The sequence below is a fragment of the Streptomyces sp. B3I8 genome, from assembly GCF_030816915.1.
In the GTDB taxonomy this organism is placed as follows: Bacteria; Actinomycetota; Actinomycetes; order Streptomycetales; family Streptomycetaceae; genus Streptomyces.
In genome coordinates this window covers 4,066,249-4,294,823 of the sequence record NZ_JAUSYN010000002.1, presented here as the reverse complement: position 1 = coordinate 4,294,823, position 228,575 = coordinate 4,066,249, and the positions used below count along the sequence as shown (strand labels likewise).

The following is a 228,575-nucleotide window of genomic DNA, read 5'->3' as shown; positions in this document are numbered from 1 at the left end:
CCACGGCGAACACGGTGAGCGGGGCACGGCCGCGCAACGCCACCGGGAGCTGTGACCACGCGATCCAGGGCAGGGCGCGGGCATCGAGTTCCGGCCACCCCTGCGCGGCGGACTCCCGGCCGAGCAGCAGGGCGACGGCGGCCATGGCGAGCGCGGTCAGCGAGTCGACGACGTACGGGGCGTGGAGCACGCGGCGGGCCCCGCGCGCACGGGCGGCGCCCGGAGGGGCGGGACGGGGACGGGTCGGCCGCGGGCGCATCGTCGCAGCGTATCGCCGGTGCACCGGGCGGGGGTCAACCTCGCGCGGTACCGCGGTAGTTGGAGGAACCGCGCGGCTACCGCGGTCGGTGGGCGAGGAGTTCCACCCGTTGCGGGACGCGGGGGCGGGCCGGTGGAGCCTACGTTCTTGTCCCGCGGCACCGCTCGACCGGCGGGGCCGCGCACGGCGGGCCGAACGCGGTACCCGACGGGGGGACCCGGCCCGCACGCGGAAGGAGCCGGCAATGACCTCGCGCAAGCGCACCGCCCTCGCGGCGGCCTCACTCGTCCTCGGCGGCGGAGTGGCCCTGCTGCCCGTCGCGGCCGCCTCGGCGGCCCCGGCGTCGGCGACGGCGTACAGCTGCCACTACAGCAAGGGGAGCGACGGCAACGAGTACGCCGGCCACTACTCGGGCAAGTCGGTGGTGCCGTCGTCGAGCACCGTCACCAGCGCGGGCATCGAGGCGCAGTGCCTCCTGAAGCGGATGCACAACGTACTGCCCGACGTGGTCTCCAGCCCCGGCACCGTCGACGGTGTCTTCGGCACCACGTCCAAGGCGTCGATGCGGAGCTTCCAGCGGCTCGCCAACCGGGACTGGGGCGCGGGCCTCGGTGTGGACGGCCTGCCCGGCCCGCAGTCCTGGCCGTGGCTGCGGGGCCTCACGGTCTGACCGGCCCGCGCGCACGGCCCCGCGCGCCAGGTGGCCCGTACTCCCGGGGAGGTACGGGCCACCGTCAGGTTCGCGGGGAGGTCCCCGGTGCGGTCAGGTCCGGATCGTGAAGTGCAGCGTGTCGTCCAGGAACGGGATGACCAGCCAGGGACCCGGCTGCGCCATCAGCGCCAGCAGGACGATCGCGACGCCGAGCGTGCCGTACGTGAGCAGGTCAGTGAAGCGGGACCGGACGGCGAGCATGCCGACCTCGGGCAGCGCCCATCGCATCGCGGCGCCACCCAGCAGGGCGACGCCTATGAGGATCGTGCCCACGCGGAACAGGTCGAGCGAGGTGAGCAGCAGTCCGAGTCCGACGGTCAGCAGCACGACGAGGATCGGCCACTGCCGGGCGGGCGCGGGCGCGTCCCCGGGCGCGGCCCGGCCGCCGCCCTCGGGGGGCGCGGTGTCCCGGGTGAACAACGGGAACCGCCGCACACCACGCCGGGCCCGCTCGAAACGGCCGCCGCCGACGGCGATGGGGTCACGCACGGTGAGCTCGCCGCCTTCGTCGTCGTCATCGTCGTCGCGGTGGTCACGGTCGTCGTCGCTGTGGTCACGGTCGTCGTCGCTGTGGTCACGGTCGTGAACGCCGATACCGCCGTCCACCGTGCCGGCAGCCGGGGCCGGCTTCGGCTGCGACTTCGGCTTCGGCTGCGACTTCGGCTCCGGGTCGGCCTCCGGCTCGGGTTCTGATGCCGGCTCCGGCTCCGGCTCCGTCGCGCTCGACCCCGTACGGCCGTGTCCGTTCACGGTGCCGGTACCAGTGCCGGTGCCGGGCACGCTGTCCTGCGCCCGACCGTCCCCGACGGTGGCCCCGGCGCCCGGGGCCGGACCGTCCGAGGACGTCGACTCACCCGCGCCGTTGTCCCGGGCGGCCACGCCGCCCTCCCCCCGCTCAGCCGACACTGCGCTCCGCCGCCTCGACCACGTTGACGAGAAGCTGGGCACGGGTCATCGGGCCGACGCCGCCCGGGTTGGGGGAGATCCAGCCGGCGACCTCGTTGACGTCGGGGTGGACGTCGCCGACGATCTTGCCCTCGGCGTTGCGCGAGACGCCGACGTCGAGGACGGCCGCGCCGGGCTTGACGTCCTCCGCGCGCACCAGGTGCGGCGCCCCCGCCGCGGCCACGATGATGTCCGCCCGCTTCAGGTGGGCGGACAGGTCGCGCGTGCCGGTGTGGCACTGCGTGACCGTCGCGTTCTCGCTGCGCCGGGTCAGCAGCAGCGGCATCGGCCGCCCGATGGTCACGCCGCGGCCGACGACCACGACCTCCGCGCCCTTGATCTCCACGCCGTGCGCACGCAGCAGCGTGAGGATGCCGTTGGGGGTGCAGGGCAGCGGCGCGGGCTCGTTGAGCACCAGCCGGCCGAGGTTCATCGGGTGCAGGCCGTCCGCGTCCTTGGCGGGGTCCATCAGCTCCAGGATGCGGTTCTCGTCGATGCCCTTGGGCAGCGGGAGCTGCACGATGTACCCCGTGCAGGCCGGGTCCTCGTTCAGTTCGCGGACGACGGCCTCGATCTCCTCCTGCGTGGCCGTCGCGGGCAGCTCGCGCTGGAGGGAGGCGATGCCGACCTGCGCGCAGTCGCGGTGCTTGCCGGCGACGTACTTGTGGCTCCCGGGGTCGTCGCCGACCAGGACGGTGCCGAGGCCGGGCGTGACGCCCTTCTCCTTCAGGGCCGCCACGCGGGCGGTCAGATCGGACTTGATCGCGGCTGCGGTGGCCTTGCCATCGAGAATCTGGGCGGTCATGGTCCCATCCTCCCGGATGACCGCCCGGCGGTTCCAATCCGGGTCGCGATGCGAGACCGGGGAACGACGGCGCACCCCGGTTCCCTCCCCCGCCCCGGGCCGCTTCGGGGTACGGCATTACCTCCCTGATCAACGCATGATCGGAAGGTTGCGCTTGCACAACGCATATGGCATGCCTCTGGACAAACGAGCGCGCCCGCAAGAACGATGAACAGGCAGTGCCGCGGGCAGTACCGGGGGGACGAACCGCTCTTCTTCGCGAATTCCCATGGATTCTCACGAATTCAGAACCTTCCTCCGCTCCGCGCCGCGTGTCCCCGCACTCGAACGGCAGATGGAGGGAAGAAGAGCGCCATGAGTCACGGCGACCCGAACAACCCCTACGGCGCACCGCAACAAGGGCAGCAGCCCGGTTACGGGGCCCCTCAGCAGCCCGGTTACGGCGCTCCTCAGCAGCAGGGCTACGGCTACCCCCAGGGCCAGCAGCCCGGCTACGGCTATCCGCAGGCTCCCCCGGTCCAGCAGCAGTACGGCATGGGCCCGGCCATGACGTCGATGCCGGGCACGGTGAGCGCGGCGCGCGCCCTGTTGTGGGTCATCGTCGGCCTCCAGGTCATCGGCGTGGCCCTGTTCGCCATCGCGGCGGTCAGCGTCAACGCGGCGAAGGACGACAACGGGCTGAAGGACAACTCCGACTTCCAGCGTCTGGCCGACCAGTCGACCGGCGTGATGTGGGCGTTCGTCGTCTTCGGCGTCGCGTGGATGGTCTTCGCCATCGTGCTCGCGACCAAGTTCAACACCGGTGGCAACGGGGTCCGCATCACCGCCCTGGTCTTCGCCGTCGTCACCGCGATAGCGGGCATCTACCCGTTCGTGATCGTGGGCCTGGTGCACACCGTGCTGGGCATCCTGATCGCCGTCTTCGTCGGCAACTCGACGGGATCGGCCTGGTTCAACCGCCCCCGGTACTGACGCGGGCGCCCGACGGCACGACGACGGCCCCGGGCCGGTGGCGCGATGCCACCGGCCCGGGGCCGCTGTCCTACGGCGGTGCGAGCGGTGTCAGTGGTGCAGCGGTGCAGCGTGTCAGTGGAAGAAGTGCCGCGTCCCCGTGAAGTACATCGTCACGCCGGCCTTCTTCGCCGCCTCCACGACCAGCTCGTCGCGGACCGAACCGCCGGGCTGGACCACGGCCTTCACACCGGCCGCGGTGAGGATCTCCAGGCCGTCCGGGAAGGGGAAGAACGCGTCGGAGGCGGCGTACGCCCCCTGCGCGCGCTCGGCGCCCGCCCGCTCCACCGCGAGCTTCGCGGAGTCGACCCGGTTGACCTGGCCCATGCCGACGCCGACCGAGGCGCCGTCCTTGGCGAGCAGGATCGCGTTCGACTTCACGGCACGGCACGCCTTCCAGGCGAAGGCCAGTTCGGCCAGCTCCGCCTCGGAGAGCGCCTCACCGGTGGCCAGCGTCCAGGTGGCGGGGTCGTCGCCCTCGGCCTGGAGGCGGTCGGTGACCTGGAGCAGCGCGCCGCCGTCGATCGGCTTGACCTCGACCGGCGCGGCGGGCGCCTCGGGGGCGCGCAGCACGCGGATGTTCTTCTTCTTGGTGAGCGCCTCGAGGGCGCCCTCCTCGTAGTCCGGCGCGACGACGACCTCGGTGAAGATCTCCGCGACCTGCTCGGCCATCTCCTTGCTGACCGGACGGTTGACGGCGATCACGCCGCCGAACGCGGACAGCGGGTCGCAGGCGTGCGCCTTGCGGTGCGCCTCGGCGACGTCCGCGCCGACCGCGATGCCGCACGGGTTGGCGTGCTTGATGATCGCGACGCAGGGTTCGTCGTGGTCGTACGCGGCACGGCGGGCGGCGTCCGTGTCCGTGTAGTTGTTGTACGACATCTCCTTGCCGTGGAGCTGTTCGGCCTGCGCGAGGCCGCCGCCCCCGGGCGTGGTGTAGAGCGCGGCGGGCTGGTGCGGGTTCTCGCCGTAGCGCAGGGTGTGCGCGCGGTCCCAGGTGGCGCCGAGGAAGTCCGGGAAGCGCGACTCGTCGACCGGGGCGTACTCGGAGGCGAACCAGGAGGCGACGGCCACGTCGTACGCGGCGGTGTGCTGGAAGGCCTCGGCGGCCAGCCGCTTGCGGGCGGCGAGGTCGAAGCCGCCGTCCTTGACCGCCGAGAGCACGTCGGCGTACCGGGCGGGGCTGGTGACCACGGCCACCGACGGGTGGTTCTTGGCGGCGGCGCGCACCATGGACGGCCCGCCGATGTCGATCTGCTCGACGCACTCGTCCGGCCCCGCGCCCGAGGCGACGGTCTCCCGGAACGGGTACAGGTTGACGACGACGATGTCGAACGGCGCCACGCCCAGCTCGTCGAGCTGCTGCCGGTGGCTGTCCAGGCGCAGGTCGGCGAGGATGCCGGCGTGCACCTTGGGGTGGAGGGTCTTGACCCGGCCGTCGAGGCACTCCGGGAACCCGGTGAGTTCCTCGACCTTGGTGACGGGCACACCGGCGGCGGCGATCCGCCCGGCGGTGGAGCCGGTGGAGACGAGTTCGACGCCGGCCTCGTGCAGCCCGCGGGCGAGCTCCTCGAGTCCGGTCTTGTCGTAGACGCTGACGAGCGCGCGACGGATGGCCCGCTTGTTGCTTCCGGCGGTGGCGGTCACTGGATAACTACCTTTCGTCCCTCGATGCGATAGCCGTTGCGGGCGAGCCGCCCCACGACATCGACGAGCAGCCTTCGCTCGACTTCCTTGATGCGCTCGTGCAGAGCGGCACCGTCGTCCTCGTGGTCCTCGTCCCGGACCTCGACCACGCCCTGCGCGATGATCGGCCCGGTGTCGACACCGTCGTCGACGAAGTGGACGGTGCAGCCGGTGACCCGGACGCCGTACGCGAGCGCGTCCCGCACACCGTGGGCTCCCGGGAAGCTGGGGAGGAGGGCGGGGTGCGTGTTGACGAACCGCCCGCCGAACCGTGCGAGGAACCGCTTCCCCACGATCTTCATGAACCCGGCCGAGACGACCAGGTCGGGCTCGTACGCGGCGACGGCCTCGGCGAGTGCCGCGTCCCACTCCTCACGGGTGGCGTGGTCGCGGACCCGGCAGACGAAGGTGGGCACCCCGGCGCGCTCGGCGCGGGCCAGTCCCTCGATGCCGGCGCGGTCGGCCCCGACGGCGACGATCTCCGCGCCGTAGGCGGCGGCTCCCGCCTCGGCGATGGTGTCGAGCATCGCCTGCAGATTGGTGCCGGACCCGGAGACCAGGACGACCAGACGTCCCGGCCCGGAACGGCGTCCGGGCACGGGAGCCACGGGCTTGGCGGCCACGGCGGGCCCTTTCGTCGGGAGAACGTTCCGGAGAACATTCGGGATGAGCATGCGGTGTGCGGGCGACGCGTACGACGTTCGTCTTTGTACGTTCGTACGAATGCTTCGGGCCCCCGCACACGGGGAAGCCTACGAAGCGGCCGACCGCCCGCAACGATACCGGCACACCGGACAACCCCCACGGGACGGGGGCGGAGCCGGGCGGTAGCGTGCGGGGAGCACCCGCCCGCGGCGGGCGGCCCGCGCGCGGGGAACGACCCGTCCGCGCGGGACGTTCACCGGTCGGGTACGCGAACACCCGGGCAGGGACGCCACGGGTGCCGGGGTACGGGTCCTCGCGACCGGTACGCACGCCCGGAGTGCGCCTCCGCACATCCGTACGACACCTGTACGACGCCCGTACGCGCAACGCGCTGACGAGCCGCACGGACCACACGGACCGCACCGCCCGCCGCCCGCCGGAACCACCAAGGGGAAGACGCACACCTGATGCCGGACAGCCGTTTCCGACACCCGCACCTCCTGCCGCGCGAGCGGCACCAGCCCCCGCACCCGCCGCACGGGGGCACGTCCGCGCCCGGCGGAGAGGGTCCGGGTGGGGCGAGTGGGTCCAGTTCCGTCTCCGGGTCCGGCTCGGAGTCAGGGACCGGGACCGGGTCGGATCGTGCGGGTGGGGCGCCCTCGGGGGACGACAACCCGTTCGCGCCGCCGCCCGAGGGCGCACCGGACCGCCCGTGGCAGCCCCGGCGCCCGGAAGGCGGTCAGGGTGGTCAGGGCGAGAGCCACGGTCGGGGTGAGGGCCGGGGGCACGACGGTCAGGGCGGCCAGGGCGGCTCCGCGTGGGGCAGCCAGTGGAGCGACCGGCAGCCGGGACCGTCGACGGACGGCAGTTTCGGCACGCGCCCGCACCGGCCCGGCGGCCCGGAGGGCCCCGGCGACGGCGGTCCCGGGGACCAGGGCGGTCCCGGGGGCCAGGGCGGTCCCGGGGGCCAGGGCGGACCCGGGGGCCAGGGGAACGGCGGGCTGCGCTGGGACCCGGCCGACCCCGCTCAGCGCAAGGCGCGCTACGCGCTCCTGTCCGGCATGTGGGCCGTCTTCTTCGCCCTGTTCGGCTGGCCGTCGGTGGCACTGCTGCTGGGCGCGCTCGGGCTGTACTGGGGCGTGAGCGCGCTGCGCGCCAAGCCCCCGCGTCCACAGAACGGCACGTCCGCTCCGGTTCCCGCCCAGGCCCCCGCCCCGCAGCCGCCGGGCCGCCCCCGGACGACGGCGGCGGTCAGCGGCCTGGTCACGGCTTCCCTGGCCCTGCTGCTGGTGGCCATGACCTTCACCGCGCACCTGGTCTACAACGACTACTACACCTGCGCGAAGGACGCCCTCACCAACTCCGCGAAGCAGGACTGCGAGTCCAAGCTCCCCCACCAGCTCCGCGACCTGATGGGCACGCAGTAGACACGCCGCAGATACGCCGCGGACCGGCCGGTAAGGGATTCCTCGGTCTCGCCGGGTGGGTCTCGCCGGGTGGGTCTCGCCGGGTGAGCCCCGCGCCTCACCCTGGCGGCGCGTCCCGGGGTTCCACCGGCTGAGCGGGTACCACCGGTTCCGCGTCCACCGGCAGGAAGTCGTAGGCGTCCTCCGGCTCCACCCTCCCCTTCGGGGCGGGGGCGCCGGAGGGGGCGGCGGCAGCGTCGGCACCGGTGCCGGCATCCGCGCCCCGGAACACCCGGACGCCCCACCACAGCACGCCCACCGGTACCCCCACACCGACGATCCACCCCGCGGCGGCGCCACCGACCTGCCACCACACCGGCCCGAACCGCGCCAGCCCCCGCACCCCCATCGCACCGCCGGCCACCCACGCCAGCCCCCCGGCCGCCGCACCGCACCCGGCCCCCGCCGCCGCCACGACCTCCGCCACCCGCAGCCACGACCACCGCGCCCGCTCCCCCGCCGCGGCCCCGGCCGCACTGCACCCCACGACCGCCCCCGCGACCACGGGCACCAGCGCCACGGCCCACCCGAGCCACGCCCCGCCCTCCGTCGGCACCGCCGCCAGCAGCGGGAACCGCGGCAGCGACCCCGGCGCCGCGACCCCCGTGTCCCCCCAGGGCCCGGCCACCCGCCCGGCCCCCAGGACGAACCCCGGCCCGATCCCGTAGGCCGCGCCCCATACCGCCGCGTTCGGCAGCAGGACCACTGCGAGCAGGACCACCGTGAGCCGTCCCCACCATCCGGGCGTGAGCTGCAGCAGGGAGTCCCGCACGGCCTCGCCGTGCCAGGCCAGCGAGGCGAGCACGAGCAGCGCGCCGCCCGCCACCAGCACCGTGACCCCGCGCAGCGCGGCCCGTGCCGCCACTCGCGCCCACAGTGGCAGCGCGTCCCCCGGTGACCCGTACGCCGCCCACACGCCCCATCCCGCGGCGAGCCCGGTGAGCAGCGGCAGGCAGCAGGCGGTCCAGGCCCAGGACGGCCGCGGCTCACCACCGGACGCGTACACCGCCGCGACGGTGCCGACCGCGAGGTAGCCGGTCATGACGCCGCACCAGGCCATGCGCGGCGTGAGGGGCGGTGCGTCCCGGTGTCCCTCCCGGAGCACGTCGACCGCGTCCCGCCCCGCCCGGTGGAGCAGCCACACCGGCAGCACGGGCAGCAGCAGCGGGGTGACGCCGACGGGGGCGGGCACCCCGGTGAGCGTGTCGCCGCGCAGCAGTTCGACGCCGTGGCCCATGAGCCAGAGGGAGGCGGCCAGGTGCAGGGCACCGTCCGGCCCGCCGTCCGGGTACGGGGAGGTGACCCACAGCGCCAGTACCAGTACGGCGAACGCGCCGAGCCCGAGCCCGGCCGCGATCGCACCGCCCAGCAGGCCGGCGCCCAGCCCGGGCGCACGGTCCCGCACCCTGCTGCGCAGCCGCCCGCGGAGCCGGAGCAGCAACCGGGTGAGCAGCCACGCGAGCAACCGGGTGAGCGACCGCGTGGTCAGCGAGGGCGACCGCGTGACCTGCGGGGGTGGCGATGAGGCCGGGGGCGGCGACGAGGCCGGGGGCGGCGGCGAGGCCGGAGATGTCGGCGAGGCGCGACGTTCGATCCATGGGAGCACGACGGCCATGCTCCCAACGGCACCCACTTTTCCGTCGTAACGGGCGAGACTCGGCAGTGTCGCCCAAAATACGTTTATGTTCTTTTTCGTACGAAAGGGTGGCGTTCAGTGACAGCGAGTCAATTCGTGCCCGCTCGGCCCAAGCCGACTCCGCTCACACCCGGCCGACACCCGCACGCTCAGCTCACGCCCGCTCAGCTCACGCCCGCTCAGGCTTTCGACGCGTTGTACGGCTTCTGCGCCCCCGTTCTCGTACGGCAGGCCTATCTGCTCACCGGGCGGCGGGCGTTGGCCCGGGAGTCGGTGGAGCGGGCCTTCGAACTGGCCTGGCGGCGCTGGCCCGAGGTGGCGCGCGACCGTGACCCCGGCGGATGGGTGCGGGCGGCCACCCATGAGTACGCGCTCTCGCCCTGGCACCGGTTCCGGAGGCGTCACCGGCAACCGGAGCCGCCGCCCGGGGACCCGTCCGGACGCGCGCTCCTCGACGTGCTGCTCCGGCTGCCGCCGCCGTACCGGCGCACGCTGCTGCTGCACGACGGGGTCGGGCTGACGGTACGGCAGATCGCCGGGGAGACGGAGGCGACCACCTCGGCCGCGGCGAACCGGCTGCGCCACGCCCGCGAGGCGATGAGCGCGCGGCTGCCGGGCGCGACGGCCCCCTCGGACCTGCACCGGCGCCTGACCGAGTTGGCGGCGACGGAGATCCCGGCCGCCGCGCCCCCGCCCACGGTGCGCACGACGGGCGAGCGACGCGACCGCCAGTGGGTACGGACGGCGGCGGTCCTGGTCACCACCCTGACCGGCACGACGGCGATCACTCTGCAGTACGCCCCCGACCACTACGAACGCCCGGTCCCCCGGGGCGCGGCGATCCACGGCCTCCCCGCGCACGTGGCCCAGGGCCCGCTGTCGGAGAGGTCCCGCGCGCTGCACGAGGCCCTGCGGTCCCACCTCCCCCAGGGTCCCCACCGCCTCGTCCCGTCGGCCCGCTGAACAGCACGGCTGAACGGCACAGAAGAGCCCGCCCTCCCACAGGGGAGAGCGGGCTCACCGTTGCGAGGGGCGGCGGCCCGGTGGCCGCACCTCCCCCGAACCGGGAACAGGAACGCCTCAGCCGGCGAGGATCTCCCGCGCCAGCTTCGCGGTCTCGGTCGGCGTCTTGCCGACCTTGACCCCGGCGGCCTCGAGGGCCTCCTTCTTCGCCTGGGCGGTGCCGGACGAACCGGAGACGATGGCGCCGGCGTGGCCCATGGTCTTGCCTTCGGGCGCGGTGAAGCCCGCGACGTAGCCGACGACCGGCTTGGTCACGTTCTTCGAGATGTACTCCGCCGCACGCTCCTCGGCGTCGCCCCCGATCTCGCCGATCATCACGATCAGGTCGGTCTCGGGGTCGGCCTCGAACGCGGCGAGCGCGTCGATGTGCGTGGTGCCGATGATCGGGTCGCCACCGATGCCGACGGCCGTCGAGAAGCCGATGTCCCGCAGCTCGTACATCATCTGGTACGTCAGCGTGCCGGACTTCGACACCAGACCGATGCGGCCCGGCTTGGTGATGTCGCCCGGGATGATGCCCACGTTCGACTGGCCCGGCGTGATGATGCCGGGGCAGTTCGGGCCGATGATCCGGGTCTTGTTGCCCTTCTTGCCGGCGTACGCCCAGAACGACGCCGAGTCGTGCACGGCGATGCCCTCGGTGATCACGACGGCCAGCGGGATCTCGGCGTCGATGGCCTCGACGACGGCGTCCTTGGTGAACTTCTCCGGCACGAAGATGACGGAGACGTCGGCGCCGGTCTTCTCGATGGCCTCCTTGACGGTGCCGAAGACGGGTACCTCGGTGCCGTCGAAGTCCACGGTCTGTCCCGCCTTGCGCGGGTTCACGCCGCCCACGACCTCGGTGCCGTCGGCGAGCATGAGCTTGGTGTGCTTCATGCCCGTGGCGCCGGTCATGCCCTGGACGATGACCTTGCTGTCCTTGTTGAGCCAGATAGCCATGGTGTGTTGATGTCCTCGTCCTGAGTGATTACTTGGCGGCGGCGTGAGCCAGCTCGGCGGCCTTGTCGGCCGCGCCGTCCATGGTGTCGACGCGCTGGACCAGCGGGTGGCCCGCGTCGGTGAGGATCTTCCGGCCGAGCTCGGCGTTGTTGCCGTCGAGCCGGACGACGAGCGGCTTGCTGACGTTCTCGCCGCGGTCCTCCAGGAGCTTCAGCGCCTGGACGATGCCGTTGGCGACCTCGTCACAGGCGGTGATGCCACCGAAGACGTTGACGAACACGGAGCGCACGTCCGGGTCGCCGAGGATGATCTCCAGGCCGTTCGCCATGACCTGGGCGGAGGCACCGCCACCGATGTCCAGGAAGTTGGCGGGCTTGACGTTGCCGTGCTTCTCACCGGCGTACGCGACGACGTCCAGGGTGCTCATGACGAGACCCGCGCCGTTGCCGATGATGCCGACCTCGCCGTCGAGCTTGACGTAGTTGAGGTTCTTCTCCTTGGCGGCGGCCTCCAGCGGGTTGGCCGCGGCCTTGTCGTGGAACTCCTCGAAGTCCGGGTGACGGAACTCGGCGTTGTCGTCCAGGGAGACCTTGCCGTCGAGGGCGATGACCTCGCCGGAGGCGACCTTGGCCAGCGGGTTGACCTCGACCAGGAGGGCGTCCTCCTTGATGAAGGTGTCCCACAGCTTGACCAGGACGTTCGCGACCTGGTCGGCGACCTCGGCCGGGAACTTCGCGGCCTCGACGATCTCGCGCGCCTTCTCCGGCGTCACGCCGTCGATCGCGTCGATCGGGGTCTTGGCGACGGCCTCCGGACGGTTGGCGGCCACCTCCTCGATCTCCATGCCGCCCTCGACCGAGGCGATGGAGAGGAACGTGCGGTTCGCACGGTCGAGGAGGAAGGAGACGTAGTACTCCTCGACGATCTCCGGGGCGGTCTCGGCGATCATCACCTTGTGGACCGTGTGGCCCTTGATGTCCATCCCGAGGATGTCCGTCGCACGGGCGACGGCCTCGTCCGCGGACGCGGCCAGCTTCACGCCACCGGCCTTGCCACGACCACCGACCTTCACCTGCGCCTTGACGACGGACTTGCCGCCCAGACGCTCAGTGATCTCGCGCGCCGCCTCAGGCGTGTCGATGACTTCACCGGCCAGCACCGGTACATCGTGCTTGGCGAAGAGGTCCCTCGCCTGGTACTCGAACAGGTCCACGCGCTTCCGTCCCTATCAGTGATCTCGCGGTTCGTTGGATGCGTGGGCGTGCCGCGAGGGCAACGTGACGTCCGCTGTGTCACAAGGGGAGCGCACACGGTGACCGAGCGCGCGGCATGTCCGTCTCGCAGGTTATCGCCGCCGGGGGTGGGGCTCTAAATCGCGGATCACACCTGAGCGGTGATACCTGTCACATGATGCCTGCCCAGCTGGCACGGCGTGCCGCGCGAGAGCGGCCTCACCGGGCCGGGGCCGGCCCGGTGAGGCCCTGCTCAGCACCTCACGGGATGCGCTGACCCCGCGGGGCGCGGCGGACGGACCCTTCCCCGACGGGTCCCCGCCCCGTCCGCAGGGACCCGACCGGACGGTTCCGACGGCTTTCGGCCGTCCAGGGCGGATTCCTGTGGGGTACTGGGGCGGCGCGACTTCTTCGGTGTCCGCGTCTTCGGTGTCCGCATCTTCGGTGTCCGCATCTTCGGTGTCCGGCTGGTTCTTTCGGTGTCCGGCAGGATGGCGGGCAAGCGGATGGCACGGGCTCCGCTCCCCGTGTCCACGGGGGTGGTGGCCGTGAGGGGGGGGCGAAGGGGACTCTCAGCCCGCGTCCGCGTCCGGGACCGGCAGTGGGCGTCTCTCGATCGCGGCCGCCATCACCTCGGGGAACAGTTCGGGCGTGCACGCGAACGCCGGTGCCCCCAGCGCCGCGAGGGCCGCCGCGTGCTCGCGGTCATAGGCGGGCGCCCCCTCGTCGGACAGCGCGAGCAGCGCCACGAACCGCACGCCCGAGGCCCTCATCGCAGCCACCCGCTTCAGCATCTCGTCGCGTATCCCGCCCTCGTAGAGGTCACTGATGAGGACCACGACGGTGTCGGCGGGGCGGGTGATCCGTGACTGGCAGTACGCCAGTGCCCTGTTGATGTCCGTGCCACCGCCGAGCCGGGTGCCGAAGAGGACGTCGACCGGGTCGTCGAGCCGGTCGGTCAGATCGGCCACCGCCGTGTCGAAGACGACGAGCCGCGTGGCTATCGACCGCATGGACGCCAGTACCGCCCCGAACACGGAGGCGTACACGACCGACGAGGCCATCGACCCCGACTGGTCGATGCACAGGACGACCTCCTTCCGCACCGACGCCGACGCGCGCCCGTGCCCGACGAGCCGCTCCGGGACGATCGTGCCGTGCTCGGGCAGGTAGTGCTTGAGGTTGGCCGCGATCGTCCGGTTCCAGTCGATGTCGTGGTGACGGGGCCGGGCGACCCGGGCGCTGCGGTCGAGGGCGCCGGTGAGCGCGGCCCGGGTACGGGTGGCGAGCCGCTCCTCCAACTCCTCCACGACCTTGCGCACCACCGCTCGTGCGGTCTCCCTCGTCGTCTCGGGCATCGCCTTGTTGAGGGAGAGCAGGGTGCCGACCAGGTGGACGTCGGCCTCCACCGCCTCGAGCATCTCCGGCTCCAGCAGCAGCGTGGCCAGGCCGAGCCGGTCGATGGCGTCCCGCTGCATGACGCGCACCACGGAGGCCGGGAAGTACGTCCGTATGTCCCCGAGCCACCGGGCGACCGAGGGCGCGGACGCTCCCAGCCCCGCCGAACGGTCCCGGCCCGACGCCGGTTTCTCCCGCGTCCCGTAGAGCGAGTTCAGCGCGCCGTCCATCGCGGCGTCCCGCCCGGCGAGGCCGTGCCCGGTGCCGTCCGCGTCGCCCCCGCCGAGCACGAGCCGCCATCGCCGCAGCCGCTCCTCCGCCGCGCCCCGCGAAGGAGGCCTTTCCCGGTCCTGTGTCATGTCACCGCCTTCCCTTCCTCGTGTGTGCCGGCGGCCGCATCTGTGCCGGCGTCTTCGCCCGCGTCGGTGTCGGCGCCCGCGTCGGGGCCCTCTCGTCCGTCGTGCCCCCGGGGTCTGCGGGCGTCCCCCTCCGCCGCCGTGCCGAGGAGGAGGCTCAGCACGGGCAGTACGGCGTCCGCGCGCCCGGTGTCGAGGCCGTCCCCGAACCCCGGGAGACCCGCGCCCGCGTGCTCTGCGCTCCCCCGCGCCCCGGGGCCGCGCCGCACCAGTTCGCCGAGCGTGCGGCGCGCCCCCGTCTCGTACGCCGCGAACGTGCGCCGCAGCAGGGGCAGTACGTCGTCGAACGCGCTGTCCGGGACCGCCGTCAGCCAGTCGTCCACCAGGCCCCGCAGCCGTTCGTCGTGCACCAGGAGCATTCCGCCACCGGAGCCGCCGCCGAGGAATCCCTCGATCCACGCGGCGGCGTCCGCCGGCGGGGTGCCCGGTGACAGGACGAGTCCCATCAGCCGGGCGGCCTCCCCCTCGGTCAGCTCCCCGTCGTCGAGCAGCAGCCGCACGGCGCGGCCGCGCACGATCCCCGCGCATGTGTCGCGTGCCGACAGCACACGCAGCACCTCGTGCCAGCGCCCGCGCAGATCGCCGCGGCCGGGCGGCGGCCCGGTTCCCTCCGCCAGCAGTGTCACCGCCCCGTGCACGGCGTCGACATGGCGCCGCATCTCCGCCGCGGCCTCGGCGCCGAGCGCGGCGCAGGCGGGCGGGAGGCCGACGAACACCCGTTCGGCGAGGCCGCCGGCGACCTCGGCCAGGGCTCCGGTGTCCGTGCCGCGCACATCGCCGTAGCGCAGGGAGCGGACGAGGGCGGGCAGGGCCTGGGCGAGGTGGCCGACGTCGGTGTCCAGTGCGGCCCGGTCGACGAGCACCCGCATCACCACCGGCAGCGCGTCCGGGAGTCCGGCCCGCAGACACCGCTCGGCGAGCGCGGTGACCTCGGCGAGCCCCCGGGCGGACAGCGCCTCCGCCTCGGCCTTCGCGGTCGCGGCCGTGAGCACCGTGGTGCCCCACACCCCCGCCTCGGCGACCCGCACCGCCAGTTCGGGCTCCCAGCGCAGCCGCCAGGTCTCCCGGAAGGTGCCGGTGCTCCCGCGTCCCCCGACCGGCTCGCCCCAGCCGATGCCCAGCAGTCGCAGCCGGTGCAGCAGCCGACTGCGCCCGGCGTCGGTCTCCTTGCGCAGGTCCAGCCCGGCCTCGCGCGCCGACGGCTCGGGTTTCAGCCGCAGCCGCCGTTGGTGCCGGGCGAGGTCGCGCTGCAACGGCACCGCGGGCGCCGACTCGGGCACCCGCCCCAGCACTTCCCCGACCACGAGCCGGTCCCGCACCAGCGCCAGCGGCACCTCCGAGCCCTCGCACAGCACCGCCCGTACGGCGTCGAGCGTCTCGGTCAGCCCGGGCAGCGGGCGGCCGCGCAGCACCGCGAGCGTCTCCGCGAGCCGTACCGCCTCGATGACGTCCGCGGACGACACGATCCGGTCCTCGGCCCGCAGGAGCCCGGCCACCTCGGTCAGCCACCGCTCGACGGGGCGGTCCGGGGCGGTGAACAGATGCCCGTACCAGCCGGGCGACTCGATGCCCGCGCCGTAGCCTCCCGCCCGGGAGAGCCGGCGGTGGGTCCACGGCACCCACGTCACGTCGGCCTTCACCCGGGGCAGCCCCCTCACCAGGGCCCGGTCGGCGGCGAGGGGGGTGCGCTCCCGCAGCGCGGGCACGTGCCAGGCCCCGCAGACCACGGCCACGGAGGACTCCCCGAACTCCTTGACCGCCGCCCGCAGCTGGATGCGCATGTAGGCCTCGCGCACCAGGTCCCGCGGGTGCCCGCCGTCGCCGTAGGTCTCCCGGAGCGCGGTCATCGCCTCGTCGAGCGCCGCGAACGGCGCGAGTGCGTCCTCCGTCCGGCCCTGGTGTTCGACCGCGTCCTCCCACCAGCGCTCCGGGTCGTCGTACCCGGCCGCGTCGGCGAGCACGGCGAGCGGATCCACCCGCACACGCACGGCATCGGTTTCTTCGGCGGCGTCGGTTCCTTCGGCCGCATCGGCTCCTCCGGCGGCGTCGACTTCGCCGTCCGTGTCGGCTTCGTCGTCCGCCTGCCCCTCCTGGGCCAGGGTGTGCGCGGCCGGCAGGTCGATGAAGCGGGCGGGCACGCCGTGCTCCAGCGCCCAGCGCAGGGCCACCCACTCCGGGGAGAACTCGGCCAGCGGCCAGAACGCCGAGCGCCCCGGTTCGTCCACCGCGTGGGCGAGCAGCGCGACCGGCGGCCGCATCGCCCGGTCCGCGGCGAGCGGGATCAGCGGATCCGCCTCGGGCGGCCCCTCGATCAGCACGGTCCTGGGCCGCGCCGCCGTGAGCGCGGCCCGCACCGCCCGCGCCGAACCCGGCCCGTGGTGGCGGACGCCGAGCAGCAGCGGCCCCTTCGCGGTCATGGGCTCACCTCCCGGCAGGCCCGGTAGAAGTCCGCCCACCCCTCCCGTTCCCGCACGACCGCCTCCAGGTACTCCCGCCAGGCGACACGGTCGGCCGTCGGATCCCGGACGACGGCGCTCAGGACTCCGGCGGCGACATCGTCCGGCCGCAGCACGCCGTCACCGAAGTGGGCGGCCAGGGCCAGCCCGCCGGTGACCACGGAGATCGCCTCGGCCGTGGACAGAGTGCCGCTCGGCGACTTCAGCTTCGTCCGGCCGTCCGCGGTGACGCCGTCGCGCAGTTCACGGAAGACGGTGACGACGCGTCGGATCTCGTCGATGCCGTCGGGCGCCGGGGGCAGGTCAAGGGCGCGGCCGATCTGGTCGACCCGGCGGGTGACGATCTCCACCTCGGCCTCGGCGGTGGCCGGCAGGGGCAGCACCACCGTGTTGAAGCGGCGGCGCAGGGCGCTGGAGAGTTCGTTGACCCCGCGGTCGCGGTCGTTCGCCGTGGCGATGAGGTTGAAGCCGCGGACGGCCTGCACCTCCTGCCCCAACTCCGGTATCGGCAGGACCTTCTCGGACAGAACAGTGATCAGCGTGTCCTGGACGTCCGCCGGGACGCGGGTCAGTTCCTCGACGCGCGCGGTCATTCCCCCGGCCATCGCGCGCATCACCGGGCTCGGCACCAGCGCGTCCCGGCTGGGGCCGCGGGCCAGGAGCTGCGCGTAGTTCCAGCCGTAGCGGATGGCCTCCTCGGGGGTGCCGGCGGTGCCCTGCACCAGCAGCGTCGAGTCGCCGCTGACGGCCGCGGCCAGGTGCTCCGACATCCATGTCTTGGCGGTGCCGGGCACGCCGAGCAGGAGCAGCGCGCGGTCGGTGGCGAGGGTGGAGACGGCGACCTCGACGATACGGCGCGGGCCCACGTACTTCGGTGTGATCACCATGCCGTCCGACAGGGTGCCGCCGAGCAGATACGTGACCACGGCCCACGGCGACAGCCTCCAGCGGGGTGGACGCGGGCGGTCGTCCCGCGCGGCCAGGGCGGCGAGTTCGCCCGCGAACGCGTCCTCGGCGTGCGGCCGCAGGACCTGGGTGGCTCTGGTGGCGTGCACGTTGTCGTCGTCGGTTCCGCTGTGTGCGGCGGTCGTCTCTTTCTCGGGCGCAGGCATGGGCGGGTCCCCCTCCAGCTCGGCCGGTCCGGATCTGGTTCCACCCTGCACCACACCACTGACAATCATCCTGACCTGCACGAACGCGCCCGCTGCGACGGATTGTCAGTGGCGGGATCTACCGTCGGTGGCATGAGTGATTCGGGGGTGCGCGTGCGCCGGACCACGGACCAGGTGCCGACACCGGCACCGGCGTCCGACGTCGCGTCATGCGCGGCGGGTGCGGCGGGTGCGGCGGAATCTGCGGGCACGGCAGACCCGGCGGGCGCGGCGGGCGGCGGGCTCGGGGCGGCCGGCGGCGACTCCGCGCCCGCCGTGGCGTCGGCCGCCCGCGGCGCCGCCCTGCGCCGCGCGGAGTCGCGGGCGGCCAGGGTCACGGCGGGGGTCACGGAGCTGGAGCGGCGGCTGGCCGATCTGCTGCGCGGGGGTCTGGCCGCCGCGCAGGAGGAGGGGTACGGGCTGTGGGAGGAGACGGCGGCCCGCATGGTGGACGCCCAGGCGCCCGGTCTGGCCGCGCGGGTACGGGAGTTGGGGGCCGTGCCGGGTTCGGGTCCCGGGTGGCCCGCCCGGCTGCTGGAGGAGTGCGCGCTGCTCCACCTGCTCGACCGGGGCTGGCTGCGCCACGGCGAACTGCCCGACGGCCTCGCGGCGACGGTCCGCTCGCGCATCGGCCTGCCCTCCTCGCCCGGAGGTCCGCCGGTGCGGGACCGCTGGCTGGTGCTGGCCCAGTACGACACGTACGACACCAGGCTCACCACACGCCGGATCTGGCTGTACGGCACGGAGTCCGGCCGTACGGCGCTGGTCCTGTCCTACGGGGCGGCCGGCCGCGCCCCGGAGCTGTCCTTGCCGGTGGGACGGACGCTGGACGCGGAGACGGTGGCGTACCCGGGGGCGGGGCAGTCACGGGTGGCCCTGGGCGAGCGGTTCTCCACCCCCGTCCCGCTGCCGGTACGCCCTCCCGGCAGCGGTCCGGCCGAGGCGGCCGCCCGCTACGGCGAGGCACTCGCGGACGACCCGTGGCAGGACGCGTACCCGGTGACGCTGCGCCGCGTGGTGCCGGTCCCGGCCGCCGAGGGCTCCTGGCAACTGGCGGACGCGGACGGCGACCTGGCGCTGCCCGTGACCCCGGCGGGCGGGTCCCGCTCCGGTCTGTGGCGGCTGGTCGCCCTCTCGGGCGGCTCTCCGGTCACGGTCTTCGGCGAGTGCGGCCACCGCGGTTTCACCCCGCTGACCGCCTGGCCGGAGGGGCCCGGTGAGGCGGTGCCGCTGTGCTGACACGGGACGACGGGCACCGGTGTCCGGCTGCCCCCCCTGTCGTCCATCTCGCCCGCCCCTCCCGTCCGCTCGCCCCGTCCACCGGAAGGACCGTGCATGAGCAGCACCCTCTCCGCCACCGCTTCCGGCCCGCTCCCCTGGCAGGAACTGGTGACGGCGGCACTGCTGGGGACCGACCGCCGTACGCCCCCGGGGCTGCCGCCCGGCCGCGAGGCCCCGGCGGCGCTGCTGGACGCGGCGGCCGTGGCGGCCGTACGGCGCCGGGCCGGGCTGTGCGCCGCGCCCGCCGCCGTACGGCCGGAGCCCGCGGCACCCGACCCGAGGCCCCCGCTGCCGCCCGCGGCGGCGCGCCGGCTGGTGGTGTTGCTGGCGGACCGGCCCGGGACGGGCGTCGGCCGCCGGGGAGCGGCTCCGGATCTGATGGAGCTGCTCCCGCAGTGGCTGGCGCTGGCGAACGAGCGGGGCTTCGCGGCCCCGCCCGAGGCGCTGCCCGCGCTGCTGGACGCGGCACGGGGGCGTACCGACCTGCGTCCGGCCGCGCTCGCCTTCGCGGGTCCGCGCGCGCTGTGGCTGGCCCGGCTCAACCCCGACTGGCGGTTCGCGCTGCGGGCCGCGCAGGGCGGCGGGGAGCTGCCGTCGGCCGAGGACTCCGACCGGGTGCGCGGCCTGTGGCGCCAGGGGCTGTTCGCTGAGCGCGTCGCACTGCTCTGCGCGCTCAGGGCCCGCACCCCCGCCGCCGGCCGTGCGCTGCTGTCGTCGACGTGGCCGACGGAGCGGGCCGAGGACCGGCTGATGTTCCTCGACTCGCTGCGGACGGGGCTCGGCCCTGAGGACGAGCCGTTCCTGGAGCGAGCCCTCGCCGACCGCAGCCGCAACGTACGGGCCGTGGCGGCGGAGTTGCTGTCGGCGCTGCCGGACTCGGCACTGGCTGTCCGGATGGGCAGACGCGCGGCCACGTGCGTGGCGGTCGACGTGACCGCCCCCGTACCGACGCTGGTGGTGGAGGCGCCGCACGAGTGCGACGCGGGGATGGAACGCGACGGAGTGGCGGCCCAGCCCCCGGCCGGACGGGGGGAACGCTCCTGGTGGCTGGGCCAGTTGCTGGACACCGCTCCGCTTCGCACGTGGCCGGGGCGGCTCGGGGGCCGGACGCCACAGGAGATCGTGGCCCTGCCCGTGGCCGACGGATGGCAGGGCGAACTGCACGCGGCCTGGTGCCGGGCGGCCGTCCGGCAGCGGGACGCCGACTGGGCGCGGGCCCTGCTGGGGGCACCGTCCGCGCCGGAGGCCGGGGGTCCGGGCGCGGTGTCCCTCGCGGAGCGGGCGAAACTCCTCGGCACGCTCGGTACGGAGGAACGGGCGGCTTGGGTGGCCGGGTTCATCGGGACGCACGGGCTGTCGGAGGCGTTCCAGCTGCTCGGTGTGTGCACGGTGCCGTGGGCGGGGGAGCTGGGCCGCGCGGTGGTCGACGCGCTCAACATCGCGCGGGACGCCGGGAGTTACCCATGGAGCTTCAGCGGCGTGATGGGCCTCGCGGAGCGGTGCCTGGCTCCCGCGGAGGCGGACCGGCTGGAGGGCCTGACGGCGATACCCGACGAGACGGAGGGAGCGGCGCCCGGCGCGGGGGGCTACTGGGCGGAGGCCTTCCAACGCCTCACGGCGACACTGCGACTGCGGGCCGCGATGGCGGCGGAGCTGACGCCCTAGGCCGGCCGGCGCCCACCGCCGCGTACGGGGGTGCGGGAGGGAGGGAAGGGGCGGTGGAGTCGGGCCGTTCGGGCCGTACGGCGGGGATGGGAGGAGCATCGCCCCGGGCCCTCGCCCCCGCCGTCACGCGGACCACGTCCGGTCACGCGCCCGCCGGCTGCCGCACGTTTCCCCGCACCCAGTCCACGACCGACGCGGTCGTCGCCCCCGGTGTGAAGATCTCCGCGACGCCTTTCTCCTTCAGCGGACCGATGTCCGCCTCCGGGATGATCCCGCCGCCGAAGACCTTGATGTCCTCCGCGTCCCGCTCCTTCAGCAGCTCGATCACCGCCGCGAAGAGCGTGTTGTGCGCACCGGAGAGGATCGACAGCCCGATCGCGTCGGCGTCCTCCTGGATCGCCGTGGCGACGATCTGCTCCGGTGTCTGATGGAGCCCGGTGTAGATGACCTCCATCCCCGCGTCCCGAAGCGCCCGCGCGATCACCTTGGCCCCGCGATCGTGACCGTCGAGCCCCGGCTTGGCCACCACCACACGGATCGGTCCCGCTGCCACACCCACCACTCCCTTCATGACTACAAGCGACTACAAGCGATTGCCAGCGACGACTGCACGACGTCGAAGCGAAGTGAACGAACGTTATCCCCAGCATCCCGCAACCGGCCGTTTCGTGCCGCACACAGAGGGGGAAATCACACGGTGGGACACGTTCCGCCCCTCGCCTGCGCGGACCGCGCGCTCCCCTACCGGCGCACCGACAGGAGGCCGGCTTGGACGACACCGGAACAGCACCCGATCGGCCCCCGCGCCCGCTCCACCCCCGCGCACCCTTCCCCCACCTCGTCCCCCTTCTCCGGGCGACCGCCCTGGAGGCCGCGATCCTCGCGGGACACCTCCTGCTGTATCCGTCGGGCCTCCTCCCCGAGCGCCGCCCCGGCGCCCTCCACGCCGACGCCGCCCGCCGCACCGCCCCCGACACCACTCTCCCCTCCCTCCCCCGCTCGTCCAGTCCCCCGGTCGTCCTCCTCCACGGCTTCGTCGACAACCGTTCGGCCTTCGTCCTGCTGCGTCGCTCCCTGGCCCGCAGCGGCCACCGCCGGATCGAGTCGCTCAACTACTCGCCGCTGACCTGCGACATCCGCGTCGCCGCAGAACTCCTGGGCCGGCACGTGGAGGATCTGCTCGCCCGCACGGGCCAGGGGCACGTCGATGTCGTCGGACACAGCCTGGGCGGCCTGATCGCCCGTTACTACGTGCAGCGGCTCGGCGGTGACCTGCGGGTGCGCACCCTGGTGACGCTCGGCACCCCGCACTCCGGCACGCGCGTCGCGCCGCTCGCCGACGCGCACCCGATCGTGCGGCAGATGCGTCCACACTCCGCGGTGCTGGAGGAGTTGCGACGGCCCGCGCCCGGCTGCCGCACGCGCTTCGTGAGTTTCTGGAGCGACCTGGACCGTCTGATGGTCCCGGTGGAGACGGCCTGCATCGACCACCCGGACCTGACGGCACAGAACGTGCGGGTGACCGGCATCGGCCACCTCGCCCTGCCGGTTCACCCCGCGGTCGCCGCGCGGGTATGGCAGGCACTGGACGCCGGCCTCACCGAGCCCGGCGACGGGACGGCCCGGCCGAGCGGTCGTGCACAGGACCGCACGGAAGTGGGCGGCCTCACCGTGGCCTGAGGGGGGCCGTGGCCTGAGGGGGACCTTGGTCTGAGGGGGCCGCAGGCGGCGGTAAGCCTCATGGGGACCCTTCACCCCTGACGCGGCCGCCGCGCCGCACGGCCACACCGCTCGAACGCGACTCGAACATAGGGCCAAGCCGTGTCCAACGCCCCCCGAAACACGGCCGAATGCCCGTTTCCCTCAGGGGTGAAACCTGCAGAAGATTGTCGCGCCCGCATACCGCCGGGTACAGTCGCCGCACTGCTCTGCCAGCCCCTGTTGTCGAGGCGAAAGAGAAGTTGGTGAACGACCGTCACCCGTCGGGGACCGCAACCTCCCCGGCCCCGGCTTCCGAACCGGCCTCGGCGTCCTACGCGACGTACGGCGGACAGGAAGCCCAGTACGGCGAGTTCACCCCCTACGGTGATCCCTCCGCGACCATGGCCGGGGCGCCCGGCGGACAGCAGTCCGTCTCCTTCGGCAGCGATCCCCTCTTCGGCGACTTCCCCGGCGCCGACACCGGCACCGGCGCGTACGACGCCGCCCAGTGGACCGGCACCGACCAGACGTACGGCGCCGGTTACCAGCAGACGCCGTCCTACGACCCGTACGCGGCCGGGCACCAGCCCGTGTACGGCTCCGGCGCGCACGACGCGACCGCCTGGACCGACGGCTACCAGCAGCTGGGCGGCATCCCCGCGCAGGGCGGGGCACCCGAGGCGACCGGGCAGTGGGACGCGCAGGCCTGGCAGCAGGTGGAGCAGCAGTCCGACGGCGCGGGCGCCACCCAGCAGTGGGCGTGGGGCACCCAGACCTTCGACAGCGGTGTGTACGACGCAACGCAGTGGAACGCGGGCGGCGGAGCCGACTCCCGGGAACAGCACGAGGGTTTCGCACCGGAGAACGCCCCGGCCCCCCCAGGCCCCGCAGTCCTTCGACCAGCAGGCGACCGCCACCTTCGAGGCGGCGGAGCCCTTCGACCACCCGGCCACGGCGGTCATCGAACAGGCCGTACCGTTCGACCAGCAGGCCACCGCGACGTTCGAATCCTTCGACTCCTTCGAGAGCGGGGAATCAGGGGCGGACGACGGCGACGATGCCCCCGACCTCCTCGACGACCAGGAAGAGGCCGGCCCCGCCCCGCTCTCGCGGACCGCGGCCCGTGCCGCCACCCGCTCCCGCCGCCGTGCCCCGGCAAAACGTTCCGCGCTGCTCACCGTCGCCGTGCCCTCGGTGTGCGTCCTCGGGGTCGCCTCCATCGCCGCCGCCACCGTCGACTTCGGCGATGGCGACGGCAAGGAGACGACGGCCGCCGGATCCTCCGAGGCCACCGCGGTCAAGCCGGTCGCCGCCAACAACAAGCTGGACACCCAGCTCCAGAGCCTGTCCGCCGGCGCGGACGACTTCGCCGACCGGGCCAGCCGCACCCAGGAACGCATCGACCTGAGGGCACAGCAGGCGGCCCAGCAGAAGAAAGCGGCGGCGGCAGCGGCCCGCAAGGAGCGGCTGCGCCCCAAGTTCGTCCTCCCGGTCACCCAGAAGGGCCTCAGCGCCTACTTCGGCCAGGCCGGCGTCAACTGGATGTCCGTCCACACCGGCATCGACTTCCCCGTCTCGTTCGGCACCACGGTGATGTCCGCGACGGACGGCACCGTGCGCACGCAGTGGAACAGCGCGTACGGCAACATGATGATCGTGACGGCGAAGGACGGCACGGAGACGTGGTACTGCCACCTCTCCAGCTACCGCGTCGCCAACGGTGCGACCGTGAAGGCCGGCCAGCCGGTCGCCTACTCCGGCAATTCGGGCAACTCCACCGGCCCGCACCTGCACTTCGAGGTCCGGCCCGGCGGCGGGGCGGCCGTCGACCCGCTCCCCTGGCTCCGCAGCCACGGCCTGGACCCGACGTAACCGGACCGGGCCGGCCGTCCCCCGACGACCGCCCGTCACCGCCTGCCGTTCCCGCTGCCCGCGCGGCGCCGCGCACTCCCTCCGCGGCGCTTCCCCCCTGACGCCGCCTCCCCGCGCGCTCCCCCTACAGCTTCTCCACCGGCGCGTACCGCAGCAGCAGCCGCTTCGGCTTGGGGTCGCCGAAGTCGATCGTCGCCTCCGCCTTCGCGCCCGCCCCGGAGACCGAGACCACCGTGCCGAGGCCGAACTGGTCGTGGGTGACACGGTCGCCGACGGACAGATCGACCGCGGGCTTGTCCCCCGCGCCGCCCCGGCCCGTCGCGAACCCGGCGGCGCCCGCCGCCGAGGAACGTGACCGGGACGGGAACGAGGAGGACAGCGACGACGACAGCGAGGCCGCGACGCCCGAGCCGCGCCCCGGCTTTCCGCCCGCGGCCGGCGCACCGGCCGACCCCGTCCGCTTCCACTGCACGTGCTGGTCGGGGATCTCCTCCAGGAAACGGGAGGGCGGGTTGTACGACGGCTGCCCCCATGCGCTGCGCAGTGCCGCGCGGGTCAGGTAGAGCCTCTCCCGGGCGCGCGTGATGCCCACGTACGCCAGTCGCCGCTCCTCCTCCAGCTCCTTGGTCTGACCGAGCGCGCGCATGTGCGGGAAGACGCCGTCCTCCATGCCGGTGAGGAAGACGACCGGGAACTCCAGGCCCTTGGCGGTGTGCAGGGTCATCAGGGTGATGACGCCCGAGCCGTCCTCCTCCTCGTCCGGGATCTGGTCGGAGTCGGCGACCAGGGCGACCTGTTCGAGGAAGTCGGCGAGGGTGGCGCCGGGAGCAGCGGGAGCAGCCGCGGCCGCGGGAACCGCTGCGGCCCCGGCATCCCCGGCCGCCGCGTCCGCGCCCTCGGCTCCCCCGTCCCCGGGCCCGGCCGCCGTGGCGGCGTCCGGTGCCGCCTGCCCGCCCCCGGTCCCCGTCCCGGCCGTGTCCTCGGCCCCGGCCCCGGCGCCCCGCTCCTGCTCGAACTCCAGGGCGACGGCGGCGAGTTCCTGGAGGTTCTCGATCCGGGTCTCGTCCTGCGGGTCCGTCGACGCCTGCAACTCGGCCAGGTAGCCGGTGCGTTCGAGGATGGCCTCCAGGACCGTCGCCGGGCCCGCGCCGGACTCGACGACCGTGCGCAGTTCCTCCATCAGTACGTTGAACCGCTTGACGGCGTTGGTGGAGCGGGCCGCCATGCCGTACGCCTCGTCGACGCGCCGCAGCGCCTGCGCGAAACTGATCCGCTCGCGCTGCGCGAGGGCGTCGATCATCGCCTCGGCGCGCTCGCCGATTCCCCGCTTGGGCACGTTGAGGATCCGGCGCAGCGGAACGGAGTCCTCGGGGTTGGCGAGGACCCGCAGGTAGGCCAGAACGTCCCGGACCTCCTTGCGCTCGTAGAAGCGAACACCGCCGACGACCTTGTAGGGCAGACCGACGCGGATGAACACCTCTTCGAAGACACGGGACTGGGCGTTGGTGCGGTAGAAGACGGCGACGTCGCCCGCCTTGGCCTCGCCCGCGTCCGTGAGACGGTCTATCTCGTCGGCGACGAACTGGGCCTCGTCGTGCTCGGTGTCGGCGACGTAGCCGGTGATCTGCGCGCCCGAGCCCGCGTTGGTCCACAGGTTCTTCGGGCGGCGGGACTCGTTGCGCTCGATGACCGCGTTGGCGGCGGACAGGATCGTCTGCGTGGAACGGTAGTTCTGCTCCAGCAGGATCGTCGTCGCGTCCGGGTAGTCCTCCTCGAACTGGAGGATGTTGCGGATCGTCGCGCCGCGGAAGGCGTAGATCGACTGGTCGGCGTCACCGACGACGCACAGCTCGGCGGGCGGCACCTGGGCCTCCGGCGGCACGTCGACCGGGTGCTCGGAGGTGCCGACCAGTTCGCGCACGAGGGCGTACTGGGCGTGGTTGGTGTCCTGGTACTCGTCGACCAGGACGTGCCGGAAGCGGCGGCGGTAGTGCTCGGCGACGTCCGGGAAGGCACGCAGCAGGTTGACCGTCGTCATGATCAGGTCGTCGAAGTCCAGCGCGTTGGCCTCGCGCAGCCGCGACTGGTAGAGCGCGTAGGCCTGGGCGACCGTCTTCTCGAAGCCGTCGGCGGCCTGCGCCGCGAAGTCCTCCTCGTCGATCAGCTCGTTCTTCAGGTTGCTGATCTTGGCGCTGAAGGACTTCGGCGGGAAGCGCTTGGGGTCGAGGTCCAGGTCACGACAGACGAGGGCCATCAGACGCTTGGAGTCGGCGGCGTCGTAGATCGAGAAGGACGAGGTGAAGCCGAGCCGCTTGCTCTCCCGGCGCAGGATGCGGACGCAGGCGCTGTGGAACGTCATCACCCACATCGCGTGCGCGCGCGGGCCGACGAGCTGCTCGACGCGCTCCTTCATCTCGCCCGCGGCCTTGTTGGTGAAGGTGATGGCGAGGATCTGGCCGGGGTGGACGCCGCGCTCGGCCAGCAGGTGCGCGATGCGGTGGGTGAGCACGCGGGTCTTGCCGGAGCCGGCGCCGGCGACGATGAGCAGGGGGGAGCCGGCGTGCACGACGGCCGCGCGCTGGTTCTCGTTCAGCCCGTCCAGGAGGGCCGCCGCGTCCAGGACGGGGCGGAGGGCGCCGTTGCGGTAGTACCCGCCTCCGGCTCCGGCCTCGCCGGAGCCCCCCGCTCCGGCCTGCCACCTGTCCGGGGGCACGTCGAACTTCCCGCCGAACAGATCGTCCGGAATCGGCTCCGGTACGTGCTCGTCCTCGGGCGGTGGCGGGGGTTCCTCACCGTGGGCCCGCGGGGCCTGGAGGTCCGCCAGGAAGCTGTCGTCAAAGAGGCTGCTCATCGCATCCCGAGTCTAGGGCGCCCCACCGACAACCGGCCTCCCCCTCGGAAACTCCGTAGGGAACCCCGGGGCGCCGGGGCGGCCCGCGTGACGAAGCTCTCAGCCGGGCGACGGTGCCCACCACGGCGGCCGGGCTTCAGACCGTCCGGTCGGTCGCCCGGACGCCGTCTCGGCGCGATCACCGCTGGTGGCCGGGCGGCGGCGACGGAACGGGCCGGTGGACGGGCAACTGACGGAACGATTACGCAGGTTGGCCGGAACCGTCGACGGCAACCGGATCCTCACGCGAAGGTCACAAAAATGTATCGGACATAACGCACTCCGACCTTCACACGAGACACACACGTTGGCTACGGTGCCGACAGGCCGCTCGACGCAACCGGCGAACGTCGCCGGGCCGCGCGGCCTCCGCCGAGTCCGGCCCGCCCCCGCGGGCAGCCGGAGCCGGGGACCCAACCGAGACCTGGGGTGAATCGGCCCAACCGCCCCGCGCGTACGGGCCGTAGGGCAGTCCTTCCGGAATCATCCGCCCGAATCCGACAGCTAACCCGGTAGGCGGAGCACGGAAGGAGTCGCCTCCCTTGGCGTCGGACCAGAAACCGCTCCCTGCCGGTGCGCGCGCCGCGTTTCCCGCGGTCCCCGCAGGACCGGGTACGCCCGCGCGAGCGTCGCGGGCCCTGGAACCCATGGCCCCGAATCCCATGGCCGTGGACCCCATGGCCCTGTTCTCCCCGGCAGGGGATGTCGCGCCCGAGGCCGAGCCGCCGGGACCGAGCCACGCGGAGGTCCAGCAGCGGATCGACAGCCTGTACCAACGGGTCGAGACGGCCACGGAGACCTACAACGCGACGCGCGTCCTGGCCGCCAAGGAGCGGCAGCGGTCGGGGCCCGCCGCGGAGGCCGCCAAGCGCACGCAGTGGCTCGACACGGCGCGCGCGAAACTCGGCCCGTCCGTCGCGGCGGTGCTGCCGGCCGACCGGCGACCGGACCGTCCGGCACCCGGTCGGTCCGCGCAGCGCCCGGGGGACCGGCGACCGCAGGGCCTGCGCCAGTCGTCGATCGACAGGACCGTCGCCGAACTGGTGGCCGCGACGGAGAAGCGGCGGCGGAGGCCGGGCGCCCCGGCGCTGGGTGCCGCCCGCGAGACCCCGGCCCTCGGGCCGGGCACTTCGGGACGGGAGCTGCCGGCACTGCCGGCGCCCAGGAAGCCCGCCTCGCCGAGCGCGGCGCCGCAGCGGTCGCCGCGGACGTCCAAGGAGGCGACGCAGCGGAAGCTCGCCGCAGCGCGCGTACTGCTGTCGCAACGGACCGGCGCCCCGCGTGCGGCACTGGAGAGCGCGCCCCAGGCGCAGCCCCAGTCGCAGTCGCAGTCGTGGACGTTCTCCTCCCCCACGGCCGAGCTCGCCCCGGGACCGGGACAGGGAATGCCGTCCGGGGCGTACGCGGGCACGAGCGGCACGGATGCCTTCCCGGCCGTGGGCGGCACGGGCTCCTTCCCGGCCGTCGACAGCACCGGCTCCTTTCCGACCGTGGGCGCCACCGGGTCGTTCCCGGCGGTCGGCACTACGGGCGCGTATCCGGGCGTGGAGAACACGGGTTCGTTCCCGGCCATGGGCGCCGGCGCGGCCGCCTACCCGGGCTTCGACGGCTCCGGCGCGTACCCGGGCACGGACACCGGGGCTTTCCCGGCGGTGAGCGGCATGGGTTCCATGAGTTCCACGGGTTCCATGGGTTCCATGGGTTCCATGGCGGGGGCGGGCGCCTCCCAGCCGTTCCCTCCCGCGGACGGCACCGGTTCCTTCCCGGCCCTCGGCACTGCCTACTCCTACCCCGGGATGGACGGCACGGGTGCCTACCCGGCGGCGGTGGACAACACAGGCGGCTTCCCCGCGGTTGACGGCGGCTTCCCGGCCGTGGACGGCACGGGGGCCTTCCCGGCCATCGGCAACACCGGTCCGTACCCCACGGGCGACGGCGCCGGAGCGTTCCCGGGCGCGGGCGGCACGGGCGCGTACCCGGCCGTAGCGGGCCTCGGCACGGGCAACGCCCACCCGACGGCCCCCGACCCCTATCCGGCCACGAACGGCACCGGAGCCTTCCCGGCGGCGGAGGGCGCCCCCGCGTATCCCGCCGCGAACGGCACCGGAGCCTTCCCCGGCGTGAGCAGCACCGGCAGCTTCCCGGCCACGGACGGCATCGGCTCATTCTCCGCCCCGGGCACCACCGGCGGCCTCCCCGGCATCGGCGGTGTCGGCTCATACGCGGCCACCGGCGGCGGTCCCGGGCCGCTTCCCGCCACCGGCCTCACCGTGACCTTCCCGGCCGCCGCGGGCGCCGGCACGTACGCGCCCGCGGGCAGTGGCGACTCGCTCCCGACCATCGAAAGCACGGGCAGCATCCCGGCCGTAGGCACCACGGCCGGCATCCCGGCCACAGGCACCACGGGCGGCCTCCCTCCCGCGAGCCACTCGGGACTCTCCTCCCCCGGCGCCACCACGCCCGCCCCCGCCGCGGCGGGCACCCTCGCCGCGGACAAGGCCGCGACCGCCGCCGCGTTCGCCCGGGCGCAGACCGGGCGGCCGTACGTCATGGGCGCGACCGGCCCCGGTTCGTACGACGCCGCCGGCCTCGTCCAGGCCGCCTGGAAGGCCGCCGGATTCCTGCTGCCGCGGTCGCCCGCCGAGCAGGCCCGGTGCGGCACGACCGTGCCACTCGCCGCGGCCCACCCCGGTGACCTGGTCTTCTTCTACGACGACCTCGGCCACGTGGGCATCTACACGGGCAACGGCATGATGATCCACGCCCCGCGTCCGGGCGCGTACGTACGGGAGGAGTCCGTGTACTTCGACGGTGAGGCGGCGGTCCGCGGCGTCATACGGCTCGCCTAGCGGCTCGTCGAGGAGTCGGAACGGCCGGCGTACCGCGCCAGTCCGTCGGCCATCCGCTGCATGTAGCCGGTCAGATACCGCCGCAGGAAGCGGCCGGTGAGGGGGACCTTCGGCGTGAAGGTCCCCGACCAGGTGAGGTCGGTGCCGCCCCGTGGGGCCTCGGTGAGTTCGATGACGCCGCGGTAGGAACGGAAGGGGCCGCCCAGGTTCTCGTAGACGAACCTCCGGTCGGCGACGAGTTCGACGATCGGCTCCCTGGAGGTCGCCCGGCCGGTCCGGAACACCCTGATGTCCCCCACCTTCTGCGGGTCGTCGGGATCCCCGCCGCCCTCGATCGCGACCGTTTCGATCGGCGACCACGACGGCCACGTCCCTCCCCGGACGAGCAGCGAGAAGACGGCACCGGGGGTCGCGTGCGAGTGGGACGTCACCCTGTAGCTATGAGGCATGTCGCCAGGCTAGGAAGACGTGACGGTAGGCGACATGCGCGCGATTGCCTTCCCGGTCACGCGTTCTTGCGGTACACGGAGGGCCGGACTCCGGTGTGGGCGAGGAAGGCCGCGGACAGGGCGCCGGGGCCGGAGAACCCGCAGCGCTCCGCGATCTGACCGACGGTGAGGGTGGTACCGGCGAGCAGGTGCCGCGCCCGTTCGATCCGCAGCCGGGTGAGGTACCGGTGGGGCGTCTCGCCGGTGGCGTCGCGGAAGACGCGGATGAAGTGGTAGACGCTCAGGTGGACCTCGGCGGCGAGGTCCGCGAGGGTGAGCGGATCGGCCAGGCGCTCCCGCATGACGGCGATGCCCGCGCGGACGGCCGCGCGTTCGGGCCCGGGGGGAGTCCCGCCCCGGCCCCGGGTCAGCAGGTGCGTCGTGAGGAAGGAGGCGGCGGACTCCGCGTACAGGTCGCTCGCGCCCGCAGCGGCCGGCAGTGCGCGCACGACATGTTCGACGGCCGAGTCGCCCTCGCCGAGATGTGCGGCCAGCGCCTCGAAGTCCGGTTCCCCGACGCCCAGTTGCGCCGCCGTCCGGTCGACGGTCGCGCGCGGGATGTGCACCTGTGTCGTCCGCAGCGTCGACGCCGTGCGGTAGCCGCGCGTGGTCGGCCGGCCGGGGACCATGAGTTCCAGGCGGCCGGGGATCCAGCGCCGCCGTACCGTCCTGCCGCCGCCCGTGCCGGTCCGCATGACGGCGTCCCCGTGGGTGCAGAGCACGAGGTGCAGGTCGGACGTTCCGGGCAGTTCGAGCCGCTCTGCCTCCCGGGCGTGCGTGAAGCACTGCACCAGCAGGGACCGCCAGGAGGACGCCTCCCAACTGCAGTACGTGCGGCGCACCAGCCGTTCCGCGTCGACCTCCGCGTACGGCGCCAGGTCCAAGTCGGGCGAATCGAACACGCCGGAAGCCTAACGTGCGCGGGCGACGCTTACGGGCTCGGCGCGGGCGTCGCGGGTGACGCTGGCCCGGGCTCGGCTCGTGCGCGGGGCGCTCGCCGCGCCTCCCGCACGCGGGCCCTCTGCCGACGCGTGGTGGTCATTCGCACGGGTGGCGCGCGTGCCCCGGGCCCCAACGGGACGGACCTTCCCAGCATCGGACGCATGGCAGGCAGCTCCCCGCCCCCAGGGCCCGCGACGGTCGTTCCCGCGCTTCTCACCTGATGGGCGCGGCGCCCACCCGCCGCGGGGGCCGCCGTGATGACGACGGGCATCCTCTCGGTCGGGCTGGACCTGGCCGGCTACGACGTGCTGTCCCGCATCGCCCTGGACGTCGCCGTCGTGACCTGGCTGGGGCCGGCCGCCGACTTCGTCGTACGGCTGTCGCGGCATCCGCGGCGGTGGCTGACGGACCCGGGGAACCCGGCCGCCCTGAGCGCCGGGGCGGCGACGACCGTGCTGGGGTCGCGGTTCTCCGCCCTGGGGCGGCAGCCCCTGGCGGAGGCGCTGCTCGCCCTCGCCGTGGTGCTGTGGCCGGTGCTGCTGTTCCTGGTCGTACGGAGATGGCGGCGCCGCATGCCCGGCGCGGTGTTCCTGGGCCGTGTGGCGACGCAGGGGCCCGCCGTGCTCGGCGCGACCCCGGCCCGCGTGGTGCGCACACCCTGGCCGGCCCATGTGGCGCTGGTGTTCTTCTGGCTGGGGCTCGCCCTGTACGCCGCGGGGTGGTACTTCTTCGACTGGCGACAGGTCGCCCGGGGCTGTGGCGACCAGTGGGCGGCGGGCGGTGCGCTCGCGATCTCCGCGCTGGCCGGGGCCGAACTGCTCAAGGCCGGCAAGGGGCTCTCGTACCTGTGGAGCGACGACGACCAGACCGTACTGCGCTCCATGACGATCACCCTGCTGGTGCCGGCCCTCGTCTGGTACGTGGTGCTGTGGGCCGCGGAGTTGAAGTGGCCGCGCCCGCGTGACGACGTGCGGCGCCGGTCCACCACGTTCCCCCTGGGCATGACGGCGGTGGCGCCGCTGTCCGCCGCGCCGGCCCTGGGGGCGGGGTGGCTGCGGATGCCCGGGGTACATACTGCTGTGGATCGCGGTGCCGGGGTGCCTGGCCGTCACGCGGGCGCCGCCGTGGGCACTCTGCGGACGGTCAGGTCCACAGGACCGCGATGAAGATGTTCACCGTGGTCAACAGGCCGACCAGCCCGAACAGCCGCTTGTCGACCGCTTCCTCGTCCCGCTTGACGTAGACCAGGCCCAGGATCACGATCAGCAGCGCGAGCTTGGTGCCGATCTTGACGGTGTCGACCGAGTGGTCGTCCGCCTGGTTGAGCCCCACCAGGACCGCACCCGTGACCAGCATCGTCAGTGCGCCGTGCAGCATGCCCGGCACGAACCGGGCGGTGCCGCGGCCCATCGCCTTCACCTGGGTGAGGAACCCGCCCAGCAGCGCGGCGATACCGATGATGTGCAGCCCGACGAAGAGGTGGATGAGTACGTCCATGGGCCCGGAGCCTAATCGGGCCGTGCTCCACCCCGGCCGGCCGGGGTGGTCCACCGCTTCATCGCCCCATGGCTCCCCGGCCCCGAGGGCATGCGGCGAGCGACCCACCGGCCCGATGGGTGCCGCGTCGGCCTGCGTCCCTGGCCGGGGGGCCACCGCCGGGGCCGCAGCCACCGGGGGCACCGCCGCCGGCGGCCGGGGTCACACCAGTCGGCGGGCCGTCGCCCAGCGGGTCAGCTCGTGCCGGTTGGAGAGCTGCAGCTTGCGGAGCACCGCCGAGACATGGGACTCGACCGTCTTCACCGAGATGTACAGCTGCTTGGCGATCTCCTTGTAGGCGTAGCCGCGGGCGATGAGGCGCAGGACCTCGCGTTCACGCTGGGTGAGGCGGTCGAGGTCCTCGTCGACCGGCGGGGCGTCCGTGGAGGCGAAGGCGTCGAGGACGAACCCCGCCAGGCGCGGGGAGAAGACCGCGTCGCCCTCCTGGACCCGGAAGACGGAAGCGACGAGGTCGGAACCGGTGATCGTCTTGGTGACGTAGCCGCGGGCGCCGCCGCGGATCACCCCGATCACGTCCTCCGCCGCGTCCGAGACGGACAGGGCCAGGAATCGCACGGGCTGCGCGGCGTCCGCCATCAGGGGTGCGCAGCGGCGCAGCACCTCGACCCCGCCGCCGCCCGGCAGGTGGACGTCGAGGAGGACGACCTCCGGCCGGGTGGCGGTGATGACGCTGACCGCCTGGTCGACGTCCGCTGCCTCGCCGACGACCTCCACCCCGGTGGTCTCCGTCTGCCCGATCTCGGCCTGCACGCCCGTGCGGAACATGCGGTGGTCGTCGACGAGGACGACGCGCACCCGGCGTCCGACCGCGCCCCCGCTCGCGCCCTCCGGTTCCGGCCGGGCCGCTCCGGTCGCGCCGTTCGCGTCGCTCATGACGTCTTCTCCGCCCTCTCCATCTCCAGCTCGACCTCCGTGCCGCCGTCGGGCACCGCGCGCAGCCGCGCCGTGCCGCCGTTGCGTTCCATGCGGCCGATGATCGATTGTCTGACTCCCATGCGGTCGGCGGGTATCGCGTCGAGATCGAAGCCGGGGCCTCGGTCACGGACGGACACGAAGACCGTCCTGCCCTCGACTTCGGCGTACACCTGGACCGGACCGCCGTCGCCACCGTACTTGGCGGCGTTCACCATGGCTTCCCTCGCGGCCTGCATCTGCGGGCCGACGCGTTCGTCGAGCGGGCAGTCGCCGACCACGACGACCTCTATGGGGACGCCGTGCTTGTCCTCGACCTCGGCCGCGTGCCGCCGGACCGCCTCGGCGAGGGTGTCGGGTCCCTCGTCCTTGTCCTTGCCGGTGCCCTCGGGTCTGTAGAGCCAGGCGCGCAGGTCGCGCTCCTGGGCGCGGGCGAGGCGGCGGACCTCACCCACGTTCTCCGCGTTGCGCTGGATCAGGGTCAGGGTGTGCAGCACCGAGTCGTGGACGTGGGCGGCGACCTCCGCGCGTTCCTGGGCACGGATGCGCATCAGACGCTCCTCGGAAAGGTCCTGTGTCATACGAATGAGGTACGGACCGGCGAGGAGCGTGATGCCGACCAGGACCGCGAGGGCCGCCTGGAGGACGGAGCCGAGGTGTGCGGCGGAGCCCTGCAGGACGAAGATGGCGGAGACCCCTGCGGTGACCAGCAGGACGCCGGCGGCGGAGCGGAGCAGGGTGAGGGTGCGCCGACGGCGGCCGACCTCTGCCCAGCGTGCCCGCCGCGCGTTGTCCGCCTGACGCCAGACCAGAGCGACGCCCGCGCCGACCAGGACGGCCGGCCACAGGTAGGCCTTGGCCCCGTCACCGAGGTTGACGTTGCCGACGAAGACCATCGCCACGACGACCATGAGGAGCAGCGCGACGATCTGGCCCTTGTCCGGTTTACGGGCCACGAGTCTGCGCCGGCCGTCGGGCGAGGTCTCGGTGCCGACCAGGGAAAGGGGCCGACGGTCGTTCACCCCGCCGACGCCGAGCGGCACGAAGAACCAGAAGGCGGCGTAGAGCAGGGCGCCCAGGCCGTCCGCCATGAACAGGCCCGCGAACACCAGCCGGACCCACACGACGGGCAGGCCGAGGTGTCCGGCGAGCCCTCGCGCCACCCCGCCCAGCCAGCGTCCGTCACTGCTGCGGTAGAGCTTGCGCGGGGGCCGCGGAGGAGCGAGTGGCGCTGCGGCGGCTTCCGGCATGCCATCGATGGTCACACGGCAGGCGGCCCCGGGCATCAGGGTCGGCCCCCGAGACTCCCCTGATCTTCGCCCCGACGGGATACGCCCCGGGCCTCCGGCTCGGGTCGCGCGGCAGCGGCCGGCGCAAGGACCGGAACAGCGACCGGCGCGGGGTGATCTTGCGGCCGGGGTCGGCGGCGCACCGGTGACGCTCGACATGCGCGGCCACCGGTTCCCAGGGCCGGATATCAGGGTTCTGCCAGGGTCATCCCTGCTGCCACGGGGGCGCCGCTGCGGGGACGATGGACACATGACAGATCAGCAGCACGCGCCGGCGGGGCCGGGGCGGCCCGACCCCGGGCCCGGAGGGGAACCGCGCGCGCACGAGGAGCCCGCGGCCACCGGGGACGCCGCGGGCGTCGAGCTGCCGCAGCGGTTCCGCCGCGACCGCCGGTACAAGATGCTGGGCGGGGTGTGCGCCGGTCTGGGGCGGCAGTGCGACATGGACCCGGTGATCTTCCGAGTGGGTCTCGCGGTGCTGTCCGCGGTCGGCGGCCTCGGCCTCATCTTCTACGGCTTCGTCTGGCTCCTCGTCCCGTTCGAGGACGAGGAGGAGAACGAAGTGCGCAAGCTGATGACGGGGCGGGTCGACGGCCCGGCGCTCGCCGCCGTGCTGTTCGCACTGGTCGGCTGCGGGGTCTTCCTGTCCCTGCTGAACAACGGCACGGTGCTGGCCTTCGCCACCGTTCTCTCCCTGCTCCTGGCCGGCGCCGGGTACTGGTCCCGGCGGCGCGGCGCCCCGGCCCCCGACCCCCTGGCGGTCCAGGCCGCCGCCGACGCACCGCCGGAGGCCACGGCACCGCCGGTGGCCACGGCCTACCCCTCCTGGTGGCGGGACCCGATCGTCAAGGACGGGACGCACGAGGGGGGCACCGGGTATCTGTGGGGGCCGTCGGACGTTCCCGACCGGGACGTGCGGGCCGCGGTGAACATCGCCAAGGGCTATCCGTTCCGCCCGGGTACACCGCCGGCGCCGAGGCCCCGGCCGCGCGGACCGCGCCGCACGGGCGGCCGGGTGTTCCTGCTCGCCCTGCTGGCCGGAGGCCTGGGCACGGGGCTGACCTGGGACGACCACCCCCTGGGCACCAGTCTGCAGATCGGTCTCTCCTACGCCCTCGTGGTGTTCGGCCTGGGCATAGCCCTCAGCGCCTTCACGGGGCGGACGGGCGCGGGCTCGGTCATCCTGGCGGTGATCACCGCGGCACTCCTCGCCGTGTCGGCCGCGCTCCCCAAGGACATCGGCACCCATTGGGCACGGACGACCTGGTCCCCCGCCTCGGCCGCCACGGTTCGCAAGAGCTATGACCTGGGCACGGGTGAGGGCACGCTCGACCTGAGCCGAATACGCCCGGCCGAGGGCCGCACGGTCAGTGCCGACGCGGAAGTGGGCATCGGCCGGCTCCGGATCGTGCTGCCGCCGGGGGTCGTGGCCAGGTTGGACATCGACGCGGGCATCGGCGACATCCAGTTGCCGGGTGACACCTCCAAGGACGTGGACGTGGCACCGCGCAAACACACGCGGGTCCGGCTGGAGCCGGCGGCCGGTGAAGAGAAGAAGAACGCGGGCTCGTTCGACCTGCGGCTGCGGGTCGGCGCCGGACAAGTGGAGGTCATCCGTGCCGCGTCATGAGTTCTGGCCCGGCCGGCTGATAGCGGGGCTGGCCCTGACGACCGCCGGAATCACCTACGCGGGTGACGCGGGCGGCTGGTGGACCACTCCGTGGTTCGTGATCATCCCGATCGTCGCAGGGGGTCTGTGCCTGGCGGGCGCGGCGGGGGTGACGGGCCGGGCGGTGCGCCGCCGACGACGGGGCCGCACGCGGGCCTCGGACTCCTCGGCCTCCTCGGCCTCCTCGGAACCCTCGGTCTGACGGTCCGAGGGAGCGACGGGATAGCGGGGCGAGGCGGCAGGACGGCAGGACGGCAGCCGATCAGGTTCCGTTGCCAGGCTCGCGGAGCCGTTGCCGGGTACAGAGCCCGCTGCCGGGCGCACAGGGCACCGGTTGCCGTAGCGGCCGTGAGGCCCGTCCGGCCGGCGGGGCGAACCGGCGGTCGTGGCGACGGCGGAGCCGCGTGGGATCAGCGGTAGTTCGGGGTCCGTTGCCTGCGGCGGGCGTGGAGCACGGCGTCCAGGGAGAGAACGGAGGCGCCGGCGAGGACGAGGGGGACCCAGCAGAACATGTAGGGCAGGTCGTTGCCGTAGTAGTACGGGTCGGAGGCCCAGCTCATGGTCAGCCACAGGCTGAGCGATATCAGCGCACCGCCCAGGGCGGCGAGGCGGGTCAGCAGGCCGAGCAGTACGCCGATGCCGACGGCGAGCTCACCGAGGGCGATGGCGTAGCCGAAACCGACAGGGCTTTTGAGGGCCAGGTCGACGAGGGCCGGGATGGCCGAGGAGTCGCGGACCGATCGCAAGGTGTCGCCCAGCGAGCCGGTCCCCGAGTCGGACATGAAGGCGCTGTCGGTCAGCTTGTCGATGCCGGCGTAGACGAAGGTGATGCCGAGGAAGATCCGCAGCGGGACGAGGGCGTACCGCGTGGCGGTGTCCCGCCAGCCTCGCTGCTCACCCACGTGAAGGGTGTGCGTGTCGGAACGGATGCCATGAGTCACTGCCGGTCGCCGCCTCTCGCCCGTTGGACTGTTGAGATCTCAACCAACCATACGTACGGGAGGCGGGGGCGGCTCAACGATCGGGGGCGTTTTCACGGTCCGACCACGTACTGACATGTTGTAGACAGGTTCGGGGGTGGAGCTTGGGCGGATTGAGGGCTGTTGCCCACTCAGGTGTCGCCCACTCAGGTATCGCCCACCCGGGTGGGTCGGTCGAGCGCGCTGGTGCGTGGATCGGGCGGTGGGTCAGTCGAGGACCTCGATGGTCACGCGGTTGGTCTCGACCCCGGCGGCCGTGACCACCTGGACCTCGACGTGGCCCGGTTCGACGTCGGCCGGGACGGGGACGGTCAGCAGGGTGTCGGTGGGGTTGTCGAAGCCGCCGGTCACCGGGACGAGGGGGACGTGGACGTGGACCGCGCCGATGCGGACCACCATGCGGGACAGCCGGTCCGCCGACTGGGCGCCCGCGGGGACGAAGCCGGCGCCGCGGATCTCGATGTCGTCGCCGGTGCGGATCGGGGCGTCCAGGTCGCCGGCCTCCCGGGAGCGGACCACGGAGAGGACCACCGGGCGGCCGCCCTCGGCGTACTTGGCGGCGAGGTACGTCGCCGCGGAGACCAGAACGAGTACGGCGAGGCCCCAGGGGAGGTCGGGAAGCTGGTCGGGGCGGCGGGCCAGGCGCACCGCGGCGAAGGCCAGGGCCACGGCGCTGATCATCACGTACTGGATGTCGGCGAAGCTGCCCCGGCCGGAGTCGTCGGTGAGCAGGTCGGCGGCGCGCGGGCGGTGGGCGCGCACCTTCTGCAGGCGCTGGCCCAGGACGCGCAGGCCGACCACCCGTCGGACGAGCACGGCGATCGCGCACACCACGGCGACGACGGTGACCACGCCCACCCCGCGGGCGAGGTCGAGCCCGGCGATCAGCCGGTCGCGCCGGCCGTGCGCGGAGGCGGCGGCGAGCTGGCCCACCAGGACGAGCACCGCGTACACCGTGAACAGCACCCAGCCCGCGGCCACCGCTCGGGAGGTGGACAGGCGGTTGTCCTCGCCGATGACGGGCGCCAGGACGCCGCCGCGGGTCCGGTGCCAGTACCCGGCGCCGGTGAGGACCGCGCCGATCAGCACGGCGGCCAGCAGTCCGGCGGTGCGTGCCGTGGACCATCCGGCGCCGACGGCGGTGAGCGCCTGGACCAGCAGCAGGAGTGCGATGCCACCCCAGACGACGCAGGCCGTGCGGTGCCAGAGCCGGGCCAGCCAGGCCTCACCCTCGGCGCGGCCGCGTTCGGCGACGGCGTCGGCGGACTGGGTCAGCTCGTCCGAGACCCACTGCCGGGACGCGGACGCGGAGTGCGCGACCGCCGCGGGCAGCCCCTGCCCGGAGGCGTATCCGTCCCGTTTCGCGAGGAACGCCGCCACCGCGCGCCGGTGCCCCTCGCGGGCGCCGTGCGGGCAGTCCCCGCAGGTACAACCGCCCCGATGGGACGTGGGCTCCGCGCCCTGTCTCGCCTCCTGCACCGCCACGTCCGATGTCCGCCTTCCCCGTGTCCCGTGCCTTGGTACGGCCGGTTCCGCGATGCGTCCGACCCGTCTGCCGCTCCCCTGCGACGAGGACGCATTGTGCCGTACGGAAGGGGGTGCGCGTCGGCCAGGTCCGGCCAGTGAGGGTGAACGCGCCAGACGCGTGTTGACGGACGGCGCGAAGCGGTGGTGTACGGGCGCGGAAGGGGCAGCCGAGGGCCGGGCCGGAAGCCGGCCCGGAAGCCGATCCGGAAGCTGGTCCGAGGGCCGCTCGGGAAGCCGGGAAGGAAGCCGGGCCGGAAGCCGATCCGGGGGGGGCCGGCCCCGCGACTCAGCTCAACAGGTCCGGTTCGTCGCGGCTGATGTGCTGCCACAGCGGCTGGTAGTTGATCCAGGCGACGAGGTCGCCGCCGAGCTGCTCCCGGGTCGCGGCCGCCTGCTTGTGGTCGATCAGCACCGGGCGGCCGGCGGCGCGGGCGGCGAGCTGAACCTGGCAGGAGCGCTCCATCGACAGGAACCACCAGGCGGCCGCGTCCACCGAGTTCCCGACGGTGAGCAGTCCGTGGTTGCGCAGTACCAGCGCCTTGCGGCTGCCGAGCGCGGCGGCGACCCGGCGACCCTCCTCCGCGTCGACGGCGACACCGGTATAGGCCTCGTACACCGCGTGGTCCTCGTAGAAAGCGCAGCTCTCCTGAGTGATCGGGTCGAGGAGTTCACCGAGGGCTGCCTGGGCGCGGCCGTGCACGGAGTGGCAGTGGGCGACGGCGACGACGTCGGGGCGGGCGGCGTGCACCTGCGCGTGCACGGTGAACGCGGCCTGGTTGACGTGGTAGTCGCCCTCGACGACCTGGCCCTCCGCGTTGGCCATGACCAGGTCGCTCACGGTGACGTGCCGGAACGGCATGCCGAACGGGTTGACCCAGAAGCAGTCGCTGAACTCGGGGTCGCGTGCGGTGATGTGTCCGGAGACCCCGTCCTCCAAGCCCTGGCGCCCGAAGATCCGCAGGGCTCCGGCCAGCCGTTCCTTGCGGTGGTGGCGTTCGGCGTCGATCGACGCGTGCTTGGGCGGCAGCGCGAACCGGAGCTTGTCGGTGGGCAGGGGTGGCGGCGGGGTGGATTCGTGCATGTGTGCTCCCGCACTGGGTTCGTTCACGGGGCGGAAGTTACCGCCGGTCAGTCCCGGGAGGACAGGGGTTTCCGGGAAGAGTTGGCGGTCGGTGACATGGTGCGGACCGGTGTCACGCGATACCCGACAGAAGGTGTCGCCTTTAGGGGTCATCCTCGGTCGTATGGACACCACGCACCACACACGGTCGAGTGCGACGTGGGCGGAATTCGCCGACGCCGAACCGGCACTGGCCCAAACCGTTCAGGAACGCTTCGAGGGCTTCACCCACCACACCCTGGCGACCCTCCGCAAGGACGGTGCGCCGCGCACCAGCGGGTTGGAGGTGCAGTTCGTGCATGGCGAGCTGTGGTTCGGCATGATGCCGGACTCGCTCAAGGCGCTCGACCTGCGCCGGGATCCGCGCTTCGCGCTCCAGGCCAACCAGGGACCGGGCACCGGGATGGGCGGCGGGGACGTACGCCTCGGCGGGCGGGCGGTGGAGGTGACGGACGCGGAACGGCGGGCGGCGTATGTGAAGGAGGTGGAACCGCCGGAGCCGTTCCACCTCTTCCGCACCGAGTTGACCGAGGTCGTGCGGACCTCGGTCGAGGACGCCGAGTACCTCGTCGTCCAGGTCTGGAAGCCCGGAGAGCCGGTGCGGACCCTCCGGCGGACCTGAGCACCCTCCTCAGGCGGAGGGGCTCACCGCGGCGGAGCTCACTCCCACTCGATGGTGCCCGGGGGCTTGCTCGTCACGTCGAGGACGACCCGGTTGACGTCGCGCACCTCGTTGGTGATCCGGGTGGAGATCTTGGCGAGGACGTCGTACGGCAGCCGGGACCAGTCGGCGGTCATGGCGTCCTCGGAGGAGACCGGGCGCAGCACGATCGGGTGACCGTAGGTGCGGCCGTCGCCCTGGACGCCGACGCTGCGGACGTCGGCGAGCAGCACCACCGGGCACTGCCAGATGTCGCGGTCGAGGCCGGCCGCGGTCAGCTCCTCGCGGGCGATCGCGTCGGCCTCGCGCAGCAGGTCGAGCCGCTCCTTGGTGACCTCGCCGACGATCCGGATGCCGAGCCCCGGGCCGGGGAACGGCTGGCGCTGGACGATCTCCTCCGGCAGGCCGAGCTCCTGGCCGACCATCCGGACCTCGTCCTTGAACAGCTTGCGCAGCGGTTCGATGAGCTGGAACTCGAGGTCCTCGGGGAGGCCGCCCACGTTGTGGTGGGACTTGATGTTGGCGGCGCCGGTGCCGCCGCCGGACTCTACGACGTCGGGGTAAAGGGTGCCCTGGACGAGGAACTCCACCGCCGGGCCCTCGTCCGCGATGATCTCCGCCTGGGCCTGCTCGAACACCCGGATGAACTCGCGGCCGATGATCTTCCGCTTCTGCTCGGGGTCGCTGACGCCCTCGAGCGCGGCCAGGAAGCGCTCGCTGGCGTCCACGACCTTGAGCTGGACGCCCGTCGCGGCCACGAAGTCCTTCTCGACCTGCTCGGTCTCGCCCTTGCGCATCAGACCGTGGTCGACGTACACGCAGGTGAGCTGGGAGCCGATGGCCTTCTGCACGAGGGCCGCGGCGACCGCGGAGTCGACGCCGCCGGACAGGCCGCAGATCGCGCGCCTGTCACCGACCTGCTCGCGGATGGCGGCGACCTGCTCCTCGATCACGTTGCCGGTGGTCCAGGTGGGGCTCAGACCGGCGCCGCGGTAGAGGAAGTGTTCGAGGACCTGCTGGCCGTACGTGGAGTGCATGACCTCGGGGTGGTACTGGACGCCGTAGAGCTTCTTCTCGTCGTTCTCGAAGGCGGCGACCGGGACGACGTCCGTGGAGGCGGTGACGCTGAAGCCGTCGGGGGCGGCGGAGCAGGCGTCGCCGTGCGACATCCACACGGACTGCTCGGCCGGGGTGCCCTCGAACAACGTGGAGGACGGCTTGCTGACCGACATGTCCGTACGGCCGTACTCGCGGGCGCCGGAGTTGTCGACGGTGCCGCCGAGAGTCTGCGCCATGAGCTGGAAGCCGTAGCACATGCCGAAGACGGGGACACCGGACTCGAACAGCGCACGGTCGAGGGTGGGCGCGCCCTCGGTGTACACGGAGGAGGGGCCGCCGGAGAGGATGATCGCCGCCGGGTTCTTGGCGAGCATGTCCTCGACCGGAGTGGTGCTCGGCACGATCTCGCTGTACACCCGCGCCTCGCGGACGCGACGGGCGATGAGCTGGGCGTACTGCGCACCGAAGTCGACGACCAGGACGGTGTCGGGGGTGGCGGGGGACGCTTGTGACACGGGTTGCCTTCCGGCGGATGAGCAAGGGGTGTGTGAGGTCGAGTCTACCGGGGGACGGCGGAGCACCACGGCCGACGGTTCGGCCGACGGTGGCCGACGGTTCCGCCCCGGGAACGGATCTCGTCACCCCGGGCCCGGGGCCGTCCGGCCGAGCGACGCCTCGGCCCGTGACCGTCTCATCATGCGAACCCCGGGCTGGACGTCCCTCTCCCGCACGGCATACTGGCCCCATGCTCACCACGCACCCGGCCTTCCTCTTTACCTATGGCAACCGGCCCACCGGCTGCCACGGTCGTGCTGCTTGAGCAACTGACAAGCGACCTCCCAGGCGCCCCGGGCCACACAGGCCCGGGGCGCTCGGCGTGTACGGGACCTGTCGCCCGGGGCCGTCGAGAGCCACATCCGACCCCGACAAGGAGCCCCCGATGACCGCGACCCACCCCGAGACCGCGACCGCGACCCCCGAGAAGACCGGTGCCCGCACCCCCGAGGCCGCCGACCTCATCACCGGCGCCCGCGACCGTATCGACGCCCTCGACGACCGCATCCTCGGTCTCGTCCAGGAACGCATGGCCGTCTCCGCCGTCATCCAGGACGCCCGCATCGCCTCGGGCGGCCGCCGGGTGAACCTCTCCCGCGAGATGGAGATCCTCGGCCGCTACAGCGACGCCCTCGGCAAGCCCGGCACCTCCCTCGCCATGACGCTGCTCGAGCTGTGCCGCGGCCGCGCCTGACGTCCCCTCCGCACGGTGCGTGACCCACGCCACAGCCCGTCGTTGGTAGGGGTGTCCGTGCCAGCCAGGGGCGGGCCCGAAGAAACCACGCGTGGCTGCGCTGGGGCGATGAGGCGTACGGGATTCACGCCGAACGTCGTGGGACCTCGCCCCAGGGTTGTGACCGGACGGCAGGGGACAGCAGCCCGGTCACCCAAGAGACGGTCGGCCCCGGGGACGCCCGGGGCCGGCCGGCGGTGAACAGGCCCTGCCGACGGCGCTCCCTCTTCCCGCCGTCCCCTCCCTCTTCCCGCCGTCACCTGAGGTCGGGATCCCCGCACTGTGAGCCACCTCACATAAAGATGCTGTGAAGGCGGGGACAACCTTCACCGGCCGCGGACGGTCACATTCGTGGAATCAAGGGCCACGTCCGCGCCCCCACTCGCGGAGGCCTCCGCCGTTCGTACCGCCACGGGGGTGGTACGCCCGATTTCTCGAGGTCTCATGAAGCTTCGCCGTGCTCTGGCCACCGCCGCCGCGACGGCTGCCATAGCCCCGCTGTCCCTGATGGCGGCGGGCATCGCCGTCGCCGACGGCGCTCCGGCCGCCGGCACCGGGTCGGAGACGACCCAGCCCGCGTCGGACACCGCGCCGTCCGACGGCACCACGACCGGCACGACCCCCACCTCGGGCACCGACTCCGACGGCTCCGACGACACGACCACCACCGGCGACGACACCGCGTCCTCGGCCGACACCGGCTCCACGGCCGACGGTACCGATGACGCCGACGGGACCGACACGACCGGCAAGCAGCCGAGCGGCACGGTCTCGCCCTCCGCCACCGTCCCGGGCGGCGACCCGACGGTGAAGGACCCGACCGACGAGCCGAGCGACTGCCCGGTCGACGACAACGGTGACGACATCGACTCCGCGCTGACCCTCGGCGTCTCCGGGCTGCCCGGAAAGATCGTCGCGGGCAGCGGCTGGCACCCGTTCACGCTGACCGCCGCCAACCACAGCGACCAGTCGCTCGGCACCGTGCAGTGGTTCGTGCTCGTCGACAACGACTCGCTGAGCACGGACGAGAAGAACCGGCTGAGCAACTACACACGCGTCCAGTACCTGGACCCGAAGACCAAGAAGTGGACGTCGTTGGCGGACGTCGTCGGCAACGGGATCTCCTTCGGCGAGACCGACCTCGGTGCCAAGAAGACCGTCGACATCAAGCTTCGCCTCGACATCACCGCCGAGGCCCCGGCCGGCGCCGGCTTCACCGTGGGCCTGGGCGGCTACCTGGACGAGAAGTTGAACTGCGTCCACAGCAGCTACGGCTACTACGAGTTCACGGTGCTGAAGCCGGGCAGCAGCAACGAGGACCCGGGCCAGGCCACGCCGGTCGACAAGGGTGACAAGAACGGCAAGGGCGACAAGCCGGCCGGCGGCAAGACGCCGCAGGGCGGCGCCGCGGAGATCCCGGTCACCGGCAGCCTCGCCGAGACCGGCTCCAGCTCGATGCTGCCGACCATCGGACTCGTCGGCGGTGTGGCCGTCGTCGCCGGTGCCGGCGCGGTGTTCGCGGTACGTCGCCGCAGGAGCGGCAGCACGGCGGTCTGACCCACGCCCGGCCCCGCCGAAAGCCGACGGGGCGATGGGACCGATGGGACCGATGGGCCGGACTTGCCCATGGGGCCGACGGCGCGCGGGCGCCGCCGAGGACAGAGACGAAGGACCTGAGCCAGGAGGGGGGCACAGGTCCTTCTCTCTGTCCTATGTGGTCCGCCTCTCTGCCCTATCTGGTGCGCGGCGGCACCGTCGGCATCCCCAGGAACGGCAGCCTCAGCGCGCCGAACGCCTCCGCCGGGACCGCCGGGTGCCGCGGCCGGACCGGGTCGAGGCGCGCGTACCGCGCCCCCGGAGCCGGACGAGGGTCGGCCTCACCCTTGTTGGGCCAGTACGCCATCGCACGCTCGGCCTGCGCCGTGATCGTGAGCGACGGGTTGACGCCGAGGTTCGCGGAGACGGCCGAACCGTCCACCACCGAGATGCCGGGATGGCCGTGGAGCCGGTGGTACGGGTCGATCACGCCGGTGTCGGCCGAGTCGCCGATGGGGCAGCCGCCGAGGAAGTGTGCGGTGAGCGGGGTCCCCATGAGCTCGCCGACGTTGCTGCCGGGAAAGCCGTTGATCTCCTCGGCGAGGGCGGTCGCCGCCTCGGAGGCCGCCTTGATCTGCTTGGGGTTGGGGGCACCGTGCCCCTGACGTGCCGTCAGCAGCCCCTTGCCCGCGCCCTTCGGCTTCAGGTACGTCGTCAGGGAGTTGTCCAGGGACTGCATGACCAGCCCGATGATGGTCCGCTCCGACCAGCGCCGGTTGGACAGCGAGCGCGCCGCCAGCAGGGGGTGGCGGGCCGCGTTCGCCAGCCAGGCCAGCGCGCGGGACCCGCCCTCCGCGTACGGCACCTGGAGGATGGACAGGCCGCCCATGGAGTTGGAGCCCTTCCCGTAGCGCACCGGTTCGATGTGGGTGCTGGCGTCCGGGTGGACGGACGACGTGATGGCGACCCCGCGCGTGAAGTCGGCCCGGGGCGCGCCGTGCGCCTTGCGGTAGCGGCGGTCGTCGGTCTGGGCGCCGACCAGCGCCTCGGAGTTGGTGCGGGTCAGCTCGCCCAGCCGCCGCGAGAGGTACGGCAGTTGACCGCCGGCCTTCATGCGGTGCAGCAGGGTCTGGGTGCCGTACGTGCCGGCGGCGAGGACGACCCGGCGGGCGGTAAAGAGGCGTCCGGCGCCCTTGCGGCGGTCGTCGGTGGGGAGGGTGGCGACGGCGTAGCCGCCGCGCGAGTCGTCCGTCACCGAGACGACCGTGGTCATGGCGTGCACGACCGCGCCCGCCTTCTCGGCGAGGTGGAGGTAGTTCTCGTTGAGGGTGTTCTTGGCGCCGTGCCGGCAGCCGGTCATGCACTCGCCGCACTCGGTGCAGGCCCGCCGGGTGGGCCCGGCCCCGCCGAAGTAGGGGTCGGGCACCTCCGTGCCGGGGGCGGCCACGGCCTCACCGGTGGCGTCCTCGCCGTCGCCGAAGAACACGCCGACCGGCGCCAGATGGAAGGTGTCGCCGACGCCCATCCGCTCGGCCGCCGCCTTGAGATGCGTGTCGGACGGGGTCATCGTCGGGTTCAGCCGCACGCCGAGCATGCGCCGGGCCTGGTCGTAGTACGGCCGGAGCTCCTCCTCCCAGTCCGTGATGTCCCGCCACTGGGGGTCGTCGAAGAAGGCCTTGGGCGGTACGTAGAGGGTGTTGGCGTAGTTGAGCGAGCCGCCGCCGACGCCCGCGCCGGCCAGCACCATGACGTTGCCGAGCAGATGGATGCGCTGGATGCCGTACATGCCGAGTCGCGGCGCCCAGATGTAGTTCTTCAGGTCCCAGGAGTTCTTCGGCAGGGTCTCCCGGGTGAAGCGGCGGCCGGCCTCCAGGACGCCGACGCGGTAGCCCTTCTCGGACAGCCGCAGGGCGGTCACGGAACCGCCGAAACCGGAGCCGACGACGAGGACGTCGTAGTCGTACGCGTGGACGTCCGCGTGCCCGCGCACGTCCGCGTTCTCGACCGGTTCCTCCCGTTCTTCCGGTGTCTTCCGGGCAGAGGTCTCCTGTGACACTGTGCTCTCCTCGTCGAGAACGGCGACGGAACGGGGATGGAACGGGGACGGGGGCCGAAGGAGCCGGGGAGGGCGGGAACCGGTGTGCGGTCCCGCCTCAGCGCATGCGCAGCGCCTTCATCAGCCGCAGGCTCCGGCTCATGAACGCCGCGTACTTCTCGTCGTCCATGCCCAGCGAAGGAGCCATCGGCAGCAGGCGCTGCTGGGCGACGGTCTGGACCTCGGTGTACTTGAGGATGCCCTCGGAGCCGTGGCGGCGGCCGAGCCCGGAGTCCTTCATGCCGCCCATCGGTGACTGGACACTGCCGTAGGCGGAGGCGTAGCCCTCGTTGATGTTGACGGTGCCGGTGCGCAGCCGGGCGGCGACCGCGCGGCCGCGCCGGGCGTCCTTCGTCCAGACCGACGCGTTGAGCCCGTACGACGTGGCGTTGGCGCGCTCCACCGCCTCGTCGTCGGTCGCGAAGCGGTAGACGGACACGACAGGGCCGAAGGTCTCCTCGCCGCAGACGGACATGGGGGTCTCGACGCCGTCGAGGATCGTCGGCTCGTAGAAGTACGGGCCGATGTCCGGGCGCGGCACGCCACCGGCGAGGACCCGGGCGCCCTTGGCGACGGCGTCCTCCACGTGCCGGGTGACGGTTTCGAGCTGGCGTTCGCCGACGAGCGAGCCCATGTCGGCGCCGTACGCGAGGGAGGTGCCGAGCCGCATGGCCTTCGTGCGGGCGGTGAACCGTTCCAGGAAGGCGTCGGCGACGGCCTCGTGGACGTACAGCCGTTCGATGGAGATGCAGAGCTGTCCGGCGGAGGAGAAGCAGGCGCGGACGGCGCCCGCGGCGGCCTTCTCCACGTCGGCGTCCTCCAGCACCAGCATGGCGTTCTTGCCGCCGAGTTCGAGCGAGACGCCGACCAGCCGGGCGGCGGCGCCCTGGGCGACCTCGCGGCCGGTGCGGGTGGAGCCGGTGAAGGAGACGTAGTCGGCGTACCGGACGACCTCGGGTCCGACGACCGGGCCCTCGCCGAGCACGACCTGGAAGACCCCGGCGGGCAGTCCCGCCTCGATCAGCAGGTCACGGGCCCACAGCGCGGTCAGGCAGGTCTCGGTGTCGGGCTTCATGACGACGGCGTTGCCGGCCGTGAAGGCGGGGAGCGCGTCGCCGACGGACAGTTCCAGCGGGTAGTTCCAGGGGGCGATCTGGCCGACGACGCCGCGCGGGTGGCGCAGTTCGGTGACCTTCGTCAGGGTCGGTACGGCGCCGGTGTGGCGCTTGGGCCGCAGGTACGCGCGCGCCCGGCGGCCGTAGTGGCGGGCGGCGACGGCGACGGCCTGCACCTCCTCGTGGGCGTGCAGCCGGGCCTTGCCGGTCTCGAGCTGGACGAGGTCGAGGACTTCGCCCTGGCGTTCGAGGAGCAGGTCGTGGAAGCGGAGCAGCACGGCGGCACGCTCCCGTACCGGCACCTGGGCCCAGACGGTCTGCGCGGCGCGGGCCTCCTCGAACGCCCTACGTACGTCCTCGGGGGTCGACTCGGGCAGGTCGGCGAGCTTGTCGCCGGTGAACGGGGTGTGGCTCGCGGTGCGGCCGGAGCCGACGACGCCCTTGGTCAGCCGGGCGACCAGCTCCGGCGTCACCACGTCGGCGGCCGTGCGCACGCCGTCGGGCGCGGGAGAGACGGGGTTGGTGCCGGCCGCCGCGTCCGGGTCGGACGGGGTGGACCGGGTGGCCGTGCGGGTTGCCGTGCGGGGGGTCGGCGAGGTCGCCTGGGCGTCGGTCATGAGCCGCAGGGTATGCCCGGTCGCGGCGTTTTGGTACCCGTCGGTAACGATGATTCGCCGTGCTTTCGGCGCCTTCACCGAGTACACACATCGCGCCAGTGATCGCTGGCAGCGAATGCGCTGATCAGGGCCTTACCTGCGCGGTGAAGTCCCCTTGCCGCCCGCCCGGGACAGGGCGAGTGCCGCCAGCGCCTCCGGGGCGCCGGCCTGCCCCCGGACGCCGGGGAAGGCGTTGATGTCCACGATGAGCGGGGTCCCGTCGCCGGTGTCGAGGATGTCGACGCCGTAGACGTCCAGCGCGAAGAGCTCGCCGACGCGGCGGACGAGACCGGCCCACCCCGGCGGCAGCCCGCCCTCGGGGAGCGGCCGGCTGGGGCCCTGCCCCTCGGGCGACAGTTCGGACCGGCGCAGCGCGGCGAAGACGTGGTCGCCGACGACCCACAGCTTGTGGTCGTCACCGCTGCTCGGCGCGAAGTCCTGCACCACGACCGGCTCCCGGGGCGCGGACGCCGCGAGTTCCCGCAGCCGTGCGGCGCTGTCGACCAGGGCCACCAGGTCGTGTCTGCGGCTGTGGCGGCTCTTGACCACCACGGGCCCGGCCGGGGGCGGGCCGGCGGCCAGGTCGGCGAGGGTCGGGAAGGTGCGGGTGGGCGCGAACGGCAGCCCGGCCCGCAGCGCGAGGTCCGCCATGGCCGTACGGTCCTGGCAGAGCGCGGTCGCCGCGGCCGTGTTGACGACGGGGGCGCCGTGCCGCTCCAGTGCGGCGGCGAGTTCCAGCGCGCGCGGCGTGCGGGCCTTGAGCAGGTGGACGTCGGCGAGCGGCCCGGTGGGCGCGGTGGCCGTCTCGGGGTCCAGGTGCACCACCTGGTGCCCCGGGGTGAGCAGCGCGGTGGTCGCGGCGAGCAGCGGATGCCCGGGAGTGGACGTGATCAGGCCGATGCGCACGGGGTCCCCGGGCGCTCAGATGTGTTCGCGCGCGGCGGCGGGGACCTGCGCGGAGCGGGGGCGGGGCATCGGCGGCGGCTCGACGGGCGGGTCGGGCCACTCGGACGGGTGTGCGAAGGATCGTTCCGCTGCATCGGCGGCCCGACTTCCGGTACGGGCCAGTTCGAGCACCGCGCGGGCCACCCGCGCGGTCGCGTCCGGGACCCGGCGGAAGCTGGGGAAGTCGTTGATGTCGACGATCACGGGACCGTCGGGGCCGAGCAGGACGTCGACGCCGTACAGGTCCAGTCCGTAGACCGCCCCCGCCCGGGCGACCACCGCGGCGACCTCCGCGGGCAGCGGCACCCCGCGTTCGCGTACCGCGTGGTCCGGGTGGAGCGGCGAGCGGCGCTCGGTGGCGTACAGCTCGCCGCCGACGGCGTACACCTTGAGGTCCATGCCCGAGTTGGGGACGTAGGGCTGGGCGATGAGCATGCTCTCGCCCGCCAGCACGGGGACCAGTTCGGCCAGCCGGGCGGGCGACGGGACCAGATGCACCGCACGCCCCGAGCTGCCGTCGGCGGGCTTGACGACGAGCGGGTACTCCGACTCCGGTATCTCCGCCAGCAGTTCGGGCCGGGCCGCCGCGTAGGTCGGCGGGAGCGGCAGCCCGTGGCTGCGCCCGAGGGCCGCGGCGAGCGCCTTGTCCCGCACGCCCCGTATCGACCGGGCGTCGTTGACGGTCGTCATGCCGAGCGAGGCGGCGGCCTCCAGCAGGGTGAGCCCGGGGCCGCCGGAGACGGTCTTGAGGACCCAGGCGTCATGGGTGCCGGCCCACAGGTCCCCGGACACCCGCAGCAGGGAACTGCCGGGCAGCACCACGTCCACCTGGTGCCCCCAGGAGGTCAGTTGCCGGATCACCTCGACCGGCATCCCGTCGCGGCGGTATTGCTCCTCCACCAGGAAGCAGAGCCTCATCGACCTTCCCCAAACCCCCCGGACGTCCGCCGTTCCAGCACGGCATCCTGTGACGTCATGTGACGCCACAGGATGCCACGAACCGCCCGCGGCGATTCCACCGGCGCCGGACAGGCTTCCCGTCCGCGCCGGGGCGGCCACACGGCCGCGACGATCCGTCTCCTCAACTCGCTCGATCTGCAAAGGTGCTGGACTCGGCAGCGGGAGCGAAGGGAGGTCCTCCCCCGATCACGCAGCGTGTCGTTTCCTCCACGACAGCGCCGCCCCGGCCGCGTCCCCGGCGCTTCGTCCCCTCACCAGGTGGCCACTCCCGTCACGGTGACGGGCGGCCCGATCTCGCACCACAGCAGCTTCCCACCACACCCGAAAAAGGCCGTCGCCGAGCGGATAACCGCCCCACGCCTCGGCGTAGTGACGGACGAGGAGCAGCCCGCGCCCACCGTGCGCCTCCGGCGGAACGTGGCGCGGAAGCCCCGGGCGCCGGTCGAACGGGGGCGGGATGTACGGGTTGGAGTCCCAGACACTGACCCGGACCCGGCGGCCGTTCTCCGGCCCGCGCAGCCGGAGGAAGGCGGGACCGTCGGAGTGCCGGTAGGCGTTGGTGACCAGCTCGGACGTCAACAGCTCGGCGTTATCGATGAGTTGGCCCATGCCGTGCCCGGCGAGCACGGCCCGCAGAGTGACACGCGCGATGCGCACGGCGCGGGCGTCGCGGGGCAGGTGGAGCGCGTATGCCCAACTCGGGGACACTTCGCTCCTCGGCGGCGCTACGGTGACCATGAACGACTCCTGCGGTAGGTGAACTTGGCCCACTTATCGGCCCGTCCGGGCGGTGGCAGCGCCGCGCACGCATGTAGGGCGCGGTGCGCTTCCGGCTTACCGGGGGCGGGTGAGCGTCTTGGGTTTCACCGTAGAGCGGGCAGTAGAATGGTTGCTACCAAATCGACGCATCCATGCGACGTTCCATCCAGGTGGGTGACTCTGCGCAAGGTTGATCGAGGAACGGAAAACCATGCCGCCACGGCAGACACCTACGGCACGACAGATCCGTCTCGGCGTCGAGCTACGCAAGCTGCGAGAACGAGCGGGCCTGACCGCACGCGAGGCCGGCGAGATGATCGGCGCCAATCAGGCACGCATCAGCAACATCGAGACAGGCCGCTTCGGCCTCAGTGAGCAGCGCATTCGCACTCTCGCCCACAATTACGACTGCACCGACGAGTCCCTTGTCGATGCTCTCGTGGCCATGGCGACCCATCGGGAACGCGGCTGGTGGGAGGAGTACCGGGACGTGCTCCCGCCGCGCTTCCTGGACCTCGCGGAGATGGAACATCACGCCACCGCCCTACGCGTGGCGCAGGTCATCAACATTCCCGGGCTGCTCCAGACGCCGGAGCACGCCCGCACCCTCTTCCGGCAGGTGGTCCCGGCACTACGGCCGCACGAGGTCGAGTACCGCATCTCCCACCGCATCAAGCGCCAGGCAGTTCTGTACCGCGAGCAGCCTCACCAGTACACGGCGATCATCCATGAGGCGGCCCTGCGCATGCGCTTCGGTGGCAGTGAGGTGGCTCGCGCCCAGTTGGACCATCTCATCGAGATGAGTGAGCGACCGTACGTCTCCCTCCGGGTGATCCCCTTCGGCGGCACGACATTCCCGACCGTCGGACACGGGCTGGATTATGCCTACGGCCCGGTTCCCGAACTCGACACGGCACAACTCGACGCGGCCCACGGCAGCGAACTCATCCATTCCGTCGCACAGTTGTCCAAGTACCGTCTCATCCTGGACCGTATGGAGCAGGCCACGCTGGAACCCGACGCTTCCCGTGACCTCATCCGGCGCATCACCCAAGACACCTGAAAGTGAACCCGTGACCGAACTCGACTGGCAGAAGTCCACGTACAGCGAGGAGGCATCCTCCTGCGTCTACCTCGCCGCCTCCCCCACCGGCACCGTTCTCCTCCGCGAGAGCGACGAACCGGACGCCGTCCTCACCACCGGCGCGACACAGCTCGCCGCCCTGATATCCACTCTCCGCTCCCCGCGCCCCGCATAATCCAGCGGCATAGTCACCCGTACGGCTGAACCGAACCGGAAGATCGCTCCCCACCGCACGCGATCTTCTACGTTCCGTCACATGGTCAGCTCACCGCACGAGGCGATGCACCGGATCTTCAGGGAGGACCCGGAGCTGTTCGCCCGGGCCCTCCCCCGGGCCGGCATCCCCTTCCCCGAACCCACCGCGATCCAGCCCCTGGACACCGATCTCACCGAGATCAAGCCGCTGGACCGCCGCGTGGACACCCTCTTCCGCTTCGACACCGCGGACAGCGGAAGCTATCCCTGGCCGACGTCCGCGGCGAGACCGCGCAGGACTGGGCGGAGTACACCGAGATCGGCCTGGGAGACACCCCGGCCCGCGCACTCTGGAGGAACTTGATGGCCACCTGGACCAGCCGCTTCCCCGGCAGCGGCACCCTCATCGAGGAAACCCGCATCGACACCCGTATCAAGGACCGTGTCGAAGCCATCCTCCGCATCCTCGACGTACGCGGCATCGACATCCCCGACACCGACCGCGAACGCATCGCCGCCTGCGCCGACCTGGACACCCTGGACACCTGGTTCGACCGCGCGGTCACGGCCGGCACCAGCGAGGAACTGTTCGTCGACGGTCGGTGACCTGCTCCGGCCCCACCGGCGAAGGCGCGCTCGCCCCGGCCGTGCCCACGGCCTGATCCGCTCCCAGGGGCACGGCCGACGCCGTCGTACCAGTACTCGTCGTCCGGGTACTGCCGCGAGGAGACGACCAGGACCTCGGCTCCTCTTCGTCGTCGGCCGCCCCGGCCACGCCGGTCAGTGACGCGAGCCCCAGTGCGGCAACCGCGCACCCGGATCAGGGCTTGTCGATGCCCAGGTTGGCCAGGGTCGTGCGGGCGACCTCGCGGCCCCTGGCCGTGAAGTCGCCCTTGCCCGGGTAGCTGATCGAGACCTCGTACATGTCTCCCGCCGAGGTCCTGTAGTAGAAGAGCCGTTCCTCGCGGGGTACGGGGTCGGTGCTGTCCGTGGTGGTGTAGGTGAGCGTGTTCCCGGCCGCCGGACTGCCGTGGAAGGTCGCCTTGCCGTCGGGGGCCGTATGCGGGTTGGCGGGCATGTCGCGGGTGTAGTCGCCGCTCGCCCTGAAGTCGTCGTTCTCCGCGTACATCTCCGCCGCGGCGGAGGACTTGATCTCGTGGCCGGTGTCCTGGGACTTGCGGGCCACATGCAACAAGAGGGTGATCGCACCGCTCGGGTCGCTGTACGCCACCCAGTTCTTGTCGGACTCGTCGGCGTCCGGCCTGCTCGCGCGGTACGCCGCCGGGGCCGGCAGCGTCGCGCCGAGGTCGGTGAGGTGATGCTTGCTCCAGCCGTCCGGGAGGGAGCCGGCGAACGGGTCCGCGACGACCAGGTACGTGGCCACCGCCGCCGCGACGAGGGTCGCGCCCAGCGCGCCGAGACCGATCCGCCGCGCCCTGCGGCCGATGCGGACACCTCCGCCGTCGGCGACGGACGGCACGGTCACCACCTGGGTGGGCGCCTGGAGTGGCGGCGGGGCCACCGCCTGTTCCAGCAGGGCGCGGACCCGGGGCTCGTCCGGGCGGTGCGCCGGATCCTTCTGCAGCAGGGCATTGATCAGCTCCGCCAGCGGCCCCCGCGCCGCGGCCGGCGGGGCGGGCGTGGCGTTGAGGACCGCCTGGAGCGTCGCAGGCGTGTTGCTGCGGCGGAACGGGGAGACGCCCTCCGTCGCCGCGTACAGCAGGACGCCCAGCGACCACAGGTCGGCGGCGGGGCCCGGGCGCCGGCCCAGCACCCGCTCCGGCGCGATGTACTCGGGCGAGCCGACGAACCCGCCGGTGTCCGTCAGCCTCGTCTCGCCCTCGGTCTGGGCGATGCCGAAGTCGGTGAGCACCACCCGGTCGTGGCGGCCGAGCAGCACATTGTCCGGCTTCACGTCGCGGTGCAGCACGCCCGCCGCGTGCGCGGCCCGCAGCGCGCCCAGCACCTCCAGGGCGATGCGGGCCGCCTCGCGCGTGTCGAGGGTGCCCTCCTGGAGGGCGTCGCCCAGGCTGCGGCCGTGGACCAGCTCCATCACGATCCAGGGCCTGCCGTCCTCCACCGCCACGTCGTGCACGGTCACCACCGCCGGGTGGTCGAGGCGGGCGGCGGCGCGGGCCTCGCGGCGCATGCGTTCGAAGGCGGTGGCGCGGTCCTGTTCGGTGAGGTGGTCGGGGACACGCGGCTCCTTCACCGCGACCTCCCGGTCCACCGTCTCGTCCTCGGCCCGCCACACCGTGCCCATGCCGCCGTGGCCGAGCCGGGAGAGGAGGCGGTAACGGCCGGCGACGAGACGCCCCGCGCCGGGGTCGGCCTGCGGTTGCGGGGCGGGAACGGCGGGGGTCGCGGATGCGGGCGGCTGCGAGGCGCCGGGACCACCGGGCTGCGCCGGCACCGGCGCGGGGTGCCCGGCCGCCGTCGCCCGGTGCGAATCAGGGTGGGGGTGCAGCGGGGGGTGGGGGTGGGCCCGCGGCTGCCCGGCCGAGCTGGGCTGCGGGGTCCGTTCCGGCTGCGGGGTCCGTTCCGGCTGCGGAGCCCTCTCCGGCTGCGGGGCCGCGTAGGGGTTGCCCGGGTGCGGCATCTGCGCCCGCGGCGGCTGCAGCGCGTAGCTCGTCGGTTCGTCCGGCCCCTGCGGGGCTCCCCCGTTGTCGTTCATGTCCCATGCTTAGCGCGCGAGCGGGGGCGGGCACCACACCCGGTCGGAACCGGTCACCCACCTGTGACCTCGCCCGCCGTGAAGGTGTCCACCGCGACGTCGAAGTACTCCTTGGCCTCCCGCGCCCTCCCGACCGGCGCCGACACCCACACGTCGTACATCCGGCCGCCCTCGTCCCAGCACTGGTCGTAGGTGTGCCGGGGGCCCTCGGCCCCTGTGTCGAAGCCGTTCCAGGTGAACTCCCACAGTGCCGCCGGGTGCCCGTCGTGCACGGTGCGCGTGACACGGCCGCCGCGGTAGCCGGGGTTGGTGGACGGGCCCTCGGCGTGCGCCCCGCGCATCACCGCGAGCGGGCCGCCCGGGTCGGGGTCGGCGACCTTGATGCCGATGCGGAAACGCATCCCCGACGACATGTAGAACACACGCTCGCCCTGTGGCCGGCGCGTGAAGCCGTCCGGTACGGCGAGCGAGAAGCCGTCCGGGTCGCGCACGGTCCGGTAGCCGGAAGGGGCACGGTGCCCGGCGGCCGGGGAGGCGGTCGGGCCGTTGGCCGGGGCGGACGCCGAGGTGGCGGTGCCCCTGGGCGCCTGCGTGGGGGTCGCCCCGGACGCCGTCGCGGACGTCGGCCGCGTCGCGGTCACCGAGGCCGCCGGCCCCGGAGGGCCGGGTTCCCCGCCCCCGTCGCCGTCCCCGTGCACCAGCAGTGCCGCCGCCGTGACGCCCGCGCCCGCCAAGGCGGCGACCAGCGCCGCCGCCAGCATCAGGCTCCGGGTCGAGTACCGCGAGTACCGGCCGGGCCGTCCCGGGGCGGCAAAAGGCGGGCCCGACGGCACCGACGGCGTGCCGTCGGGCGCGTGCGGCACGTTCCGTTGTGTCGGGGTGTACGTGGGCGTGCGCGTCAGATACGAGCCGAGCGGTGAGCGCCCCCTCGCCCCACGCGCCGGGTGCCCCGTCCCGCGCGGCGCCCGCCCCGTCTCGTACACCTCCCGCAGCAGCCGCTCCGCCTCGGCCGCGTCCATGCGCCGCTCGGGGTCGCGGTCGAGCAGTCCCCGTACGACGGGCAGCAGCGGGCCCACCCCCGCCGGTGGCCGGATCTCGTCGAGCACGACGGCGTGCAGCACCTCGCCCAGGGAGTCCCGGCGGAACGGCGACTCGCCGCTCAGCGCCGCGCACAGCAGCGCGCCGAGCGACCACAGATCGGACTCCGGCCCCGTCCGGGCCCCGGACATCCGTTCGGGCGCGGTGTACTCGGGCGACCCGACGAAGGAGCCCGTCTCGGTCAGCGTCGTCGCTCCCGCGACCTGCGCGATGCCGAAGTCCGTGAGGACGACCCGGTCGGTTCCGCTCTCCAGCAGCACATTGGCGGGTTTCAGATCGCGGTGCAGCACCCCGGCCTCGTGCGCCCGGCGCAGCGCGCCGAGCAGGTCGACGCCGATGCGCGCGGCCTCGCGCACCTCGAGCGGGCCGTCCGCCGCGATGCGCTCGGCCAGCGATCCGCCGTCGATCAGTTCCATGACGATGTACGGGCGTTCGTCGTCCTCCACGACGTCATGGACGACGATGATGTGCGGATGGTGCAACTGCGCGACCGCGCGCGCCTCCCGCAGCGTACGGTCGCGCCGGGCGCGGGCCTCCTCCGCGGAGAGCGAGCCGTCGAAGGGGAGTTCCTTGACCGCCACGTCGCGGCCGAGCAGTTGGTCGGTGGCGCGCCAGACGACGCCCATTCCGCCGCGCCCGAGCCTGTCCCGAAGCCGGTAACGGCCCGCGATCACACGGACGTTCTCCCCCTCGGACCCCATGCGCCCCATCATGCCGCACCCCACCGCCGCCGCCCCGGGCGACGGGACGGGGCTGGCCGACAAGTGACCTACCCGGGCAGGGGCGTGCGGCAGCACGAACGGTGGACTTCAGGGGCGCACGACGGCCCCTGCCGGCCGCCCCTCCGCTCGGCGGCCGGCCGCCCTCCTGTCAGCCCTTCGCCGGTGGACGCCACCCGCGCAGCACCGTGTCGAACTGCTTCCGCGCGGTGTCCCAGTCGGCTGCGGGCGAGGAGAAGTAGATCGCGTACTCGACTCCGTCCCGGCTGATGTACGACTGTTCGATGGCCCGTCGCTCACCGGGGAACGGTCCGTCCTTGGGGACCGCGGTCCAGGTGAAGTCCCACAACGCGCCCTGGCAGTCGCGGTAGATGTTGGAGTTGAGACTGACCCGCCGATAGTCGGCCAGCCGCTTCAACTGCTGTTCCAGGTCCGCGAGATGGCCGTAAGCGGTGTCGAAGTCCGGGGAGTCGTCGACGGCGATGCGCAGGAAGTGCCTGCCCCCGTCGGGCGTGTAGTCGATCTGACTGCCCGTCACCTTGCGCTTCCAGCCCTGCGGGACGACGACGCTGAACCCGAGCGGGTCGTCGACGCGCTGCCAGCCCTCGGGGACCGCCCCGGACGCCTCGTCGGCGCCGGACGGGGACGAGGAGACGGTGGCCGCATCGGTCGGGGAGGTGTCGTTCCTGCGGCCGTCCGGGCCGCCGTTCCCCAACTGGTTCCAGGCCAGCGCGCCACCGCCACCGACGAGGACGGCGAACGCCAGGACGAGCGCGACCGTAGGGCCGCGACGGCGCGGTCGGCCCGCGGCGCCCGCGGACGCCGGATGCGGCTGGTGGGTCGTGGCGCCGAAGGGGGGCGTGGCCGGGTGGCCGGGGGCGCTCGGCCACCCGCCGGGCGCGCCGGATATGTGCGTGCCGACAGTGGCGCGTCCGGGCACCGGCGTGGCCGCGTACCCGTCCACGGCCGGGTGGCCCGCGGCCGGACCGCCGGAGGCGTCGGTGACGGCCGTGGCCGCCGTGGTGGCGTGGACGACGGTGGGCGCGTGCGTGGCCGCCGCCCCCTCCGGACCGCCGCCCGACCCCGTCCCCGCGGCCCGCTGCCGGTCGGTCTCCCCGGCCGTCCGCTGCCGGTCCGTCCCGGCGCCGCCGTCCGGCCGGTCACCGTCCGCGGCGCTCCCACCGGCCGTCCCTGCGGCCGGTCCCCCCGCCAGATCGACGTGCCGTGTCGGGACGTACGCCTGCGCCGTGCGCGGGCGGCGGCCCTCCGCCGCCTCGGCGAGCATCTGTTCGGCCTCGGCCGCACTCGGCCTCGCCGCCGGGTCCTTGCGCAGGAACGCCTCGATCACCGGACCGAGCGCGGGTCCCGCGTACCGCGGCTGGGAGGGCTCCTCGTCCACGACCGCCTGCATGGTGGTCAGCGGCGAGGTGCGCCGGAACGGCGAGCGGCCCTCCACCGCCGTGTACAGCGTGGCGCCGAGCGCCCACAGGTCGGAGGCGGGACCGGGGTCCTGGCCACGCACGCGCTCGGGGGCCAGGTAGTCGACCGAGCCGACGATCTCCCCGGTGCGGGTGATGGTCGTGTCGCCCTCCACCTGGGCGATGCCGAAGTCGGTCAGCAGCACCCGCCCGTCGGTGGCGAGCAGGACGTTGCCGGGCTTGACGTCACGGTGCACGACGCCCGCGGCGTGCGCGGCGCCCAGGGCGCGCAGCACCCACAACCCGATCCGCGCGGCCTCCGCCGGCTCCAGCCGCTCCCGGTCCCGGACGGCATCGGCGAGCGAGCCGCCCTCGACCAGTTCCATGACGATCCACGGCCGGTTGTCGTGCTCCAGCACGTCGTGCACCGTGACGACGGCCGAGTGGTTGATCCGCGCGGCCGCCCGCGCCTCGGTCTGGGTTCGCGCCAGCAGTACCGCACGGTCACTGTCGGTGACGTAGAGCGCGGCCGTCAGTTCCTTGATGGCGACCGACCGGTGGAGCACCTCGTCCCGGGCACGCCATACGCGGCCCATGCCCCCGCTGCCGATCGGGTCGACGAGCCGGTAGCGGCCCGCGAGAAGCAGGCCCTGCATCTGATTCACGTTTCCCCGCAATGGTCTTGACACAACCAGCGTAAGGATCCGCCCCCATGCTGGGAACCAGGGGGGTGGTACGGAAACGACACTGTGACGCTTGGGATTTGGGGATCTGGTGTGACGTCAGAGGCGCGAGTGACGACATAACACCCGATCACCCGCCATGCGCCCGGGAGCCTCGTCGCCTCCGGGCCGTTTCCGTCACTTCCGGTTCGGGCCCGTCCGCTCCGGGCTCCGGGCCACGCGCTCGTCAGCCGGTGGGCCGGTACGTCTGTCCGGCCTGTTCGTAGAGGCGGGTGACCTCGTCGCGCTCGGCCTCCGGGCCGCGTACCTGGACCACGTGATAGCGGTTGCCGATCAGCAGCACGAGATTGCGCACGTACAGCTCCTTGCCGCCGTCCGTCCAGGTGAACTGGCCCTCCGCCATGGTCCGTCCGCCCACGTCGACCCGGCGCATGCCGGTGGACGTCGCCCAGGTCGAGTCCCGGAACGGCTGCGTCTCCGGCTCCTTCTCCCGCTGGTACGTCAGCAGGTCGGTGCCGTACTTGCTCGTGCTGTCCCGGCCCGGTACGACGATCAGCTCGAACTCGCCGTGGGAGTACACGACCTGGCCGCTGCCGTTCCTGCCCGACCGGTCCCAGCCGTTGGCGACGGCGACCTGGAAGCCCTCGCTGTCCTTGCGCAGGGTGAAGCCCTGGGCCACGCCGGAGCCGCCGTCGCTCCGGGCCTGCGAGTCGTCGTCGGCGGACCCCGGGGTGCTCTTCCCCGCGTCGGGGGACGCGGAGCCGCCGCCCTTCTCCTTCGCCCTCTGTGAGGGTGCGGGAGCGGAGCCGGCCCCGTCGGTGGCTCCCGTACGAGCGGCGCCCGCGCCGTCGTCGCGCGCCTCGCCCTTCGGCAGGAACACCATGGCGTACGCCACCGCCGCGGCCATCGCCAGCAGTATCAGCACGAGCAGGGTCCGCCCGAGCCGGCGGGGGCGGCCTGCCCGGGCGCCCCGGTGGCGGGCCCGGGTGGCGACGGGCAGCCCGGCCCTGCGGCGCCGGACGAGTTCGCCGCGTCGCCGCACGATGGGCAGCCGCCGGGTGTCGACCGGGGGCGCGGACACGACGTGCGCGCCGGCCTCCGGCTCGGGCGCCGAGCGTACGAGCGAGCGCAGCCAGCCGCGCAGCTCCTCGAAATCGGGGCGCTCGGTGGGGTCCTGACGCAGCAGTGACTCCACGACCGGCCGCAGCGGCCCGCACTCCTCGGCGAAGGCGGGCGGTTCCGCGCACACGAGCTGCACCAGTTCGGCGGTGTTCTCCTCGGGGTACGGGGCGTGGCCCTGGACCGAGCGGAACAGCAGCGCGCCGAGCGCCCACAGGTCGGTGGCGGGGCCGATGGGTGCGGCGAGCTGCCAGTTCTCGTGCACGGGGCCGGCCTGCTCGGGCGCCCAGCGCTCGGTGACGGGCCCGACCAGCGCCATCCGCGCCTGCCGGGCGCGCTCCGCCTCCAGCGCGCTGCCGGGCCCCCGCTGGGGAACTCGCCCGGGCACACTCCGCCCCCAGGGCGCGGCGGACGCCTCCTGAACAGCGGGGACGCCGTACTGGTCCGCTCCCCGGGTGCCGCCGTGGGCGCGTGGCGCGTGGGTGGCCGCACCGGGGGCCGCCGGGCCCTCCACGCCGGTTCCGTAGGGCGACCGTCCGTCCGGGGTGCCGTACCCGCCTGTGCCTCCCCGGGCCGCCGGAACACCAGGAACACCGGGCACACCGGGCACGCCGGGCACGCCGGGCATGTGAGCGTCGGGAAGGCCGGGAACGCGCGGAACGGCCGGGCCGGACGGCTCACCCGTGCGGACGGGGCCGCCACCCGGGATCGCCCGGCCTCCGGGCATTCCCGGACCGCCCGGGATCGCCGGACCGCCATGGGTTCCCGGACCGCCATGAGTTCCCGGACCGCCATGGGTTCCCGGACCGCCATGAGTTCCCGGACCGCCATGAGTTCCCGGACCGCCATGAGTTCCCGGACCGCTGCGGACCTGCGGCCCTCCCGCGCCGTACGCGCCGGGCCCGCCCAGGACGCCGTACGGGTCGGCGATCCGGCCGGGTACCGATCCGGGCGCCTGTTCCACCCCGTACGCGGGATCCTGCCCCGGCGCCCCCGCCGTTCCCGCGCCCTCCGGACCGCCATGAGCGCCTGGCGTACCGTCCCCGGGCGTCGGACGGCCGGGCGGAAGACTGTTCGCCGGGCGCGGCGCGGGGAGCGCCGCCCGGCTGTTGCGCTCCTCCTCCTGCACGCGCGCGGCGGCCCGCGCACCCGCCCGGTAGGCGGCGATCGCACCCGCCCGTGCCGCCCGCACGTCGTCCCCGGTCTCCAGCGCCCGGGGGCCGGGGGCCGGTGCGCCCCCGGAGCCGCCCTGCGGTGTCACCGCGCCGTTGGACCGGGCTTCGAGCGCCGCGCGGCGCGCCTCCTCGGCGTCCGCCGCGCTCATGCCGCCGGCCATCGCCCCGAGGGCACCCCCGGCCGGTGCGCTGACCATCCCTCCGGCGGCCCCCACGGTGCCGCGCGCCCCGGGGCGTGCGGCGGGGTCGCCGGGGCCACCGGGCCCGCCGTGACCGGCGCGGCGGGCTCCCGAGACGGCCCGCCAGGCGTTCGGCGCGCCCGGCACCTGCGCGGGGGCCGACGGTGTCCCCGGCCCGACGGCGGGCCCCCGGAAGGTGTCCGGCACGGCACCGGGCGCGCCGGCGTCCCCCTCCGCCGCGCCGTCGGGGCCGGGCTCGGCGTCCGGCGGCGGCACGGGGTTGTAGCCGCTCAGTGCCTCCTCCGCGGCGCCGACCGCGAGGCCGGTGAGCATCACCCGGCCGTCGTCGCAGACCAGCACCGTCCGCGCGGTGATGTTGCGGTGCACCCAGCCGTGCGCGTGCAGTACCCGCAGGGCCATCAGGACGTCGGAGGCGATCTCGGCCGCGCGGTAGGGCGTCAGGGGCTGCTCGGTGAGGAGCGCGGCCAGCGGCCGCGCGGGCACCAGCTCGCTGACGACCCACAGCGAACCGCCCTCGGCGAACACGTCGAAGACCTGGTCGAGACGGGGGTGGTCGGGGATCCGCGCGGCGGCCTGCGCCGCCTCGATCGCGCGCCGCACCGCCGGATCGGCGGGCCTGCGCGTGGCCCCCCGACCGCCGTGACCGCGCGTCCCGGCGTCACGTGCCACGAAGCCGTCCGGCAGGCCGTCCGCGTCGAGCACCTCCGCCTCGACGACCTCCGGCAGCGGCACCTGCCGGATGAGGACTTCCTGCCCGCTGTAGGTGTCGAAGGCGCGCCCGTCCGCGAACTCGTCCTCGGCGGCCGGCAGCGGCAGGCGGTAACGGTCGGCGAGGACCCGTCCCGCGTACTCGTCCACGATGCCTCCCCCGGCCGTCCGGCTGGTCAATTCCGTTCGCCTTGCGCCCCGTTGTGGATGCGTACGGTTCGCAACGACTCACGATACGTGCCGTAGGCAACCCGCATGGAGGGATATGACATCTCGCCGCCGCAGAACCGTACGGAACGTAACGCCGACCCGGTCGTCCTGTCACCCCTCGTGACGACAGATGACGACTCGGGCGGCGACATGACGTCATGTCACGACTTGGGCTCGAACGTGTTGTTCAGGGTCTTCCAGGTGTCCTTGCGCAGGTCGCTCTTCCACTCGGCCGACTTCGCCGAGTACATCAGCGCGTAGCCCTGATGGTCGTTGACGACGAAGCCCCGGTCGATCACCCGGTACATCGTCCCGTCGTCGGAGTAGGTGAACTCCCAGTCGGCCGCGTTCCAGCCGCGGTAGCCCACCTGCTCTATTCGGATGCGGTGGTACTGCGCGCGGGTCATGTAGCGCTCCTGGTTCTTCCAGTCCGCCACCGGGTCGTTCTTCGGGGTGGAGGTCCAGGCGATCAGCAGCCGCTGCCCGTCGGGGCCGGTGAAACGTGCCCCGGCCGAGTCGGTCTTCGTGTATTTCCACCCCTTGGGCAGCCCGATGGAAAAGCCCTGCGCGCTCTTGTACGTGGTCGCCCTGGCGCCGTCGCCGGAGGATCCGGACGACCCCGAGGAACCGTTCGACGACGAGTCCGAGGAACCGGAGGAGGACCCGTCCCCCTCGTCACTGTCATCCGTGTCCCCGGAGCCGTTCCCGGATCCGTCCGTCCGCGCCCCTCCGCCGTTCTTCTTGCTGTCGTCGCTGCCGGAGCCGCTGCCCTTGCCGCCGCTGCCGCTGTTGCTGCCGCTCTTGCCGGAGCCGCCGCTGCTCGCCGTCCGGGACGGGTCCGCCTTGCTGTCGGTGCCCTTGTCGCCCTTGCCGTCGTCACCCAGCGTCAGCGCGAACACCGTGCCGAGCACGGCGAGCACCACGACCACGGCGGCGACCACCAGCGCCCGCTTCGGCACCACATCGGTGAGCGGCGCCCGGGGCGGCGACGCGGGCCGCCGCGGCCGGTCCGGCTCCGGCACCACGGGCCAACCCGAACCGGTTTTCGCCGTACCGGAGTTCGACGCGACAACCGCGGTCTTCTCCGACGCCGCTCCCGCAGAGGCAGCGGAAGAAGACGAGGCCGAGGACGGAACCGAGGAAGAGGCCGAGGCCGAGGAGGGCGAAGAGCCGGAAGAAGAGGCCGAGGAAGGGGAGGACGACGGAGAGGAGGACGAGGCAGCGGCCGGTGTCCCGGAGGTGCCCGCGGCATCCGACGTCACCGCCGCCCCCGCGGCGGCCGATGCTCCGGCGGCTGCCCTGCCGGCCCCCGTGGTGCCCGGTTCCTTCTCCGTGACGGGCGTGGCCGCGCTCTTGGCGGGCGCCTCCGCACCGCCCCGCTTGGAGCGGGCGGTCACCGAAGCGGTCGCGGCACCCGCGGCCTTGCGCACGGAACGCAGCGCCCCGCGCAGCTTGTCGCCCGCCTCCTCGCCCCGCCTGCCGGTGGTGCCCGCACCTTCCTCGGGCACCGGCGGCAGCGCGACCACCCGGGTGGCGTCCACCGGTTCCGGACCGGAGTCCTTGGGATCGGCGGCGTTGATCACCTCGTTGAGCATCGCCCGGGCACCCGCGTCGTCCAGCCGCTGCTCGGGGTCCTTGGCGAGCAGCCCGAAGATGACGCCGCGCAGCGGGCCCGCGTTCTTGGGTTCCTCGACAGGTTCCGTCATGACCGCGGTCAGGGTGGCGATCGCCGAGCCCTTGTCGTACGGCGGTACGCCCTCCACCGACGCGTAGATCAGCCCGCCGAGCGACCACAGGTCGGCCGCCGGCCCCGGCTTGTGCCCGCGCGCCCGCTCCGGGGAGATGTAGGAGGGGGCACCGACGAGCATGCCGGTCGAGGTGATGGACGGGTCGCCCTCGACCTGGGCGATACCGAAGTCGGTCAGCACCACTCGGCCGTCGTCGCTGATCAGCACGTTGGACGGCTTCACGTCACGGTGCAGGATGCCCTCGCTGTGCGCGGCCCTCAGCACGTCCAGGACGGCGAGCCCCACCTCGGCGGCGCGCCTGGGCTCGAGCACGCCGTCCTCGCGGATGGCCTCGGCCAGGGACTTGCCCTCGATCAACTCCATGACGATCCAGGGCCGGTCGTCCTCCTGCACGACGTCGAAGACCGTCACCGCACCCGTGTTGCGGATCCGCGCGATCGCCTTCGCCTCGCGCAGCGTGCGCGTGATCAGCCGGCGTTTCTCCTCCTCGTCGATGCTCGACGGGAACCGCAGCTCCTTGACGGCGACCGTGCGGCCGAGGGTTTCGTCCTCGGCCCGCCACACCGTGCCCATGCCGCCGCGGCCGAGGACCCCTCCCAGCCGGTACCGCCCGGCGAGGAGACGTCCGCTCTTGTCCTGACGGGATGACCCCGCCCGCTCCGCCTCCGACATGCGTCCCCTCATGCAACCCGCCCTGACAGAGCCTTCATTGTCCCTCACCCACGGACCGTCCCACGCCCAGGGTGCCCGTACGACGGCCCGGCCCGGGCGCGCGGCGCCCACGGCCGGACCTCCGCCCGGAGCGGGCGCGCTCCCACCACCTGGCGCACACGGACGACCTGCCTCCCTCCATGATGTGCGGTGACGAAACGAGGACGCCGATGCCGCTTCGCCGGGTCCGCCACTCCCTGGTGGCCGTGGCCATGAGCCTCCCCCTGCTCGCGCTCGCCCCCCACGACCCCGCGGCACCGACCGTCCCCGGGGTTCGGGGAAGGCCGGCGACGGACACCGTCCTGTCGATTCTGGTCTCTCGTACGGGAGTTCCCGCCGGCGCGCTCCTCACTCAGGGCCCGACGGGTTCTCACTTCGCCCACGCGGAAGACGACTCGACGCCCACCGCGGCCGAGGAGGACACCGACGGCGATGCCGACGCCAGGGACGGCGGTGCCAGGGCCGAGGGCGGACACGGAGGCAGGGCGGGAAACGGAGGCGGGGGCGGTCTCCGTCTCTCCGACCACTTCCGGGCCGGCAACGTCACCAAGACCTTCCTGGCCACCGTCGTCCTCCAACTCGCCGCCGAGCACCGTCTGTCGCTGTCGGACTCCGTCGAGGACCATCTGCCCGGGCTGGTGCACGGACACGGCAACGACGGCAACGCCCTCACCCTGCGTTCCCTGCTCACGCAGACCAGCGGCCTGGCCGACTTCACCGCGGACACCAGGGGCCGGGTACCCCTGCCCCCGCGCGAGGCCGTGCGTCTCGCTCTCACCCACTCCCCCGCGGCGCCGGGCCGCTACTCGTACTCCAACACCAACTACGTACTGCTCGGCATGGTCGTGCGGCAGGTGACCGGGCACTCGTACGCGGCCGAGGCCGAGCGCCGCATCCTCACCCCCCTGCGTCTGACGGGCACCTCCTTCCCGGGCTCCCGCACCACTCTTCCCTCCCCGCACGGCCGGGCCTACGCCGCCGACGGGTCCGACGTCACCGCGCTCGACCCGCGCGTGGCCGGCGCGGCGGGTGAGCTGGTGACCACACTCGCCGACCTCGGCCGCTTCTACGCGGCCCTGCTCGGCGGTGAACTGCTGCCCCCGCACTGGCTGCACGAGATGCTCGACACCCGTGCCGCACAAGGCGTGTACGGCGCGGGCATTTATCCGGTGACCCTTCCGTGCGGGACGACCGTGTGGGGACACTCCGGCCGGATACCGGGCAGCTACGTGCGCACCGCGGCCACCGTCGACGGTCGCCGTGTACTCACCTACCGTGTGAACACGGACGCGTTCGCCGACTCCGGCCTCGAGCGGGACCTGCTGTCGGCCGGGTTCTGCGCCCGCACCCCGTAGAACGACCGGGTTCCGAACGGAGATCCCACCTCGGGCCACCCGTTCGAGTGAAACAGCGCAGCGGGGAAACGGCGAAGCGGCCAGGCCGGGAGACGGAGAAGCGGGGAACCAGCGAGACCGCCGGCTACAGCGGCACGATGTCCGGCGCACCCAGCCGTGCCGCGTCGGCCGTCAGGTCGTCCGGCTGGCGCTGCGACTCGCGCTCGGCCTCGACGCGCTTCTCGTAGTGCTGGACCTCGCGCTCGATCCGGTCCTCGTCCCAGCCCAGTACCGGCGCCATCAGACGCGCGGCCTCCCGGGCGCTGCGCGTCCCGCGGTCGAAGGTCTCGATGGAGATGCGGGTGCGCCGGGTCAGGACGTCGTCCAGGTGCCGGGCGCCCTCGTGCGAGGCGGCGTAGACGACCTCGGCGCGCAGGTAGTCGTCGGCGCCCGGGAGCGGCGCGCCGAGCGAGGGGTCCTCCACGATCAGGTCGAGGACCTCCTGGGTGAGTGAGCCGTAACGGTTCAGCAGGTGTTCGAGCCGCACCACGTGCAGGCCGGTCCGCGCGGCGGTGCGCGCCCGCGTGTTCCACAGCGCCCGGTAGCCCTCGGCACCGAGCAGCGGAACGTCCTCGGTGACGCAGTCCGCGACCCGCTGGTCCAGGCCGTGCACCGCCTCGTCCACCGCGTCCTTGGCCATGACCCGGTACGTCGTGTACTTGCCGCCCGCGACGACCACGAGACCCGGCACCGGGTGGGCGACCGTGTGCTCGCGGGAGAGTTTGCTGGTGGCGTCCGACTCCCCGGCGAGCAGTGGGCGCAGCCCCGCGTACACGCCCTGGACGTCGTCCCGGGTGAGGGGCACCGCGAGCACGGAGTTGACGTGTTCGAGCAGGTAGTCGATGTCGGCGCTGGAGGCCGCCGGGTGGGCCTTGTCCAGGTCCCAGTCGGTGTCGGTGGTGCCGACGATCCAGTGCCGCCCCCAGGGGATCACGAACAGGACGGACTTCTCGGTGCGCAGGATGAGCCCGGTGGTGGAGTGGATGCGGTCCTTGGGCACGACCAGATGGATACCCTTGGAGGCCCGCACGTGGAACTGGCCGCGCTCGCCGACCATCGCCTGGGTGTCGTCGGTCCACACCCCGGTCGCGTTGACGACCTGCTTGGCGCGCACCTCGTACTCCCCGCCGCCCTCGACGTCCTGCACGCGGGCGCCGACGACACGCTCGCCCTCGCGCAGGAACCCGGTGACGCGCGCGCGGTTGGCGACCCGGGCGCCGTAGGAGGCGGCGGTGCGCACCAGGGTGGCGACGTAACGGGCGTCGTCCATCTGCGCGTCGTAATACTGCAACGCGCCGACCAGGGCGTCCTTCTTCAGGCAGGGAGCCACGCGCAGGGCATGGCGGCGGGTCAGGTGACGGTGTCCGGGCAGGCCGCGGCCATGGCTCCGGGCCATCGACATGGCGTCGTAGAGTGCGACGCCCGAGCCCGCGTACAGCCGCTCCCAGCCCTTGTGCTGAAGGGGGTAGAGGAACGGGACCGGTTTGACCAGGTGGGGGGCGAGGCGTTCGAGCAGCAGTCCACGCTCCTTCAGCGCCTCGCGCACCAGTGCGAAGTCGAGCATCTCCAGATAGCGCAGTCCGCCGTGGATGAGCTTGCTGGACCGGCTGGAGGTGCCGGACGCCCAGTCACGGGCCTCGACCAGTCCCGTGGACAGGCCGCGGGTTGCAGCGTCCAGGGCCGTGCCCGCGCCGACCACGCCCGCTCCCACGACCAGCACGTCCAGCTCGCGCTCGGCCATTCCCGCCAGTGCCTCGGCGCGCTGCGCCGGACCCAGTGCCGCTGTCCTCACCGCTGCCTCCCGCTGTTCGTCGCGTCGGCCTCACCCGTCCGGCGAGTCCCGGCTCACAACCCCCGTGCCCGCAATTCTGACCGTCTTGCCGGACATCGGCCACCAGCCGCCCTCAGCCTGTGGACAACCGCGCGCGCCGGGCCACCCGCGCACACCGGAAGCCGCCCGCGCGGCGCCCGAGCACGCCCGCGCCCACCGGAACACTCATGAAGACGCGCCGAACCAATCCAGCAATTCGGTCATATTTACTCCTAGTCTGACATTGCGCTCGCTCATTCTGTCCACTGGGCTTGCGCGCCTGCCCCGCTCCGGTTATTGGGAAGGACGGCCCACCCCATGCCCGCAGATCTCGCCGTCATCGGACTCGGTCACCTGGGCATGCCCCTGGCCCAGGCCGCTGTGACAGCCGGTATTCCCACCGTCGGATACCGCACGGGGCCGGACGCCGGCTCCCTCACCGCCGCGGAACTGCGCCGGATGCGCGCGAGCGGCTTCCGCGTCACCTCGGGCCCCGCCGAGCTCGGCCGCGTCCGCACCGCCGTCATCTGCCCTCCCACTCCGCGCGGCGACGACGGCGCGCTCGACCTCGGACAGGTGGAGGCCGCCGCCCGCGCCCTCGCGGCCCGGCTGCGCCCGCACACCACGGTGATCCTGGAGTCGGCCGTGTACCCGGGGACCACGGAGGAATTCCTGCGCCCGCTGCTGGAGGAGGGGTCCGGACTGCGGGCCGGCCGCGACTTCCACCTCGCGTACTCGCCGAGCCGCGTCGACCCCGGCAACCGCGGCTTCACCCCCGCCAACACCCCCAAGGTGATCGGCGGGCTCACCCCCGCCTGCACCGAGTCGGCCGCCGCGTTCTACGGCCGCCTCACCGACAAGGTGGTACGCGCGCGCGGCCCGCGCGAGGCGGAGACCGTGCAACTTCTGGAGACCAACTACCGGCACGTCAACATCGCGCTCGTCAACGAGATGGCCGTGCTCTGCCACGAACTCGGCGTCGACCTGTGGGACGTCGTGCGCTGCGCGGAGACCAAGCCGTTCGGCTTCCAGGCGTTCCGCCCCGGCCCCGGCGTCGGCGGCCACGCCGTCCCGCTCGACGACCTGACCGGCCCCCACGGAGCCGTCGCCGCCGGCCGCACGCTGCGCATGGTGGAGCTCGCCCAGCAGGTCAACGACGACATGCCGCAGTACGTCGTCCAGCGCGCCGCCGCGCTCCTCAACGAACACGGCAAGTCCGCGCGGGCCGCACGCGTGCTGCTGCTGGGCGTCACCTACAAGCCGGACGTCGCCGACCTGGAGGGCGCACCGGCGCACGAGATCGCCGTACGGCTGACGGAGCTCGGCGCCTCCGTGAGCTACCACGACCCGCTGGTGCACTCCTGGAACGTGCTCGGCCGCCCCGTGCCGCGCGCGGACTCGCTCTACGAGGCGGTCGCCGACGCCGACCTGACGATCCTGCTCCAGCAGCACCGCACGTACGACCTCCAGGGCCTGTCGGTCAAGGCCCAGCTTCTCCTCGACACGCGCGGGGCGGCACCCACAGGGGCGGCACATCGGTTGTGAAGGGGGCGCGCGGGTGAACGGCGAGCTTCCGGAGCTGGTGGCACACGGGCGATACCGCCGCTACCGTGGGATCGCCGGAGCCCGCCCCAGTGGGCACTGAGGCAGGCTCCAAGATGGTTCACGGAGTGTCCACCCCTAATCGTCGTAGGGGTGGCCGCTCACCATCCAAAAATCCGCAAGATCCACCTCCTCCGGCACTGCACCGTCCGAGGACGGATCCGGTCCCAGCGGGTGGGCCTGCGGTGACGTCCCATGGGCGCCCCCTTCCACGACGCTGCCCAGAGACCCGGTGGACAGCACGTGCGAACTCGGGCCGGGCCCCGACGGCCGGGGTCCGGAACGATGTCCTTGGAAGAGGGCGACCCAGACAACTGGGGCGCCGGAAACGGACGCTACCGTCCCGGCGGCGCCGTACCGCCCGTTTTCACCGCGAACCACCGCACGCCCCCTTCTGCGAAAACGTGCTCCCAGCACCGCAGTTGGGCATGCGAAAGGGGCCCGGCCGCCCCTCTCGGACGGCCGGGCCCCTTTCCGCGCTCAGGCGCGGCGCGGTGTCACCGCTTGTGCTGCGAGTCCGCCACCGTCACCTCGACGCGCTGGAACTCCTTGAGCTCGCTGTAGCCGGTCGTGGCCATGGCACGGCGCAGGGCGCCGAAGATGTTCATGGAGCCGTCCGGGATGCGCGAGGGGCCGGTGAGGACCTCCTCTATGGTGCCGACCGTGCCGAGGTCGACCTTCTGGCCGCGCGGCAGCTCCTCGTTGACCGCCTCCATGCCCCAGTGGTGGCCGCGGCCCGGCGCGTCCGTCGCGCGGGCGAGCGGGGAACCCATCATCACGGAGTCGGCGCCGCACGCGATCGCCTTGGGCAGGTCACCGGACCAGCCGACACCGCCGTCAGCGATCACGTGGACGTACCGGCCGCCGGACTCGTCCATGTAGTCGCGGCGGGCCGCCGCCACGTCCGCGACGGCCGTGGCCATCGGGACCTGGATGCCGAGCACATTGCGCGTGGTGTGCGCGGCGCCGCCGCCGAAACCGACCAGGACGCCCGCCGCACCCGTCCGCATCAGGTGCAGGGCCGCGGTGTAGGTGGCGCAGCCACCGACGATCACCGGGACGTCGAGCTCGTAGATGAACTGCTTCAGGTTGAGCGGCTCGTGGGAACCGGACACGTGTTCGGCTGAGACCGTCGTCCCGCGGATGACGAAGATGTCCACGCCCGCGTCGACGACCGCCTTGGAGAACTGGGCCGTGCGCTGCGGGGACAGTGCCGCCGCCGTGACGACGCCGGAGTCGCGCACCTCCTTGATGCGCTGCCCGATCAGCTCTTCCTTGATGGGCGCCCGGTAGATCTCCTGCAGCCGGCGGCTGGCGCTCTCCGCGGGCAGCTCGACGATCTCGTCGAGGAGGGGCTGCGGGTCCTCGTACCGCGTCCACAGACCCTCGAGGTTCAGCACGCCGAGGCCGCCGAGCTCACCGATCCGGATCGCGGTGGCCGGGGAGACGACCGAGTCCATGGGGGCGGCCAGGAACGGCAGCTCGAACCGGTAGGCGTCGATCTGCCAGGCTATCGAGACCTCCTTCGGGTCCCGCGTACGGCGGCTGGGGACGACGGCGATGTCGTCGAAGGCGTACGCCCGGCGGCCGCGCTTGCCGCGCCCGATCTCGATCTCAGTCACGTCTGTGGCCTTTCCCTGATGCGTTGCAGCGCCTTCCAGTATCCCCGACGGGTGCACCGGCGTCCCCGCGCAGGTACGCGCAAGGGCGGCCCCGGAGCTTCCGGGACCGCCCTTCGGCCGTCTCACACACGCGCGGAGCCCGCGCGCGGGCTCACTGCCGGCTGTAGTTGGGCGCCTCGACCGTCATCTGGATGTCGTGCGGGTGGGACTCCTTCAGACCCGCCGAGGTGATCCGGACGAACTTGCCGTTGCTCTGGAGCTCGGGGACCGTGCGGCCGCCGACGTAGAACATCGACTGGCGCAGGCCGCCGACGAGCTGGTGGACGACCGAGGAGAGAGGGCCCCGGTAGGGCACCTGGCCCTCGATGCCCTCGGGGACGAGCTGCTCGTCGGAGGCGACGCCCTCCTGGAAGTAGCGGTCCTTGGAGAACGACTTGCGGTCGCCGCGGGTCTGCATGGCACCGAGCGACCCCATGCCGCGGTACGACTTGAACTGCTTGCCGTTGATGAACATCAGCTCGCCCGGCGACTCCTCGCAGCCCGCGAGCAACGAGCCCAGCATCACCGTGTCGGCGCCCGCGACCAGGGCCTTGGCGATGTCGCCGGAGTACTGCAGTCCGCCGTCGCCGATGACCGGGACCCCGGCCTCCTTGGCGGCGAGCGACGCCTCGTAGATGGCCGTCACCTGGGGGACGCCGATGCCGGCGACGACCCGCGTCGTGCAGATGGAGCCGGGGCCGACGCCGACCTTGATGCCGTCCACTCCGGAGTCGATGAGCGCCTGGGCGGCGTCACGGGTGGCGATGTTGCCGCCGATGACATCCACGTGGGAGTTCGACTTGATCTTGGCGACCATGTCGCCCACGAGCCGGGAGTGGCCGTGCGCGGTGTCGACGACGATGAAGTCGACGCCCGCCTCGATCAACGCCTGGGCGCGCTCGAAGGCGTCACCGGCGACGCCGACCGCGGCTCCGACCAGCAGGCGCCCCCGGGCGTCCTTGGCGGCGTGGGGGTACTTCTCGGCCTTGACGAAGTCCTTGACGGTGATGAGGCCCTTGAGAACACCGTGGTCGTCGACGAGCGGCAGCTTCTCGATCTTGTGGCGGCGCAGCAGCTCCATGGCGTCCACACCGGAGATGCCGACCTTGCCGGTGACCAGCGGCATCGGCGTCATGACCTCGCTCACCCGGCGGGAGCGGTCGTTCTCGAAGGCCATGTCGCGGTTGGTGACGATGCCGAGCAGCTTGCCCGCGCCGTCGGTGACCGGCACACCGCTGATGCGGAACTTGGCGCACAGCGCGTCGGCCTCGGCGAGGGTGGCGTCCGGGTGGATGGTGATCGGATCGGCCACCATGCCGGACTCGGACCGCTTGACCAGGTCGACCTGGTTGGCCTGGTCCTCGATGGACAGGTTGCGGTGCAGCACGCCGACGCCGCCCTGGCGGGCCATCGCGATCGCCATGCGGGACTCGGTCACCTTGTCCATGGCGGCGGACAGCAGCGGGATGTTGACCCGCACGTTCTTGGAGACGTACGAGGCGGTGTCGATCTCGTCGGGAGCCATGTCCGACGGGCCCGGCAGCAGCAGCACGTCGTCGTAGGTCAGCCCGAGTGTCGCGAATTTCTCGGGCACTCCGTCGACGTTGGCAGTCATGACACCTTCCCCATATGGCCTTGCTCGGTGCGGATGTCCATGCTAACGGGAAGCACGGTCGCCTCATTCCACGGAAGGGGCGACCGGCCCGCTTCGTACGTTCATGCTGTCGCACGTTCACGCCGTCGTACGTTCATATCTCCGTACGCGGCCGGTGACCTGCGCGTTCACCGAAGCGGCGGGTCCGTGGTGTGGGGGGCATCACGGCGGAAGCCGCGGGCCGGTGACGGCCACTGCTCCGCGCGGGCAGGTGACGGCTACTGCTCCGCCAGCGCCCGCAGCCGGCTCAGCGCGCGGTGCTGGGCGACCCGGACCGCGCCCGGGGACATGCCGAGCATCTGTCCGGTCTCCTCGGCGGTCAGGCCCACCGCGATGCGCAGCAGGAGCAGCTCCCGCTGATTCTCGGGGAGGTTGGCGAGAAGTTTCTTGGCCCAGGCGGCATCGCTGCTGAGCAGGGCGCGTTCCTCCGGACCGAGCGAGTCGTCCGCGCGTTCCGGCATCTCGTCGGACGGGACGGCGGTGGAGCCGGGGTGACGCATGGCCGCCCGCTGCAGGTCCGCGACCTTGTGCGCGGCGATGGCGAAGACGAACGCCTCGAACGGGCGCCCGGTGTCCTTGTAGCGCGGCAGCGCGAGCAGGACGGCGACGCAGACCTCCTGGGCGAGGTCCTCGACGAAATGGCGGGCGTCCCCGGGCAGACGCGAGAGCCGGGTGCGGCAGTAGCGCAGGGCCAGCGGATGGACGCGGGCGAGCAGGTCGTGCGTGGCCTGCTCGTCGCCGTCGACGGCGCGGTGGACGAGTGCACCGATCACCGTCGTCTCGTCGTCGCGCATCGGTCCATGGTGCCTTGGCGCCGCGGGCTCCGTGACACCGTGCCCGTACTTGTGCACCGAAGCGTTATGAGCAGGTGCGCCGGAAGCCATGTCCTGCGCCCTCCCCTCCCGCTCGACAGACTCGTCCCCGAGGAACTCCACACCTCAAGGATGCGGCATCCGCGGCGAAACCGGCGGCGGGTGCCCGGCGCACCCCCGTGCCACCCCCGCCCACCTGCCGGTAGGCGGGGTTTCCCGTGCCCCCGCGGTCGTCCACCTAGCGGACCAGGCCCCAGCGGAAGCCCAGGGCCACCGCGTGGGCGCGGTCCGAGGCGCCGAGTTTCTTGAACAGCCGCCGGGCATGGGTCTTGACCGTGTCCTCGGAGAGGAACAGCTCGCGGCCGATCTCGGCGTTGGAACGGCCGTGGCTCATGCCCTCCAGGACCTGGATCTCGCGCGCAGTGAGCGTGGGCGCGGCGCCCATCTCGGCGGAGCGCAGCCGGCGGGGGGCGAGCCGCCAGGTGGGGTCGGCCAGGGCCTGGGTGACGGTGGCCCGCAGTTCGGCGCGGGAGGCGTCCTTGTGCAGATAGCCGCGGGCGCCGGCGGCGACGGCGAGGGCCACGCCGTCCAGGTCCTCGGCGACGGTGAGCATGATGATGCGCGCACCGGGGTCCGCCGACAGCAGCCGACGCACGGTCTCGACGCCGCCCAGGCCGGGCATGCGTACGTCCATCAGAATCAAATCCGAACGGTCCGCTCCCCAGCGGCGGAGGACTTCCTCGCCGTTGGCCGCGGTCGTCACGCGCTCGACGCCGGGCACGGTCGCGACCGCGCGGCGGAGCGCCTCTCGGGCAAGCGGGGAGTCGTCGCAGACGAGGACGGATGTCATGGCCGCCCTCCGCAGCTGATGCGCGTCACCTTGAGCCTCCAGGCTGGTACGAATCGTCACCGGTGCGGTCGACGCTCGTGGGCAGTGGATGCACCTGCCCGAGCGCGTGTTCCTTCAACCGCCATCCGCACTCTCAACGATGGTCACTCGAAAGAGTTACGGTGCAGCGAGCCGCCTTCGGCACTGTACGTGAGGGCGCGGACACGGTGCAGACATGCGGGGCGGACCCGCGAACTTTCCTCACAGGGCGTGCCCCATTCGGCCGTTTTTCTTCCCGTTTGCTGGTGTCTGGGGCTAGATTCTCAATGAGTCATATTTTCATCTCCTTAGATCGTGGTACGTCGTTATCGCAGACATCCATGTGGTGCTGACGGTGCGGACGGTCATGAGCACGCATCCGCTCAGAACGGCAACGAGGGGACACGCAATGGCAGATTTCTCCCGCCTTCCCGGTCCGAACGCGGATCTGTGGGACTGGCAGCTCCTCGCGGCCTGCCGCGGGGTCGACAGCTCGCTCTTCTTCCACCCCGAGGGAGAACGGGGTGCGGCACGGAGCGCCCGCGAGAACTCGGCCAAGGAGGTGTGCATGAGGTGCCCCGTGCGCGCCGAGTGCGCGGCTCACGCGCTGGCGGTACGCGAGCCGTACGGCGTATGGGGTGGACTGACGGAGGACGAGCGCGAGGAGCTCATGGGGCGGGCGCGCAACCGACTGGTGCCGGCGACGACACCGGCCTCGGCACGCGGCGAAGGCCACGTCTCACACCACGGCTCACATCACGGCTCGCACAACGGCGCCGCTCACTCGGGCGCTTCTCACTCAGGCGCTCCGCACTCCGGCGCCGCTCACTCCGGTGTTTCGCACTCGGGCCTTTCGAACAACTGAAGGAACGTTTCTTCCGATACGTCGGCGTTTCGGTTCACCGCGTTTCGAATCGCCGCGTGCCGATTCCCCGCGGTGTGATGCGATGCGTTGCCGAATCAAAGGTTGCCGACCACTTACGTTTCCGACGCTTTACCGCCCGGGCACGCGTGCGCGCGCCCCTCACCGGCATGTTTCACGCACGAGCCCCCTCAGATCGCCGCGGTGGAATCCCGCCGGGGACCGGCCGCGCGGGACAGCTCCCGCAACGTGGCCGTGACCGCCGGGACCTGGGCCAGGTCCGGCAGAGTGAGGGCGACGACCTCACGCCGCACCTCGGGTTCCAGGGTCACCGTGCGCGCACCCCTCGGACGTACGGACTCCACCGCGAGCTGCGGCAGGACGGCCACGCCGAGGCCCGCGCCGACCAGGCCGACCACGGCCGGGTAGTCGTCGGTCGCGAAGTCGATCCGGGGCGTGAAGCCCGCCGCGCGGCACACCTCGACGAGCTGTCCGCGGCAGCGGGGGCAGCCGGCGATCCACGGCTCGGCGGCGAGGTCACCGATGGCGACGGAGCCGGCCCCGGCCAGCCGGTGGCGTTCGGGCACCAGTGCGACGAGCCGGTCGGTGAGCAGGGGGCGCACGACCAGGTCGTCCCACTCCTCCGCCCCGGTCGCGCCCGCGTAGCGGAACGCCAGGGCCACGTCGCAGTCGCCCGCACGCAGCAGTTCGACCGACCGCGGCGGCTCGGCCTCCTCCAAGGACACCCGGGTCCCTGGATGCGCGGCACGCAGGGCGGCCAGCGCGGTGGGCACCAGCGTGGAGCTGCCGCTGGGGAAGGAGACCAGCCGTACCCGCCCTGCGCGCAGTCCGGCGATGGCCGCGATCTCCTCCTCCGCGGCCGTGAGCCCGGCGAGGATGCCCGAGGCATGCCGGACGAGGGCCTCACCGGCCTGGGTCAGCCGTATCTCCCGGCCGCCGCGGACGAGGAGGGGCGTGCCGACGGACGCCTCCAGCGCCTTCATCTGCTGGCTGACGGCAGGCTGGGTGCAGCCGAGCCGGCGCCCCGCGGCCGAGAAGGAGCCGGTGGTGGCCACAGCGCGCAGTACGCGGAGATGACGGGCTTCTATCACGCCCCGAGTATAAGTCTTTCTTGGGCCGGAAGCAGAATAATGCGGTGACGCTTTGAGAGTGCCACGATTACCCTGCGGCCATGAAGGTTCTCAGCGTGAACGTCGGACGCCCTCTCGCCGTGCCGTACACCTCGCAGCCGGAGGGGCTCACAGGCATCGACAAGAGGCCGGTGGAGGGCCCGGTGCGGGTGACGGCACCCGGGCCGAAGGGCGTCGGGGGAAGCGGGCTCGCCGGTGACGCGGTGTGCGACCGGCGGCACCACGGCGGGAACGACCAGGCTGTGTACGCGTACGCGCGGGAAGACCTGGACGAGTGGGAGCGTGAGCTGGGACGCCGCCTGCGCAACGGGGAGTTCGGCGAGAACCTGACGACGCAGGGGCTGGACCTCTCGCACGCGGAGATAGGCGAGCGGTGGCGGGTCGGGGGTGAGGACGGACCGTTGTTGGAGGTGTCGAGCGGACGCATTCCCTGCCGGACGTTCCAGGGGTATCTCGGCGAGCGGGGATGGGTGAAGCGCTTCTCGCGGACGGGGCTCACGGGGGCGTATCTGCGCGTCGTCGAGGAGGGGACGGTACGGGCCGGTGCCGCGGTGGAGATCGTACGGCGGCCGGGGCACGGGGTGACGACGACGATGGAGTTCCGGGCGACGACGACGGAACGGGAGCTGCTGCCGCGGCTCGCGGCGGCCGGGGAGGCGCTGCACACCGAGGTGCGCGAGGAACTGGAGCGTCTGCGCGGGGCCGCGTCGGCGTGAACGCAGGAGCGTCGGAGCCGGTGCGGGCGCTGGGGGCGCGGTGCGAAGGCGACGCGGTCGCGAAGGTGGCGCCGTGCGCCCGCTGAGCGGCCGGGATCTTCGCCGCACGCCCTAGCCTTGGCGCATGACTACCGCTCTGATCACGGGATCGACCTCCGGCATCGGTTCCGCCTTCGCGCGGCGGCTCGGGGCCGACGGCCACAGCCTCGTTCTCGTCGCCCGGGACACCGCGCGCCTGCGCGAGCAGGCGACCGAACTGCACGACCGCCACGGCGTCGAGGTCGAGGTGCTCACCGCGGACCTCGCCACGGACGCCGGCATCGACGCCGTCGCCGCCCGCCTGGGCGACCGTACGCACCCGGTCGACCTGCTGGTCAACAACGCCGGCTTCGGCAACAAGGGCCGCTACCTCGACGTGTCGATGGCCGACGAGCTCCGCATGCTCAAGGTGCACTGCGAGGCCGTGCTGCGGCTGACCTCTGCCGCGTCCGACGCCATGCGGGAGCGCGGGCGGGGCGGGGTCGTCAACATCGCGTCCGTGGCCGCGTTCGTCCCGCGCGGTACGTACGGGGCGTCCAAGGCGTGGGTCGTGCAGTTCACCCAGGGTGCGGCGAAGGACCTCGCCGGCAGCGGCGTACGGCTGATGGCGCTGTGCCCCGGCTTCACCCGTACCGAGTTCCACCAGCGGGCCGGGATGGGCACGGGCAACATCCCCGGCTGGATGTGGCTCGACGCGGACAAGGTGGTCGAGACGGGACTGGCGGACCTGGCCCGAGGCAAGTCGCTGTCCATCCCCGACCCCCGCTACAAGACGCTCATGGGCCTGGCCAAGCTGACCCCGCGCCCGCTGCTCGGCACGTTCACCGCCCGGACGGGGCGCAAGTACGGGCCGCAGTAGCCGGGGCCGCCCCGGGACGACCGGAGGTCCCGTCAGTCCCGTCAGTCCCGTCAGTCCCTGGCGGTGGGCTCCAGCGGTGAGTTCGCGGAGGCGGTCCTCGACATGGCCGGGGACCCCACGCCCCCGTTCGGCCGGGCCACGAGGTCGACCGTGCGCACGGCCAGGCCGCGCAGGGGCCGACGGGCCTCCGTGCAGGGGTGGTCGGGCCTTCGTGCAGGGGCCGACGGGCCTTCGTGCAGGGGTGGTCGGGTATGCCGAGGAAGTCGTCCCGCACCACGATCCGGCCCTCGCCGGTCAGCGGTTCTGTGCGGTGGGACGGTGTCACTCGGCCGGCCACCCCTGTGTACCGCAGCGCAGCCGGTCGACGGCCCAGCGGCTGACGTCCGGGGCGGCCTACGGCGTCGGCCTCGTCGTCAGCGGGTGTGTCACCCGAACGTGTGATCTGCCGCTGGGCGACCCCCCTGTTGTGCGTTCGTGCGGCGTAGCGTCCTCGTGACCACGGCGGACGTGAAGTCGTGGACGACGTGCAAGGGGAGAGGGCGGCATCGCGTGAACGCGGACACCGGTGGCCGGGACGGGGCGTTCGTCGGCGGCTCCGACACGGGGCGGACGGTCGGTGCGGCGGCGGAGGCCGGCACGCCGCGGGAGCGGGTGCCGGGGCGGGTGTGGACGGTGCGGCTGGACCCGTTCGGCGGTCCGTCCTCGGGCGCGGTCCGGCTCAGTTGCTCCTGCCCGGGCTGCGGCGATCAGCGGCTGCCCGGCGCGCCCGAGGGGCGCAGGGCCGCGGTCGCGCACGTCAACGCGCATCTCGCCGGTATCCGTACGGGGGGCGGGCCGCGTGCAGAGGCCTGGTGCGGATGCCGGGCCGCCGACTGCGCCTGGCACTCGCCCGAGATCCTCACCGGGCGGCGCGCGGGGACCCGGCCGGCGTCGGGCGGGGGGCGCTGCGGGGGGTCCGTGGTTCTGACGGTGTTCGCGGACCGTGCGGGGCGGCTGTGGCGGATCGCGGAGGTGTGCGCGCGCTGCGCGGCGGCCACCCAGGGATGCCGGGTGCTGGACACGGCCGCGTCGCCCCCGGCACGTTCGGCCCCGCCTGCGGCGGGTGCGGACGCACGGGGGCCGGGGCGAGGGCCGGAGTCGGTGGTGGCTGTCTTCTCCGACCGCGGAGCGTCGTCCGCGGGGTCGGGGGGTCCGGGGGGCGGCGTGCCGCCGGTTCCGGCTCCGGCTTCCGTCGCCGTCGGGGGTCTCGGAGCCGCCGGGGATCCTGTCACCGGCGGGGCTTCCGACGCCGGTGGGGCTGCCGGCCCGAGGACGCGGACCGTGCCGAAGCCCGGTACGGGGGGCCGGGCGGCCCCGGTGCCCGGTGCCCGTACCGGCGCGCCACGCGGGGCGGCCCGGCGGTCGAGGCAGTGGGGGAAGATCGCGCAGCGGCTCGTGCCGTACGACCTTCAGCCCGACGTGCTGCGGCTGGAACTCGTCGAACTCGGCGACGCGTTCCGTGCGTACCAGCGCAGTCCCGAGCCCGATCTCGCCCTCCTCGCCGGGCTCCACGACCGCAAGGCCCGCGCGTTCGCCCTGTGGGCCGACGTCACCGGCGACCACACGTTGCGCGAGGAGGCCGAACGGGCGGAGAAGGCCGCGCAGGCCGCCCGCGAGATGAACGAGAACCGCATGGGCGTGCCCGCGGGCGAGGGCGGGCCGGCGGTCGAGCGGCTGCTGAGCCGCTCCCAGGCCGTGCACGCCCGTACGGTGCTGGCGCACGTCCGGGACCATGCCCCGCATCCTGAACCCGAGGTGCGGCTGGCGGTGTTCATGCTCACCCTGCGGGCCGCGCGCGCCGGCCTGGGGAACGTCACCGGGCAGGACTTCACCGGCTGGCTGCAGGGCGACGCCGAGCAGGTGCTCCAGCGGCTCGTCGACTCGGACTGGCTGCGGCTGCCCGACACGGTCACCGTCGCCGACGCGCTGGTCGCCCGGTCCGAGGATCCCGCCCAGATCACCGTCCCGACGCTGCTGCCGACCGCGCCCCGCCCGTTCTCCTTCGGCAAGGTCAGCCGCGCGCGGTTGTCCGGCTGGGCCCAGAAGGTGGTGGGCGACCGGAAGCTGCGCAAGAAGAAGGCGGACGCCGCGACCCGGCTACTGGCGCTGTACACCGCCGGCCACGTCCGCCCCGACGGCCGCCTCGGGGCCGTCGACGACGACGGCCTCGATCTGGCCGAGGCCGTCACGTTCTGCGGGGTTTCCCTGGAGGAGACGGGCCCGCACGTCGAACGGCTGCTCGCGGCGGACTGGCTCACCGAGGGCGAGGCCGACCCGGACGCGGGCCGGCTGCGGGGACGGCTCTCCACCCGGGTGCTGTCGCTGGGGGCGCTGCTCTGAGGGCTGTTCCGGGAGAGGGGATCTGTTCCGGCCCGTTTCAGAGGCCTACGGGGCGTCGTCGCCCAACGGTCGCTCCCCCGGCTCGTCCTCCGCTGCGCAGGCCGCGCGTATCTCCGCCAACAGCTCCGGGTAGCGCTCGCCGTACGTCTCGGTCGCCGCGTACACCGCGTCCAGAGCGGCACGCAACGGATCGGGGTCGGCGGCGGCCGGTACGGCGGGGAGGGCGAAGTGCGGTTGCGAGATGCGGCCACGGGGGCGGTCGGAGGACGGGGACTCCACCACCACCGAGGCGGGCAGCACGGCCCACATGGCTCTCGGTGGACCCGGAGTCAGCGTTCCCGACGACGGCAATACCGTCCGTGATGTGGGCGCGGGGCCGTCCGGCGTCCGGGAGGGTTCCAGGCTCCCCAGGTACTTGCCGAGTCCCTGCCGTCGCGTCGGCGCACCGTCCGGGAGAGCGACGCCCGGTTCCTCCGAGGCGTCCGGTTCCTCCGCGCGGGCCGGCCTCCGCACGAGTGGGGCCGGCGGTGCCGGCGGTTCGTACGGTGAGCGCTCGGGCGGTACGGCCCCCAGTACCGACCGGTCGGGGACGCGCGGGTCGGAGCGAAGGGTCTCGCTCAGCAGGGTGTGATCGTCGAACGGCGAGGGCAGTGGGGTCCCTTCGGCCGCCGCGGTGAGGGCGTCGCTGACCCACGGAACGGCCGTCAGGCCCGCCTCTTCGCAGGCCCGGCGGGCGGCGAGGAGTGCCACCGCGCGCTGAGTCCCGGCGGTGGCGGCACCCAGTGCGTGCACCAGGTCGGGGTCGAAACGCAGCAGGCCGAGCACGTTCCCGCCCACCGCGCGCAGTCTCTCGCTCGGCAGCCGGCCGCCCCACTCCCACGCCTCCCTGTGCAACCGCCACTCCTCGTAGGCCCGTTCCTTCGCCTCGCGGGCCCGACGTTCGGTTTCGGCGCGTTCCTCGGGGGTGGGGGGCGGGGGAAGTTCCCGGGCGAACTCGTGCCAGTACTCGGCGACGGCCGAGGTCTGTCGCACCACGCGGTCGGGGGCGGGCGGCGCGGGCCAGAACTGCAGGAGGTAGCTGTCCACCTGCGGTTCCTCGCCCACCCTCGTGTCCAGGTCACGTCCGGCGTCCATCCCCCGGGCGCAGTAACGCACCCGGTGGTCCGTCTCGGGCAGGTCCAGGGGCCAGGAGCCCTCACCCGCCCACTGCACGAGAAGAGTGCGCTCGGAAGCCGGGCGGAAGGAGACTTCCACGACGTCCTCCCAAGCAGGGTCCAACGCCGGGGCCTCGTCGTGGATCTCGACGGTGAAGCCGACGTGGCCGGTGTGCAGGCCTGTGAGCAGAAAGAGAGTGCCGGGGACGGCGGCACCGCAGAGACCCCCCGTCTGACCCGCGAACACCTCGTGGAAGCCCGGGGACAACTCCCCGGGATCACTCTCGACGTAGAGCTGGCTGTAGTGGACGTGAACCTCACCGGTCACGGGTGTGCGCATGCTGGCCCCTCCCCTGTCGTCGCCTGCCCTCGCAGCATGGCGCACGCCACTGACAATCGGGCCTCCCGCACCCCGGGGTCGACTCGCCGCCGCATCCCGAAGGCGCCTCGCCGCCACACCCCCAAAGACGACACAGTCCCCGCCACCCCATGAACAGGGTGCGGGGACTGTGGCCCGCTCGCTCAGCGGCCGGTGCTCGGAGAGCCGAGGCTCGTCGAGCCGGTGCTCAGCGAACCGGACTTCAGTGCGAGTGCCCGTGGCTGTGGCCCGCGGCGGCCGGCTCTTCCTCTTCCTTCTTCTCGACGACGAGGGTCTCGGTCGTCAGGAGGAGGGAGGCGATGGACGCGGCGTTCTCCAGGGCGGAGCGGGTGACCTTGACCGGGTCGATGACGCCGGCCTTGACCAGGTCGCCGTACTCGCCGGTGGCGGCGTTGAAGCCCTGACCCTTGTCGAGCTCGGCCACCTTGGAGGTGATGACGTAGCCCTCGAGGCCGGCGTTCTCGGCGATCCAGCGCAGCGGCTCGACGGCGGCGCGGCGGACGACGGCGACACCGGTGGCCTCGTCACCGGTCTTGCCGAGGTTGCCCTCCAGGACCTTCACGGCGTGGACGAGCGCGGAGCCACCACCGGAGACGATGCCCTCCTCGACCGCGGCGCGGGTCGCGGAGATGGCGTCCTCCAGACGGTGCTTCTTCTCCTTCAGCTCCACCTCGGTGGCGGCGCCGACCTTGATCACGCACACGCCGCCGGCCAGCTTCGCGAGGCGCTCCTGGAGCTTCTCGCGGTCCCAGTCGGAGTCCGTGGTCTCGATCTCGGCCTTGATCTGGGCGACGCGGCCCTGGACGTCGGCGCTGTTGCCGCCGCCGTCCACGAGCGTGGTGTCGTCCTTGGTGATCGTTACCCGGCGGGCGGTGCCGAGCACGTCCAGGCCGACCTGGTCGAGCTTGAGGCCGACCTCCTCGGCGATGACGGTGGCACCGGTGAGGGTGGCCATGTCGCCGAGCATCGCCTTGCGGCGGTCGCCGAAGCCGGGGGCCTTCACCGCGACGGCGTTGAACGTGCCGCGGATCTTGTTGACGACCAGCGTCGACAGGGCCTCGCCCTCGACGTCCTCCGCGATGATCAGCAGCGGCTTCGAGGAGTTGGTCTGGATGATCTTCTCGAGCAGCGGCAGCATGTCCGCGATGGAGGAGATCTTGCCCTGGTGGATGAGGATGTACGGGTCGTCGAGGACGGCCTCCATGCGCTCCTGGTCCGTCACGAAGTACGGCGACAGGTAGCCCTTGTCGAAGGCCATGCCCTCGGTGAAGTCCAGCTCCAGACCGAAGGTGTTGGACTCCTCGACGGTGATGACACCGTCCTTGCCGACCTTGTCCATCGCCTCGGCGATGAGCTCGCCGACCTGGCTGTCCTGGGCGGACAGCCCGGCGACGGCGGCGATGTCGGACTTCTCCTCGATCGGCCGCGCGGTGGCGAGCAGCTCCTCGGAGACGGCCTTGACCGCGGCGTCGATGCCCTTCTTCAGGGCGGCCGGGGAGGCACCGGCGGCGACGTTGCGCAGGCCCTCGCGGACCAGCGCCTGGGCCAGCACGGTGGCGGTGGTCGTACCGTCACCCGCGATGTCGTTGGTCTTGGTCGCCACCTCCTTCACCAGCTGGGCACCGAGGTTCTCGTACGGGTCCTCGACCTCGACCTCGCGGGCGATGGTGACACCGTCGTTGGTGATGGTGGGGGCGCCGAACTTCTTGTCGATGACGACGTTGCGGCCCTTGGGGCCGATCGTCACCTTCACCGTGTCGGCAAGCTTGTTGACGCCGCGCTCGAGGGCGCGACGGGCGTCCTCGTCGAACTTCAGGATCTTCGCCATGGGAGCGTGAGCCCTCTTTCGAATTCTGGGTGAAAAAGGCACTGCGCCCCGGACGCCCGGCTACCGGTAGGTCGCGGGGGGCCAGGGGCGCAGCTCACAGCAGGAATGCTGAGGTGAATTGCTTACTTCTCGATGATCGCGAGCACGTCGCGGGCCGAGAGGACGAGGTACTCCTCGTTGTTGTACTTCACCTCGGTGCCGCCGTACTTGCTGTAGAGCACGACGTCGCCGACCTTGACGTCGAGCGGAAGGCGGTTGCCGTCCTCGAAGCGGCCCGGGCCCACGGCCAGGACGACGCCCTCCTGGGGCTTCTCCTTGGCAGTGTCCGGGATGACCAGGCCAGAAGCCGTGGTCTGCTCGGCGTCCAGCGGCTGGACCACAATGCGGTCCTCGAGCGGCTTGATGGCAACCTTGGAGCTGGTGGTCGTCACGATCCGACCTCCCCCTTCGGAGATCTCACGGGGTTAACTGTCTGAGGTGGCGACCAGGTGGATCCGTCGTCGCGGGTGCCGGACCTGCCCGTCGCGTCGTTGGCACTCTCCGGTGGGGAGTGCCAGAGCCGAGACTATGACCGCGATTAGCACTCGGTCAAGCGGAGTGCCAGTTCGCCGTGTGGCTGTGTCGGAATCCGGAGGCCGGCCGTACCGGTTTCCGGGGGCCCGCCGTGCCGCGTTCCGGACGCCGGCCGTGCCGGATTCCGGGCGCCGCCAGGTACCTGCGGCGGCCGCCGGCCGGGCGCGCGGCCGTCTCACCGCAGGTAGTCCTCCAGGCGGGCCACCGCGTACCCCTCCGCCGTGACCTTGTTCAGGAAGCGGCGCATGTCGTCGACCATCGTGCCGTCCCACTCGTCCTTGCCGCGGAAGTGGGTGAGGACGATGTCCCCGGGGTGCAGGCTGCGGTCGTCCTCGCGGTACTCCCAGTGGTCGACGTAGACCTCCTCGTCCCAGATCGGCGCGTACTCGACGCCGCAGGACTTCGCCGCGACCAGGGTGTCCCGGTTGTAGTTGCCGTAGGGCGGGCGCATCATCCGCGGGCGTCTGCCGAACTGCTCGCGCATGATGTCCTGCATGGCACAGATCTCGTGCCGCTGCTCCTTGTACGACAGCCCCGGCAGGTAGGGGTGGTGCAGGGTGTGGTTGTCGACGCCCGCGCCCAGCTCCCGCATCGTGCGGAAGTAGCCGTAGTCGTCCTTGACCAGGTAGTTGGTGAGGAACGCCGTGTACGGCACCCTCAGCTCGCTCATCATCCTCAGGAACTCGGGGTCCTTCTCGGCTCCGTCGTCGATGGTGAGGAAGACGACCTTGTCCCTGGTGGGGACGGTGGTGAAGACCGGCGGCAGGTCGTCGCCGTCCTCCACCTCGAAGCCCTCGCGCGTGGTGATGACCGGCTTCTTCGCGGGGGGCGGGGGTGCCGGGAGGGGCGTGCCCTTCAGGCCCCAGCGCTTCGCCGCCGCGACCCGTGCGGTGTGCGCGGCGCGCAGCTTGGTGGCGTACGAGTCCAGGGCGCGTGCCGGGGGCGCCTGGAGCTTCCGCTTGCCGCCGCCATGCGCGCCCTGGGCGTTCTGTGCGCCGTGCGCGCCGGTCGACGCGGCAGGTGGTGCGGAGCATCCGGAGGCGAGCGCGGCCACCGCGAGCAGCGCGAGGCTTCCGCGCGCCACCGCCGGCGCGACCCCGCGCGCCCGCCGCACATGCGTCGCACCCTTTGCCCGGGATTCATCGTTTTGTCGTACGAGTCGCATGGCGCCGGATCCTCGCAGCCACCCGCTCCCGCGCCCGCCCGACACCGCGACCGGTCGCGCACCGTCCACCGACCGGCCGCGCGCCATCCACCGACCGGCCCACAGCGGCCCCCCAGCGGCCCGCACCGGCCCTCAGCGGCCCGCACCGGTTCTCGTCGGCCCGCGGCGCCCCGCCCCCTCTCGCCCTGACCCACAATGATCAGGTGAACGACGCCTCCTTCGCCGCCCTGCTCACCGCCGAGGGCCACGCCCTCCTCGACGAGGTGCGCGGCACCGACCCGGCGCGGGAACTCGCCGTCGCCACCCGGCTGCGCCGCACGCACCCCGCCGAGCTGGTGTCGGCCGCCCTCGCCCAGGCCCGGCTGCGGCAGCGGGCGGCGGCGAAGTTCCCGGCCGCCGACGCCGAACGGATGTTCTTCACCGCGAACGGGGTCGAGCAGTCGACGCGCACCACGGTGGCGGAGTACCGCGCCCGGCGGCTGCGCGCGCTCGGCGTCACCTCGGTCGCCGACCTGTGCTGCGGCATCGGCGGCGACGCCCTCGCGCTCGCCCGTGCCGGCATCCGGGTCCTGGCGGTGGACCGGGACCCGCTCACCGCGACGGTGGCCCGGGCGAACGCCGAGGCGCTCGGTCTCGACGGGCTGATCGAGGTGCGCGAGGCGGACGTCACCGAGGTCGACACGTCCGGGTACGACGCGGTCTTCGTGGATCCCGCGCGGCGCGGCGGACGCGGCCGGGTGTTCGACCCGGAGGCCTACTCGCCCCCGCTCTCCTGGGCCCTCACCGCCGCCCGCAGCGCCCCGCACGCCGCGCTCAAGGTCGCGCCCGGCATCCCCCACGAGGCGGTGCCGGACGAGGCCGAGGCGGAGTGGATCTCCGACGGCGGGGACGTCAAGGAGGCGGTGCTGTGGTTCGGCACCGAGCCCGGCCTCGTACGGTCCACGCTGCTGCCGGACGGGCACACCCTGCGCGGCCGCGGCCTCCCCGACCCGCCGGTCCGCCCCCTGGGCCGCTACCTGTACGAGCCCGACGGCGCCGTCGTCCGGGCGCATCTGGTGGCCGAGGTGGCCGAGGAGGTCGGCGGCGGGCTCATCGACGCGACGATCGCGTACGTCACCGCCGACGCGCCCCTGCCCACCCCGTACGCGACCCGCTACGAGATCACCGACCAGCTGCCCTTCAACGTCAAGCGGTTGAAGGCCCTGCTGCGCGAACGCGAGGTCGGCGTCCTGACCGTCAAGAAGCGGGGCTCGGCCGTCGAGCCGGAGGAACTGCGGCGCAAGGTGCTGCCGAAGCCGTACGGCCGCGCGGCGGTCACGGTCTTCCTGACGCGGCGGCAGGGAGCGCCGGTGATGCTGCTGGGGCACCCGGCGCCATAGGGACGCAAGGCGCCCCCGTCACACCTGTTCGAACCGCCAACGGTGCACCGGCCGGGTCACCAACTCCCCGCCCGGCTCCGGGAGTTCGGGCAGGCCGGGGTCGTCGTAGGGGGCGTCCCACCAGGTGATGACGAGGACCCTGTCCTGCGGGGCGCGGAAGGTCTCGCGGCGCAGCGGGGCGGGGGTCAGCTCCTGCTCCCCCGTCCAGGCGAGCAGCTCCTCGCCCCGCCCGGCCACCGCCCGGGCCTCCCACATCAGCGCGACGGTCACGCGTGCCGGCCCTCCCTCACGGTCATGAGCCCCTCCGTCATGAGCGCCTCCGTCACGAGTCCCTCCGTCACGAGTCCCACGTCACGAACCTCAACCTCACGAGTACAGGTTCTCCTTGCTCACCTCGTGCACGTGGTCGTGTCCCTGGTGGTGGCCGTGAGCCTCACCGTGCGCGGGGCCGGGCACGTGCGACTGTGTCACCGGCAGCGACGAGTCCGCCGACAGGTCCCACGCGGACGCGGCACGGTTGCGGGCCACCATCTCCGCGCCCAGCGCGGCGACCATCGCCCCGTTGTCCGTGCACAGCTTGGGCCGGGGCACGCGCAGCCGGATGCCGGCCGCCTCGCACCGCTCCTGCGCCAGCGCACGCAGCCGGGAGTTGGCGGCGACACCGCCGCCGATCATCAGGTGGTCGACGCCCTCGTCCTTGCAGACCCGTACGGCCTTGCGGGTGAGCACGTCCACCACCGCCTCCTGGAAGGAGGCCGCCACGTCCCGCACCGGCACCTCCTCGCCCGCCGCCCGCTTCGCCTCGATCCAACGGGCCACGGCCGTCTTGAGGCCGGAGAAGGAGAAGTCGTACGGGGCGTCGCGGGGGCCGGTCAGTCCGCGCGGGAACGCGATGGCCGCCGGGTCGCCCTCGCGCGCGTACCGGTCGATGACGGGGCCGCCGGGGAAGCCGAGGTTCAGCACCCGGGCGACCTTGTCGAACGCCTCGCCCGCCGCGTCGTCGATGGTGGCGCCCATCGGCCGTACGTCGGAGGTGATGTCCGAGGAGAGCAGGAGCGAGGAGTGGCCGCCGGAGACCAGCAGCGCCACCGTCGGCTCGGGCAGCGGGCCGTGCTCCAACTGGTCCACACAGATGTGCGAGGCGAGGTGGTTGACGCCGTACAGCGGCTTGCCCAGCGCGTAGGCGTACGCCTTCGCCGCCGAGACGCCGACCAGCAGCGCCCCGGCGAGTCCGGGACCGGCGGTGACGGCGATGCCGTCGAGGTCGCGGGCGGTGACCCCGGCCTCCTTCAGGGCCCGCTGGATGGTCGGGACCATGGCCTCCAGATGGGCGCGGGAGGCGACCTCGGGAACCACGCCGCCGAAGCGGGCGTGCTCGTCGACGCTGGAGGCGACGGCGTCCGCGAGCAGCGTGGTGCCGCGCACGATGCCGACACCGGTCTCGTCGCAGGAGGTCTCGATGCCGAGGACGAGGGGCTCGTCGCGTCGGGCGGCAGCTGAGTCAGCCATGGGGGTCGGTTCCTTGTACTGGTCCTGATACGGGTCCGGGGCCGGGTTCGCGTCCGGGTTCGGATTCGGGTTCGGGCAGTGGCTCCGGTGGTTGGCCGACGGGGACGGCGGCCGCCGGATCCGGCAGGCGCATGACGACGGCGTCCACGTTGCCGGGCTGGTAGTAGCCGCGTCGGAAGCCGATGGCCTCGAAGCCGAAGCGCTCGTACAGCTTCTGTGCGCGCGCGTTGTCGACACGGCATTCGAGCAGGACCTCGCCGCACTCGAACGCGGTGGCGGCCCGCAGCAGTCCGGTCAGCAGCCGGCCGCCGAGTCCGGTGCCCCACTGGTCGCGGGCGACCGCGATGGTCTGTACGTCGCCCTGGTCGCCCAGTGCGGCGAGGCCCGCGTAGCCGACGATGCGGTCCCCGGTGACGGCGACGTAGTAGCGGCGGGTCGCCTCCGGGCCGCGCGAGTGGGCCAGTTCGGACCAGAACATGCCGCGCGACCAGGCGTCCTCGGGGAACAGCTCGCGTTCCAGCTCCAGCACGGGGTCGATGTCCCACCAGCGCATCTCGCGCAGCGTGGGGTGCGCGGTGCCCTCGAAGGTGCCGGGGGCGCCGGGGGTCTCGGGGGTGCCGGGGGTCTCGGGTGGGGTCACTTGGGGGTGACCACCTTGTAGTTCTTGGGCACCTGCGCGTCGGGGCGGCGCAGGTAGAGCGGGCGGGGCGGCAGCAGCCCGGCGCCGGCGGCGAGCCGTTCCGACGCGAGGGAGGCCAGCGCGGCGGCCGACACGTGCGCGGGGCCCCGGACGTCCGGGAAGGTGTCCGGGTAGAGGGCGGCTCCCGCGCCGACGGCGGGGAGTCCGGCGACCGCGTCCGCGAGGTCGGCGGGGCGGTCGACGGCCGGCTCGGTGGTCCGGGTGCGCGGGTCGTCGTAGCGCGCCCAGTAGACCTCCTTGCGCCGGGCGTCGGTGGCGACGACGAAGGGGCCGCTCACGCCCGCGTCGGCGGCCTCGAAGGCGAGGGCGTCCAGCGTGCACAGGCCGTACACCGGGACGCCGAGCGCGAGCCCGAAGGTGTCGGCGGTCATCAGACCGACGCGCAGCCCGGTGTAGGGGCCGGGGCCGACCCCCACGACGATGCCGGTGACGGCGTCCAGCCGGGTGCCCGCCTCGGCGAGGACCCGGTCGACGGCGGGCAGCAGCAGCTCCCCGTGGCGGCGGGCGTCGACCTGGCCGGCGGAGGCGACGACGGACGTGCCGTCGTGCAGCGCGACGGTCACGGCGGGGGTGGCGGTATCCAGAGCGAGCAAGAGCACGCGAACAGCCTACGGCGCCGGAGCCCGGCGTACCGGCGAGCCGGTGCGGCGCACGGCTGCTGCTACCGTCACAGCGAGCAGGTACGACCGGGGAAAGTCGTACCAGTCGTACTTCCGGAGAGGTGGGCACAGGTGGCCAGGAGCAGCTCGGGATTCGTGGCCGGGCTCACCGTGGCGGCCGTCGTCGCGGTCGGATTCCTCGCCTATCAGGCGTCGGCGAACGCGCCGGACACGCTGGGCGAGCCGGGGACGAAGGTGAAGCCGTCGCCGACGGCCGGGGCGCAGAAGTCCCCCGGCGCGAAGAAGAAGCGGACGGCGGCGGTGCCGGAGGGCTCCGGGACGGGCGAGCGGGTCGTGTACTCGCTGGGGAACGACCGGGTGTGGCTGGTCGGCGCGGGCGAGAAGGTGCGGCGGACGTTCGAGGTGATGCCGGGGACGGTGGATCCGGCGCCGGGGAAGTACACGGTGACGTCGCGGACGGCCGCGGTGCCGGGGTCGGACGGCGTGCCGATCGAGCACGTGGTGCTGTTCACGACGGCCGGCGGTGTGCCGGTGGGGTTCAGTGCGGCGGTGGACGGGTCCACGCCGGTGCCGGACGCGGCGAAGAAGCTGGGCGGCATCAGGGAGGCGCGGGCCGACGGCAGCGCCATGTGGGAGTTCGCGGGGGTGGGGCGGCCCGTGGTGGTGGTGCGGTAGCCGTGCCGCGGTGGGTGGTGGGGGGCGCCGGGGTTCGCCCGGGGTGGTTTTCTCGCCCCCGCCGCCCTTGCTCTTCCCGTCCTCAAGGGGCTCCGCCCCTTTGACCCCGGTACGGGGCTTCGCCCCGTTTCCGCACGCTTTCCCCGCGCCCCTTGAGCCCCGCGCCCCTCAGAGGTTCGCCAGCGGTCCGAGGTCCGCCTCGGCCCACCGCTCACCCAAGCCCGCGACCGACACCCGCCGTACCTCGTCGACCGTGTTCCCGACCGCCCGGTGGATGGTCACGTGCAGTCGCTCGTCCGTGAGTTCCTCGACCTTGCCCTCGCCCCACTCGACGACCACCACCGACTCCGGTAGCGAAACGTCCAGGTCGAGGTCCTCCATCTCGTCCAGGCCGCCCCCCAGCCGGTAGGCGTCGACGTGGACCAGCGGCGGCCCGGCCACCAGCGAGGGGTGGACGCGCGCGATGACGAACGTCGGCGAGGTGACCGCCCCGCGCACCCCGAGTCCCTCGCCCAGCCCCCGGGTCAGCGTGGTCTTTCCGGCCCCCAGTTCGCCGCTGAGCATGACGAGGTCACCGGCGCGCACCAGTTTCGCGAGCCGGCGGCCGAGTTCCCGCATCTGTTCGGGGGAGGTGACGGTGAGCTCCGCGGTGACGCCGGCGGAGTCCGGCGTGGGCTCACCCGCGTGGTGCGCTGGTGCTGGTGCTGGTGCTTCCATAAGGCCCCACGGTAGCTCCTGCCGGGACGGCCCCCGCGCGCACGAGGAGGTCGGCGAGACGGTCGGTGACGAGCTCCGGATGCTCCAGCATGACCAGGTGTCCGGCGTCCGGTACGAGCACCAGTTCGGCGTCGGGGAGCAGCCGGGCGATGGCCTCGCTGTGCTCGCTCGGCGTGACCAGGTCGTCGACGCCGGCCAGTACGAGCACCGGCATGTCCGTGAGGTGCGCGAGCGCCTCGGTCTTGTCGTGCTCGGTGAACGCGGGGTAGAACTCGGCGACGACGTCGATCGGCGTGTTCTCGATCATGCGTTCGGCGAAGCGGGCGACCGAGGGATCGATGTCCCGGGTGGCGAACGAGTACCGCTTGATGATCCCGGCGAAGAGGTCGGCCGTCGCCCGCCGCCCGCGTTCGACCAGTTCGGCGCGTTGTCCCAGCGCCTTCAGCACCCCGGGGAGTATCCGCCGCACCGCGTTGACGCCTGCGACCGGCAGCCCGAAGTTGACCTCGCCGAGCCGCCCGGACGACGTGCCGACCAGCGCGACCCCGGCGACCCGCTCCCGGAACAGCTCCGGGTACTGCTCGGCCAACGCCATCACGGTCATGCCGCCCATGGAGTGCCCGACGAGCACCAGCGGACCCTCGGGCGCCGCCGCGTCGATCACCGCCTTCAGGTCCCGGCCGAGCTGCTCGATGGTGAGCGGCACCCGTCCGTCGCGCTGGCCGACCCCGCGTCCGGAGCGGCCGTGGCTGCGCTGGTCCCAGTGGACGGTGCGGACGACGCCGCGCAGCGCGGCCCGCTGGAAGTGCCAGGAGTCCTGGTTGAGGCAGTAGCCGTGGCTGAAGACGACGGTGACCGGGGCGGGCGTACGGCGCCCGAACAGCCGTCGGCGGCGCGGGGCCGGGACGCTCTGCGGTGCCGGCTCGTCCACCTCGTAGTACAGCTCGGTGCCGTCGTCGGCGTGCGCCGTGCCGGGGGCGCCGCGCAGGGTGCCGTACGGGCCGGTGGAGTCGAGGGCGAGGCGGGCCTTGCGGCGCATGCCGCGGCCGACGGTGAGCCGCTCGACGGCGACACCGGCGGCGGCGCCCGCGGCGATCACGCCGACCGCCGCACCGGCGAGACCGGCCATGCGCCAGCTGCCGGTGCCTGTCCCGGTGGCGGTGGCGGTGCCGACGGCGGCGGCGACCCCGGTGGCCGCCTCCGCCGCGGCCGCCACGGCGTCCGCGCTGCTCTCGCTCACGTCCCGTTCCTCCTCGTCCGGGGCCGTCCGTCACCCCACGCACGGCCCCGCGTACGGCCCCGGCCCCGCGCACGATCCCACGTGTGACGCCATGTGTGGCCCCCTGCGTGACGCCGCGCGCGGCCCCGCTCGTCGCCTCGTTCGTTCACCCGGTCGGAGTCACGCTTCCCGTTCGGCATTCACATTCACATGGACGCGGGGCACGCGGGTTCCGATCCGGGTCACGATTTCGTACGCGATGGTCCCGGCCGCCTGCGCCCAGTCCTCGGCGGTGGGCTCGCCCCGGTCGCCCGGTCCGAACAGCACCGCCTCGGCGCCGACCGGGGGTTCGTCGCCGTCGAGGTCCACCACGAACTGGTCCATGGCCACGCGTCCGGCGACCGTGCGCCACTTGCCGCCGACGAGGACAGGACCCGTCCCGGAGGCGTGGCGCGGGATCCCGTCCGCGTAGCCGACGGGGACCAGGCCGAGGGTGGTGGCGCCCGGGGTGACGTAGTGGTGGCCGTAGCTGACACCGTGGCCGTCGGGGACGTGCTTGACCAGGGCGAGGGAGGCGGACAGCGTCATCACCGGGCGCAGCCCGAAGTCGGCGGGGGCGCCCAGCTCGGGGCTGGGCGAGATGCCGTACATCGCGATGCCGGTGCGGACCAGGTCGAAGTGGCTGTCGGGGAGGGTCAGCGCGGCCGGCGAGTTGGCGATGTGCCGCACCTCGGGACGTACGCCGCGGTCCTCGGCGTACGCGACCATCTCACGGAAACGGGCGAGCTGGGGGGCGAGGGAGGGGTGACCCGGCTCGTCGGCGCACGCCAGGTGCGACCACAGTCCGGTGATCCGGACCAGGCCGGCCGCCTCCGCGCGCAGCGCCTCGTCGATCAGTTCCGGCCAGTCGGCGGGCGCGCAGCCGTTGCGGCCGAGGCCGGTGTCGGCCTTGAGCTGGACGCGGGCGGGGGCGCCGGCGGCGCGGGCGGCGGCGGCGGCCTCGCGCAGGGCCCACAGGGCGCTGACGCCCAGGTCGAGATCGGCGTCGACGGCTTCCCGCCAGGGTCCCCCAGGGGTCCACAGCCAGCACATGATGCGGCCCGGAATGCCCGCGGCGCGCAGGGCGAGCGCCTCCTCGGGGGTGGCGGTGCCGAGCCAGCGGGCGCCGGCGGCGAGGGCGGCGCGGGCGCAGGGGAGGGCGCCGTGGCCGTAGGCGTCGGCCTTCACGACCGCCATCAGCTGGGTGCCGGGGGTGCGGGTCCGCAGGGCGCGGATGTTGGCGCGGAACGCCGCGAGGTCGATCTCCGCGCGGGCCCGGAGGGGGGCGGCTTCACTGGTCATCATCGTGGGGTCAGTGTCTCAAAGGGGGTGGGTGGGGGGATTCCGGCGGGGCGGGGGGCTGGTGGGGTGGGGCCTTCTCGCGCGGTTCCCCGCGCCCCGTTCGGGGCGCGGCCCCGCCCCGAACGGGGCGCAGCCGTGGCACCCCGGCGGCGCCGGGTCGCGAAGCCGCCGTGACGGTGCCCGCGGCGGTGCGGTTCATTCCCGTACCGAGCGCCACGCGCGGGGGATCGCCCCGGCCACGTCGTGGGCGCCGACCGGGGCGCCCTCCGCGGCCAGCCGCCCGGCGAGGCCGTGGAGGTACGCGGCAGCGCTGCCGGCGTCCCGCGCGGACAGGCCCGCCGCCAGCAGGCTGCCCGCGAGGCCGGACAGGACGTCGCCGCTGCCCGCCGTGGCGAGCCACGGCGTCCCCGTCGCGTTGACCCGCACCGGCAGCACGCCCCCCTCCCCCGGATCTCCCGCGACCAGCGTCGTCGACCCCTTGAGCAGCACCGTCGCCCCGTACCGCGCCGCCAGTTCGCGCACCGCCGTCAGCCGGGCGCCCTCGACCTCCTCGCGGGAGACACCCAGCAGGGCGGCGGCCTCGCCGGCGTGCGGGGTCAGCAGGGTCGGCGCGGTGCGGGCGCGGACCGCGTCCCGGTCGGCCAGCCGCAGCCCGTCCGCGTCGAGCAGCACGGGCACGTCCGCCGCCAGGACCTCCGCCACCGGCCCCGCGTCGTCCCCCGCGCCGGGTCCGACGACCCACGCCTGCACGCGCCCCGCCTTCGTCGGGCCCCGGTCGGAGACGAGCGTCTCCGGGAACCGGGCGACGACCGCGTCCCCGGCCGCCCCCACGTACCGCACCGCCCCCGCCCCGCCGCGCAGTGCCCCGGCCACCGCCAGCACGGCCGCCCCGGGGTAGCGCGCGGACCCGGCGGCGATGCCGACGACCCCCCGCCGGTACTTGTCGCTCTCGGCCTCCGGCGCCGGCAGCAGCTCCGCCACGTCCGCGTGCTGGAGCGCCTCCAGCTCGGGCACGTCCGGCAGTTCCGGGCCGAGCCCGATGTCGACGAGGCGCACGGAACCGGCGTACTCCCGCGCGGGGTCGATCAGCAGCGCCGGTTTGTGCGTGCCGAAGGTGACCGTGAGGTCGGCGCGGACCGCCGGTCCCCGCACTTCGCCGGTGTCGGCCTCGACGCCGCTCGGCAGGTCGACGGCGACCACGGGCGCGTCCCCCTCCGCCACGATCCGCGCCGGCCGGGCCGCCTCCGGCCGCAGGCCGCCCCGGCCTCCGATCCCGACGATGCCGTCGACGACGAGATCGGCCCGGCGCAGCGGCGGCTCGGCGCCGTCCGGGCCCGTCGTCGTGCCGCCGGCCCGGCGCAGGGCCGCGAGGCCGCCCGGGTGGGTGCGGTCCGGGGCGAGCAGGACGGCGGTGACCCCGGCGCCCCTGGCGGCGAGCCGGGCACCGGCGTACAGGGCGTCGCCGCCGTTGTCGCCGCTGCCGACGAGGAGGACGACGCGGGCGCCGTACACCTTGCCGAGGAGTCGCGCGCAGGCGGCGGCCAGTCCGGCGGCGGCGCGCTGCATGAGGGTTCCGTCGGGAAGCCGCTCCATGAGCGCACGCTCGGCGCTCCTGACCGTTTCGACGCTGTACGCGGTACGCATGTGACCGAGTCTGCCCCGTATCGGCCCGCCGTACGTCACCGCCGTACGGCGACCCTCATCCCTCGGCGATCACGACCGCCGAGGCGATGCCGGCGTCGTGGCTCAGCGAGACGTGCCACCGCCGCACGCCGAGTTCCGCGGCCCGGGCCGCGACCGAGCCCTTCACCCGCAGCCGGGGGCGGCCGGTGTCCTCGACGAACACCTCGGCGTCCGTCCACAGCAGCCCGGCGGGGGCACCGAGCGCCTTGGCGAGGGCCTCCTTCGCGGCGAACCGGGCGGCCAGCGAGGCGGGGCCGCGGCGCTCACCGCCGGGCAGCAGCAGTTCGTCCTCCACGAAGAGCCGCCGCAGCAGGCCCGGCGTGCGCTCCACCGACGCCGCGAACCGCTCGATCTCGGCGACGTCGATCCCGACCCCGATGATTGCCATGCCGGAACCATAGGCCGCGCCGCGCGCCTTGGGGCACGCCCCTTCAGAAGCGCGGGGAACCGCGCGGCGCACCCCCACCCGCCCGCGCCCGAGAACGCACCCCGGGGTCCAGGGGGCGGAGCCCTTTGAAGGAGGGGAAGGGCAGCGGCGACGGGGGCGAGGGAAAACCCACCGGAAGCCGCCTACTCCACCGTCACCGACTTCGCCAGATTCCGCGGCTGGTCCACCTCGTTGCCGCGCGCGGTCGCCAACTCGCAGGCGAACACCTGCAACGGCACCGTCGCCACCAGCGGCTGCAACAGCGTCGGCGTCACCGGCACGCGGATCAGGTGGTCGGCGTACGGCACGACCGCCTCGTCGCCCTCCTCCGCGATCACGATCGTGCGTGCCCCCCGCGCCCGGATCTCCTGGATGTTCGACACGATCTTCTCGTGGAGGACGGACCGCCCGCGCGGCGACGGCACGACCACCACCACCGGCAGGTCCTCCTCGATCAGCGCGATCGGCCCGTGCTTCAGCTCGCCCGCCGCGAACCCCTCGGCGTGCATGTACGCGAGCTCCTTGAGCTTCAGCGCGCCCTCCAGCGCCACCGGATACCCCACGTGCCGCCCCAGGAACAGCACCGTGTCCTTGCCGGCGAGGGAACGTGCGAGCGCCCGTACCGGCTCCATGGTCTCCAGCACCCGGTCGACCGCCGCCGAGATCCCGGACAGGTCGCGGATGACGGCCCGGATCTCGTCACCCCACTTGGTGCCCCGCACCTGCCCCAGGTACAGCGCCACCAGGTAGCAGGCGACGAGCTGGGTGAGGAACGCCTTCGTCGAGGCGACCGCGACCTCGGGGCCGGCGTGCGTGTACAGCACGGCGTCGGACTCGCGCGGGATCGTCGAGCCGTTGGTGTTGCAGATGGCCAGCACCCGGGAGCCCTGCTCACGGGCGTGGCGCAGCGCCATCAGCGTGTCCATGGTCTCGCCGGACTGCGAGATCGCGATGACCAGCGACTGCCCGCCGAGGATCGGGTCCCGGTAGCGGAACTCGCTGGCCAGCTCGACCTCGCAGGGCAGCCGGGTCCAGTGCTCGATGGCGTACTTGGCGATCATCCCGGCGTGGAAGGCCGTCCCGCACGCCACGATCACGACCTTGTCGATCTCGCGCAGCTCGGAGTCGTCGATGCGCACCTCGTCCAGGGTCAGCGACCCGCCGGCGTCGATCCGGCCGAGCAGGGTGTCGGCGACCGCCTTCGGCTGCTCGGCGATCTCCTTGAGCATGAAGTAGTCGTAGCCGCCCTTCTCCGCCGCCGAGGCGTCCCAGTCGACGTGGTAGGCGCGTACGTCGGCGGGGCCGCCGTCGAAGCCGGTGACCGTCACTCCGTCCCGGCGCAGCTCGACGACCTGGTCCTGGCCCAGTTCGACGGCGGACCGGGTGTGCGCGATGAACGCGGCGACGTCCGAGGCGAGGAACGCCTCGCCCTCGCCGACGCCCACGACGAGCGGGGAGTTGCGGCGGGCGCCCACGACCACGTCCGGCTGGTCGGCGTGCGTGGCGACCAGCGTGAACGCGCCCTCCAGCCGTCGGCACACCAGCCGCATCGCCTCGGCGAGGTCGGCGCAGGAGGAGAACTCCTCGGCGAGCAGGTGGGCGACGACCTCGGTGTCCGTCTCGGAGGACAGCTCGTGCCCGCGCTCCTCCAGTTCGGCGCGCAGGGCGGCGAAGTTCTCGATGATGCCGTTGTGCACGACGGCGACCCGGCCGGCGTTGTCCAGATGCGGATGCGCGTTGACGTCGGTGGGGCCGCCGTGGGTGGCCCAGCGGGTGTGCCCGATACCGGTGGTGCCGGTCGGCAGCGGGCGGTCCTGGAGTTCCTTCTCCAGGTTGATCAGCTTCCCGGCCTTCTTCGCCGCGGCCAGACCGCCGTCGGCGAGGACGGCGACACCGGCGGAGTCGTACCCCCGGTACTCCAGCCGCTTGAGACCGGCCACGACCACATCGAGCGCCGACTGCGCCCCCACGTATCCCACGATTCCGCACATGCAGGGCAGCCTATGCGGCGAAGGGGCACCTGATCTCGTCGATCTTGCCCGAATTCGGAAACGAAACGGCCCGGAAGGGACGTTCGCGCGAGCCCCGGCTGCCTGCACGGCGGAAGACTCCAGGATGCTTCACACGATCCCCGGATCCGTGTTCCTCCTGTGTGCGCGGCATGGACCGCTTCGGGGCAGAAGGGATACAGTCGCCCATTCGGGAGTCCGCCGCCTCCCGAAGGACGGGGGACGGCCGTGCGTCTTCGACTTCACCGGTTCGCGCGCCGGCGACCGGCGCATGCCTCGGATCTCGCCGGCCGGGTCTGCAGCGAGCTGGCGGACGACCTCCCCGACGAGGACGTCGGGGAGGACCTCGACGACTGCCTCGCGATGTACCGGCTCGGCAGCAAGCCGCGCTGCGAGGAGGTGGAGTACCTGGGCATGGTCCAGGACGCCATCGATCGCTTGGCCGAGGGCGAGTGACGCATCCCACCCGGGCCTTCCGTACGTCTTCCCGTAACAATGGACCGTGATCTCTCCGGTCTCCCCGATGCCCCGGAGCGCCCACCGGTCCAGGCCGGAGGCGACTCCCTACGTCGACCTCACCCGCGCGGAGTGGAGCGCGCTGCGCGACAAGACGCCGCTGCCGCTCACCGCCGACGAGGTCGAGAAGCTGCGCGGCCTCGGCGACGTCATCGACCTCGACGAGGTGCGGGACATCTATCTCCCGCTGTCCCGGCTGCTCAACCTCTACGTCGGCGCCACCGACACGCTGCGCGGCGCGCTCAACACCTTCCTCGGCGAGCAGGGTTCCCAGTCCGGCACCCCGTTCGTCATAGGCGTCGCCGGCTCCGTCGCGGTCGGCAAGTCGACCGTCGCCCGGCTGCTGCGCGCGCTGCTCTCCCGCTGGCCCGAGCACCCGCGGGTCGAACTGGTCACCACCGATGGATTTCTGCTGCCGATGCGGGAGCTGAAGAAACGCGGCCTGGTCTCCCGCAAGGGCTTTCCCGAGTCCTACGACCGCCGCGCGCTCACCCGCTTCGTCGCCGACATCAAGGCCGGCAAGGAAGAGGTCACCGCGCCCGTCTACTCGCATCTCTTCTACGACATCGTGCCCGACCGGACGCTCACCGTCCGCCGCCCCGACATCCTGATCGTCGAGGGACTGAACGTCCTGCAGCCCGCCCTGCCCGGCAAGGACGGCCGCACCCGGGTCGGCCTCGCCGACTACTTCGACTTCAGCGTGTACGTCGATGCCCGCACCGAGGACATCGAGGGCTGGTACCTGAACCGCTTCCGCAAGCTGCGCGAGACCGCGTTCCAGAACCCCTCCTCGTACTTCCGCAAGTACACCCAGGTGTCCGAGGAGGAAGCACTCGACTACGCGCGCACGACCTGGCGGACCATCAACCGGCCCAACCTGCTGGAGAACGTGGCCCCGACCCGTGGTCGCGCGACCCTCGTCGTCCGCAAGGACGCGGATCACAAGGTGCAGCGACTGATCCTGCGCAAACTCTGACCTCGGCCAATACACCCGAATGGCCCTGCCCTCCGCTCGTGACCACCACGGCGCGCGTTCGTTTAAGCACTACGAGTAATCACCCCGTGCACGCGAGCGAAGGGCCCCACATCCCCATGCACAAGCTTCAGCAGATCGCCGTCGTCACGGCCGCCGCGGTCGGCAGCCTGGTCACCCTCGGCGCCGGCGTCAGCGCCGCCGACACCCCCGCCCCGGGTGCTCCGATGGCCGCCCAGCCGCAGATGGCCGCGCAGCCGCAGGCGCCCGCTCCGCAGCAGTACGGCCCGAGCCAAATGGTGGCCCAGCCGCAGCCGGCCCCGCAGATGGCCGCCCCGGCCCCGCAGGCCGCGCCGCAGCCGGCTCCGCAGATGGTCGCGCCGCAGGCGGCCCCGCAGGCCGCGCCCCGCAGCGCGCCCGAGGAGCAGAACAACGTCTACCGCCCGTACCAGGAGTGCAGCCCGCAGACGGTGATCGAGGCCAACATTCCGATCGCCCTGCTCGCCGCCGCCGACACCAAGGGCGACACCTGCTACCAGATCAATACCGCCTTCAACGAGAGCAAGTAGGAGCGCGCGACGCCGGACTCGCTCCCCCCTCGGGCTCTTCGGAAGTCGACCTTCCGGAGAGCCCGCCCTTTTCGCCGACCAGTCGATCGAGTGGTTCGCAGCCGGCCGACGACCACCTCCACGAGCCCGCCCCTGCGCCACGGAGGGCCCCGACGGCCCTCTCGCGCTTCAGCCGGATGGCCCTGCGCCCAGCGCGCCTCGCGCGACATCGATTACCCTCCGCTAACATCAGTCACTGTGAGCAGTCGGTCGATGACTGTCCGCTCACAGGCCTTTCCCCAAACTCACATCGGAGAGACAATGCGCAAGATCCAGAAGGTGGCCATCGTGGCCGCCATGCTGAGCAGCGTCGGCTTCATCGGCGCTGGCACCGCGTCCGCCAACGACGGCCCGGACATCGGCGTCTCGCAGGCCAACCAGTGCCGCTCGCACGACCTCAACATCGACATCCTGGGCGAGGTCGGCGTCCTGAACGGCCTGGCGGGCAACCTCCTGGGCGGCGAGGGCAACCCGGGTGCGCAGTCCACCCAGCAGGGTTCGAGCGTGAGCTGCGCCAACAGCGCCTTCTGAGCGCCGGCGGTTCGGTAGAACACTGAGAACGGGCCCGGGTGCCGATGCCACGAGCATCGCGTCCGGGCCCGTTCGCGTGCCCGCCACACCGTGCCGCACACAGGCGCCGCCCCGGCCCCCGGCGCCGGCCCCAGGGACACTCCGGCCGCCGCCCCGGGGGCACTCCGGGGCCACCTCGGCCACCGCCCCGGAGTCGCTTCGACCGCCACCCCCGGGGACACCCCGAGGTCACTTCGGTCGCCACCCCAGGGGCGCCCCGCCACCACTCCGGCACAGGACGTCCGAACGGGTTGTCCACAGCGGAGCCGTCCGGGCACCGTGAGCCCATGAACCCCGCCCCACAAGGGACTTCGGCCCGCTTCGACGATTGCGCCGGATGGGCTCCCCCACACCGCGCGCCTCATGCGACGGTGGTCGATCTCCGCTAACCTCCGTAACTGTGAGCAGTCAGACAGTCACCGACTGCGACACAAGTGAGTCCACACAAACCAAAACGGAGAGATAAATGCGCAAGATCCACAAGGCGGCTGTCGTCGTCGCCATGCTCAGCAGCGTCGGCTTCATGGGTGCGGGCACCGCTTCCGCCCACGAGGGCCCGGACGTCGACGTCACGCAGGCCAACGCCTGCCGCTCGCACGACCTGAACGTCGACGTCCTCGGCGAGGTCGGCCTGCTCAACGGCGTGCTGGGCAACGCCCTGGGCGGCGAGGGCAACCCCGGCGCTCAGGCCACCCACCAGGGCTCCTCCGTGAGCTGCTCCAACGACGCCTTCTGAACGTCGGCAGTCCCGCAGTAACCCCCTGAGGACGGGCTCCGGTATCCGCGCCACACGGCCGGCGCCGGGGCCCGTTCCTCGTCCCCCCTCCCCCGGCCTGGACGCACGACCGTTCACGGCGGACGCGTCCGGGCATCAATCATGAAGGACCGCACCACATGACCAGTCGCAACAAGATCGCAGTCGTCTCGTGGGTCGTCGGCGGCATCGCCATGACCTGTGCCGGCGTCGCCCACGCGCAGGCGTCCGCGGGTGAGTGCACGAGCGACGCCCGGGGCAACGTCACCTGCGTGAACAAGGGCGAGAATTCCTACACCAGCGAGGACGGCACCGTCCACGTCCATCAGGCGTGGAACTGCGCGACGGTCTCGAAGAACCGCCTGGAGCAGCCCCAGACGGGCGTGGGTCTGCAGGGGACGCAGTCCACGGAGGTCGGCAACTCGGTGAAGTGCTCCAACAGCGCTCCCTAGGGTCGCCTGTCGGGCGTCGCGGGCGTCGCGTACGCCTCGCGTCCGCCGGAAGCCGACAGCGGATGGCCGGACCCGGGTTCACCCGGATCCGGCCATCCGCCTTCCGGCGCCCCGCGCGGGCGCCGCGGTCTCACACCGGTACCGACGCCTCCGCGTCCGGCGCCCGCACGTCGCGCCGCCCCGCCCCGGTGCCCAGTTGCTCCAGCTCGTTGCAGTACGCGAGGCCGGTCAGCGGCTGCCCGGTGCAGAAGCGGGCGATCAGCTCGGAGAACTCCGCCATCCGTTCCACCGGGACCAGATGGTCGGCCTCCTTGAGGGTCGTGAACGTCGACGCGGGCAGCAGGGCGGCCACCTCGCGGCCCATGGCCGGGGTGCACAGCGTGTCGTACTCGCCGGTGAAGACCAGCGACGGCACGGTGGGCAGCGGCTCGTCCCGGTACCAGTCGTGGCTCAGCAACCGGTCGTTGTGCTCCACGGACATCCGCAGTTCCTCCGGCGACTGCCGCATGAACTGCGCGTAGAGCAAGCGGGAGACGATCTCGTGCTTGCGGACAGGCCCGAAGCCGGGCGGGGACATGAACCGCCGGACCAACTCGGTGGCGATCTCCGCGTGCGCGCCGCGCTCGAGCATCCGGGTCCAGCGCGGTACGGCTTCGGCGTAGTCGTCGGGGATCGCCTTGGTCATTCCCACCAGGCCGAGGGCGACCAGGTGTTCGGGGTAGTGCTGGGCGAAGCGCAGGGCGATGGCCCCGCCGAAGCAGACGCCGAGGAGGTTGACCTCCGGCATGGCCAGCTCCGTCAGCAGGTGGCGGACGTTCGCCGCAAGGAAGTCCAGGCCGTGACGTGCGGGCAGGAAGTCGGCCGTCCCGTAGCCCGGCAGGTCCACCGTGACCATCGTGAACAGAGGGGCGAGCCACTTCTCGTGCCGCACCCACGCGTAGCGGTTCTGCGAGGATCCCCCCAGCACCAGCAAAGGCGCCGTTAGGGACCGGTCCTGCCGGACGACACGGCACCGGTACCGGTAGCCCTCGAACACCAGCTCGCGCTCCTCCACCCGGACCGGTGCCGGCGGCATTCGGCCGGATCCCGAAGCGGGCGTGTCCTGGGCGACGTTGACGTCAGAGCGCATGTTGACCCCTGAGGGAAGGGACGATACCGGATTGTCCACGATCCCCCATTGGTCCACGATCACCCCTGATCGCCCGATGATGGGCGTGTCGGCGAGATGCTCGCCGAACTCCCCTTGCGCGCACCGGGCGACGGACGGACCCGCGCGATCACCGCCGCGAACACCTGCCGACGACCGCCGGGTTGACACGACGGCCGGACCCGGCGCCGTGCACCGGATCCGGCCGCGGGGCCGAACCGCCTATCCGAGCGCGGACTTCACGACATCGGCCAACCGCCCGGCGACCGACCGCGCCTGGTCGATGTCGGCGGCCTCGACCATGACCCGTACCAGCGGCTCGGTGCCCGAGGGGCGCAGCAGTACCCGTCCGGTCGAGCCGAGTTCGCGCTCCGCGTCGGTGACGGCGGCCGTCAGCTCGGCGGACGTCCTCACCCGGGTCCGGTCCACGTCGGGAACGTTGATCAGCACCTGCGGCAGCCGCTCCATGACGGAGGCGAGGTCCTTGAGCGTACGGCCGGTCCCGGCGACCCGGGCGGCGAGCAGCAGCCCGGTCAGCGTGCCGTCGCCGGTCGTCGCGTGGTCGAGGACGATGACGTGGCCGGACTGCTCGCCGCCCAGCGCGTAGTCCTTGTCCTTCATCTCCTCCAGCACGTACCGGTCGCCGACCCCGGTCTGCACGAGCGTGAGCCCCTCGCGCTCCATGGCCAGCTTGAAGCCGAGGTTGGACATGACGGTGGCGACGACCGTGTCCCCGCGCAGCGTGCCCTGCTCGCGCATGGCGAGCGCCAGCACGGCGAGGATCTGGTCGCCGTCGACCTCGTTGCCCTCGTGGTCCACGGCCAGGCAGCGGTCGGCGTCGCCGTCGTGCGCGATGCCGAGGTGGGCGCCGTGCTCGACGACGGCGGCGCGGAGCTTGTCCAGGTGGGTCGAGCCGCAGCCGTCGTTGATGTTGAGGCCGTCGGGCTCGGCGCCGATGGTGACGACGGTGGCCCCGGCCCGCGTGAACGCCTCCGGGGAGACGCGGGAGGCGGCGCCGTGGGCCTCGTCGAGGACGACGGTCAGCCCGTCGAGGCGGTTGGGGAGGACGGCGGTGAGGTGACCGACGTAACGGTCGAAGCCCTCGTCGTAGTCGGTGACCCGGCCGACGCCCGCGCCGGTGGGCCGCTGCCAGGGGGCGCCGGTGCGGTGCTCGGCGTAGACGGACTCGATGCGGTCCTCCAGCTCGTCGGCGAGCTTGTGGCCGCCGCGGGCGAAGAACTTGATGCCGTTGTCGGGCATGGCGTTGTGGCTGGCGGAGAGCATCACGCCGAGGTCGGCGCCGAGCGCGCCGGTGAGGTACGCCACGGCCGGCGTCGGCAGCACCCCCACGCGCAGGACGTCCACGCCCGCGCTGGCCAGGCCCGCGACGACGGCGGCCTCCAGGAACTCCCCCGACGCGCGCGGATCGCGCCCGACGACCGCCTTCGGCCGGTGGCCCTCGAACGTGCCCACCTCGGCCAGTACGTGTGCCGCCGCGACGGAGAGGCCGAGCGCGAGCTCCGCCGTCAGGTCCGCGTTGGCGACACCGCGCACGCCGTCCGTGCCGAAGAGTCGTCCCACAGTGGTGCCTCCGAATGTGCTCAGAAAATGCGGCTCGTGCGGGTGTGATCGATGTGACGCCGGGCACGGCCAGGGGCCCGCACAGCCCCCGGACATTCCTCGGAACACCTCGGGCGTTCCCCGGACATCACGTCCGACCACCGGGCCCGCCCTCAGGTTGTACCGCGCGAACCCGCGCCGGAGGGTTCATACCGGAAAGTACCGGAAGTTACGGGAAGGCCATACCCCAAGCCGCCTGAACCTGTGGTAAGACCGCCCCCCGACAAACGCACCGCCCCGGCGGCACGGGATGTGCCTCCGGGGCGGATACGGCGGTACGGCGTCCGGACGCCGGTGGAGGCGGTCCGGGGTGCGACTAGCGCTTGCTGTACTGCGGGGCCTTGCGGGCCTTCTTCAGACCGGCCTTCTTGCGCTCGACCGCACGGTCGTCGCGGCGCAGGAAGCCGGCCTTCTTCAGCGGGGCGCGGTTGTTGTCCACGTCCGCCTCGTTCAGCGCGCGGGCGACACCGAGACGGAGCGCACCGGCCTGGCCGGAGACACCGCCGCCGGAGATGCGGGCGACGACGTCGTAGCGGCCCTCGAGCTCGAGCACCTTGAAGGGCTCGTTGACTTCCTGCTGGTGCACCTTGTTCGGGAAGTAGTCCTCGAGGGTGCGACCGTTGATCTTCCACTTGCCGGTGCCCGGGACGATCCGGACGCGGGCGATGGCGTTCTTGCGACGGCCCAGGCCGGCGGCCGGCTGGGGCTCGCCGAAGCGGGACGACAGCGACTCGGAGGTGTACTCGCCCTCGACGGGCACCTCGGACTCGCTGGTGTAGCTCTCGATGTCAAGCTCTTCGAGCGGCTGCTCGGCAGTGGTCTCGGCCACGATTCTCCTCAGATTCTCTTCTGGTCTTAGGGGGTGGCCGGACTTACTGCGCGACCTGGGTGATCTCGAACGGCTGCGGCTGCTGCGCGCCGTGCGGGTGCTGGTCACCCTTGTAGACCTTCAGCTTCGAGAGCATCTGACGGCCCAGAGTGTTCTTGGGGAGCATGCCCTTGACGGCCTTCTCGATGGCCTTCTCGGGGTTCTTGTCCAGCAGGTCGTCGTAGCGCACGGAGCGCAGACCACCCGGGTACCCGGAGTGGCGGTACGCCATCTTCTGGGTCCGCTTGTTGCCGGACAGGTGCACCTTGTCGGCGTTGATGATGATGACGAAGTCACCGGTGTCGACGTGAGGCGCGTAGATCGGCTTGTGCTTGCCGCGCAGGATGGAGGCAGCTGTGGAGGCCAGACGGCCCAGGACGACGTCCTGAGCGTCGATGACGTGCCACTGGCGCGTCACATCGCCGGGCTTGGGGCTGTACGTACGCACGGTTCGTAGCCTTCGCTTCTTCAGTGAATGGTCCTGACAAGGTCACCGAAGACGATCACGACAGCCCTGACCGCATGGCGGCGACGCAAACCGCGTACATGGGGTCGCTGGTCATCGGTCCCGGAGACCGGTGTAAGGGCCCCTCACGTGAGAATGAGCAAGCCAATACACACAACGAACTAGAAGAATAACGGCGCCACCCCGGACGGGTCAAAACGGCCACCCGACCTGGGCACGAATGACCGCTCCGGGGCAGCTCCGGGGCCACGTCGTGATCGCGCCGGGATCGCCTCGGGGGCGGACGAGGCGCCGACGCGGGACCGGGCCGGGACCGGGCCGGGGGCGGCGCCGGGGGCGGGGCCACCCGGGGGATGGACCGCGCCGCGCCCGGCCCGTCTAAGATGCGGCGCATGAGTTATGGGCAGGGGGAGCCCCCGTGGGATCCCTGGAAACCGGGCTCCCAGCAACCGCAATGGGGCAATCAGAGCACCAGTGACGCACCGGACTGGGCCGCACTCGCCGACGCCTCGGCGTCGCGCAACAAACGGCGCCGGCTGTTGCTGATCGTCGGCGGCGCCGTCGCCACGGTCGCCGTCGGCACCGCCGTGGCGATGGCCGTCATGTCCGCGAACAGCGGGTCCGACGACAAGTCCGCCGGCAGTCTGCCCGGCAGCGCGAACGCCTCCGGCGGCTCCGCCTCCGCCGCGGAGCCCTCGTTCGACCCCACCTCCGCCCCGCCGCCGCTGGACCCGCTGGAGTTCATATCCAGCGCCGCGAAGGACAAGGCGGCGCTCAGCCCGGACACCCTGTTCCCGGGCTCACAGGTCACTCTCGACTCACGCGTTTACACGAAGCACGCCCGCTCCTCCACCACCAACTGCGCCTCCGCCGTCCGCGGCACGCTCCCCAAGGCGCTGACGTCCAACGGCTGCACCCGCGTCATGCGCGTGACCTACACCGCCAAGGGCGGCGTCGCCGTCACCGTGGGCGTCGCCGTCTTCGACACCGCGGACGACGCGACCAAGGCCCGCAAGGCCACGGACGACAAGAGCATCCTCACCTCGCTGCCCGGCTCCGGCGTCGGCGACTTCTGCCGCACCGCGGTCTGCCGCACCACGCGCAACTCCGTGGGCCGCTACGCCTACTTCACGCTGGGCGGGTTCACCGGCGCCAAGGACGTGACGGCCAAGGACACCAAGGTCTTCACCGCCGGCGACGACCTCGCCGAGTACACCTTCCGCCAGATCCACCGGCGCGGCGAGACCCAGGCCTCCGCGGCCGCCGTCAAGTAGCTCCCACGGGAGCACTCCTGCGGGAAGCGGCTCCACGGGGCGGGGGGCCACGCTCCCGCCCCCGCCAGGCCGCTCAGCAGCACCCGGCGCCGGGCGCCGTCCCCGGCAGGGTGCGCCGGTTGCGCGCCTCCTTGTTCCGCGCGGCGAGCAACTCGTCGGCGGGGTAGCCCACTTCCTCCAGGGTCAGCCCGTGCGGCCGCACGACGTGCACCGCCGAGTCCCGTACCCCCGCCGCGAGCACCTTCGCCGGCCAGTCCGGGCCTCGGTGCCCGTCCCCCACGAACAGCAGCGCGCCGATCAGCGAGCGCACCATGTTGTGGCAGAAGGCGTCGGCGCGGACGGTCGCGGTGACGATGCCGTCCCCGCCGCGCGCCAGGCTCAGTTCCTGGAGGGTCCGGATGGTCGTGGCCCCCTCCCGCCTCTTGCAGTACGCGGCGAAGTCGTGCTCACCCAGCAGCCCCCGCGCCGCCTCGTTCATGACGTCCACGTCGAGCGGCCAGTCGTGCCACAGGACGTGGTGGCGCAGCAGCGGGTCGACGCCGCCGGGGTTGTCGGTGACGCGGTAGGCGTACCGGCGCCAGACCGCCGAGAACCGTGCGTCGAAGCCTGCGGGCGCCTCCTTGAGCGCCCACACGCGCACGTCCCTGGACAGCCGCCCCGCGAGCCGCTTGAGCAGCTTCTCGTGGTGCTCGGCCCACACCTCGCGCGGCAGATCGACGTGGGCCACCTGCCCGCGCGCGTGCACACCGGCGTCGGTCCGCCCGGCCACCGTCAGCTCGTAGGTCGTCCCCCCGGACCGGGTGACCGTCCGCAGGGCGTCCTCGATCTCCCCCTGCACGGTCCGCCGCCCCCCGGCCTGCTTGGCCCACCCGGAGAACGCGGTTCCGTCGTAGGAGAGATCGAGCCGCACACGCACGAACCCGGGTTCCACTTCGTCACTCACGTACAGATCCTCTCAGCACGACAAAAGCGGGCCCGCTCCTCGAAGGGAGCGGGCCCGCTTGGAAGGGGCGCGAGGAGCCGCGCGATCGACCACGACTGGGCCGCAGCCGCGATCGCACAGTTCCCGGCGGACGCTTACGCGTCCTTGGCCTCCTCGGCCGGGGCCTCGGCGGCCTCGTCCTTCGAGAGGTCCGTCTTGGCCTCGGTGGAGACCTCGGTCTCCTTGGCCGCACGCTTGGTCGCGGCCTCGGCCTCGCCGGTCGCCTCCTGCGCCACAGTCAGCGCCTCGACGAGCTCGATGACGGCCATGGGCGCGTTGTCGCCACGGCGGTTGCCGATCTTGGTGATGCGGGTGTAGCCACCGGGACGGTTCTCGTAGCGCGGGCCGATCTCGGTGAAGAGCGTGTGGACGATGCTCTTGTCCGTGATCACCTGGAGCACCTGACGGCGGTTGTGAAGGTCGCCCTTCTTCGCCTTGGTGACCAGACGCTCGGCGTACGGACGCAGCTTGCGCGCCTTCGCCTCGGTGGTGGTGATGCGGCCGTGCTCGAACAGCGCCTTCGCGAGGTTCGCGAGGAGCAGCTTCTCGTGCGCGGCACTGCCGCCCAGACGGGCACCCTTGGTGGGCTTCGGCATGGTGTTTCTCCTAGGTGTCTGCCCCGGCCGTATCAGGTACCGGAGTCAGTATCCGAGCAGGCGGTCGCCTGTCGGAGATCCGGGGCGCCCTGTCGGACGCCCCGGAGGGCCGAACCGTCGAACCCGAGCCCTCAGTACTGCTCGGTCTCGACGAACCCGGCGTCCGCGTCGTCGTCGGCGCCGAAGGCGTCGGCGGCGGCGGTGGGGTCGAATCCGGGCGGGCTGTCCTTCAGGGCCAGGCCCATGCCGGCCAGCTTCGCCTTGACCTCGTCGATCGACTTCGCACCGAAGTTGCGGATGTCGAGCAGGTCCGCCTCGGACCGCGCCACGAGCTCACCCACGGAGTGGATGCCCTCGCGCTTGAGGCAGTTGTACGAGCGGACGGTGAGCTCGAGCTCCTCGATCGGGAGCGCGAGGTCGGCCGCCAGCGCCGCGTCCGTCGGGGACGGACCCATGTCGATGCCCTCGGCGTCGATGTTCAGCTCGCGGGCGAGACCGAACAGCTCGACCAGGGTCTTGCCCGCCGACGCCATGGCGTCGCGCGGCCGCATCGCCTGCTTGGTCTCGACGTCGACGATCAGCTTGTCGAAGTCGGTGCGCTGCTCGACACGCGTGGCCTCGACCTTGTACGTGACCTTCAGGACCGGCGAGTAGATCGAGTCGACCGGGATCCGGCCGATCTCCTGGCCGACCTGCTTGTTCTGCACGGCGGAGACGTAACCGCGGCCGCGCTCGACCGTCAGCTCCATCTCCAGCTTGCCCTTGCCGTTGAGCGTGGCGAGGACGAGGTCGGGGTTGTGCACCTCGACACCGGCCGGGGGCGCGATGTCGGCGGCGGTGACCAGACCCGGGCCCTGCTTGCGCAGGTACATCACGACCGGCTCGTCGTGCTCCGAGGAGACGACCAGCTGCTTGATGTTGAGGATCAGGTCGGTGACGTCCTCCTTGACGCCCGGCACGGTGGTGAACTCGTGCAGGACGCCGTCGATCCGGATGCTGGTGACGGCGGCACCGGGGATCGACGACAGGAGGGTGCGGCGGAGGGAGTTGCCGAGGGTGTAACCGAAGCCCGGCTCCAGCGGCTCGATCACGAACCGGGAGCGGAACTCGTCGACGACCTCTTCGGTCAACGAGGGACGCTGAGCGATCAGCATGTGTGGATCAGATCCTTCTTTCGTGGACGCCCGCTATTTGACGTCCGACGGAAACCGCACTCGGTGAGAAGTACGGGTACTGCAAGGGTACGGGCGGCACGGCCCTTGCGAGCCGTACCGCCCAGAACCCCGAGCCGAACCGGGCGGCCGTGCGTCGGACGCGACGACGCTTCGGCGGCCGGCAGCCGTGCCGCGACATCGTGGGGGACGACCCCCACACCCCCAGCCGGATACCGGTCGGCCGAGGCCCTGCGTCAGACGCGGCGACGCTTCGGCGGCCGGCAGCCGTTGTGCGGGGGGGGTCGGGGTGACGTCCTGGATGGAGCCGACCTCGAGGCCCGTGGCCTGCAGGGAGCGGATCGCGGTCTCACGACCGGAACCCGGGCCCTTGACGAACACGTCGACCTTGCGCATGCCGTGCTCCTGCGCGCGACGGGCGGCCGACTCGGCGGCCATCTGCGCGGCGAACGGCGTGGACTTCCGGGAGCCCTTGAAGCCGACGTGGCCGGCGGAGGCCCAGGAGATCACGTTGCCGGTCGGGTCGGTGATCGACACGATCGTGTTGTTGAACGTGCTCTTGATGTGCGCGTGGCCGTGAGCGACGTTCTTCTTTTCCTTGCGGCGCACCTTCTTGGCAGCGCCCTGACGTCCCTTGGGGGGCATGTCTTCTCCTACGGGAGGTGGTCGGTCCTACAGCGAAGACCGCTGGACGGCGAAGTCGCTGAGGACTACTTCTTGCCCGGCTTCTTCTTGCCGGCGATGGCGCGACGCGGGCCCTTGCGGGTACGGGCGTTGGTGCTGGTGCGCTGACCGCGGACGGGCAGACCGCGGCGGTGCCGCAGACCCTGGTACGTGCCGATCTCGACCTTGCGGCGGATGTCGGCCTGGATCTCGCGACGGAGGTCACCCTCGGTCTTGATGTTGCTGTCGACGTACTCGCGGATCGCGACGAGCTGCTCCTCGGAGAGGTCGCGAACGCGGGTGTTCGGGTCGACGCCGGTTGCGGCCAGCGTCTGCTGCGAAAGGGTCCGGCCGATGCCGAACACGTAGGTGAGGGCGATCTCCACGCGCTTTTCGCGCGGAATGTCAACACCGGAAACGCGTGCCATTCAATGGCTCCAGTTGATCTTCGGAGGTCTTCCGCAGGACCGGCTCCCAGCCGCCGTACGAGGTACGAACTGGGTCCCCGGCCTCCGAACCGGGGGTGTCGGACCTGTGTGCCAGATCCGGGCCCTGCGTATGAACAAAAACTGCTCGCGTCGCGCGAAATTCTGCGAATCGCAGAGGGTGCGGTCCTGTGTCAGCCCTGGCGCTGCTTGTGGCGCGGGTTCTCGCAGATGACCATGACCCGGCCGTGACGGCGGATCACCCTGCACTTGTCGCAGATCTTCTTGACGCTCGGCTTGACCTTCATGGGTGTGAGGTTCTCCGGGTCAGTTGCCGGCGGACCCGCGCGGAAGACACGCGGGACGTGGGCAAGATCTACTTGTACCGGTAGACGATCCGGCCACGCGTCAGGTCGTACGGAGACAGCTCCACCACGACCCGGTCGTCAGGGAGGATGCGGATGTAGTGCATGCGCATCTTGCCGCTGATGTGTGCCAGGACCTGGTGGCCGTTCTGGAGCTCGACCTTGAACATGGCGTTCGGAAGAGACTCGACGACAGTGCCCTCGATCTCGATGGCACCTTGCTTCTTGGCCACGCTTCGCCCTTCGAATCGACTACCTTGATCGACTTCGATACGTCCGCATGCGGACATGCGGGTGCACGAGAGCCGACGAGTCAGTCTACGTCAGCGCACCCTGAAAGGCGAAACGAGGAATCCTGCCCTGCCGCCGAGATCATCATGCCAACGGATCCCGATGTCGCCGCGAAGCCACACACGCCCGCCATCAGCCCAACGGATCCGGCGCCGCCGTGATGCCCAGCTCCGCCAGCTTCGCCCGGCCTCCGTCGGGTGCCGTGAGTACGAGCGGGCCCTGTTCGGTCAGGGCGACGGAGTGCTCCCAGTGGGAGGACCAGGTGCCGTCCGTCGTGATGACCGTCCAGTCGTCCTGGAGGACCTCGGTCTTCGGGGTGCCGAGGGAGACCATGGGCTCGATGGCCAGGCAGGTGCCGGGGACCAGCTTGGGGCCCTTGCCGCGCCGGCGGTCGACGTAGTTCAGCAGGTGCGGATCCATGTGCATCTCGGTGCCGATGCCGTGGCCGCCGTAGTCCTCGATGATCCCGTAACGGCCGCCGCCGGGCTTCGGCTGGCGGCGGATGTACGTCTCGACGGCACGGGAGATGTCCACGAGCCGGTTGCCGGCCTTCATCGCGGCGATGCCGGCCCACATCGACTCCTCCGTCACCCGGGAGAGCTCGATCAGCTCGGGGGCGTGGCCGGAGCCGACGAACGCGGTGTACGCGGCGTCGCCGTGCCAGCCGTCGACGATGGCGCCGCAGTCGATGGAGATGATGTCGCCGTCCTTGAGCACGACCTCGTCGGACGGGATGCCGTGCACCACGACGTCGTTCACGGAGGTGCAGATGGTGGCCGGGAAGCCGCCGTAGCCGAGGAAGTTCGGCTTGGCGTTGTGCTCGGCCAGCACCTTGCGGGCGACCTGGTCCAGATCGCTGGTCGTCGCACCGGGCACGGCCGCCTCACGCGTGGCCGCGTGAATGGCCGCGACGACCAGCCCCGCCTCGCGCATCTTCGCGATCTGCTCGGGGCTTTTGATCTGCACCATGACGGCAAGCGCCTTTCTGACCCGGAAAAGGTACGGACCCTGTCAACAATACGGCGCCGGGCGTCCCGCCCGGGGCGCCCCCTGTAGGAGCGCGGGGAACTGCGCGACCGGCCACCACGAACCCGCACCCGCCCCCGAGGCGCCAAGGGGCTCGAAGTGGCACAGCGCCTTCAGGGACGGGAAGGGCAGGGGCGGCGGGGCGAGAGAACCCGCCGCACCGCCACCCGCACCGCCGCACGCGACGACCGCGGCCCCCGCCAGGGGAACCGCGGCCGGAAAAGCGAAAAGCGAGAACCGGGCGCCGCCCTACTGCGGCGCCCCCTCGCGCTGCAACGCGCGCATCGCCCGCCCCGTCACGTCATCGACCTTCCCCAGCGCCGAGATCGTCACGACGAGCCCCTGCGCCTTGTAGTAGTCGATGATCGGCTCGGTCTGCGTGTGGTAGACCTCCAGCCGCGTCCGCACCGTCTCCTCGGAGTCGTCGTCGCGCTGGTACAGCTCGCCCCCGCACGTGTCGCACACACCGTCCGTCTTCGGCGGGTTGTACGTCACATGGAAGACGTGGCTGGAGTCCTTGCGGCAGATGCGCCGCCCTGCGATCCGCTTGACGACCTCGTCCTCCGGGACCTCCAGGTCCAGCACCGCGTCCAGCCGCATGCCCTCTTCCTTGAGCATGTCGTCCAGCGCCTCGGCCTGCGAGACGTTGCGGGGGAAGCCGTCGAGCAGGAACCCACCGGCCGCGTCGGACTGCTCCATGCGGTCCTTGGCCATGCCGATGGTGACCTCGTCCGGCACCAGGTTCCCCGCGTCCATGTAGGACTTCGCGAGTTTGCCCAGTTCGGTCTGCCGGCTGATGTTGGCGCGGAACAGGTCGCCCGTGGAGATGTGCGGGATCGACAGGTTCTTGGCCAGGAACGCGGCCTGCGTTCCCTTCCCGGCCCCGGGTGGCCCGACGAGGACAATTCGCATCAGCGGAGGAACCCTTCGTAATTGCGCTGCTGGAGCTGACTCTCGATCTGCTTCACGGTCTCGAGACCGACACCCACGATGATCAGGATGCTCGTCCCACCGAACGGGAAGTTCTGGTTCGCCCCGAAGCCCACCAACGCCATTGTCGGTACAAGAGCGATCAGACCCAGATACAGCGAACCCGGCCAGGTGATCCGGTTGAGTACGTAACTCAGGTACTCGGCGGTCGGCCGGCCAGCCCGGATGCCCGGGATGAAGCCACCATACTTCTTCATGTTGTCGGCGACTTCTTCGGGGTTGAAGGAGATCGCCACGTAGAAGAAGGCGAAGAAGACGATCAGCAGGAAGTACAAGGTGATGTAGACCGGGTGATCGCCCTTCACCATGTTCGTCTGGATCCAGGTCTTCCAGCCCGAGTTGCTCTTCGAGAACTGCGCGATCAGAGCCGGGATGTAGAGCAGCGACGACGCGAAGATGACGGGGATCACACCCGCCTGGTTGACCTTCAGCGGGATGTACGTCGAGGTGCCGCCGTAGGAACGGCGGCCGATCATCCGCTTCGCGTACTGGACGGGAACCCGGCGCTGGGCCTGCTCGACGAAGACCACGAGGCCGACCATGACGAGGCCGACCAGGATGACCGTGCCGAACTCGATCCAGCCGCCGGCCAGCGAGCCCTGGGTCTTGATGGCCCACAGCGCGGACGGGAAGGTGGCGGCGATCGAGATGAACATCAGGATCGACATGCCGTTGCCGATGCCGCGGTCGGTGATCAGCTCACCGAGCCACATCACCATGCACGTACCGGCGGTCATGGTGATGACCATGGTGATGGTCATGAAGATCGACTGGTCGGGCACGATCGACGTGGCGACCGGGCAGCCGCTGAACAGTGCGCCGCTGCGGGCGGTGGCCACCAGGCCGGTGCCCTGGAGGATGGCGAGGGCGACCGTCAGGTACCGCGTGTACTGCGTGATCTTCGCGGTACCGGCCTGCCCCTCCTTCTTCAGGGCTTCCAGGCGCGGGATCACCACGGTCAGCAGCTGCAGAATGATGCTCGCCGTGATGTACGGCATGATGCCCAGCGCGAAGATCGTGATCTGCAGCAGCGCGCCACCACTGAACATGTTCACCAGACCGAACAGGCCCTGGTTGCCCTTGGCGACGTCGATACAGGTCTGCACGCTCTTGTAGTCGACGCCGGGGATCGGGACGTGGGTACCGACGCGGTACACCACGATGATCGCGAGCGTGAAGAGCAGCTTCTTGCGCAGGTCGGGCGTCCTGAACGCCCGGGCGAAGCCGGTGAGCACGGTGCCTCCTGCGACCCCCGCGCACGTGCGTCAGAGGTGACGATTGGTGAGGTTCGACGAATACATAACGGCTGCCGGCCTCTCCTGGTGCCCGAGTGGGGCATCCGGCGAAACTTGACAGCGCAGGCCACCTTACCGGCGACACTGCCCCCCTAGGAACGACCAACCGGGGATACCCCAAATGTGGGGTATCCCCGGTCGGATTCGTTCATGTCATCGGCGCGCCCGACAGGGTCAGACGAGCTCGGTGACCGTGCCGCCGGCGGCGGCGATCTTCTCCTTGGCGGAGCCGGAGACGGCGTCGACCGTCACCTGCAGCGCCACGGAGACCTCGCCCTGGCCGAGGACCTTGACGAGGCTGTTCTTGCGAACGGCACCCTTGGCCACCAGGCCCTCGACGGTGACCTCGCCACCCTCGGGGTACAGCTCGGCCAGCTTGTCGAGGTTCACGACCTGGTACTCGGTCTTGAACGGGTTCTTGAAGCCCTTGAGCTTCGGAAGACGCATGTGGAGGGGCATCTGCCCGCCCTCGAAGCGCTCCGGAACCTGGTAACGGGCCTTGGTGCCCTTGGTACCACGACCGGCCGTCTTGCCCTTCGACGCCTCACCACGACCCACACGGGTCTTGGCGGTCTTGGCGCCCGGGGCCGGACGGAGGTTGTGGATCTTGAGCGGGTTGTTCTCCGCCATGATCAGTCGACCTCCTCGACCGACACGAGGTGGCGGACGGTGTGCACCATGCCGCGGAACTCGGGACGGTCCTCCTTGACGACCTGCGTGTTGATGCCCTTGAGACCAAGGGAACGCAGGGTGTCGCGATGGTTCTGCTTGCTGCCGATGTAGGACTTGACCTGCGTGATCTTGAGCTGCGCCATGATTACGCACCTGCCCCGGCACGCGCACGCAGCAGGGCGGCGGGAGCGACGTCCTCGAGCGGCAGACCGCGGCGGGCCGCGACCTCCTCGGGACGCTGCAGGCCCTTGAGGGCCGCCACGGTCGCGTGCACGATGTTGATCTGGTTGTCGGAGCCGAGCGACTTCGACAGGATGTCGTGGATACCGGCGCACTCGAGCACGGCGCGCACCGGGCCACCGGCGATGACGCCGGTACCGGGGGACGCGGGCTTGAGCAGCACGACGCCGGCAGCCTTCTCACCCTGGATGGGGTGAGGGATGGTGCCCTGGATGCGGGGGACCTTGAAGAAGTGCTTCTTGGCCTCCTCAACACCCTTGGCGATGGCGGCCGGCACCTCCTTGGCCTTGCCGTATCCGACGCCCACGGTGCCGTCACCGTCGCCCACCACGACCAGCGCGGTGAAGCTGAAGCGACGACCACCCTTCACGACCTTGGCGACACGGTTGATCGCGACGACGCGCTCGACGTACGCGGTCTTCTCGGCGGCGGATGCTCCGCCGTCACGGCCCTTCCGGTCCCGCCGCTCGCCGCCACCGGCACCGCCACCGCGGCGCTGGGGTCCAGCCATTGGAATTACCTCTCTCTGTTTCCGCTAGCGATACGGAACCGGATCAGAACTTCAGACCGGCTTCGCGGGCGGCGTCCGCCAGGGCGGCGATGCGCCCGGCGTACTGGTTGCCACCACGGTCGAACACGACGGCTTCGACACCGGCGGCCTTGGCGCGCTCCGCGACCAGGGCGCCGACCTGCTTGGCCAGCGCGGACTTGTCGCCCTCGCCGCCGCGGATCGACGTGTCCAGGGTGGACGCCGACGCCAGGGTGTGCCCCTTGAGGTCGTCGATCACCTGCGCCACGATGTGACGGTTGGAGCGGGTCACGACCAGGCGGGGGCGCTCGGCCGTACCGGAGACCTTCTTGCGGATCCGGATGTGCCGCCGCTTGATGGCGGTGCGCTTGTAGGCATCGCCCTTGGCGATCTTCTGCCCGTATGCCATGGCTTACTTACCCGCCTTTCCGACCTTGCGGCGGATGACTTCACCCTCGTACTTGACACCCTTGGCCTTGTACGGGTCGGGCTTGCGCAGCTTGCGGATGTTCGCCGCGACCTCGCCCACCTTCTGCTTGTCGATGCCCTCGACCGAGAAGCGGGTGGGGGCCTCCACCTTGAAGGTGATGCCCTCGGGTGCCTCGACGGTGATCGGGTGGCTGTAGCCGAGCGCGAACTCGAGGTTCGAACCCTTGGCCGTCACGCGGTAACCGACACCGCTGATCTCGAGCTTCTTCACGTAACCCTGGGTCACGCCGGTGATCATGTTCGCCACCAGCGTGCGGGACAGGCCGTGCAGGGCCTTGTTCTGACGCTCGTCGTTCGGGCGGGTGACGCTGAGCACGCCGTCCTCGCCCTTAGCGATCTCGATCGGCGCCGCAATGGTGTGCGACAGGGTGCCCTTGGGCCCCTTCACCTGCACCTGACGGCCGTCGATGGTGACGTCCACGCCGGCGGGAACCGCGATGGGGAGCTTGCCGATGCGCGACATAGCTGTTTCCTCCGTTCCCTTCCGCTACCAGACGTAGGCGAGGACTTCCCCACCCACGCCCTTCTTGCCGGCCTGCTTGTCGGTGAGGAGCCCATGCGACGTGGAGATGATCGCCACGCCCAGGCCGCCCAGCACCTTCGGCAGGTTGGTGGACTTCGCGTACACCCGGAGACCGGGCTTGGAGATCCGCTTGATGCCCGCGATGGAGCGCTCACGGTTGGGGCCGAACTTCAGCTCCAGGACGAGGTTCTTGCCGACCTCGGCGTCCTCGACCTTCCAGCCCGTGATGAAGCCCTCCTGCTGGAGGATCTCCGCGATGTGAGACTTGATCTTCGATGCCGGCATCCCCACGGAGTCGTGGTACGCCGAGTTCGCGTTACGCAGACGCGTGAGCATGTCTGCGATCGGATCAGTCATGGTCATGAATTGGCCTTCGGCCTCTCTCGCCGGGGTTTCCTGGTGCGCCATCCCTCTCCCCGATCCGAGACGGGACGGGTGCGGCGCGGTGGACCTACGGCGTAGTAAGCATTCATTGGCGGGTGGACCCGCGTACGTACAAGGGCACGGCAGGCGCCCAACCCCGCAAGCCTACGGCATGCGGGGCGGGCCTCCTGCCGACCCCAGTTGCTTACCGAGAGCCCTGGTGCACCCCAAGTGGGGTTTTACCAGGAGCTCTTGGTCACGCCCGGCAGCTCGCCGCGGTGAGCCATCTCACGGAGGCACACACGGCACAGGCCGAACTTGCGGTAGACGGAGTGCGGACGCCCACAGCGCTGGCAGCGGGTGTAGGCGCGCACGCCGAACTTGGGCTTGCGGGCAGCCTTCGCGATCAGAGCCTTCTTCGCCATCTCGCTCACGCCTCCTTGAAGGGGAAGCCGAGGTGACGGAGGAGCGCGCGGCCCTCGGCGTCGTTGGTCGCCGTGGTCACCACGGTGATGTCCATACCCCGGGTGCGGTCGATCTTGTCCTGGTCGATCTCGTGGAACATGACCTGCTCCGTGAGACCGAAGGTGTAGTTGCCCCGGCCGTCGAACTGCTTGGGGGACAGACCGCGGAAGTCGCGGATGCGCGGCAGCGCGAGCGACAGGGTGCGGTCCAGGAACTCCCACATGCGGTCGCCACGGAGCGTGACGTGGGCGCCGATCGGCTGACCCTCGCGCAGCTTGAACTGCGCGATGGACTTGCGGGCCTTGGTGACGGCCGGCTTCTGACCGGTGATGGTGGTCAGGTCACGGACGGCACCGTCCATGAGCTTGGAGTCACGGGCGGCGTCGCCGACACCCATGTTGACCACGATCTTGACGAGACCGGGGATCTGCATGACGTTCTCGTACTTGAACTCGTCACGCAGCTTGCCCGCGATCTCCTCGCGGTACTTCGTCTTGAGACGCGGAGTCGTGGTGGTAGCCATCAGATGTCCTCACCCGTCCGCTTGGCAACGCGGATCTTGTTGCCGTCCTCGTCGAAGCGGTAACCGACGCGCGTGACGACCTTGTTGCCGTCCTTCTCCACGACCAGCTGGACGTTGGAGACGTGGACGGGGGCCTCGGTGGTCACGATGCCGCCGGCCTGCGAGCCGCTGGCGGTCGGGCCGGCCTTGGTGTGCTTCTTGACCCGGTTGACACCCTCGACCAGGACGCGGTCCTCGCGGGGGAAGGCCGCGATGACCTTGCCCTGCTTGCCCTTGTCCTTACCGGTGATGACCTGGACCAGGTCGCCCTTCTTGATCTTCATGCTCACAGCACCTCCGGCGCGAGGGAGATGATCTTCATGAACTTCTTCTCGCGCAGCTCACGGCCGACGGGGCCGAAGATACGGGTGCCGCGAGGGTCGCCGTCGTTCTTCAGAATGACGGCGGCGTTCTCGTCGAAGCGGATGTACGAGCCGTCCGGACGGCGGCGCTCCTTGACGGTGCGAACGATGACCGCCTTGACGACGTCACCCTTCTTCACGTTGCCACCGGGGATCGCGTCCTTGACGGTGGCGACGATGACGTCACCGATGCCCGCGTAGCGGCGACCGGAGCCACCGAGCACACGGATGGTGAGAATTTCCTTCGCACCCGTGTTGTCGGCGACGCGCAGTCGCGACTCCTGCTGGATCACGTCTATCTCCTGATTGTCTGCCGGTTCCCGCGGGGCGCCGTGTGTGGCGGCCCTGCGAGCCTGGCGGAACCGTCCTGCGGGCTGCTCCCGCAGGAATTACTTGTGCCTCTCAGGCGGGCGACCCGCGCCGGGGGTTCGTGCTCCCGGGCCCTCAGGGGGTCCGGGCGCGGAACCCCCGGCGGGGGGGGCAGCGGGGGAGGTGTCCCCCGCTTGATTACTTCGCCTTCTCGAGGATCTCGACGACGCGCCAGCGCTTCGTCGCGGACAGCGGCCGGGTCTCCATGAGGAGGACACGGTCGCCGACACCCGCGGCGTTCTGCTCGTCGTGCGCCTTGAGCTTGTTGGTACGGCGGATGACCTTGCCGTACAGCGCGTGCTTGACGCGGTCCTCGACAGCGACGACGACGGTCTTGTCCATCTTGTCGCTGACGACGAGACCCTCGCGGGTCTTGCGGAAGCCGCGGGCCTCTGCAGTCTGCTCAGTCACGTTGCTCTCACTCATCAGGCGCTCTCCACCGTCTCGATGCCCAGCTCGCGCTCACGCATCAGGGTGTAGATCCGCGCGATGTCCTTCCGGACGGCCTTCAGCCGACCGTGGTTCTCGAGCTGACCGGTCGCCGCCTGGAAGCGGAGGTTGAACAGCTCTTCCTTGGCTTCGCGGAGCTTCGCCAGAAGCTCCTCGTCACCCAGTTCGCGCAGCTCGGACGCCTTGGTACCGGCCGACATCACGCTTCACCTGCCTCGCGCTTGACGATCCGGCACTTCATCGGCAGCTTGTGGGCCGCACGAGTCAGCGCCTCACGGGCGATCTTCTCGTTGGGGTAGGACAGCTCGAACATGACCCGACCCGGGTGCACGTTCGCGATCCACCACTCCGGCGAACCCTTACCGGAACCCATGCGGGTCTCGGCCGGCTTCTTCGTGAGCGGGCGGTCCGGGTAGATGTTGATCCAGACCTTGCCGCCACGCTTGATGTGGCGGGTCATCGCGATACGGGCCGCCTCGATCTGGCGGTTGGTCACGTACGCCGGCGTGAGGGCCTGAATGCCGTACTCGCCGAACGAAACCGTAGTACCGCCCTTGGCCTGACCACGGCGCTTCGGGTGGTGCTGCTTGCGGTGCTTGACCCTACGGGGGATCAGCATGTCGGTCAGGCCTCCGTTCCGGTGCTCTCAGCCGGAGCGGCAGCGGCGGCGGGAGCGTCGGCCTTGGGGGCCTCGGCAGCCGGCGCGGACTGCTGCTGCGGCTTGCGGCCGCGACCGCCACGCTCGCCACCGCGGCCACCGCGGGCCGGACGGTCGGCACCGCCGCGGGCCGGGCGGTTGCCGGCGCGGGCGGCCGCGTTCTCGGCGCGGACCTCGGCGATGTTCTTGACGTCGCCCTTGTAGATCCAGACCTTCACACCGATGCGGCCGAAGGTCGTCTTGGCCTCGAAGAAGCCGTAGTCCACGTTCGCGCGGAGCGTGTGCAGGGGCACACGGCCCTCGCGGTAGAACTCCGAGCGGGACATCTCGGCGCCGCCGAGGCGGCCACCGCACTGGATCTTGATGCCCTTGGCACCGGCCTTCATCGTGCCCTGCATGCTCTTGCGCATGGCGCGACGGAAGGAGACGCGGGAGGACAGCTGCTCGGCGACGGCCTGGGCCACCAGCTGAGCGTCCGTCTCCGGGCTCTTGACCTCGAGGATGTTCAGCTGGACCTGCTTGCCGGTCAGCTTCTCCAGGTCACCGCGGATGCGGTCGGCCTCGGCGCCGCGGCGGCCGATGACGATGCCCGGACGGGCCGTGTGGATGTCCACACGGACGCGGTCACGGGTGCGCTCGATCTCGACCTTGGAGATGCCGGCGCGCTCCATGCCGGACGTCATCATCCGACGGATGGCGACGTCTTCCTTGACGTAGTCCTTGTACAGCTTATCGGCGTACCAACGCGACTTGAAGTCGGTGGTGATGCCGAGCCGGAACCCGTGCGGGTTTACCTTCTGGCCCATTACCGGGTTCCTTCCTTGCTGCTGACGACCACGGTGATGTGGCTGGTCCGCTTGCGGATCCGGTAGGCACGGCCCTGGGCGCGCGGCCGGAACCGCTTCAGGGTCGGACCCTCGTCGACGTAGGCCTCGGAGATGACGAGGCTGTCGGCGTCGGTGTGGTCGTAGTTGTGCGCGGCGTTGGCGATGGCGCTGTCCAGCACCTTGCCGACCGGCACGCTCGCGGCCTGCGGGGCGAAACGCAGGACCGCCTGAGCCTCCGTGGCGTCCATGCCACGGATGAGGTCCACCACGCGGCGGGCCTTCATGGGCGTGACGCGGATGTACCGCGCCTGGGCCCTGGCTTCCATGGTTGTCCCTTCAGTGTTTGTCATGGTCATTCCACCCCGCTGTTAGCGGCGCTTCGACTTCCGGTCGTCCTTGACGTGACCCCGGAAGGTGCGCGTCGGCGAGAACTCGCCGAGCTTGTGGCCGACCATCGACTCGGTGACAAACACCGGGATGTGGGTCTTGCCGTTGTGCACCGCGATCGTGTGGCCGAGCATGGCCGGGACGATCATCGAGCGACGGGACCAGGTCTTGATGACGTTCTTGGAACCCGCTTCGTTCTGGACGTCCACCTTCTTGATGAGGTGGTCGTCGACGAAGGGCCCCTTCTTGAGACTGCGCGGCATCTGAACCCGCTCCTAGCGCTTCTTGTTCGTCTTGCGGCGGCGGACGATGTACTTGTTCGACGCCTTCTTGGGCGAACGAGTACGACCTTCCTTCTTGCCCCACGGGGACACCGGGTGGCGACCACCGGAGGTGCGGCCCTCGCCACCACCGTGCGGGTGGTCGACGGGGTTCATGACCACACCACGCACGGTCGGGCGGACGCCCAGCCAGCGCTTGCGTCCGGCCTTGCCCCAGTTGATGTTCGACTGCTCGGCGTTGCCGACCTCGCCGACCGTGGCGCGGCAGCGCTGGTCGACCAGGCGGATCTCACCGGACGGCATGCGGAGGTGGGCCATCGAGCCCTCCTTCGCGAGCAGCTGCACCGAAGCACCGGCGGAGCGGGCGAACTTGGCGCCGCCGCCCGGCCGCAGCTCGATGGCGTGCAGCGTGGTACCGACCGGGATGTTGCGCAGCGCGAGGTTGTTGCCCGGCTTGATGTCGGCGCCGGGACCGTTCTCGACGCGGTCGCCCTGCGACAGGCCACGCGGGGCGAGGATGTAGCGCTTCTCACCGTCGGCGTAGTGCAGCAGCGCGATGCGCGCGGTGCGGTTGGGGTCGTACTCGATGTGCGCGACCTTCGCCGGCACGCCGTCCTTGTCGTGACGACGGAAGTCGATCACGCGGTAGGCGCGCTTGTGTCCGCCACCCTGGTGGCGAACGGTCACACGACCGGAATTGTTACGGCCGCCCTTGCTGTGCAGGGGACGGACCAGCGACTTCTCCGGCGTGGACCGCGTGACCTCGACGAAGTCGGCGACGCTGGCGCCACGACGGCCAGGAGTCGTCGGCTTGTACTTGCGGATACCCATTGTCTCTCAGTCCTCGGAAAGTTCCGATTATCTGGACGTTCCGAACCTCCGTCAGGAGGTCGGACCGCCGAAGATGTCGATACGGTCGCCCTCGGCAAGGGTCACGATCGCGCGCTTGGTGCCGGCACGCTGACCGAAGCCGGTGCGGGTGCGCTTGCGCTTGCCCTGCCGGTTGATCGTGTTGACCCCGGTGACCTTGACCTCGAAGACCGCCTCGACGGCCTGCTTGATCTGGGTCTTGTTGCTGCCCGGCGCGACGATGAACGTGTACTTGTTGTCGTCGAGCAGGGCGTAGCTCTTCTCGGAGACGACCGGCTTCAGCAGCACGTCACGGGGGTCCGTGAACGACTTGCTGACCGGGGTCTCGACCGTGTTCTTGCCCTCGGCGGCGTGGCGGCGCGCCTTGGCGACGCGCGCGGCCTTGGCGGCCTTGGCCGCCTTGGAGGCGATGGACGGGTGACGCGTAGCCATCAGGCCTCGCTCCCTTCGGTGTCGTTGGCCTTGTTCGGGCCGGCGACGAAGGACTCGAAGGCGGCCTGGGTGAAGACCACGTCGTCCGAGACGAGAACGTCGTACGTGTTCAGCTGGCCCGGCTCCAGGATGTGGACCTGGGGCAGGTTGCGGGCGGACAGCCACGCGGCCTCGTCGGCGCGGTCGATGACCAGGAGCAGGTTCTTGCGCTCCGAGATCTTGCCGAACAGCGTCCGAGCGGCCTTGGTGGAGGCGGTCTCGCCCTCGATCACGCCGGTGACGACGTGGATCCGGTTGTGGCGGGCCCGGTCGGTGAGGGCGTGGCGCAGGGCCGCGGCCTTCATCTTCTTCGGGGTCCGCTGCGAGTAGTCACGCGGCTGCGGGCCGTGGACGACGCCACCGCCGGCGAACTGCGGCGCACGGGTCGAACCCTGACGGGCGCGGCCGGTGCCCTTCTGGCGGTACGGCTTCTTGCCGCCACCGCGGACCTCGCCGCGACGCTTGGTCTTGTGCGTGCCCTGGCGGGCAGCGGCGTTCTGCGCGACGACGACCTGGTGGATCAGCGGGATGCTGATCTTCTCCACGCCGAAGATCTCCGCGGGGAGCTCGACGCTACCGGTCTTCTCGCCGGCAGGCGAAAGGATGTCAACAGTGCTCATCGGTTCCTCAGGCCCCCTTGGCCGCGGTGCGGACCAGGACGAGGCCGCCGTTCGGACCGGGAACCGCGCCCTTGATGAGCAGCAGACCCTTCTCCGCGTCAACGGCGTGGACGGTCAGGTTCTGGGTGGTGACCCGCTCGTTGCCCATGCGGCCCGCCATGCGGAGGCCCTTGAACACGCGGCCCGGGGTGGCGCAGCCACCGATGGAGCCCGGCGAGCGGTGCTTGCGCTGGGTGCCGTGACCGGCGCCGAGGCCCTTGAAGTTGTGACGCTTCATGACACCGGCGAAGCCCTTGCCCTTGCTCTTGCCGGTGACGTCGACCTTCACGCCGGACTCGAAGACCTCGGCGGTGACTTCCTGGCCGAGCGTGTACTCGGCGGCGTCGGCCGTGCGGATCTCGACGAGGTGACGGCGGGGGGTGACGTCCGCCTTGGCGAAGTGGCCCTTGAGGGGCTTGTTCACCTTGCGGGGGTCGATGTCGCCGAACGCGATCTGGACGGACTCGTAGCCGTCGGCGTCGTTCGTGCGGACCTGGGTGACGACGTTGGGACCGGCCTTGACGACGGTGACCGGGACGACACGGTTGTTCTCGTCCCACACCTGCGTCATGCCGAGCTTCTCGCCCAGGATGCCCTTGATCTGCTTGGTCATCTTCAGATCACCGGCCTTCAGAGCTTGATCTCGATGTCGACACCGGCCGGGAGGTCGAGTCGCATCAGAGAGTCAACGGTCTTGGGGGTCGGGTCGAGGATGTCGATCAGGCGCTTGTGCGTGCGCATCTCGAAGTGCTCGCGCGAGTCCTTGTACTTGTGCGGCGACTTGATGACGCAGTACACGTTCTTCTCAGTGGGCAGCGGCACCGGGCCCGCGACCGACGCACCAGTGCGCGTCACCGTCTCGACGATCTTCTTCGCCGAGGAGTCGATGACCTCGTGGTCGTAGGCCTTGAGCCGGATGCGGATCTTCTGTCCCGCCATGGCTACTCAGTAGTCCTGTCTCTCGTAACGCTCTGGAACCCGGGGGCTTGTGCTCCCCCTCTCGCTCTCCGACCCACGCGGTCGGGCGTGTCGCGCTTCCGCTGACACAGATGTCCCTTGTTCGAACATCCCTGCTCTGGGAAGTGCGGGCCCTTCCGGAACCGCGGACCGAGGGCGAGAGGCCCACCGGGCGCCTGGCCGGTACCCCGCTGACACTTCCCGGAAGATTCCCGTACGTCCGCCCCAGAGCTGCCCGAGGGCAGTTGGGACGACGAGTACTGTGGGACTCGCTTCCGGTCCTCCCGGCGGGAGGCGCGCAGCATCGGCACTCGACCGAGCAACCCCGCTAGTCTGCCATACGGGGCGCTTCGCGCGCCAATTGAGCGCAGGAGAATACCCCGGGAGTGACGCGGATCAAACCAACGGGGGGTTGCACGGCGTGCGGAGGCACGGTTCGGTGCCCGCGCCGGGGCCGAGCGGTGACACGGTTCACGTGTCAGTGGTGACGCGTTTCACGGGCCGGGCGGCGGGCAGTTCGGGCGGTTCCCCCGGCCGTGGGCCGCGTACAGGGTGCGCAGCGCGCCGGTCAGCACGGCGGCCGTCTCCGCGTCCAGTGGGGCCAGGAACTCCCGTTCGACGTCCAGCCGCGCCTCGTCCGCGGCGCGACGGCACCGCGCCCCCTCCTCCGTCAGCATGACGACGTTGCGCCGCCGGTCGCGCTCGCTGCGGCGCCGTTCGACGAACCCCTTGTCCTCCAGCGCGTCGATGATCGCCACCATCGTCGTGCGGTCCACCCCGAGCCGTCCCGCGAGCTCCATCTGCGACCACTCCTGGCCGTCCCCCTCGATCGACGAGAGCACGCCGAGCTCGCGCGGGTTCATCCCGTAGGGCTCCAGCGCCGCCGTCATCCGTTCGCTGAGCCGGAAATAGGCGTGCTTGAACAGATAACCCAGCCTCGCGGAGAGGTCACCGGAGAGGTCACCGGGGAGATACGCGCCCGTCATGGAGGTAGCGTATCCTGGCACCTGACGATCAGCGTCACTGACGATCCGCGCAAGTGACGGTCCGGGCCGGGAGCCCGAGCGACGACCCTCACGAATCCAAGGAAGCGACACCCCGCGAATGAGCGACTCCTCGCCCGCCGAGGCCGTACGCACGGCCCCGGCACCCCCCTCCGGCACCGCCGTCGAGGCACCGGACCCCCGTCGCTGGTGGGGTCTGGTGATCATCGCGCTGGCCCAGCTGATGGTCGTCCTCGACGCGACCATCGTGAACATCGCGCTGCCGTCCGCGCAGAAGGCGCTGGGCATGACCGACGGCAACCGCCAGTGGGTCATCACCGCCTACACCCTCGCCTTCGGCGGTCTGCTGCTGCTCGGCGGCCGCGTCGCCGACCGTGTCGGCCGCAAGCGCACCTTCATCTTCGGCCTGATCGGCTTCGCCGTCGCCTCCGGCATCGGCGGCGCGGCCGGCAGCCCCGGCATGCTCTTCGCCGCGCGCGCCCTGCAGGGCGTGTTCGGCGCCGTCCTCGCGCCCTCCGCGCTGTCCCTGATGACCACGACGTTCACCGACCCGCGCGAGCGCGGCAAGGCGTTCGGCATCTACGGCGCCATCGCCGGCGCGGGCGCCGCGCTCGGCCTGCTGCTGGGCGGCGTGCTCACCTCGTACGCGAACTGGCGCTGGTGCCTGTACGTCAACATCCCGATCGCGATCGTCGCGGTGATCGGCGCGGTCGTCCTGCTGCACGACCGCCCCGGCCACAGCGAGGCCAAGCTGGACGTGCCCGGCGTCATCCTCGGCTGCGGCGGCCTGGTCGCCGTCGTCTACGGCTTCTCCGAGGCCCAGCCGCGCGGCTGGAGCGACGCCCTGGTGCTGACCCTGCTCTTCGGCGGCCTGGCGCTGCTCGTGGCGTTCGTTTTCTGGCAGACGAAGGCGAAGTCCCCGCTGCTGCCGCTGCGCATCCTCAGCGACCGCAACCGTGCCGGGTCCTTCCTGACGATGGCGCTCGCCACGATCGGCATGTTCGGTCTGTTCCTGTTCATGACCTACTACCTCCAGGGCATCCTCGGGTACTCCCCGGTCAGGAGCGGTCTGGCGTTCCTGCCGATGTCCGCGGCGATCATCACCGGCTCCACCCAGATCTCCGCCCGGCTGCTGCCGCGCGTGCCGGCCCGTGCGCTGATGGTGCCCGGCATGCTGCTCGCGGCCTCGGGGCTCCTGGTGCTGACCCAGCTCGGCGTCGACTCCTCGTACGCCACGCACATCCTCCCGGCCGAACTGCTGCTCGGGCTCGGCATGGGCCTGACCTTCATGCCGGTCTTCTCCACCGCGACCCACGGCGTCCGTCCGCAGGACGCGGGCGTGACCTCCGCGATGGTCAACACCTCGCAGCAGGTGGGCGGTTCGCTCGGCACCGCGCTGCTGAACACGATCGCCACGTCGGCGACGTCGACGTACATCGGCGGCCACCTCACCGATCCCTCGCGCAAGGCGCAGGTGGTGCGCGAGGGCATCGTGCACGGCTACACCCACGCCATCTGGTGGGGCGTGGCGGCCATGCTGATCGCCGCCGTGGCCTCGGGCGTCCTGGTCACCGCCCGCCCCCAGGGCCGCGGCGCCCCGGCCGGCGCGGGCGCGCACTGACGGCACGTCACCGAGCGGTATCGACGGCCGCCGTACGCAGGGCAACTGCCCTGCGTACGGCGGCCGTCGGTCGTTCGTGCCCCCTCCCGCGGTGATCGACATCACGCCCCCGGGTGAACGGAAGGCGTCCCCCCGGGGAACCCTCGCCGCCTCGCTCCCCTCTCTTCATTCGGAGGCCGCACGGACCGGCGCGCAGGGCGCGACGGGATCCGTACGGCCCGAGGATCACGGAGCACCGCAGCGCACCCGACCGCTGCAAGGCGGCGATCGGAGTGTGGAGCATGCGGTTCAGGCATGCCCGGGCTGCGTGGGCAGACAGGGCGAAACGACGCACGGAGGACAGTGCGGGCACCGGTACCGGCACCCCCGGTATCGACACCGCCGGCCTCGGCACCCCGGGAACGGGCAGGTCGGGGGCGGCCCGGCGGGCCGTGCTCGTCGGTGGTGCGGTGGGGCTGGGCGGGGCCGTCGTCGGGTACGGCCTCTCCCGGGTCGGCGGCACCTCCGCCAAGGCACCCACCGCCGGGTCCGCCCCCGTCACGGGGCGCCCCGCCGTGCAGGGCCGGCGTGCCCTGGTGATGCAGGTCCTCGCGCATCCGGACGACGACCTGTACTTCATGAACCCGGACACCCAGTACGCGATGGCCGCCGGCGCCCCGCTGGTCTGCGTGTACGTCACCGCGGGCGAGGCCGACGGCGTCAACAAGGTTCCCGGGCGCCCACACCCGCCCGCCGACAAGGCCGCCTACTCCTCCGCCCGCCACCAGGGCCTTCGGCAGAGCTACGCCACCCAGCTCGGGCTCCCCGTCTTCACTCGATGGGAGGAATCCTCCCTCACCCTGCCGGGCGGGCACCAGGCCGAGCTGAACACCCTCGAACACCAGGGCCGCCGCGTCGAACTCGTCCATCTCGACCTCGCCATGCACACGCCCTTCCGGCGCATGGGCGTGCCCGCGCTGTGGCGGCAGACCGGGCTGCGGCTGACCACCGTCGTCGCCGACGGCTCACCGGTGCGGCGGGTGCGCTCGTACGACCACGACGACCTCCTCGACGTCCTCGTCGGGCTGTTCGCGCACTACCGCCCCACCCTGGTGCACACCCTGGACCCCGACCCGGACATCCAGCTCAGCGACCGGATCACCCGCATCCGCGACAGCGAGCAGCCCGGCTACTCCGACCACGCCGACCACACCGCCGTCGCCTCCTTCACCTGGGCCGCGCTGGCCCGCTGGGCGCGGACGGCCGGGCCCGACGGTCCGCCGGAGTTCACCACCGTCGCCTACCGCGGCTACTACAACCACCACTGGCCGGACAACCTTCCGCCCGCGGTCCTGGACGCCAAGGCCGCGCACCTGGTGCCGTACGGCGGCTCCCCCGAGTGGAAGTGCGGCAACCCCGCCGGCTGCGGCGACTACAACGTCGGCGGCGACCGGCCGCTGCGCAACCGCAAGCGCTGGGTGCGCTCCACGCACTACCGTCACCCCGGCCCCCGGCTCGCGCTGACCGAGGCGGCGGGCGGGCGGCTGACCGCGTACGGGGTGCTCGGCATGCGGGCGGTGCGCTGGCAGGAGGGGGCGGACGGGACGTTCGGCGAGCCGTCCGACCTCGGCGGCGGCCCGCTCGCGCCGGCGCTCGGTTCGGCGGTGCTGGACGACGGCCGGCTGCTGCTCCTGGCGCTGCGGTTCGCGTCCGTCGTAGGGCTCGGCGGGTCCGACACCCGGGAGATCGTGCTGCTGGAGCAGCGCGCGCCGGGCGGCGCCTTCAGGGCGTGGACCGGGCTCGGCAACCCCGAGGGCGCCGACGCGAACCGGGGCCGGCGCATCGGCGTCCCCGTCGCGGTCACCGCGCCCGACGGCCGCGTCCACCTCTTCGTGCGCAACGCCGACCAGGGCATCAGCACCCGGGTCAGGGAGACCGGCGGGGCCTGGTCGCCGTGGCGGAACCTCGGCGGCGGGCCGGTGCAGGACGGGCTGACCGCGGTGGTCGGGGCGGACGGCCAGGTGCACGTGTACGCGCCCGGCCGCGACGCCGTGCACCACTGGACCCCGCAGGGCCCCTCCCCCGTCCCCGGCGTCCAGAGCGGACCGGCGGTCCCGGCCGGCGCGATAGCCGTGGCGGACGGACACCTGTACTACCGTCCGCCCGCCTCCCCCACGCTCCTCGCCCCCACGGGCGCAGCGGTGTCCTTCCCGGGCTACGGCCCCGTCACCGCGGCAGGCACCCACCTGCTGGGCCGCGGGCTCGACGGCCGGCTCCGCCTCGTCCACCGCACCACCGGCAAGCACGCCACGTCCACGACGGACTCCCTGGACGGCTTCGTACTGCACAGCTCCCGCCGCCGCGGCCCGGTGGCGGCGGGCCTGACCCCGGAGGGCCGCCCCTGGCTCTGGCAGCCCAACCCGACACCGGACCCGTCGTCGTCCGACGGCCCGGGGTCCCCGGCGCGCAAGGTATGAGGCGGCGGCCGAGACCCGGACTCCGGCCGACCGCCCCGGACCCTGGATGACTCCCTGGGCGAGCATCGCGTCGGCCACGCGTTCGCGCCCCGCACCCGGCGCCGACCAGGGGTGGGGCACGCTGCCGTTGAGGGGTCAGCCTTCCGAGGCGTACGCCACGAAGTGGGCCCAGGTGCCGGGCCCGAGCTCCAGCCGGGGACCCTCCACGTTCTTCGAGTCGCGGACATGCACGGTGCCGGGGGTGACGGCAAGCTCCACGCAGGAGTTGCCGTCGTTGCCGCTGCTGTAGCTGCTCTTGAACCACGCCAGCTCGGAGGCGTCCCCGGCAGTGGGCTTGCGGATCATGTTTCTCCCAGCAGTTGCTCGATGAAGGTCAGCGACTCCCGTGGCGAGAGCGCCTGAGCCCGGATGGTGCCATACCGCAGCTCAAGGATGCGCAGGTGTTTGGGTTCCGAGGTCGGCCGGCCGTTGAACGCGCCATCGGAGCGGCCCACCGCTGATCCGTCCGCGAACTTCAGAAGCTCGATCTTGCCGTCCATGCCGGAGTGCGTCTCGCAGTTCAACGGCATCACTTGAAGTACGACGTTGTGCAACTGCCCCACCTCCGACAGGCGTTCGAGCTGCTGGCGCCACACCATTGTGCCCCCGATAGGCCGCCGTAGGGCCGCCTCTTCCAGGACCCAACTGAGGGCAGGCGCGGGTGAACGGTCGAAGACCGAAGCACGAGCCACTCGCGCGGCCACCATCCGCTCCACCTCGTCCGGGGAGTACGGAGGCTGCATGGCCTTGAACAAGGCCCTTGCATGGTCGGCGACCTGCAGAAGGCCGTTGATGCCGTTGCTCTCGTAGATGCCGATCTCTACCGCCTGGGCCTCCAACTTGGCCAGTTCCCGAACTCGCTTCGGATACCGGACCTTCCTCACGTCCGCCCACGTCGCCGCGATGAGCCCACCCGCGTCCAGGACCTCGTCGGCCCTGACGAGGTAGTCCTGCCGGGGGATCCGTTTCCCGCCCTCCACCTTGTAGACCAGGTCCTCCCCGTACCCGATCGCCGCCCCGAACTCGGCGGCGCGGAGCCCCGCCGCCTCCCTCCGCAGCTTCAACTGCCGCCCCACCGTGGTGATCACGGCTACGCCCCACTCGTCGTCGGGGTCCACCTCCCACCCCGGCTCGTCCGCCCCGTCCGTCTCCGGCCTCGTCCGTACCGCCTCGCCGTCCACCGACATGCCGCGCTCCTCCGTAGTCCCGCGTCGTACCGCGACGCCCTACCCGTAGCAACGGTGCCGACGGTCCGGACAGCACCGGACAACCCGCCGACAGTCACGGTACGCAGCCGCCCAGTCACTCTTCACGGTAAGCGCGCTCAGCCACGCTGAGTGATGTGAATCAGGAAATCGCCGTAACCGAGGCCACGGCCCAACCGGCCGACCAGTTCCCCCACTTCACCGTGCTGCTGTCCGCCACGCGGCGCGGAGCCCGGCTGGCCCGCCTGCTCACGGAGGCGCAACTGCGCCACTGGGGGCTGCCCACGGAGACCGCGAGCCAGCTCGTGGCCGAACTGGCGGCCAACGCCGCGACCCACGGACGCGTCCCGGGGCGGGACTTCCGGCTGATGCTCCACGTGATCGGCGGCACGCTCCGCATCGAGGTCACCGACACGCGCGGTGACCGGCTCCCCGAGCTCCAACACCCGCAGGAAACCGCCGAGTCGGGGCGCGGGCTGCTCCTCGTCGACGCGCTCGCGGACCGGTGGGGAGTCACCGAGGACCGGTTCCCGCGCAAGACCGTGTGGGCCGAACTGTGCTGCTCATGGCCGGAACCCGCGCCCACGGGACCCGGTACCGCAGGCGGTCTTCCCGTAAAGGACCTGGGGGAGAAAGAACCCGACCAAGCCCCACCCTTCCCGCCCGTCGGTCAGCACATGGGAGCCGCTCACTCGGCCGGGTGAACATCGCCGGTTCGGCTGGATTTCGGCACCCCCGACGGCCCTACTCTCAGCGCACAGAGCGGCGCATATGCGTCGGCCCCCGGCCGGGACACGCAATCCCGATCGAGGGCCTGACCATCGAGGAAGACAACCCAGAAAGGCTTCCCCATGGGTGCCCAGAACCCTAGCGCTCCCACGCGCCCCCAGTCAGCCGATACCGCCGACAAACCCCCCTCCCGGGCGCATTCGCACCCCGGCCGGCGCCCCGGCCCGCGCGCCTTCGGCGTCACCCACGAGAACACCCGGCACACCTCCCGCTTCACGGTGATCGGCAACCACCTCGCCCAGCACCCGGAGCTGTCGCTGATCGCCATCGCGTTGGCCGTGCACATCCAGTCGCTGCCGAGCAACGCCCTCGTGGACATCAAGACCCTCGCCACGCGCTTCCCCGAGGGCCGCACCCGCATCGCGGCGGGTCTGCGCGAGCTGGAGGCGCACGGCTACCTGCGCCGCGAGCGCGAACGCACCCCGTCCGGCCGCATGATCACCCGCACGGTCTCCTGCAACCAGCCGGGGGCATCCCGCCACCACGCCCCCACCCGGACACCACCGCCGGAGCCACCCCCGCCGCCTCCGCAACCGAAGCCGCAACCGGCCGTGCAACCGGAAGCGGCAGCGGAAGCGGAAGCAGCAGGCGTCCCCGGCGCCGCGACCGACACCGAAACCCACCGGCCGCGCGGGAAGCGCAAGCCGCACCCCCTCCCGCCCGTGCCCCGGCCGCCCTGCCACTCCCCGACCATGCTGGAGAGGGCCACGGCGTTCCTCTGCGGCCTGCGCCGCCACGACCCCCGCCTGATGCTCTCCGCCTGCGACACGGCCCACCTGGCGCCAGGCGTCGTCGCGTGGATGCAGTACGACGTGCCGCTGTCCGCCGTACGCGCCGCCCTGACCTCCGACCTGCCGCCCGAGGACGATCTGCGCCGCCCGGCCGCCCTGCTGGCCCACCGCCTCACCGCCCTGCTACCGCCTCCGCCCCCGGTCCGGGCCCCGGCCGACCTCTCGCCGCAGCGGCACCCCCTGCACAACTGCGACGGCTGCGACCGCGCCTTCCGCGCCCCCGAATCGGGCCTGTGCGGCGACTGCCGTGCGGCAACCACTCACCCCTGACAACCGGAAAGCAACCACATGCTCAGCCCACCCCACGAAGCGATGCACCGCATCTTCCAGCACGACCCCGGACTCTTCAGCCGTGTGGCGCCACTGCTCGGCATTGCCGTACCCACGATCGTCGAGACCACTGTGCTGCCCTCGGCCATCGACACGAACAGCCCCGCCGGGTGTCGGCGGAACACGCAACTGCATCTGGAAACAGCGGGGCGAGGGTCATTCCTGCTGCTGATCGAGGCGCAGGACCGCAGGGCCTCCCGCAGGCCGGCGCACTGGGCACACCACGTCCCGTACCTGTGGACCCAGCACCAGCTGCCCACGGCCTTGCTGATCATGTGCTCCGACCAGGAGACGGCTCAGTGGGCCGGGCAGCCGGTGTCCAGTGGGCCGGTTCAACCACCCGCACTGACCCTGCGCCCCTTCGTGGCGAGCCCAAACAACCTGCCGCTGATCACCGATCTCGAGGAGGCCCGCGCCGACCCGGCGCTCGCCGCGCTCTCGGCCGTCATGCATCCGGCCGCTCCGCTCATCGGTTCCGCGCTGGAGGCGTTGTCCGCTTCCCTGCGGGATGTCCCGGACCTTCTTGCCTACCCGCTCACCGGTCTCACCGAGCTGGGTCTCCGCCTCCATCCGGCCAGGCACGCATGGAGTGATCTGATGCGGCCAATCATCAGGAGAAAAAGTCACGAGAGAGCCCGTATCGAACGCATCACGCGGACCCGCCGGGAAGATCTTCTGCTCATCCTGGCGGAACGGGGACTCATCCTCCCCGAAGATGCGCGCAGGCGAATCACATGGTGCCTCGACCCGGAGAGCCTTCGGCACTGGCTCCTCCGCTCCGTCACCGCGTCCTCCGTCGAAGAGATCTTCGACGACTGACCGGCTGCGCGCGGCGCGCCGCGGTGGCGGGCCGAATCATGAAAAGCCGTGACGGTCCGGACGACATCGCGGCAGGATGACCCGCACGGCAGGTCGTGACCTTCCTCGGACACTCACCGAACCGACAGGACCCACAGCTCGTGTTGCCTTCCTTCGCCGCGAATGGATTCCTTCCACTGGGCCGTTACTCGGTCTCCTTCGACGAAGCGGAATCTCTCCTCGTCGGCGCGCCGGAGTTCCGTGATTCCGCGACCCGCGCCCAACTGTGGGACGGATTGCACGACTACCTCGACAAGTTTCTCGCGCTCGAGGACGAGTACACGGACGCCCTCGGCGGACTCGTCCTCGTCCACAGGCTGTGGCTGGGAGGCAGCTACGTCAGCGCGAAACCCGACCCGCAGAACATCGACGCGACCCTGCTGATCGATACCAGAGCCGAGCGCGTGGTACGCGGCAAGCCTGGCTCCAAGTGGCTGACCACCGCGTTCAAGAGCCGGAACAGCATGAGGGAAAGGTATGGCGTCTCACCGATGAGAGTCGGGTACCGCCCTGTCGGCAATGTCTTCCGGCCTGAGGTCATGGCGCCCGAGGAACGGACATACTTCATGGAGAGAGGCGTGTGGGACGACTGGTGGCAGCGCTGCCGACTGCCTGATCACGCGGACCGTTCCCCGTCCGAGCGGAGTGCCGTCCCGGCACGCGGATACCTGGAGGTGCGACTGTGACCACCGGCGGCAGCTGGCGTGAGCGCAGGCGTGCGCTCCTGAGGGACGACCCCGGCGCCGTGGCGAGCGCGCGTCGCCTGCTGGAGGAGATGGGGACCGAGGAACGCGACGAAGAGGCGATCGAGGCGGATCACCGGGCAAGCCGCCTCGCCGTGGCACGCGAGTACGAACCGAACGCCCGCCTCGACGAAGAGCTCAGGCTCCGGCTCACCGGGCCCGACGCCGAGGGCGGCGCGCTGCGCTTCCAGTGGGGTGACGCCCTTCTCGATCCTGTAGAGAAGGCCGTCTCGCTGGCTTCGGGAACGCCGGTCCAGTTGGAACTCACCGGTGTATCGGCGGGCAGCACCGTGATCCACGCCCGCCCTGTGGCCGTGCCGCACTCACAGGACCAGTCGGCCCTGGATGCTCCGGCCGCCTCCGCGGCCAACAGCGGCATGCACACGCTCACAAAGCTGCTCGACGCGATCGAGTCCGAACAGGACGTGCGCGAATGGGCGCGGCTCTTCGACGCCGTGGACTCGATGGCCCGCGCACTGGACAAGTACGCGCTGGAACTGGGTGTGACCTGGTACGACGCGGAGGGCGGCATGTGCAGCGCCCGGCTGACGGAGCGCGGCCGCCACTACGTCGGACGCCTGCGCGACACCAGGCCGCGTGACCAGGAGCTCGCCATCTCCGGCAGGATCACGGAACTGCGCGAGAGTGGGTGGGTGAAGGTGAAGACCGGCACCGCGAAGAACGCCCCCGCCTACGACGTCCACTTCGAGGACCCCGCGGAGCTGCTCCGCATGCGCCCCGGTCTCGGAGACAACGTCCACTTCCGGGTCAGGTTCCGTCAACGCCTGGACTCCGTCGGTATCGCGCGGGCCACCGAGTACACATATCTGGGCCCCGCAGCGGAACAGCCCGCGCTTCCGCTGGACTCCTGAACCGAGTGACATGCACTACCTGGGGTAAGGCCCGGGCGCGGCGCTCAGCTCCTCACTCCTGCTCGACCACGAACGCGATGACCGCGCGCATTCGTACCCCGGTCCCGCGTGGTTGCAGATCACCGCGCACCGCTGCCTCCAGGCGACGGCGCCAAGCATCGGCGGCCCTGTCCACGTCCTCCGGGCGAGCTCGACCCGCACCCGGCGCGGGCGAGCGAAATCCTCGTGGCCGACCCGGCCGAAGTGGCCTCGCTGGTAGACCACTTCCCATGGCTCATCGCTCCGGACACGGGTCTCATACGACTCGCTTGAAGCCCCCGAGCCGAGTCAACGGCAGGACGGGACGCGCCGACGAGGCCGTGCGGCTCCCGTCGCGTGATGTCCCCGTTGTCCCGCGGTGCCCCTCACGTCCGCGTGACCGTCCCGCACTGGTCGCGTCCGGCGTCGTCCGGCAGCGCCTCGCTGCGGTCGTACGGGTCCGTTTCCGGGCCGGTGGCGGGGGCGCCCGTCGGGGTGTCGCCGGGGGAGACGGGGTGGATGTAGCCGTCGTACACGCCGCACTCGAAGTTGTAGAACTGGGCGTCGTTCTCGGCCAGCGACAGTTTGCCCCTGGTGGCGATCCACTTGGCCGGGTCGGCGAGCGTCATGGTCAGGTCGCGGCGCACGATGGTGCGCGCCACCCGGCTGTCGCCGCCGTCCGCGTCCGCGTGCACGAGCGGGTAGACGAAGCTGTAGTCCGCGTGGACCTGTATCTGGCCCGCCTTCCCGGCCTCGAACGTCAGGTGGCCGCGCACCTTGACCGTGTCACCGGCGAGCAGTACCTGCTTCGGGTCGAAGCGGGTGACGTAGTTCAGCGGGTCGTGCTCGCGTGCCGGGGTGCGCAGCGCGCTGTGGATCTGGGACAGCAGCTTCGGCTGTTCGGGGTCCAGGACCGCCAGCGCCTTGCCCGGGTCGCCGCCGCGCAGGACCTTCGGATCGAGGTTCGCCGCGACCAGGAACTCCTTCGTGCGGCGCAGCGCCAGCGCCACGTCGTCCTTGCTCATCCCGCCGACCGCCTTCGCGGCCGGCAGCACGATGGCGTCCGGGCCCTCGGCCCAGCCGCGGGCCGGTGAGCCGAGGAACGGGTGGGCGCGGGTGGGCGTCCCGGCCTGGTCCACGGCGTCGGGCGCGCCGGTCGGCAGGGCCGTCTCGGCCGGGAGCGCGGAGGGGGCCGAGTCGGCCGCCGAGTCGTGGCCGGGAAAGCGGTCGGTGAGGAGGGACGGGCGGATCGCTACCATCGCCAGCGCCACCGCGGCCAGCACACCGACCGCCGACCACAGTCCGCGCCGGCGCCCGCGGCCACCGTTCATCTCCTGCCAGGCGGGGCCCGTGCGCCAGCCGGGCGGGGTCGCGGGGGCGGCGGTCCGGGCCGCCTTCCGGCCTCCGCGACGCCACCTCCGGCCGCTGCGGCGCCACCTCCGGCCGCCCTTCCCCGCCCGCTCGGCCGCCTCGTCCTGCTCCCGCAGCCGCCGGGCCACCATCCGGGCCCGCGCCGACGGCTCCTTCGGCGGGGCCACGCCGCCGCCCTCCACCACGTCGCGCTGGAACGCCTCCCACTCCTCGTCGGATATGGATGACGCGGCGGGCAGGGCGGACGACTCCTCGTCGGGCTGCTCGGGGGGCGGGACGGTACTCACGGGCTCACTCTCGGGGTGCTGTGCGGATCGGGCCGCGGGATCGGGCCGTGCGCGGGGGTCTGATCATTCCTAGGTGGCATACGTGCTGTTCACAAGGGGTGCACGGGACCGTCACGAGAGCTGTGATCCAACCGGTACGGGTTCGAGGCCCATCCGTCCGCCGGAGTCCGCGACCGCCGTCGGGAGCACGCCGGCCGGCGGCCGCGGACCTGACCTCCGCGACCGCCGGCGTTCCGGGGCGGCGCCTCCCGGCACCGGTACGGCTCGGGCAGTACGACTCAGCCGCACACCTCGGCCAGGGAGGCTGCCGCGTCCCAGCGCAGCCGCCTGCTCTCCAGGGGCCCCAGGTACGTCGGTGTCAGCCCGCCGGTGTCGATCACCAGCCGTTGCAGCACGACCGTCGGGTCGACCATCCAGAACGTCAGGCGGTGTACACCGGCTGACCCGATCGTGTGCCGGGTGGCGGTGCGGTTGACGTTGTCCGAGGTGTGGCGGGCCCACTGCCTGTTCATGATTCCGTCGTCCGCGCCGGTGGCGCCGATGACGTCCACGGTCTGCGGGGCGTCGTCGTCGAAGGAGACCGCGTACCGCAGCCCGGCGTGGGCGAGTGCCGGATTGCGGGGCGACAGGTACGCCCACACGGTGACCTCGCCCGGGGTCAGGACGCTCACCTCGTACTCCAGGCGGGGCGAGGTCCCACCGGGGGTCTGCGCGGCGGCCGTGACCGGCACCGGTGTCATGCCCGCGCCGGTGCGGCCGATGCCGTCGACGCGCTGCCACTCCACTCCGCGGGCGCCGACCGCGCGGCTGTGGTGCTCGGCGTCGATCGCGATGTAGCCGCCCGCCTCGACGAAGCCGCGCAGCGCGCGGGCGGTGCGCCGGTCGGGCCGGTGGGCCACAGCGGTGACGGTGACGGTCCGGCTGCCGGGGCCGTGCACCACGAGGTCGGCCTCGCTCCTGCCCTCCGGTGCCTTCGCCCAGTCGACCTCGACGGTCACGCGCACCTGCTGGTCCACCGTGCCGTGCGGGCGGTCGACGCGCAGCCAGCGGGCGGAGGTGGTGACGCGGTAGTCGAAGGGGCGGCGGCCCCGGTTGAAGACCTCGACGTACTGCTCGGGCCGGGTCTGGTAGGGACTGAACTCGGGCAGCACGGCCCGCTGTTCGGCGTGCGGCCACCAGTGGGCGGAGCCGTCGACCGCCACGCCCAGCTCCGCCCGGTTCGGCAGCTCGATGCGCCGGACGGCGGGGAAGAGCACGTCGGGGATGGCGACGTTGTTCAGCTCGGGCTGCTGCCACGGCGCGTTGGGCCCGTACCGGTCGACGTCGCCGTAGTCGATGTGCGGCTGGGTCTGGAACCCCTTCCATTTGCCGCCCGCCACCAGGTTGTTGAAGCGGTCCTGGAGGGCGAAGTCGTCCTTGAGGCGGGCCTCGGCGCTGGTCGCGCGGGCGTTGGTGGCGGCCCGGCCCTGCGCGGCGTAGAGGAGGTTGGTGAACTCGGCCTCGCGCAGCGCGTAGAGGTTGGCGGTGGCCCCGACCTCGTAGCCGACGAGTTCGAACCAGGCGTCCTGAGCGCCCTCGGGCAGCCGCCGGGCGGCCTTCTCGGCGCGCTCGGCGAGCCGGCGCCACTGCGCGGTGGCACGTTCCAGTTCGCGGTGATCGGTGAGCGAGAAGGGGGTCGCCTGATCGTCGTAGACGATCGCGGACTCGTCCTCGGTGGGGTTCTTGTCCGGGTCGAGGGTGATCCTCCGGTTGAGCAGTTCGGGCTTGCGGACGGACTGGAGCCGCGCGTACTCGGCGAGGATCGAGGCGATCGCGGTGGACCGGGCCTCACCGAAGTTCTGCCGGGCGTAGCGGCGCTCCCACTCGGGGAGGGCGTCGAGGTCCCAGCGGCCTGGGTTCCAGGCGTAGTCGAGGAAGAACTGGGTGGGCAGCTCGTTGCCCTTGAGATCACCCGTATTGGTGACCCACAGTCCGTGGTTGCCGTAGGCGACGGCCTGGCGGAGCTGGTCCCACATGTTCGGCAGGGAGGTGGTGTCGACCCACTTGTAGTTGCGGCCCGCGCCCACGTAGTCGAAGTGGTAGTACAGCCCGTAACCGCCGGAGCGGGCGGGCTCCGCGGGATCGGGGTGCTTGCGGATGTTGCCCCAGTTGTCGTCGGTGAGGACGACGGTGACGTCGTCGGGGACGCGCAGGCCGCGGTCCCAGTAGCGCTGGACCTCCTTGTAGAGCGTCCAGACCTGGGGAACGGTGGTGACGTCCTTGCCGGTGACGTCGGCGAGGATCTTCCGCTGGGTGGCGATGATCTCCCGCATCAGCTCGATGCCGTCGCCGTCGGGGAGGCTGGTGTCGCCGTTGCCGCGCATGCCGAGGGTGACCACGCCCTCGAAGTCCTGTTCGACCATCCGGCGGATGCCGTCGGCCCAGTACTTCTTCAGCGCGTCGGCGTTGTTGCGGAAGGACCACTCGCCGGTTCCGCCGTACGGGTCGTGGCCGGGGGTGACGATCGTGCCGTCCTTGTCGCGGACGGCGGCCACGGCGTGCCGGTTCCACTCCTCGATGCCGCGCATCATGGGCGCCTCGTGCGAGGTGCCCATGACGATGCCGTACCGGGTGGCGCGGGCGTGGTTCTCCGGGTCGTCCTCGGCGAAGGCGCGGCCCCACACCGCCGGCCACAGGTAGTTCGCCTTCAGCCTGAGCAGCAGTTCGAAGACCTTGGCGTAGAAGTCGGCGTTGAAACCGCCCTCGTGCCCCTGCGCCTTGCCGGGGCCGAAGTGGGCTGGGGCCCAGGTGCCGAGCGCGGGGTTCTCGTCGTTGAGGAAGACGCCGCGGTACTTCACGGCGGGGGTGCCCTGAGTGTGCCGGCCGGGCCGGACGTAGAGGGCCTCGCGGTGGACGGGCCGGACATCGTCCCACCAGTACCAGGGGGAGACGCCGATGCCGAGGCTGACGTCGTAGGCGCCGAAGACGGTGCCGCGCTGGTCGCTGCCCACGATCACGAAGGCGCGGTCCACGCCGGGGAACGGGTGCTCGACGACCGTCTGGAGCGAGGTCTCCCACCTGCCCTCGACGCCTCCGACGTCCAGCTTCCCGCTCGCCACCAGGCCGTCGACGAGGGCGCTGCGGCCGAGGGTGCCGAGCACGACCACCTCACGGGCGGCGGGCAGCTTGTCCCTGCCGGTGTGCGCGAGGGCGGGGCGGACGCCGGTGACGCGCTCGATGTCGTCCCTCAGATCACCGGCGACGCGCAGCACACCGGCGTGGTCGCCGCCGTCGACGGCGATCGGCACCGCGCGCCCGGCACGCACGAGCGCGAGTGCGCCGGGCCGGGGCGTGAAGGAGACGTAGGCGCCGGGATCCGTCGCCCGCGGCCGACTCCCGGCCGCGGGCGCGGCCGACTGGGCGTGCGCCGCCCCCGCCAGCCCCGGCACGCCCCCGAGCAGCCCGAGCCCCAGCGCACTCCCCGCCCCTGCCCCGATCACGGCCCTCCGACTCGGCCGCCGACCGCCGCCGTCCCTGTCCATGCGCTCCTCCGTCCACCACGGCCCGCGACCGACTGGTCATGACCGCGCCACATCATGGTTCGGAGAATTCCCCGAAACAATAGGCCGTCGGCTACGGCAGACTTTCGGTCTCCGGGGTGCCGGGAGTCCAGGAGGTCTCCGGGGTCCCGGGAGTCCAGGAGAGGGTCACGTCTCATCGAGGTGCAGGGGACAGCAGTCCCCCACCCCCGGGGGTCCAGGGGGCAGAGCCCCCTCGGGGCCGACGGCGCCCCTCATGTCCCGACGGGGTGCAAGCGCGCAGCCCCGCGGGGACACGGGCGGGCGGAGCCCGGGGTCGGGGGCACAGGGGGCTTAGCCCCCGCCGGGGTCGAAGGGGGCGGAGCCCCTGGGGGACGGGAAGGGTAGGGGCGGCGGGGGCGAAACCCCCCGGGCCGTCGGCCCCCGCACGCGCACAAGCAACCGACCCCCGCCGGCGCACGACCCCCTCGCGCAAGCGAACCCCCTCCGGCCGACCCACCCAGCCGGCCGCCCCCGCCCCCAACGCGAAGGGCCCGTACGACCGAAGTCGTACGGGCCCTCTCACACACGTGCTCGCAGCGGAGCTACCAGGCCGAAGCCGTCAAGTGTTACTTGACGATCTTGGTGACCTGGCCGGCGCCGACGGTCCGGCCACCCTCACGGATGGCGAACTTGAGGCCCTCCTCCATGGCGACGGGCTGGATGAGCTCCACCTTCATCTCGGTGTTGTCACCCGGCATGACCATCTCGGTGCCCTCGGGGAGGGTCACCACGCCGGTCACGTCCGTCGTACGGAAGTAGAACTGCGGGCGGTAGTTGTTGAAGAACGGCGTGTGGCGGCCGCCCTCGTCCTTGGACAGGATGTACGCCTGCGCCTCGAACTCGGTGTGCGGGGTGACCGAGCCCGGCTTGATGATGACCTGGCCGCGCTCGACGTCCTCGCGCTTGATGCCGCGGAGCAGCAGACCGACGTTCTCACCGGCCTGACCCTCGTCCAGCAGCTTCCGGAACATCTCGATGCCGGTGACCGTGGTGGTGGTCTTCTCCTGCTTGATGCCGACGATGTCCACGGTCTCGTTGACCTTGAGGACACCGCGCTCGATACGACCGGTGACGACCGTGCCACGACCGGTGATCGTGAAGACGTCCTCGATCGGCATCAGGAACGGCTTGTCGACGTCACGCTCGGGCTGCGGGATCGCCTCGTCGACGGCGGCCATCAGGTTCAGGACCGACTGGCCCCACTCCTTGTCGCCCTCGAGCGCCTTGAGCGCCGAGACGCGCACGACCGGAAGGTCGTCGCCCGGGAACTCGTACTCGGAGAGGAGCTCACGGACCTCGAGCTCGACGAGCTCCATGATCTCCTCGTCGTCCACCATGTCGGCCTTGTTCAGGGCGACGACGATGTACGGGACGCCGACCTGGCGGGCCAGGAGCACGTGCTCCTTGGTCTGCGGCATCGGGCCGTCGGTGGCGGCGACCACCAGGATGGCGCCGTCCATCTGCGCCGCACCGGTGATCATGTTCTTGATGTAGTCCGCGTGACCGGGGCAGTCGACGTGGGCGTAGTGACGCGACTCGGTCTGGTACTCGACGTGCGCGATGGAGATGGTGATACCGCGCTGGCGCTCCTCAGGAGCCTTGTCGATCTGGTCGAAGGCCGAGGCCTCGTTCAGGTCCGGGTACGCGTCGTGCAGCACCTTGGTAATGGCGGCCGTGAGGGTCGTCTTACCGTGGTCGATGTGACCGATGGTGCCGATGTTGACGTGCGGCTTAGTCCGCTCGAACTTCGCCTTCGCCACTGGGGTCCTCCTGTGGAGTGGTTCTGTACGCCTTACTCATCGGCGCCAGGATGATCTTTGCTGGGGTGCCGCCCGCCGGGATTCTCCCTCACCGGTCGAATCCCGGCGGTCGGTGTCAAGCCTAAAGCGTGTGAACGGGGTGCGTTACTCGCCCTTGGCCTTCGCGATGATCTCCTCGGCGACGTTCCGGGGAACCTCGGCGTAGGAGTCGAACTGCATCGAGTAGCTCGCGCGACCCGATGTCTTGCTGCGGAGGTCGCCGACGTAGCCGAACATCTCCGACAGCGGGACCAGGCCCTTGACGACGCGGGCGCCGGCACGCTCCTCCATGGCCTGGATCTGGCCACGGCGGGAGTTGATGTCGCCGATCACATCGCCCATGTAGTCCTCGGGCGTGGTGACCTCGACGGCCATCATCGGCTCGAGCAGCACGGGGCTGGCCTTGCGCGCGGCCTCCTTGAACGCCTGCGAACCGGCGATCTTGAAGGCGAGCTCGGAGGAGTCGACCTCGTGGTAGCCACCGTCGATGAGCGTGACGCGGACGCCCGTCATCTCGTAGCCGGCCAGGATGCCGAACTGCATGGCCTCCTGCGCACCGGCGTCGACCGAAGGGATGTACTCCTTCGGGATACGGCCACCGGTGACCTTGTTCACGAACTCGTAGCTCGCGTCGCCGCCCTCGATGGGCTCGATCGCGATCTGCACCTTGGCGAACTGACCGGTACCACCGGTCTGCTTCTTGTGGGTGTAGTCCACGCGCTCGACGGCCTTACGGATCGTCTCACGGTAGGCGACCTGCGGCTTGCCGACGTTGGCCTCGACCTTGAACTCGCGCCGCATCCGGTCGACCAGCACCTCGAGGTGAAGCTCGCCCATGCCGCCGATGACGGTCTGGCCGGTCTCCTCGTTGGTGTGCACCTGGAAGGAGGGGTCCTCCTCCGCGAGACGCTGGATGGCGACACCCAGCTTCTCCTGGTCGCCCTTGGACTTGGGCTCGATCGCGACCTCGATGACCGGCGCCGGGAAGTCCATGGACTCCAGGATGACCGGGTTCTTCTCGTCCGCGAGCGTCTCACCGGTGGTGGTCTGCTTCAGGCCCATGACGGCGACGATGTCGCCGGCGCCCACCGACTCGATCTCCTCACGCTTGTTGGCGTGCATGCGGTAGATCTTGCCGATGCGCTCCTTGCGGCCCTTGACCGAGTTCAGCACGGCGGTGCCGGACTGCAGACGGCCGGAGTACACGCGGACGAACGTGAGCTTGCCCAGGTGCGGGTCGCTCATGATCTTGAACGCGAGCGCGGACAGCGGCTCGTCCTCGGACGGCTTGCGCTTGACGACGACCTCGGGGTCCTTGACGTCGTGGCCCTCGATGGCCTCGACGTCGAGCGGGGTCGGCAGGTAGCGCACGACCGCGTCGAGCAGGGGCTGGACGCCCTTGTTCTTGAACGCGGTACCGCAGAACACCGGGGTGACCGTGATGTCGTTGGACTTGCCGGAGGCGATGGTGATGCGACGGATCGCCGCGTACAGCTGCTCCTCGGTGGGCTCCTGGCCCTCCAGGAACAGCTCCATCATCTCCTCGTCGTTCTCCGCGACGGCCTCGACCAGCTTGCCGCGCCACTCCTCGGCGGCCTCGGTGTGCGTGGCCGGGATGTCGACGACGTCGTACATCTCGCCCTTGGCCGCCTCGGCGGACCACACGAGCGCCTTCATGCGGACCAGGTCCACGACGCCCTTGAAGTCGGCCTCGGCACCGATCGGGAGCTGCATGACGAGCGGCTGGGCGCCCAGGCGGTCCGAGATCATGTCCACGCAGCGGTGGAACTCGGCACCCGTACGGTCCAGCTTGTTGACGAAGCAGATGCGCGGCACGCCGTAACGGTCGGCCTGACGCCACACCGTCTCGGACTGCGGCTCGACACCGGCGACACCGTCGAACACCGTCACGGCACCGTCGAGCACACGCAGGGAGCGCTCCACCTCGACGGTGAAGTCGACGTGCCCCGGGGTGTCGATGATGTTGATGGTGTAGTCGTTGTCCTCGAGGGGCCAGTGACAGGTGGTCGCAGCAGACGTGATCGTGATGCCACGCTCCTGCTCCTGCTCCATCCAGTCCATCGTGGCGGCGCCGTCGTGGACCTCACCGATCTTGTACGAAACGCCGGTGTAGAACAGGATCCGCTCAGTGGTGGTCGTCTTGCCCGCGTCGATGTGGGCCATGATCCCGATGTTGCGGACCTTGGCCAGGTCAAGTGAAGTGGTAGCCATAAGGCTTCAGTCTTCTCTCGGTCTCGATGTGGGTAGCGACTACCAGCGGTAGTGCGCGAAGGCCTTGTTGGACTCGGCCATCTTGTGCGTGTCCTCGCGCTTCTTCACCGCGGCACCGAGGCCGTTGGAAGCGTCGAGGAGCTCGTTGAGCAGGCGCTCGGTCATGGTCTTCTCGCGACGGGCGCGGGAGTAACCGACCAGCCAGCGCAGCGCGAGCGTGTTGGCGCGACCGGGCTTGACCTCGATCGGCACCTGGTACGTGGCGCCACCGACACGGCGGGACTTGACCTCGAGGGTCGGCTTGATGTTCTCCAGCGCGCGCTTCAGCGTGATGATCGGGTCGTTGCCCGTCTTCTCACGCAGACCCTCCATGGCGCCGTAGACGATGCGCTCGGCGGTGGAGCGCTTGCCGTTCAGCAGCACCTTGTTGATCAGGGAGGTCACCAGAGGAGAGCCGTAGACCGGGTCGATGATGACCGGACGCTTCGGGGCGGGGCCCTTACGAGGCATTCTTACTTCTCCTTCTTGGCGCCGTAGCGGCTGCGGGCCTGCTTGCGGTTCTTGACACCCTGGGTGTCGAGCGAACCACGGATGATCTTGTAACGAACACCCGGCAGGTCCTTCACACGGCCGCCGCGCACGAGCACGATGGAGTGCTCCTGCAGGTTGTGTCCCTCACCCGGAATGTAAGCGGTGACCTCGATGCCGCTGGTCAGACGCACACGCGCGACCTTGCGGAGGGCCGAGTTCGGCTTCTTCGGGGTGGTCGTGAACACACGCGTGCAGACGCCGCGACGCTGGGGCGAACCCTCGAGTGCGGGCGTCTTGTTCTTCTCGACCTTGTCCTGCCGGCCCTTCCGGACCAGCTGCTGGATCGTAGGCACTACTTCTCCGGTTTCTGTGTGCCGATGGGTACAGCTAACCTGGAACATCTCCGACCCACGCGGTCGGGTGTGTCGAATACTGCAGATCCCCGCCGCGAGGCAGAAAAGGCGCAGATCACGGTGGCCGGTGACGGCTCCCCGTACGGGTGCAGGCACGCACGAGGGCCAGGGCACACCCCAGGCACAAGGTCTGAGCGTACCTACCGCATCGGCTGCGGTCAAAACAACTTCTCCGCGGCCGACCGCCGCCGGGGCTACGACATCGACGCCGCCGCGACCACGAAGAGCACGAACAGCGTCCAGCCCGCGATCGACAGCCAGCCCAGGATGAGGCCGGCGAGCGCGAAGCCGTCGCCCCCCTCGCCCGTGCGACGTATCTCGCTGCGGGCGGTGTGGCCCAGCACCACCGCGGGGATACCGGTGAGCCCCGCCGTCATCGTCGTCAGGATGCCGCACACCAGGGCGCCCACGGCCTTGCCGTTGTTGGGCGGGGGCAGCGCCGGCGCCGGCAGGAACGTACGCGGCACGGGGCCCATGGAGGGCTGCACCGGGACCGGTCCCTGCGGCAGGTCGGCGACGAGCAGCCCGAGCTCCCCCACCGTGCGCGCCTCGTAGGCCCGCGCGACGCGCCGCTCCAGCTCCGCCTGCTGCAGCCGCCCCTCGCTGAAGCCCGCTCTGAGCACGTCCACAGCCCGCTCACGGTCCGCGTGGGACGCGAGCATCGACGAGCCGTGCTGGGCGTTCTGCCCGTTCCACGGCTGCCACGGTGTCGGGTACGTCACGGAATACCTCCCCCGGCGGCGGTATGGCCTCCATCATCTTCGAACGCGCCCGGAAGCGCGATGGTTCCCCCCAGCCCCGAAGACGACCGGGAAGGCGCCCGGGACCGCCCCGGAAGGCCGTACACGCCGACGGGCGGCCACCCCTGGAGGTGACCGCCCGTCGGTCTGCCGCGGGCCGCCTGCGCGGCCCGCGCCGATGACTACTGGTTGTACGGACCGTAGTCGTAGTCCTCCAGCGGCACCGCCTGGCCGGAGCCCGTGCCGAACGGCGAGTAGTCGATGTCGTCGTAACCGACTGCCGAGTACATCGCCGCCTTGGCCTCCTCGGTCGGCTCGACCCGGATGTTGCGGTAGCGGGACAGACCCGTACCGGCCGGGATGAGCTTGCCGATGATGACGTTCTCCTTGAGGCCGATCAGGCTGTCGGACTTGGCGTTGATCGCCGCGTCCGTCAGGACCCTGGTCGTCTCCTGGAAGGAGGCGGCCGACAGCCAGGACTCCGTCGCCAGCGAGGCCTTGGTGATACCCATCAGCTGCGGACGACCGGAGGCCGGGTGACCGTTCTCCTGGACCACACGACGGTTCTCGGTCTCGAACTTGCCGCGCTCGACGAGCTCGCCCGGCAGCAGTTCCGCGTCGCCGGACTCGATGATCGTGACCCGGCGGAGCATCTGCCGGATGATGATCTCGATGTGCTTGTCGTGGATCGACACGCCCTGCGAGTTGTAGACCTTCTGGACCTCGCCGACCAGGTGCACCTGGACCGCGCGCTGGCCGAGGATGCGCAGCACGTCGTGCGGGTTGGTGGCACCCACCGTGAGCTTCTGGCCCACGTCGACGTGATCGCCCTCGGAGACCAGCAGACGGGCACGCTTGGAGATCGGGAACGCCGTCTCGTCGCTGCCGTCGTCCGGGGTGACGACGATCTTCTTCGTCTTCTCGGTCTCCTCGATCCGCACGCGGCCGGCGGCCTCGGAGATCGGGGCGACACCCTTCGGGGTACGGGCCTCGAAGAGCTCGACGACACGCGGCAGACCCTGCGTGATGTCGTCACCGGCCACACCACCGGTGTGGAAGGTACGCATCGTCAGCTGGGTGCCGGGCTCACCGATGGACTGGGCGGCGATGATGCCGACCGCCTCACCGATGTCGACCAGCTTGCCGGTGGCCAGCGAACGGCCGTAGCACATGGCGCAGGTGCCGACCGCGGACTCGCAGGTCAGGACCGAGCGGGTCTTGACCTCCTCGACGCCGTGCTTGACGAGCTCCTCGATGAGGACGTCGCCCAGGTCGGTGCCGGCCGGGGCCAGCACCTTGCCCTCGACGACGATGTCCTCGGCGAGGCAGCGCGCGTACACGGACGTCTCGACGTCCTCGGTCTTGGCCAGCACGCCGTCCGCGCCGCGCTCGGCGATCTTCAGCCGCAGGCCGCGGTCGGTGCCGCAGTCCTCCTCGCGGATGATGACGTCCTGCGAGACGTCGACCAGACGACGGGTGAGGTAACCCGAGTCGGCCGTACGCAGGGCGGTGTCCGCCAGACCCTTACGGGCACCGTGCGTGGAGATGAAGTACTCCAGCACGGACAGGCCCTCACGGAAGGACGCCTTGATGGGACGCGGGATCGTCTCGTTCTTGGCGTTGGACACCAGACCACGCATACCGGCGATCTGACGCATCTGCATCATGTTTCCGCGCGCACCCGAGTCGACCATCATGAAGATGGGGTTCGTCTTCGGGAAGTTCGCGTTCATCGCCTCGGCGACCTCGTTGGTCGCCTTGGTCCAGATCGCGATGAGCTCCTGCGTGCGCTCTTCCTTGGTGATCAGACCGCGCTCGTACTGCTTCTGGACCTTCTCGTCCTGCGCCTCGTAGCCCTTGACGATCTCCTTCTTCGCCTCGGGAACGACGACGTCGGAGATGGCCACGGTGACGCCGGAGCGGGTGCCCCAGTAGAAGCCCGCCGCCTTCAGGTTGTCGAGCGTCGCCGCCACGATCACCTTGGGGTAGCGCTCGGCCAGGTCGTTGACGATCTCGCCGAGCTGCTTCTTGCCCACCGAGTAGTCGACGAACGGGTAGTCCTCGGGCAGCAGCTCGTTGAAGAGCGCGCGGCCCAGGGTCGTCCGCAGCCGGAACGGGTCGCCGGGCTGCCAGGCGGCGGCGTCGGCGTCGTCCTCGGAGACCGGCGGGGTCCAGCCGCGCGGCGGGATGGTGCCCACCGGGAAACGGATGTCGACGGGCGACTGGAGGGCCAGCTCGCCGGCGTCGAACGCCATGGTCGCCTCGGCGGTGGAGCCGAACGCGCGGCCCTCGCCCTTGGTGTCCCGCATCTCGCCGTCGGTGGTGAGGAAGAACAGACCGAGGACCATGTCCTGGGTCGGCATCGTCACCGGACGGCCGTCGGCGGGCTTGAGGATGTTGTTCGAGGACAGCATCAGGATGCGGGCCTCGGCCTGCGCCTCCGCGGACAGCGGCAGGTGCACGGCCATCTGGTCACCGTCGAAGTCCGCGTTGAACGCGGTGCAGACGAGCGGGTGGATCTGGATGGCCTTGCCCTCGACCAGCTGCGGCTCGAAGGCCTGGATGCCGAGGCGGTGCAGGGTGGGCGCACGGTTCAGCAGCACCGGGTGCTCGGCGATGACCTCTTCGAGGACGTCGTACACCACGGTGCGGCCGCGCTCGACCATGCGCTTGGCCGACTTGATGTTCTGCGCGTGGTTCAGGTCGACCAGGCGCTTCATCACGAACGGCTTGAACAGCTCCAGCGCCATCGCCTTCGGCAGACCGCACTGGTGCAGCTTGAGCTGCGGACCGACGACGATCACGGAACGCGCGGAGTAGTCCACGCGCTTGCCGAGCAGGTTCTGACGGAAGCGGCCCTGCTTGCCCTTGAGCATGTCGGACAGCGACTTCAGCGGACGGTTGCCGGGGCCCGTGACCGGGCGGCCGCGGCGGCCGTTGTCGAAGAGCGCGTCGACGGCCTCCTGGAGCATGCGCTTCTCGTTGTTCACGATGATCTCGGGCGCGCCGAGGTCGAGAAGCCGCTTCAGGCGGTTGTTGCGGTTGATGACACGGCGGTACAGGTCGTTCAGGTCGGAGGTCGCGAAGCGGCCACCGTCCAGCTGCACCATCGGACGCAGGTCCGGCGGGATGACCGGGACGCAGTCCAGGACCATGCCCTTGGGGCTGTTGGACGTCTGCAGGAACGCGGAGACGACCTTCAGCCGCTTCAGGGCGCGGGTCTTCTTCTGGCCCTTGCCGGTGCGGATGATCTCGCGGAGGCGCTCGGCCTCCTCGTCGAGGTCGAAGGACTCCAGGCGCTTCTGCAGCGCCGCGGCACCCATCGAGCCGTCGAAGTAGGTGCCGAAGCGGTCGCGCAGTTCGCGGTAGAGCAGCTCGTCACCCTCGAGGTCCTGGACCTTGAGGTTCTTGAACCGGGTCCACACCTCGTCGAGACGGTCGATCTCGCGCTGGGCGCGGTCGCGCAGCTGCTTCATCTCGCGCTCGGCGCCCTCGCGCACCTTGCGGCGCACGTCGGCCTTGGCACCCTCGGCCTCGAGCTCGGCCAGGTCGGTCTCGAGCTTCTTGGCGCGGGCCTCGAGGTCGGCGTCGCGGCGGTTCTCGATCTGCTGGCGCTCGACGGAGACGTGCGCCTCCAGCGAGGGCAGGTCGCGGGTGCGGCGCTCCTCGTCGACGTACGTGATCATGTACGCCGCGAAGTAGATGACCTTCTCCAGGTCCTTCGGGGCGAGGTCGAGCAGGTAGCCGAGGCGCGACGGGACGCCCTTGAAGTACCAGATGTGCGTGACGGGGGCGGCCAGTTCGATGTGGCCCATCCGCTCACGGCGCACCTTGGCGCGCGTGACCTCGACGCCACAGCGCTCACAGATGATGCCCTTGAAGCGGACGCGCTTGTACTTGCCGCAGTAGCACTCCCAGTCCCGGGTGGGGCCGAAGATCTTCTCGCAGAAGAGCCCGTCCTTTTCCGGCTTGAGGGTGCGGTAGTTGATGGTCTCGGGCTTCTTGACCTCACCGTGGCTCCACTGACGGATGTCGTCAGCGGTGGCCAGGCCGATCCGGAGCTCATCGAAGAAGTTGACGTCGAGCACTATGCGTCAATCCCTCTCAGGGTTGTAAGTCTGTGGTCTGAAACGGGGGTCGCGGGATCGGCGGGACCTCTGAGGAAGAGGCCCCGCCTGACTCCCGTCAGACCTCTTCGACGCTGCTCGGCTCGCGCCGGGACAGGTCGATGCCGAGCTCCTCCGCCGCGCGGAAGACGTCCTCGTCGGTGTCGCGCATCTCGATGGACATGCCGTCGCTGGACAGCACCTCCACGTTGAGGCACAGGGACTGCATCTCCTTGATGAGCACCTTGAAGGACTCGGGGATGCCGGGCTCGGGGATGTTCTCGCCCTTGACGATGGCCTCGTAGACCTTCACGCGGCCGGTGACGTCGTCGGACTTGATGGTCAGCAGCTCCTGGAGGGCGTAAGCGGCGCCGTACGCCTCCAGCGCCCACACCTCCATCTCACCGAAGCGCTGGCCACCGAACTGGGCCTTACCACCCAGCGGCTGCTGGGTGATCATCGAGTACGGACCGGTCGAACGGGCGTGCAGCTTGTCGTCGACCAGGTGGTGCAGCTTGAGGATGTACATGTAGCCGACCGAGATCGGCGCCGGGAACGGCTCGCCGGAGCGGCCGTCGAACAGCCTCGCCTTGCCGGTGGGCTGCACCATGCGCTCGCCGTCCCGGTTGGGGATGGTGTGCTGGAGCAGACCCGCCAGCTCGTCCTCGCGGGCACCGTCGAACACCGGGGTGGCGACGTTGGTGCCGGGCGCGACGTTGTCGGCGCCGATGCCCTGGAGCCGCGTCGCCCACTCCTCCGCGAGGCCGGAGACGTCCCAGCCGCGGCTGGCGAGCCAGCCGAGGTGGATCTCCAGGACCTGTCCCGGGTTCATGCGGGACGGGACACCGAGGGGGTTGAGGATGATGTCGACCGGGGTGCCGTCCTCCAGGAACGGCATGTCCTCGATCGGCAGGATCTTGGAGATGACACCCTTGTTGCCGTGACGGCCGGCGAGCTTGTCACCGTCGGTGATCTTGCGCTTCTGGGCCACGTAGACGCGGACCAGCTGGTTCACGCCGGGCGGCAGCTCGTCGCCCTCCTCGCGGTCGAAGAGGCGGACGCCGATGACCTTGCCGATCTCGCCGTGCGGCACCTTCAGCGAGGTGTCACGGACCTCACGCGCCTTCTCACCGAAGATCGCGCGCAGCAGCCGCTCCTCCGGGGTCAGCTCGGTCTCGCCCTTGGGCGTGACCTTGCCGACGAGGATGTCGCCGGCGACGACCTCGGCACCGATGCGGATGATGCCGCGCTCGTCGAGGTCGGCGAGGACCTCCTCGGAGACGTTCGGGATGTCCCGGGTGATCTCCTCGGGGCCGAGCTTGGTGTCACGGGCGTCGACCTCGTGCTCCTCGATGTGGATCGAGGAGAGGACGTCGTCCTGCACGAGGCGCTGCGACAGGATGATCGCGTCCTCGTAGTTGTGACCCTCCCACGGCATGAACGCGACGAGCAGGTTCTTGCCGAGCGCCATCTCACCGTTCTGGGTGGCCGGACCGTCGGCGAGCACCTGGCCCGTGACGACGTGGTCGCCCTCGTTGACGATGACCTTCTGGTTGACCGAGGTGCCCTGGTTGGACCGGGAGAACTTGGCCAGGCGGTACGTGATGTACGTGCCGTCGTCGTTGGCGGTGGTGATGTAGTCCGCGGAGACCTCCTGGACCACACCGTCCTTCTCGGCCTTGACCACGTCACCGGCGTCGACGGCGGAGCGGTACTCCATGCCGGTGCCGACGAGCGGGGCCTCGCTCTTGATGAGGGGCACGGCCTGGCGCATCATGTTCGCGCCCATGAGGGCACGGTTGGCGTCGTCGTGCTCCAGGAACGGGATCATGGCGGTCGCGACCGACACCATCTGGCGCGGCGAGACGTCCATGTAGTCCACGTCGTCACCGGGGACGTAGTCGACCTCGCCGCCGCGGCGGCGGACCAGGACCCGGGACTCCTCGAACCGCATGTCGTCGGTGAGCGTGGCGTTGGCCTGCGCGATGACGAAGCGGTCCTCCTCGTCGGCGGTCAGGTAGTCGACGTCGTCGGTGACCCGGCCCTCGACGACCTTGCGGTACGGCGTCTCGACGAAGCCGAACGCGTTGACGCGGCCGTAGGAGGCGAGCGAGCCGATCAGACCGATGTTCGGGCCTTCGGGCGTCTCGATCGGGCACATGCGGCCGTAGTGCGAGGGGTGCACGTCACGGACCTCGAAGCCGGCCCGCTCACGGGAGAGACCACCCGGGCCGAGGGCCGACAGGCGGCGCTTGTGGGTGAGCCCCGACAGCGGGTTGTTCTGGTCCATGAACTGCGACAGCTGGCTGGTGCCGAAGAACTCCTTGATGGAGGCGACGACCGGCCGGATGTTGATCAGGGTCTGCGGCGTGATCGCCTCGACGTCCTGGGTCGTCATGCGCTCGCGCACGACGCGCTCCATCCGCGCCAGACCCGTGCGGACCTGGTTCTGGATGAGCTCGCCGACACTGCGCAGACGGCGGTTGCCGAAGTGGTCGATGTCGTCGGTCTCGACGACGACCGGCTGGCCGTTGTCCCCGACGGTCTCGGTCTCACCGGCGTGCAGCTGCACCAGGTACTTGATCGTCGAGATGATGTCCTCGACGGTCAGGATGCCGGCGTCCAGCGGCGCGTCCGCGCCCAGCTTCTTGTTGACCTTGTAGCGGCCGACCTTGGCCAGGTCGTAGCGCTTGGGGTTGAAGTAGAGGTTCTCGAGCAGCGTCTGCGCGGCCTCACGCGTGGGGGGCTCGCCCGGGCGCAGCTTGCGGTAGATGTCGAGCAGCGCGTCGTCCTGGCCCTGGGTGTGGTCCTTCTCCAGGGTGGCGCGCATGGACTCGTACTCGCCGAACTCCTCGAGGATCTGCTCGGTGGTCCAGCCGAGGGCCTTGAGAAGGACGGTGACGGACTGCTTGCGCTTGCGGTCGATGCGGACGCCGACCATGTCGCGCTTGTCGATCTCCATCTCCAGCCAGGCACCCCGGGAGGGGATGATCTTCGCGGAGAAGATGTCCTTGTCGGAGGTCTTGTCGATGGAGGAGTCGAAGTAGACGCCCGGCGAACGGACCAGCTGGGACACCACGACACGCTCGGTGCCGTTGATGACGAAGGTGCCCTTGTTCGTCATGAGCGGGAAGTCGCCCATGAAGACGGTCTGGGACTTGATCTCGCCGGTCTCGTTGTTGGTGAACTCGGCGGTGACGAAGAGCGGGGCGGCGAACGTGAAGTCGCGCTCCTTGCACTCGTCGATGCTGTTCTTCGGCGGTTCGAAGCGGTGGTCGCGGAAGGTCAGCGACATCGACCCGGAGAAGTCCTCGATCGGGGAGATCTCCTCGAAGATCTCCTCCAGACCGGACTTGGTGGGGACGTCCTGACCGGACTCGAGAGCCGACTCGACGCGAGCCTTCCAGGCGTCGTTGCCGAGCAGCCAGTCGAAGCTCTCGGTTTGCAGCGCGAGAAGGTTCGGAACCTCGAGGGGCTCCTTGATCTTTGCAAAGGAGATGCGCAGCGGGGCGGTGCTGGCAGCGTTGTTCGTATTCGCGGTCGAGGCATTGCGCGAGGCGGCCAAGAGGGGGTCCTTCCGAGGGCTCGGACTCACTACGCGCGTCCCGGTAGCTCACCGGACACCGGGACAGGGGTTCCTGAGGTCGGCCAGAAGGCCAGGTCAGGGACGTCCAGTCGCCGGGCTCGAATGAGGGCGTGCTTCTGGTGACGGGCAGGAAGCAGCTAACAGGCAGCGCAAAGGGACAGTGTAGCCACTTGGCACACTGATGTCCAGTGCGGGTCTACGGGCGCTGAAAGGCCCTCGTTGTTCCTCAACACCTGCGGCAAGCCACGCCCTCGATGCACATCGATACTGCCCTCTTCGTCGCCGATCCATGCCTCGGATTCGGATCGTTGTGACGACGCGTCCTGAGAATTGCGCGCTGCGTGCGGTTCGTCAAGGCCCCCCTTGCCCGAACCGGTTGCTGCCCTCGTCATGTGCGGCGGGCACCGAAGGGTGTCCTGAGGCACGACGAAGATCACCCTACCCCCCGGTGACCGGGGTGCAAGGCGGCCGTCGCCGACGCCTCGGAATGCCGGTGAGCGACCACCCGATTGGATGATCGCTCGCCGGGGCCCGGGCGTTACACCCGGCCTCGCACCGGGCCGCCACGGCCCTTCCAGGGCCCCCGGAAACGCGGGAAGCCCGTACGGAGCCGGAGCTCCGTACGGGCTTCCCTGCGAACGGGGTGCGAGGTTACTTGACCTCGACCGACGCGCCGGCGCCCTCGAGGGACTCCTTCGCCTTGGCCGCGGCCTCCTTGGTGACCTTCTCCAGGACCGGCTTCGGCGCACCGTCGACCAGGTCCTTGGCCTCCTTCAGGCCCAGGGAGGTCAGCTCGCGCACGACCTTGATGACCTGGATCTTCTTGTCGCCGGCGCCGGTGAGGACGACGTCGAACTCGTCCTGCTCCTCGGCGGCCTCGGCCGGGGCGGCCGGGCCGGCCGGACCGGCGACGGCGACGGCCGCGGCGGCGGTGACGTCGAACTTCTCCTCGAACGCCTTCACGAACTCGGAGAGCTCGATGAGGGTCATCTCCTCGAACTGCGCGAGCAGGTCGTCCTGGCTGAGCTTCGCCATGGTGGCGGTCCTTCCACTAATTCGGCGGGTGCCGGATGTACATGTGAGGCGGGCGTACGTTCGGCCCGCTACGACCGTCGCCTCAGGCGGCGGTCATGGTGCGAGCCGAGTTACTCGGCACCGCCCTGCTCGTCCTGCTTGGCACGAAGGGCGTCCACGGTGCGGACGAGCTTCGAGGGAAGCGCCTGGAAGAGCTGAGCAGCCTGGGACTGCTTGCCCTTGAAGGCACCCGCCAGCTTGGAGAGCAGAACCTCGCGGGACTCGAGGTCCGCAAGCTTCTTGATCTCGTCGGCGGACAGCGCCTTGCCGTCAAGGACACCGCCCTTGATGACGAGATTCGGGTTGTCCTTGGCGAAGTCACGAAGACCCTTCGCCGACACCACCGGGTCACCGGTGACGAAGGCGACTGCCGTCGGACCGTTGAAAAGGTCGTCCAGCGTCGTGATCCCGGCCTCGTTGGCCGCAATCTTGGTCAGCGTGTTCTTCACCACGGCGTACTGGGCGTTCTCACCGAGCGAACGACGCAGCGTCTTGAGCTGCGCCACGGTGAGACCGCGGTACTCGGTCAGCACGGCGGCGCTGGAGTTGCGGAACTGGTCCGTCAACTCGGCCACCGCGGCAGCCTTGTCGGGCCTCGCCATAGAGTTTCGGCCTCCTTCCGGGTGAATTCGGACCGCGCGGACCCGAAGGAGGACTGGGGAAAACGAAACGCCCCGGCACAGGTGCACGGGGCGTGGCTCAACCTTTTGTCGCACGCACGGGGCGCGGACCCGAGGGAGCTCATCCACAGTCACCTGCGCGGGTCGTCCGCTGTTCAGCGGATCCTTCGGCCACCGCACCCTCTTACGAGCGCGCGGCAACGACCAGCGGTCTTTGGCTTCTGTGGAAGCGTACGTGAACGGGGCGGCGCCAGGCAAATCCGCCCCGTACCGCGGCCGGGAGGCGCTCAGCCCGCCTGGAGCTCCTTCATCATCTCGGCCAGGTCGGTCGTCTCCCCGGCCGGCGGGGCGGTGACCTTCACGGGCTTGTTGTAGTCGAGGAAGGTGATCGTGAGGTCCAGCGGGCCCTCGTCGGCATCACCCCGTATGCGGAACCGCTTCGTGTGGTCGCTGCCGTCGATCCACATGTCCATGGTGAGCTCGTCGACGCCCATCGTCCGGTACTGCTGGACAGCCTTGCGGCGCTCCTCCGCGGTCAGCCTGCTTTCCTTCTTGAGGGACTTGTCCAGCGTGTCGATGTCGACGGTGCCCTCGTAGTGGGTCGTCCTGACGCCGTCGACGGTGTCGGTGCCGACCTTCTTCACCTCGTCGGCGCCCGTGAGCAAGGTGGACTGGGCCGCCGGGTTCTGCTCGGCCTGGGAAGCCGCGCCCAGCCGGTCGAGCTGCTTGCCGGCGTCCGTCCCGGACATGTCCAGCTTCATCCAGGTCTTGCCGTCGAGCTCCTTGGAGGCCTCTTCGCCCGCGTTGATGTACATGGCCTTGCCGACCAGCCGGACCTCTGCGGTCGCGTCCGAGCCCAGGCTCGGCACCGACACCTTCATGCTCATCGCCATGTCGGGCTTGAGCCGCAGGCCGGCGTCCGCCTCGACGCGACCCTCCTGGGGGACCCTGCCGCTCACGCGGTAATGCATGGAGGTGAGCTGTTCCGAGTGCTTCGCCGCCTTGGCCACGGCCGCGGCCGGCGTCATGGCGGGGGACTTTTCCGCCTCCTGACCCTTGCCGCAACTCACCGCGCCCGTGGCCAGCAGCAGCGCGGCCAGCCCGGCACCCACGGGCAGATGTACGGATCTCTTGTTCATGATTCCCCCACTGGACACAGGCGACCGATGGCTCACACACAGGAAGGACGCGAGATCGACCTGGAAAGTTCGAATGATCTTACGATTTTCCATGAGCCCGGCCCCCGCCGCCCGGTATTTCCACCGGCCGTCGAACCATGAACGAACGAACGGGCCCCGCACCTTGAGAAAGGTGCGAGGCCCGTCGGTGTACCGCTGGGGCGAGCCGTCGGCTCAGACCGCGGCCGGGTCCTCCTCGACGAGGAGGTTGCGGGTGCGGTTCGGGTCGAGCAGGATGCCGGGGCCCATCGTGGTGCTGAGGGCGGCCTTCTTGATGTACCGGCCCTTGGCGGCGGACGGCTTCAGACGGAGGATCTCCTCCAGCGCCGCGCCGTAGTTCTCCACCAGCTTGGTGTCGTCGAAGGACGCCTTGCCGATGATGAAGTGCAGGTTCGAGTGCTTGTCGACGCGGAACTCGATCTTGCCGCCCTTGATGTCGTTGACGGCCTTCACGACGTCCGGGGTGACGGTGCCGGTCTTCGGGTTCGGCATCAGACCACGGGGACCGAGCACACGGCCCAGGCGGCCGACCTTGCCCATGAGGTCCGGGGTGGCGACGACGGCGTCGAAGTCCAGGCGGCCCTTCGACACCTCGTCGATGAGCTCGTCGGAGCCGACGATGTCGGCGCCCGCGGCACGCGCGGCCTCGGCACGGTCACCGGTCGCGAAGACCAGGACCCGGGCGGTCTTGCCGGTGCCGTGCGGGAGGTTCACGGTGCCACGGACCATCTGGTCCGCCTTGCGCGGGTCGACACCCAGGCGGAAGGCGACCTCGACGGTGCCGTCGAACTTCGAGGTGGAGGTCTCCTTGGCGAGACGGACGGCCTCGAGCGGGGCGTACAGCTTGTCCCGGTCGATCTTGGCGTCCGCAGCGCGGAGAGCCTTGCTGCGCTTGCTCACAACTGCTCCTGTGTTCGTTTGAGGAGTCGTGGTACGGGCCGAGCAGGCCCTTCCACGGTTCTACGAGGTACTACGGGGCTGGTGCGACCCGAGGGTGGTTCAGCCCTCGACCGTGACGCCCATGGAACGCGCGGTGCCCGCGATGATCTTCGAGGCGGCGTCCAGGTCGTTGGCGTTGAGGTCGGCCATCTTGGTCTCGGCGATCTCGCGGACCTGGGCCTGCGTGATCTTGGCGACCTTGGTCTTGTGCGGCTCGCCGGAACCCTTCTCCACGCCCGCGGCCTTGAGGATCATCTTGGCGGCCGGCGGGGTCTTGGTGATGAAGGTGAAGGAGCGGTCCTCGTAGACCGTGATCTCCACCGGGATCACCCAGCCGCGCTGCGACTCGGTCGCGGCGTTGTAGGCCTTGCAGAACTCCATGATGTTGACACCGTGCTGACCCAGCGCGGGGCCGACCGGCGGAGCCGGGTTGGCGGCACCGGCCTGGATCTGGAGCTTGATGAGCCCCGTGACCTTCTTCTTCTTGGGAGGCATGGCTCTCCGGGTCCTTTCGATTCGGGTCCTGCCCGCCCCCGGGGACCACCCGGACGCAGGCATACCGCACAACGATAACGGGTATACATGTGCGGCTGAAAACCGAGCAGGTCAGGCGGTCACCGAGGCGACCGTCTGACCTGCTCGGAAGTGGTGGGGAGACCCAGAAGGTCAGTTCTTCTGGATCTGGTCGAAGCTCAGCTCGACCGGCGTCTCGCGGCCGAAGATCTCGACGAGGCCCTTGACCTTCTTCGAGTCGGCGTTGATCTCGTTGATGGTCGCCTGGAGAGTGGCGAAGGGGCCGTCGGTGACGGTGACCGAGTCGCCGACCTCGAAGTCCAGCACCTGCACCTCGACCTTGCGCTGCGGCGCCGGCTTGCCCTCGGCCTCGGCGGCCTCGCGGGCGGCCTTCTCCTCGGCCTCCGGGGCGAGCATCTTCACGATCTCGTCCAGGGACAGCGGGTACGGGTCGTAGGCGTTGCCGACGAAACCGGTGACACCGGGGGTGTTGCGGACGACGCCCCAGGACTCGTTCGTCAGATCCATGCGGACGAGGACGTAACCGGGCAGCTTGTTCTGCCGGACGGTCTTGCGCTCGCCGTTCTTGATCTGGACGATCTCTTCCTCGGGCACCTCGGCCTGGTAGACGAACTCCTCGACGTTCAGCGAGACGGCGCGCTGCTCCAGGTTGGCCTTCACACGCTTCTCGTAACCGGCGTAGGTGTGGATCACGTACCAGTCGCCGGGCAGCGTGCGCAGTTCCTCGCGGAGCCGGGTGACCGGGTCGAGCTCGGGCTCCGGCTCGGCCTCCGCGGTGTCCTCGCCGTCCTCGGTGTCGACGGCGGCGTCCTCGGTGTCCGTCTCGTCGTCGGCACCGGTCGCGGTGGTGTCCGACTCCGGCTCCGTCTGTGCCGTGTCCGTGTCGCTGTCGCCCTCGGCGCCGGCCTCTTCGGCGACGGCTTCCTCGGCGGCGTCCTCGTGTGCGGCGGCCTCGGCAGCCTGGGCCTCGGTGGACTCCTCGGCGTCCCCGGTGTCCGCGCCCTCGACGGTGTCGAGCTCGTCCTCCACGGACTCGACCGGCTCGATGGCGTCGTTCAGGTTCGGGTCAGACACTGTGGCTGCTTCTTCCTGGATACAGAGGGGTGGAACATGCGAAAGGGGCGCCGGTCACGGCGCCCTTCGCTCCGGGCTCAGCCGAAGACGTACTTCGCTGCGTGGTTGAGGCCATAGTCAATCACGGTCACCAGACCGATCATGATGGCGACGAAGAAGATCACCACGGTGGTGTACGACGTCAGCTGGTTGCGCGACGGCCAGACGACCTTGCGGAGTTCCGCGACGATCTGGCGGTAGAAGAGGGCGAGGCGCTTGAGGGGGCCCTTCTTGCCCCGCTTACCGCCCCTGCGCTGCTTCTTGCTCTCCGACACCTCGTCCTGGGCGTCAGGCGCGTCGAGGGAGCCCACGGCGTCCGTCATTCATCCTCACCTGATCCCGGGTCGTGGCCGTGCCGCGCCCGGTTGAGCCGCACGGCGAGTGCATGAAGTACGTACTCTGCAGCACACATCCTCGGTGAAGGAGTGTGTAGCAGGGCCGGAGGGACTTGAACCCCCAACCGCTGGTTTTGGAGACCAGTGCTCTACCAATTGAGCTACGACCCTTTGTCCGTCCCCCAACGTACCGCATCCGGCCGGGTGCAGGATGTGCACCGGCTCGACGCGGACCGTCGGAGGCCAACGACGTAGGAGTGTACGTGGTCCGCGGCCGGGCGTCGAACGAGAAGCGCCCGTACGGTGATCGGAGCGCGACGGGGCCCCGCCGGCCCCGTGCCGAATCTTGGCCGAACCCGGTACAGGCCGCCCCTTGCCGCACCCGGTGCCGTGGACGCGGTGGAGTGGATACGTACAGGCGTCCGGGCCCGGCCCTCTCGTGTTCAGTCCGTGAAACCCGCGTGCCCGGGTTCTTTCCGGTCTGGAACGATGGGTGCATGAGCCCTGCAACCCCTCCCACCGAGCGCCGGGTCTCCGCCCGCGTCGGCGCGATCTCCGAGTCCGCCACCCTCGCCGTGGACGCCAAGGCGAAGGCCCTGAAGGCCGCCGGACGCCCGGTGATCGGCTTCGGCGCCGGTGAGCCCGACTTCCCGACGCCGGACTACATCGTCGAGGCCGCCGTCGAGGCGTGCAAGAACCCGAAGTACCACCGGTACACGCCGGCCGGCGGCCTGCCCGAGCTGAAGGCCGCGATCGCCGCGAAGACGCTGCGCGACTCGGACTACGAGGTCGACCCGTCGCAGATCCTCGTCACCAACGGCGGCAAGCAGGCCATCTACAACGCCTTCGCCGCGATCCTGGACCCGGGCGACGAGGTCATCGTCCCGGCCCCGTACTGGACGACGTACCCCGAGTCGATCCGGCTGGCCGGCGGTGTCCCGGTGGAGGTCGTCGCCGACGAGACCACCGGTTACCGGGTGAGCGTCGAGCAGCTCGAGGCCGCGCGCACCGAGAAGACCAAGTGCGTCCTGTTCGTCTCCCCGTCCAACCCCACCGGCGCGGTCTACGGCCGGGCCGAGGCGGAGGCGATCGGCCGCTGGGCCGTCGAGCACGGCCTGTGGGTGCTCACCGACGAGATCTACGAGCACCTCGTCTACGGCGACGCCACCTTCACCTCGTTGCCGGCGCTCCTACCCGAGCTGCGCGACAAGTGCATCGTGGTCAACGGCGTGGCCAAGACGTACGCGATGACCGGCTGGCGGGTGGGCTGGATCATCGGCCCCAAGGACGTCGTCAAGGCGGCCACCAACCTGCAGTCGCACGCCACGTCGAACGTGAACAACGTGGCCCAGGTGGCCGCGCTGGCCGCCGTCTCCGGGAACCTGGACGCGGTCGCACAGATGCGCGAGGCCTTCGACCGGCGCCGCAAGCTCATCGTGCGGATGCTCAACGAGATCGACGGCGTCCTGTGCCCCGAGCCGGAGGGCGCGTTCTACGCATACCCCTCGGTCAAGGAGCTCCTCGGCAAGGACATCCGCGGGCGGCGTCCGCAGAGCTCGGTGGAGCTGGCCGCGCTGATCCTGGAGGAGGCCGAGGTCGCGGTCGTCCCGGGCGAGGCCTTCGGCACGCCGGGTTACCTGCGGCTGTCGTACGCGCTGGGCGACGAGGACCTCGTCGAGGGCGTGAGCCGCATCCAGAAGCTGCTGGCGGAGGCGCGGGACTGACGTTCCCGTCCGCCCCAGGACGCGGGCCCGGCCTCCTCAAACGGGGGGCCGGGCCCGCGTTCGTCTGTGCGAGCAAGGCCACTATCGGCGAAAGTGGTACCGGGACGGTCCGGGCGTGCGGCAGGATCATGCAATGGAGCGTGTACGTGAACTCTCCGAGCAACGCGGTGCCCGCGATGTCTCCGAGCTGCCGAAGGCCCATCTGCATCTGCACTTCACCGGGTCGATGCGGCCCGCCACCCTGCTGGAACTCGCCGACAAGTACGGCGTGCACCTGCCCGACGCGCTGACCGAGGCCCTCCTCGGCGGCGAGCCGCCGAGACTGCGGGCGACGGACGAACGCGGCTGGTTCCGCTTCCAGCGGCTGTACGACGCGGCCCGCTCGTGCCTGCGGGAACCGGAGGACATCCAGCGGCTGGTCCGGGAGGCGGCCGAGGAGGACGTCCGGGACGGCTCCCGGTGGCTGGAGATCCAGGTGGATCCCACGTCGTACGCCCCCCGGCTGGGCGGGCTGATCCCGGCGCTGGAGATCATCCTGGACGCGGTCGACTCGGCGCGCCGGGAGACGGGTCTGCACATGCGCGTCCTGGTGGCCGCGAACCGCATGAAGCACCCGCTGGACGCCCGCACCCTGGCCCGGCTGGCCGTGCGGTACGCGGACCGGGGCGTCGTGGGCTTCGGCCTGTCGAACGACGAGCGGCGCGGCATGGCCCGCGACTTCGACCGCGCGTTCGCCATCGCGCGCGAGGGCGGTCTGCTGTCGGCCCCGCACGGCGGCGAGCTGAACGGCCCGCCGTCGGTCCGCGACTGCCTCGACGACCTGCACGCCAACCGGCTCGGCCACGGCGTCCGGGCGGCCGAGGACCCGCGGCTGCTGGCGCGGCTGGCCGAGCGCGGCGTGACCTGCGAGGTGTGCCCGGCCTCCAACGTGGCGCTCGGCGTCTACGAGAAGCCGGAGGACGTCCCGCTGCGGACGCTCTACGAGGCGGGCGTGCCGATGGCGCTGGGCGCCGACGACCCGCTGCTGTTCGGCTCGCGCCTGGCGGCGCAGTACGAGATCGCCCGCCGCCACCACGGCTTCACCGACGCGGAGCTGGCGGAGCTGGCCCGCCAGTCGGTACGGGGGTCGGCGGCGCCGGAGGACGTACGGGCCGGGCTGCTGGCGGACATCGACGCGTGGCTCGCCGCCCCGCCGGCCGCCGCTGCCGGGCGCACGCCCGCCCCGGCCTCACACCTGTAGGTCGACGCCGACCATCACCGGCTCGTTGACCAGGGTGACCCCGAACGCCTCGCGGACCCCGGCCACGACCTCCCGGGCCAGTGCGAGGAGGTCCTCGGTGGTGGCCCCGCCGCGGTTGGTGAGCGCGAGGGTGTGCTTGGTGGAGATGCGGGCGGGGCCGCCGCCGTAGCCCTTGGTGAAGCCGGCGCGGTCGATCAGCCAGGCCGCCGAGGTCTTGGTGCGGCCCTCCCCCGCCGGGTACGCGGGCGGCTCCACGCCGTCGCCGAGCCGTTCCCGCACGCGGCTGCGGAAGGCGGCGAACGCCTCGTCGTCGAGGATCGGGTTGGTGAAGAAGGACCCGGCCGACCACGTGTCGTGGTCCTCGGGGTCCAGCACCATGCCCTTGCCGGCGCGCAGCTTCAGCACCGTCTCGCGCGCGTCGGCGAGCGGCACGCGCTCCCCCGGTCCGACGCCCAGCGCCCGCGCGGTCTCGGCGTACTTCAGGGGCGCCGACAGCCCGCCGGCGTCCTCCAGGGCGAACCGGACGCGCAGGACGACGTACCGCTCCGGGTCGGCCTTGAAGCGGCTGTGCCGGTACGAGAAGGCGCACTCCCCGTTGGTGAGGGTCACCGTCTCGCCGGCGCGGCGGTCGTAGGCGATCACCTCGGTGAGGGTGGAGGAGACCTCCTGGCCGTACGCGCCGACGTTCTGCACCGGCGTCGCGCCGGCGGAGCCGGGGATTCCGGCGAGGCACTCGATGCCGGCGAGCCCCGCCTCGACGGTGCGTGCGACCACGTCGCTCCACACCTCGCCGGCCGCCACCTCCAGACGGTTCCCGTCGAGTTCGATCCCGCGGGTGGCGATGCGCAGGGCGGTCCCCGCGAAGCCTTTGTCCCCGACGACCAGGTTCGATCCCCCGCCGATCAGCAGCAACGGCGTCCCGGAGGCGTCGGCCTCCCGCACGACCTCGACCACCTCGGCGTCCTCGGCCGCGGTGACCAGCCGGTCCACCGGACCGCCGAGCCGGAAGGTGGTCAGGGGGGCGAGCGAAGCATCATGAAGTACCTGCACGCCCCAAAGCCTACGGGCCGCCATGACGGACCCCCTAAGGGGCGCGGGGCCGTGACACTGTGCGGCTCCGCCGCGCGGGCGCGACCATCCGCACACCCGCTGACGGACGACGACCCCTCGGGCCGGAAGGCGCCCGAGGGGGTCGAGGGGGCGCAGCCCCCGGAGGGCGGGAAGGGCGGGCGGGGCCAAACCCCCCACCGCCCCCACCCTCAGCGCTCCGCCACCACCTCCAGCACATCCCCCCGCACGGCCGCCCCGCCCACAACGTCTGCGACGCCCTCGGCGTCCTCGACCGCCACGCTCTTCTCCGACCGCCGCCGTCCGGGAATCACCAGCGCCGCTCCACCGGCGAGGGCGACAACCCCCGCGCCGACCACCAGCGCCGGCCGCAGCCCGTCCACGAACGCCTCCGCCGTCTCGTAGCCGCCCTGCGCGGAGAAGATGGACGCCATCACGGCGACGCCCAGCGCGCCTCCCACCTCGCGCAACGCGTTGTTCGCCCCGGAGGCGATCCCCTGCTCCCCCTCCCGCACGCTCGACATCACGAGGTGCGAAGCCGGTGCGAAGTACAGGGACATTCCCACGCCGCTCACGATCAGCCCCGGCAGCTGCGCCGCGTACGACGCGTCGGCCGTGACCACCGCGGCGAGATATCCGAGCCCGAGCGCCTGGAGGAAGAGCCCCGCGGCGACCACCGGCCGCCCTCCGACCCGGTCGGCGAGATAGCCCGCGACCGGGGCGATCAGCATCGGCATGCCGGTCCACGGCAGCATCCGCAGTCCCGCCTCCGTGGGCGAGTAGCCGAGCACCCCCTGCATGTACTGGCTGAGCAGGAAGATCGAGCCGAACATGCCGAGGAACATCAGCAGGCTCGCCGCGTTGATCCCGGCGAAGGCACGGGAGCGGAACAGGCGCATCGGAAGCATGGGGTTCGCGGCGCGCGAGCCGTGCACCACGAACCCGGTCAGCAGCGCCGTCCCGGCGAACAGCCCGGTCAGCACCAGGCTGCTCGTCCAGCCGTCGGCGGGGCCGCGGACCAGCCCGTAGACGATGCCGAAGAGGCCACCGCTGGCGAGCACGGTACCGATCGGGTCGAGCCGGGCCCCGGTGCCGTAGGACTCGGCGAGGCGGAGCCGGGCGAGCGGCAGCAGGGCGAGGCCTATCGGCACGTTCAGCCAGAAGATCCAGTGCCAGGACACGTGTTCGGTGAGACTGCCGCCGATGAGCGGCCCGGAGGCGACGGCGAGTCCGTTGACGGCGCCCCAGATGCCGAAGGCCATGCCGCGCTTGGCGGCGGGTACGGCGGCGGTGAGCAGGGTCAGGGTGAGCGGCATCATGATCGCCGCGCCGACGCCCTGCACGGCCCGGGCGGCGATCAGCGAGTCGATGCCGGGTGCCATGGCCGCGGCGGCCGACGCGGCGGTGAAGACGGTGAGTCCGGTGACGAAGAGCCGCCGCCGGCCGAACCGGTCGCCGAGCGCGGCACCGAACATGAGCAGGACGGCGAAGGTGAGCGTGTAGGCGCTCACGGTCCATTCCAGGTCGTCCAGCGCGCCCCCGAGATCCTCGCGGATCGAGGGCAGCGCGGTGGTGACGACGAGGTTGTCGAGCGACGCCATGAAACCGGCGGTGCTGGTGAGGACGAGGGCCCAGACGGTCCCTCCCCGGCGTGCGGTCTGTTGCGACATGAGGATTTCCTCACTAGTTAGTAATCGACCACTAAGTTTCCTGGGCGGACGGCGGGCAGGGCAGGCCCGAGCCGTGGGTGCGGCACGCAACCGCGTATCCGCGGCCCGCCCCGGCCACGTCGTCCGCTGCTTCTACTTCTCCAGCCGGCCCTTGACCCGGGCCGACGGGTACAGCCCTTCCCACACCCGGTGCTCGGGCGGGAAACCCATCGCGACCAGGCAGTTGACTAGCATTCCGTACGCCAGGAAGGTCGTCGTCTCGTCGACGTCCGCGCCGAGCGGGAGGTGGACGGTGTCCCACATGTTCATCCACTGGGCCCGCACGGCCTCGCCGAACTCGTGGTCGCCGTCCTGCTCGGCGGCGGCCACGGCGACGTACGTCTGCATCTGCATCTGCAGCAGCTCGGGGCGATCGGCGATGAGTCGCGTATAGGCGTTGGCCATGGCATGCAGGGCCTCCTCACCCCGCAGCCCCTCGCCCGCCTTCCCGAGCGCCTCGGTGATCTCGGCCGTACAGCGCACGGTCGCCGCGCGGAAGATCGCCCGCTTGTCCGGGAAGAGCCGGAAGAGGTACGGCTGCGACACTCCGACCCGCCTGGCGATCACCTCGGTGGACGTGCCGTTGTAACCGCCGCGGGCGAACTCGTTCGTCGCCGCACGGATGACGCTTTCGCGCCGCTCTTCCGCGCTCATCCTGACCATGGGAGTAAGTTAGTGCTCAATCACTAACTACGTCAAGGGGCTCCGGAGGATCGCGGGATGGGCCGGGCGGTCGACTGCCGCCGACGGGCGGGCGGTGACGGCCGGCGACCTCACGCAGACGGGTGGCACGGCCGCCGCCCTCACGCGGACGGGCCCGCACCTCCTCCGTGAAGGGGTGCGGGCCCGTCCCGCCGTTCCACAGGTTCCGCGAGGCGCGGGGCGTCAGGCCAGCCGGACGACCGCGCGGGACATGCCGAGCACCTTCTGTCCGGCGCTGGTCGCCGTCAGGTCCACGCGGACGGTGTTGTCGTCGAGCTTGGCGGCGATCTTGGCGCTGACCTCGACGAGGGCGCCCTTGTCGTCGTCCGGGACGACGACCGGCTTGGTGAAGCGGACGCCGTACTCGACGACCGCCCCCGGGTCACCGGCCCAGTCGGTGACCACGCGGATCGCCGAGGCCATGGTGAACATGCCGTGCGCGATGACGTCCGGCAGCCCGACCTCCCTGGCGAACCGCTCGTTCCAGTGGATCGGGTTGAAGTCGCCGGAGGCGCCCGCGTACCGGACCAACGTGGCCCGGTTCACAGGGAACGTCTGCGCGGGCAGCTCGGTGCCGACCTCGACGTCGGCGTACGCGATCTTCGCCGCCATCGTCCTCACGCCCCCTCTTCGGCCGCGCGGGCCACGAGCTTGGTCCAGGCGGTCACGACGTGCTCGCCCGACTCGTCGTGCACCTCGCCGCGGATGTCCAGGATGTCGTTGCCGGCCATGGACCTGATCGCCTCGATGGTCGAGGTGACCGTGAGCCGGTCGCCGGCGCGCACCGGCCGGGTGTAGGCGAACTTCTGGTCGCCGTGCACGACGCGGCTGAAGTCCAGTCCGAGCTGCGGGTCCTCGATCACCTGGCCCGCGGCCTTGAAGGAGATCGCGAAGACGAAGGTCGGCGGGGCGATCACATCCGCGTGCCCGAGCGCCTTGGCGGCCTCGGGGTCGGTGTACGCCGGGTCGGCGGCCCCCACTGCCTCCGCGAACTCGCGGATCTTCTCCCGGCCCACCTCGTAGGGGGCGGTGGGCGGGTAGGACCGCCCCACGAAGGACTGGTCGAGCGCCATCGGCTCGGCACCTCCTGCTGATGTCTGGGTGGGCTGGGAGAGCGGTCACCGGAAGGACCGGGGGCCGGTGGGACGAGCGTACAAAACGACACGAGGCCGCCCCCCGAACAGCGGGGGCGGCCTCGTGTACGAGCCTTGTTATCGCGTTTCGCGGTGCGCGGTGTGCGCGTTGCAACGCGGGCAGTGCTTTTTCATCTCCAGACGATCCGGGTTGTTACGCCGGTTCTTCTTGGTGATGTAGTTCCGCTCCTTGCACTCCACGCAGGCCAGCGTGATCTTCGGGCGGACGTCGGTGGCAGCCACGTGAGTGCTCCTTGACGAACGGTTGACTTGCTTGAATGAACGCAGAAAAGAGTAGCCGATCGAAGGACCGACCCCGCAATCGGCTACTTGAAGTAGCGGTGACCGGACTTGAACCGGTGACACAGCGATTATGAGCCGCTTGCTCTACCGACTGAGCTACACCGCTGCAGGTGTGATCAGCACCCGCCTCGCGACGGGAACCTCACTCACCAGAGCCCCAAAACGGAATCGAACCGTTGACCTTCTCCTTACCATGGAGACGCTCTGCCGACTGAGCTATTGGGGCGAGCGAGGAAGACATTACACGCTCGCCCGCCGTTCGCCCAAATCCGTTTCGTGCCGCCGGGCCCGACCTGTTCCCTCCTCGCTCGGTGCCCCGTTCCCACCCCACTTCGCGCGTCGTTCCACCCTCCCCCCGCGCCCCGTTCCCGTCCCGCCCCGCGCCTGGTTTCCCTCCCGTCGCGCGCCTGGTTTCCGCCCCGTCGCGCGCCTGGTTTCCGCCCCGTCGCGCGCCTCGTTCCGGTGGCGTGCCGGCGGTGCGTGCGGTGCCGTTCTCGCTGCCTCACCAGCCCCGGGACCACACCGGTACGACTATTTCGCTCCTCCCCGTCACGACCGAGTCGCCGTCCTAGGCTCGGCCTCACTCCGCGTGATCCTGGCCTCCGTCTCACGCGTCCGCCCGTGCCCCCTCGCGCCGCCCGATCCCAGGAGTGCGATGCCCGACGACCGCCCGCAGCCGCCTCGCTTCCCCTTCCCGGCCCCCTCGGCAGTCCCGGCGTTCCCCGCCGGACCGGCCGGACTGCTGCTGTGCGGAGCACGGCTCGCGGACGGCCGGACGGTGGACGTACGGCTGGGCGGCGACCGGATCGAGGCGGTCGGCACCGCCGGAAGCCTGGTGCCCGGACCGGCCGGCTCCCGCGTCGACCTCGGCGGCTACCTGCTCCTCCCCGCCCCCGCCGAACCGCACGCCCACGGCGACACGGCCCTGTCCGCCGACGGCCCGCCCTCCTGCGACCCCCGGGAGGTACAGCGGCGGGCCACCGAGGCCGCCCTGCTGCAACTCGGGCACGGTGCCACGGCACTGCGCTCGCACGTCCGGGTCGGCGGGATGCAGGGGCTCGACGCGTTCGCCGCCGTACTGCGGGCCCGCCGATCGCTGTGCGGTCTCGCCGAGCTGACGGCGGTGGCGATGCCCCGCGTACTGACCGGGGCGGCCGGCGCGGACGGGCTGGCGCTGCTGCGGGACGCGGTGAAGATGGGCGCGGCCGCGGTGGGCGGCTGCCCGGACACCGACCCCGATCCCACCGGGTACGTGGAGGCGGTCCTGGAGGTCGCCTCCGAGCACGGGCTCCCCGTCGACCTGCACACCGACGCCGCCGACCCGGCGCGGCTCGCCCGGATCGCGACGATGGCGGGCGGGCTGCGGCCCGGAGTGACGCTGGGCCCCTGCGGCGGCCTCGGCCGGCTGCCGGAGGAGGCCGCAGGACGGGCGGCCGACCAGCTCGCGGCGGCCGGCGTCGGCGTGGTGTGCCTGCCGCAGGGCGGCTGCGGAGCGGCCGGCCGGTACGGCACCCCTCCCCTACGGCTGCTGCGCGCGGCCGGGGTACGGGTCGCGGCGGGCAGCGGAGCGCTGCGGGACGCGGCCAACCCGGTAGGCCGGGGTGATCCGCTGGAGGCCGCGTACCTGCTGGCCTCGCGGCAGGCGCTGCGCCCGGAGACAGCGTACGAAGCGGTGAGCACGGCGGCGCGGGCCGTGCTGGGGCTGCCGGAGGTGCGGGTGGAGGCGGGCTTCCCGGCCGAGCTGCTCGCGGTGCGCGGCGCGGATCTGGCGGGCGCGCTGTCGCTCGCGTACAGCAGGATCGTGGTGCACCGGGGGCGCGTGGTGGCGCGGACCAGCGCGGTCCGCGAGTACTGCGATTCGGCGGCGACGGCGGCGCTGGGCCTGCCCAGGCAGGGGCGGGGCGAGGTGTCGTAAGGGGCGGGACGGGGGGCCGTACGGGTCGGGACGGGGCGTCGTAGGCGGTGGCCCGGTCGGGGTCCCCCTGATGGGGGTGCGTGCGCCGGGGCGTGCGGGCGTGCGACACGGCGGGGGCGTCGCTCCCGGCGTACCGTCTACCTCATGCGCATTGTCATCGCTGGGGGTCATGGTCAGATCGCGCTGCGGCTGGAGCGGCTGCTCACCGCGCGCGGCGACGAGGTGGCGGGGATCATCCGCCGGGCGGAGCAGGCCGAGGACCTGCGGGCGGCCGGCGCCGAACCGCTCGTGTGCGACCTGGAGTCCGCGTCCGAGGACGAGGTGGCGGAACTGCTGCGGGGCGCGGACGCGGTGGTGTTCGCGGCGGGCGCCGGCCCGAGCAGCGGAACGGAACGCAAGGACACGGTGGACCGCGGCGCCGCGGTGCTGGTCGCGGACGCGGCCGCACGCGCGGGCGTACGCCGCTACGTCGTCGTGTCGTCCATGGGCGCCGACCCCGAACACCCCGGGGACGACGTCTTCGACGTGTACCTGCGGGCCAAGGGCGCGGCCGACGCGTATGTGCGCGGCCACTCGGCACTGGACTGGACGATCCTGCGCCCGGGCCGGTTGACAGACGACGCGGGCACGGGCCTGGTGCGTCTGGAGGCGGCGACGGGCCGCGGCCCGGTCCCACGGGACGACGTGGCGGCGGTCCTCGCGGAACTCGTCGACACCCCGGCGACGGCGGGCCTGACCCTGGAGCTGATCAGCGGTTCGGCGCCGGTGTCGGTGGCGGTGAAGGCGGTCGCCGGGAACTGACAGGGGAACGGAAGGACCCGGGTCGCCCGGGGGCGGCGGGAGGCCGGCTCAGAAGAGGGGCATCTGCCCGGGGAACTCCGGGACGGCGTAACCGTCCAACGCGGGCTGCGCGGCGTCCGGTTGGGCGGACCGCCGGGAGCCGGGGCAGGAGACGAGTTCCCCGGCGGCCCGCGCCCCCGGTGGATCGTGCCGTGCGAACCGCCCGGCCACGACGGCGATCTCCCGACGGCACTCGGGACAGGTCCTGCGACGCGACGACATGCGTTCAGCCTACGAGCGGGCGCACCCACACGGCGGCTTTCCGCTGCCCGAGGCTGCTGCGGCTGCCTGCTGCTGTGTCCGGAAGCAGGGCCGGCCGAACTCTTCCAGCGCGTGTGGGGAAAGGCCGTCCGGGCTCAGGCGTCCCGCCGGGTCACCGCCCAGGCGATCTCCTGGAGTTGCCGGTGCGCCTCCGCCGACGGCCGGACGCGCGACAGCGCCCGCAGCGCGGCGGACAACTGTCGGTCCGCCTCCCGCTCCGCCGCCTCCCGGCCGCCGGCCTCCTCGACCAGTTCGCGCGCCAGTGCGATGTCCCGCGCGTCCATGGCGTCCGGGGAGTCGTACAGCGCACGCAGCCGACGTGCCGCCGGACCGTCGGTCTCCAGGGCGGTCACCACCGGCAACGACTTCTTCCGCGCTGCCAGATCCCCGCCCACCGGCTTGCCGCTGCGCGCCGAGCGCCCCCAGATGCCCAGTACGTCGTCCGCACACTGGAACGCCACCCCCAGCCGGCGCCCGAACTCCCGCAACCCGCGCACCCGAACCTCGTCGGCCCCGGCCAACACGCCGCCGAGAGCGCCGGCGCAGCCCATCAGGGAGCCCGTCTTGCCCTCGGCCATGGCCAGGTACTGAGCCATTGACACCTCGGGCGCCTTCTCGTAAGCGACGTCGCGGCTCTGGCCCTCCACGAGTTCCATCAGCGCGTCCACCAGTTCCTTCACGGCGACGGCCATCCGCTGCGGCTGCGCCTCCGTCAGCACGCGCATCGCCGCGACCAGAAGGGCGTCACCGGTGAGCACCGCCGCGGGCGTACCGAACACGGACCAGGCGGCCGGGCGGTGCCGGCGCAGATCGTCCCCGTCGATGACGTCGTCGTGCAGCAGCGTGAAGTCGTGCACGAGCTCCACGGCGACGGCTCCCGGGACCGCGCTCTCGGGGGTGCCGCCGACGGCCATCGCGGACAGCAGGGTCAGGGCGGGGCGGATGGACTTGCCCCCTCCGGTCGTCGAGCGGGTCGGCGTGCCGTCGGCCTCGCACCAGCCCCGGTGGTATCCGGCCACCCGGCTCTCGTTCGCGGGCAGCGCTGCCAGGGCCGCCCGGAGAGCAGGAGACAGCAGCGCGTCGACCCAGCCCAGCCGAGGAAACGTGTCGGCCTGGGCGGGGGCGGTGATCTGCGACATGCACTGCTCCTCAGTACTGCGAACCGTGGACCGCGCCGGTGAGACCTGGCGCATCACGTACGGGCGCCAGTCAAGCGGGTGCCCGACAACCCGCAGAAGTCACGCCCCTCCGCCCACCCCGAGGATCACCGGGGCGGCCCATCCCCGCACCGCCCCGCCCGACGTGAGGGGCACGGTCCATACGTCCGCGCGGTCCGCCGAGCACACGAAGAAGGGTCCGCGGCCTGCTTGTGCAGCAGGCCGCGGACCCTTTCTTTCCCACGTGGCGGCGCCAGGATTCGAACCTGGGAAGGCTGAGCCGGCAGATTTACAGTCTGCTCCCTTTGGCCGCTCGGGCACACCGCCGGGGGTGATCGCCGTGGAAGCCGCTCGCGCGGCGCTCCGTGGCAACGACGTAAACGATACCTGATGCAGGGGGGTGCTCCGCCACTTGGTTGATCAGTACCGCGAGGGGTCGGGGTGGCTAGGCTTATGCGGATGCGGCCCCGTCCGCCGGTGCGGGCCGGGACCGTTCCGCACTCTCCGATCCACCCGATCCATCCGATACAAGGAGCCACAGGACATGGCCGACTCCAGTTTCGACATCGTCTCGAAGGTCGAGCGGCAGGAGGTCGACAACGCCCTCAACCAGGCCGGCAAGGAGATCTCCCAGCGCTACGACTTCAAGAACGTCGGCGCCTCGATCGCCTGGTCCGGCGAGAAGATCCTGATGCAGGCGAACTCCGAGGAGCGGGTGAAGGCCATCCTCGACGTCTTCCAGTCGAAGCTGGTCAAGCGCGGGATCTCACTGAAGGTGCTGGACGCCGGTGAGCCGCAGCTGTCCGGCAAGGAGTACAAGATCTTCGCCTCCATCGAGGAGGGCATCTCCCAGGACAACGCCAAGAAAGTGGCGAAGATCATCCGTGACGAGGGGCCCAAGGGCGTGAAGGCCCAGGTGCAGGGTGACGAGCTGCGGGTCAGCTCCAAGAGCCGGGACGACCTCCAGGCCGTCATCGCCCTCCTCAAGGGCAGGGACTTCGACTTCGCACTGCAGTTCGTCAACTACCGGTGAGACGGGTGCCCTTCGGCACCCGGTGAGCCAAGCAGCCGCCGATGCGCCGGTGAGGCGCGAGAGGGCGGGCGCCCCGTGCGGGGTGCCCGCCCTCTGCTGTGGCCGGTACGTGGTCAGCGGCGGGAGTCGCCGAACAGGACGCGGTAGACGATCAGCAGCACCAGGGAGCCGCCGATCGCCGAGGCCCAGGTCGGGCCGTCGAAGAAGTGCTTGCTGATCGAGTGGTCCAGCCACCGCGCGGAGATCCACCCTCCGATGAAGGCGCCCGCGATACCGATGAGAGTGGTGCCGACGAGGCCGCCCGGGTCCTTGCCCGGGAGCAGGAGCTTGGCGGCGGCCCCTGCCAACAGTCCCAGGATCATCCAGCTGACGATGGTCATGCCCTCGACCTGCCCTTCCCCGTTGTGCCCGCGTGCCCTGCTGTGCCCGCGCCGTGCCGTCGGCCGCGTTCCGACCCGGCACGGTTCGGTTCGTCCTGCCCTTCTCGGCCGGCCTGCGGCTTCGCCTCACCTGCGTTCCGGGCTGTGTCCTCGTCCCGCGGGACGATCTCCGCCGCGTCGGCGGTTGCAGCCGGCGGCGGGCGGCCCGGCCGCCCGCGCTCGCGTGCGGGGTGCGGTCCGTGCGGGGGGTCAGCGCGCCGCGAACGGCTGGTCCGTGGGGACGATCTCGCGTCCCAGCGGCAGCAGCGAGACGGGGATGAGCTTGAAGTTGGCGATGCCGAACGGGATGCCGATGATCGTCACGCACAGCACGATGCCGGTGACGATGTGGGCGAGCGCCAGCCACCAGCCGGCGAGCACCAGCCACAGCACGTTGCCCAGGCAGGACGCGGCTCCGGCGTCGCGCCGCTCCACGGTCGTATAGCCGAACGGCCACAGCGCGTAGAGGCCGATACGAAAAGCGGCGATGCCGAACGGGATGCCGATGATCGTCACGCAGAGCAGCGCACCGGCGAGGAGATAGCCGAGGAACAGCCAGAAGCCGCTGAGTACCAGCCAGATCACGTTCAGGATTGTCTTCACCGCTGTCGACCTGCCATCTGTTCGAGTCGGGTGATGCGCTCCGCCATCGGCGGATGGGTGGAGAACAGTCTGGCAAACCCCTGGCCGGGCCGGAACGGGTTGGCGATCATCATGTGGCTGGCCGTCTCGATGCGCGGCTCGGGCGGCAGCGGAAGCTGCTTGGTGCCCGTCTCCAGCTTGCGCAGGGCGCTGGCCAGGGCCAGCGGGTCGCCGGTGAGCTGGGCGCCGGAGGCGTCCGCCTCGTACTCCCTGGAGCGGCTGATCGAGAGCTGGATCAGGGTGGCGGCGAGGGGGCCGAGGAGCATGATCATCAGCATGCCGAGGAGGCCGGGGCCGTCGTCGTCCTCGGAACGGCCGATCGGGATCAGCCAGGCGAAGTTGACCAGGAACATGATCACGGAGGCGAGGGCGCCGGCGACGGAGGAGATGAGGATGTCGCGGTTGTAGACGTGGCTCAGTTCGTGGCCGATCACGCCGCGCAGTTCGCGTGCGTCCAGCAGGCGCAGGATGCCGTCGGTGCAGCAGACCGCGGCGTGGCGCGGGTTGCGGCCGGTGGCGAACGCGTTGGGGGCCTCGGTGGGCGAGATGTACAGGCGGGGCATGGGCTGACGGGCCTCGGTGGAGAGCTCGCGCACCATGCGGTACAGCTCGGGGGCCTCGAACTCGCTGACCGGGCGGGCGCGCATGGCGCGCAGGGCGAGCTTGTCGCTGTTCCAGTACGCGTACGCGTTGGTGCCGAGCGCGACCAGGACCGCCACGACGAGGCCGGCGCGGCCGAAGAGCGAGCCGATGACGATGATGAGCGCGGACAGTCCCCCGAGGAGGACTGCGGTTCTGATCCCGTTGTGCCGGCGGTGCACGGTAGGCCCTCCAAGTCGTACGGCAGGGGAACCCTTTGTCTGGGGATGCTGTCGACGGATGCCGTTGACGCCACTTCTCAGTGGATCCTCCCGATCTGGTCAACGCCAGGCGGGTGGGGCAAGTTCCCTCGTCCGCGCACGGGCGGCCCGGTGCCGTACGGGTGAGGTGCGGCTATCGGGGGAGTGCGCCTGTGCGGGTGAGGTGCGTGCAGGGGGTGCGCCCGTACGGGTCGGGTGCCCGTGCGGGTCGGGTGGGTGCGCTGCGCCGGTGTCCCACACGCGCGGGCGCGGGCACTGGTGTCGCGCGCCGCGGCGCCCGACGGGAGCGCGGGGCGGTCCGGCGGGCGCCGCAAGGATCTGAGCGGTCCACGACCCGGCGGGGCCGGGTCAGAAGAGCCCGGTGTCGGAGAAGCGCAGGACGAGCTGGGGGGCGCCGGACAGGGCGACGCCGACGACGCCGGTGAGGGCGAGCGCGGCCGTGAGCGGGGCCGGCAGCGGGTGCCGTACGGAGTCGCCGTCGGGAGCCCGGAAGAGCAGGGCCGTCCACTTCAGGTAGTAGAAGAGGGCGATGACGACGTTGACGGCCATGACGACGGCGAGCCAGCCGAGGCCCGCGTCGACGGCCGCGGAGAACACGGTGACCTTGGCGAACAGGCCGATCACGCCCGGCGGTAGTCCGGCCAGGCAGAGCAGGAAGAAGGCCAGCAGCAGCGCGGTGAGCGGGTTGGTGGCGTACAGGCCGCGATAGTCGGCCACGCGGTTGCGGGCGTGGGCGCGGCCGACGAGCGCGGCGACGGCGAAGGCGCCGAGGTTGACGGCCGCGTACATGAGGGCGTAGGCGACGGTCGAACCGACGGCGTGGTCGGCACCCTTGGCGTCGTTGGAGTAGGCGGCCGACGCGATCGGCACCAGGAGGTAGCCGGCCTGGCCGACGGAGGACCAGGCGAGCAGGCGTACCGCGCTGTACGCGCGCGTGGCGCCCTGCCGCAGGGCGCCGACGTTGCCGACGGTCATGGTGAGCGCGGCAAGGGCGGCGAGCGCGGGGCCCCAGACGTCGGCGTACGAGGGCAGGGCGACGACGGTGACCAGGATGAGGCCGGTGAACCCGACCGCCTTGCCGACGACCGAGAGGTAGGCCGCGATCGGCAGCGGCGCGCCCACATAGGTGTCGGGCACCCAGAAGTGGAACGGGACGGCGGCGGTCTTGAAGGCGAAGCCGACCAGGGTGAGGACGACGCCGGCCTGGGCGAGGGTGTGGAACTGGCCGTCGACGTGCTGGATGCGGCCGGCGATCTCGGTGAGGTAGAGGGTGCCGGTGGTGGCGTAGAGGAAGCTGATGCCCATGAGGGTGACGGCGGTCGCGGTCACCGAGGAGAGGAAGAACTTCAGGGCCGCCTCGGAGGACTTGCGGTCGCCGTGGCGCAGGCCGACGAGGGCGAACGCGGGCAGGGAGGCGACCTCGAGGGCGACGACGAGGGTGGCGAGGTCGCGGGAGGCGGGCAGCAGGGCGGCGCCCGCGGCGGAGGACAGCAGCAGGAACCAGTACTCGCCGTCGGGGAGGGCCCGGTCGGAGTCCTTGAGGGTGGTGACCGAGAGCAGTGCCGTCAGCAGAGCGCCGCCGAGGACGAGGAACTGGATGACGAGGGTGAAGGTGTCCACGGTGTAGCTGCACGCGCGCGCGGAGGCGTGCGCGCCCCGGACGCAGAAGGTGGCGCGGTCGCCGTCGAGGAGGGGCAGCAGCAGGAGGCCGGAGGCGGCGAGACCGGCCACCGACATCCAGCCGAGCAGGGGCTTCCTGGCCTCGGTGACGAAGAGGTCGGCCACCAGTACGACGAGCCCCACGGCGGCGGTGAGCACGGTGGGCGCGAGCGCGAGCCAGTCGACGGACTGGACCGCGGAGGCGGCGAGGGGACTCATCGGGTGCCTCCTGCGAGGAGCTGCTGCACGGCCGGGTCGGTCAGGCCGAGGAGTGCTCTGGGCCACAGGCCGGCGACGACGGTGAGGGCGACGAGCGGGGTCCAGGCCGCGTATTCGAACGTGTGGACGTCGGCGAGTTTCGGGGCCTCCCGCGGTGCGGCTCCCATGCAGACGCGGCGGACCACGACGAGCATGTACGCGGCGGTGAGCAGGGTGCCGAACGCGGCGATCGCCATGAAGGTGAGGAAGGCGGGGCGGCTGAGGCCGTCGGCCGGGTCGAACGCGCCGAACAGCGCGAGCATCTCGCCCCAGAATCCGGCGAGTCCGGGCAGGCCGAGGGAGGCCACGGCGGCGAAGGCGAGCAGTCCGCCGAGGCGGGGCGCCCGGCCGTAGAGCGCGGCACCGGCGTGCTTGGCGAGGGTGTCGAGGTCGACGGTGCCGGTGCGGTCCTTCAACGCGCCGACCAGGAAGAACAGCAGGCCGGTGATGAGGCCGTGGGCGATGTTGGCGAAGAGGGCGCCGTTCACGCCGGTCGGGGACATGGTGGAGATGCCGAGCAGCACGAAGCCCATGTGGCCGACGGAGGAGTACGCGATCAGGCGCTTGAGGTCGCCCTTCGCGCCCCGCCGGGCGAGGGCGAGACAGGCGAGGGAGCCGTAGATGATCCCGGTGACGGCGAAGGCGGCGAGGTAGGGCGCGAAGGTGTGGAACCCGTGGGGCGCGATCGGCAGCAGAATGCGGACGAACCCGTACGTACCCATCTTCAGCAGGACGCCGGCCAGCAGGACCGAGCCGACGGTGGGCGCGGCGGTGTGGGCGTCGGGCAGCCAACTGTGCAGCGGCCACATCGGGGTCTTCACCGCGAGTCCGATCCCGATCGCCAGAACGGCGATGACCTGCACGGATGCGGAGAGTGACCGGCCGTTGTCAGTGGCGAGTGCCACCATGTCGAACGTGCCCGCCTTGAGCCCGATCAGGAGCAGGCCGAGCAGCATGACCACGGATCCGAGCAGGGTGTAGAGGATGAAGCGCCAGGCGGCCCGGGTCCGGTCCGCACCGCCCCAGCGGGCGATGAGGAAGTACATCGGGATGAGCACGGTCTCGAAGGCGAGGAAGAAGAGCAGCAGGTCGAGGACGGCGAAGGTGGCGAGGGTGCCGCCCTCGAGCAGGAGCAGCAGGGAGACGAACGCCTTCGGGGCCGGGCCCGCGGGTGGCTTGAAGTAGGAGTGGAGCGCGCAGAGGAAGGTCAGCAGCGCGGTCAGGACCAGGAGGGGGAGGGAAATGCCGTCGACGCCGAGGTGGATGCGCACGTGGAGTGCGGGGATCCAGCTCATGTCGGTCGTGGCCTGCATCTTCGACGGATGGTCGTGGTCGAAGCCGAGCGCGAGGGCGATCGCCGCGATGAGGACGGCGCCGGTGACGGTCACGCCGTGCCGCAGCACGGCCTGCTCGGGTGACTTTCCCTTCAGCCCGGGGGGCGCCGGCAGGAGGGCTGCGAGCGCGCCGAGGAGCGGGGCGGCGACGAGGAACGCCAGAAGGAACTGCATCACGGATTCGCTCATATCGATCACGCCTGCTCACGCTCCCGTGGCGACGAGGACGGCGGCGACGGTCAGGACGACGGTGCCGGCGAGCAGCGCGCTCACATAGGTCTGCAGATTGCCGGTCTGGGCGCGTCGTACGGCACCGCCCAGCAGGCGGGGCAGGGCGCCCGCGCCCTGGACGTAGGTGTCGACGACCTCGCGGTCGAGGAACCGGACGAGCCGCGCGCCGGCCTGGACGGGGCGGACGAAGAGCGCCATGTAGACGGCGTCGAGGCGGAAGCCGGCGGCCGCGTGGCGGTGCAGCGGGCCGAGCAGCAGCCGTCCGGGGTCCGCGGGGTCGGGCGCGGAGGCCACGTCGCCGTAGGCGGGGGTGTGGCTGGCGATGACCTCGGCCTCGACCTCCCCGGCGTCGCCCTCGGGGTGGGCGGCGACGGCGCCGAGCGGGGTGCGGGCCGCCAGCGCGGTGGTGTGCCGCCACGCGCCGTAGGTCACGGCCACGCCGACCAGGGCGAGGCCGGTGCCGAGGACGCCGGTCTGCAGGCTGGGCGTCAGGTCCCGGCCGTCGAACCAGTCGGGCAGCACGCCGTAGGCGAGGCCGAAGGCGAGGGAGGGGACGGCGAGCACCCAGAGCACGGCGTTCATGACGACGGGCTGCCGGCCGTGGTCGGGAGCCTCAGCGCCCCGGCCGCGGAAGGCGAGCAGCCACAGGCGGGTGGCGTAGGCACCGGTGAGGAGGGCGGTGAACAGGCCGGCGACGAGGACGATCCAGCCCGCGGCGCCGGGGGCGTGCTCGGTGTGGCCGGTGGCCACGTGCTCGGCGGCGCCGAGCACGGCCTCCTTGGAGAAGAAGCCGCTGAACGGCGGGATCGCGGCGAGCGCGAGCAGGGCCACGGTCATCGTCCAGAAGGCGTCGGGGACGCGGGCGCGCAGGTTGCCCATGCGGGACATGGCGGCCAGCGAGTTGGTGCCGGCGGCATGGATGATCACGCCGGCGGCGAGGAAGAGGAGCGCCTTGAAGGCGCCGTGGGCGAGGAGGTGGAAGACGGCGGCACCGCGGTCGCCGACGGCGAGGGCGCCGCTGAGATAGCCGAGCTGGCCGATCGTCGAGTAGGCGAGGACGCGCTTGATGTCGTCCTGGGCGAGCGCGGCGAGTCCCGAACCGGCCATGGTGACGGCGGCCATCACGGCGAGGACGACCATCGCGGCCCGGGAGGTCTCGAAGACCGGGAGGAGGCGGGCGACGAAGTAGATGCCGGCGGCGACCATGGTCGCGGCGTGGATCAGCGCGGAGACCGGTGTGGGACCGGCCATCGCGTCGGGGAGCCAGGTGTGCAGGGGGAACTGCGCCGACTTGCCCGCCACGCCGGCCAGGAGCAGCAGGGCGATCAGGGTCGGGTGGTCGAGGCCGCCGTGCGCGACGGCGCCGAGGATCCGGGTGAGGCGGAACGAGCCGGTTTCCTGGGCGAGGGCGAGCAGGCCGATGAGGAAGGGGACGTCACCGAGTTTGGTCACCAGGAAGGCCTTGATCGAGGCGGCTCGGGCCTCGGGGGTCTCCCAGTAGTGGCCGACCAGGAAGTAGGAGCAGATGCCCATGATCTCCCAGCCGACCAGCAGCACCATGAGGTCGCCGGAGTAGACGACGAGCAGCATCGCGGAGGTGAAGAGGGAGACGAGGGCGGCGTACGAGGGGTAGCGCGGGTCGTGGCGCAGGTAGCCCGTCGAATAGAGCTGCACGCAGGTGGCGACGGTGCCGACGAGGACGGCGACGAGGGCGGCGAAGCCGTCGATGTGCAGGGCGAGCTCGATGGGGACCGAGCCGGTGGGGGTGAGTTCGGTGGCGGCGTCGACCGCGCCGTCGCCGCCCTGGCGGGCCGCGACCAGTACGGCCAGGACGAACGCCGCGAGGGTGGGCAGGACGGCGAGGGGCCGGACGAAGCCGGGGGCGGTGCGGCCGAGGAGCAGACCGGCCGCGGCGCCGAGGAAGGGAAGGAGGGGGACGAGGACGGCGAGGGTGGTCGTGCTCACGCGGTGGCCTCAGCCTTCTGGGCCGCGGTGGCTGCCGGGCCGTCGCTGTCGTCGTGATCGGCGTGATCGCTGCTGTCGTGATCGTCGGGGCCGGGGGGCTCGGCGGTGTCGCGGAGCTTGTCGATGTCGGCGGTGCCGCGGTTGCGGTGCACGGCGAGGACGATCGCCAGGCCGATGCCGATCTCGGCGGCGGCGATGGCGATGGTGAACAGGGTCAGGGCCTGGCCGGAGTGGAGGCGGTCGCGGGCGGCGCGGTCGAGCCAGACGTCGAAGGCGACCAGGTTGAGGTTGACGGCGTTGAGCATCAGCTCCACCGACATCAGGACCAGGATCGCGTTGCGACGGGCGAGGACGCCGTACAGGCCGGTGCAGAACAGGAGGGCGGAGAGCACGGCGGGATAGGCGAGGTGCATCAGCGGGCACCCCCCTCGGCCGGTCGTCGGCCGTCGCGGGCGCCCGGGACGCCGGGGGGCGTGGTGGCGTCGGCCTTCGCCTTGCGGGACAGGACGATCGCGCCGACGAGAGCGGCGAGGAGGAGGACGGAGAGGGCCTCGAAGGGGAGGACCCAGTTCTGGAAGAGGGCCGCGCCGGTGACCCGGGTGGAGCCGGCCGGGGCGCCGTCCAGATCCACCCACGTGGTGCGGAAGGCGTCGACCACCACCCAGACGAGGGCGGACGCGGCGGCGACGGCCACGGTGAGGGCGGCCCAGCGGTTGCCGGAGTCGGCGTCCGGGGAGCGGCCGATGGGGGCGCGGGTGAGCATCAGACCGAACAGGAGGAGGACGACGACGGAACCGACGTAGATGAGGACCTGCATCCAGGCGATGAACTCGGCGGTGAGCAGGAGGTATTCGACGGCGAGGCCGCCGAGGGCCACCACCAGCCACAGGGCGGCGTGCACGAGCTGCCGGGTGGTGACGGTGACGAGGGCGGCGCCGAGGGTGACCAGGCCGACGAGGAGGAAGGCGATCTCGACGCCGGTCGGGGAGAGGAATCCGTGGGTTGCGGCGGTGCCGGCGGTCGTCGTGACGTGCGCGGCGGTGGCGGCGGCTGTGGCGAGGGTCGTCACGACTCACCTTCCTGCGGGGAGGTCGCCTCGGCCTGGGCCGCCGCGAGCTTGTCGGCGGTCTTGCGGGCGGCGGCGATCTCCTTGGGCTCCTCCGCGCCGGGGTCGAGGGCGGGCGGGGCCGGAACGGTCCACATCCACTCGCGGAGCCTGTCGCGCTCGTGGGTGAGGTCGCGAATGTCGGTCTCGGCGTACTCGAACTCCGGGGACCAGAACAGGGCGTCGAAAGGACAGACCTCGATGCAGATACCGCAGTACATGCACAGGGAGAAGTCGATGGCGAAGCGGTCGAGGACGTTGCGGCTGCGTTCGCGGCCGCCGGGGGTCGACGCCGGGACCGTCTCCTTGTGGGAGTCGATGTAGATACACCAGTCCGGGCACTCGCGGGCGCACAGCATGCAGACCGTGCAGTTCTCCTCGAACAGACCGATCACGCCGCGGCTGCGGGGCGGGAGTTCGGGCTGGACGTCCGGGTACTGCGCGGTGACGGTCTTCTTCGTCATCGTGCGCAGGGTGACGGCCAGGCCCTTGGCCAGGCCGGAGCCGGGGATCGACGGGCGCGGCATCAGGAGATCACCACCTTGACGACGCCGGTGAGGGCGATCTGGGCGAGGGCGAGCGGGACGAGGACGGTCCAGGAGAGTTTCTGCAACTGGTCCTCGCGCAGCCGGGGGTAGGTGACGCGGAGCCAGATGACGACGAAAGCGAGGACGGCGGTCTTCAGCAGGGTCCAGACCCAGCCGAGGCCGTCGGCGCCCCACGGGCCGTGCCAGCCCCCCAGGAAGAGGACGGTGGTCAGACCGCACAGGACGACGATCCCGGCGTACTCGGCGAGGAGGAACAGGGCGAAACGCAGGCCCGTGTACTCGGTGTACGCACCGAAGATGATCTCCGAGTCGGCGACGGGCATGTCGAACGGGGGGCGCTGGAGCTCGGCGAGTCCGGCGACGAAGAAGACGAGCGCGCCGACGATCTGCCAGGGCAGCCACCACCACTCGAAGGCGTCGAGGATGCCGGTGAGCGAGACGGTTCCGGCCGCCATCGCCACGGAGGCGGCGGTGAGCAGCATCGGGAGCTCGTAGGAGAGGAGCTGGGCGGCGGTGCGCAGGCCGCCGAGGAGGGAGTACTTGTTGGCGGAGGCCCAGCCGGCCATGAGCGAGCCGAGGACGCCGATGCCCATGACGGCGAGCACGAAGAAGATACCCGCGCCGACGCTCTGGCCGACGGCCCCCTCGCCGGGGCCGACCGGGATGACGAGGAGAACGAGGAGGTAGGGCAGCAGCGCGACGGCCGGGGCGAGCTGGAAGACGCGGCGGTCGGCGTCGGCCGGGACGACGCTCTCCTTCTGAGCGAACTTCACGCCGTCGGCGACGAGTTGGGCCCAGCCGTGGAAGCCGCCGGCGTACATGGGGCCGAGGCGGCCCTGCATGTGCGCCATCACCTTGTGCTCGGTCTGGCCGACGACGAGGGGGAAGGTCAGGAAGACGACGAAGACGACGAGGAGTCGCAGGGCGACGTCGAGGGCGTCGTTCACTGCGTGCCTCCGGTGGGACGGTCGTCGTCCGGGTCGGGAGTGGTGCGGTCGGCGGGCGGTTCGGGGGCGGGCTCGGCGGGTGATGCGGGGGCGGGCTCCGCGGGTGAGCCAGGGGTGGGCTCGGCCGACGGTTCGGGAGCGGGCTCCTCGAAGGTCGGACGGGCGTGGTGCCAGGGGGCGTCGAAGTCGCGCGGGGCGGGGGTGGGGGTCGTGTCCCCGGTCGGGTTCGCGCCCCGGATCGGGTCCGTGCCCCCGGTCCGGCTCGCGCCGTCGGCGGGGTTCGTGTCGGCGGCCCGGTTCGGCCGCGGCGGCTCGGTGGTGTCCGCCTCCGTACGCGGGGAGGCCGAGCCCTCGCCCGCCGAGCGGGCACGGCGGGGCGGCCGTGCGGGGGTGGTGCCCTCCGCCGGGGGCGCCTGCGCGGGGGCCGTCGGCTCGGGGGCCGTCGTCCCGGCGGCCGTCGCCTCGGACCCCGTGGCCCCCGGTGCCTGGCTCGTCGAGCCCTGGGAGGCCGTGCGGGTGCGGCGCGGGGGACGCTCGCCCGGGGTGCGGGCGGGGCGGTCGCCGGCGGCGCGGGCGCCGCGGGCCGGGCGGGACGGGGCCGCCGGGAGCTGTCCCTTGAGGGGGCCCCACTCGTTCGGGTCGGGGACGCCCGGGGGCAGCATCTGGCGGCGCTTGGGCCCGCCGTGCTCGGACTCGCCCGGTTCCTTGGCCCCCGGCCACGCCTTGGCGACGCGGGCGGCGAGGACGAAGTCCTTGCGCAGCGGGTGGCCCTCGAAGGTCTCGGGGAGCAGCAGGTGGTCCAGCGCCGGGTGGCCCTCGAAGTCGACGCCGAACATCTCGTGGGTCTCGCGTTCGTGCCAGCCGGCGCCCGCGTAGACGTCCACGGCGGTGGGCAGGACGGGGGCCTCGTGCGGCACTGTCGTACGGACCATGAGGCGCCGCACCGGAGAGAGGGCGACCACGTGGGCCGAGACGCGGAAGCCGGTGCCCGGTTCGTCGACCGCGCTGAGCCAGTCGAAGTAGGTGCAGGCCAGAGTGGACCGGGCGGTGCGCAGGGCGGTGATCCACTCGCTGGGCGGCACGTCGACGGTGAGGAGGTCGTACGCCTCCTCGGCCGTGGCCTCCGGGCCGAAGAGCTCACCGACGGGGGCGGGCAGCCAGCCGGCCCCGGTCATCGCACGCCTCCCCCGGAGCCTTCGGAGTCCCCGGAGCCTCCGGAACCCTCGGAACGTCGCACCGGGGGCCGTACCGGCCCGGACTGCAGCGCGGCCGTCGACGGGCGCGCCGCGCCGCTCTCGCCGTACCGCTCCCCCAGCGACTCGCGGGCGATCTTCTCCTGGAGCTTGATGATCCCCTGCAGCAGCGCCTCCGGGCGGGGCGGGCAGCCGGGGACGTAGACGTCGACGGGGATGATCTGGTCGACGCCCTTGGTGACGGCGTAGGAGTCCCAGTACGGGCCGCCGCAGTTGGAGCAGGCGCCGAAGGAGATGACGTACTTCGGCTCGGGCATCTGCTCGTACAGCCGCTTCACGGCGGGCGCCATCTTGTCCGTCACCGTGCCGGAGACGACCATCAGGTCGGCCTGGCGCGGACCCGGCGCGAAGGGGATCACCCCGAGCCGCATGAAGTCGTGGCGGGACATCGACGCGGCGATGAACTCGATGGCGCAGCAGGCGAGTCCGAAGTTGAAGACCCACAGCGAGTAGCGGCGGCCCCAGTTCAGGACCACCTTCATCGGTTCGGGAGCGAGCCGGGCCAGCGTGCCGAGCCGCCTGGGCTCGAGCGCGCCGGACACGTCCGAGGAACCCGGCGGCCCGGTGACCGGAGCGGGGTCCGGCAGGAACACGCGCTGCGAGCCGCCGGAAGCGGGCGGCGAGCCGCCGGGAGAGGTGGGGGTCACGTCCATGTCAGGACGCCCTTCTTGTACGCGTAGAGCAGTCCCACGGCCAGGAAGCCGAGGAAGAGGAACATCTCGACGAGGGTCGCCGCGCCGTAGCCGGGCGCGGCGAACACGGTCGCCCACGGGAAGAGGAAGATCGAGTCGACCGCGAAGATCACGTAGAGGAACGCGTAGACGTAGTAGCGGACCTGGGTGTGGGCCCAGCCCTCGCCGACGGGGTCGACGCCGCACTCGTACGTCAGGAGTTTCTCGGGTGTGGGCACGGCGGGGCGCAGCAGACGGTTGGCGCCGAACGCGACCGATACGAAGAGCACGCCGACGACGGCGAGCAGTCCGACGACCGAGTAGGAATGGAAATACTCCGCCGCGACGACGACCGTCTGTCCCGGCTGTTCCGGCTCCGGCACGCCCGCCCCTCGCTCCCTGACCTCGTGACCTGCGACTTCTGCAACTGCTGTGGCTTCTGCAACTGCTGCGGCCTCCGCAGCGGCTGCGACTCCTGTGCGCCTTCGCGAACCGTGGTGAGTCCGGCGATCCGTACGCACGGGAGTCTAGGCCCTGCTAAAGAGACGGTAAGCAGCCCGTCGCACCTTGAGATACGGGGGTACCCTCCGCGGGCGCCGGCACCCCGCGCACCCGGTGGACCTGGACCGGGTCGCGGATCCGCCGTGGTGGGGTTTTCCCCCGGTTCCCGGAGGCGGTCCGCCTCATGGCGCTCCCGCCGCCCGACCGGCACGCTGACGGCATGACGGAACACCGGACGACAGCGAGCGCGGGACCGGCAGCGGCAGTGGGAACGGCGGCGACGCCGGGGGCCGGGGCCGACCCGGACGACGTGCGGCTGCCGCCCCCGCGGCTCGCCCTCACCGGGCAGACCTGGCGGGAGATCGCGCACCTGCTGGGGAACCTGCCGGTGGCCCTGGTCGGTTTCGTCTACTCGGTGACGGTGCTGTCCGTCGGGTCGGCGCTGACCGTGACCGTGATCGGGCTGCCGCTGCTGGCACTGGGGCTGGCCGGCGCCCGGCAGCTCGGCAGGCTGGAGCGGGCCAGGGCGCGGGTGCTGCTCGACGTGCGGGTGGCGGAGCCGACGCCGCTGCCCGTGCTCGCGGGGGGACGGTGGAGCCGTCGGCTGTGGCTGGCGCTGAAGGACCCGGTGGGCTGGCGGACGGTGCTGTACGACGTCATACGGCTGCCGTGGGCGATCTTCACCTTCACCGTGACGCTGACGTCGCTGTTCGTGCTGTGGCCGGTCCTGCCCATCCTCGCCCGGGGACTCACCAACGTGGACCGGGTGATGGTGCGCGCCCTGCTCTCCCCCTCCGACGAACTGGAGCGGCGGATCCACGAACTGGAGTCCGACCGCGGCTTCGTGGTGGACACGGCGGCGGCGGACCTGCGGCGCATCGAGCGCGATCTGCACGACGGGGCCCAGGCCCGGCTGGTGGCGCTGGCGATGGGGCTCGGTCTGGCCAAGGAGAAGCTGCTGGAAGATCCGGACGCGGCCGCGGTGATGGTCGACGAGGCGCACGGCGAGGTGAAGCTCGCCCTCCAGGAGCTGCGGGACCTGGCGCGCGGCATCCACCCCGCGGTCCTCACCGACCGGGGCCTCGACGCGGCGCTCTCCTCGGTCGCCACGCGCTGCACGGTGCCCGTGAAGGTCACCGTCGAGCTCCCGGCCCGGCCGGCCGCCGCGATCGAGGGCATCGCCTACTTCACCGTCTCCGAGCTGTTGCAGAACATCAGCAAGCACAGCGGGGCGCGGTCGGCGGCCGTCGACGTGTGGCGGTCCGAGGGGCGGCTGCTGATCCAGGTGTGGGATGACGGCCGGGGCGGGGCCCGGCTGGACGGCGGCACGGGCATGGCGGGCCTCGCGGACCGGCTCGACGCGGTCGACGGCCTGTTCGTCATCGACTCGCCGGAAGGCGGCCCCACGACGATCACGGCCGAGCTGCCGTGGTGGGACCGCGACGGCCGCCGGGACGGCCGCCGGGACCGGTCGCTCCGGGGGCCCGGGACGGGACGGAAGTAGCCCCCGCCCCGCCCCGGCTCCCCGGCCCTCCCTCGCCCGGACGGTCCCCGAGGGTGGGGAAAACCCCCGCACCGGGACGCCGACCCGCTCCATGGCCGTAGGGGCCCTGGACGCGGAGGCTTGTGCACAGCGACGGAGCGACGGCGACACGAGACGACGACACGAACGGACGGCGGCGATGGCCACGCAGTACGGGCAGGGATACGCGCGGGAGTACGACCAGGTCGACCAGGTGCCCGGGTACGGGTACGGCCCCGAGGAGCGGGCGCGCCGGCACCGGTTGCCGGCCGGGTTGCGGGCGCCGTTCGAGGGGCGGAGCTGGCGCGAGTTCTCGTATCTGATGCTCAGCCTCCCGCTCAGCATCCTCATGTTCACGCTGGCCGTGACGATGCTGTCGCTCGGGGCGGGCCTGCTGGTCACCTTCGTCGGCATCCCGCTGCTCGCGGCGACGCTCGTGGCCTGCCGCGGCTTCGGCACGCTGGAGCGGGCGAGGGCGCGCGGCCTGCTGGGGCTGGACGTCGCCGAGCCGGAGCCCCTGCGGCCCCGGGAGCGGGGGGTGCTGGCCTGGACGGGGGCGGTGTTCCGCAGCGGCTCGTCGTGGCGGCACCTGCTGTACGCGCTGCTGCACCTGCCGTGGGCGGTGTTCGCATTCGCCGTCGCGGTGAGTTTCTGGGCGTACGGCTGGGCGATGCTCACGTATCCGCTGTGGTTCTGGGTCTTCCCCGTGTGGGCCGGCCAGGGCGGCATCCAGCTGTACGGCGACGAGGCCCACCGCATCTACCTCGACAACCCGTTCGAGATCACCATGACCGCGCTGGTGGGCCTGCTGTTCACGATGGCCACGCCGTGGATCGTGCGCGGGCTGACCACCGTGGACCGGGTGCTGGTGCACGGGCTGCTGGGGCCGTCGCGGCTGTCGGCGCGCGTGGTGGAGCTGGAGTCGGACCGGGGGGTCGTGGTCGACACGGCGGCGGCGGATCTGCGGCGCATCGAGCGCGATCTGCACGACGGGGCCCAGGCCCGGCTGGTGGCGCTGGCGATGGACCTGGGGCTGGCGAAGGAGAAGGTCACCGAGGATCCGCAGGCGGCGGCGCGCATGGTGGAGGAGGCGCACGGCGAGGTGAAGACGGCGCTGCAGGAGCTGCGGGACCTGGCGCGCGGCATCCACCCCGCGGTCCTCACCGACCGGGGCCTCGACGCGGCGCTCTCCTCGGTCGCCACGCGCTGCACGGTGCCGGTGCACGTGGAGGTGGACCTGTCCGCGCGGCCGGCGCCGGCGATCGAGGGGATCGCCTACTTCACGGTGTGCGAGCTGCTGCAGAACGTCAGCAAGCACAGCGGGGCCGGGCGGGGGGTCGTGGACGTGTGGCGGGCCGAGGACCGGCTGATGCTGCAGGTGGAGGACGACGGGGTGGGCGGGGCCGACGTGGGGGCGGGGTCCGGGCTCGCGGGGCTGGCGGAGCGGCTGGACGCGGTGGACGGGATCCTGGTGGTCGACTCCCCCGCGGGCGGGCCCACGCGGGTCACGGCGGAGCTGCCCTGGCGGGCGTGACGGTTCCTCTCCGGGGGCCCGCCCTTCTCGCCCCGTGGGGCCGGCCCCTCCCGTGGGGCCGGCTCGTGTCCGCCCCCGCGGGGCCGGCTCTCCTCGCCCCCGCCGCCCCTGCCCTTCCCGTCCTCAAGGGGCTCCGCCCCTTCGACCCCGGCACGGGGCTCCGCCCCGTTCCGCGCGATTCCCCGCGCCCCTGTCGCCTCCGCGCCCCCATCACCCCCCGTACGCCGTCGGCCCCTGCGATGCTTGTGGCGTCGTCGCGCGCGGAGCGCACATGTATCGCAGGGGGGAACGTCACCGTGGAGGACAGGGTGCGGGTGGTCATCGCCGAGGATTCCGTGCTGTTGAGAGAGGGCCTGACCCGCCTCCTCACCGACCGGGGGCACGACGTCGTCGCCGGGGTCGGCGACGGTGAGGCGCTGATCAAGACGATCACCGAGCTCTCCGCCGAGGGCGCCCTCCCGGACGTCGTCGTCGCGGACGTCCGGATGCCGCCCACCCACACGGACGAGGGTGTGCGGGCCGCCGTCGAACTGCGGCGCACCCATCCCGGGCTCGGCGTCCTCGTACTGTCGCAGTACGTCGAGGAGCGGTACGCGACCGAACTGCTGGCCGCCTCCAGTCGCGGTGTCGGCTATCTGCTCAAGGACCGCGTCGCGGAGGTCCGCGAGTTCGTGGACGCCGTGGTCCGGGTGGCGCGGGGCGGCACGGCCCTGGACCCCGAGGTGGTCGCGCAGCTCCTGGGCCGCAGCCGCAAGCAGGACGTGCTGGCGGGGCTCACGCCGAGGGAGCGCGAGGTGCTGGGGCTGATGGCGGAGGGGCGGACCAACTCCGCGGTCGCGCGGCAGCTCGTGGTGAGCGACGGCGCGGTCGAGAAGCACGTCAGCAACATCTTCCTCAAGCTGGGTCTGTCCCCGAGTGACGGGGATCACCGTCGCGTACTGGCTGTGCTCACGTATCTGAATTCCTAGACTGCCCGGGCGGCCCTCGTTGACAATCTGTCAGCAAGGTCCGGCCCGGTTCGGCAGGGCTCGGCAGGGCTGCCGCACGCACGGCCGAGCGGTCTCATTTCCACGTCCATCATGCGAACGGCCGAGGGAAGGCGACCCTTACCGACGTAGGGTTGTGCCGGAATGGTCGGCGGGACGACCGCTCCCGGCCGGCCGCCTCGAGGGAGGTCCAGTTCAGTGACCAGCAAGGTCAGCAGCACAACGGAACAGGCCGACGGGGCCGACGGGGCCCTCGTGGGAGGACAGCGCAAACCGGCGGGCAGCAAGGACGTCCGTCGGCTCGACCGGGTGATCATCCGGTTCGCGGGCGACTCCGGTGACGGTATGCAGCTCACCGGGGACCGCTTCACCTCCGAGACCGCCTCGTTCGGCAACGATCTGTCGACCCTGCCGAACTTCCCCGCCGAGATCCGCGCCCCCGCGGGGACCCTGCCGGGTGTCTCCTCGTTCCAGTTGCACTTCGCCGATCACGACATCCTCACCCCGGGGGACGCGCCGAACGTTCTGGTGGCGATGAACCCGGCGGCACTGAAGGCGAACGTGGGGGACCTGCCGCGCGGCGCGGAGATCATCGTCAACACGGACGAGTTCACCAAGCGCGCCATGCAGAAGGTCGGCTACGCCGTCTCGCCGCTGGAGGACGGTTCGCTGGACGGCTACCAGATCCACCCGGTGCCGCTGACCACGCTCACCGTGGAGGCGCTCAAGGAGTTCGCACTGAGCCGCAAGGAGGCCGAGCGCAGCAAGAACATGTTCGCGCTGGGTCTGCTGTCGTGGATGTACCACCGGCCGACCGAGGGCACGGAGAAGTTCCTGCGGACGAAGTTCGCCAAGAAGCCGGACATCGCGGCGGCGAACATCGCCGCGTTCCGCGCGGGCTGGAACTTCGGCGAGACGACGGAGGACTTCGCGGTCTCCTACGAGGTCGCCCCGGCCGTCACCGCGTTCCCCACCGGCACCTACCGCAACATCTCCGGCAACCTCGCGCTGTCCTACGGTCTGGTGGCCGCCTCGCGTCAGGCGGAGCTGCCGCTGTACCTGGGCTCGTACCCGATCACCCCGGCCTCCGACATCCTGCACGAGCTCAGCAAGCACAAGAACTTCGGCGTGCGGACCTTCCAGGCGGAGGACGAGATCGCGGGCATCGGCGCGGCGCTGGGCGCGGCGTTCGGCGGTTCGCTCGCCGTGACCACGACCTCCGGGCCCGGCGTGGCACTGAAGTCGGAGACGATCGGGCTCGCCGTCTCCCTGGAGCTGCCGCTGCTGATCGTCGACATCCAGCGCGGCGGCCCCTCGACCGGTCTGCCCACCAAGACCGAGCAGGCGGACCTGCTGCAGGCGATGTACGGCCGCAACGGCGAGGCACCCGTCCCCGTCGTCGCCCCGCGCACCCCCGCGGACTGCTTCGAGGCGGCCCTGGAAGCGGCGCGCATCGCGCTGACCTACCGCACCCCGGTCTTCCTGCTCTCCGACGGCTACCTCGCCAACGGCTCCGAGCCGTGGCGGATCCCGGAGCCCGACGAACTGCCCGACCTGCGGGTGCGGTTCGCGCAGGGCCCCAACCACACCCTGGACGACGGCACCGAGACGTTCTGGCCCTACAAGCGCGATGCGCAGACCCTCGCCCGCCCCTGGGCCGTCCCCGGCACACCCGGCCTGGAACACCGCATCGGCGGCATCGAGAAGCAGGACGGCACCGGCAACATCTCCTACGACCCCGCCAACCACGACTTCATGGTCCGCACCCGGCAGGCCAAGATCGACGGCATCGACGTCGCCGACCTGGAGGTGGACGACCCGGGCGGCGCCGCCCGCACCCTGGTCCTGGGATGGGGCTCGACGTACGGGCCGATCACGGCGGCCGTACGGCGGCTGCGCACGGCCGGCGAGGACATCGCCCAGGCCCACCTGCGCCACCTCAACCCCTTCCCGAAGAACCTGGGCACGGTGCTCGGCTCCTACGACAAGGTCGTGATCCCCGAGATGAACCTCGGCCAGCTCGCCACCCTGATCCGGGCCAAGTACCTCGTGGACGCGCACTCGTACAACCAGGTCAACGGCATGCCGTTCAAGGCCGAACAGCTCGCCACGGCTCTGAAGGAGGCCATCGATGGCTGACACGACGACCACCGCACCCGGCACGGGCGGACCGGCCGGTGGCACCGGGGGTGCCCCCGTGAGCGGCACCGCGGGCGGGGCGTTCGCGTCGCTTTCCCTGGTGCCGAAGGCCGCCGGGAAGCAGTCGATGAAGGACTTCAAGTCCGACCAGGAGGTCCGCTGGTGCCCGGGCTGCGGCGATTACGCGGTCCTCGCCGCCGTCCAGGGCTTCATGCCGGAACTGGGGGTGGCGAGGGAGAACATCGTCTTCGTCTCCGGCATCGGCTGCTCCTCCCGCTTCCCGTACTACATGAACACCTACGGGATGCACTCCATCCACGGCCGCGCCCCCGCCATCGCCACCGGCCTCGCCACCTCGCGGCGGGACCTGTCGGTGTGGGTGGTCACCGGTGACGGCGACGCACTGTCCATCGGCGGCAACCACCTCATCCACGCCCTGCGCCGCAACGTGAACCTCAAGATCCTGCTGTTCAACAACCGGATCTACGGGCTGACCAAGGGCCAGTACTCGCCGACCTCCGAGATCGGCAAGATCACCAAGTCGACGCCGATGGGCTCGCTCGACGTGCCCTTCAACCCGGTCTCGCTCGCGCTCGGCGCGGAGGCCTCGTTCGTCGCCCGCACCGTGGACTCCGACCGCAAGCACCTCACCGAGGTCCTGCGCCAGGCGGCCGCGCACCCGGGCACCGCGCTGGTGGAGATCTACCAGAACTGCAACATCTTCAACGACGGCGCGTTCGAACCGCTCAAGGACCGCGAACAGGCCCAGGAGGCCGTGATCCGCCTGGAGCACGGACAGCCGATCCGGTTCGGCGCCGACGGCGGCAAGGGCGTCGTGCGGGATGCGGCGACCGGGGACCTCCAGGTCGTCGAGGTGACGCCGGAGAACGAGGCACAGGTACTCGTGCACGACGCGCACTCCGCCTCCCCGACCACCGCGTTCGCGCTGTCACGGCTCGCCGACCCCGACACCCTGCACCGGACCCCGATCGGGGTGTTCCGCTCCGTGGAACGCCCGGTCTACGACACGCTGATGGCCGGACAGCTCGACACGGCGATCGAACAACACGGCAAGGGCGACCTCGCCGCGCTGATGGCCGGCGGCGACACCTGGACAGTGGTCGGCTGAGCCGACCGCCGGCCCGCTCGGGACACCGGCGTCCTCACGAAGCCCGGACCGCGGACGCCGCGGACCGGGCTTCGTCGCGCGCGGCGCGGGTCGTGCCGGGGGCGGCGGGCGGCTCGTCGCGCGCCTTGTCGTGGGCGGCGCGCGTCTCGTCGTACGTGGCGCGGGCGCGTTGTACGTCGTCCATGCGCCGGTCGGCCCAGAGGGCGAGCGCGCGCACCTGTTCCGCCGCCTCGCGGCCCAGATCCGTCAGCCAGTAGTCGACGCGGGGCGGTATCACCGGCTTGGCGTCCCGGTGCACGAGGCCGTCGCGTTCCAGGGTCTGCAGGGTCTGCGCGAGCATCTTCTCGCTGACGGCACGGCCACCGACCCCGTTGACCTCGCGGCGCAGCTCGCCGAATCGGTAGGGGCGGTTCAGCAGTGTGCTGAGGACGAGGACGGCCCAGCGACTGGTCACGTGTTCGAGGACGAGGCGGTGGGGACACATCGCCTCGCCCGCGCCGTCCACCTTGCTCGGGGTCATTGCAGAACCCTAACCCGACATCAGTACCTTACTTCAAAGTGGGTACTGTGCTTTGGTTAGTGCAGCTCCTAGGGTGAGTGATGTCAGCGAACCACCGCCCACCCCTCAGGAGTGCACCTCACCATGAGCATCGTCGTCACCGGAGCCACCGGACACCTCGGCCGGCACGTCGTGGAGCAGCTGCTGGAGAAGGTTCCGGCCGACCAGATCACCGCCGTCGTGCGCGACGAGTCACGGGCCGCCGACCTCGCCGCGCGCGGCGTGCGGCTCGCCGTCGCCGACTACAACGCGCCCGAGACCTTCGACGGCCTGTTCTCGGCCGGCGACAAGGTGCTGCTGATCTCCGGCAACGAGTTCGCCAAGGGCCGGGTCCAGCAGCACACGGTCGTCATCGAGGCCGCCCGCGCCGCCGGGGTCGCCCTGCTCGCCTACACCAGCGCCCCGGTGACCCTGAAGGCCTCGCTCGCCGACGACCACCGGGCCACCGAGCAGGTGCTGCTGACCTCCGGGGTGCCGTACGTGCTGCTGCGCAACGGCTGGTACCACGAGAACTACACCGAGCAGCTCGCCCCCGTGCTCGAGCACGGCGCGGTGGTCCACGCCGCGGGCGAGGGCCGGCTCTCCTCCGCCGCGCGCGCGGACTACGCGGCCGCCGCGGTGGCGGTGCTGACCGGCGAGGGCCACGAGAACAAGACCTACGAGCTGGGCGGCGACGAGGCGTGGGGCTTCGCCGAGTTCGCGGCCGAGGTGAGCCGGCAGACCGGCAGGGAGATCGGCTACACCGCCGTCTCCGCCGAGGAGTACACGGGCATCCTGACCGGCGCCGGGCTCCCCGAGCCGGCCGCCGCGATGTTCGCGGGGGTGGACGTCGCCATCGCCAACGGCGAGCTGGAGATCACGACCGGCGACCTGTCCCGCCTGGCCGGTCGCCCGACCACGCCGCTGGCCGACGCGATCGCGGTGGCGCTCAAGGGCTGACCGCGGCACGTCCGGGGCGACCCCCGGCTGTCATGACCGTATGCCGATACGGGCATGACAGCCGGGGGTTTCCGGCGTTACCTTGCGCGGAGGGTCGTACGGACGCCCGAACCGCGCACGCGCGGCGCACGGAACCGGTGTACGGCCCGTGGAAGCCGCGGTGGAGCGCGGGAGAGCGTGGGAGAGGAGGCGCCGGTGCCCGGGCAGCCGACCAAGGGATCGAACGGGCCCGACGGCGAGTCGCGCGCCGGTCTGTTCAACGGCTTCGCCGCGTACGGCATGTGGGGCCTCGTCCCCCTGTTCTGGCCGCTGCTGAAGCCGGCCGGCGCGGTGGAGATACTCGCCCACCGCATGGTCTGGTCGCTCGGCCTGGTCGGGGTGGCGCTGCTGGTGATGCGCCGCTGGGCGTGGGCGGGCGAGCTGCTGCGGTCGCCGCGACGGCTGGGGCTGGTCACGATCGCCGCCGCCGTGATCACCGTCAACTGGGGTGTCTACATCTGGGCGGTGAACTCCGGGCACGTCGTCGAGGCCTCGCTCGGCTACTTCATCAACCCGCTGGTCACCATCGCCATGGGTGTGCTGCTGCTGAAGGAACGGCTGCGGACCACGCAGTGGGCGGCCGTCGGGATCGGCGCCCTCGCGGTGGTCGTCCTCACCGTCGGCTACGGCCGGCCGCCGTGGATCTCCCTCTGCCTCGCCTTCTCGTTCGCCACGTACGGACTGGTGAAGAAGAAGGTCAACCTGGGCGGCATCGAATCGCTGGCCGCGGAGACCGCCGTGCTGTTCCCGCCGGCGCTCGCCTATCTGCTGTGGAGGGGCACGCACGGCGGTTCGACGTTCGCCTCGCACGGCGTCGGCCACGCCGTGCTGCTCGCCGCGGCCGGCCTGGTGACCGCGCTGCCGCTGGTGTGCTTCGGGGCCGCCGCGATCCGGGTGCCGCTGTCGACACTGGGGCTGCTGCAGTACCTGACGCCGGTCTTCCAGTTCCTGCTGGGCATCCTGTACTTCCACGAGGAGATGCCACCCGAGCGGTGGGCGGGATTCGTCCTGGTGTGGGCGGCCCTCGTCCTGCTGACCTGGGACGCGCTGCGCACGGCCCGCCGGAGTGCCGTGGCGCTGCGGAACCGTACGGCGCGTGAACGGGCCGCCGCCCCCGCCGGTGCGGCGGCTACGGCGCGGGAGCCGGGGCGGGCGCCCCGGCCCGAGGGGGCCGAGGGGACGTCGAGCCGCTGAGGACGGCGTCCAGGCCCTCTCGGCTCCCTGTGCGTCCGTGCCGTCCGGTCTACTGCTCCTCGGCGAGGGCGCGGGCGCGTCCGGCGAGGCGGGTCATGCGGTTGCGCGCCGACCGGAGCTGCTCCAGGTCGTCGGCGGCGGGACCCTCGTTCGCCGCGAGCTCGGTCCAGGTGCCGAGCAGGTCGCGGCCCAGGTGCAGTCCCTGGAGCGGGTCGCGCACCGCGCGCCAGGCGGCGGCCGCGCTCTGCACGTTGCCGTACGCGGCGCGCGCGTCCCCCAGCCGGTGGTGCACCCGGGCGAGCTCCAGAGAGAGGTGGAACGAACGGAGCGGGTCCCCTGCCAGGTAGGCGACGTACGCGCTGAGTTCGCGCAGCCGCAGCACCTCCGGGTGCTCGCCGCCGAGCGTGCCGGAGGCCTCCGCGACCGTCTCCTCGGCGAGCGCCGCGGCCTCGTCGATGCGCCCGTTGCGCACCGCCTCGCCGATGGTCGCCATGGGGGCGGTGAACGGCCCGTCGGGGGTGCCGGGCACAGTGCCGGGCTCGGCCGCCAGCACCACGTCGACCACGGAGTCGAACTCCCGCACGGGCGGCTCCTTCACCTCCTCCACGGGCACGGTGCGCGGCGCGGGGGTGGGCTTCCAGGCCGGAGCGGAGTAGAAGTCCGGGTCGGATTCGGGATCGGAGGCCGGGGCGCGGGTGGGCGCCTGTGCGGGGGTGGGTGCCTGCGTGGGGGCGGGTGCCCGCGTCGGGGCAGGTGCCTCGGCGGCCGGGGCCGGGGCGGGTGCGGGCTCCTGCACCGGGACCTGGGCCGGCAGTACCGGCGGGGGGCCGAACTCCCCCCGCGGGGGCTGGACGGTGCCCGGCTCCGGGGGCCGCGGGCCGTTTCCGTCGTCGGTCGTGGGGGCGGTGGGGCCCGCGGACAGGTCCTGGGCGAGCCCGGGCGTCACCGTGATCAGCGGCTGCTGCTCGGGAACCGCCCGCAGCATGAAGGTCGCCACGGTGTGCCCGGCGGGCGTCGCTCCCGGCCGCGCCTCCTGACCGTGCCGGGCACCGGCGGTATCCGGCGCCCGCTCCGCCGACTGCTGAGCCGCCCGCTCCTCCGTCCGCTCCTCGACCGCCCGCAGCGCACGGGTCGGCCTGTCGCGGCGGGGCTCCGGCGTGGCCGCCGGTGCCGCGCCGGGCGGTGGCGGCGGCGTGACGCGCGTCCCCGCCTGCGTCCCCGCCTGCGCCGCCGGCGCCGCCTGCCCCGCGTCCGTCCGGACGGAGGTCGGCACGACGGCCTCGAACCGCTCCGGCTGTCCCGCGTACGTGCTCGACCCGTCCACGTGGATCCGCAGCGGGATCACGTAACCGATGCGTTCGTCGCGCACCGTCGCGAGGACGGGATGCCCGGCGGCGAGGGTGAGGCGGTGCAGATGGTTCAGTACGGCCTCCTGGACCGACTCCCCCGTGCCCGCGACCACCGGCATACCGCCGACCGTCGCGCCCCCGCCCGGCCCACGCTCCGGTTCCCGCTGCGTCGGCACCGGCACCCGGACCTCGATCGGGGTCGGTCCGGCGCCGGTGTGCGCCGTGGAGACGGCCCCCGCTGTGGAGCGGCTCCGCTTGTGTTCGCGGTGGAGTCGAGACATCGTTCCTCACTCGGGTCGTTCGGCGGAGGTGCGCGGGGAGGGGGTCGTGGAGACTGCCGGGAACCGTACGCTCCCTCGTCCGCAAGATCCCCGTTCGCGTACGGTGTTGAGTCTCGCGCTTGTTTTCCGCGCCTGGCGTCACCGGGACGTGACATTTTCGTCCCAAGAACTCGTGCCCGAATCCGGGTGCCCCGCGGCGCCGTGGCATCCACCGGTCCGACGAGGAGGAGGCAGTCGATGCAGCCAGCCGCAGGGCGGGGAACCGGCGGTCCGGGAGGCACCGGGCAGCCCCCCGGCGGACCGGACATCTGGCTCCGCGGACCGGTGGGCGACACGGTGCCCCCGACGTATCCGGCGGCTCCGGCGTACGCGGCGTCACCGGCGCGTCCCGGTGTACCGCCCGCGACGGCGAGTCCCCGGCGTTTCAGTTGGGTGGCGACGCACGGCGGGGCCGGTGTCACCACGCTCGCCGCGGTCTTCGGCGGTCACGACACCGGTCGGGCCTGGCCCCGGCCCGACCACGGCGAACCCCCGTCGGTCCTCCTCGTCGGCCGTACGCACGCCACGGGGCTGGAGGCCGTGGCGAACACCCTCGACATCTTCCGCCGGGGCGACGCGCCGCCCGGCCTCGACCTCGACGCCGTCGTCCTCGTCGCGGACGCACCGGGCCGGCTGCCGCGCCCGCTCGCCCAGCGGGTCAAGGCCGTCGAGGCGGCGATCGACGTCTACCGCGTGCCGTGGGTGACAGCCTGGCGCACCAACGACCTCAGCGGCCGCCCCCCGCGCGAGTGCGACCACCTCGCCCGGCTGACGGGCCCACCCGGCCCGCCCCCCGCCCGCCGCTGACCGCCGGTTCAGCCTTCGGAGGTGTCCCGGTCTCGGCCCCCGGGCAAAGCCCCGGTCTGCCTCAGGAACCCGAGCGCGTCCGCGACCGACCAGTGCTCGACCTGCAGACCGTCGCGATACCGGACGAGGTCCATCACCTCGAGTGCGAACGGCCTGCCCGACGGCGCGATGCCGGCCCACTCGCCGGTGTGGCGTCCGCGGAGCACCTTGTGCGTCGCCACCAGATCGCCCTCACCGACGCACTGTTTCACCTCGACACGGAGATCCGAGAAGGCCGCGTGCAGTGCCGCGACCGCCGCGCGGACACCTTCCCGGTCCTCCCCTCGGCCCGGTTCCGCGCTGTGATTGTGGAAGGAGGGACTGACGAGTTCGTCGATGAGTTCGAGACGCGCGTTGTTCTGCACCTCTTCGACGAAGAGACGCATACGCCGGGTGTTCCGGTCGCCCTTGCCCATGTGCCCGTACTCCTGACCTCGCCGACCGCCGGGAAGCGTCGACCGCCCCTCGCCGGGGCCGACGGTCGACGCGGCCTCACCCAACCACCCGGCAGGCGCGCGACCAACACCCGCCGGGCCTCCCTCCCATACCCTGAGGGTATGGATTCGCGCGCGCTGGCCTACTTCGTGGCCGTGGCCGAGGAACGCAACTTCAGCCGTGCCGCCGACCGGCTCGGCATCTCCCAGCCGTCACTGTCCCGCGCGATGCAACGGCTCGAGCGCCGGCTCGGCGTTCGGCTGCTGGACCGCACCAGCCGCCAGGTCCTCCTGACCCGCCCCGGAGAAACCCTTCTCGAAGAGGGACGCAAGGCCCTGGCCGCCCTGACGGCGGCGGAGAACGCGACCCGACGTGCCGGACGGGCCCCCCGGCGCCTCACCGTCGCGATGAAGCCGGGCGGCGACGGCGGGCTGCTGCCCTCCGTACTCGCCCGTTTCGCCGACCGTCCCGACGCCGACACCGTCGGGGCCGACGTCGAGGTCGAAGTGCTCCTCTGCGGGATCGGCGGGGAGACAGCCCTGCTGCGCGACGGCACCGCGGACCTCGCACTGCTGCGCCTGCCCCAGGACGATCTCGCCGGTCTGGACACCGAGGAGTTGCTGACCGAGCGCGAGGTGGCGGTCCTGCCGCGCACACACCGTCTGGCCGGCGCCTCCTGCCTGCGCATGTCCGATCTCGTCGGCGAGGTCTTCCCTCGGTGGTCCGCGCGGTCGCCCGGCGAGGGGCCTCTCATCACGGACACCGGTCAGATCGCCGAGCTGATCGCCCTGGGCCGCATGATCGCCCTCCTGCCGGAGTCGGTCGCCCGGCGTCTCGGCCATGGCCTGCTCACCGTGCCCGTCGAGAACCGCCGCACCACCCTGCTCGCCGTCTGGCCCGCGGACCGCGACGACCGGGAACTCGCCGCCTTCCTCCGTACGGCCGCGGACGTCGCCGCGACCCACCCGGCCGCCGCCGGGGCGCCCCTGGCCGACATGTCCCACCACATCGCGGACGCTGCGGACGTGCGGACACCGCTCAGGCGGTGATGTCCTTCGCCGTGAAGCGGGCCCAGGCGGCCGAGCCGAACACCGCGCCGTACAGGGCCTGGAGGCCGAGGTCGCGGAGCAGGTCGTCCCAGTAGACGGGGTCCCGCATCAGGTCCGCGAAGGACAGCCAGTAGTGGGAGAAGAGGTACGGCCGCATCGCGTGCAGTTGGGGTATCTGGTCGAGGATCTGCACGGTGATCAGGAGCCCGACCGTCGTCGCCATCGCCGCGATGCCGCTGTTGGTGAGCGTGGAGACGAACAGACCGAGCGTCGCCACTCCGACCAGGGAGGCGGCCACGACCACCGCGATGAGCAATGCCCGCAGGAGTCCGTCGCCGAAGCCTATGCGGGTGCCGGAGATGGTCGTCAGCTCGCCCAGGGGGAACAGCAGGGCACCGACCGCGAGTGCCGAGACCGCCACCGCCAGGGTCGCGGCCAGGCAGAACGTCAGTACCGTCGCGTACTTGGCGAGCAGCAGCCGGGTGCGGCCGGCCGGCGCGACCAGGAGGTAACGCAGGGTGCCGGCGTTCGCCTCGCCGGCGAGGGCGTCGCCCGCGACGACGCCGACGGCCATCGGCAGGAAGAAGGGGAGCGTCGCGGCGAGCGCGGTGAACACCAGGAACAGGCCGTTGTTGGTGATCTGCGCGAGGAACGCCGGGCCGCCCTCGCCCCCGCCGGCGGAGGAGCCGTCGCTCGTCTCGATCTTCACGGCGACACCGACGAGCACCGGCACCGCGACCAGCACCCCCAGCAGCGCGAGCGTGCGCCAGCGGCGGAAGGTGAGGCCCAGCTCGCTGCGGAACAGCCCGAGGGACCACAGCGGACGCGGCCGGCGCACGGCAGCGGCAGCCGACTCCGGCACCGGCGCGGCCGCCGCCGTCCCCGTCGCAGTCCCCGTGCCCGTGCCCGTGCCCGACGCCTCAGCCCGCGACATCGAAGCCCTCCCCCGTCAGAGCCACGAACGTGTCCTCCAGCGAGGCCCGTTCCACGGCGAAGCCCCGCACGCGCACCCCCGCCGTCACCAAGGCCGCGTTGAGGTCGGCGAGTTCGCCCTCCGGGGGTTCTCCGGTGACGGTGACCCGGTCCTCGGCCAGTACGACGTCGTCCACGCCCTGTTCCTTCAGTACCCGGGCCGCGTCCACCGCGTTCGCCGCGTCCGGGGTGGTCACGACCAGCCGTCCCCGCGCGCCGGCCGCCAGTTCGGCCACCGTGCCCTGGGTCAGGAGCCGGCCCCCGGCCATCACGGCCACGTGGGTGCAGACCTGCTCGATCTCGTCCAGCAGGTGGGAGGAGAGGAAGACGGTGGTGCCGTCGCAGGCCAACTCCCTGACCAGGGTGCGGATCTCACGCATGCCCTGCGGGTCGAGGCCGTTGGTCGGCTCGTCCAGGACGAGCAGCCGTCGCGGCCGGAGCAGGGCCGCGGCGAGGCCGAGCCGCTGCTTCATGCCGAGCGAGTACGCCCTCGCCTTCTTGCCGGCGGCCGCGGTCAGCCCGACCCGGTCCAGGGCGGCCCCGACCCGGGCCCGCCGGGTGCGGGGGTCGGCGGTGGGGTCGGCGTCGTCGTAGCGCAGGAGGTTGTCGCGCCCGGAGAGGAAGCCGTACAGCGCCGGGCCCTCGATGAGCGCGCCGACGTGCGGGAGGACGGCACGGCCCGCGCGGGGCATGGGCCGGCCGAGCACGTGCGCCGTGCCGGAGGTCGGCTCGATGAGACCCATCAGCATGCGGATCGTGGTGGTCTTGCCGGAACCGTTGGGCCCGAGGAAGCCGAAGACGCTGCCCGCCGGGACGGTCAGGTCGAGACCGTCCACGGCGAGCTGTCCGCCGCGGTACCGCTTGGTGAGCGCACGGGTGGCGATGACCGCCCCGACCTCGGAACCGACCTCGGCCCCGGCCTCGTCCCCGGCCCCGTCACCTGCGGCCGGGGACGGCTCCGCCGTGGACCGGGACGTCGTGGACGGTTGCGCCGTGTCCTCCGCGGACGGTTCCTCCATGCGCTCCCCCACTCGTGGCCCTGCCGTCCGCCGGGGCGGACCCGGCACCTACTTGGCCGCGTCGGCCGCCTTCACCAGCGCGTCCTTGGTGACCGCGCCCACGTACACCTTGCCGTCCTCGGTCATCAGCGCGTTGACCAGGCGGGTCGAGTAGACCGTGCCCGAGCCGAACTTGCCGCTCACCTTGTCCCCGAAGGAGCCGAGGAGGCCGGAGGCAGCACTGTCGTCGGCCGAACCCGAGCCGTGCGAGGAGCCGGAGGGCATGCTCTCGTCACCGCCGAACTCGGCTATCGCAGACCAGCCCTCGCCGATCGTCCTGGCGCCACCCGCGCCGTCCGCGCCGCCGAGGTCGCCGAAAGCGCCGAGGCCGGGCAGGCCCGCGCCCGGCATGCCGCCCGCACCCTTGTGCGGCGCCGCCTTCTCCGCGTCGTCCTCCTCGGTGACCTTGGTGCCCTTGGGCGGGGTGAAGTCGAACGTCGACGCGGCCGGCCGGTCGAAGCTGACCTTGGTGAAGCCCGCGTCCACCACGGCCGCGCCGCCCGAGGCGGGGGTGAGCGTGAACTTCAGCGGCATCCCGGTGCGCGCGTCCACCGCGATGCTGACCGCACCGATCGTCGAACCGGACTTCTCCGGCTTGACCAGCAGCTTGTAGGCGTCCCGACCGGCGACGCGGACGGTGCCGTCGACCGTGACGGACGTCGTGCCGTCGGCGGCCTTCAGGACCTGCTGCGCGAGGTCCTTGGGGGTGAGTGACGTGTCGTCGCCCCCGGGGCCGTGGTGCCCGCCGCCCTTCTTCCCGTGGCCGTCGTGGGTCGCGCCGCCCGGTTCCTGGGCGTGGAAGGCCTGGTTGGACGCGCTGTCGTACGCCCACACCTCGTCGCCGTTGTGGATGACGCTGTACTCGGCCGCCTTCTCGACGATGGACAGCTTGTGCCTGTCCGGCCCGTCCATCGCCACACGCAGGGTGTGCGTGCCGCTCGCCAGCTCCGTCAGCCTGGCGGAGGGGTCGGCGGTGGAGCCGCCCTGGGACGAGGCACCGGAGAGCAGGCCGCTCTCCAGGCCGCCCAGGTCCGGCAGACCCAGATCGGTGGTGATCTTGAAGGTGCCGGAAAGCTGGTCCACGTGCGACGCGGCGACCTTCTCGACGAGCTTCTGCGCGCTGATCTTCGGCAGGTCGGGGTCACCGGAGTCGGCGAGCGCCGGGACGAGCCCGATGGTCGCCGCCGTCACCCCCACCACCGCGGCGGGGACGACGTACCGCGAGGCCTTGCGCCGCGCCCCGCCCGCGCTGCCACCCGTGTTCCCGCCCGGGGTCGCACCGGGGGTGATGTCGTCGGTTCCGTACGGTGCCATGTGTGCCTTACCTCCGTCGTCGGCGGCGGCCTGCCGTGCTCTCGCTCCCCTCGGCTCCCGGTTCACGCTCGAGCCAAGACTTCCCACCCCGTGCCGCCATTGTCACCCGAAGTCCGGGGAGGTGGTCCTCTCCATATGACCAAAAAGTCCGCGACGAGGCGTCAACCCCCGGGTCCAACTCCGCGTACTCCTGCGGTATGACACGCGGGTGGAGATCGTCCACCCTCCCGTAGGGGGAAGGGCCCGTGAGATGCGAAAGGGAGGGGAGGACAGGGCGAAGAGGCGGGTCGTGGGGTGGAGGTTCCGGGGTGTCACCCGGCCCGGTGGACCACCAGTTCGCACATCTCCGTCAGCGCCGTCTTCGCCGCGCACTCCGGCAGCGGGGCCAGCGCCGACCGCGCGTCCTCCGCGTACCGCACCGTGTCCCGCCGCGCCTGCTCGAGGGCGGGGTGTTCCCGCAGCTGGTCCAGGGCCTCGTCGAGACGGGCGTCGTCGCTCAGGTCGGAGTCGAGCAGCTCGCACAGGGCCACGTCCGCCGGCAGCCCGAGCCGCTCGGCCTGCTCGCGCAGCCGCAGCACCGGCAGGGTGGGGATGCCCTCGCGCAGGTCGGTGCCCGGCGTCTTGCCGGACTCGCGGGAGTCGGAGGCGATGTCGAGTACGTCGTCGGCGAGCTGGAAGGCGACGCCGAGCCGCTCTCCGTACTGCGTGAGCACGTCCACGACCGTCTCGTCGGCGCCGGACATCATCGCGCCGAACCGACAGGCCACCGCGACCAGGGAGCCGGTCTTGCCGGCCAGCACGTCGAGGTAGTGGTCGACGGGGTCCCGGCCGTCGCGCGGCCCGGCGGTCTCCAGGATCTGCCCGGTGACCAGCCGTTCGAACGCCTCCGCCTGGATCCGGACCGCCTCGGGGCCGAGGTCGGCCAGCATGTGGGAGGCGCGGGAGAAGAGGAAGTCGCCGGTGAGGACCGCGACCGAGTTGCCCCAGCGGGTGTTGGCGCTGTCCACCCCGCGCCGCACCTCGGCCTCGTCCATGACGTCGTCGTGGTAGAGCGTGGCGAGATGAGTGAGCTCGACGACGACCGCCGAGGGCACGATCCCCGGCGCGTACGGGTCGCCGAACTGCGCCGCCAGCATCACCAGCAGCGGCCGGAACCGCTTCCCGCCCGCGCGGACGAGATGCTGTGCGGCCTCCGTGATGAAGGGGACCCCGCTCTTGGTGGCTTCGAGCAGGCCCTCCTCGACAGCCGTCAGACCCACCTGGACATCGGCTTCCAGAGCCTGGTCCCGCACGCTCAGCCCGAATGGCCCGACGACGGTCACGAGGGGTCTCCTGTCTGCTGGTGTCTGGCGACGGTTACACGGTTTGTCGATAGGTCGCTGCCCTCACTCAAGTCAGCGTATCCGGTCATGTTTCGATCACCACGAGCGCCCATGGTTCCAGGCCGGGACGTACCGGATCAGAGACGGCATGTTCGTGATCGGGTGATACGCACGGTCATGTACGGACTTATGCATGATCCACATCACGGCGGCCCCCCGGGCGGATCCCCCGGGCATCGTCCGGACGACACGGACATTCCCCGCGCGGACGACTTGCGAACATTGAGCCTATTCCGCACCATACGTCCGTCTCACGCCCTCAGTGAGTTGGGTCACGCGCACACCTCGCGGGACGCACTGCTCCGGAATCTCACATTCCCCTTACCCGGACGCCCAGTTGAGCCGGGTGGCGCACAAAGGATCAACATCCCAAAACGCCCAGCAAAAGATCAACCGGATAGAACCTCGTTTTCGTCACTTGTTCCTCACAGGTTCTCTCGCATAGCTTCCTCCCCGATCCGGGTGGAACGCCGAGTCCTGCCGCCGTCCGGAGCACCCATTCACCCATCTCGCACGGCAGGAGCGGGGGACCCAGGTAAGTCGCCGGTCCGGGGCCAAGTCCCGGCACGGCTAGGGGTGAAGCCGGTCCCGCGTGCGTGGGCCGGCCGGGCACCTCCCAGCCCGAACCCGACAGCTCACCTCGCAGGCGACGGAGAGGAAATCCGCCATGTCCCGCTTCGCCCTGCCCGGCTTCCGCCTGCCCGCCCGCGCCCTGATCGCCGCCGGCACCGGTGCCGCCGCCCTCGCGCTCCCGCTGTTCGGCGCCACCCAGGCCTCCGCGGCCACGCCCACCGCCGCCACGACGACGACCGCGGCGACGACGACCGCCACCACGGCCACCTACGCCAACAACCTCGACGGCTGGATCCAGCAGTCGCTGTCGATCATGGCGCAGAACGGCATCCCCGGCAGCTACGACGGCATCCAGCGCAACATCATGCGGGAGTCGTCAGGCAACCCGCTCGCCGTGAACAACTGGGACTCCAACGCCCTGGCGGGCACCCCGTCCAAGGGACTGCTCCAGATCATCGACCCGACGTTCCTCGCCTACCACGTGCCCGGCACCTCGTTCGACCCGTTCGACCCGATCGCCAACATCACGGCGTCCTGCAACTACGCGGCCGCGCGGTACGGCTCGATCGACAACGTGTACGGCGCGTACTGAACCGGGCCGACCGCCCGGACGGGCCCCCGCACCCGACCCGGTGCCCATACCTGCCCGTGCCCCTACCCGACCCGGGGGCTCCGCACCTGGTTCGGGGGTCGACGCCTGGAACAGGTGACTGACGCCTTGACCGGGGGCTGACCCTGGTCCTGGGCTCACGCCCCGGCCGGGAAGAGGCGTTCGAGGACGACGGCGATGCCGTCGTCCTCGTTCGACGCCGTGACCTCGTCGGCGACCGCCTTGAGTTCGGGATGGGCGTTGGCCATGGCCACCCCGCGGGCCGCCCAGTCGAACATGGGGATGTCGTTGGGCATGTCCCCGAAGGCGAGGGTCCGGGCCGGGGAAAGCCCCAGCCGCTCGGCCGCCAGCGCCAGCCCCGTCGCCTTCGTCACGCCACATGGCTGGAGTTCGACGGTCCCGGGCCCGGACATGGTGACCGTGGCCAGCGAACCGACCGCCCCCCGGGCCGCCGCCGCCAGTTCGTCGTCGGACAGGAAGGGGTGGCGCAGCAGCACCTTGCTGATCGGCTCGGCCCACAGGTCGTCGCGCCGGTCGACCCGTACGGCGGGCAGCGTGGGGTGCGGCATGAGGTAGCCGGGCTCGATCAGCGTCAGCCCGTCCGCCCCGTCCTGGTCGACGGCCGCGTACACCTCGCCGACCTCGGCCTCCACCTTGCCGAGCGCGGTCTCGGCCAGCTCCCGGTCCAGCGTGACGGACCACAGCAGCCGGTCCGCGCCGGCGTCGTACAACTGTGCGCCCTGCCCGCACACCGCGAGCCCCTCGCCGCCCAGGTCCTCCAGGAGCGGGCGCACCCTCGGCGCCGGCCGGCCCGTCACCACCAGGTGCGTCGCCCCGGCGGCGGCCACCCGCGCGAGGGCGGCGAGGGACCGGTCGGAGAGCGTGTCGTCGCCGCGCAGCAGCGTTCCGTCCAGGTCAGTGGCGATGAGGGCATATGCGGTGGGTGCGGCCATGATCAGAGAATACGGATGTCGGGCCCCACCGACCCGCCCCGAACCGGACGACGTCCGCTTTCTCGTGTGCAACGACCGGCCCGACAGCGACAGTTGGCGCACGGCGCCTACGCCGTCAGCCAACACCCCCCACGCGTACTGCCCATGGCGGGCGACTCGGCCGTAACGTGTGGCCCGACCACCGGGAACGCGTCCGCCCGTCACCAGCGGGGAACCGCGTCCCCGCCCGGCGCGCACGAAAGCGAGGCAGCACCGCATGCCCCCGTTCGACGTCCCCGAGGGCGACCCCTTCGGCCCGCACAACCTTCCCTACGGCGTCTTCACCCCGCCCGGCGGCACCGCGCGGACGGTGGGCGTCCGGCTCGGCGACCATGTGCTCGACGCGGGCGCGGCGGCCCTCGCACTCGGTTCGCCGTACGCGTCGCTGCTGGCCCGGCCGACGCTGAACCCGCTGCTGGCGGCGGGCCGCACCGCCTGGTCCGACGTCCGGCGCGCGCTGACCGCGTGGGTCACCGTCCCCTCCCACCGGGAGGCGGTCGCCGCGCTGCTGCACCCGCTGTCCGAGGTGCGGCTGCATCTGCCGTTCGAGGTCGCGGACTACGTCGACTTCTACTCCTCCGAGCATCACGCGCGGAACGTCGGGCAGATCTTCCGCCCGGACGCGGCCGACTCCCTCACCCCGAACTGGAAGCACCTGCCCATCGGTTACCACGGGCGGGCGGGCACGGTCGTGGTGTCCGGCACGGAGGTCGTACGGCCGTCCGGACAGCGCAAGGCACCGACCGACCCCGAACCGGCGTTCGGGCCTTCGGTGCGGCTGGACATCGAGGCGGAGGTCGGCTTCGTCGTCGGCACGCCCTCGCCGCTGGGCCGGCCCGTGCCGCTGTCCGCCTTCCGCGACCACGTGTTCGGGCTGTGCCTGCTCAACGACTGGTCGGCCCGGGACGTCCAGGCCTGGGAGTACGTGCCGCTCGGCCCGTTCCTCGGCAAGTCCTTCGCCACGTCGGTGTCGGCGTGGATCACCCCGCTGGACGCCCTGGAGGAGGCACGGGTGACCCCGCCCGAGCGCACCCACCCGCTGCTGCCGTATCTCGACGACTCCGGCACCGACGAGGGCCCCGGCGGCTACGACCTGCGACTGTCCGTCGCGGTCAACGGCCACGTGGTGTCCGAACCGCCGTTCGCCACGATGTACTGGACGGCCGCGCAGCAGCTCGCTCACATGACGGTGAACGGGGCCTCGCTGCGCACGGGCGACCTGTACGGGTCGGGGACGGTCAGCGGGCCCGGCGCGCGCGAGCGGGGCTCGCTGCTGGAGCTGACCTGGAACGGCCGGGACCCGCTGGAACTGCCCGGGGGCGACCGCACGTTCCTCCAGGACGGCGACGAGGTCACCCTCACGGCCTGGGCCCCCGGTCCGGACGGGGCCCGGGTGGGACTCGGCGAGGTGTCGGGGAAGGTGGTTCCGGGGGCGCTCTGAGGTGGCGCATCTCACCCCCTTCCCCGCGAACCCCCAGGTCGACCGTGATCTGACGCTCTCCCAGATGGCGCAACACTTCAGCAACACCCCATACCCCACTGTTTCAGTAGGGTTCCCCGCATGCCACCCACCGATCGCCTCCGGGACCACGCCGGCCAGGGCGCGACCACCGTCGCCGCCCGCCGGCGCCGGCTGCGCGCGGACCGGGCGCGGCAGCTCGCCGACCTGCTGCGCCGGCAGATCCTGACCGGCGCCTTCCCCACCGGCACCCTCCCCCACGAGGCCACCCTCGGCGCCGAGTACGCCGCATCCCGCAACACCGTCCGCCAGGCCCTGGATCTGCTGCGCGCCGAGGGCCTGGTGGACCGGCTCCCCGGTGTCGGCACCGTCGTCGTGGCGCGCAAGTACCCCCACGGACTGGACCGGCTGATGGGCCTCGCGGAAACCCTGCGTGAACACGGCGACGTCACCAACGAGGTCCGCACCGTGGGCCCCGCCCCGGCGCCCGCCCCGGTGGCCGAGCGGCTCCGCCTCCCGTCCGGCGCCGACGTCCTCTACATCGAACGCCTGCGCCGACTGGGCGGCCTCCCGCTCTCCCTCGACCTCACCTACATCCCCCTCGACATCGGCACCTCCCTGCTCGGCGCGGACCTGGAACACACCGACGTGTTCCGGCTCCTGGAGGTTGTGACCGGGCAGCCGCTCGGTCACGCCGAGATCACCCTGGAGGCGGTGAACGCGGACGCCCACTCCGCCGCCGTGCTCCAGGCTCCGCGCGGCGCGGCCGTCCTGATGCTGGAACGGCTGACCCACCTCGCCGACGGCCGGCCCGTCGACCTGGAGTTCATCCGCTTCCGCGGCGACCGGATCACCATGAGCGGCCTGCTGCGCCGCTCCCTGCACTGACTTCCCTTCCTCTTCCGCCGTACGACGAACGACCCCTACGGAGACAGCCATGTCCTTGGTGCCCCAGCGGGCCGACGTGCCCGTGACCATCGACGAGTCCAAGTGCATCGACGGCTGCACGCTCTGCGTGGACATGTGCCCGCTGGACTCCCTCGCCATCGACGAGAGCAACGGCAAGGCGTACATGCACGTCGACGAGTGCTGGTACTGCGGCCCGTGCGCGGCCCGGTGTCCCACCGGAGCCGTCACGGTCAACATGCCCTACCTGCTCCGCTGAACTCACCGACCCGCTCCGGTGAGCCCGCCCACGCGCTCCGTTCCGGTGAACGCACCGACCCGTTCCGGCGAGAGGCCCGATCGATCATGAAACCCAAGGCAGCCGCCGCGGCCGCCGTGCTCCTGCTGCCGCTCACCGCCTGCGGCGGCAACGCGGCGGCCGGGGACGGCTCCACGGTCACCGTCACCGTCGGCTACCAGTCCAAGACCATCAACACCGTCACCGCCGGCACCCTGCTGCGCTCCCTCGGCTACTTCGAGAAGGAGCTCAACTCCCTCGGCGACGGCAAGCACTACAAGGTCCAGTGGCAGGACTACGCCACCGGCGCCCCGATCACCGCGCAGATGACCGCCGGGAAGATCGACATCGGGTCGATGGGCGACTTCCCGCTCCTCATCAACGCGGCCCGCGGCAAGCAGCTCGACCAGCCGACCCGGCTCGTCTCCGTCACCGGCTACAACCTCCGCGGCGGCCTCAACACCATCGTCACCGCCCCGGACTCGAAACTCACCTCCCTGAAGGACCTCAAGGGCAAGAAGGTCTCCACCAGCATCGGCTCGGCCGCCGACGGCACCCTCGTCCGGGCCCTGCAACGCGCCGGGATCGACCCGGACAAGGGCGTCGAGAAACTCAACCAGCAGCCGGCGGTCGGCGCGTCGGCGCTCTCCTCGGGCAGCGCCGACGCCCTCTCCCAGTTCGTCGCCTGGCCCGGACTGCTCGCCTACCAGGGCAAGGCCAAGGCCCTGTACGACGGCGCCGAGCTGAACCTGCCCACCTTCCACGGCGTCACCGCCCGCAAGGACTTCGCCGAGCGGCGCCCCGCCGTCCTCGAGGCGTTCCTCAAGGCCCAGGCCGAGGCGACCGACTACCTCGACGACCACCCGGTGGCCGCCGCCGAGAAGGTCGCGAAGGCCACCGCCCTGCCCGCCGAGGTCGTCTATCTCTACAACGGCGCCCACGGCATCGCCACCTTCGACCCCAGCGTCAAGCCACGGCTGATCTCCGCACTCGAGCAGGACGTCTCGATCCTCAAGGCCGCCAAGCTCACCGGCGACATCGACGTGGCCGCCTTCGTCGACGACACCTACGTCAAGAAGGCCCTCGGCACCTCCTACGCCGAGCGGCTCGCCGCCGCCCCGCCCGCCGCCGCGAGCGAGGCCTGGCCCAAGGGCGCCGACGCCACACGGAGCTTCACCTCGCCCAGAGCCCTGCTGGCGTACACGGCCCGGCACGGCAAGGACCTCCGCGCGGCCTACGTGCCCGACACCACCACCGGCACCCTGTGGTTCGCCGACAAGGCGGTGTGGGTGGCCGACGGCGACCGGCTGCTGCCGTTCGTCACCCCGAGCACCGCGAAGGCGTACGCCGCCGCCCACGCGGGCGCCCGCACCGTCCCGTACCGCGAGGCACAGGAGCTGGCCTCATGACCCGGTATCTGCTGCGGATCACCTCGATCGCCGCCGCCCTCGGCCTCTGGCAGGTGCTCACCGAGTACGACGTCGACGTGTGGCTGCGCTTCTCCCAGTTCCCCACCGTCACCGACGTGGCCCGCGCCTTCGCCGCCCGGCTGGCCGGCCCCGACTACTGGACCGACCTCACCGACAGCCTCACCCGGATCGTCCTCGGCTTCCTGCTGGCCGCCGTGCTCGGGGTCGCGGCCGGCGTGCTGGTGGCCCGCTCGCGGCTGGCCGAGGACCTGCTCGGCCCGGTCCTCGAGGTGATCCGCCCGATCCCGGCGATCGCCCTCGTCCCCGTCGCCATCCTCCTCTTCCCCTCCAACGAGCAGGGCATCGTCTTCATCACCTGCACCGCCGCCTTCTTCCCCGTGCTGGTCTCCACCCGGCACGCGGTGCGCGCGCTGGTCCCCGTCTGGGAGGAGGCGGTGCGGACCATGGGCGGCGGACGGTGGCGGGTGCTGGGCTCGGTGGTGCTGCCGGGGGCGCTGCCCGGCATCTTCGGCGGGCTGTCGGTCGGCATCGGGGTCTCCTGGATCTGCGTGATCTCCGCCGAGATGATCTCCGGCCAGTACGGCGTCGGCTACCGCACCTGGCAGGACTACACCGTCGTCGACTACCCCGGTGTGTTCGTCGGCATGGTCACCATCGGCGTCCTCGGCTGGGTCACGTCCACCGCCGTGGAACTGCTGGGCCGCCGGCTCACCCGCTGGCTGCCACGCACGTCGTACGTGCCCGCCGCGCGGACGCCCCGGGTGCCGCGCGCGTCCCGGGTGCCGCACGCCGCTCGGGTGACCCGGGCCGCCCGGACGCGCGCCGCCGACGGTTCCGCCGCTGATTCCGCAGCCGGTCCGGCCGCTGATTCCGCCGCTGATTCCGCAGCCGGTCACGCACCGAAGCAGCCGACCACCGAGGAGGCGGTCCCGCATGACCAGCTCATCTGATGTCCGCCGGGCGCCCGGCAGCGCGCCCGCGACTCCCCCGGCGGCCCCGGCGCGCGGTGCGGGGCTCACCCTGCGCGGCACAGCCCTCGGCCGGCCCGGCGCGCCCGCGCTCGCCGGTGTCGACCTCGACGTGGCGCCCGGCGAGATCCTCACCGTCGTCGGCCCGTCCGGCTGCGGCAAGTCGACCCTGCTGCGCACCCTCGCCGGGCTGCTGCCCGCGCTGTCCGGGACCGTGGAGCAGGACGGCCTGCCCCTCACGGCTCCCGCCGCCGAACGCGCCCTGGTCTTCCAGGAGGACGCCCTGCTGCCCTGGCGCACCCTGCGCGCCAACGTCGAACTCCCGCTCGCCATCGCCGGGCTGGCCCGCGCCGAGCGCCGGGCGCAGGCGGAGACCTGGCTGGCCCGGGTCGGACTCGCCGAGCAGGCCAAGAAGCTGCCACACCGGGTCTCCGGCGGGCAGCGCCAGCGCGCCCAGCTCGCCCGCGCGCTCGCCGCGGCGCCGCGCGCCGTGCTGATGGACGAGCCCTTCGGCGCGCTGGACGCCCAGACCCGCGCGGGGATGCAGGACCTGCTGGTGGAGGTGCTCCGGGGCACCGGCGCCACGGTCGTCTTCGTCACCCACGACGTGGACGAGGCGCTGTTCCTCGGCGACCGGGTGGCCCTCCTCGGCGCGGGCCGGCTGCTCGGCGTGCGCGACGTCCCGCGCCCCCGCGACCGGGCCGCCCGCGACGACCCGGCCCGCGTCGCCCTACGGCGCACGGTCCTGGAGTCCCTGGGCGACCGCCCGGACCACGAACCGGGCGACCGCCCGGACCACGAACCGGCCGAGGGGGCGCGTTCCGCGGAACGCGCCGGTTCCGCCGGTTCCCCCTCCGCCACCCCCGTCTCGAAGTGAAAGGCAGCCCCGTGGACATCCCCGCCCTCGCCGACGCCGAAGAGCTGTCCTGCGACGTCCTGGTCATCGGCGGCGGCACGGCCGGCACCATGGCGGCGCTGACGGCCGCCGAACACGGCGCGGACGTCCTGCTGCTGGAGAAGGCGCACGTCCGGCACTCCGGCGCGCTCGCCATGGGCATGGACGGCGTCAACAACGCCGTCATCCCCGGCCGTGCCGAGCCCGACGACTACGTCGCCGAGATCACCCGCGCCAACGACGGCATCGTCGACCAGTCCACCGTCCGCCAGACCGCCACCCGCGGCTTCGACATGGTGCGCCGGCTGGAGTCCTACGGGGTGAAGTTCGAGAAGGACGAGCACGGCGAGTACGCGGTGCGGCAGGTGCACCGTTCCGGCTCGTACGTGCTGCCGATGCCGGAGGGCAAGGACGTCAAGAAGGTCCTCTACCGGCAGTTGCGGCGGCGCGAGATGCGGGAGCGGATCCGCATCGAGAACCGGGTGATGCCGGTGCGCGTGCTGACGGCCGAGGGCCGGGCCGTGGGCGCGGCCGGGTTCAACACCCGCACCGGACGGTTCGTCACCGTCCGCGCGGGCGCGGTGATCCTCGCCACCGGCGCCGCCGGGCGGCTCGGTCTGCCCGCCTCCGGCTACCTCTACGGCACCTACGAGAATCCCACCAACGCCGGTGACGGCTACTCGATGGCGTACCACGCGGGCGCCGAGCTCACCGGCATCGAGTGCTTCCAGATCAACCCGCTGATCAAGGACTACAACGGCCCCGCCTGCGCCTATGTCGCCAACCCGTTCGGCGGCTACCAGGTCAACCGGCACGGCGAGCGCTTCGTCGACTCCGACTACTGGTCGGGGCAGATGATGTCCGAGTTCGCGGCGGAGGTGGCCAGCGACCGGGGGCCGGTGTACCTGAAGCTGAGCCATCTGCCGGAGGAGTCGGTCTCGGCGCTGGAGTCGATCCTGCACTCCACCGAGCGCCCCACCCGCGGCACCTTCCACTCCGGGCGGGGCCACGACTACCGCACCCACGACGTCGAGATGCACATCTCCGAGATCGGCCTGTGCAGCGGCCACTCCGCCTCCGGGGTCCGCGTCGACGACCACGCCCGCACGACCGTGCCCCGGCTGTACGCCGCCGGTGACATGGCGTGCGTGCCGCACAACTACATGATCGGCGCGTTCGTCTTCGGCGACCTGGCGGGCGCGGACGCCGCCCGGTACACGGCCTACCGGGGCGAACTGCCGGACGACCAGGTGCGCGAGGCGCACGAGCTGGTCTACCGCCCGCTGCGCCACCCGGACGGTCCGCCGCAGACCCAGGTCGAGTACAAGCTGCGCCGCTTCGTCAACGACTACGTGGCCCCGCCGAAGTCGGGCGCCCGGCTGTCGCTGGCCCTGGAGGCGTTCGAGCGGATGCGCGGTGACATCGCGTCGATGGGCGCGCGCACCCCGCACGAGCTGATGCGCTGCGCCGAGGTCTCCTTCATCCGCGACTGCGCCGAGATGGCCGCGCGGTCCTCCCTGGCCCGTACGGAGTCCCGCTGGGGCCTCTACCACGAGCGCGTCGACCTTCCCGAGCGCGACGACGCCTCCTGGTTCCACCACCTCGACCTGCACAAGTCCCCCTCCGGCGCGATGGTCTTCACGGCACGGCCGGTCGAGCCGTACCTGGTGCCGGTCGAGGGCTTCGCCCCGACCGGCGGCCCCGCCCGCCTGCTCGGCGAGGTCCACCCCGAGCAGGTGGCCACGGCCGGCGCGCGGGACGCGGCCCCGGTGGGCGCGCGGACGCCCGCCGTGGGCGGCGGTGCCCACACGGCCGACGGCGCGGCCGGTGACGCCGGTGCGCCCGGCACCGGTGCCGACGCCCTCGCCGCTGCCGCTGCCGGCGGGGCGTCCGGCCCCGGCGAGGGCGCCGAGGCGTTGTCCTCGCCCCGTCTTCTCGGGCTGCTCGCCCTCACCGAGGAGGAGCCCGACCTCGACGACCTTCGACCCTTCCTCGACGACCCGGCCGCCCCGGTCCGCCGGGTGGCGGTCACGGTCCTCACCGAGACCGTGCCGCCCGGCACCGGGCCGGCACTCGCCGGTGCCCTCTCGGACTCCGACACCGAGGTGCGCGCCACCGCCGCCTCCTCGCTGCGGGAGCTCGTCGAGACGCTCCCGGCGGAGCCGGACCTGCGCGAGCCCCTCGTCCGTGCCCTCGCCGGGCCCGACCCCGTCGTCAAGGCCGCCGCCCTCGACGTCCTGCGCGCCCTGCGGCTGGGCGACACCGGGGTCTACGCCGACGCACTGGACGACGAGGACACCGCCGTCCGTATCGAGGCGGTCCGCGCCCTGGTGTCCGTGGACGCGGCCGGTCCCCTGACCCGGGCCGCCGCCGACCCCTCCCGCGAGGTCCGGGTCGCGGTGGCCAAGGCCCTGGCCACACTCGGCACGGCCGCCGGGGAACTCGCGTCCACCGCTCCGGAGGCCGGTTCCGGTGCCGGCGGCCTCCTCGCCGCGCTGGACCCGCTCACCGGCGACCCCGACGCCCTGGTGCGCGGAGCCGCCTTCGAGGCACTGGCGGCCACCGGGTGCCCGGCACCGTTCGCCGGGCGTGCCGTCGCCGCGCAGGCCGACGGTGCGTGGCAGGTACGGGCCGGGGCGGCGACCGCGCTGGGCGCCGCCGACCCCGACACCGCGGTCCCCGCGCTGGCCAAGGCCCTGGCCGACCCCAACGCGGACGTCCGCAAGGCGGCGGTGCTCGCGTTGCTCAGGCACGCGGAGCCGGGGGTGCCGGGTACGCCCGACGGGCCCGTCACGCCCCGCGCGGCCGACGGGTCCGACGCGGTCGCGGCCGCGCGGGCGGCGTTGGCCACGGCCGTGACGGACACGGACGCGGATGTCCGTGCGTACGCGGCGCGGGCCGGGATCCCGCAGGGGTCGGGCGCCTAAGAGCTCGGGGGGCGGTGCGTGCGCGAATACCGGTGAATCGTGGTTACCCGCGCGGTTCCCCGCGCCCCTTGAGGGCCCCGCCCCCTCCATCGGTACGGATACGCCGCAGGCGCCCACCCGGCGGAACCACACGCGCCCCGCGCCCCTCACGGGCCCCGGCGGGCGCGCCGGGGTTCTATATCTCTTCCTCCACCGTTCCCGCCGTCCCCGACAGGGCTGCCAGCGCCCCCAGCACGCCCTCCCCGTACGTCGCCAGTTTCTTCTCGCCCACTCCGCTGATGGCGCCCAGTTCGGCCACCGTGGCCGGCCGGGCCGTCGCGATCTCGCGGAGGGTCGCGTCGTGGAAGATGATGTACGCGGGGACGCCCTGCTCGCGGGCCTGGTCGGCACGCCAGGCGCGCAGGGCCTCGAACGCGGGGACCAGCTCGGCCGGCAGTTCGGCGGCCGCCGCCCGCGCCTTGCGCTCGCCCCGGCCGCCGCCGGACGCCCGGGCCGCCGCCGGTTTCTCCGGCTCCTTGCGCAGCGGCACCTCCCGCCCGTGCCACAGCACCGCGTCGCTCTCCTCGGTGAGCACCAGCGTGCCGTACTCGCCCTCGACCGCGAGCAGCCCCTGGGCCAGCAACTGGCGCACCACGCCCCGCCATTCGCCCTCGCCCAGCTCCTCGCCGATGCCGAACACCGAGAGCTGGTCGTGGTCGAACTGGATCACCTTCGCCGTGCGCTTGCCCAGCAGGATGTCGATGATCTGGCCGGTGCCGAACTTCTGCCGGCGTTCCCGCTCCAGCCGCCACACCGTGGAGAGCACCTTCTGCGCGGCGACCGTGCCGTCCCAGGTCTCCGGCGGGGTCAGACACGTGTCGCAGTTGCCGCAGGCCTCGGCGGCCGCGTCCTGGCCGAAGTAGGCGAGCAGCTGGCCCCGGCGGCACCGGGCGGTCTCGCACAGCGCGAGCATCGCGTCGAGATGGGCCGCGGCCCGTCTGCGGAACGTCTCGTCGCCCTCGCCGGACTGGATCATCTTGCGCTGCTGGACGACGTCGTTCAGGCCGTACGTCATCCAGGCCGTGGACGGCAGTCCGTCGCGGCCGGCGCGGCCGGTCTCCTGGTAGTAGCCCTCGACCGACTTCGGCAGGTCCAGGTGGGCGACGAACCGGACGTCCGGCTTGTCGATGCCCATGCCGAAGGCGATGGTCGCGACGACGACCAGGCCGTCCTCCCGCAGGAAGCGGGCCTGGTGGGCGGCGCGCGTGCCCGCGTCCAGACCCGCGTGGTACGGCACCGCCTCGATGCCGTTGGCGCCGAGGAACTCGGCGGTCCTGTCCACCGAGTTGCGCGACAGGCAGTACACGATGCCCGCGTCCCCGGCGTGTTCCTCGCGCAGGAACGACAGGAGCTGTTTCTTCGGCTCCGCCTTCGGCACGATCCGGTACTGGATGTTGGGCCGGTCGAAACTCGCCACGAAGTGGCGGGCGTCCGGCATGCCGAGCCGTTCGGTGATCTCCCGGTGGGTGGCGTGCGTCGCCGTGGCGGTGAGCGCGAGTCGCGGCACATCGGGCCAGCGTTCGCCGAGCAGGGACAGGGCGAGGTAGTCGGGGCGGAAGTCGTGGCCCCACTGGGAGACGCAGTGCGCCTCGTCGATCGCGAAGACCGAGATCTTGCCGCGGGCGAGCAGTTCTCGCATCGGTTCCAGGCGCAGCCGTTCCGGGGCCAGGTAGAGCAGGTCGAGTTCGCCGGCGAGGAACTCGGCCTCGACCATCCGCCGCTCGTCGAAGTCCTGCGTGGAGTTCATGAACCCGGCCCGCACGCCCAGCGCCCGCAGGGCGTCCACCTGGTCCTGCATCAGCGCGATCAGCGGCGAGATCACGACGCCCGTACCCGGTCTGACCAGGGCGGGGATCTGGTAGCACAGGGACTTTCCGGCGCCCGTCGGCATGAGCACCACGGCGTCGCCGCCCGCGACGACGTGCTCGATGATCGCTTCCTGCTCGCCGCGGAAGGAGTCGTACCCGAAGACCCGGTGCAGCGTGGCCAGCGCCTCGCCGTCACCGCTCGCCACCGGTACATCCACGTCGGTCGTCACAACCGTCCCGCCCATCCCGTGCATCGCTCGTCCCCCGTACGTCGTCCCTCGACCACTGCGTCCACGATAGGCGCCCGCGCCGACAGCCCCGGAGTTATCCACAGGCCGACCTTGCGCCCGAGGTCAATGACACGGCAATCGTTCACACGTACGTGTGGAGCCTGTCCGTTTCCGGCCGATAGTCTGAATGCGCCGGCGAGACTCCGTCCCATGGGAGCACTGATGAGCGTCGCACCGAAGGCGTCCAAGCCGAGCTGGCCGATGCCGCCCGAGGGCGGCTGGACCGCCGACGACCTGGACCGGCTTCCGAATCTGCCTCCGCACACGGAACTGATCGACGGGAGCCTGGTCTTCGTGAGTCCGCAGACCTTGTTCCACACGCGCACCATCGACTTCTTCACCTGGCAGCTACAGTCTTTGGCCCCAGCCGACTTCGAGGTCATCCGCGAGTTCACCATCGACATCGACCGCCAGAACCGGCCCGAGCCGGACGTGGTCGTGGTCCGCGCGGACGTGGTACAGGACCCGGAGCAGACCCGGTTCCCGGCGGAAGCGGTCCTGCTGGCCATGGAGGTCGTCTCGGAGGATTCCGTGTCCCGCGACCGCGAGACGAAGCCACTGAAGTACGCCCGTGCGGGGATCGCCCACTACTGGCGGGTGGAGAACGAGAAGGGCCGGGCCGCGGTGCACGCTTTCGAACTGGAGCCCACCACCGGCGCGTACACCAGCGTCGGCATCTTCCGCGAGCGCATGAAGGTGGAGGTCCCGTTCCCCGTGGACCTCGATCTCGCCGGGATCCGGATGCCTCCGCGGCCGAGCGCATAGCTCCGCACCATCGGACGCGGGAACAGGAAAGCGCACACGGCACACGGCTGCGGCCCGGCACCCCCACGGGAGCCGGGCCGCAGCCGTACGAACGAACCCTCAGCGCACGAACACCCCCGCCTGGCTCGCCAGGTCCAGGAAGTACTGCGGGGCGACGCCCAGGACGACCGTGACCGCGACGCCCGCCGCGATCGCCACCGTCGTCATGGGGGAGGCGACCGCGACCGTCGGGCCCTCCGGGTGCGGGCGGCTGAAGAACATCAGCACGATCACCCGGATGTAGAAGAACGCCGCGATCGCCGACGAGATCACACCGACCACGACCAGCGGCATCGCGCCGCCGTCCGCCGCCGCCTTGAACACGGCGAACTTGCCCGCGAACCCGGAGGTCAGCGGGATGCCCGCGAAGGCCAGCAGGAAGACCGCGAACACCGCCGCCACCAGCGGCGAGCGGCGGCCGAGTCCGGCCCACTTCGACAGGTGCGTGGCCTCGCCGCCCGCGTCCCGGACCAGGGTGACCACCGCGAAGGCGCCGATCGTCACGAAGGAGTACGCGGCCAGGTAGAACAGCACGGACGAGATGCCGTCGGGCGTGGTCGCGATGACACCGGCGAGGATGAAGCCGGCGTGCGCGATGGACGAGTACGCCAGCAGCCGCTTGATGTCGGTCTGGGTGATCGCCACGATCGCGCCGCCCAGCATGGTGACGATCGCCACCGCCCACATCACCGGCCGCCAGTCCCAGCGCATCCCCGGCAGGACGACGTACAGCAGCCGCAGCAGCGCGCCGAACGCCGCCACCTTCGTCGCCGAGGCCATGAACCCGGTGACCGGGGTCGGGGCGCCCTGGTACACGTCCGGGGTCCACATGTGGAACGGCACCGCGCCCACCTTGAACAGCAGCCCCATGACGATCATCGCGGAGCCGACAAGGAGCAGCGCGTCGTTGCCCATGGTGCCGGCGAGGGCAGGGTCCACGTTGGTGACCGTGCCGTCGACGACCTGCGCGATGCGCCCGTACGACACCGAGCCCGCGTACCCGTACAGCAGTGCGATGCCGAACAGGGTGAAGGCGGAGGCGAACGCGCCGAGCAGGAAGTACTTGACCGCGGCCTCCTGCGACAGCAGCCGCTTGCGGCGGGCCAGGGCGCACAGCAGGTACAGCGGCAGCGAGAAGACCTCCAGGGCCACGAACAGCGTCAGCAGGTCGTTGGCGGAGGGGAAGACCAGCATGCCGGCGATCGCGAAGAGCAGCAGCGGGAACGCCTCGGTGGTGGTGAACCCGGCCTTGACCGCGGCCTTCTCGCTGTCGCTGCCGGGCACGGAGGCGGCCTGCGCGGCGAAGGAGTCGACCCGGTTGCCGTGCGCGGCCGGATCGAGCCGGCGCTCGGCGAAGGTGAAGACGCCGAGCAGTCCGGCGAGCAGGATCGTGCCCTGGAGGAACAGGGACGGCCCGTCGACGGAGACGGCGCCCATGGCGGCGACATGGGCCTTGGTGGTGCCGTAGCCGTCGGCCGCCAGGGCGATCACCGCGGCGAAGGCGGCGCACAGCGCCACCACGGATACGAACACCTGTGCGTAGTAGCGGTGCTTGCGCGGGCCGAACGCCTCGACGAGCACTCCGACGAGTGCCGCGCCCAGCACGATCAGGGTGGGCGACAATTGCCCGTACTCGATCTTCGGCGCGTCGATCTTGGAGATCGGGTCGGCCGTGGCCGCCGCGGTTGTCCACAGGCTGTGGACGGCTGCTGTGCTCACCGTGCCGCCTCCACGTCGGGCTTGGGATCTGTCTTGTGTACGTCGGACATCGTGTGCTGGACCGCCGGGTTGACGAGGTCGGCGACCGGCTTCGGGTAGACGCCCAGGAAGAGCAGCAGGGCGATCAGCGGGGTGACGACCACCAGCTCGCGCACCTTCAGGTCCGGCATCGTGGCGACTTCCGCCTTCACCGGACCCGTCATCGTCCGCTGATACAGGACGAGTGTGTAGAGCGCGGCGAGGACGATGCCGAAGGTCGCGACGATCCCGATGACCGGGTGCCGGGTGAAGGTGCCGACCAGGACCAGGAACTCACTGACGAACGGGGCGAGCCCCGGCAGCGACAACGTGGCCAGACCACCGATCAGGAACGTGCCGGCCAGCACCGGCGCGACCTTCTGCACCCCGCCGTAGTCCGCGATCAGGCGTGAGCCGCGGCGCGAGATCAGGAAGCCGGCCACCAGCAGCAGCGCGGCGGTCGAGATGCCGTGGTTGACCATGTACAGCGTCGCGCCGGACTGGCCCTGGCTGGTCATCGCGAAGATGCCCATGATGATGAAACCGAAGTGGGAGATCGACGCGTAGGCGATCAGGCGCTTGATGTCGCGCTGGCCGACGGCGAGCAGCGCCCCGTAGATGATGCTGATCACCGCCAGGACCATGATCACCGGGGTCGCCCACTTCGACGCCTCCGGGAAGAGCTGGAGGCAGAACCGCAGCATCGCGAAGGTGCCCACCTTGTCCACGACCGCGGTGATGAGCACCGCGACCGGGGCGGTGGACTCCCCCATGGCGTTGGGCAGCCAGGTGTGCAGCGGCCACAGCGGCGCCTTCACCGCGAAGGCGAGGAAGAAGCCGAGGAACAGCCAGCGTTCGGTGCTCGTCGCCATGTCCAGCGAGCCGTTCGCCCGCGCCTCGGCGATCTCCTGGAGGGAGAAGTTCCCGGTGACGGTGTAGAGACCGATCACCGCGGCCAGCATGATCAACCCGCCGGCCAGGTTGTAGAGCAGGAACTTCACCGCGGCGTACGAGCGCTGGGTGGACGCCGCCTCCTCGCCGCCCTGGTGGGCGCGGTCCCCGAAGCCTCCGATGAGGAAGTACAGGGGGATCAGCATGGCTTCGAAGAAGATGTAGAAGAGGAAGACGTCGGTGGCCTCGAAGGAGATGATCACCATCGCCTCGACCGCCAGGATCAGCGCGAAGAAGCCCTGGGTGGGCCGCCAGCGACTGCTGCCGGTCTCCAGGGGATCGGCGTCGTGCCAGCCCGCCAGGACGATGAACGGGATCAGCAGCGCGGTCAGCGCGAGGAGCGCCACCCCGATGCCGTCCACGCCCAGTTCGTAGCGGACGCCGAAGTCGCTGATCCAGGAGTGCGACTCGGTGAGCTGGTAGCGGTCGCCGTCCGGGTCGAAGCGGACCAGGACCGCGATGGCCAGGCCGAGCGTGGCCAGCGAGACGGCCAGCGCCAGCCATTTGGCCGCGACGCGCCGCGCGGCCGGCACGGCGGCCGTGGCGACCGCTCCCACCGCGGGGAGCGCCGCCGTCACTGTCAGCAGGGGAAAGGACATCGCTATCAGACCGCCCTCATCAGCAGGGTCAAGGCGATGAGCACCGCCGCACCGCCGAACATGGAGACCGCGTACGAGCGCGCGTAGCCGTTCTGCAGCCGGCGCAGCCGTCCGGACAGACCGCCGACGGAGGCGGCCGAGCCGTTGACGACCCCGTCGACCAGGGTGTGGTCGACGTACACCAGCGAGCGCGTGAGGTGCTCGCCGCCGCGGACCAGGACGACGTGGTTGAAGTCGTCCTGGAGCAGGTCGCGCCGGGCGGCCCGGGTGAGCAGCGATCCGCGCGGGGCGGTGGCCGGCACCGGACGGCGCCCGTACTGCAGCCAGGCGAGGCCGGCGCCGACGACCAGCAGCACCAGCGTGGCCGCGGTGACCGCCGCCGCGCTGACCGGGGAGTTGCCCTCCTCGTGCCCGGTGACGGGCTCCAGCCAGTGCAGGAAGCGGTTCCCGACACCGAAGAAGGCGCCCGCGAAGACCGAGCCGAAGGCCAGCACGATCATGGGGATCGTCATCACCGAGGGCGACTCGTGCGGGTGCGGCTCCGCGTGCTCGCCGCGCTCCTCGGCGGCCGGCTCCACGTCGGGCTCGGCCGGGGAGGCGGTGGGCTTCTCGCGCCAGCGCTCCTCGCCGAAGAACGTCATCAGCATCACGCGCGTCATGTAGTACGCGGTGAGGGCGGCGCCCAGCAGGGCCGCGCCGCCGAGGATCCAGCCCTCGGTGCCGCCCTTGGCGAAGGCGGCCTCGATGATCTTGTCCTTGGAGAAGAAGCCGGACAGGCCCGGGAAGCCGATGATGGCGAGGTAGCCGAGGCCGAAGGTGACGAAGGTGACCGGCATGTACTTGCGCAGGCCGCCGTAGCGCCGCATGTCGACCTCGTCGTTCATGCCGTGCATGACGGAACCGGCGCCGAGGAAGAGTCCGGCCTTGAAGAAGCCGTGCGTCACCAGGTGCATGATCGCGAAGGCGTAGCCGATGGGGCCGAGGCCCGCGGCGAGCACCATGTAGCCGATCTGCGACATCGTCGAGCCGGCCAGCGCCTTCTTGATGTCGTCCTTCGCGCAACCGACGATCGCACCGAACAGCAGCGTGACCGCGCCGACGATCGTGACGACGAGCTGCGCGTCGGGCGCGGCGTTGAACAGGGCGCCGGAGCGGACGATCAGATACACGCCGGCGGTCACCATCGTCGCCGCGTGGATGAGCGCGGAGACCGGGGTCGGGCCCTCCATGGCGTCGCCGAGCCAGGACTGCAGCGGCACCTGGGCGGACTTGCCGCAGGCGGCGAGCAGCAGCATCAGCGCGATGGCGGTGAGCTTGCCCTCGGAGGCCCCGTCCACGCCGCCGAGGACCGGGGTGAAGGCGAACGTCCCGAAGGTGGTGAACATCAGCATGATGGCGATGGACAGGCCCATGTCGCCGACGCGGTTGACCAGGAAGGCCTTCTTCGCTGCGGTGGCCGCGCTGGGCTTGTGCTGCCAGAAGCCGATCAGCAGGTAGGAGGCGAGACCGACGCCCTCCCAGCCGACGTACAGCAGCAGGTAGTTGTCGGCGAGGACCAGCAGCAGCATCGCCGCGAGGAACAGGTTCAGATAGCCGAAGAAGCGGCGCTTGCGCTCGTCGTGCTCCATGTACCCGACCGAGTACAGGTGGATGAGCGAGCCGACGCCGGTGATCAGCAGGACGAACGTCATCGAGAGCTGGTCGATCCGGAAGGTGACGTCGGCCTGGAAGCCGGCGACCGGGATCCAGCTGAACAGGTGCTGGGTGACGGCGCGGTGGTCGGCCGCCCTGCCGAGCATGTCGGCGAAGAGGAGCACGCCGATCACGAACGAGGCGGCGGCCAGCGCCGTGCCGATCCAGTGGCCGACGGCGTCCAGGCGGCGGCCGCCGCACAGCAGGACGGCCGCTCCGAGCAGGGGCGCCGCGATCAGCAGCGCAATCAGGTTCTCCACGATTGATCCGACCCCTTACAGCTTCATCAGGCTGGCGTCGTCGACCGAGGCCGAGTGGCGGGAACGGAACAGCGACACGATGATCGCGAGGCCGACCACGACCTCGGCGGCGGCGACGACCATCGTGAAGAAGGCGATGATCTGGCCGTCGAGATTGCCGTGCATCCGGGAGAAGGTGACGAACGCCAGGTTGCAGGCGTTGAGCATCAGCTCGATGCACATGAAGAGCACGATCGCGTTGCGCCTGATCAGTACGCCGGTGGCGCCGATCGTGAACAACAGGGCGGCGAGATACAGGTAGTTGACGGGATTCACTGTGTGCCCTCCCCGCTCCTCGTGCGCTCCAGGCGTTCCTCGGAGCGCTGTTCCAGGGCCTTCAGGTCACCGATCGCCTCACGCGACACGTCACGGATCTGGCCGCGCTCGCGCAGCGTCCGGTTGACGGTCAGCTCGGACGGTGTGCCGTCGGGCAGCAGACCGGCGATGTCCACCGCGTTGTGCCGGGCGTACACGCCGGGGGCGGGCAGTGGCGGCAGGTGCCTGCCCTCGCGCACCCGCTGCTCGGACAGCTCGCGCTGGGTGAGGGCCCGTTCGGTGCGCTCCCGGTGGGTGAGCACCATGGCGCCGACGGCTGCCGTGATGAGCAGGGCGCCGGTGATCTCGAAGGCGAAGACGTACTTGGTGAAGATGAGGGAGGCCAGCCCCTGTACGTTGCCGCCAGCGTTGGCCTCGCCCAGGCCGTCGAACTCGGTGAGCGAGGCGTTGCCGATCCCGCCGAGCAGCAGGACGCCGAAGCCGACGCCGCACAGCAGGGCCAGCCAGCGCTGGCCCTTGACTGTCTCCTTCAGGGAGTCCGCCGCGGTGACGCCGACCAGCATGACGACGAACAGGAACAGCATCATGATCGCGCCGGTGTAGACGACGACCTGCACGATGCCCAGGAAGTAGGCGCCGTTGGCGAGGTAGAACACCGCCAGGACGATCATGGTGCCGGCCAGCGAGAGCGCGCTGTGCACGGCCCGCCGCATGAAGACCGTGCACAGGGCGCCGATCACGGCGACCGTGCCGAGGATCCAGAACTGCACGGCCTCGCCCGTGGACGTGGAGTACGCCGCGAGCGTGCTGGGGGCGGCCAGGGTGGCGAGCGGCGTCATCGGCCGATCACCTCCTCGGCGGCCGGTTCGTCCGGGCCGAAGGTCGAGGCGGCCTCCTGCGGCGTCTCCCCCTTGGAGACGGCGACCTGGCGCTCGGTGCCGGGCGCCGCCCGCGTCACCAGACCGCGGTAGTAGTCCTGCTCGTCGGTGCCGGGGAAGATCGAGTGGGGCGTGTCGACCATGCCCTCCTCCAGACCGGCGAGCAGTTGCTCCTTGGTGTAGATGAGGTTGGCGCGGCTGGAGTCGGCCAGCTCGAACTCGTTGGTCATCGTCAGCGCCCGGGTGGGGCACGCCTCGATGCACAGGCCGCACAGGATGCAGCGGGCGTAGTTGATCTGGTAGACGCGGCCGTACCGCTCGCCCGGCGAGTAGCGCTCCTCGTCGGTGTTGTCGGCGCCCTCCACATAGATGGCGTCGGCCGGACAGGCCCAGGCGCACAGTTCGCAGCCCACGCACTTCTCCAGCCCGTCCGGATGGCGGTTGAGCTGGTGCCGGCCGTGGAACCGCGGGGCGGTGGTCTTCTCCTGCTCCGGGTACTGCTCGGTCAGCCGCTTCTTGAACATGGCCTTGAAGGTCACGCCGAAGCCGGCCACCGGATTGAGGAAACCGGGATCGGTGTCCTTGCGCTCGTCAGCCATCGGACGCCTCCTTTCCGTCACGCGTCGCATGGGAATCGTCACTGGCAGTATCGGACCCACCACTGACAATCAGTTCCCGCTCCCGCTTCGGACGGCGCCTGGGCACCGGCGGCAGCGACTGTCCGGGCAGCGGCGGTACGGGGAATCCGCCCGCCATCGGGTCGAACGCGGTCCGCTCCGCCGCGGCCTCCGGCTCCTGCTCCGGCTTGCCCTTGTCGCGGAACATGTCGACGAGGAAGGAGAGCAGCAGCAGCGCGAGGACGCCGCCGGCGACGTAGAGGGCGATGTCGGTGAAGCCGTAGTTCTCGTTCCGCAGCGCGCGCACGGTGGCGACGAGCATCAGCCAGACCACGGAGACCGGGATGAGGACCTTCCAGCCGAGCTTCATCAGCTGGTCGTAGCGCACGCGGGGCAGCGTGCCGCGCAGCCAGATGAAGAAGAACAGCAGCAGCTGGACCTTGATGACGAACCAGAGCATCGGCCACCAGCCGTGGTTCGCGCCCTCCCAGAAGGTGCTGATCGGCCAGGGGGCCCGCCAGCCGCCCAGGAAGAGCGTGGTGGACACGGCCGAGACGGTCACCATGTTGACGTACTCGGCGAGCATGAACATCGCGAACTTGATCGACGAGTACTCGGTGTTGAAGCCGCCGACCAGGTCGCCCTCGGACTCCGGCATGTCGAAGGGGGCGCGGTTGGTCTCGCCCACCATGGTGACGATGTAGAGGATGAAGGAGACCGGCAGCAGCAGGATGTACCAGCGGTCCTGCTGCTGTTCGACGATCGTGGACGTCGACATCGAGCCCGAGTACAGGAACACCGAGGCGAAGGCGGCGCCCATGGCGATCTCGTAGGAGATCATCTGCGCGGCCGAGCGCAACCCGCCGAGCAGCGGGTACGTCGACCCGGAGCTCCAGCCGGCGAGGACGATGCCGTAGATGCCGACCGAGGCGACCGCGAGGATGAACAGCATCGCGATGGGCAGGTCGGTGAGCTGCATCGCGGTGCGGTGGCCGAAGATCGAGACCTCGTTGCCGGACGGTCCGAAGGGGATCACCGCGATCGCCATGAACGCGGGGACGGCCGCCACGATCGGCGCGAGGACGTACACCACCTTGTCCGCGCGTTTGACGACGAGGTCCTCCTTGAGCATCAGCTTGATGCCGTCGGCGAGCGACTGGAGCATGCCCCAGGGGCCGTGCCGGTTGGGACCGATACGCAACTGCATCCAGGCGACGACCTTGCGTTCCCAGACGATGGAGAACAGCACGGTCACCATCAGGAAGGCGAAACAGAAGACCGCCTTGACGACGACCAGCCACCACGGGTCGGTGCCGAACATCGACAGGTCGTCGGCGGCGAGGTACCCGGTCACGCCTCCACCTCCTTCGGGGCTTCCTGCGGGGCGTCGGCAGCGGACGTCGCCGGGCCGATGCGGACGAGTGCGCCGGGCAGCACCCCGGTGTCGGAGCCGACGCCCCCACCGGTGGAGTTCAGCGGGAGCCAGACCACCCGGTCGGGCATCTCGGTGACCTCCAGCGGCAGTTCGGTGGTGCCGGACGGGCCGGTGACGGCGAGCAGGTCGCCCTCCTTGACGCCCGCCTCGGCGGCCGTGGCGGCCGACACGCGGGCGTGGGCGGCGTGCCGGGTGCCGGCCAGGGCCTCGTCGCCGTCCTGGAGCCGGCCCTGGTCGAGCAGCAGCCGGTGCCCGGCGAGGACCGCCTCACCGGCGGCCGGACGCGGCAGTTGCACCGCGACCTCCACCGGGTTGCCGGCTCCGGTGCCCTCCCAGCCGCCGAGCCGGTCCAGTTCGGCGCGGGTGGTGCGCAGATCCGGCAGGCCCAGGTGGACGTCCATGGCGTCGGCGAGCATCTGCAGCACCCGGGTGTCGGCGGGGGCCAGGCGGCGGGTCATCTGGTCGGGCTTGAGCGCGGCCTCGAAGGAGCGCGCCCTGCCCTCCCAGTTGAGGAAGGTGCCCGCCTTCTCGACGACCGCGGCGACCGGCAGGACGACGTCCGCGCGCGCGGTGACCTCACTGGGCCGCAGCTCCAGGGAGACCAGGAAGCCGACCTCGTCGAGCGCGGCACGCGCGCGTGCCGGGTCGGGCAGGTCGGCGACCTCGACGCCCGCCACCACCAGGGCGCGCAGCTCACCGGTGGCGGCGGCCTCGACGATCTGTCCGGTGTCGCGGCCGTAGCGGTGCGGGAGGGCGGCGACGCCCCAGGCGGCGGCGACCTCCTCGCGGGCGCGGGGGTCGGTGGCCGGACGGCCGCCGGGCAGCAGCGTGGGCAGCGCGCCCGCCTCGATCGCGCCGCGCTCACCGGCCCGGCGCGGGATCCACACCAGCCGGGCGCCGGTCGCGGCGGCGGCCCGTACGGCGGCGGTGAGCGCACCGGCCACCGCGGCCAGCCGCTCGCCGACGACGATGACGGCGCCCTCGCCGCGCAGCGCCTCGGCGGCCGTGACGC

At 71.8% G+C, this 228,575-nt stretch carries 202 protein-coding genes, 4 tRNA genes, 7 pseudogenes and 2 riboswitches (2 of these 215 only partly in view); of the genes and pseudogenes, 64 read left to right on the top strand and 149 right to left on the bottom strand.

Annotated features, from left to right (window positions below; all coding sequences use genetic code 11):
• A protein-coding gene (locus tag QFZ64_RS21275) for a sensor histidine kinase (RefSeq protein WP_307071796.1) crosses the window boundary here: on the bottom strand, positions 1–145 show its 5' end (the start). It extends 989 nt beyond the left edge of the window; only the first 145 of its 1,134 coding nucleotides appear in the window; the start codon lies at positions 143–145; its stop codon lies off the left edge, out of view.
• A gap of 358 nt (positions 146–503) precedes the next feature.
• On the opposite strand from QFZ64_RS21275, the gene QFZ64_RS21270 reads away from it, so the two are divergent.
• Entirely contained in the window at positions 504–929 is a 426-nt protein-coding gene (locus tag QFZ64_RS21270) for a peptidoglycan-binding protein (protein WP_307068058.1), read from the top strand.
• A gap of 93 nt (positions 930–1,022) precedes the next feature.
• On the opposite strand, the gene QFZ64_RS21265 is transcribed toward QFZ64_RS21270, so the two are convergent.
• Positions 1,023–1,460, bottom strand: coding sequence for a DUF3017 domain-containing protein (locus tag QFZ64_RS21265; RefSeq protein WP_373430763.1), 438 nt, complete (start codon positions 1,458–1,460; stop codon positions 1,023–1,025).
• Positions 1,461–1,866: 406 nt separating this feature from the next.
• Positions 1,867–2,721, bottom strand: a complete 855-nt coding sequence (locus QFZ64_RS21260; RefSeq protein WP_307068055.1) for a bifunctional methylenetetrahydrofolate dehydrogenase/methenyltetrahydrofolate cyclohydrolase — start codon at positions 2,719–2,721, stop codon at positions 1,867–1,869.
• 354 nt (positions 2,722–3,075) lie between these two features.
• Here QFZ64_RS21260 and QFZ64_RS21255 point away from each other — a divergent pair, with 354 nt between their 5' ends.
• Positions 3,076–3,693 carry a hypothetical protein gene (locus tag QFZ64_RS21255; protein WP_307068053.1) on the top strand — a complete coding sequence of 206 codons (618 nt, stop codon included), beginning with the start codon at positions 3,076–3,078 and terminating at the stop codon, positions 3,691–3,693.
• A 114-nt stretch (positions 3,694–3,807) separates the two neighbouring features.
• On the opposite strand, the gene purH is transcribed toward QFZ64_RS21255, so the two are convergent.
• Positions 3,808–5,379 (bottom strand): bifunctional phosphoribosylaminoimidazolecarboxamide formyltransferase/IMP cyclohydrolase, encoded by a 1,572-nt coding sequence (purH, locus tag QFZ64_RS21250; RefSeq protein ID WP_307068050.1) that lies wholly within the window; start codon positions 5,377–5,379, stop codon positions 3,808–3,810.
• On the bottom strand, positions 5,376–6,041 hold the full coding sequence (purN, locus tag QFZ64_RS21245; protein ID WP_307068048.1) for a phosphoribosylglycinamide formyltransferase: 666 nt from the start codon (positions 6,039–6,041) through the stop codon (positions 5,376–5,378). The genes purH and purN overlap by 4 nt, the downstream gene beginning before the upstream one ends.
• Positions 6,042–6,530: 489 nt before the next feature.
• On the opposite strand from purN, the gene QFZ64_RS21240 reads away from it, so the two are divergent.
• Positions 6,531–7,490, top strand: coding sequence for a hypothetical protein (locus QFZ64_RS21240; protein ID WP_307068045.1), 960 nt, complete (start codon positions 6,531–6,533; stop codon positions 7,488–7,490).
• A gap of 97 nt (positions 7,491–7,587) precedes the next feature.
• Here the strand turns inward: QFZ64_RS21240 and QFZ64_RS21235 are convergent, their stop codons facing one another.
• Positions 7,588–9,144, bottom strand: coding sequence for a DUF6350 family protein (locus tag QFZ64_RS21235; protein ID WP_307068043.1), 1,557 nt, complete (start codon positions 9,142–9,144; stop codon positions 7,588–7,590).
• 99 nt (positions 9,145–9,243) lie between these two features.
• On the opposite strand from QFZ64_RS21235, the gene QFZ64_RS21230 reads away from it, so the two are divergent.
• Positions 9,244–10,128: an RNA polymerase sigma factor gene (locus QFZ64_RS21230; RefSeq protein ID WP_307068041.1), complete on the top strand. Its 885-nt coding sequence runs from the start codon at positions 9,244–9,246 to the stop codon at positions 10,126–10,128.
• Positions 10,129–10,245: 117 nt separating this feature from the next.
• Here the strand turns inward: QFZ64_RS21230 and sucD are convergent, their stop codons facing one another.
• The 5 genes from sucD to QFZ64_RS21205 form a co-directional block, all read right to left on the bottom strand.
• Positions 10,246–11,130 (bottom strand): succinate--CoA ligase subunit alpha, encoded by an 885-nt coding sequence (sucD, locus tag QFZ64_RS21225; protein ID WP_307068039.1) that lies wholly within the window; start codon positions 11,128–11,130, stop codon positions 10,246–10,248.
• A 28-nt stretch (positions 11,131–11,158) separates the two neighbouring features.
• Positions 11,159–12,343, bottom strand: a complete 1,185-nt coding sequence (gene sucC, locus QFZ64_RS21220; RefSeq protein WP_307068037.1) for an ADP-forming succinate--CoA ligase subunit beta — start codon at positions 12,341–12,343, stop codon at positions 11,159–11,161.
• 591 nt (positions 12,344–12,934) lie between these two features.
• Entirely contained in the window at positions 12,935–14,119 is a 1,185-nt protein-coding gene (locus QFZ64_RS21215) for a VWA domain-containing protein (protein ID WP_307068035.1), read from the bottom strand.
• Entirely contained in the window at positions 14,116–16,593 is a 2,478-nt protein-coding gene (locus tag QFZ64_RS21210; protein WP_307068033.1) for a DUF5682 family protein, read from the bottom strand. The genes QFZ64_RS21215 and QFZ64_RS21210 overlap by 4 nt, the downstream gene beginning before the upstream one ends.
• Complete coding sequence (locus QFZ64_RS21205) at positions 16,590–17,744, bottom strand: AAA family ATPase (RefSeq protein WP_307068031.1); 1,155 nt, start codon at positions 17,742–17,744, stop codon at positions 16,590–16,592. Before QFZ64_RS21205 ends, QFZ64_RS21210 begins: the two co-directional genes overlap by 4 nt.
• 132 nt (positions 17,745–17,876) lie before the next feature.
• Between QFZ64_RS21205 and QFZ64_RS21200 the strand changes: the two genes are divergently transcribed.
• Entirely contained in the window at positions 17,877–19,022 is a 1,146-nt protein-coding gene (locus QFZ64_RS21200) for a hypothetical protein (protein WP_307068029.1), read from the top strand.
• A 96-nt stretch (positions 19,023–19,118) separates the two neighbouring features.
• Complete coding sequence (locus QFZ64_RS21195; RefSeq protein ID WP_307068026.1) at positions 19,119–20,729, top strand: DUF5691 domain-containing protein; 1,611 nt, start codon at positions 19,119–19,121, stop codon at positions 20,727–20,729.
• Between the two features lie 142 nt (positions 20,730–20,871).
• Here the strand turns inward: QFZ64_RS21195 and QFZ64_RS21190 are convergent, their stop codons facing one another.
• Positions 20,872–21,288, bottom strand: coding sequence for a cobalamin B12-binding domain-containing protein (locus tag QFZ64_RS21190; protein ID WP_307071794.1), 417 nt, complete (start codon positions 21,286–21,288; stop codon positions 20,872–20,874).
• Positions 21,289–21,497: 209 nt separating this feature from the next.
• Here QFZ64_RS21190 and QFZ64_RS21185 point away from each other — a divergent pair, with 209 nt between their 5' ends.
• Entirely contained in the window at positions 21,498–22,409 is a 912-nt protein-coding gene (locus QFZ64_RS21185) for a triacylglycerol lipase (RefSeq protein ID WP_307068025.1), read from the top strand.
• A 170-nt stretch (positions 22,410–22,579) separates the two neighbouring features.
• Positions 22,580–24,302 (top strand): annotated as a pseudogene (locus QFZ64_RS21180) (peptidoglycan DD-metalloendopeptidase family protein).
• Between the two features lie 124 nt (positions 24,303–24,426).
• Here the strand turns inward: QFZ64_RS21180 and QFZ64_RS21175 are convergent.
• Positions 24,427–27,153, bottom strand: coding sequence for an ATP-dependent DNA helicase (locus QFZ64_RS21175; protein ID WP_307068023.1), 2,727 nt, complete (start codon positions 27,151–27,153; stop codon positions 24,427–24,429).
• 399 nt (positions 27,154–27,552) lie between these two features.
• Positions 27,553–27,726, top strand: a riboswitch (cyclic di-AMP (ydaO/yuaA leader).
• 113 nt (positions 27,727–27,839) lie between these two features.
• On the opposite strand from QFZ64_RS21175, the gene QFZ64_RS35390 reads away from it, so the two are divergent.
• Entirely contained in the window at positions 27,840–30,041 is a 2,202-nt protein-coding gene (locus QFZ64_RS35390) for an NlpC/P60 family protein (protein ID WP_373430641.1), read from the top strand.
• Here the strand turns inward: QFZ64_RS35390 and QFZ64_RS21165 are convergent.
• Both QFZ64_RS21165 and QFZ64_RS21160 read right to left on the bottom strand, forming a co-directional pair.
• Entirely contained in the window at positions 30,038–30,490 is a 453-nt protein-coding gene (locus tag QFZ64_RS21165; RefSeq protein ID WP_307068021.1) for an SRPBCC family protein, read from the bottom strand. The genes QFZ64_RS35390 and QFZ64_RS21165 overlap by 4 nt on opposite strands.
• Positions 30,491–30,546: 56 nt before the next feature.
• Positions 30,547–31,431: a helix-turn-helix domain-containing protein gene (locus QFZ64_RS21160; RefSeq protein ID WP_307068019.1), complete on the bottom strand. Its 885-nt coding sequence runs from the start codon at positions 31,429–31,431 to the stop codon at positions 30,547–30,549.
• A 297-nt stretch (positions 31,432–31,728) separates the two neighbouring features.
• Between QFZ64_RS21160 and QFZ64_RS21155 the strand changes: the two genes are divergently transcribed.
• The gene (locus tag QFZ64_RS21155) at positions 31,729–32,637 is read left to right on the top strand and encodes a tellurite resistance/C4-dicarboxylate transporter family protein (RefSeq protein ID WP_307068017.1); all 909 of its coding nucleotides are present in this window, start codon (positions 31,729–31,731) and stop codon (positions 32,635–32,637) included.
• On the opposite strand, the gene QFZ64_RS21150 is transcribed toward QFZ64_RS21155, so the two are convergent.
• The 3 genes from QFZ64_RS21150 to QFZ64_RS21140 all read right to left on the bottom strand — a co-directional run bounded on the left by QFZ64_RS21150 (position 32,615) and on the right by QFZ64_RS21140 (position 35,190).
• Complete coding sequence (locus tag QFZ64_RS21150) at positions 32,615–32,968, bottom strand: hypothetical protein (protein ID WP_307068016.1); 354 nt, start codon at positions 32,966–32,968, stop codon at positions 32,615–32,617. The genes QFZ64_RS21155 and QFZ64_RS21150 overlap by 23 nt on opposite strands.
• A gap of 201 nt (positions 32,969–33,169) precedes the next feature.
• The gene (locus QFZ64_RS21145) at positions 33,170–33,901 is read right to left on the bottom strand and encodes a response regulator transcription factor (protein WP_307068014.1); all 732 of its coding nucleotides are present in this window, start codon (positions 33,899–33,901) and stop codon (positions 33,170–33,172) included.
• On the bottom strand, positions 33,898–35,190 hold the full coding sequence (locus tag QFZ64_RS21140; protein WP_307068012.1) for an ATP-binding protein: 1,293 nt from the start codon (positions 35,188–35,190) through the stop codon (positions 33,898–33,900). The genes QFZ64_RS21145 and QFZ64_RS21140 overlap by 4 nt, the downstream gene beginning before the upstream one ends.
• 289 nt (positions 35,191–35,479) lie before the next feature.
• Here QFZ64_RS21140 and QFZ64_RS21135 point away from each other — a divergent pair, with 289 nt between their 5' ends.
• Both QFZ64_RS21135 and QFZ64_RS21130 read left to right on the top strand, forming a co-directional pair.
• Complete coding sequence (locus QFZ64_RS21135) at positions 35,480–36,859, top strand: PspC domain-containing protein (RefSeq protein ID WP_307068010.1); 1,380 nt, start codon at positions 35,480–35,482, stop codon at positions 36,857–36,859.
• Positions 36,846–37,100, top strand: a complete 255-nt coding sequence (locus QFZ64_RS21130; protein ID WP_307068008.1) for a hypothetical protein — start codon at positions 36,846–36,848, stop codon at positions 37,098–37,100. Before QFZ64_RS21135 ends, QFZ64_RS21130 begins: the two co-directional genes overlap by 14 nt.
• 208 nt (positions 37,101–37,308) lie before the next feature.
• Here the strand turns inward: QFZ64_RS21130 and QFZ64_RS21125 are convergent, their stop codons facing one another.
• From QFZ64_RS21125 to QFZ64_RS21115, 3 genes are all read right to left on the bottom strand, one after another.
• Positions 37,309–37,839: a DoxX family protein gene (locus QFZ64_RS21125; protein WP_307068007.1), complete on the bottom strand. Its 531-nt coding sequence runs from the start codon at positions 37,837–37,839 to the stop codon at positions 37,309–37,311.
• A 246-nt stretch (positions 37,840–38,085) separates the two neighbouring features.
• Positions 38,086–39,363 carry a hypothetical protein gene (locus QFZ64_RS21120; protein ID WP_307068006.1) on the bottom strand — a complete coding sequence of 426 codons (1,278 nt, stop codon included), beginning with the start codon at positions 39,361–39,363 and terminating at the stop codon, positions 38,086–38,088.
• Between the two features lie 328 nt (positions 39,364–39,691).
• Positions 39,692–40,486, bottom strand: coding sequence for a class II aldolase/adducin family protein (locus tag QFZ64_RS21115; protein ID WP_307068005.1), 795 nt, complete (start codon positions 40,484–40,486; stop codon positions 39,692–39,694).
• 163 nt (positions 40,487–40,649) lie between these two features.
• On the opposite strand from QFZ64_RS21115, the gene QFZ64_RS21110 reads away from it, so the two are divergent.
• Positions 40,650–41,147 (top strand): pyridoxamine 5'-phosphate oxidase family protein, encoded by a 498-nt coding sequence (locus QFZ64_RS21110; protein ID WP_307068004.1) that lies wholly within the window; start codon positions 40,650–40,652, stop codon positions 41,145–41,147.
• Between the two features lie 38 nt (positions 41,148–41,185).
• Here QFZ64_RS21110 and guaA read toward each other — a convergent pair whose 3' ends face one another.
• Positions 41,186–42,760 (bottom strand): glutamine-hydrolyzing GMP synthase, encoded by a 1,575-nt coding sequence (gene guaA, locus QFZ64_RS21105; protein WP_307068003.1) that lies wholly within the window; start codon positions 42,758–42,760, stop codon positions 41,186–41,188.
• A 425-nt stretch (positions 42,761–43,185) separates the two neighbouring features.
• Between guaA and QFZ64_RS21100 the strand changes: the two genes are divergently transcribed.
• Positions 43,186–43,494: a chorismate mutase gene (locus tag QFZ64_RS21100; protein ID WP_307068002.1), complete on the top strand. Its 309-nt coding sequence runs from the start codon at positions 43,186–43,188 to the stop codon at positions 43,492–43,494.
• Between the two features lie 483 nt (positions 43,495–43,977).
• A complete protein-coding gene (locus QFZ64_RS21095; RefSeq protein ID WP_307068001.1) occupies positions 43,978–45,090 on the top strand; it encodes an LAETG motif-containing sortase-dependent surface protein in 1,113 nt (370 codons plus the stop codon).
• A 175-nt stretch (positions 45,091–45,265) separates the two neighbouring features.
• Here the strand turns inward: QFZ64_RS21095 and QFZ64_RS21090 are convergent, their stop codons facing one another.
• From QFZ64_RS21090 to QFZ64_RS21070, 5 genes are all read right to left on the bottom strand, one after another.
• Positions 45,266–47,059 carry a GMC oxidoreductase gene (locus QFZ64_RS21090; protein WP_307071793.1) on the bottom strand — a complete coding sequence of 598 codons (1,794 nt, stop codon included), beginning with the start codon at positions 47,057–47,059 and terminating at the stop codon, positions 45,266–45,268.
• Positions 47,060–47,222: 163 nt separating this feature from the next.
• The gene (locus QFZ64_RS21085) at positions 47,223–48,896 is read right to left on the bottom strand and encodes a succinic semialdehyde dehydrogenase (RefSeq protein ID WP_307067997.1); all 1,674 of its coding nucleotides are present in this window, start codon (positions 48,894–48,896) and stop codon (positions 47,223–47,225) included.
• Between the two features lie 132 nt (positions 48,897–49,028).
• Positions 49,029–49,841, bottom strand: a complete 813-nt coding sequence (locus tag QFZ64_RS21080) for a RimK family alpha-L-glutamate ligase (protein ID WP_307067996.1) — start codon at positions 49,839–49,841, stop codon at positions 49,029–49,031.
• Between the two features lie 15 nt (positions 49,842–49,856).
• Positions 49,857–50,798, bottom strand: coding sequence for a RimK family alpha-L-glutamate ligase (locus QFZ64_RS21075; RefSeq protein ID WP_307067994.1), 942 nt, complete (start codon positions 50,796–50,798; stop codon positions 49,857–49,859).
• Between the two features lie 228 nt (positions 50,799–51,026).
• On the bottom strand, positions 51,027–51,578 hold the full coding sequence (locus QFZ64_RS21070) for an ATP-binding protein (RefSeq protein ID WP_307067991.1): 552 nt from the start codon (positions 51,576–51,578) through the stop codon (positions 51,027–51,029).
• 232 nt (positions 51,579–51,810) lie between these two features.
• On the opposite strand from QFZ64_RS21070, the gene QFZ64_RS21065 reads away from it, so the two are divergent.
• The 4 genes from QFZ64_RS21065 to QFZ64_RS21050 all read left to right on the top strand — a co-directional run bounded on the left by QFZ64_RS21065 (position 51,811) and on the right by QFZ64_RS21050 (position 53,484).
• The gene (locus QFZ64_RS21065; RefSeq protein ID WP_307071792.1) at positions 51,811–52,662 is read left to right on the top strand and encodes a helix-turn-helix transcriptional regulator; all 852 of its coding nucleotides are present in this window, start codon (positions 51,811–51,813) and stop codon (positions 52,660–52,662) included.
• Positions 52,663–52,672: 10 nt separating this feature from the next.
• A complete protein-coding gene (locus tag QFZ64_RS21060) occupies positions 52,673–52,858 on the top strand; it encodes a DUF397 domain-containing protein (protein WP_307067989.1) in 186 nt (61 codons plus the stop codon).
• 81 nt (positions 52,859–52,939) lie between these two features.
• Positions 52,940–53,242: a hypothetical protein gene (locus tag QFZ64_RS21055; RefSeq protein WP_307067987.1), complete on the top strand. Its 303-nt coding sequence runs from the start codon at positions 52,940–52,942 to the stop codon at positions 53,240–53,242.
• Positions 53,242–53,484 (top strand): hypothetical protein, encoded by a 243-nt coding sequence (locus QFZ64_RS21050; RefSeq protein WP_307067984.1) that lies wholly within the window; start codon positions 53,242–53,244, stop codon positions 53,482–53,484. The genes QFZ64_RS21055 and QFZ64_RS21050 overlap by 1 nt, the downstream gene beginning before the upstream one ends.
• Before the next feature lie 214 nt (positions 53,485–53,698).
• Here QFZ64_RS21050 and QFZ64_RS21045 read toward each other — a convergent pair whose 3' ends face one another.
• From QFZ64_RS21045 to QFZ64_RS21025, 5 genes are all read right to left on the bottom strand, one after another.
• Positions 53,699–55,552 (bottom strand): serine/threonine-protein kinase, encoded by a 1,854-nt coding sequence (locus QFZ64_RS21045; RefSeq protein WP_307067982.1) that lies wholly within the window; start codon positions 55,550–55,552, stop codon positions 53,699–53,701.
• 53 nt (positions 55,553–55,605) lie between these two features.
• Positions 55,606–57,351 carry a serine/threonine-protein kinase gene (locus tag QFZ64_RS21040; RefSeq protein WP_307067980.1) on the bottom strand — a complete coding sequence of 582 codons (1,746 nt, stop codon included), beginning with the start codon at positions 57,349–57,351 and terminating at the stop codon, positions 55,606–55,608.
• A 169-nt stretch (positions 57,352–57,520) separates the two neighbouring features.
• Positions 57,521–59,443, bottom strand: a complete 1,923-nt coding sequence (locus QFZ64_RS21035; protein WP_307067978.1) for a serine/threonine-protein kinase — start codon at positions 59,441–59,443, stop codon at positions 57,521–57,523.
• A gap of 253 nt (positions 59,444–59,696) precedes the next feature.
• Complete coding sequence (locus tag QFZ64_RS21030; RefSeq protein ID WP_307071791.1) at positions 59,697–62,822, bottom strand: protein kinase; 3,126 nt, start codon at positions 62,820–62,822, stop codon at positions 59,697–59,699.
• Between the two features lie 221 nt (positions 62,823–63,043).
• The gene (locus QFZ64_RS21025; RefSeq protein ID WP_307067976.1) at positions 63,044–65,302 is read right to left on the bottom strand and encodes a serine/threonine-protein kinase; all 2,259 of its coding nucleotides are present in this window, start codon (positions 65,300–65,302) and stop codon (positions 63,044–63,046) included.
• A gap of 209 nt (positions 65,303–65,511) precedes the next feature.
• Here QFZ64_RS21025 and QFZ64_RS21020 point away from each other — a divergent pair, with 209 nt between their 5' ends.
• Positions 65,512–66,696 carry a serine hydrolase gene (locus tag QFZ64_RS21020; protein WP_307067973.1) on the top strand — a complete coding sequence of 395 codons (1,185 nt, stop codon included), beginning with the start codon at positions 65,512–65,514 and terminating at the stop codon, positions 66,694–66,696.
• A gap of 124 nt (positions 66,697–66,820) precedes the next feature.
• Here the strand turns inward: QFZ64_RS21020 and QFZ64_RS21015 are convergent, their stop codons facing one another.
• Positions 66,821–68,527: a glycerol-3-phosphate dehydrogenase/oxidase gene (locus QFZ64_RS21015; RefSeq protein WP_307067971.1), complete on the bottom strand. Its 1,707-nt coding sequence runs from the start codon at positions 68,525–68,527 to the stop codon at positions 66,821–66,823.
• A gap of 336 nt (positions 68,528–68,863) precedes the next feature.
• Between QFZ64_RS21015 and QFZ64_RS21010 the strand changes: the two genes are divergently transcribed.
• Positions 68,864–70,090 (top strand): nucleotide sugar dehydrogenase, encoded by a 1,227-nt coding sequence (locus QFZ64_RS21010; RefSeq protein WP_307067970.1) that lies wholly within the window; start codon positions 68,864–68,866, stop codon positions 70,088–70,090.
• A gap of 554 nt (positions 70,091–70,644) precedes the next feature.
• Here the strand turns inward: QFZ64_RS21010 and QFZ64_RS21005 are convergent.
• The 4 genes from QFZ64_RS21005 to QFZ64_RS20990 form a co-directional block, all read right to left on the bottom strand.
• Entirely contained in the window at positions 70,645–71,769 is a 1,125-nt protein-coding gene (locus tag QFZ64_RS21005; protein ID WP_307067968.1) for a GuaB3 family IMP dehydrogenase-related protein, read from the bottom strand.
• Between the two features lie 151 nt (positions 71,770–71,920).
• Positions 71,921–73,423 (bottom strand): IMP dehydrogenase, encoded by a 1,503-nt coding sequence (gene guaB, locus QFZ64_RS21000; RefSeq protein WP_307067966.1) that lies wholly within the window; start codon positions 73,421–73,423, stop codon positions 71,921–71,923.
• A 257-nt stretch (positions 73,424–73,680) separates the two neighbouring features.
• On the bottom strand, positions 73,681–74,256 hold the full coding sequence (locus QFZ64_RS20995; protein ID WP_030380446.1) for a sigma-70 family RNA polymerase sigma factor: 576 nt from the start codon (positions 74,254–74,256) through the stop codon (positions 73,681–73,683).
• A gap of 256 nt (positions 74,257–74,512) precedes the next feature.
• Positions 74,513–75,124 (bottom strand): response regulator transcription factor, encoded by a 612-nt coding sequence (locus QFZ64_RS20990; protein ID WP_003948568.1) that lies wholly within the window; start codon positions 75,122–75,124, stop codon positions 74,513–74,515.
• Between the two features lie 427 nt (positions 75,125–75,551).
• Here QFZ64_RS20990 and QFZ64_RS20985 point away from each other — a divergent pair.
• Positions 75,552–75,887 (top strand): annotated as a pseudogene (locus QFZ64_RS20985) (WhiB family transcriptional regulator); the annotation flags it as partial.
• Positions 75,888–76,195: 308 nt separating this feature from the next.
• Here QFZ64_RS20985 and QFZ64_RS20980 read toward each other — a convergent pair.
• Positions 76,196–77,116 carry a LysR family transcriptional regulator gene (locus tag QFZ64_RS20980; RefSeq protein WP_307067963.1) on the bottom strand — a complete coding sequence of 307 codons (921 nt, stop codon included), beginning with the start codon at positions 77,114–77,116 and terminating at the stop codon, positions 76,196–76,198.
• Positions 77,117–77,196: 80 nt separating this feature from the next.
• Here QFZ64_RS20980 and QFZ64_RS20975 point away from each other — a divergent pair, with 80 nt between their 5' ends.
• The 3 genes from QFZ64_RS20975 to QFZ64_RS20965 all read left to right on the top strand — a co-directional run bounded on the left by QFZ64_RS20975 (position 77,197) and on the right by QFZ64_RS20965 (position 81,148).
• Positions 77,197–77,871, top strand: coding sequence for an MOSC domain-containing protein (locus QFZ64_RS20975; RefSeq protein WP_307067961.1), 675 nt, complete (start codon positions 77,197–77,199; stop codon positions 77,869–77,871).
• A 124-nt stretch (positions 77,872–77,995) separates the two neighbouring features.
• Positions 77,996–78,769, top strand: coding sequence for an SDR family oxidoreductase (locus QFZ64_RS20970; protein ID WP_307067959.1), 774 nt, complete (start codon positions 77,996–77,998; stop codon positions 78,767–78,769).
• A gap of 549 nt (positions 78,770–79,318) precedes the next feature.
• Positions 79,319–81,148: a hypothetical protein gene (locus tag QFZ64_RS20965; RefSeq protein WP_307067956.1), complete on the top strand. Its 1,830-nt coding sequence runs from the start codon at positions 79,319–79,321 to the stop codon at positions 81,146–81,148.
• Between the two features lie 45 nt (positions 81,149–81,193).
• Here the strand turns inward: QFZ64_RS20965 and QFZ64_RS20960 are convergent, their stop codons facing one another.
• From QFZ64_RS20960 to QFZ64_RS20945, 4 genes are all read right to left on the bottom strand, one after another.
• Positions 81,194–82,642, bottom strand: a complete 1,449-nt coding sequence (locus QFZ64_RS20960; protein ID WP_307067954.1) for a hypothetical protein — start codon at positions 82,640–82,642, stop codon at positions 81,194–81,196.
• Between the two features lie 241 nt (positions 82,643–82,883).
• Positions 82,884–84,509, bottom strand: coding sequence for a chaperonin GroEL (gene groL / locus QFZ64_RS20955; RefSeq protein WP_307067952.1), 1,626 nt, complete (start codon positions 84,507–84,509; stop codon positions 82,884–82,886).
• Positions 84,510–84,631: 122 nt separating this feature from the next.
• Positions 84,632–84,940, bottom strand: a complete 309-nt coding sequence (groES, locus tag QFZ64_RS20950) for a co-chaperone GroES (RefSeq protein ID WP_067397107.1) — start codon at positions 84,938–84,940, stop codon at positions 84,632–84,634.
• 317 nt (positions 84,941–85,257) lie between these two features.
• Positions 85,258–86,247 carry a polysaccharide deacetylase family protein gene (locus QFZ64_RS20945; RefSeq protein WP_307067949.1) on the bottom strand — a complete coding sequence of 330 codons (990 nt, stop codon included), beginning with the start codon at positions 86,245–86,247 and terminating at the stop codon, positions 85,258–85,260.
• 203 nt (positions 86,248–86,450) lie between these two features.
• Between QFZ64_RS20945 and QFZ64_RS20940 the strand changes: the two genes are divergently transcribed.
• Entirely contained in the window at positions 86,451–87,626 is a 1,176-nt protein-coding gene (locus QFZ64_RS20940) for a methyltransferase domain-containing protein (RefSeq protein WP_307067948.1), read from the top strand.
• Between the two features lie 18 nt (positions 87,627–87,644).
• On the opposite strand, the gene QFZ64_RS20935 is transcribed toward QFZ64_RS20940, so the two are convergent.
• The 4 genes from QFZ64_RS20935 to tsaB all read right to left on the bottom strand — a co-directional run bounded on the left by QFZ64_RS20935 (position 87,645) and on the right by tsaB (position 90,434).
• A complete protein-coding gene (locus QFZ64_RS20935; RefSeq protein WP_307067946.1) occupies positions 87,645–87,896 on the bottom strand; it encodes a hypothetical protein in 252 nt (83 codons plus the stop codon).
• A gap of 96 nt (positions 87,897–87,992) precedes the next feature.
• Positions 87,993–89,135, bottom strand: coding sequence for a tRNA (adenosine(37)-N6)-threonylcarbamoyltransferase complex transferase subunit TsaD (gene tsaD / locus QFZ64_RS20930; protein ID WP_307067944.1), 1,143 nt, complete (start codon positions 89,133–89,135; stop codon positions 87,993–87,995).
• The gene (gene rimI, locus QFZ64_RS20925; protein WP_307071790.1) at positions 89,128–89,688 is read right to left on the bottom strand and encodes a ribosomal protein S18-alanine N-acetyltransferase; all 561 of its coding nucleotides are present in this window, start codon (positions 89,686–89,688) and stop codon (positions 89,128–89,130) included. Before rimI ends, tsaD begins: the two co-directional genes overlap by 8 nt.
• An 83-nt stretch (positions 89,689–89,771) precedes the next feature.
• Positions 89,772–90,434: a tRNA (adenosine(37)-N6)-threonylcarbamoyltransferase complex dimerization subunit type 1 TsaB gene (gene tsaB / locus QFZ64_RS20920; RefSeq protein WP_307067941.1), complete on the bottom strand. Its 663-nt coding sequence runs from the start codon at positions 90,432–90,434 to the stop codon at positions 89,772–89,774.
• A 132-nt stretch (positions 90,435–90,566) separates the two neighbouring features.
• On the opposite strand from tsaB, the gene QFZ64_RS20915 reads away from it, so the two are divergent.
• Positions 90,567–91,130, top strand: coding sequence for a hypothetical protein (locus QFZ64_RS20915; protein ID WP_307067939.1), 564 nt, complete (start codon positions 90,567–90,569; stop codon positions 91,128–91,130).
• 168 nt (positions 91,131–91,298) lie between these two features.
• Here QFZ64_RS20915 and tsaE read toward each other — a convergent pair whose 3' ends face one another.
• From tsaE to glmS, 6 genes are all read right to left on the bottom strand, one after another.
• On the bottom strand, positions 91,299–91,847 hold the full coding sequence (gene tsaE, locus QFZ64_RS20910; protein WP_307067937.1) for a tRNA (adenosine(37)-N6)-threonylcarbamoyltransferase complex ATPase subunit type 1 TsaE: 549 nt from the start codon (positions 91,845–91,847) through the stop codon (positions 91,299–91,301).
• Complete coding sequence (locus QFZ64_RS20905; RefSeq protein WP_307067936.1) at positions 91,807–93,087, bottom strand: alpha/beta fold hydrolase; 1,281 nt, start codon at positions 93,085–93,087, stop codon at positions 91,807–91,809. Before QFZ64_RS20905 ends, tsaE begins: the two co-directional genes overlap by 41 nt.
• Positions 93,088–93,246: 159 nt before the next feature.
• Positions 93,247–94,410: an alanine racemase gene (gene alr / locus QFZ64_RS20900; protein WP_307067934.1), complete on the bottom strand. Its 1,164-nt coding sequence runs from the start codon at positions 94,408–94,410 to the stop codon at positions 93,247–93,249.
• A 192-nt stretch (positions 94,411–94,602) separates the two neighbouring features.
• A complete protein-coding gene (locus QFZ64_RS20895) occupies positions 94,603–96,051 on the bottom strand; it encodes an NAD(P)H-hydrate dehydratase (RefSeq protein WP_307067932.1) in 1,449 nt (482 codons plus the stop codon).
• Positions 96,052–96,106: 55 nt separating this feature from the next.
• Positions 96,107–96,478 (bottom strand): holo-ACP synthase, encoded by a 372-nt coding sequence (locus tag QFZ64_RS20890; protein ID WP_307067931.1) that lies wholly within the window; start codon positions 96,476–96,478, stop codon positions 96,107–96,109.
• Between the two features lie 182 nt (positions 96,479–96,660).
• Positions 96,661–98,508, bottom strand: a complete 1,848-nt coding sequence (glmS, locus tag QFZ64_RS20885) for a glutamine--fructose-6-phosphate transaminase (isomerizing) (protein ID WP_307067929.1) — start codon at positions 98,506–98,508, stop codon at positions 96,661–96,663.
• 246 nt (positions 98,509–98,754) lie between these two features.
• Here glmS and QFZ64_RS20880 point away from each other — a divergent pair, with 246 nt between their 5' ends.
• The 6 genes from QFZ64_RS20880 (at position 98,755) to QFZ64_RS20855 (ending at position 102,399) form a co-directional block, all read left to right on the top strand.
• Positions 98,755–98,982 carry a hypothetical protein gene (locus tag QFZ64_RS20880; protein WP_307067927.1) on the top strand — a complete coding sequence of 76 codons (228 nt, stop codon included), beginning with the start codon at positions 98,755–98,757 and terminating at the stop codon, positions 98,980–98,982.
• A 67-nt stretch (positions 98,983–99,049) separates the two neighbouring features.
• Positions 99,050–100,018 carry a type I pantothenate kinase gene (gene coaA, locus QFZ64_RS20875; protein WP_307071789.1) on the top strand — a complete coding sequence of 323 codons (969 nt, stop codon included), beginning with the start codon at positions 99,050–99,052 and terminating at the stop codon, positions 100,016–100,018.
• Between the two features lie 116 nt (positions 100,019–100,134).
• The gene (locus QFZ64_RS20870; RefSeq protein ID WP_307067925.1) at positions 100,135–100,584 is read left to right on the top strand and encodes a hypothetical protein; all 450 of its coding nucleotides are present in this window, start codon (positions 100,135–100,137) and stop codon (positions 100,582–100,584) included.
• A gap of 300 nt (positions 100,585–100,884) precedes the next feature.
• Complete coding sequence (locus QFZ64_RS20865; protein ID WP_307067924.1) at positions 100,885–101,154, top strand: hypothetical protein; 270 nt, start codon at positions 100,885–100,887, stop codon at positions 101,152–101,154.
• A 505-nt stretch (positions 101,155–101,659) separates the two neighbouring features.
• The gene (locus QFZ64_RS20860; protein WP_307067922.1) at positions 101,660–101,929 is read left to right on the top strand and encodes a hypothetical protein; all 270 of its coding nucleotides are present in this window, start codon (positions 101,660–101,662) and stop codon (positions 101,927–101,929) included.
• 158 nt (positions 101,930–102,087) lie between these two features.
• The gene (locus tag QFZ64_RS20855) at positions 102,088–102,399 is read left to right on the top strand and encodes a hypothetical protein (RefSeq protein ID WP_307067920.1); all 312 of its coding nucleotides are present in this window, start codon (positions 102,088–102,090) and stop codon (positions 102,397–102,399) included.
• 130 nt (positions 102,400–102,529) lie between these two features.
• Here the strand turns inward: QFZ64_RS20855 and QFZ64_RS20850 are convergent, their stop codons facing one another.
• The 4 genes from QFZ64_RS20850 to rplM form a co-directional block, all read right to left on the bottom strand.
• The gene (locus QFZ64_RS20850; protein WP_307067918.1) at positions 102,530–103,528 is read right to left on the bottom strand and encodes an alpha/beta fold hydrolase; all 999 of its coding nucleotides are present in this window, start codon (positions 103,526–103,528) and stop codon (positions 102,530–102,532) included.
• Between the two features lie 240 nt (positions 103,529–103,768).
• Positions 103,769–105,127: a phosphoglucosamine mutase gene (glmM, locus tag QFZ64_RS20845; RefSeq protein ID WP_307067916.1), complete on the bottom strand. Its 1,359-nt coding sequence runs from the start codon at positions 105,125–105,127 to the stop codon at positions 103,769–103,771.
• Positions 105,128–105,482: 355 nt separating this feature from the next.
• Positions 105,483–105,995, bottom strand: a complete 513-nt coding sequence (gene rpsI / locus QFZ64_RS20840) for a 30S ribosomal protein S9 (RefSeq protein WP_307067914.1) — start codon at positions 105,993–105,995, stop codon at positions 105,483–105,485.
• Positions 105,996–106,038: 43 nt separating this feature from the next.
• Positions 106,039–106,482, bottom strand: coding sequence for a 50S ribosomal protein L13 (gene rplM / locus QFZ64_RS20835; protein WP_006140889.1), 444 nt, complete (start codon positions 106,480–106,482; stop codon positions 106,039–106,041).
• Positions 106,483–106,892: 410 nt separating this feature from the next.
• Here rplM and QFZ64_RS20830 point away from each other — a divergent pair, with 410 nt between their 5' ends.
• A complete protein-coding gene (locus tag QFZ64_RS20830) occupies positions 106,893–107,774 on the top strand; it encodes a hypothetical protein (RefSeq protein ID WP_307067912.1) in 882 nt (293 codons plus the stop codon).
• Between the two features lie 73 nt (positions 107,775–107,847).
• Here QFZ64_RS20830 and truA read toward each other — a convergent pair whose 3' ends face one another.
• The 32 genes and pseudogenes from truA to QFZ64_RS20670 all read right to left on the bottom strand — a co-directional run bounded on the left by truA (position 107,848) and on the right by QFZ64_RS20670 (position 126,699).
• On the bottom strand, positions 107,848–108,717 hold the full coding sequence (gene truA, locus QFZ64_RS20825; protein ID WP_307067910.1) for a tRNA pseudouridine(38-40) synthase TruA: 870 nt from the start codon (positions 108,715–108,717) through the stop codon (positions 107,848–107,850).
• A gap of 134 nt (positions 108,718–108,851) precedes the next feature.
• Complete coding sequence (gene rplQ, locus QFZ64_RS20820) at positions 108,852–109,352, bottom strand: 50S ribosomal protein L17 (RefSeq protein ID WP_307067908.1); 501 nt, start codon at positions 109,350–109,352, stop codon at positions 108,852–108,854.
• 131 nt (positions 109,353–109,483) lie between these two features.
• Positions 109,484–110,506 (bottom strand): DNA-directed RNA polymerase subunit alpha, encoded by a 1,023-nt coding sequence (locus QFZ64_RS20815; RefSeq protein ID WP_003966937.1) that lies wholly within the window; start codon positions 110,504–110,506, stop codon positions 109,484–109,486.
• 254 nt (positions 110,507–110,760) lie between these two features.
• A pseudogene (rpsK, locus tag QFZ64_RS20810) lies at positions 110,761–111,169 on the bottom strand (30S ribosomal protein S11).
• 65 nt (positions 111,170–111,234) lie between these two features.
• On the bottom strand, positions 111,235–111,615 hold the full coding sequence (gene rpsM / locus QFZ64_RS20805) for a 30S ribosomal protein S13 (RefSeq protein WP_024883210.1): 381 nt from the start codon (positions 111,613–111,615) through the stop codon (positions 111,235–111,237).
• Between the two features lie 191 nt (positions 111,616–111,806).
• Positions 111,807–111,920, bottom strand: coding sequence for a 50S ribosomal protein L36 (gene rpmJ / locus QFZ64_RS20800; RefSeq protein WP_003998809.1), 114 nt, complete (start codon positions 111,918–111,920; stop codon positions 111,807–111,809).
• Positions 111,921–111,988: 68 nt separating this feature from the next.
• The gene (gene infA / locus QFZ64_RS20795; RefSeq protein ID WP_003948620.1) at positions 111,989–112,210 is read right to left on the bottom strand and encodes a translation initiation factor IF-1; all 222 of its coding nucleotides are present in this window, start codon (positions 112,208–112,210) and stop codon (positions 111,989–111,991) included.
• 190 nt (positions 112,211–112,400) lie between these two features.
• On the bottom strand, positions 112,401–113,237 hold the full coding sequence (gene map, locus QFZ64_RS20790) for a type I methionyl aminopeptidase (RefSeq protein ID WP_307067905.1): 837 nt from the start codon (positions 113,235–113,237) through the stop codon (positions 112,401–112,403).
• Positions 113,238–113,543: 306 nt separating this feature from the next.
• Entirely contained in the window at positions 113,544–114,206 is a 663-nt protein-coding gene (locus QFZ64_RS20785) for an adenylate kinase (protein WP_307067904.1), read from the bottom strand.
• Entirely contained in the window at positions 114,206–115,519 is a 1,314-nt protein-coding gene (gene secY / locus QFZ64_RS20780) for a preprotein translocase subunit SecY (RefSeq protein ID WP_307067902.1), read from the bottom strand. The genes QFZ64_RS20785 and secY overlap by 1 nt, the downstream gene beginning before the upstream one ends.
• 234 nt (positions 115,520–115,753) lie before the next feature.
• Positions 115,754–116,209 (bottom strand): 50S ribosomal protein L15, encoded by a 456-nt coding sequence (gene rplO, locus QFZ64_RS20775; RefSeq protein WP_307067901.1) that lies wholly within the window; start codon positions 116,207–116,209, stop codon positions 115,754–115,756.
• Between the two features lie 2 nt (positions 116,210–116,211).
• Positions 116,212–116,394 (bottom strand): 50S ribosomal protein L30, encoded by a 183-nt coding sequence (gene rpmD, locus QFZ64_RS20770; RefSeq protein WP_006140898.1) that lies wholly within the window; start codon positions 116,392–116,394, stop codon positions 116,212–116,214.
• 2 nt (positions 116,395–116,396) lie between these two features.
• The gene (gene rpsE, locus QFZ64_RS20765) at positions 116,397–117,002 is read right to left on the bottom strand and encodes a 30S ribosomal protein S5 (RefSeq protein WP_307067899.1); all 606 of its coding nucleotides are present in this window, start codon (positions 117,000–117,002) and stop codon (positions 116,397–116,399) included.
• A gap of 43 nt (positions 117,003–117,045) precedes the next feature.
• Positions 117,046–117,429 (bottom strand): 50S ribosomal protein L18, encoded by a 384-nt coding sequence (rplR, locus tag QFZ64_RS20760; protein WP_307067897.1) that lies wholly within the window; start codon positions 117,427–117,429, stop codon positions 117,046–117,048.
• Between the two features lie 3 nt (positions 117,430–117,432).
• Positions 117,433–117,972 (bottom strand): 50S ribosomal protein L6, encoded by a 540-nt coding sequence (gene rplF / locus QFZ64_RS20755; protein WP_307067895.1) that lies wholly within the window; start codon positions 117,970–117,972, stop codon positions 117,433–117,435.
• A 24-nt stretch (positions 117,973–117,996) separates the two neighbouring features.
• Complete coding sequence (gene rpsH, locus QFZ64_RS20750) at positions 117,997–118,395, bottom strand: 30S ribosomal protein S8 (RefSeq protein WP_307067893.1); 399 nt, start codon at positions 118,393–118,395, stop codon at positions 117,997–117,999.
• A 239-nt stretch (positions 118,396–118,634) separates the two neighbouring features.
• A complete protein-coding gene (locus tag QFZ64_RS20745) occupies positions 118,635–118,820 on the bottom strand; it encodes a type Z 30S ribosomal protein S14 (RefSeq protein WP_003956452.1) in 186 nt (61 codons plus the stop codon).
• A 5-nt stretch (positions 118,821–118,825) separates the two neighbouring features.
• Complete coding sequence (gene rplE / locus QFZ64_RS20740) at positions 118,826–119,383, bottom strand: 50S ribosomal protein L5 (RefSeq protein ID WP_307067891.1); 558 nt, start codon at positions 119,381–119,383, stop codon at positions 118,826–118,828.
• Positions 119,383–119,706: a 50S ribosomal protein L24 gene (gene rplX, locus QFZ64_RS20735; protein WP_006140904.1), complete on the bottom strand. Its 324-nt coding sequence runs from the start codon at positions 119,704–119,706 to the stop codon at positions 119,383–119,385. Before rplX ends, rplE begins: the two co-directional genes overlap by 1 nt.
• A gap of 2 nt (positions 119,707–119,708) precedes the next feature.
• Entirely contained in the window at positions 119,709–120,077 is a 369-nt protein-coding gene (gene rplN / locus QFZ64_RS20730; protein WP_003974257.1) for a 50S ribosomal protein L14, read from the bottom strand.
• A 214-nt stretch (positions 120,078–120,291) separates the two neighbouring features.
• Entirely contained in the window at positions 120,292–120,579 is a 288-nt protein-coding gene (gene rpsQ, locus QFZ64_RS20725; RefSeq protein ID WP_003992363.1) for a 30S ribosomal protein S17, read from the bottom strand.
• Positions 120,579–120,803, bottom strand: a complete 225-nt coding sequence (rpmC, locus tag QFZ64_RS20720) for a 50S ribosomal protein L29 (RefSeq protein ID WP_003998824.1) — start codon at positions 120,801–120,803, stop codon at positions 120,579–120,581. Before rpmC ends, rpsQ begins: the two co-directional genes overlap by 1 nt.
• Positions 120,803–121,222 (bottom strand): 50S ribosomal protein L16, encoded by a 420-nt coding sequence (gene rplP, locus QFZ64_RS20715; RefSeq protein ID WP_006140905.1) that lies wholly within the window; start codon positions 121,220–121,222, stop codon positions 120,803–120,805. The genes rpmC and rplP overlap by 1 nt, the downstream gene beginning before the upstream one ends.
• 5 nt (positions 121,223–121,227) lie before the next feature.
• A complete protein-coding gene (gene rpsC / locus QFZ64_RS20710; RefSeq protein WP_307067886.1) occupies positions 121,228–122,067 on the bottom strand; it encodes a 30S ribosomal protein S3 in 840 nt (279 codons plus the stop codon).
• Positions 122,067–122,414 (bottom strand): 50S ribosomal protein L22, encoded by a 348-nt coding sequence (gene rplV / locus QFZ64_RS20705; RefSeq protein WP_030619142.1) that lies wholly within the window; start codon positions 122,412–122,414, stop codon positions 122,067–122,069. The genes rpsC and rplV overlap by 1 nt, the downstream gene beginning before the upstream one ends.
• Positions 122,415–122,456: 42 nt before the next feature.
• Positions 122,457–122,738: a 30S ribosomal protein S19 gene (rpsS, locus tag QFZ64_RS20700; RefSeq protein WP_030619138.1), complete on the bottom strand. Its 282-nt coding sequence runs from the start codon at positions 122,736–122,738 to the stop codon at positions 122,457–122,459.
• Between the two features lie 12 nt (positions 122,739–122,750).
• Entirely contained in the window at positions 122,751–123,587 is an 837-nt protein-coding gene (gene rplB / locus QFZ64_RS20695) for a 50S ribosomal protein L2 (RefSeq protein WP_086560683.1), read from the bottom strand.
• Positions 123,588–123,638: 51 nt separating this feature from the next.
• On the bottom strand, positions 123,639–124,058 hold the full coding sequence (gene rplW, locus QFZ64_RS20690) for a 50S ribosomal protein L23 (protein WP_307067883.1): 420 nt from the start codon (positions 124,056–124,058) through the stop codon (positions 123,639–123,641).
• Entirely contained in the window at positions 124,058–124,717 is a 660-nt protein-coding gene (gene rplD, locus QFZ64_RS20685) for a 50S ribosomal protein L4 (protein ID WP_307067881.1), read from the bottom strand. The genes rplW and rplD overlap by 1 nt, the downstream gene beginning before the upstream one ends.
• Positions 124,718–124,724: 7 nt before the next feature.
• Complete coding sequence (gene rplC / locus QFZ64_RS20680; RefSeq protein ID WP_006140912.1) at positions 124,725–125,369, bottom strand: 50S ribosomal protein L3; 645 nt, start codon at positions 125,367–125,369, stop codon at positions 124,725–124,727.
• Between the two features lie 17 nt (positions 125,370–125,386).
• Positions 125,387–125,695, bottom strand: a complete 309-nt coding sequence (rpsJ, locus tag QFZ64_RS20675; protein ID WP_003948644.1) for a 30S ribosomal protein S10 — start codon at positions 125,693–125,695, stop codon at positions 125,387–125,389.
• Positions 125,696–126,207: 512 nt separating this feature from the next.
• Positions 126,208–126,699 carry a MarR family winged helix-turn-helix transcriptional regulator gene (locus QFZ64_RS20670; RefSeq protein WP_307067877.1) on the bottom strand — a complete coding sequence of 164 codons (492 nt, stop codon included), beginning with the start codon at positions 126,697–126,699 and terminating at the stop codon, positions 126,208–126,210.
• 118 nt (positions 126,700–126,817) lie between these two features.
• Between QFZ64_RS20670 and QFZ64_RS20665 the strand changes: the two genes are divergently transcribed.
• Both QFZ64_RS20665 and QFZ64_RS20660 read left to right on the top strand, forming a co-directional pair.
• Positions 126,818–128,338: an MFS transporter gene (locus QFZ64_RS20665; protein ID WP_307067875.1), complete on the top strand. Its 1,521-nt coding sequence runs from the start codon at positions 126,818–126,820 to the stop codon at positions 128,336–128,338.
• 281 nt (positions 128,339–128,619) lie between these two features.
• The gene (locus QFZ64_RS20660) at positions 128,620–130,794 is read left to right on the top strand and encodes a PIG-L family deacetylase (RefSeq protein WP_307067873.1); all 2,175 of its coding nucleotides are present in this window, start codon (positions 128,620–128,622) and stop codon (positions 130,792–130,794) included.
• A gap of 135 nt (positions 130,795–130,929) precedes the next feature.
• Here QFZ64_RS20660 and QFZ64_RS20655 read toward each other — a convergent pair whose 3' ends face one another.
• The gene (locus tag QFZ64_RS20655) at positions 130,930–131,139 is read right to left on the bottom strand and encodes a DUF397 domain-containing protein (protein WP_307067871.1); all 210 of its coding nucleotides are present in this window, start codon (positions 131,137–131,139) and stop codon (positions 130,930–130,932) included.
• Positions 131,136–132,020, bottom strand: coding sequence for a helix-turn-helix transcriptional regulator (locus QFZ64_RS20650; protein WP_307067870.1), 885 nt, complete (start codon positions 132,018–132,020; stop codon positions 131,136–131,138). Before QFZ64_RS20650 ends, QFZ64_RS20655 begins: the two co-directional genes overlap by 4 nt.
• 146 nt (positions 132,021–132,166) lie before the next feature.
• Here QFZ64_RS20650 and QFZ64_RS20645 point away from each other — a divergent pair.
• The 5 genes and pseudogenes from QFZ64_RS20645 to QFZ64_RS20625 form a co-directional block, all read left to right on the top strand.
• A pseudogene (locus tag QFZ64_RS20645) lies at positions 132,167–132,634 on the top strand (ATP-binding protein); the annotation flags it as partial.
• A 255-nt stretch (positions 132,635–132,889) separates the two neighbouring features.
• Positions 132,890–133,888, top strand: a complete 999-nt coding sequence (locus tag QFZ64_RS20640; protein ID WP_307067866.1) for a helix-turn-helix domain-containing protein — start codon at positions 132,890–132,892, stop codon at positions 133,886–133,888.
• 18 nt (positions 133,889–133,906) lie between these two features.
• On the top strand, positions 133,907–134,767 hold the full coding sequence (locus QFZ64_RS20635; protein WP_307067863.1) for a hypothetical protein: 861 nt from the start codon (positions 133,907–133,909) through the stop codon (positions 134,765–134,767).
• A 140-nt stretch (positions 134,768–134,907) separates the two neighbouring features.
• Entirely contained in the window at positions 134,908–135,492 is a 585-nt protein-coding gene (locus QFZ64_RS20630; RefSeq protein ID WP_307067862.1) for a hypothetical protein, read from the top strand.
• A complete protein-coding gene (locus tag QFZ64_RS20625) occupies positions 135,489–136,421 on the top strand; it encodes a hypothetical protein (RefSeq protein WP_307067860.1) in 933 nt (310 codons plus the stop codon). The genes QFZ64_RS20630 and QFZ64_RS20625 overlap by 4 nt, the downstream gene beginning before the upstream one ends.
• A gap of 404 nt (positions 136,422–136,825) precedes the next feature.
• Here QFZ64_RS20625 and QFZ64_RS20620 read toward each other — a convergent pair whose 3' ends face one another.
• The 18 genes and pseudogenes from QFZ64_RS20620 to QFZ64_RS20540 form a co-directional block, all read right to left on the bottom strand.
• Positions 136,826–138,097 carry a hypothetical protein gene (locus QFZ64_RS20620; protein WP_307067859.1) on the bottom strand — a complete coding sequence of 424 codons (1,272 nt, stop codon included), beginning with the start codon at positions 138,095–138,097 and terminating at the stop codon, positions 136,826–136,828.
• A 278-nt stretch (positions 138,098–138,375) separates the two neighbouring features.
• On the bottom strand, positions 138,376–141,618 hold the full coding sequence (locus QFZ64_RS20615; protein ID WP_307067857.1) for a glycosyl hydrolase 115 family protein: 3,243 nt from the start codon (positions 141,616–141,618) through the stop codon (positions 138,376–138,378).
• A gap of 605 nt (positions 141,619–142,223) precedes the next feature.
• Positions 142,224–143,417, bottom strand: a complete 1,194-nt coding sequence (tuf, locus tag QFZ64_RS20610; protein WP_307067856.1) for an elongation factor Tu — start codon at positions 143,415–143,417, stop codon at positions 142,224–142,226.
• Positions 143,418–143,561: 144 nt separating this feature from the next.
• On the bottom strand, positions 143,562–145,688 hold the full coding sequence (gene fusA, locus QFZ64_RS20605) for an elongation factor G (RefSeq protein ID WP_307067854.1): 2,127 nt from the start codon (positions 145,686–145,688) through the stop codon (positions 143,562–143,564).
• Between the two features lie 39 nt (positions 145,689–145,727).
• A complete protein-coding gene (rpsG, locus tag QFZ64_RS20600; RefSeq protein WP_003992340.1) occupies positions 145,728–146,198 on the bottom strand; it encodes a 30S ribosomal protein S7 in 471 nt (156 codons plus the stop codon).
• Positions 146,199–146,200: 2 nt separating this feature from the next.
• Positions 146,201–146,572: a 30S ribosomal protein S12 gene (gene rpsL / locus QFZ64_RS20595; RefSeq protein WP_003948652.1), complete on the bottom strand. Its 372-nt coding sequence runs from the start codon at positions 146,570–146,572 to the stop codon at positions 146,201–146,203.
• A 254-nt stretch (positions 146,573–146,826) separates the two neighbouring features.
• Positions 146,827–147,294, bottom strand: coding sequence for a DUF1707 and DUF4190 domain-containing protein (locus QFZ64_RS20590; protein WP_307071788.1), 468 nt, complete (start codon positions 147,292–147,294; stop codon positions 146,827–146,829).
• A 260-nt stretch (positions 147,295–147,554) separates the two neighbouring features.
• The gene (locus tag QFZ64_RS20585) at positions 147,555–151,460 is read right to left on the bottom strand and encodes a DNA-directed RNA polymerase subunit beta' (RefSeq protein ID WP_307067852.1); all 3,906 of its coding nucleotides are present in this window, start codon (positions 151,458–151,460) and stop codon (positions 147,555–147,557) included.
• A gap of 97 nt (positions 151,461–151,557) precedes the next feature.
• The gene (rpoB, locus tag QFZ64_RS20580; protein ID WP_307067850.1) at positions 151,558–155,043 is read right to left on the bottom strand and encodes a DNA-directed RNA polymerase subunit beta; all 3,486 of its coding nucleotides are present in this window, start codon (positions 155,041–155,043) and stop codon (positions 151,558–151,560) included.
• A 672-nt stretch (positions 155,044–155,715) separates the two neighbouring features.
• Complete coding sequence (gene rplL, locus QFZ64_RS20575; RefSeq protein WP_307067849.1) at positions 155,716–156,099, bottom strand: 50S ribosomal protein L7/L12; 384 nt, start codon at positions 156,097–156,099, stop codon at positions 155,716–155,718.
• Positions 156,100–156,209: 110 nt separating this feature from the next.
• Positions 156,210–156,740, bottom strand: a complete 531-nt coding sequence (gene rplJ / locus QFZ64_RS20570) for a 50S ribosomal protein L10 (protein WP_307067848.1) — start codon at positions 156,738–156,740, stop codon at positions 156,210–156,212.
• 305 nt (positions 156,741–157,045) lie between these two features.
• Entirely contained in the window at positions 157,046–157,897 is an 852-nt protein-coding gene (locus QFZ64_RS20565) for an LppX_LprAFG lipoprotein (RefSeq protein WP_307067846.1), read from the bottom strand.
• 213 nt (positions 157,898–158,110) lie between these two features.
• A complete protein-coding gene (gene rplA / locus QFZ64_RS20560; RefSeq protein WP_307067845.1) occupies positions 158,111–158,836 on the bottom strand; it encodes a 50S ribosomal protein L1 in 726 nt (241 codons plus the stop codon).
• A 99-nt stretch (positions 158,837–158,935) separates the two neighbouring features.
• Entirely contained in the window at positions 158,936–159,370 is a 435-nt protein-coding gene (gene rplK / locus QFZ64_RS20555) for a 50S ribosomal protein L11 (RefSeq protein WP_006140933.1), read from the bottom strand.
• A 171-nt stretch (positions 159,371–159,541) separates the two neighbouring features.
• Positions 159,542–160,186: pseudogene (nusG, locus tag QFZ64_RS20550) on the bottom strand (transcription termination/antitermination protein NusG); the annotation flags it as partial.
• Between the two features lie 176 nt (positions 160,187–160,362).
• Positions 160,363–160,483, bottom strand: a pseudogene (locus QFZ64_RS35385) (transcription termination/antitermination protein NusG); the annotation flags it as partial.
• Positions 160,484–160,560: 77 nt separating this feature from the next.
• The gene (gene secE / locus QFZ64_RS20545) at positions 160,561–160,845 is read right to left on the bottom strand and encodes a preprotein translocase subunit SecE (RefSeq protein ID WP_307067841.1); all 285 of its coding nucleotides are present in this window, start codon (positions 160,843–160,845) and stop codon (positions 160,561–160,563) included.
• 110 nt (positions 160,846–160,955) lie between these two features.
• Positions 160,956–161,028, bottom strand: a tRNA-Trp gene (locus QFZ64_RS20540).
• Between the two features lie 326 nt (positions 161,029–161,354).
• Between QFZ64_RS20540 and QFZ64_RS20535 the strand changes: the two genes are divergently transcribed.
• Together QFZ64_RS20535 and QFZ64_RS20530 are read left to right on the top strand one after the other, a co-directional pair.
• Positions 161,355–162,581, top strand: a complete 1,227-nt coding sequence (locus QFZ64_RS20535) for a pyridoxal phosphate-dependent aminotransferase (protein WP_307067839.1) — start codon at positions 161,355–161,357, stop codon at positions 162,579–162,581.
• Positions 162,582–162,714: 133 nt separating this feature from the next.
• The gene (locus QFZ64_RS20530; RefSeq protein ID WP_307067837.1) at positions 162,715–163,821 is read left to right on the top strand and encodes an adenosine deaminase; all 1,107 of its coding nucleotides are present in this window, start codon (positions 162,715–162,717) and stop codon (positions 163,819–163,821) included.
• Here QFZ64_RS20530 and QFZ64_RS20525 read toward each other — a convergent pair.
• From QFZ64_RS20525 to QFZ64_RS20490, 8 genes are all read right to left on the bottom strand, one after another.
• Positions 163,810–164,895, bottom strand: a complete 1,086-nt coding sequence (locus QFZ64_RS20525) for a UDP-N-acetylmuramate dehydrogenase (RefSeq protein WP_307067835.1) — start codon at positions 164,893–164,895, stop codon at positions 163,810–163,812. The genes QFZ64_RS20530 and QFZ64_RS20525 overlap by 12 nt on opposite strands.
• 185 nt (positions 164,896–165,080) lie before the next feature.
• Positions 165,081–166,559: an MFS transporter gene (locus QFZ64_RS20520; protein ID WP_307067834.1), complete on the bottom strand. Its 1,479-nt coding sequence runs from the start codon at positions 166,557–166,559 to the stop codon at positions 165,081–165,083.
• A 132-nt stretch (positions 166,560–166,691) separates the two neighbouring features.
• Positions 166,692–167,261, bottom strand: a complete 570-nt coding sequence (locus QFZ64_RS20515) for a TetR/AcrR family transcriptional regulator (RefSeq protein WP_307067831.1) — start codon at positions 167,259–167,261, stop codon at positions 166,692–166,694.
• Between the two features lie 222 nt (positions 167,262–167,483).
• Positions 167,484–167,912, bottom strand: coding sequence for a MaoC family dehydratase (locus QFZ64_RS20510; protein WP_307071787.1), 429 nt, complete (start codon positions 167,910–167,912; stop codon positions 167,484–167,486).
• A gap of 5 nt (positions 167,913–167,917) precedes the next feature.
• The gene (locus QFZ64_RS20505; protein ID WP_307067828.1) at positions 167,918–168,373 is read right to left on the bottom strand and encodes a MaoC family dehydratase N-terminal domain-containing protein; all 456 of its coding nucleotides are present in this window, start codon (positions 168,371–168,373) and stop codon (positions 167,918–167,920) included.
• A gap of 138 nt (positions 168,374–168,511) precedes the next feature.
• Positions 168,512–168,676 carry a 50S ribosomal protein L33 gene (gene rpmG, locus QFZ64_RS20500; RefSeq protein WP_003948671.1) on the bottom strand — a complete coding sequence of 55 codons (165 nt, stop codon included), beginning with the start codon at positions 168,674–168,676 and terminating at the stop codon, positions 168,512–168,514.
• A 93-nt stretch (positions 168,677–168,769) separates the two neighbouring features.
• A tRNA-Met gene (locus QFZ64_RS20495) sits at positions 168,770–168,842 on the bottom strand.
• A 47-nt stretch (positions 168,843–168,889) separates the two neighbouring features.
• Positions 168,890–168,962: transfer RNA gene (locus QFZ64_RS20490), tRNA-Thr, on the bottom strand.
• A gap of 429 nt (positions 168,963–169,391) precedes the next feature.
• Here QFZ64_RS20490 and QFZ64_RS20485 point away from each other — a divergent pair.
• Positions 169,392–170,651: a hydrolase gene (locus tag QFZ64_RS20485; RefSeq protein WP_307067826.1), complete on the top strand. Its 1,260-nt coding sequence runs from the start codon at positions 169,392–169,394 to the stop codon at positions 170,649–170,651.
• Between the two features lie 144 nt (positions 170,652–170,795).
• Positions 170,796–171,452 carry an SDR family oxidoreductase gene (locus QFZ64_RS20480; RefSeq protein WP_307067824.1) on the top strand — a complete coding sequence of 219 codons (657 nt, stop codon included), beginning with the start codon at positions 170,796–170,798 and terminating at the stop codon, positions 171,450–171,452.
• Positions 171,453–171,500: 48 nt separating this feature from the next.
• Here QFZ64_RS20480 and QFZ64_RS20475 read toward each other — a convergent pair whose 3' ends face one another.
• From QFZ64_RS20475 to QFZ64_RS20465, 3 genes are all read right to left on the bottom strand, one after another.
• Entirely contained in the window at positions 171,501–171,713 is a 213-nt protein-coding gene (locus tag QFZ64_RS20475; RefSeq protein ID WP_307067822.1) for a hypothetical protein, read from the bottom strand.
• Between the two features lie 134 nt (positions 171,714–171,847).
• The gene (locus tag QFZ64_RS20470; RefSeq protein ID WP_307067820.1) at positions 171,848–172,891 is read right to left on the bottom strand and encodes a polyprenyl synthetase family protein; all 1,044 of its coding nucleotides are present in this window, start codon (positions 172,889–172,891) and stop codon (positions 171,848–171,850) included.
• 263 nt (positions 172,892–173,154) lie between these two features.
• Positions 173,155–173,236, bottom strand: a tRNA-Tyr gene (locus tag QFZ64_RS20465).
• Positions 173,237–173,453: 217 nt separating this feature from the next.
• Here QFZ64_RS20465 and QFZ64_RS20460 point away from each other — a divergent pair.
• Entirely contained in the window at positions 173,454–173,942 is a 489-nt protein-coding gene (locus QFZ64_RS20460; RefSeq protein ID WP_307067817.1) for a YajQ family cyclic di-GMP-binding protein, read from the top strand.
• 113 nt (positions 173,943–174,055) lie between these two features.
• On the opposite strand, the gene QFZ64_RS20455 is transcribed toward QFZ64_RS20460, so the two are convergent.
• From QFZ64_RS20455 to QFZ64_RS20395, 13 genes are all read right to left on the bottom strand, one after another.
• Positions 174,056–174,322 (bottom strand): GlsB/YeaQ/YmgE family stress response membrane protein, encoded by a 267-nt coding sequence (locus QFZ64_RS20455; RefSeq protein ID WP_307067815.1) that lies wholly within the window; start codon positions 174,320–174,322, stop codon positions 174,056–174,058.
• A gap of 249 nt (positions 174,323–174,571) precedes the next feature.
• The gene (locus QFZ64_RS20450) at positions 174,572–174,964 is read right to left on the bottom strand and encodes a YccF domain-containing protein (RefSeq protein ID WP_307067813.1); all 393 of its coding nucleotides are present in this window, start codon (positions 174,962–174,964) and stop codon (positions 174,572–174,574) included.
• A complete protein-coding gene (gene htpX / locus QFZ64_RS20445; RefSeq protein WP_307067811.1) occupies positions 174,961–175,824 on the bottom strand; it encodes a zinc metalloprotease HtpX in 864 nt (287 codons plus the stop codon). Before htpX ends, QFZ64_RS20450 begins: the two co-directional genes overlap by 4 nt.
• Positions 175,825–176,211: 387 nt before the next feature.
• Positions 176,212–177,741, bottom strand: a complete 1,530-nt coding sequence (locus QFZ64_RS20440) for an NADH-quinone oxidoreductase subunit N (protein ID WP_307067809.1) — start codon at positions 177,739–177,741, stop codon at positions 176,212–176,214.
• On the bottom strand, positions 177,738–179,312 hold the full coding sequence (locus QFZ64_RS20435; RefSeq protein ID WP_307067807.1) for a NuoM family protein: 1,575 nt from the start codon (positions 179,310–179,312) through the stop codon (positions 177,738–177,740). Before QFZ64_RS20435 ends, QFZ64_RS20440 begins: the two co-directional genes overlap by 4 nt.
• 6 nt (positions 179,313–179,318) lie before the next feature.
• The gene (locus tag QFZ64_RS20430) at positions 179,319–181,310 is read right to left on the bottom strand and encodes an NADH-quinone oxidoreductase subunit L (protein WP_307067805.1); all 1,992 of its coding nucleotides are present in this window, start codon (positions 181,308–181,310) and stop codon (positions 179,319–179,321) included.
• Complete coding sequence (nuoK, locus tag QFZ64_RS20425; RefSeq protein ID WP_307067803.1) at positions 181,307–181,723, bottom strand: NADH-quinone oxidoreductase subunit NuoK; 417 nt, start codon at positions 181,721–181,723, stop codon at positions 181,307–181,309. The genes QFZ64_RS20430 and nuoK (QFZ64_RS20425) overlap by 4 nt, the downstream gene beginning before the upstream one ends.
• Positions 181,723–182,379 (bottom strand): NADH-quinone oxidoreductase subunit J, encoded by a 657-nt coding sequence (locus QFZ64_RS20420; RefSeq protein WP_307067801.1) that lies wholly within the window; start codon positions 182,377–182,379, stop codon positions 181,723–181,725. The genes nuoK (QFZ64_RS20425) and QFZ64_RS20420 overlap by 1 nt, the downstream gene beginning before the upstream one ends.
• A complete protein-coding gene (locus QFZ64_RS20415) occupies positions 182,376–182,942 on the bottom strand; it encodes an NADH-quinone oxidoreductase subunit I (protein WP_307067799.1) in 567 nt (188 codons plus the stop codon). The genes QFZ64_RS20420 and QFZ64_RS20415 overlap by 4 nt, the downstream gene beginning before the upstream one ends.
• A complete protein-coding gene (locus QFZ64_RS20410) occupies positions 182,942–183,910 on the bottom strand; it encodes a complex I subunit 1 family protein (RefSeq protein ID WP_307067797.1) in 969 nt (322 codons plus the stop codon). Before QFZ64_RS20410 ends, QFZ64_RS20415 begins: the two co-directional genes overlap by 1 nt.
• The gene (locus tag QFZ64_RS20405; RefSeq protein ID WP_307067795.1) at positions 183,907–185,085 is read right to left on the bottom strand and encodes an NADH-quinone oxidoreductase subunit C; all 1,179 of its coding nucleotides are present in this window, start codon (positions 185,083–185,085) and stop codon (positions 183,907–183,909) included. The genes QFZ64_RS20410 and QFZ64_RS20405 overlap by 4 nt, the downstream gene beginning before the upstream one ends.
• Positions 185,082–185,816 (bottom strand): NADH-quinone oxidoreductase subunit B, encoded by a 735-nt coding sequence (locus tag QFZ64_RS20400; RefSeq protein ID WP_307067793.1) that lies wholly within the window; start codon positions 185,814–185,816, stop codon positions 185,082–185,084. The genes QFZ64_RS20405 and QFZ64_RS20400 overlap by 4 nt, the downstream gene beginning before the upstream one ends.
• The gene (locus tag QFZ64_RS20395; RefSeq protein ID WP_307067791.1) at positions 185,807–186,217 is read right to left on the bottom strand and encodes an NADH-quinone oxidoreductase subunit A; all 411 of its coding nucleotides are present in this window, start codon (positions 186,215–186,217) and stop codon (positions 185,807–185,809) included. Before QFZ64_RS20395 ends, QFZ64_RS20400 begins: the two co-directional genes overlap by 10 nt.
• A gap of 338 nt (positions 186,218–186,555) precedes the next feature.
• On the opposite strand from QFZ64_RS20395, the gene QFZ64_RS20390 reads away from it, so the two are divergent.
• The 5 genes from QFZ64_RS20390 to QFZ64_RS20370 all read left to right on the top strand — a co-directional run bounded on the left by QFZ64_RS20390 (position 186,556) and on the right by QFZ64_RS20370 (position 193,645).
• Positions 186,556–187,839, top strand: a complete 1,284-nt coding sequence (locus QFZ64_RS20390) for a sensor histidine kinase (protein ID WP_307067789.1) — start codon at positions 186,556–186,558, stop codon at positions 187,837–187,839.
• A 178-nt stretch (positions 187,840–188,017) separates the two neighbouring features.
• Positions 188,018–189,391 (top strand): sensor histidine kinase, encoded by a 1,374-nt coding sequence (locus QFZ64_RS20385; RefSeq protein WP_307067787.1) that lies wholly within the window; start codon positions 188,018–188,020, stop codon positions 189,389–189,391.
• Between the two features lie 296 nt (positions 189,392–189,687).
• On the top strand, positions 189,688–190,359 hold the full coding sequence (locus QFZ64_RS20380; protein ID WP_307067784.1) for a response regulator transcription factor: 672 nt from the start codon (positions 189,688–189,690) through the stop codon (positions 190,357–190,359).
• Between the two features lie 216 nt (positions 190,360–190,575).
• Positions 190,576–192,516 carry a 2-oxoacid:acceptor oxidoreductase subunit alpha gene (locus QFZ64_RS20375; protein WP_307067782.1) on the top strand — a complete coding sequence of 647 codons (1,941 nt, stop codon included), beginning with the start codon at positions 190,576–190,578 and terminating at the stop codon, positions 192,514–192,516.
• Between the two features lie 127 nt (positions 192,517–192,643).
• Entirely contained in the window at positions 192,644–193,645 is a 1,002-nt protein-coding gene (locus QFZ64_RS20370) for a 2-oxoacid:ferredoxin oxidoreductase subunit beta (protein WP_307071786.1), read from the top strand.
• Positions 193,646–193,766: 121 nt separating this feature from the next.
• On the opposite strand, the pseudogene QFZ64_RS20365 reads toward QFZ64_RS20370, so the two are convergent.
• A pseudogene (locus QFZ64_RS20365) lies at positions 193,767–194,165 on the bottom strand (winged helix-turn-helix transcriptional regulator); the annotation flags it as partial.
• A gap of 123 nt (positions 194,166–194,288) precedes the next feature.
• Here QFZ64_RS20365 and QFZ64_RS20360 point away from each other — a divergent pair.
• Both QFZ64_RS20360 and rarD read left to right on the top strand, forming a co-directional pair.
• Positions 194,289–195,143, top strand: a complete 855-nt coding sequence (locus tag QFZ64_RS20360; protein WP_307067779.1) for an SDR family oxidoreductase — start codon at positions 194,289–194,291, stop codon at positions 195,141–195,143.
• Positions 195,144–195,422: 279 nt separating this feature from the next.
• Positions 195,423–196,376, top strand: a complete 954-nt coding sequence (gene rarD, locus QFZ64_RS20355) for an EamA family transporter RarD (RefSeq protein WP_373430762.1) — start codon at positions 195,423–195,425, stop codon at positions 196,374–196,376.
• 49 nt (positions 196,377–196,425) lie between these two features.
• Here rarD and QFZ64_RS20350 read toward each other — a convergent pair whose 3' ends face one another.
• On the bottom strand, positions 196,426–198,006 hold the full coding sequence (locus QFZ64_RS20350) for a hypothetical protein (protein WP_307067775.1): 1,581 nt from the start codon (positions 198,004–198,006) through the stop codon (positions 196,426–196,428).
• A gap of 237 nt (positions 198,007–198,243) precedes the next feature.
• On the opposite strand from QFZ64_RS20350, the gene QFZ64_RS20345 reads away from it, so the two are divergent.
• On the top strand, positions 198,244–198,852 hold the full coding sequence (locus tag QFZ64_RS20345; protein WP_307067773.1) for a DUF6668 family protein: 609 nt from the start codon (positions 198,244–198,246) through the stop codon (positions 198,850–198,852).
• An 8-nt stretch (positions 198,853–198,860) separates the two neighbouring features.
• Here the strand turns inward: QFZ64_RS20345 and QFZ64_RS20340 are convergent, their stop codons facing one another.
• Positions 198,861–199,307 (bottom strand): ester cyclase, encoded by a 447-nt coding sequence (locus tag QFZ64_RS20340; protein ID WP_307067771.1) that lies wholly within the window; start codon positions 199,305–199,307, stop codon positions 198,861–198,863.
• 141 nt (positions 199,308–199,448) lie between these two features.
• Here QFZ64_RS20340 and QFZ64_RS20335 point away from each other — a divergent pair, with 141 nt between their 5' ends.
• Positions 199,449–200,375: a LysR family transcriptional regulator gene (locus QFZ64_RS20335; RefSeq protein WP_307067769.1), complete on the top strand. Its 927-nt coding sequence runs from the start codon at positions 199,449–199,451 to the stop codon at positions 200,373–200,375.
• Here the strand turns inward: QFZ64_RS20335 and QFZ64_RS20330 are convergent.
• From QFZ64_RS20330 to QFZ64_RS20315, 4 genes are all read right to left on the bottom strand, one after another.
• A complete protein-coding gene (locus tag QFZ64_RS20330; RefSeq protein WP_307067767.1) occupies positions 200,365–201,309 on the bottom strand; it encodes an ABC transporter permease in 945 nt (314 codons plus the stop codon). The genes QFZ64_RS20335 and QFZ64_RS20330 overlap by 11 nt on opposite strands.
• The gene (locus QFZ64_RS20325; RefSeq protein ID WP_307067765.1) at positions 201,296–202,366 is read right to left on the bottom strand and encodes an ABC transporter ATP-binding protein; all 1,071 of its coding nucleotides are present in this window, start codon (positions 202,364–202,366) and stop codon (positions 201,296–201,298) included. The genes QFZ64_RS20330 and QFZ64_RS20325 overlap by 14 nt, the downstream gene beginning before the upstream one ends.
• A gap of 48 nt (positions 202,367–202,414) precedes the next feature.
• Positions 202,415–203,719 carry a DUF2092 domain-containing protein gene (locus tag QFZ64_RS20320; RefSeq protein ID WP_307067763.1) on the bottom strand — a complete coding sequence of 435 codons (1,305 nt, stop codon included), beginning with the start codon at positions 203,717–203,719 and terminating at the stop codon, positions 202,415–202,417.
• A gap of 311 nt (positions 203,720–204,030) precedes the next feature.
• A complete protein-coding gene (locus tag QFZ64_RS20315; RefSeq protein ID WP_307067761.1) occupies positions 204,031–205,041 on the bottom strand; it encodes a polyprenyl synthetase family protein in 1,011 nt (336 codons plus the stop codon).
• Between the two features lie 551 nt (positions 205,042–205,592).
• Positions 205,593–205,763, top strand: a riboswitch (cyclic di-AMP (ydaO/yuaA leader).
• Positions 205,764–205,768: 5 nt separating this feature from the next.
• Between QFZ64_RS20315 and QFZ64_RS20310 the strand changes: the two genes are divergently transcribed.
• Positions 205,769–206,266, top strand: a complete 498-nt coding sequence (locus QFZ64_RS20310) for a transglycosylase SLT domain-containing protein (protein WP_307067759.1) — start codon at positions 205,769–205,771, stop codon at positions 206,264–206,266.
• Between the two features lie 155 nt (positions 206,267–206,421).
• Here QFZ64_RS20310 and QFZ64_RS20305 read toward each other — a convergent pair whose 3' ends face one another.
• Positions 206,422–207,237 carry an HAD family hydrolase gene (locus QFZ64_RS20305; RefSeq protein WP_307067757.1) on the bottom strand — a complete coding sequence of 272 codons (816 nt, stop codon included), beginning with the start codon at positions 207,235–207,237 and terminating at the stop codon, positions 206,422–206,424.
• Between the two features lie 256 nt (positions 207,238–207,493).
• Here QFZ64_RS20305 and fahA point away from each other — a divergent pair, with 256 nt between their 5' ends.
• The 7 genes from fahA to QFZ64_RS20270 all read left to right on the top strand — a co-directional run bounded on the left by fahA (position 207,494) and on the right by QFZ64_RS20270 (position 216,138).
• Positions 207,494–208,717, top strand: coding sequence for a fumarylacetoacetase (fahA, locus tag QFZ64_RS20300; RefSeq protein WP_307067756.1), 1,224 nt, complete (start codon positions 207,494–207,496; stop codon positions 208,715–208,717).
• 120 nt (positions 208,718–208,837) lie between these two features.
• Positions 208,838–209,623 (top strand): GntR family transcriptional regulator, encoded by a 786-nt coding sequence (locus QFZ64_RS20295; RefSeq protein ID WP_307067755.1) that lies wholly within the window; start codon positions 208,838–208,840, stop codon positions 209,621–209,623.
• A 49-nt stretch (positions 209,624–209,672) separates the two neighbouring features.
• Complete coding sequence (locus QFZ64_RS20290; protein ID WP_307067752.1) at positions 209,673–209,900, top strand: ferredoxin family protein; 228 nt, start codon at positions 209,673–209,675, stop codon at positions 209,898–209,900.
• 86 nt (positions 209,901–209,986) lie between these two features.
• Positions 209,987–211,327 carry an ABC transporter substrate-binding protein gene (locus QFZ64_RS20285; protein WP_307067751.1) on the top strand — a complete coding sequence of 447 codons (1,341 nt, stop codon included), beginning with the start codon at positions 209,987–209,989 and terminating at the stop codon, positions 211,325–211,327.
• A complete protein-coding gene (locus QFZ64_RS20280; protein ID WP_307067749.1) occupies positions 211,324–212,298 on the top strand; it encodes an ABC transporter permease in 975 nt (324 codons plus the stop codon). Before QFZ64_RS20285 ends, QFZ64_RS20280 begins: the two co-directional genes overlap by 4 nt.
• Positions 212,282–213,193, top strand: a complete 912-nt coding sequence (locus tag QFZ64_RS20275) for an ABC transporter ATP-binding protein (protein ID WP_307067747.1) — start codon at positions 212,282–212,284, stop codon at positions 213,191–213,193. Before QFZ64_RS20280 ends, QFZ64_RS20275 begins: the two co-directional genes overlap by 17 nt.
• A gap of 11 nt (positions 213,194–213,204) precedes the next feature.
• On the top strand, positions 213,205–216,138 hold the full coding sequence (locus tag QFZ64_RS20270) for a fumarate reductase/succinate dehydrogenase flavoprotein subunit (RefSeq protein ID WP_373430640.1): 2,934 nt from the start codon (positions 213,205–213,207) through the stop codon (positions 216,136–216,138).
• 175 nt (positions 216,139–216,313) lie between these two features.
• On the opposite strand, the gene recQ is transcribed toward QFZ64_RS20270, so the two are convergent.
• A complete protein-coding gene (recQ, locus tag QFZ64_RS20265; RefSeq protein ID WP_373430639.1) occupies positions 216,314–218,239 on the bottom strand; it encodes a DNA helicase RecQ in 1,926 nt (641 codons plus the stop codon).
• A 198-nt stretch (positions 218,240–218,437) separates the two neighbouring features.
• On the opposite strand from recQ, the gene QFZ64_RS20260 reads away from it, so the two are divergent.
• The gene (locus QFZ64_RS20260; RefSeq protein WP_307067743.1) at positions 218,438–219,040 is read left to right on the top strand and encodes a Uma2 family endonuclease; all 603 of its coding nucleotides are present in this window, start codon (positions 218,438–218,440) and stop codon (positions 219,038–219,040) included.
• 99 nt (positions 219,041–219,139) lie between these two features.
• Here the strand turns inward: QFZ64_RS20260 and nuoN are convergent, their stop codons facing one another.
• The 8 genes in view from nuoN to QFZ64_RS20220 are tightly spaced (at most 15 nt apart) and all read right to left on the bottom strand, a layout consistent with a single transcriptional unit that may run on beyond the window.
• Entirely contained in the window at positions 219,140–220,798 is a 1,659-nt protein-coding gene (gene nuoN / locus QFZ64_RS20255; RefSeq protein ID WP_307067741.1) for an NADH-quinone oxidoreductase subunit NuoN, read from the bottom strand.
• Positions 220,795–222,366: an NADH-quinone oxidoreductase subunit M gene (locus tag QFZ64_RS20250; RefSeq protein ID WP_307067739.1), complete on the bottom strand. Its 1,572-nt coding sequence runs from the start codon at positions 222,364–222,366 to the stop codon at positions 220,795–220,797. Before QFZ64_RS20250 ends, nuoN begins: the two co-directional genes overlap by 4 nt.
• Positions 222,367–222,371: 5 nt before the next feature.
• Positions 222,372–224,318: an NADH-quinone oxidoreductase subunit L gene (nuoL, locus tag QFZ64_RS20245; protein WP_307067738.1), complete on the bottom strand. Its 1,947-nt coding sequence runs from the start codon at positions 224,316–224,318 to the stop codon at positions 222,372–222,374.
• Between the two features lie 15 nt (positions 224,319–224,333).
• Complete coding sequence (nuoK, locus tag QFZ64_RS20240; RefSeq protein ID WP_006138880.1) at positions 224,334–224,633, bottom strand: NADH-quinone oxidoreductase subunit NuoK; 300 nt, start codon at positions 224,631–224,633, stop codon at positions 224,334–224,336.
• Positions 224,630–225,472 (bottom strand): NADH-quinone oxidoreductase subunit J, encoded by an 843-nt coding sequence (locus QFZ64_RS20235; protein ID WP_307067735.1) that lies wholly within the window; start codon positions 225,470–225,472, stop codon positions 224,630–224,632. Before QFZ64_RS20235 ends, nuoK (QFZ64_RS20240) begins: the two co-directional genes overlap by 4 nt.
• The gene (nuoI, locus tag QFZ64_RS20230; RefSeq protein ID WP_307067733.1) at positions 225,469–226,110 is read right to left on the bottom strand and encodes an NADH-quinone oxidoreductase subunit NuoI; all 642 of its coding nucleotides are present in this window, start codon (positions 226,108–226,110) and stop codon (positions 225,469–225,471) included. The genes QFZ64_RS20235 and nuoI overlap by 4 nt, the downstream gene beginning before the upstream one ends.
• Positions 226,103–227,482 (bottom strand): NADH-quinone oxidoreductase subunit NuoH, encoded by a 1,380-nt coding sequence (gene nuoH, locus QFZ64_RS20225; protein WP_307067731.1) that lies wholly within the window; start codon positions 227,480–227,482, stop codon positions 226,103–226,105. Before nuoH ends, nuoI begins: the two co-directional genes overlap by 8 nt.
• Positions 227,479–228,575, bottom strand: the 3' portion of a protein-coding gene (locus QFZ64_RS20220) for an NADH-quinone oxidoreductase subunit G (protein ID WP_307067729.1). Its footprint extends 1,420 nt past the window's final position; 1,097 of the gene's 2,517 nt are visible here — the last part of the coding sequence; the start codon falls outside the window, past its right edge; its stop codon occupies positions 227,479–227,481. The genes nuoH and QFZ64_RS20220 overlap by 4 nt, the downstream gene beginning before the upstream one ends.

Coding starts and splice junctions, on each gene's coding strand:
- QFZ64_RS20260 (WP_307067743.1), top strand. CDS start 218,438: ATGAGCGTCGCACCGAAGGCGTCCAAGCCGAGCTGGCCGATGCCGCCC.
- rpsH (WP_307067893.1), bottom strand. CDS start 118,395: ATGACCATGACTGATCCGATCGCAGACATGCTCACGCGTCTGCGTAAC.
- QFZ64_RS21215 (WP_307068035.1), bottom strand. CDS start 14,119: ATGACACAGGACCGGGAAAGGCCTCCTTCGCGGGGCGCGGCGGAGGAG.
- QFZ64_RS20345 (WP_307067773.1), top strand. CDS start 198,244: ATGCAGCCAGCCGCAGGGCGGGGAACCGGCGGTCCGGGAGGCACCGGG.
- QFZ64_RS21035 (WP_307067978.1), bottom strand. CDS start 59,443: ATGCAGGGCCTGCTTCTCGCGGGCCGCTACCGGCTCGTCGACCCGATC.
- QFZ64_RS20990 (WP_003948568.1), bottom strand. CDS start 75,124: ATGACATCCGTCCTCGTCTGCGACGACTCCCCGCTTGCCCGAGAGGCG.
- QFZ64_RS21050 (WP_307067984.1), top strand. CDS start 53,242: ATGGCCACCTGGACCAGCCGCTTCCCCGGCAGCGGCACCCTCATCGAG.
- QFZ64_RS21235 (WP_307068043.1), bottom strand. CDS start 9,144: ATGGCCGTCGTGCTCCCATGGATCGAACGTCGCGCCTCGCCGACATCT.
- QFZ64_RS20830 (WP_307067912.1), top strand. CDS start 106,893: ATGAGTTATGGGCAGGGGGAGCCCCCGTGGGATCCCTGGAAACCGGGC.
- rplJ (WP_307067848.1), bottom strand. CDS start 156,740: ATGGCGAGGCCCGACAAGGCTGCCGCGGTGGCCGAGTTGACGGACCAG.
- fusA (WP_307067854.1), bottom strand. CDS start 145,688: ATGGCTACCACTTCACTTGACCTGGCCAAGGTCCGCAACATCGGGATC.
- QFZ64_RS21065 (WP_307071792.1), top strand. CDS start 51,811: ATGCCGCCACGGCAGACACCTACGGCACGACAGATCCGTCTCGGCGTC.
- rpsS (WP_030619138.1), bottom strand. CDS start 122,738: ATGCCGCGCAGTCTCAAGAAGGGGCCCTTCGTCGACGACCACCTCATC.
- QFZ64_RS20340 (WP_307067771.1), bottom strand. CDS start 199,307: ATGGGCAAGGGCGACCGGAACACCCGGCGTATGCGTCTCTTCGTCGAA.
- QFZ64_RS21020 (WP_307067973.1), top strand. CDS start 65,512: ATGCCGCTTCGCCGGGTCCGCCACTCCCTGGTGGCCGTGGCCATGAGC.
- map (WP_307067905.1), bottom strand. CDS start 113,237: ATGGTGCAGATCAAAAGCCCCGAGCAGATCGCGAAGATGCGCGAGGCG.
- QFZ64_RS21010 (WP_307067970.1), top strand. CDS start 68,864: ATGCCCGCAGATCTCGCCGTCATCGGACTCGGTCACCTGGGCATGCCC.
- QFZ64_RS20505 (WP_307067828.1), bottom strand. CDS start 168,373: ATGGCGCTCGACCAGTCCTTCGTGGGGCGGTCCTACCCGCCCACCGCC.
- rplB (WP_086560683.1), bottom strand. CDS start 123,587: ATGGGTATCCGCAAGTACAAGCCGACGACTCCTGGCCGTCGTGGCGCC.
- QFZ64_RS20480 (WP_307067824.1), top strand. CDS start 170,796: ATGCGCATTGTCATCGCTGGGGGTCATGGTCAGATCGCGCTGCGGCTG.
- rpsG (WP_003992340.1), bottom strand. CDS start 146,198: ATGCCTCGTAAGGGCCCCGCCCCGAAGCGTCCGGTCATCATCGACCCG.
- rpsQ (WP_003992363.1), bottom strand. CDS start 120,579: ATGAGTGAGAGCAACGTGACTGAGCAGACTGCAGAGGCCCGCGGCTTC.
- rpmJ (WP_003998809.1), bottom strand. CDS start 111,920: ATGAAGGTCAAGCCGAGCGTCAAGAAGATCTGCGACAAGTGCAGGGTG.
- QFZ64_RS20870 (WP_307067925.1), top strand. CDS start 100,135: ATGCACAAGCTTCAGCAGATCGCCGTCGTCACGGCCGCCGCGGTCGGC.
- QFZ64_RS21155 (WP_307068017.1), top strand. CDS start 31,729: ATGACGACGGGCATCCTCTCGGTCGGGCTGGACCTGGCCGGCTACGAC.
- rpsJ (WP_003948644.1), bottom strand. CDS start 125,695: ATGGCGGGACAGAAGATCCGCATCCGGCTCAAGGCCTACGACCACGAG.
- QFZ64_RS20960 (WP_307067954.1), bottom strand. CDS start 82,642: ATGCGCACACCCGTGACCGGTGAGGTTCACGTCCACTACAGCCAGCTC.
- QFZ64_RS20970 (WP_307067959.1), top strand. CDS start 77,996: ATGACTACCGCTCTGATCACGGGATCGACCTCCGGCATCGGTTCCGCC.
- QFZ64_RS20415 (WP_307067799.1), bottom strand. CDS start 182,942: ATGCCGCGCCCGTCGATCCCCGGCTCCGGCCTGGCCAAGGGCCTGGCC.
- QFZ64_RS21165 (WP_307068021.1), bottom strand. CDS start 30,490: ATGCCTCATAGCTACAGGGTGACGTCCCACTCGCACGCGACCCCCGGT.
- QFZ64_RS20290 (WP_307067752.1), top strand. CDS start 209,673: ATGTCCTTGGTGCCCCAGCGGGCCGACGTGCCCGTGACCATCGACGAG.
- tsaE (WP_307067937.1), bottom strand. CDS start 91,847: ATGGAAGCACCAGCACCAGCACCAGCGCACCACGCGGGTGAGCCCACG.
- nuoI (WP_307067733.1), bottom strand. CDS start 226,110: ATGGCTGACGAGCGCAAGGACACCGATCCCGGTTTCCTCAATCCGGTG.
- QFZ64_RS20745 (WP_003956452.1), bottom strand. CDS start 118,820: ATGGCGAAGAAGGCTCTGATCGCGAAGGCTGCCCGCAAGCCCAAGTTC.
- QFZ64_RS20250 (WP_307067739.1), bottom strand. CDS start 222,366: ATGTCCTTTCCCCTGCTGACAGTGACGGCGGCGCTCCCCGCGGTGGGA.
- QFZ64_RS35390 (WP_373430641.1), top strand. CDS start 27,840: ATGGCCCCGAATCCCATGGCCGTGGACCCCATGGCCCTGTTCTCCCCG.
- QFZ64_RS20530 (WP_307067837.1), top strand. CDS start 162,715: ATGGAGCGTGTACGTGAACTCTCCGAGCAACGCGGTGCCCGCGATGTC.
- rplV (WP_030619142.1), bottom strand. CDS start 122,414: ATGGAAGCCAGGGCCCAGGCGCGGTACATCCGCGTCACGCCCATGAAG.
- QFZ64_RS21085 (WP_307067997.1), bottom strand. CDS start 48,896: ATGACCGACGCCCAGGCGACCTCGCCGACCCCCCGCACGGCAACCCGC.
- QFZ64_RS20635 (WP_307067863.1), top strand. CDS start 133,907: ATGCTCAGCCCACCCCACGAAGCGATGCACCGCATCTTCCAGCACGAC.
- QFZ64_RS20785 (WP_307067904.1), bottom strand. CDS start 114,206: ATGCGAATTGTCCTCGTCGGGCCACCCGGGGCCGGGAAGGGAACGCAG.
- recQ (WP_373430639.1), bottom strand. CDS start 218,239: ATGCACGGGATGGGCGGGACGGTTGTGACGACCGACGTGGATGTACCG.
- groL (WP_307067952.1), bottom strand. CDS start 84,509: ATGGCGAAGATCCTGAAGTTCGACGAGGACGCCCGTCGCGCCCTCGAG.
- rpsM (WP_024883210.1), bottom strand. CDS start 111,615: ATGGCACGCGTTTCCGGTGTTGACATTCCGCGCGAAAAGCGCGTGGAG.
- nuoK (WP_307067803.1), bottom strand. CDS start 181,723: ATGCACCTCGCCTATCCCGCCGTGCTCTCCGCCCTCCTGTTCTGCACC.
- QFZ64_RS20455 (WP_307067815.1), bottom strand. CDS start 174,322: ATGACCATCGTCAGCTGGATGATCCTGGGACTGTTGGCAGGGGCCGCC.
- QFZ64_RS20305 (WP_307067757.1), bottom strand. CDS start 207,237: ATGGCCGCACCCACCGCATATGCCCTCATCGCCACTGACCTGGACGGA.
- QFZ64_RS21070 (WP_307067991.1), bottom strand. CDS start 51,578: ATGGTCACCGTAGCGCCGCCGAGGAGCGAAGTGTCCCCGAGTTGGGCA.
- QFZ64_RS20295 (WP_307067755.1), top strand. CDS start 208,838: ATGCCACCCACCGATCGCCTCCGGGACCACGCCGGCCAGGGCGCGACC.
- rarD (WP_373430762.1), top strand. CDS start 195,423: ATGTGGGGCCTCGTCCCCCTGTTCTGGCCGCTGCTGAAGCCGGCCGGC.
- QFZ64_RS20360 (WP_307067779.1), top strand. CDS start 194,289: ATGAGCATCGTCGTCACCGGAGCCACCGGACACCTCGGCCGGCACGTC.
- QFZ64_RS20860 (WP_307067922.1), top strand. CDS start 101,660: ATGCGCAAGATCCACAAGGCGGCTGTCGTCGTCGCCATGCTCAGCAGC.
- rplD (WP_307067881.1), bottom strand. CDS start 124,717: ATGAGCACTGTTGACATCCTTTCGCCTGCCGGCGAGAAGACCGGTAGC.
- QFZ64_RS20350 (WP_307067775.1), bottom strand. CDS start 198,006: ATGTCTCGACTCCACCGCGAACACAAGCGGAGCCGCTCCACAGCGGGG.
- QFZ64_RS21205 (WP_307068031.1), bottom strand. CDS start 17,744: ATGCCTGCGCCCGAGAAAGAGACGACCGCCGCACACAGCGGAACCGAC.
- QFZ64_RS20855 (WP_307067920.1), top strand. CDS start 102,088: ATGACCAGTCGCAACAAGATCGCAGTCGTCTCGTGGGTCGTCGGCGGC.
- QFZ64_RS20280 (WP_307067749.1), top strand. CDS start 211,324: ATGACCCGGTATCTGCTGCGGATCACCTCGATCGCCGCCGCCCTCGGC.
- rplL (WP_307067849.1), bottom strand. CDS start 156,099: ATGGCGAAGCTCAGCCAGGACGACCTGCTCGCGCAGTTCGAGGAGATG.
- QFZ64_RS21195 (WP_307068026.1), top strand. CDS start 19,119: ATGAGCAGCACCCTCTCCGCCACCGCTTCCGGCCCGCTCCCCTGGCAG.
- QFZ64_RS20945 (WP_307067949.1), bottom strand. CDS start 86,247: ATGCGACTCGTACGACAAAACGATGAATCCCGGGCAAAGGGTGCGACG.
- QFZ64_RS21200 (WP_307068029.1), top strand. CDS start 17,877: ATGAGTGATTCGGGGGTGCGCGTGCGCCGGACCACGGACCAGGTGCCG.
- rpsE (WP_307067899.1), bottom strand. CDS start 117,002: ATGGCTGGACCCCAGCGCCGCGGTGGCGGTGCCGGTGGCGGCGAGCGG.
- QFZ64_RS21135 (WP_307068010.1), top strand. CDS start 35,480: ATGACAGATCAGCAGCACGCGCCGGCGGGGCCGGGGCGGCCCGACCCC.
- QFZ64_RS21045 (WP_307067982.1), bottom strand. CDS start 55,552: ATGAACGACAACGGGGGAGCCCCGCAGGGGCCGGACGAACCGACGAGC.
- QFZ64_RS20370 (WP_307071786.1), top strand. CDS start 192,644: ATGAAGGACTTCAAGTCCGACCAGGAGGTCCGCTGGTGCCCGGGCTGC.
- sucD (WP_307068039.1), bottom strand. CDS start 11,130: ATGGCTATCTGGCTCAACAAGGACAGCAAGGTCATCGTCCAGGGCATG.
- QFZ64_RS20510 (WP_307071787.1), bottom strand. CDS start 167,912: ATGGCGGCGAAGATCGCGTACGCCGACGTCGAGGTCGGCACCGAGCTG.
- QFZ64_RS20460 (WP_307067817.1), top strand. CDS start 173,454: ATGGCCGACTCCAGTTTCGACATCGTCTCGAAGGTCGAGCGGCAGGAG.
- rpsC (WP_307067886.1), bottom strand. CDS start 122,067: ATGGGCCAGAAGGTAAACCCGCACGGGTTCCGGCTCGGCATCACCACC.
- QFZ64_RS21115 (WP_307068005.1), bottom strand. CDS start 40,486: ATGCACGAATCCACCCCGCCGCCACCCCTGCCCACCGACAAGCTCCGG.
- QFZ64_RS20640 (WP_307067866.1), top strand. CDS start 132,890: ATGGGTGCCCAGAACCCTAGCGCTCCCACGCGCCCCCAGTCAGCCGAT.
- QFZ64_RS20520 (WP_307067834.1), bottom strand. CDS start 166,559: ATGTCGCAACAGACCGCACGCCGGGGAGGGACCGTCTGGGCCCTCGTC.
- QFZ64_RS20655 (WP_307067871.1), bottom strand. CDS start 131,139: ATGATCCGCAAGCCCACTGCCGGGGACGCCTCCGAGCTGGCGTGGTTC.
- QFZ64_RS20440 (WP_307067809.1), bottom strand. CDS start 177,741: ATGAGTCCCCTCGCCGCCTCCGCGGTCCAGTCCGTCGACTGGCTCGCG.
- QFZ64_RS20275 (WP_307067747.1), top strand. CDS start 212,282: ATGACCAGCTCATCTGATGTCCGCCGGGCGCCCGGCAGCGCGCCCGCG.
- QFZ64_RS20815 (WP_003966937.1), bottom strand. CDS start 110,506: ATGCTGATCGCTCAGCGTCCCTCGTTGACCGAAGAGGTCGTCGACGAG.
- rplW (WP_307067883.1), bottom strand. CDS start 124,058: ATGGCTACGCGTCACCCGTCCATCGCCTCCAAGGCGGCCAAGGCCGCC.
- coaA (WP_307071789.1), top strand. CDS start 99,050: ATGCCCCGGAGCGCCCACCGGTCCAGGCCGGAGGCGACTCCCTACGTC.
- QFZ64_RS20485 (WP_307067826.1), top strand. CDS start 169,392: ATGCCCGACGACCGCCCGCAGCCGCCTCGCTTCCCCTTCCCGGCCCCC.
- QFZ64_RS20310 (WP_307067759.1), top strand. CDS start 205,769: ATGTCCCGCTTCGCCCTGCCCGGCTTCCGCCTGCCCGCCCGCGCCCTG.
- QFZ64_RS20470 (WP_307067820.1), bottom strand. CDS start 172,891: ATGTCGCAGATCACCGCCCCCGCCCAGGCCGACACGTTTCCTCGGCTG.
- QFZ64_RS20660 (WP_307067873.1), top strand. CDS start 128,620: ATGCGGTTCAGGCATGCCCGGGCTGCGTGGGCAGACAGGGCGAAACGA.
- rplK (WP_006140933.1), bottom strand. CDS start 159,370: ATGCCTCCCAAGAAGAAGAAGGTCACGGGGCTCATCAAGCTCCAGATC.
- QFZ64_RS20615 (WP_307067857.1), bottom strand. CDS start 141,618: ATGGACAGGGACGGCGGCGGTCGGCGGCCGAGTCGGAGGGCCGTGATC.
- QFZ64_RS21110 (WP_307068004.1), top strand. CDS start 40,650: ATGGACACCACGCACCACACACGGTCGAGTGCGACGTGGGCGGAATTC.
- QFZ64_RS21075 (WP_307067994.1), bottom strand. CDS start 50,798: ATGAGGCTCTGCTTCCTGGTGGAGGAGCAATACCGCCGCGACGGGATG.
- rplR (WP_307067897.1), bottom strand. CDS start 117,429: ATGGCATACGGGCAGAAGATCGCCAAGGGCGATGCCTACAAGCGCACC.
- QFZ64_RS21175 (WP_307068023.1), bottom strand. CDS start 27,153: ATGAGCAGCCTCTTTGACGACAGCTTCCTGGCGGACCTCCAGGCCCCG.
- QFZ64_RS20975 (WP_307067961.1), top strand. CDS start 77,197: ATGAAGGTTCTCAGCGTGAACGTCGGACGCCCTCTCGCCGTGCCGTAC.
- QFZ64_RS20405 (WP_307067795.1), bottom strand. CDS start 185,085: ATGACCGGGGCCGGCTGGCTGCCCGCCCCCGTCGGTGAGCTCTTCGGC.
- QFZ64_RS21025 (WP_307067976.1), bottom strand. CDS start 65,302: ATGTCGGAGGCGGAGCGGGCGGGGTCATCCCGTCAGGACAAGAGCGGA.
- QFZ64_RS21210 (WP_307068033.1), bottom strand. CDS start 16,593: ATGACCGCGAAGGGGCCGCTGCTGCTCGGCGTCCGCCACCACGGGCCG.
- QFZ64_RS20895 (WP_307067932.1), bottom strand. CDS start 96,051: ATGCGTACCGCGTACAGCGTCGAAACGGTCAGGAGCGCCGAGCGTGCG.
- QFZ64_RS20865 (WP_307067924.1), top strand. CDS start 100,885: ATGCGCAAGATCCAGAAGGTGGCCATCGTGGCCGCCATGCTGAGCAGC.
- rplF (WP_307067895.1), bottom strand. CDS start 117,972: ATGTCGCGCATCGGCAAGCTCCCCATCGCGGTTCCCGCCGGCGTGGAC.
- QFZ64_RS20850 (WP_307067918.1), bottom strand. CDS start 103,528: ATGCGCTCTGACGTCAACGTCGCCCAGGACACGCCCGCTTCGGGATCC.
- QFZ64_RS20995 (WP_030380446.1), bottom strand. CDS start 74,256: ATGCGCGACGACGAGACGACGGTGATCGGTGCACTCGTCCACCGCGCC.
- QFZ64_RS20515 (WP_307067831.1), bottom strand. CDS start 167,261: ATGGTCAGGATGAGCGCGGAAGAGCGGCGCGAAAGCGTCATCCGTGCG.
- secE (WP_307067841.1), bottom strand. CDS start 160,845: ATGACGGACGCCGTGGGCTCCCTCGACGCGCCTGACGCCCAGGACGAG.
- rplO (WP_307067901.1), bottom strand. CDS start 116,209: ATGGCGGAGAACAACCCGCTCAAGATCCACAACCTCCGTCCGGCCCCG.
- QFZ64_RS20565 (WP_307067846.1), bottom strand. CDS start 157,897: ATGAACAAGAGATCCGTACATCTGCCCGTGGGTGCCGGGCTGGCCGCG.
- QFZ64_RS21140 (WP_307068012.1), bottom strand. CDS start 35,190: ATGCCGGAAGCCGCCGCAGCGCCACTCGCTCCTCCGCGGCCCCCGCGC.
- QFZ64_RS20385 (WP_307067787.1), top strand. CDS start 188,018: ATGGCCACGCAGTACGGGCAGGGATACGCGCGGGAGTACGACCAGGTC.
- QFZ64_RS20390 (WP_307067789.1), top strand. CDS start 186,556: ATGACGGAACACCGGACGACAGCGAGCGCGGGACCGGCAGCGGCAGTG.
- QFZ64_RS21240 (WP_307068045.1), top strand. CDS start 6,531: ATGCCGGACAGCCGTTTCCGACACCCGCACCTCCTGCCGCGCGAGCGG.
- rimI (WP_307071790.1), bottom strand. CDS start 89,688: ATGCGCTGGTGGGACATCGACCCCGTGCTGGAGCTGGAACGCGAGCTG.
- QFZ64_RS21055 (WP_307067987.1), top strand. CDS start 52,940: ATGGTCAGCTCACCGCACGAGGCGATGCACCGGATCTTCAGGGAGGAC.
- QFZ64_RS20325 (WP_307067765.1), bottom strand. CDS start 202,366: ATGGAGGAACCGTCCGCGGAGGACACGGCGCAACCGTCCACGACGTCC.
- QFZ64_RS20285 (WP_307067751.1), top strand. CDS start 209,987: ATGAAACCCAAGGCAGCCGCCGCGGCCGCCGTGCTCCTGCTGCCGCTC.
- QFZ64_RS21255 (WP_307068053.1), top strand. CDS start 3,076: ATGAGTCACGGCGACCCGAACAACCCCTACGGCGCACCGCAACAAGGG.
- fahA (WP_307067756.1), top strand. CDS start 207,494: ATGCCCCCGTTCGACGTCCCCGAGGGCGACCCCTTCGGCCCGCACAAC.
- guaB (WP_307067966.1), bottom strand. CDS start 73,423: ATGACTGCCAACGTCGACGGAGTGCCCGAGAAATTCGCGACACTCGGG.
- rplC (WP_006140912.1), bottom strand. CDS start 125,369: ATGACCAAGCAGATCAAGGGCATCCTGGGCGAGAAGCTCGGCATGACG.
- alr (WP_307067934.1), bottom strand. CDS start 94,410: ATGATGACCAGTGAAGCCGCCCCCCTCCGGGCCCGCGCGGAGATCGAC.
- rplP (WP_006140905.1), bottom strand. CDS start 121,222: ATGCTGATCCCCCGTAGGGTCAAGCACCGCAAGCAGCACCACCCGAAG.
- QFZ64_RS20330 (WP_307067767.1), bottom strand. CDS start 201,309: ATGTCGCGGGCTGAGGCGTCGGGCACGGGCACGGGCACGGGGACTGCG.
- QFZ64_RS20475 (WP_307067822.1), bottom strand. CDS start 171,713: ATGTCGTCGCGTCGCAGGACCTGTCCCGAGTGCCGTCGGGAGATCGCC.
- QFZ64_RS21270 (WP_307068058.1), top strand. CDS start 504: ATGACCTCGCGCAAGCGCACCGCCCTCGCGGCGGCCTCACTCGTCCTC.
- tsaD (WP_307067944.1), bottom strand. CDS start 89,135: ATGGCTGACTCAGCTGCCGCCCGACGCGACGAGCCCCTCGTCCTCGGC.
- QFZ64_RS20235 (WP_307067735.1), bottom strand. CDS start 225,472: ATGACGCCGCTCGCCACCCTGGCCGCCCCCAGCACGCTCGCGGCGTAC.
- QFZ64_RS21145 (WP_307068014.1), bottom strand. CDS start 33,901: ATGAGCGACGCGAACGGCGCGACCGGAGCGGCCCGGCCGGAACCGGAG.
- rpmC (WP_003998824.1), bottom strand. CDS start 120,803: ATGTCGGCCGGTACCAAGGCGTCCGAGCTGCGCGAACTGGGTGACGAG.
- QFZ64_RS20890 (WP_307067931.1), bottom strand. CDS start 96,478: ATGGCAATCATCGGGGTCGGGATCGACGTCGCCGAGATCGAGCGGTTC.
- QFZ64_RS20650 (WP_307067870.1), bottom strand. CDS start 132,020: ATGTCGGTGGACGGCGAGGCGGTACGGACGAGGCCGGAGACGGACGGG.
- QFZ64_RS20590 (WP_307071788.1), bottom strand. CDS start 147,294: ATGCTCGCGTCCCACGCGGACCGTGAGCGGGCTGTGGACGTGCTCAGA.
- QFZ64_RS21100 (WP_307068002.1), top strand. CDS start 43,186: ATGACCGCGACCCACCCCGAGACCGCGACCGCGACCCCCGAGAAGACC.
- QFZ64_RS21260 (WP_307068055.1), bottom strand. CDS start 2,721: ATGACCGCCCAGATTCTCGATGGCAAGGCCACCGCAGCCGCGATCAAG.
- QFZ64_RS20400 (WP_307067793.1), bottom strand. CDS start 185,816: ATGGACGTGACCCCCACCTCTCCCGGCGGCTCGCCGCCCGCTTCCGGC.
- QFZ64_RS21040 (WP_307067980.1), bottom strand. CDS start 57,351: ATGGGGTCCGAGGGGGAGAACGTCCGTGTGATCGCGGGCCGTTACCGG.
- QFZ64_RS20665 (WP_307067875.1), top strand. CDS start 126,818: ATGAGCGACTCCTCGCCCGCCGAGGCCGTACGCACGGCCCCGGCACCC.
- rplX (WP_006140904.1), bottom strand. CDS start 119,706: ATGAAGATCAAGAAGGGCGACCTGGTCCAGGTCATCACCGGTAAGGAC.
- QFZ64_RS21150 (WP_307068016.1), bottom strand. CDS start 32,968: ATGGACGTACTCATCCACCTCTTCGTCGGGCTGCACATCATCGGTATC.
- QFZ64_RS21095 (WP_307068001.1), top strand. CDS start 43,978: ATGAAGCTTCGCCGTGCTCTGGCCACCGCCGCCGCGACGGCTGCCATA.
- glmS (WP_307067929.1), bottom strand. CDS start 98,508: ATGTGCGGAATCGTGGGATACGTGGGGGCGCAGTCGGCGCTCGATGTG.
- QFZ64_RS20670 (WP_307067877.1), bottom strand. CDS start 126,699: ATGACGGGCGCGTATCTCCCCGGTGACCTCTCCGGTGACCTCTCCGCG.
- QFZ64_RS20525 (WP_307067835.1), bottom strand. CDS start 164,895: ATGGCGGCCCGTAGGCTTTGGGGCGTGCAGGTACTTCATGATGCTTCG.
- QFZ64_RS20320 (WP_307067763.1), bottom strand. CDS start 203,719: ATGGCACCGTACGGAACCGACGACATCACCCCCGGTGCGACCCCGGGC.
- QFZ64_RS20535 (WP_307067839.1), top strand. CDS start 161,355: ATGAGCCCTGCAACCCCTCCCACCGAGCGCCGGGTCTCCGCCCGCGTC.
- rplE (WP_307067891.1), bottom strand. CDS start 119,383: ATGGCTACCACCACGACTCCGCGTCTCAAGACGAAGTACCGCGAGGAG.
- QFZ64_RS20335 (WP_307067769.1), top strand. CDS start 199,449: ATGGATTCGCGCGCGCTGGCCTACTTCGTGGCCGTGGCCGAGGAACGC.
- rpmD (WP_006140898.1), bottom strand. CDS start 116,394: ATGGCGCAGCTCAAGATCACGCAGGTCAAGTCCTACATCGGCAGCAAG.
- rplQ (WP_307067908.1), bottom strand. CDS start 109,352: ATGCCGAAGCCCACCAAGGGTGCCCGTCTGGGCGGCAGTGCCGCGCAC.